The sequence below is a fragment of the Pantoea agglomerans genome (assembly GCF_021397715.1).
Classification (GTDB): domain Bacteria; phylum Pseudomonadota; class Gammaproteobacteria; order Enterobacterales; family Enterobacteriaceae; genus Pantoea; species Pantoea astica.
Map to the genome: position 1 here is coordinate 114,853 of NZ_CP090207.1, position 227,900 is coordinate 342,752.

209 protein-coding genes, 5 tRNA genes, 6 rRNA genes, 5 pseudogenes and 2 riboswitches (2 of these 227 only partly in view) are annotated in these 227,900 nt (G+C 56.1%); of the genes and pseudogenes, 109 read left to right on the forward strand and 116 right to left on the reverse strand.

The window, feature by feature from the left end; translation table 11 throughout:
* From LZU96_RS00545 to rrf (LZU96_RS00565), 5 genes are all read left to right on the forward strand, one after another.
* Positions 1–997: ribosomal RNA gene (locus LZU96_RS00545) — 16S ribosomal RNA — on the forward strand (it extends 545 nt beyond the left edge of the window).
* Positions 998–1,071: 74 nt separating this feature from the next.
* Positions 1,072–1,148 (forward strand) — tRNA-Ile (locus LZU96_RS00550).
* Positions 1,149–1,290: 142 nt separating this feature from the next.
* Positions 1,291–1,366: transfer RNA gene (locus LZU96_RS00555), tRNA-Ala, on the forward strand.
* A 212-nt stretch (positions 1,367–1,578) separates the two neighbouring features.
* Positions 1,579–4,483, forward strand: a 23S ribosomal RNA gene (locus LZU96_RS00560).
* A gap of 201 nt (positions 4,484–4,684) precedes the next feature.
* Positions 4,685–4,800, forward strand: a 5S ribosomal RNA gene (rrf, locus tag LZU96_RS00565).
* Together the 16S, 23S and 5S rRNA genes with 2 tRNA genes alongside form the textbook arrangement of a ribosomal RNA operon.
* Positions 4,801–4,883: 83 nt before the next feature.
* Here the strand turns inward: rrf (LZU96_RS00565) and mobB are convergent.
* Together mobB and mobA are read right to left on the reverse strand one after the other, a co-directional pair.
* Positions 4,884–5,390, reverse strand: a complete 507-nt coding sequence (gene mobB, locus LZU96_RS00570) for a molybdopterin-guanine dinucleotide biosynthesis protein MobB (protein ID WP_233988108.1) — start codon at positions 5,388–5,390, stop codon at positions 4,884–4,886.
* Between the two features lies 1 nt (position 5,391).
* Positions 5,392–5,958 carry a molybdenum cofactor guanylyltransferase MobA gene (gene mobA / locus LZU96_RS00575; RefSeq protein ID WP_233985809.1) on the reverse strand — a complete coding sequence of 189 codons (567 nt, stop codon included), beginning with the start codon at positions 5,956–5,958 and terminating at the stop codon, positions 5,392–5,394.
* A 46-nt stretch (positions 5,959–6,004) separates the two neighbouring features.
* Here mobA and LZU96_RS00580 point away from each other — a divergent pair, with 46 nt between their 5' ends.
* The 4 genes from LZU96_RS00580 (at position 6,005) to polA (ending at position 11,130) form a co-directional block, all read left to right on the forward strand.
* The gene (locus LZU96_RS00580) at positions 6,005–6,280 is read left to right on the forward strand and encodes a YihD family protein (protein ID WP_233985810.1); all 276 of its coding nucleotides are present in this window, start codon (positions 6,005–6,007) and stop codon (positions 6,278–6,280) included.
* A 45-nt stretch (positions 6,281–6,325) separates the two neighbouring features.
* Complete coding sequence (locus tag LZU96_RS00585) at positions 6,326–7,312, forward strand: serine/threonine protein kinase (RefSeq protein WP_233988109.1); 987 nt, start codon at positions 6,326–6,328, stop codon at positions 7,310–7,312.
* 26 nt (positions 7,313–7,338) lie between these two features.
* On the forward strand, positions 7,339–7,968 hold the full coding sequence (gene dsbA, locus LZU96_RS00590) for a thiol:disulfide interchange protein DsbA (RefSeq protein WP_233985811.1): 630 nt from the start codon (positions 7,339–7,341) through the stop codon (positions 7,966–7,968).
* Positions 7,969–8,343: 375 nt separating this feature from the next.
* Positions 8,344–11,130: a DNA polymerase I gene (gene polA / locus LZU96_RS00595; RefSeq protein WP_233985812.1), complete on the forward strand. Its 2,787-nt coding sequence runs from the start codon at positions 8,344–8,346 to the stop codon at positions 11,128–11,130.
* Positions 11,131–11,547: 417 nt separating this feature from the next.
* On the opposite strand, the gene yihA is transcribed toward polA, so the two are convergent.
* Positions 11,548–12,183 (reverse strand): ribosome biogenesis GTP-binding protein YihA/YsxC, encoded by a 636-nt coding sequence (gene yihA, locus LZU96_RS00600; RefSeq protein ID WP_233985813.1) that lies wholly within the window; start codon positions 12,181–12,183, stop codon positions 11,548–11,550.
* 552 nt (positions 12,184–12,735) lie between these two features.
* Here yihA and yihI point away from each other — a divergent pair.
* Together yihI and hemN are read left to right on the forward strand one after the other, a co-directional pair.
* On the forward strand, positions 12,736–13,260 hold the full coding sequence (gene yihI, locus LZU96_RS00605; RefSeq protein WP_233985814.1) for a Der GTPase-activating protein YihI: 525 nt from the start codon (positions 12,736–12,738) through the stop codon (positions 13,258–13,260).
* Between the two features lie 236 nt (positions 13,261–13,496).
* Positions 13,497–14,870, forward strand: coding sequence for an oxygen-independent coproporphyrinogen III oxidase (gene hemN, locus LZU96_RS00610; RefSeq protein WP_233985815.1), 1,374 nt, complete (start codon positions 13,497–13,499; stop codon positions 14,868–14,870).
* 38 nt (positions 14,871–14,908) lie between these two features.
* On the opposite strand, the gene glnG is transcribed toward hemN, so the two are convergent.
* From glnG to glnA, 3 genes are all read right to left on the reverse strand, one after another.
* Positions 14,909–16,318 (reverse strand): nitrogen regulation protein NR(I), encoded by a 1,410-nt coding sequence (gene glnG, locus LZU96_RS00615; protein ID WP_031377264.1) that lies wholly within the window; start codon positions 16,316–16,318, stop codon positions 14,909–14,911.
* 7 nt (positions 16,319–16,325) lie between these two features.
* Entirely contained in the window at positions 16,326–17,375 is a 1,050-nt protein-coding gene (gene glnL / locus LZU96_RS00620) for a nitrogen regulation protein NR(II) (protein ID WP_233985816.1), read from the reverse strand.
* 138 nt (positions 17,376–17,513) lie between these two features.
* Positions 17,514–18,923, reverse strand: coding sequence for a glutamate--ammonia ligase (gene glnA, locus LZU96_RS00625; protein WP_031377263.1), 1,410 nt, complete (start codon positions 18,921–18,923; stop codon positions 17,514–17,516).
* 436 nt (positions 18,924–19,359) lie between these two features.
* On the opposite strand from glnA, the gene typA reads away from it, so the two are divergent.
* The 5 genes from typA to fabY all read left to right on the forward strand — a co-directional run bounded on the left by typA (position 19,360) and on the right by fabY (position 24,305).
* On the forward strand, positions 19,360–21,183 hold the full coding sequence (gene typA, locus LZU96_RS00630) for a ribosome-dependent GTPase TypA (RefSeq protein WP_046289508.1): 1,824 nt from the start codon (positions 19,360–19,362) through the stop codon (positions 21,181–21,183).
* Between the two features lie 211 nt (positions 21,184–21,394).
* The gene (gene yihX / locus LZU96_RS00635) at positions 21,395–21,991 is read left to right on the forward strand and encodes a glucose-1-phosphatase (protein WP_233985817.1); all 597 of its coding nucleotides are present in this window, start codon (positions 21,395–21,397) and stop codon (positions 21,989–21,991) included.
* Between the two features lie 3 nt (positions 21,992–21,994).
* The gene (locus tag LZU96_RS00640; protein WP_233985818.1) at positions 21,995–22,864 is read left to right on the forward strand and encodes a virulence factor BrkB family protein; all 870 of its coding nucleotides are present in this window, start codon (positions 21,995–21,997) and stop codon (positions 22,862–22,864) included.
* A complete protein-coding gene (gene dtd / locus LZU96_RS00645; protein ID WP_233985819.1) occupies positions 22,861–23,298 on the forward strand; it encodes a D-aminoacyl-tRNA deacylase in 438 nt (145 codons plus the stop codon). The genes LZU96_RS00640 and dtd overlap by 4 nt, the downstream gene beginning before the upstream one ends.
* 59 nt (positions 23,299–23,357) lie before the next feature.
* Complete coding sequence (fabY, locus tag LZU96_RS00650) at positions 23,358–24,305, forward strand: fatty acid biosynthesis protein FabY (RefSeq protein ID WP_046289509.1); 948 nt, start codon at positions 23,358–23,360, stop codon at positions 24,303–24,305.
* Positions 24,306–24,337: 32 nt separating this feature from the next.
* Here fabY and LZU96_RS00655 read toward each other — a convergent pair whose 3' ends face one another.
* The 7 genes from LZU96_RS00655 to gmk form a co-directional block, all read right to left on the reverse strand.
* Positions 24,338–26,017 (reverse strand): AsmA family protein, encoded by a 1,680-nt coding sequence (locus LZU96_RS00655; RefSeq protein WP_233985820.1) that lies wholly within the window; start codon positions 26,015–26,017, stop codon positions 24,338–24,340.
* A 118-nt stretch (positions 26,018–26,135) separates the two neighbouring features.
* Complete coding sequence (locus LZU96_RS00660) at positions 26,136–27,509, reverse strand: nucleobase:cation symporter-2 family protein (RefSeq protein ID WP_233985821.1); 1,374 nt, start codon at positions 27,507–27,509, stop codon at positions 26,136–26,138.
* Positions 27,510–27,598: 89 nt separating this feature from the next.
* The gene (recG, locus tag LZU96_RS00665) at positions 27,599–29,677 is read right to left on the reverse strand and encodes an ATP-dependent DNA helicase RecG (RefSeq protein ID WP_233985822.1); all 2,079 of its coding nucleotides are present in this window, start codon (positions 29,675–29,677) and stop codon (positions 27,599–27,601) included.
* Complete coding sequence (gene trmH / locus LZU96_RS00670; RefSeq protein ID WP_094121051.1) at positions 29,674–30,375, reverse strand: tRNA (guanosine(18)-2'-O)-methyltransferase TrmH; 702 nt, start codon at positions 30,373–30,375, stop codon at positions 29,674–29,676. Before trmH ends, recG begins: the two co-directional genes overlap by 4 nt.
* Positions 30,376–30,378: 3 nt before the next feature.
* Positions 30,379–32,484 carry a bifunctional GTP diphosphokinase/guanosine-3',5'-bis pyrophosphate 3'-pyrophosphohydrolase gene (gene spoT, locus LZU96_RS00675; RefSeq protein WP_233985823.1) on the reverse strand — a complete coding sequence of 702 codons (2,106 nt, stop codon included), beginning with the start codon at positions 32,482–32,484 and terminating at the stop codon, positions 30,379–30,381.
* A gap of 20 nt (positions 32,485–32,504) precedes the next feature.
* On the reverse strand, positions 32,505–32,780 hold the full coding sequence (gene rpoZ / locus LZU96_RS00680) for a DNA-directed RNA polymerase subunit omega (RefSeq protein ID WP_003851346.1): 276 nt from the start codon (positions 32,778–32,780) through the stop codon (positions 32,505–32,507).
* A 54-nt stretch (positions 32,781–32,834) separates the two neighbouring features.
* A complete protein-coding gene (gmk, locus tag LZU96_RS00685; RefSeq protein ID WP_233985824.1) occupies positions 32,835–33,458 on the reverse strand; it encodes a guanylate kinase in 624 nt (207 codons plus the stop codon).
* Between the two features lie 240 nt (positions 33,459–33,698).
* Here gmk and ligB point away from each other — a divergent pair, with 240 nt between their 5' ends.
* The gene (ligB, locus tag LZU96_RS00690) at positions 33,699–35,441 is read left to right on the forward strand and encodes an NAD-dependent DNA ligase LigB (protein WP_233985825.1); all 1,743 of its coding nucleotides are present in this window, start codon (positions 33,699–33,701) and stop codon (positions 35,439–35,441) included.
* Here the strand turns inward: ligB and LZU96_RS00695 are convergent.
* The 6 genes from LZU96_RS00695 to lpxP form a co-directional block, all read right to left on the reverse strand.
* Complete coding sequence (locus LZU96_RS00695; protein WP_233985826.1) at positions 35,379–35,996, reverse strand: trimeric intracellular cation channel family protein; 618 nt, start codon at positions 35,994–35,996, stop codon at positions 35,379–35,381. The genes ligB and LZU96_RS00695 overlap by 63 nt on opposite strands.
* A gap of 573 nt (positions 35,997–36,569) precedes the next feature.
* Positions 36,570–37,214 carry an oligosaccharide flippase family protein gene (locus tag LZU96_RS00700; RefSeq protein WP_233985827.1) on the reverse strand — a complete coding sequence of 215 codons (645 nt, stop codon included), beginning with the start codon at positions 37,212–37,214 and terminating at the stop codon, positions 36,570–36,572.
* Between the two features lie 93 nt (positions 37,215–37,307).
* Positions 37,308–37,574, reverse strand: a complete 267-nt coding sequence (locus LZU96_RS00705; protein ID WP_031375158.1) for a hypothetical protein — start codon at positions 37,572–37,574, stop codon at positions 37,308–37,310.
* A gap of 434 nt (positions 37,575–38,008) precedes the next feature.
* Positions 38,009–38,404, reverse strand: a complete 396-nt coding sequence (locus LZU96_RS00710; RefSeq protein ID WP_233985828.1) for a polyketide cyclase — start codon at positions 38,402–38,404, stop codon at positions 38,009–38,011.
* Between the two features lie 137 nt (positions 38,405–38,541).
* On the reverse strand, positions 38,542–39,684 hold the full coding sequence (locus LZU96_RS00715; protein ID WP_233985829.1) for an alanine racemase: 1,143 nt from the start codon (positions 39,682–39,684) through the stop codon (positions 38,542–38,544).
* Between the two features lie 184 nt (positions 39,685–39,868).
* Complete coding sequence (lpxP, locus tag LZU96_RS00720) at positions 39,869–40,792, reverse strand: kdo(2)-lipid IV(A) palmitoleoyltransferase (RefSeq protein WP_094121043.1); 924 nt, start codon at positions 40,790–40,792, stop codon at positions 39,869–39,871.
* Positions 40,793–42,022: 1,230 nt separating this feature from the next.
* Between lpxP and LZU96_RS00725 the strand changes: the two genes are divergently transcribed.
* The gene (locus LZU96_RS00725) at positions 42,023–42,430 is read left to right on the forward strand and encodes a hypothetical protein (protein WP_233985830.1); all 408 of its coding nucleotides are present in this window, start codon (positions 42,023–42,025) and stop codon (positions 42,428–42,430) included.
* 2 nt (positions 42,431–42,432) lie between these two features.
* Here the strand turns inward: LZU96_RS00725 and LZU96_RS00730 are convergent, their stop codons facing one another.
* The 3 genes and pseudogenes from LZU96_RS00730 to LZU96_RS00745 all read right to left on the reverse strand — a co-directional run.
* Positions 42,433–43,071, reverse strand: coding sequence for a hypothetical protein (locus LZU96_RS00730; RefSeq protein ID WP_233985831.1), 639 nt, complete (start codon positions 43,069–43,071; stop codon positions 42,433–42,435).
* Positions 43,062–43,967 carry a DNA-processing protein DprA gene (locus LZU96_RS00735; protein ID WP_233985832.1) on the reverse strand — a complete coding sequence of 302 codons (906 nt, stop codon included), beginning with the start codon at positions 43,965–43,967 and terminating at the stop codon, positions 43,062–43,064. The genes LZU96_RS00730 and LZU96_RS00735 overlap by 10 nt, the downstream gene beginning before the upstream one ends.
* A gap of 385 nt (positions 43,968–44,352) precedes the next feature.
* Positions 44,353–44,549 (reverse strand): annotated as a pseudogene (locus LZU96_RS00745) (terminase small subunit); the annotation flags it as partial.
* A gap of 24 nt (positions 44,550–44,573) precedes the next feature.
* Between LZU96_RS00745 and LZU96_RS00750 the strand changes: the two are divergent.
* Together LZU96_RS00750 and LZU96_RS00755 are read left to right on the forward strand one after the other, a co-directional pair.
* A complete protein-coding gene (locus LZU96_RS00750; protein WP_233985834.1) occupies positions 44,574–44,753 on the forward strand; it encodes a YodC family protein in 180 nt (59 codons plus the stop codon).
* Between the two features lie 44 nt (positions 44,754–44,797).
* On the forward strand, positions 44,798–45,037 hold the full coding sequence (locus LZU96_RS00755) for a DUF6953 family protein (protein ID WP_419149886.1): 240 nt from the start codon (positions 44,798–44,800) through the stop codon (positions 45,035–45,037).
* A 66-nt stretch (positions 45,038–45,103) separates the two neighbouring features.
* Here the strand turns inward: LZU96_RS00755 and LZU96_RS23555 are convergent, their stop codons facing one another.
* From LZU96_RS23555 to LZU96_RS00875, 25 genes and pseudogenes are all read right to left on the reverse strand, one after another.
* Entirely contained in the window at positions 45,104–45,307 is a 204-nt protein-coding gene (locus tag LZU96_RS23555) for a DUF551 domain-containing protein (protein WP_419149887.1), read from the reverse strand.
* Between the two features lie 564 nt (positions 45,308–45,871).
* Positions 45,872–46,006: pseudogene (locus LZU96_RS00760) on the reverse strand (DUF6246 family protein); the annotation flags it as partial.
* Positions 46,007–46,009: 3 nt separating this feature from the next.
* On the reverse strand, positions 46,010–46,234 hold the full coding sequence (locus LZU96_RS00765) for a hypothetical protein (RefSeq protein ID WP_233985835.1): 225 nt from the start codon (positions 46,232–46,234) through the stop codon (positions 46,010–46,012).
* Entirely contained in the window at positions 46,224–46,442 is a 219-nt protein-coding gene (locus LZU96_RS00770; RefSeq protein WP_233985836.1) for a hypothetical protein, read from the reverse strand. The genes LZU96_RS00765 and LZU96_RS00770 overlap by 11 nt, the downstream gene beginning before the upstream one ends.
* On the reverse strand, positions 46,435–46,653 hold the full coding sequence (locus tag LZU96_RS00775) for a hypothetical protein (RefSeq protein WP_233985837.1): 219 nt from the start codon (positions 46,651–46,653) through the stop codon (positions 46,435–46,437). The genes LZU96_RS00770 and LZU96_RS00775 overlap by 8 nt, the downstream gene beginning before the upstream one ends.
* Positions 46,650–47,084 carry a hypothetical protein gene (locus LZU96_RS00780; RefSeq protein WP_233985838.1) on the reverse strand — a complete coding sequence of 145 codons (435 nt, stop codon included), beginning with the start codon at positions 47,082–47,084 and terminating at the stop codon, positions 46,650–46,652. Before LZU96_RS00780 ends, LZU96_RS00775 begins: the two co-directional genes overlap by 4 nt.
* Before the next feature lie 82 nt (positions 47,085–47,166).
* Positions 47,167–50,322 carry a tape measure protein gene (locus tag LZU96_RS00785; protein WP_233985839.1) on the reverse strand — a complete coding sequence of 1,052 codons (3,156 nt, stop codon included), beginning with the start codon at positions 50,320–50,322 and terminating at the stop codon, positions 47,167–47,169.
* 9 nt (positions 50,323–50,331) lie between these two features.
* Complete coding sequence (locus LZU96_RS00790; RefSeq protein WP_233985840.1) at positions 50,332–50,658, reverse strand: hypothetical protein; 327 nt, start codon at positions 50,656–50,658, stop codon at positions 50,332–50,334.
* Positions 50,658–50,834: a hypothetical protein gene (locus LZU96_RS00795; RefSeq protein WP_233988244.1), complete on the reverse strand. Its 177-nt coding sequence runs from the start codon at positions 50,832–50,834 to the stop codon at positions 50,658–50,660. The genes LZU96_RS00790 and LZU96_RS00795 overlap by 1 nt, the downstream gene beginning before the upstream one ends.
* Positions 50,835–50,984: 150 nt before the next feature.
* On the reverse strand, positions 50,985–51,497 hold the full coding sequence (locus LZU96_RS00800) for a hypothetical protein (RefSeq protein WP_233985841.1): 513 nt from the start codon (positions 51,495–51,497) through the stop codon (positions 50,985–50,987).
* Between the two features lie 88 nt (positions 51,498–51,585).
* On the reverse strand, positions 51,586–51,855 hold the full coding sequence (locus LZU96_RS00805) for a PerC family transcriptional regulator (RefSeq protein ID WP_233985842.1): 270 nt from the start codon (positions 51,853–51,855) through the stop codon (positions 51,586–51,588).
* Positions 51,856–52,027: 172 nt separating this feature from the next.
* Complete coding sequence (locus LZU96_RS00810; RefSeq protein WP_233985843.1) at positions 52,028–54,811, reverse strand: TOPRIM and DUF927 domain-containing protein; 2,784 nt, start codon at positions 54,809–54,811, stop codon at positions 52,028–52,030.
* Positions 54,804–55,160 carry a hypothetical protein gene (locus LZU96_RS00815; protein WP_233985844.1) on the reverse strand — a complete coding sequence of 119 codons (357 nt, stop codon included), beginning with the start codon at positions 55,158–55,160 and terminating at the stop codon, positions 54,804–54,806. The genes LZU96_RS00810 and LZU96_RS00815 overlap by 8 nt, the downstream gene beginning before the upstream one ends.
* 9 nt (positions 55,161–55,169) lie before the next feature.
* Positions 55,170–55,781: a hypothetical protein gene (locus tag LZU96_RS00820; protein ID WP_233985845.1), complete on the reverse strand. Its 612-nt coding sequence runs from the start codon at positions 55,779–55,781 to the stop codon at positions 55,170–55,172.
* On the reverse strand, positions 55,778–56,005 hold the full coding sequence (locus tag LZU96_RS00825; protein WP_233985846.1) for a hypothetical protein: 228 nt from the start codon (positions 56,003–56,005) through the stop codon (positions 55,778–55,780). Before LZU96_RS00825 ends, LZU96_RS00820 begins: the two co-directional genes overlap by 4 nt.
* Positions 56,005–56,298 (reverse strand): hypothetical protein, encoded by a 294-nt coding sequence (locus LZU96_RS00830; protein WP_233985847.1) that lies wholly within the window; start codon positions 56,296–56,298, stop codon positions 56,005–56,007. Before LZU96_RS00830 ends, LZU96_RS00825 begins: the two co-directional genes overlap by 1 nt.
* Complete coding sequence (locus tag LZU96_RS00835) at positions 56,295–56,582, reverse strand: transcriptional regulator (RefSeq protein ID WP_233985848.1); 288 nt, start codon at positions 56,580–56,582, stop codon at positions 56,295–56,297. The genes LZU96_RS00830 and LZU96_RS00835 overlap by 4 nt, the downstream gene beginning before the upstream one ends.
* A complete protein-coding gene (locus LZU96_RS00840; protein ID WP_233985849.1) occupies positions 56,575–57,321 on the reverse strand; it encodes a host cell division inhibitor Icd-like protein in 747 nt (248 codons plus the stop codon). Before LZU96_RS00840 ends, LZU96_RS00835 begins: the two co-directional genes overlap by 8 nt.
* Positions 57,318–57,497 carry a DUF4222 domain-containing protein gene (locus LZU96_RS00845; protein ID WP_233985850.1) on the reverse strand — a complete coding sequence of 60 codons (180 nt, stop codon included), beginning with the start codon at positions 57,495–57,497 and terminating at the stop codon, positions 57,318–57,320. Before LZU96_RS00845 ends, LZU96_RS00840 begins: the two co-directional genes overlap by 4 nt.
* On the reverse strand, positions 57,490–58,332 hold the full coding sequence (locus LZU96_RS00850) for an antA/AntB antirepressor family protein (protein WP_233985851.1): 843 nt from the start codon (positions 58,330–58,332) through the stop codon (positions 57,490–57,492). Before LZU96_RS00850 ends, LZU96_RS00845 begins: the two co-directional genes overlap by 8 nt.
* A gap of 13 nt (positions 58,333–58,345) precedes the next feature.
* The gene (locus LZU96_RS00855) at positions 58,346–58,765 is read right to left on the reverse strand and encodes a hypothetical protein (RefSeq protein ID WP_233985852.1); all 420 of its coding nucleotides are present in this window, start codon (positions 58,763–58,765) and stop codon (positions 58,346–58,348) included.
* Complete coding sequence (locus tag LZU96_RS00860; protein WP_233985853.1) at positions 58,765–58,980, reverse strand: helix-turn-helix transcriptional regulator; 216 nt, start codon at positions 58,978–58,980, stop codon at positions 58,765–58,767. The genes LZU96_RS00855 and LZU96_RS00860 overlap by 1 nt, the downstream gene beginning before the upstream one ends.
* Before the next feature lie 118 nt (positions 58,981–59,098).
* Positions 59,099–59,887: a hypothetical protein gene (locus LZU96_RS00865; protein ID WP_233985856.1), complete on the reverse strand. Its 789-nt coding sequence runs from the start codon at positions 59,885–59,887 to the stop codon at positions 59,099–59,101.
* A 9-nt stretch (positions 59,888–59,896) separates the two neighbouring features.
* Complete coding sequence (locus LZU96_RS00870; protein ID WP_233985858.1) at positions 59,897–61,156, reverse strand: tyrosine-type recombinase/integrase; 1,260 nt, start codon at positions 61,154–61,156, stop codon at positions 59,897–59,899.
* Between the two features lie 185 nt (positions 61,157–61,341).
* Complete coding sequence (locus LZU96_RS00875) at positions 61,342–62,205, reverse strand: YicC/YloC family endoribonuclease (protein ID WP_233985861.1); 864 nt, start codon at positions 62,203–62,205, stop codon at positions 61,342–61,344.
* Between the two features lie 157 nt (positions 62,206–62,362).
* On the opposite strand from LZU96_RS00875, the gene LZU96_RS00880 reads away from it, so the two are divergent.
* Positions 62,363–62,788 (forward strand): DUF3574 domain-containing protein, encoded by a 426-nt coding sequence (locus LZU96_RS00880; RefSeq protein WP_233985863.1) that lies wholly within the window; start codon positions 62,363–62,365, stop codon positions 62,786–62,788.
* Positions 62,789–62,823: 35 nt separating this feature from the next.
* Here LZU96_RS00880 and LZU96_RS00885 read toward each other — a convergent pair whose 3' ends face one another.
* Entirely contained in the window at positions 62,824–64,008 is a 1,185-nt protein-coding gene (locus LZU96_RS00885; RefSeq protein WP_233985865.1) for a NupC/NupG family nucleoside CNT transporter, read from the reverse strand.
* 148 nt (positions 64,009–64,156) lie between these two features.
* On the opposite strand from LZU96_RS00885, the gene rph reads away from it, so the two are divergent.
* Together rph and pyrE are read left to right on the forward strand one after the other, a co-directional pair.
* Positions 64,157–64,873, forward strand: a complete 717-nt coding sequence (gene rph / locus LZU96_RS00890) for a ribonuclease PH (RefSeq protein WP_031375152.1) — start codon at positions 64,157–64,159, stop codon at positions 64,871–64,873.
* Between the two features lie 49 nt (positions 64,874–64,922).
* Entirely contained in the window at positions 64,923–65,564 is a 642-nt protein-coding gene (gene pyrE, locus LZU96_RS00895) for an orotate phosphoribosyltransferase (RefSeq protein ID WP_233985867.1), read from the forward strand.
* A 32-nt stretch (positions 65,565–65,596) separates the two neighbouring features.
* Here pyrE and slmA read toward each other — a convergent pair whose 3' ends face one another.
* The 3 genes from slmA to coaBC form a co-directional block, all read right to left on the reverse strand.
* Positions 65,597–66,193 (reverse strand): nucleoid occlusion factor SlmA, encoded by a 597-nt coding sequence (gene slmA, locus LZU96_RS00900; protein WP_233985869.1) that lies wholly within the window; start codon positions 66,191–66,193, stop codon positions 65,597–65,599.
* 118 nt (positions 66,194–66,311) lie between these two features.
* Positions 66,312–66,770: a dUTP diphosphatase gene (dut, locus tag LZU96_RS00905; RefSeq protein WP_031375149.1), complete on the reverse strand. Its 459-nt coding sequence runs from the start codon at positions 66,768–66,770 to the stop codon at positions 66,312–66,314.
* Entirely contained in the window at positions 66,748–67,968 is a 1,221-nt protein-coding gene (gene coaBC / locus LZU96_RS00910; protein WP_233985871.1) for a bifunctional phosphopantothenoylcysteine decarboxylase/phosphopantothenate--cysteine ligase CoaBC, read from the reverse strand. Before coaBC ends, dut begins: the two co-directional genes overlap by 23 nt.
* A gap of 180 nt (positions 67,969–68,148) precedes the next feature.
* Here coaBC and radC point away from each other — a divergent pair, with 180 nt between their 5' ends.
* The 4 genes from radC (at position 68,149) to mutM (ending at position 70,349) form a co-directional block, all read left to right on the forward strand.
* Positions 68,149–68,805, forward strand: a complete 657-nt coding sequence (gene radC / locus LZU96_RS00915; RefSeq protein WP_233985873.1) for a RadC family protein — start codon at positions 68,149–68,151, stop codon at positions 68,803–68,805.
* A gap of 240 nt (positions 68,806–69,045) precedes the next feature.
* Positions 69,046–69,282, forward strand: a complete 237-nt coding sequence (rpmB, locus tag LZU96_RS00920) for a 50S ribosomal protein L28 (RefSeq protein WP_006121249.1) — start codon at positions 69,046–69,048, stop codon at positions 69,280–69,282.
* 20 nt (positions 69,283–69,302) lie between these two features.
* Complete coding sequence (gene rpmG, locus LZU96_RS00925; RefSeq protein ID WP_001051798.1) at positions 69,303–69,470, forward strand: 50S ribosomal protein L33; 168 nt, start codon at positions 69,303–69,305, stop codon at positions 69,468–69,470.
* Between the two features lie 69 nt (positions 69,471–69,539).
* Positions 69,540–70,349 carry a bifunctional DNA-formamidopyrimidine glycosylase/DNA-(apurinic or apyrimidinic site) lyase gene (gene mutM, locus LZU96_RS00930; RefSeq protein ID WP_233985875.1) on the forward strand — a complete coding sequence of 270 codons (810 nt, stop codon included), beginning with the start codon at positions 69,540–69,542 and terminating at the stop codon, positions 70,347–70,349.
* 6 nt (positions 70,350–70,355) lie between these two features.
* On the opposite strand, the gene coaD is transcribed toward mutM, so the two are convergent.
* The 11 genes from coaD to rfaD form a co-directional block, all read right to left on the reverse strand.
* Positions 70,356–70,835 (reverse strand): pantetheine-phosphate adenylyltransferase, encoded by a 480-nt coding sequence (gene coaD, locus LZU96_RS00935; protein WP_233985878.1) that lies wholly within the window; start codon positions 70,833–70,835, stop codon positions 70,356–70,358.
* Positions 70,832–71,608, reverse strand: coding sequence for a glycosyltransferase family 2 protein (locus LZU96_RS00940; protein WP_233985888.1), 777 nt, complete (start codon positions 71,606–71,608; stop codon positions 70,832–70,834). Before LZU96_RS00940 ends, coaD begins: the two co-directional genes overlap by 4 nt.
* Positions 71,608–72,882, reverse strand: a complete 1,275-nt coding sequence (gene waaA / locus LZU96_RS00945; RefSeq protein WP_094119903.1) for a lipid IV(A) 3-deoxy-D-manno-octulosonic acid transferase — start codon at positions 72,880–72,882, stop codon at positions 71,608–71,610. Before waaA ends, LZU96_RS00940 begins: the two co-directional genes overlap by 1 nt.
* A 92-nt stretch (positions 72,883–72,974) precedes the next feature.
* Entirely contained in the window at positions 72,975–74,108 is a 1,134-nt protein-coding gene (locus LZU96_RS00950; RefSeq protein WP_233985890.1) for a glycosyltransferase family 4 protein, read from the reverse strand.
* Positions 74,101–75,177 carry a putative lipopolysaccharide heptosyltransferase III gene (gene rfaQ, locus LZU96_RS00955; RefSeq protein ID WP_233985892.1) on the reverse strand — a complete coding sequence of 359 codons (1,077 nt, stop codon included), beginning with the start codon at positions 75,175–75,177 and terminating at the stop codon, positions 74,101–74,103. The genes LZU96_RS00950 and rfaQ overlap by 8 nt, the downstream gene beginning before the upstream one ends.
* Before the next feature lie 73 nt (positions 75,178–75,250).
* Positions 75,251–76,201, reverse strand: a complete 951-nt coding sequence (locus LZU96_RS00960; protein WP_233988111.1) for a glycosyltransferase — start codon at positions 76,199–76,201, stop codon at positions 75,251–75,253.
* 291 nt (positions 76,202–76,492) lie between these two features.
* Entirely contained in the window at positions 76,493–77,485 is a 993-nt protein-coding gene (locus LZU96_RS00965) for a glycosyltransferase family 8 protein (protein WP_233985900.1), read from the reverse strand.
* Between the two features lie 9 nt (positions 77,486–77,494).
* Positions 77,495–78,571 carry a glycosyltransferase family 9 protein gene (locus LZU96_RS00970; RefSeq protein ID WP_233985909.1) on the reverse strand — a complete coding sequence of 359 codons (1,077 nt, stop codon included), beginning with the start codon at positions 78,569–78,571 and terminating at the stop codon, positions 77,495–77,497.
* Positions 78,568–79,545: a lipopolysaccharide heptosyltransferase RfaC gene (rfaC, locus tag LZU96_RS00975; RefSeq protein WP_233985918.1), complete on the reverse strand. Its 978-nt coding sequence runs from the start codon at positions 79,543–79,545 to the stop codon at positions 78,568–78,570. Before rfaC ends, LZU96_RS00970 begins: the two co-directional genes overlap by 4 nt.
* Positions 79,533–80,591, reverse strand: coding sequence for an ADP-heptose--LPS heptosyltransferase RfaF (rfaF, locus tag LZU96_RS00980; protein WP_233985920.1), 1,059 nt, complete (start codon positions 80,589–80,591; stop codon positions 79,533–79,535). Before rfaF ends, rfaC begins: the two co-directional genes overlap by 13 nt.
* A 17-nt stretch (positions 80,592–80,608) precedes the next feature.
* Positions 80,609–81,541 (reverse strand): ADP-glyceromanno-heptose 6-epimerase, encoded by a 933-nt coding sequence (gene rfaD / locus LZU96_RS00985; RefSeq protein WP_233985922.1) that lies wholly within the window; start codon positions 81,539–81,541, stop codon positions 80,609–80,611.
* Positions 81,542–81,771: 230 nt separating this feature from the next.
* On the opposite strand from rfaD, the gene LZU96_RS00990 reads away from it, so the two are divergent.
* Both LZU96_RS00990 and tdh read left to right on the forward strand, forming a co-directional pair.
* The gene (locus LZU96_RS00990) at positions 81,772–82,968 is read left to right on the forward strand and encodes a glycine C-acetyltransferase (protein ID WP_233985924.1); all 1,197 of its coding nucleotides are present in this window, start codon (positions 81,772–81,774) and stop codon (positions 82,966–82,968) included.
* 10 nt (positions 82,969–82,978) lie between these two features.
* Entirely contained in the window at positions 82,979–84,007 is a 1,029-nt protein-coding gene (gene tdh, locus LZU96_RS00995) for an L-threonine 3-dehydrogenase (RefSeq protein ID WP_233985926.1), read from the forward strand.
* Positions 84,008–84,037: 30 nt separating this feature from the next.
* Here the strand turns inward: tdh and LZU96_RS01000 are convergent, their stop codons facing one another.
* The 4 genes from LZU96_RS01000 to envC all read right to left on the reverse strand — a co-directional run bounded on the left by LZU96_RS01000 (position 84,038) and on the right by envC (position 88,482).
* Positions 84,038–84,949, reverse strand: coding sequence for a hypothetical protein (locus LZU96_RS01000; RefSeq protein ID WP_233985929.1), 912 nt, complete (start codon positions 84,947–84,949; stop codon positions 84,038–84,040).
* On the reverse strand, positions 84,942–86,171 hold the full coding sequence (locus LZU96_RS01005) for a glycosyltransferase (RefSeq protein WP_233985930.1): 1,230 nt from the start codon (positions 86,169–86,171) through the stop codon (positions 84,942–84,944). Before LZU96_RS01005 ends, LZU96_RS01000 begins: the two co-directional genes overlap by 8 nt.
* Before the next feature lie 103 nt (positions 86,172–86,274).
* Positions 86,275–87,177: a divergent polysaccharide deacetylase family protein gene (locus LZU96_RS01010; protein WP_233985931.1), complete on the reverse strand. Its 903-nt coding sequence runs from the start codon at positions 87,175–87,177 to the stop codon at positions 86,275–86,277.
* Positions 87,178–87,180: 3 nt separating this feature from the next.
* Positions 87,181–88,482 (reverse strand): murein hydrolase activator EnvC, encoded by a 1,302-nt coding sequence (envC, locus tag LZU96_RS01015; RefSeq protein ID WP_233985939.1) that lies wholly within the window; start codon positions 88,480–88,482, stop codon positions 87,181–87,183.
* Between the two features lie 253 nt (positions 88,483–88,735).
* On the opposite strand from envC, the gene LZU96_RS01020 reads away from it, so the two are divergent.
* From LZU96_RS01020 to cysE, 5 genes are all read left to right on the forward strand, one after another.
* Positions 88,736–89,167 (forward strand): rhodanese-like domain-containing protein, encoded by a 432-nt coding sequence (locus LZU96_RS01020; RefSeq protein WP_233985949.1) that lies wholly within the window; start codon positions 88,736–88,738, stop codon positions 89,165–89,167.
* A gap of 19 nt (positions 89,168–89,186) precedes the next feature.
* Entirely contained in the window at positions 89,187–89,441 is a 255-nt protein-coding gene (grxC, locus tag LZU96_RS01025; protein ID WP_008926942.1) for a glutaredoxin 3, read from the forward strand.
* A 38-nt stretch (positions 89,442–89,479) separates the two neighbouring features.
* Positions 89,480–89,950 (forward strand): protein-export chaperone SecB, encoded by a 471-nt coding sequence (secB, locus tag LZU96_RS01030; RefSeq protein ID WP_031375597.1) that lies wholly within the window; start codon positions 89,480–89,482, stop codon positions 89,948–89,950.
* Positions 89,950–90,966, forward strand: coding sequence for an NAD(P)H-dependent glycerol-3-phosphate dehydrogenase (gene gpsA / locus LZU96_RS01035; RefSeq protein WP_233985951.1), 1,017 nt, complete (start codon positions 89,950–89,952; stop codon positions 90,964–90,966). The genes secB and gpsA overlap by 1 nt, the downstream gene beginning before the upstream one ends.
* A 68-nt stretch (positions 90,967–91,034) precedes the next feature.
* Entirely contained in the window at positions 91,035–91,856 is an 822-nt protein-coding gene (gene cysE, locus LZU96_RS01040; protein ID WP_094119920.1) for a serine O-acetyltransferase, read from the forward strand.
* Here cysE and trmL read toward each other — a convergent pair.
* The 3 genes from trmL to cpxR are packed head-to-tail and all read right to left on the reverse strand — an operon-like array spanning position 91,853 to position 94,436.
* Positions 91,853–92,326 carry a tRNA (uridine(34)/cytosine(34)/5-carboxymethylaminomethyluridine(34)-2'-O)-methyltransferase TrmL gene (gene trmL, locus LZU96_RS01045; RefSeq protein WP_233985953.1) on the reverse strand — a complete coding sequence of 158 codons (474 nt, stop codon included), beginning with the start codon at positions 92,324–92,326 and terminating at the stop codon, positions 91,853–91,855. The two genes, cysE and trmL, sit on opposite strands and share 4 nt — an antisense overlap.
* A gap of 35 nt (positions 92,327–92,361) precedes the next feature.
* Positions 92,362–93,741 carry an envelope stress sensor histidine kinase CpxA gene (gene cpxA, locus LZU96_RS01050; protein WP_233985955.1) on the reverse strand — a complete coding sequence of 460 codons (1,380 nt, stop codon included), beginning with the start codon at positions 93,739–93,741 and terminating at the stop codon, positions 92,362–92,364.
* Positions 93,738–94,436 (reverse strand): envelope stress response regulator transcription factor CpxR, encoded by a 699-nt coding sequence (gene cpxR, locus LZU96_RS01055; RefSeq protein ID WP_009088062.1) that lies wholly within the window; start codon positions 94,434–94,436, stop codon positions 93,738–93,740. The genes cpxA and cpxR overlap by 4 nt, the downstream gene beginning before the upstream one ends.
* Positions 94,437–94,584: 148 nt before the next feature.
* On the opposite strand from cpxR, the gene cpxP reads away from it, so the two are divergent.
* The 6 genes from cpxP to LZU96_RS01085 all read left to right on the forward strand — a co-directional run bounded on the left by cpxP (position 94,585) and on the right by LZU96_RS01085 (position 100,062).
* Positions 94,585–95,094 carry a cell-envelope stress modulator CpxP gene (gene cpxP / locus LZU96_RS01060; RefSeq protein ID WP_233985962.1) on the forward strand — a complete coding sequence of 170 codons (510 nt, stop codon included), beginning with the start codon at positions 94,585–94,587 and terminating at the stop codon, positions 95,092–95,094.
* Positions 95,095–95,546: 452 nt separating this feature from the next.
* Positions 95,547–95,702, forward strand: coding sequence for a general stress protein (locus LZU96_RS01065; RefSeq protein ID WP_031375603.1), 156 nt, complete (start codon positions 95,547–95,549; stop codon positions 95,700–95,702).
* A 234-nt stretch (positions 95,703–95,936) separates the two neighbouring features.
* Positions 95,937–96,839: a CDF family cation-efflux transporter FieF gene (gene fieF, locus LZU96_RS01070; RefSeq protein WP_233985964.1), complete on the forward strand. Its 903-nt coding sequence runs from the start codon at positions 95,937–95,939 to the stop codon at positions 96,837–96,839.
* Positions 96,840–97,047: 208 nt separating this feature from the next.
* Entirely contained in the window at positions 97,048–98,010 is a 963-nt protein-coding gene (gene pfkA, locus LZU96_RS01075; protein WP_046289520.1) for a 6-phosphofructokinase, read from the forward strand.
* 143 nt (positions 98,011–98,153) lie between these two features.
* Positions 98,154–99,143, forward strand: a complete 990-nt coding sequence (locus tag LZU96_RS01080) for a sulfate ABC transporter substrate-binding protein (RefSeq protein WP_233985967.1) — start codon at positions 98,154–98,156, stop codon at positions 99,141–99,143.
* Between the two features lie 145 nt (positions 99,144–99,288).
* Positions 99,289–100,062: a CDP-diacylglycerol diphosphatase gene (locus LZU96_RS01085; RefSeq protein WP_233985969.1), complete on the forward strand. Its 774-nt coding sequence runs from the start codon at positions 99,289–99,291 to the stop codon at positions 100,060–100,062.
* Positions 100,063–100,093: 31 nt separating this feature from the next.
* Here the strand turns inward: LZU96_RS01085 and tpiA are convergent, their stop codons facing one another.
* On the reverse strand, positions 100,094–100,861 hold the full coding sequence (gene tpiA / locus LZU96_RS01090) for a triose-phosphate isomerase (protein ID WP_233985977.1): 768 nt from the start codon (positions 100,859–100,861) through the stop codon (positions 100,094–100,096).
* Between the two features lie 120 nt (positions 100,862–100,981).
* Positions 100,982–101,572, reverse strand: a complete 591-nt coding sequence (locus LZU96_RS01095; protein WP_233985980.1) for a DUF1454 family protein — start codon at positions 101,570–101,572, stop codon at positions 100,982–100,984.
* A 99-nt stretch (positions 101,573–101,671) separates the two neighbouring features.
* Between LZU96_RS01095 and LZU96_RS01100 the strand changes: the two genes are divergently transcribed.
* A complete protein-coding gene (locus LZU96_RS01100; protein WP_233985982.1) occupies positions 101,672–102,106 on the forward strand; it encodes a DUF805 domain-containing protein in 435 nt (144 codons plus the stop codon).
* On the opposite strand, the gene fpr is transcribed toward LZU96_RS01100, so the two are convergent.
* The gene (gene fpr, locus LZU96_RS01105) at positions 102,097–102,843 is read right to left on the reverse strand and encodes a ferredoxin--NADP(+) reductase (RefSeq protein ID WP_233985984.1); all 747 of its coding nucleotides are present in this window, start codon (positions 102,841–102,843) and stop codon (positions 102,097–102,099) included. The two genes, LZU96_RS01100 and fpr, sit on opposite strands and share 10 nt — an antisense overlap.
* A gap of 273 nt (positions 102,844–103,116) precedes the next feature.
* Here fpr and emrD point away from each other — a divergent pair, with 273 nt between their 5' ends.
* Positions 103,117–104,310, forward strand: coding sequence for a multidrug efflux MFS transporter EmrD (emrD, locus tag LZU96_RS01110; protein WP_233985992.1), 1,194 nt, complete (start codon positions 103,117–103,119; stop codon positions 104,308–104,310).
* Here emrD and glpX read toward each other — a convergent pair.
* From glpX to LZU96_RS01125, 3 genes are all read right to left on the reverse strand, one after another.
* On the reverse strand, positions 104,300–105,310 hold the full coding sequence (glpX, locus tag LZU96_RS01115; protein ID WP_233985995.1) for a class II fructose-bisphosphatase: 1,011 nt from the start codon (positions 105,308–105,310) through the stop codon (positions 104,300–104,302). The two genes, emrD and glpX, sit on opposite strands and share 11 nt — an antisense overlap.
* A 96-nt stretch (positions 105,311–105,406) precedes the next feature.
* The gene (gene glpK / locus LZU96_RS01120) at positions 105,407–106,918 is read right to left on the reverse strand and encodes a glycerol kinase GlpK (RefSeq protein WP_233985997.1); all 1,512 of its coding nucleotides are present in this window, start codon (positions 106,916–106,918) and stop codon (positions 105,407–105,409) included.
* Positions 106,919–106,948: 30 nt separating this feature from the next.
* Positions 106,949–107,803, reverse strand: a complete 855-nt coding sequence (locus LZU96_RS01125) for an MIP/aquaporin family protein (RefSeq protein WP_094119932.1) — start codon at positions 107,801–107,803, stop codon at positions 106,949–106,951.
* A 404-nt stretch (positions 107,804–108,207) separates the two neighbouring features.
* Here LZU96_RS01125 and zapB point away from each other — a divergent pair, with 404 nt between their 5' ends.
* The gene (gene zapB / locus LZU96_RS01130) at positions 108,208–108,447 is read left to right on the forward strand and encodes a cell division protein ZapB (RefSeq protein ID WP_003851242.1); all 240 of its coding nucleotides are present in this window, start codon (positions 108,208–108,210) and stop codon (positions 108,445–108,447) included.
* Between the two features lie 54 nt (positions 108,448–108,501).
* On the opposite strand, the gene rraA is transcribed toward zapB, so the two are convergent.
* The 6 genes from rraA to priA form a co-directional block, all read right to left on the reverse strand.
* A complete protein-coding gene (gene rraA / locus LZU96_RS01135) occupies positions 108,502–108,987 on the reverse strand; it encodes a ribonuclease E activity regulator RraA (protein WP_009088032.1) in 486 nt (161 codons plus the stop codon).
* 156 nt (positions 108,988–109,143) lie between these two features.
* Positions 109,144–110,481 (reverse strand): HslU--HslV peptidase ATPase subunit, encoded by a 1,338-nt coding sequence (gene hslU / locus LZU96_RS01140; RefSeq protein ID WP_233985999.1) that lies wholly within the window; start codon positions 110,479–110,481, stop codon positions 109,144–109,146.
* A gap of 10 nt (positions 110,482–110,491) precedes the next feature.
* Positions 110,492–111,022, reverse strand: coding sequence for an ATP-dependent protease subunit HslV (gene hslV / locus LZU96_RS01145; protein ID WP_031377651.1), 531 nt, complete (start codon positions 111,020–111,022; stop codon positions 110,492–110,494).
* An 89-nt stretch (positions 111,023–111,111) separates the two neighbouring features.
* A complete protein-coding gene (gene ftsN, locus LZU96_RS01150; RefSeq protein WP_233986002.1) occupies positions 111,112–112,101 on the reverse strand; it encodes a cell division protein FtsN in 990 nt (329 codons plus the stop codon).
* 153 nt (positions 112,102–112,254) lie between these two features.
* A complete protein-coding gene (gene cytR, locus LZU96_RS01155; protein WP_233986004.1) occupies positions 112,255–113,292 on the reverse strand; it encodes a DNA-binding transcriptional regulator CytR in 1,038 nt (345 codons plus the stop codon).
* A gap of 162 nt (positions 113,293–113,454) precedes the next feature.
* On the reverse strand, positions 113,455–115,650 hold the full coding sequence (gene priA / locus LZU96_RS01160; protein ID WP_233986006.1) for a primosomal protein N': 2,196 nt from the start codon (positions 115,648–115,650) through the stop codon (positions 113,455–113,457).
* Between the two features lie 225 nt (positions 115,651–115,875).
* On the opposite strand from priA, the gene rpmE reads away from it, so the two are divergent.
* Positions 115,876–116,091 carry a 50S ribosomal protein L31 gene (gene rpmE, locus LZU96_RS01165; RefSeq protein WP_003851227.1) on the forward strand — a complete coding sequence of 72 codons (216 nt, stop codon included), beginning with the start codon at positions 115,876–115,878 and terminating at the stop codon, positions 116,089–116,091.
* Positions 116,092–116,177: 86 nt separating this feature from the next.
* On the opposite strand, the gene LZU96_RS01170 is transcribed toward rpmE, so the two are convergent.
* The 3 genes from LZU96_RS01170 to metJ all read right to left on the reverse strand — a co-directional run bounded on the left by LZU96_RS01170 (position 116,178) and on the right by metJ (position 120,193).
* On the reverse strand, positions 116,178–117,782 hold the full coding sequence (locus tag LZU96_RS01170; RefSeq protein WP_233986015.1) for a filamentous hemagglutinin N-terminal domain-containing protein: 1,605 nt from the start codon (positions 117,780–117,782) through the stop codon (positions 116,178–116,180).
* Between the two features lie 72 nt (positions 117,783–117,854).
* A complete protein-coding gene (locus tag LZU96_RS01175) occupies positions 117,855–119,573 on the reverse strand; it encodes a ShlB/FhaC/HecB family hemolysin secretion/activation protein (RefSeq protein WP_233986018.1) in 1,719 nt (572 codons plus the stop codon).
* A gap of 302 nt (positions 119,574–119,875) precedes the next feature.
* Positions 119,876–120,193 (reverse strand): met regulon transcriptional regulator MetJ, encoded by a 318-nt coding sequence (gene metJ / locus LZU96_RS01180; RefSeq protein WP_003851225.1) that lies wholly within the window; start codon positions 120,191–120,193, stop codon positions 119,876–119,878.
* A gap of 270 nt (positions 120,194–120,463) precedes the next feature.
* Between metJ and metB the strand changes: the two genes are divergently transcribed.
* From metB to metF, 3 genes are all read left to right on the forward strand, one after another.
* The gene (gene metB / locus LZU96_RS01185) at positions 120,464–121,624 is read left to right on the forward strand and encodes a cystathionine gamma-synthase (protein ID WP_233986020.1); all 1,161 of its coding nucleotides are present in this window, start codon (positions 120,464–120,466) and stop codon (positions 121,622–121,624) included.
* A gap of 2 nt (positions 121,625–121,626) precedes the next feature.
* The gene (locus tag LZU96_RS01190) at positions 121,627–124,062 is read left to right on the forward strand and encodes a bifunctional aspartate kinase/homoserine dehydrogenase II (protein WP_233986022.1); all 2,436 of its coding nucleotides are present in this window, start codon (positions 121,627–121,629) and stop codon (positions 124,060–124,062) included.
* 220 nt (positions 124,063–124,282) lie between these two features.
* Complete coding sequence (metF, locus tag LZU96_RS01195; protein WP_233986219.1) at positions 124,283–125,182, forward strand: methylenetetrahydrofolate reductase; 900 nt, start codon at positions 124,283–124,285, stop codon at positions 125,180–125,182.
* Between the two features lie 88 nt (positions 125,183–125,270).
* Here metF and ppc read toward each other — a convergent pair whose 3' ends face one another.
* On the reverse strand, positions 125,271–127,922 hold the full coding sequence (gene ppc / locus LZU96_RS01200) for a phosphoenolpyruvate carboxylase (RefSeq protein WP_233986230.1): 2,652 nt from the start codon (positions 127,920–127,922) through the stop codon (positions 125,271–125,273).
* Positions 127,923–128,277: 355 nt separating this feature from the next.
* Entirely contained in the window at positions 128,278–129,426 is a 1,149-nt protein-coding gene (gene argE / locus LZU96_RS01205; RefSeq protein ID WP_233986237.1) for an acetylornithine deacetylase, read from the reverse strand.
* Between the two features lie 167 nt (positions 129,427–129,593).
* On the opposite strand from argE, the gene argC reads away from it, so the two are divergent.
* From argC to LZU96_RS01235, 6 genes are all read left to right on the forward strand, one after another.
* Positions 129,594–130,598: an N-acetyl-gamma-glutamyl-phosphate reductase gene (gene argC, locus LZU96_RS01210; RefSeq protein ID WP_233986248.1), complete on the forward strand. Its 1,005-nt coding sequence runs from the start codon at positions 129,594–129,596 to the stop codon at positions 130,596–130,598.
* 14 nt (positions 130,599–130,612) lie between these two features.
* The gene (argB, locus tag LZU96_RS01215; protein WP_233986257.1) at positions 130,613–131,389 is read left to right on the forward strand and encodes an acetylglutamate kinase; all 777 of its coding nucleotides are present in this window, start codon (positions 130,613–130,615) and stop codon (positions 131,387–131,389) included.
* Positions 131,390–131,413: 24 nt separating this feature from the next.
* Entirely contained in the window at positions 131,414–132,631 is a 1,218-nt protein-coding gene (locus LZU96_RS01220) for an argininosuccinate synthase (RefSeq protein WP_031377640.1), read from the forward strand.
* An 89-nt stretch (positions 132,632–132,720) separates the two neighbouring features.
* Positions 132,721–134,094, forward strand: coding sequence for an argininosuccinate lyase (argH, locus tag LZU96_RS01225; RefSeq protein ID WP_233986266.1), 1,374 nt, complete (start codon positions 132,721–132,723; stop codon positions 134,092–134,094).
* Between the two features lie 312 nt (positions 134,095–134,406).
* Positions 134,407–134,736, forward strand: coding sequence for a colicin V synthesis protein (locus tag LZU96_RS01230; RefSeq protein WP_233986268.1), 330 nt, complete (start codon positions 134,407–134,409; stop codon positions 134,734–134,736).
* A 60-nt stretch (positions 134,737–134,796) separates the two neighbouring features.
* Entirely contained in the window at positions 134,797–135,126 is a 330-nt protein-coding gene (locus LZU96_RS01235) for a hypothetical protein (RefSeq protein ID WP_233986277.1), read from the forward strand.
* An 87-nt stretch (positions 135,127–135,213) separates the two neighbouring features.
* Here LZU96_RS01235 and LZU96_RS01240 read toward each other — a convergent pair.
* Positions 135,214–135,348: pseudogene (locus LZU96_RS01240) on the reverse strand (argininosuccinate synthase domain-containing protein); the annotation flags it as partial.
* A 24-nt stretch (positions 135,349–135,372) separates the two neighbouring features.
* Positions 135,373–135,684 (reverse strand): annotated as a pseudogene (locus LZU96_RS01245) (acetylglutamate kinase); the annotation flags it as partial.
* Between the two features lie 33 nt (positions 135,685–135,717).
* Between LZU96_RS01245 and LZU96_RS01250 the strand changes: the two are divergent.
* Positions 135,718–136,053: pseudogene (locus LZU96_RS01250) on the forward strand (argininosuccinate lyase); the annotation flags it as partial.
* A 206-nt stretch (positions 136,054–136,259) separates the two neighbouring features.
* Here LZU96_RS01250 and LZU96_RS01255 read toward each other — a convergent pair.
* From LZU96_RS01255 to LZU96_RS01265, 3 genes are all read right to left on the reverse strand, one after another.
* Positions 136,260–136,562 carry a hypothetical protein gene (locus LZU96_RS01255; protein ID WP_233986279.1) on the reverse strand — a complete coding sequence of 101 codons (303 nt, stop codon included), beginning with the start codon at positions 136,560–136,562 and terminating at the stop codon, positions 136,260–136,262.
* Between the two features lie 105 nt (positions 136,563–136,667).
* The gene (locus tag LZU96_RS01260) at positions 136,668–136,955 is read right to left on the reverse strand and encodes a Blp family class II bacteriocin (RefSeq protein ID WP_233986290.1); all 288 of its coding nucleotides are present in this window, start codon (positions 136,953–136,955) and stop codon (positions 136,668–136,670) included.
* Positions 136,956–137,601: 646 nt separating this feature from the next.
* Positions 137,602–138,336, reverse strand: a complete 735-nt coding sequence (locus LZU96_RS01265) for a glutathione peroxidase (RefSeq protein WP_233986291.1) — start codon at positions 138,334–138,336, stop codon at positions 137,602–137,604.
* A gap of 124 nt (positions 138,337–138,460) precedes the next feature.
* Between LZU96_RS01265 and oxyR the strand changes: the two genes are divergently transcribed.
* On the forward strand, positions 138,461–139,378 hold the full coding sequence (gene oxyR / locus LZU96_RS01270) for a DNA-binding transcriptional regulator OxyR (protein WP_031377635.1): 918 nt from the start codon (positions 138,461–138,463) through the stop codon (positions 139,376–139,378).
* Here oxyR and sthA read toward each other — a convergent pair.
* Positions 139,361–140,761, reverse strand: coding sequence for a Si-specific NAD(P)(+) transhydrogenase (gene sthA, locus LZU96_RS01275; protein ID WP_233986297.1), 1,401 nt, complete (start codon positions 140,759–140,761; stop codon positions 139,361–139,363). The two genes, oxyR and sthA, sit on opposite strands and share 18 nt — an antisense overlap.
* Positions 140,762–140,953: 192 nt before the next feature.
* Between sthA and fabR the strand changes: the two genes are divergently transcribed.
* Positions 140,954–141,604, forward strand: a complete 651-nt coding sequence (fabR, locus tag LZU96_RS01280; RefSeq protein WP_233986299.1) for an HTH-type transcriptional repressor FabR — start codon at positions 140,954–140,956, stop codon at positions 141,602–141,604.
* A gap of 10 nt (positions 141,605–141,614) precedes the next feature.
* Positions 141,615–141,968, forward strand: coding sequence for a YijD family membrane protein (locus LZU96_RS01285; RefSeq protein WP_031377633.1), 354 nt, complete (start codon positions 141,615–141,617; stop codon positions 141,966–141,968).
* A 43-nt stretch (positions 141,969–142,011) separates the two neighbouring features.
* Here the strand turns inward: LZU96_RS01285 and trmA are convergent, their stop codons facing one another.
* The gene (gene trmA / locus LZU96_RS01290) at positions 142,012–143,115 is read right to left on the reverse strand and encodes a tRNA (uridine(54)-C5)-methyltransferase TrmA (protein ID WP_233986306.1); all 1,104 of its coding nucleotides are present in this window, start codon (positions 143,113–143,115) and stop codon (positions 142,012–142,014) included.
* A gap of 110 nt (positions 143,116–143,225) precedes the next feature.
* Positions 143,226–143,409, forward strand: a riboswitch (cobalamin riboswitch).
* A 69-nt stretch (positions 143,410–143,478) separates the two neighbouring features.
* Here trmA and btuB point away from each other — a divergent pair.
* The 8 genes from btuB (at position 143,479) to LZU96_RS01330 (ending at position 151,968) form a co-directional block, all read left to right on the forward strand.
* Positions 143,479–145,359, forward strand: a complete 1,881-nt coding sequence (gene btuB, locus LZU96_RS01295) for a TonB-dependent vitamin B12 receptor BtuB (protein ID WP_233986307.1) — start codon at positions 143,479–143,481, stop codon at positions 145,357–145,359.
* Complete coding sequence (gene murI, locus LZU96_RS01300; protein ID WP_233986315.1) at positions 145,304–146,155, forward strand: glutamate racemase; 852 nt, start codon at positions 145,304–145,306, stop codon at positions 146,153–146,155. Before btuB ends, murI begins: the two co-directional genes overlap by 56 nt.
* Before the next feature lie 395 nt (positions 146,156–146,550).
* Positions 146,551–148,092: ribosomal RNA gene (locus tag LZU96_RS01305) — 16S ribosomal RNA — on the forward strand.
* An 89-nt stretch (positions 148,093–148,181) separates the two neighbouring features.
* Positions 148,182–148,256: transfer RNA gene (locus LZU96_RS01310), tRNA-Glu, on the forward strand.
* Positions 148,257–148,486: 230 nt separating this feature from the next.
* A 23S ribosomal RNA gene (locus tag LZU96_RS01315) occupies positions 148,487–151,391 on the forward strand.
* A gap of 201 nt (positions 151,392–151,592) precedes the next feature.
* Positions 151,593–151,708, forward strand: a 5S ribosomal RNA gene (rrf, locus tag LZU96_RS01320).
* A 99-nt stretch (positions 151,709–151,807) separates the two neighbouring features.
* Positions 151,808–151,884 (forward strand) — tRNA-Asp (locus LZU96_RS01325).
* Positions 151,885–151,892: 8 nt separating this feature from the next.
* A tRNA-Trp gene (locus LZU96_RS01330) sits at positions 151,893–151,968 on the forward strand.
* 128 nt (positions 151,969–152,096) lie between these two features.
* Here LZU96_RS01330 and hdfR read toward each other — a convergent pair.
* Positions 152,097–152,930, reverse strand: a complete 834-nt coding sequence (gene hdfR, locus LZU96_RS01335) for an HTH-type transcriptional regulator HdfR (protein ID WP_031377324.1) — start codon at positions 152,928–152,930, stop codon at positions 152,097–152,099.
* Positions 152,931–153,050: 120 nt separating this feature from the next.
* Here hdfR and LZU96_RS01340 point away from each other — a divergent pair, with 120 nt between their 5' ends.
* Positions 153,051–153,389, forward strand: a complete 339-nt coding sequence (locus LZU96_RS01340; RefSeq protein WP_094121630.1) for a DUF413 domain-containing protein — start codon at positions 153,051–153,053, stop codon at positions 153,387–153,389.
* Between the two features lie 25 nt (positions 153,390–153,414).
* On the opposite strand, the gene LZU96_RS01345 is transcribed toward LZU96_RS01340, so the two are convergent.
* Positions 153,415–154,935 (reverse strand): YifB family Mg chelatase-like AAA ATPase, encoded by a 1,521-nt coding sequence (locus LZU96_RS01345; RefSeq protein WP_233986325.1) that lies wholly within the window; start codon positions 154,933–154,935, stop codon positions 153,415–153,417.
* Positions 154,936–155,265: 330 nt separating this feature from the next.
* Between LZU96_RS01345 and ilvL the strand changes: the two genes are divergently transcribed.
* From ilvL to ilvA, 6 genes are all read left to right on the forward strand, one after another.
* On the forward strand, positions 155,266–155,364 hold the full coding sequence (ilvL, locus tag LZU96_RS01350) for an ilv operon leader peptide (RefSeq protein WP_233986335.1): 99 nt from the start codon (positions 155,266–155,268) through the stop codon (positions 155,362–155,364).
* Positions 155,365–155,514: 150 nt separating this feature from the next.
* Positions 155,515–157,161: an acetolactate synthase 2 catalytic subunit gene (ilvG, locus tag LZU96_RS01355; protein WP_233986343.1), complete on the forward strand. Its 1,647-nt coding sequence runs from the start codon at positions 155,515–155,517 to the stop codon at positions 157,159–157,161.
* Positions 157,158–157,415 (forward strand): acetolactate synthase 2 small subunit, encoded by a 258-nt coding sequence (gene ilvM, locus LZU96_RS01360; protein ID WP_008926359.1) that lies wholly within the window; start codon positions 157,158–157,160, stop codon positions 157,413–157,415. Before ilvG ends, ilvM begins: the two co-directional genes overlap by 4 nt.
* Before the next feature lie 18 nt (positions 157,416–157,433).
* Positions 157,434–158,363, forward strand: coding sequence for a branched-chain amino acid transaminase (locus LZU96_RS01365; protein ID WP_094121627.1), 930 nt, complete (start codon positions 157,434–157,436; stop codon positions 158,361–158,363).
* Positions 158,364–158,424: 61 nt separating this feature from the next.
* Complete coding sequence (gene ilvD / locus LZU96_RS01370) at positions 158,425–160,275, forward strand: dihydroxy-acid dehydratase (RefSeq protein ID WP_233986351.1); 1,851 nt, start codon at positions 158,425–158,427, stop codon at positions 160,273–160,275.
* A gap of 1 nt (position 160,276) precedes the next feature.
* Positions 160,277–161,824 (forward strand): threonine ammonia-lyase, biosynthetic, encoded by a 1,548-nt coding sequence (ilvA, locus tag LZU96_RS01375; protein WP_233986358.1) that lies wholly within the window; start codon positions 160,277–160,279, stop codon positions 161,822–161,824.
* On the opposite strand, the gene ilvY is transcribed toward ilvA, so the two are convergent.
* On the reverse strand, positions 161,825–162,706 hold the full coding sequence (gene ilvY / locus LZU96_RS01380; RefSeq protein ID WP_233986366.1) for an HTH-type transcriptional activator IlvY: 882 nt from the start codon (positions 162,704–162,706) through the stop codon (positions 161,825–161,827).
* Between the two features lie 163 nt (positions 162,707–162,869).
* Between ilvY and ilvC the strand changes: the two genes are divergently transcribed.
* Positions 162,870–164,345, forward strand: a complete 1,476-nt coding sequence (gene ilvC / locus LZU96_RS01385) for a ketol-acid reductoisomerase (RefSeq protein ID WP_233986375.1) — start codon at positions 162,870–162,872, stop codon at positions 164,343–164,345.
* Between the two features lie 568 nt (positions 164,346–164,913).
* Here ilvC and LZU96_RS01390 read toward each other — a convergent pair.
* From LZU96_RS01390 to LZU96_RS01400, 3 genes are all read right to left on the reverse strand, one after another.
* A complete protein-coding gene (locus LZU96_RS01390; RefSeq protein ID WP_233986377.1) occupies positions 164,914–166,245 on the reverse strand; it encodes an MFS transporter in 1,332 nt (443 codons plus the stop codon).
* 277 nt (positions 166,246–166,522) lie between these two features.
* Positions 166,523–167,536 (reverse strand): inner membrane protein YhjD, encoded by a 1,014-nt coding sequence (yhjD, locus tag LZU96_RS01395; protein ID WP_233986384.1) that lies wholly within the window; start codon positions 167,534–167,536, stop codon positions 166,523–166,525.
* A gap of 45 nt (positions 167,537–167,581) precedes the next feature.
* Positions 167,582–168,481: a LysR family transcriptional regulator gene (locus tag LZU96_RS01400; protein ID WP_094121622.1), complete on the reverse strand. Its 900-nt coding sequence runs from the start codon at positions 168,479–168,481 to the stop codon at positions 167,582–167,584.
* A 115-nt stretch (positions 168,482–168,596) separates the two neighbouring features.
* On the opposite strand from LZU96_RS01400, the gene LZU96_RS01405 reads away from it, so the two are divergent.
* Complete coding sequence (locus LZU96_RS01405; protein WP_233986386.1) at positions 168,597–169,355, forward strand: SDR family NAD(P)-dependent oxidoreductase; 759 nt, start codon at positions 168,597–168,599, stop codon at positions 169,353–169,355.
* Positions 169,356–169,394: 39 nt separating this feature from the next.
* Here the strand turns inward: LZU96_RS01405 and LZU96_RS01410 are convergent, their stop codons facing one another.
* The gene (locus LZU96_RS01410) at positions 169,395–170,243 is read right to left on the reverse strand and encodes a PhzF family phenazine biosynthesis protein (protein ID WP_233986388.1); all 849 of its coding nucleotides are present in this window, start codon (positions 170,241–170,243) and stop codon (positions 169,395–169,397) included.
* Between the two features lie 108 nt (positions 170,244–170,351).
* Between LZU96_RS01410 and LZU96_RS01415 the strand changes: the two genes are divergently transcribed.
* Positions 170,352–170,975, forward strand: a complete 624-nt coding sequence (locus tag LZU96_RS01415; protein WP_233986390.1) for a glutathione S-transferase family protein — start codon at positions 170,352–170,354, stop codon at positions 170,973–170,975.
* On the opposite strand, the gene LZU96_RS01420 is transcribed toward LZU96_RS01415, so the two are convergent.
* Complete coding sequence (locus LZU96_RS01420) at positions 170,942–172,429, reverse strand: PLP-dependent aminotransferase family protein (RefSeq protein WP_233986405.1); 1,488 nt, start codon at positions 172,427–172,429, stop codon at positions 170,942–170,944. The genes LZU96_RS01415 and LZU96_RS01420 overlap by 34 nt on opposite strands.
* Positions 172,430–172,563: 134 nt before the next feature.
* Between LZU96_RS01420 and LZU96_RS01425 the strand changes: the two genes are divergently transcribed.
* The gene (locus LZU96_RS01425; protein ID WP_233986407.1) at positions 172,564–173,151 is read left to right on the forward strand and encodes a LysE family translocator; all 588 of its coding nucleotides are present in this window, start codon (positions 172,564–172,566) and stop codon (positions 173,149–173,151) included.
* Here the strand turns inward: LZU96_RS01425 and LZU96_RS01430 are convergent.
* From LZU96_RS01430 to LZU96_RS01440, 3 genes are all read right to left on the reverse strand, one after another.
* Positions 173,148–175,532 (reverse strand): phosphoketolase, encoded by a 2,385-nt coding sequence (locus LZU96_RS01430; protein ID WP_233986417.1) that lies wholly within the window; start codon positions 175,530–175,532, stop codon positions 173,148–173,150. The genes LZU96_RS01425 and LZU96_RS01430 overlap by 4 nt on opposite strands.
* A 125-nt stretch (positions 175,533–175,657) precedes the next feature.
* A complete protein-coding gene (gene mqo / locus LZU96_RS01435; RefSeq protein WP_233986424.1) occupies positions 175,658–177,271 on the reverse strand; it encodes a malate dehydrogenase (quinone) in 1,614 nt (537 codons plus the stop codon).
* Between the two features lie 576 nt (positions 177,272–177,847).
* On the reverse strand, positions 177,848–178,090 hold the full coding sequence (locus LZU96_RS01440; protein ID WP_233986425.1) for a DUF1158 domain-containing protein: 243 nt from the start codon (positions 178,088–178,090) through the stop codon (positions 177,848–177,850).
* A 317-nt stretch (positions 178,091–178,407) separates the two neighbouring features.
* Here LZU96_RS01440 and mntP point away from each other — a divergent pair, with 317 nt between their 5' ends.
* The 11 genes from mntP to LZU96_RS01490 all read left to right on the forward strand — a co-directional run bounded on the left by mntP (position 178,408) and on the right by LZU96_RS01490 (position 189,589).
* On the forward strand, positions 178,408–178,983 hold the full coding sequence (gene mntP / locus LZU96_RS01445) for a manganese efflux pump MntP (RefSeq protein ID WP_233986434.1): 576 nt from the start codon (positions 178,408–178,410) through the stop codon (positions 178,981–178,983).
* A gap of 119 nt (positions 178,984–179,102) precedes the next feature.
* Positions 179,103–179,180 carry a stress response protein AzuC gene (gene azuC, locus LZU96_RS23560; RefSeq protein WP_122983632.1) on the forward strand — a complete coding sequence of 26 codons (78 nt, stop codon included), beginning with the start codon at positions 179,103–179,105 and terminating at the stop codon, positions 179,178–179,180.
* Between the two features lie 251 nt (positions 179,181–179,431).
* Entirely contained in the window at positions 179,432–180,439 is a 1,008-nt protein-coding gene (gene dgcN / locus LZU96_RS01450; RefSeq protein WP_233986436.1) for an N-acetyltransferase DgcN, read from the forward strand.
* Between the two features lies 1 nt (position 180,440).
* Complete coding sequence (gene dgcA, locus LZU96_RS01455; protein ID WP_233986443.1) at positions 180,441–181,406, forward strand: N-acetyl-D-Glu racemase DgcA; 966 nt, start codon at positions 180,441–180,443, stop codon at positions 181,404–181,406.
* Positions 181,407–181,422: 16 nt separating this feature from the next.
* Positions 181,423–183,285 (forward strand): ABC transporter ATP-binding protein, encoded by a 1,863-nt coding sequence (locus LZU96_RS01460; RefSeq protein ID WP_233986453.1) that lies wholly within the window; start codon positions 181,423–181,425, stop codon positions 183,283–183,285.
* Positions 183,286–183,308: 23 nt separating this feature from the next.
* Entirely contained in the window at positions 183,309–184,853 is a 1,545-nt protein-coding gene (locus LZU96_RS01465) for a glutathione ABC transporter substrate-binding protein (protein ID WP_233986455.1), read from the forward strand.
* 92 nt (positions 184,854–184,945) lie between these two features.
* Complete coding sequence (locus tag LZU96_RS01470) at positions 184,946–185,866, forward strand: ABC transporter permease (protein WP_233986465.1); 921 nt, start codon at positions 184,946–184,948, stop codon at positions 185,864–185,866.
* Positions 185,867–185,875: 9 nt separating this feature from the next.
* On the forward strand, positions 185,876–186,757 hold the full coding sequence (locus LZU96_RS01475; RefSeq protein WP_233986476.1) for an ABC transporter permease subunit: 882 nt from the start codon (positions 185,876–185,878) through the stop codon (positions 186,755–186,757).
* A gap of 2 nt (positions 186,758–186,759) precedes the next feature.
* Complete coding sequence (locus LZU96_RS01480) at positions 186,760–187,821, forward strand: P1 family peptidase (RefSeq protein ID WP_233988112.1); 1,062 nt, start codon at positions 186,760–186,762, stop codon at positions 187,819–187,821.
* Entirely contained in the window at positions 187,818–188,639 is an 822-nt protein-coding gene (locus tag LZU96_RS01485; protein WP_233986478.1) for a M55 family metallopeptidase, read from the forward strand. Before LZU96_RS01480 ends, LZU96_RS01485 begins: the two co-directional genes overlap by 4 nt.
* Positions 188,640–188,752: 113 nt before the next feature.
* On the forward strand, positions 188,753–189,589 hold the full coding sequence (locus tag LZU96_RS01490; protein WP_233986479.1) for a fumarylacetoacetate hydrolase family protein: 837 nt from the start codon (positions 188,753–188,755) through the stop codon (positions 189,587–189,589).
* A 20-nt stretch (positions 189,590–189,609) separates the two neighbouring features.
* Here LZU96_RS01490 and LZU96_RS01495 read toward each other — a convergent pair whose 3' ends face one another.
* From LZU96_RS01495 to LZU96_RS01520, 6 genes are read right to left on the reverse strand one after another with little or no spacing between them, the layout of a single operon-like run.
* Entirely contained in the window at positions 189,610–191,133 is a 1,524-nt protein-coding gene (locus LZU96_RS01495) for a serine hydrolase domain-containing protein (RefSeq protein WP_233986481.1), read from the reverse strand.
* Positions 191,130–191,870, reverse strand: coding sequence for an ABC transporter ATP-binding protein (locus tag LZU96_RS01500; protein WP_233986489.1), 741 nt, complete (start codon positions 191,868–191,870; stop codon positions 191,130–191,132). Before LZU96_RS01500 ends, LZU96_RS01495 begins: the two co-directional genes overlap by 4 nt.
* Positions 191,867–192,706 (reverse strand): ABC transporter ATP-binding protein, encoded by an 840-nt coding sequence (locus LZU96_RS01505; RefSeq protein WP_233986495.1) that lies wholly within the window; start codon positions 192,704–192,706, stop codon positions 191,867–191,869. Before LZU96_RS01505 ends, LZU96_RS01500 begins: the two co-directional genes overlap by 4 nt.
* Positions 192,707–193,606, reverse strand: a complete 900-nt coding sequence (locus LZU96_RS01510; RefSeq protein WP_233986503.1) for an ABC transporter permease — start codon at positions 193,604–193,606, stop codon at positions 192,707–192,709.
* Positions 193,603–194,613 (reverse strand): ABC transporter permease, encoded by a 1,011-nt coding sequence (locus tag LZU96_RS01515; RefSeq protein WP_233986512.1) that lies wholly within the window; start codon positions 194,611–194,613, stop codon positions 193,603–193,605. Before LZU96_RS01515 ends, LZU96_RS01510 begins: the two co-directional genes overlap by 4 nt.
* Entirely contained in the window at positions 194,613–196,208 is a 1,596-nt protein-coding gene (locus LZU96_RS01520) for an ABC transporter substrate-binding protein (RefSeq protein ID WP_233986520.1), read from the reverse strand. Before LZU96_RS01520 ends, LZU96_RS01515 begins: the two co-directional genes overlap by 1 nt.
* Positions 196,209–196,399: 191 nt before the next feature.
* On the opposite strand from LZU96_RS01520, the gene LZU96_RS01525 reads away from it, so the two are divergent.
* Genes LZU96_RS01525 through LZU96_RS01540 form a run of 4 tightly spaced genes read left to right on the forward strand, consistent with a single transcriptional unit; the run spans position 196,400 to position 200,736 of the window.
* The gene (locus tag LZU96_RS01525) at positions 196,400–197,461 is read left to right on the forward strand and encodes a dipeptidase (protein WP_409520472.1); all 1,062 of its coding nucleotides are present in this window, start codon (positions 196,400–196,402) and stop codon (positions 197,459–197,461) included.
* Between the two features lie 2 nt (positions 197,462–197,463).
* Positions 197,464–198,381 (forward strand): LysR family transcriptional regulator, encoded by a 918-nt coding sequence (locus LZU96_RS01530; protein ID WP_233986539.1) that lies wholly within the window; start codon positions 197,464–197,466, stop codon positions 198,379–198,381.
* Positions 198,382–198,440: 59 nt separating this feature from the next.
* The gene (locus LZU96_RS01535) at positions 198,441–199,352 is read left to right on the forward strand and encodes an alpha/beta fold hydrolase (RefSeq protein WP_233986543.1); all 912 of its coding nucleotides are present in this window, start codon (positions 198,441–198,443) and stop codon (positions 199,350–199,352) included.
* Positions 199,345–200,736 carry a hypothetical protein gene (locus LZU96_RS01540; protein ID WP_233986545.1) on the forward strand — a complete coding sequence of 464 codons (1,392 nt, stop codon included), beginning with the start codon at positions 199,345–199,347 and terminating at the stop codon, positions 200,734–200,736. The genes LZU96_RS01535 and LZU96_RS01540 overlap by 8 nt, the downstream gene beginning before the upstream one ends.
* A 21-nt stretch (positions 200,737–200,757) precedes the next feature.
* On the opposite strand, the gene LZU96_RS01545 is transcribed toward LZU96_RS01540, so the two are convergent.
* On the reverse strand, positions 200,758–202,110 hold the full coding sequence (locus LZU96_RS01545; RefSeq protein WP_233986553.1) for an MFS transporter: 1,353 nt from the start codon (positions 202,108–202,110) through the stop codon (positions 200,758–200,760).
* Positions 202,111–202,279: 169 nt separating this feature from the next.
* Positions 202,280–203,182: a GntR family transcriptional regulator gene (locus tag LZU96_RS01550; protein WP_233986560.1), complete on the reverse strand. Its 903-nt coding sequence runs from the start codon at positions 203,180–203,182 to the stop codon at positions 202,280–202,282.
* A 138-nt stretch (positions 203,183–203,320) separates the two neighbouring features.
* On the opposite strand from LZU96_RS01550, the gene LZU96_RS01555 reads away from it, so the two are divergent.
* The gene (locus LZU96_RS01555; protein ID WP_233986568.1) at positions 203,321–204,349 is read left to right on the forward strand and encodes a zinc-binding alcohol dehydrogenase family protein; all 1,029 of its coding nucleotides are present in this window, start codon (positions 203,321–203,323) and stop codon (positions 204,347–204,349) included.
* Between the two features lie 6 nt (positions 204,350–204,355).
* Here the strand turns inward: LZU96_RS01555 and LZU96_RS01560 are convergent, their stop codons facing one another.
* Entirely contained in the window at positions 204,356–205,276 is a 921-nt protein-coding gene (locus LZU96_RS01560) for a nucleoside hydrolase (RefSeq protein WP_233986583.1), read from the reverse strand.
* Between the two features lie 126 nt (positions 205,277–205,402).
* A riboswitch (Fluoride riboswitch) is annotated at positions 205,403–205,478 on the forward strand.
* 92 nt (positions 205,479–205,570) lie between these two features.
* On the opposite strand from LZU96_RS01560, the gene crcB reads away from it, so the two are divergent.
* Together crcB and LZU96_RS01570 are read left to right on the forward strand one after the other, a co-directional pair.
* The gene (crcB, locus tag LZU96_RS01565) at positions 205,571–205,948 is read left to right on the forward strand and encodes a fluoride efflux transporter CrcB (RefSeq protein ID WP_233986593.1); all 378 of its coding nucleotides are present in this window, start codon (positions 205,571–205,573) and stop codon (positions 205,946–205,948) included.
* A 138-nt stretch (positions 205,949–206,086) separates the two neighbouring features.
* On the forward strand, positions 206,087–206,902 hold the full coding sequence (locus LZU96_RS01570; protein WP_233986594.1) for a sugar phosphate isomerase/epimerase family protein: 816 nt from the start codon (positions 206,087–206,089) through the stop codon (positions 206,900–206,902).
* 3 nt (positions 206,903–206,905) lie between these two features.
* On the opposite strand, the gene LZU96_RS01575 is transcribed toward LZU96_RS01570, so the two are convergent.
* Positions 206,906–207,511: an alpha/beta hydrolase gene (locus LZU96_RS01575; RefSeq protein ID WP_233986601.1), complete on the reverse strand. Its 606-nt coding sequence runs from the start codon at positions 207,509–207,511 to the stop codon at positions 206,906–206,908.
* A 254-nt stretch (positions 207,512–207,765) separates the two neighbouring features.
* Between LZU96_RS01575 and LZU96_RS01580 the strand changes: the two genes are divergently transcribed.
* Positions 207,766–208,890 carry a GNAT family N-acetyltransferase gene (locus LZU96_RS01580; protein WP_233986611.1) on the forward strand — a complete coding sequence of 375 codons (1,125 nt, stop codon included), beginning with the start codon at positions 207,766–207,768 and terminating at the stop codon, positions 208,888–208,890.
* On the opposite strand, the gene LZU96_RS01585 is transcribed toward LZU96_RS01580, so the two are convergent.
* The gene (locus tag LZU96_RS01585; protein ID WP_233986618.1) at positions 208,887–210,719 is read right to left on the reverse strand and encodes an ABC transporter ATP-binding protein; all 1,833 of its coding nucleotides are present in this window, start codon (positions 210,717–210,719) and stop codon (positions 208,887–208,889) included. The two genes, LZU96_RS01580 and LZU96_RS01585, sit on opposite strands and share 4 nt — an antisense overlap.
* A 72-nt stretch (positions 210,720–210,791) precedes the next feature.
* Between LZU96_RS01585 and LZU96_RS01590 the strand changes: the two genes are divergently transcribed.
* The 10 genes from LZU96_RS01590 (at position 210,792) to LZU96_RS01635 (ending at position 223,596) form a co-directional block, all read left to right on the forward strand.
* Positions 210,792–211,292, forward strand: a complete 501-nt coding sequence (locus LZU96_RS01590) for a GNAT family N-acetyltransferase (RefSeq protein ID WP_233986628.1) — start codon at positions 210,792–210,794, stop codon at positions 211,290–211,292.
* 870 nt (positions 211,293–212,162) lie between these two features.
* Complete coding sequence (locus tag LZU96_RS01595) at positions 212,163–213,554, forward strand: MFS transporter (RefSeq protein WP_233986630.1); 1,392 nt, start codon at positions 212,163–212,165, stop codon at positions 213,552–213,554.
* A complete protein-coding gene (locus tag LZU96_RS01600) occupies positions 213,535–214,491 on the forward strand; it encodes a 2-hydroxyacid dehydrogenase (RefSeq protein ID WP_233986632.1) in 957 nt (318 codons plus the stop codon). Before LZU96_RS01595 ends, LZU96_RS01600 begins: the two co-directional genes overlap by 20 nt.
* A gap of 180 nt (positions 214,492–214,671) precedes the next feature.
* Positions 214,672–215,838: an HD-GYP domain-containing protein gene (locus tag LZU96_RS01605; protein WP_233986634.1), complete on the forward strand. Its 1,167-nt coding sequence runs from the start codon at positions 214,672–214,674 to the stop codon at positions 215,836–215,838.
* Positions 215,839–215,946: 108 nt separating this feature from the next.
* A complete protein-coding gene (kdpF, locus tag LZU96_RS01610; RefSeq protein WP_010253443.1) occupies positions 215,947–216,036 on the forward strand; it encodes a K(+)-transporting ATPase subunit F in 90 nt (29 codons plus the stop codon).
* Entirely contained in the window at positions 216,036–217,724 is a 1,689-nt protein-coding gene (gene kdpA, locus LZU96_RS01615) for a potassium-transporting ATPase subunit KdpA (protein ID WP_233986642.1), read from the forward strand. The genes kdpF and kdpA overlap by 1 nt, the downstream gene beginning before the upstream one ends.
* Positions 217,721–219,769: a potassium-transporting ATPase subunit KdpB gene (gene kdpB, locus LZU96_RS01620; RefSeq protein WP_233986650.1), complete on the forward strand. Its 2,049-nt coding sequence runs from the start codon at positions 217,721–217,723 to the stop codon at positions 219,767–219,769. The genes kdpA and kdpB overlap by 4 nt, the downstream gene beginning before the upstream one ends.
* A 10-nt stretch (positions 219,770–219,779) precedes the next feature.
* The gene (kdpC, locus tag LZU96_RS01625; RefSeq protein ID WP_233986660.1) at positions 219,780–220,346 is read left to right on the forward strand and encodes a potassium-transporting ATPase subunit KdpC; all 567 of its coding nucleotides are present in this window, start codon (positions 219,780–219,782) and stop codon (positions 220,344–220,346) included.
* Positions 220,347–220,362: 16 nt separating this feature from the next.
* The gene (gene kdpD / locus LZU96_RS01630; protein ID WP_233986669.1) at positions 220,363–223,038 is read left to right on the forward strand and encodes a two-component system sensor histidine kinase KdpD; all 2,676 of its coding nucleotides are present in this window, start codon (positions 220,363–220,365) and stop codon (positions 223,036–223,038) included.
* A 54-nt stretch (positions 223,039–223,092) separates the two neighbouring features.
* Positions 223,093–223,596, forward strand: a complete 504-nt coding sequence (locus tag LZU96_RS01635; protein WP_031377731.1) for a TIGR00645 family protein — start codon at positions 223,093–223,095, stop codon at positions 223,594–223,596.
* 53 nt (positions 223,597–223,649) lie between these two features.
* Here LZU96_RS01635 and LZU96_RS01640 read toward each other — a convergent pair whose 3' ends face one another.
* On the reverse strand, positions 223,650–224,609 hold the full coding sequence (locus tag LZU96_RS01640) for a LysR family transcriptional regulator (protein ID WP_233986671.1): 960 nt from the start codon (positions 224,607–224,609) through the stop codon (positions 223,650–223,652).
* A gap of 93 nt (positions 224,610–224,702) precedes the next feature.
* Between LZU96_RS01640 and LZU96_RS01645 the strand changes: the two genes are divergently transcribed.
* The 4 genes from LZU96_RS01645 to LZU96_RS01660 form a co-directional block, all read left to right on the forward strand.
* Positions 224,703–225,908 carry an MFS transporter gene (locus LZU96_RS01645; protein WP_233986673.1) on the forward strand — a complete coding sequence of 402 codons (1,206 nt, stop codon included), beginning with the start codon at positions 224,703–224,705 and terminating at the stop codon, positions 225,906–225,908.
* Between the two features lie 62 nt (positions 225,909–225,970).
* Positions 225,971–227,317, forward strand: coding sequence for a cation:proton antiporter (locus LZU96_RS01650; RefSeq protein ID WP_233986681.1), 1,347 nt, complete (start codon positions 225,971–225,973; stop codon positions 227,315–227,317).
* A 22-nt stretch (positions 227,318–227,339) separates the two neighbouring features.
* Positions 227,340–227,678: a hypothetical protein gene (locus LZU96_RS01655; protein ID WP_233986683.1), complete on the forward strand. Its 339-nt coding sequence runs from the start codon at positions 227,340–227,342 to the stop codon at positions 227,676–227,678.
* A 167-nt stretch (positions 227,679–227,845) separates the two neighbouring features.
* Positions 227,846–227,900, forward strand: partial view of an alpha/beta hydrolase gene (locus tag LZU96_RS01660; protein ID WP_233986685.1) — the beginning only. 842 nt of this gene lie beyond the right edge of the window; only the first 55 of its 897 coding nucleotides appear in the window; it begins with the start codon at positions 227,846–227,848; the stop codon falls past the right edge of the window.

Here is a 227,900-nt window from a genome sequence, read left to right on the forward strand (position 1 = left end):
AAGCGTTAATCGGAATTACTGGGCGTAAAGCGCACGCAGGCGGTCTGTTAAGTCAGATGTGAAATCCCCGGGCTTAACCTGGGAACTGCATTTGAAACTGGCAGGCTTGAGTCTTGTAGAGGGGGGTAGAATTCCAGGTGTAGCGGTGAAATGCGTAGAGATCTGGAGGAATACCGGTGGCGAAGGCGGCCCCCTGGACAAAGACTGACGCTCAGGTGCGAAAGCGTGGGGAGCAAACAGGATTAGATACCCTGGTAGTCCACGCCGTAAACGATGTCGACTTGGAGGTTGTTCCCTTGAGGAGTGGCTTCCGGAGCTAACGCGTTAAGTCGACCGCCTGGGGAGTACGGCCGCAAGGTTAAAACTCAAATGAATTGACGGGGGCCCGCACAAGCGGTGGAGCATGTGGTTTAATTCGATGCAACGCGAAGAACCTTACCTACTCTTGACATCCAGCGAACTTTCCAGAGATGGATTGGTGCCTTCGGGAACGCTGAGACAGGTGCTGCATGGCTGTCGTCAGCTCGTGTTGTGAAATGTTGGGTTAAGTCCCGCAACGAGCGCAACCCTTATCCTTTGTTGCCAGCGATTCGGTCGGGAACTCAAAGGAGACTGCCGGTGATAAACCGGAGGAAGGTGGGGATGACGTCAAGTCATCATGGCCCTTACGAGTAGGGCTACACACGTGCTACAATGGCGCATACAAAGAGAAGCGACCTCGCGAGAGCAAGCGGACCTCACAAAGTGCGTCGTAGTCCGGATCGGAGTCTGCAACTCGACTCCGTGAAGTCGGAATCGCTAGTAATCGTGGATCAGAATGCCACGGTGAATACGTTCCCGGGCCTTGTACACACCGCCCGTCACACCATGGGAGTGGGTTGCAAAAGAAGTAGGTAGCTTAACCTTCGGGAGGGCGCTTACCACTTTGTGATTCATGACTGGGGTGAAGTCGTAACAAGGTAACCGTAGGGGAACCTGCGGTTGGATCACCTCCTTACCTGAAGATACCTTCCCGCGTAGTGCTCACACAGATTGTCTGATAGAAAAGTAACGAGCAGAAAAAACCTCTACAGGCTTGTAGCTCAGGTGGTTAGAGCGCACCCCTGATAAGGGTGAGGTCGGTGGTTCAAGTCCACTCAGGCCTACCAAATTCGCACTCACGCTGCGTTATGTCTCCGGCTCGCATAGTTCACTATGCTTCGCGGAAACATGCCTTGCCTGAGCACGAATTGCATTTCTTACGGAATGTACTCGGTTGAGTGGTAGTAGTGGTCTCTGCAGTAACTGTATGGGGCTATAGCTCAGCTGGGAGAGCGCCTGCCTTGCACGCAGGAGGTCAGCGGTTCGATCCCGCTTAGCTCCACCATACCGTCTTACTGTTTTTTCTGAAAAAAATACTTCAGAGCGTACCGGCAACGGTGTGCTGCGAAGTATTATGCTCTTTAACAATCCGGAACAAGCTGAAAATTGAAACGACATGTCGTTTTCATTCTCCGTAATAAGAATGAAAAACACGATATGTTCGAGTCTCTCAAATGCTTGCAACACGCAGCGTTGAAAAACGCCTGTGGGTTGTGAGGTTAAGCGACTAAGCGTACACGGTGGATGCCCTGGCAGTCAGAGGCGATGAAGGACGTGCTAATCTGCGTAAAGCGACGGTAAGGTGATATGAACCGCTACAGCCGTCGATGTCCGAATGGGGAAACCCGGTGCACTCAGTGCATCATTGCAGCATGAATACATAGTGCTGCAAGGCGAACCGGGGGAACTGAAACATCTAAGTACCCCGAGGAAAAGAAATCAACCGAGATTCCCCCAGTAGCGGCGAGCGAACGGGGAGCAGCCCAGAGCCTGAATCAGCTTGTGTGTTAGTGGAAGCGTCTGGAAAGTCGCAGGGTACAGGGTGATACTCCCGTACACAAAAACACACATGCTGTGAGCTCGATGAGTAAGGCGGGACACGTGGTATCCTGTCTGAATATGGGGGGACCATCCTCCAAGGCTAAATACTCCTGACTGACCGATAGTGAACCAGTACCGTGAGGGAAAGGCGAAAAGAACCCCGGCGAGGGGAGTGAAACAGAACCTGAAACCGTGTACGTACAAGCAGTGGGAGCCTCTTTATGGGGTGACTGCGTACCTTTTGTATAATGGGTCAGCGACTTATATTCTGTAGCAAGGTTAACCGTATAGGGGAGCCGCAGGGAAACCGAGTCTTAACTGGGCGTTAAGTTGCAGGGTATAGACCCGAAACCCGGTGATCTAGCCATGGGCAGGTTGAAGGTTGGGTAACACTAACTGGAGGACCGAACCGACTAATGTTGAAAAATTAGCGGATGACCTGTGGCTGGGGGTGAAAGGCCAATCAAACCGGGAGATAGCTGGTTCTCCCCGAAAGCTATTTAGGTAGCGCCTCGTGAACTCATCTTCGGGGGTAGAGCACTGTTTCGGCTAGGGGGCCATCCCGGCTTACCAACCCGATGCAAACTGCGAATACCGAAGAATGTTATCACGGGAGACACACGGCGGGTGCTAACGTCCGTCGTGAAGAGGGAAACAACCCAGACCGCCAGCTAAGGTCCCAAAGTCATGGTTAAGTGGGAAACGATGTGGGAAGGCACAGACAGCCAGGATGTTGGCTTAGAAGCAGCCATCATTTAAAGAAAGCGTAATAGCTCACTGGTCGAGTCGGCCTGCGCGGAAGATGTAACGGGGCTAAACCATGCACCGAAGCTGCGGCAGCGACGCTTATGCGTTGTTGGGTAGGGGAGCGTTCTGTAAGCCGTCGAAGGTGTGCTGTGAGGCATGCTGGAGGTATCAGAAGTGCGAATGCTGACATAAGTAACGATAAAGCGGGTGAAAAGCCCGCTCGCCGGAAGACCAAGGGTTCCTGTTCAACGTTAATCGGAGCAGGGTGAGTCGACCCCTAAGGCGAGGCCGAAAGGCGTAGTCGATGGGAAACAGGTTAATATTCCTGTACTTGGTGTTACTGCGAAGGGGGGACGGAGAAGGCTATATCGGCCGGGCGACGGTTGTCCCGGTTTAAGCGTGTAGGTGTGTGTTCCAGGCAAATCCGGTTCACTTTACACTGAGGCGTGACGACGAGGCACTACGGTGCTGAAGTGATAAATGCCCTGCTTCCAGGAAAAGCCTCTAAGCATCAGGTAACACAAAATCGTACCCCAAACCGACACAGGTGGTCAGGTAGAGAATACCAAGGCGCTTGAGAGAACTCGGGTGAAGGAACTAGGCAAAATGGTGCCGTAACTTCGGGAGAAGGCACGCTGGCGCGTAGGTGGAGGGACTCGCTCCCCGAGCCGAAGCCAGTCGAAGATACCAGCTGGCTGCAACTGTTTATTAAAAACACAGCACTGTGCAAACACGAAAGTGGACGTATACGGTGTGACGCCTGCCCGGTGCCGGAAGGTTAATTGATGGGGTTATCCGCAAGGAGAAGCTCTTGATCGAAGCCCCGGTAAACGGCGGCCGTAACTATAACGGTCCTAAGGTAGCGAAATTCCTTGTCGGGTAAGTTCCGACCTGCACGAATGGCGTAATGATGGCCAGGCTGTCTCCACCCGAGACTCAGTGAAATTGAACTCGCTGTGAAGATGCAGTGTACCCGCGGCAAGACGGAAAGACCCCGTGAACCTTTACTACAGCTTGACACTGAACATTGAGCCTTGATGTGTAGGATAGGTGGGAGGCTTTGAAGCGCAGACGCCAGTCTGCGTGGAGCCAACCTTGAAATACCACCCTTTAATGTTTGATGTTCTAACGTGGCCCCGTGATCCGGGGTGCGGACAGTGTCTGGTGGGTAGTTTGACTGGGGCGGTCTCCTCCTAAAGCGTAACGGAGGAGCACGAAGGTCAGCTAATCACGGTCGGACATCGTGAGGTTAGTGCAATGGCATAAGCTGGCTTGACTGCGAGAGTGACGGCTCGAGCAGGTGCGAAAGCAGGTCATAGTGATCCGGTGGTTCTGAATGGAAGGGCCATCGCTCAACGGATAAAAGGTACTCCGGGGATAACAGGCTGATACCGCCCAAGAGTTCATATCGACGGCGGTGTTTGGCACCTCGATGTCGGCTCATCACATCCTGGGGCTGAAGTAGGTCCCAAGGGTACGGCTGTTCGCCGTTTAAAGTGGTACGCGAGCTGGGTTTAGAACGTCGTGAGACAGTTCGGTCCCTATCTGCCGTGGGCGCTGGAGAATTGAGGGGGGTTGCTCCTAGTACGAGAGGACCGGAGTGAACGCACCACTGGTGTTCGGGTTGTCATGCCAATGGCATTGCCCGGTAGCTAAGTGCGGAAAAGATAAGTGCTGAAAGCATCTAAGCACGAAACTTGCCCCGAGATGAGTTCTCCCTGACTCCTTGAGAGTCCTGAAGGGACGTTGAAGACGACGACGTTGATAGGCCGGGTGTGTAAGCGCAGCGATGCGTTGAGCTAACCGGTACTAATGACCCGTGAGGCTTAACCTTACAACGCCAGAGGCGTTTTTAAGAGACACGATTTTCAGCTTGTTTTCCGGATAATTATTTGCGGAAACGAAAGATTTTGCGGCGTGACAGGGCGCAGAGCGATGACGTCAGCGGGAGCATACGGAAGTATGTGACCGGTGCGGCTGAGCGATGGCAACGCGGTCCCGGCGGAAAAGGTTCGTTTCGTGCACAAAGAATTTGCCTGGCGGCTGTAGCGCGGTGGTCCCACCTGACCCCATGCCGAACTCAGAAGTGAAACGCCGTAGCGCCGATGGTAGTGTGGGGTCTCCCCATGCGAGAGTAGGGAACTGCCAGGCATTATATCAGTGAAGAAGCCCCGCACAGCAGTGCGGGGCTTTTTTACGTCTGAAGATCGCTGAAAGCCTGTCAAAACATGGCATCAGCGGGCTTTCAGCCAGTCTGCAATGAACGTTGCAATCGCCACTGGCTGGTTTAAATCCAGCACCGGCATCGATAATCTAAGCGCCCGATCGCTGGCGACCGCAATGACCTGCTCATCCAGCAGATCCTCTACGCCCCCTTTGATACCGGCGCGCCACAACACAATTTTTGGTACTGCCTCGTTTTTGAATCCTTCCACCAATACCAGATCCAGTAATGAGTGATCCATTCTGCTCACCAGATAGGAAAGGTCGATGGGCTCTTCATCGGGTGTTTCACACATCAGTGCCCAACGCTGAGAACTGGCCACGATGACCTGATTGGCTCCCGCTTTTCTGAGCAGATAACTGTCCTTGCCAGGCGTATCTACATCCATCTGATGATGCGTATGTTTGATCAATCCACTGCGAATCCCATGACTGCTGAGAATCGGTATAACTTTCTGTAAGAGCGTGGTTTTTCCGGTACCGCTCCAGCCGACCACACCAAGTAACGGTAGCGACATATTAAAATCTCTCATCCAGATCATCCGGAGTATTAATGTTGTGAAAGGCGGATTCGTCATCCGCTAACAGCACCCCATGCCCGCCCTGATCGCGCAGAAACTGCATCAGACGCCGCTCACCCGCCTGCAGGTATTGATAGAGTGGTGCAGCAACGTCGCGGTGGATCAGCGCCAGCGTCGGATGATCGCGCTCCTGTGAGCGTACCCATACGGCGGATGCATCGTCCCGTTGTTGCACCAGCTGCTCAACAAAGTTAAGCGGGATAGCGGGCGTGTCACAGGAACTGAACACCGCCCACTCTCCTTCAATCGCGCGTAACGCACTGTAGATCCCCGCCAGCGGACCAGGAAAATCGTCATGTTCATCCTGCACAACCCGACATCCGCTTAACTGATAACGATCAATATTACGATTCGCGTTAATTATGACAATGTCGACTTGTGGCCGTAGCCGTTCGAGGACATGCTGATACAACGGCTTGCCATTCAGTGGCACTAATCCTTTGTCCTGACCACCCATACGGCGGCCCTGACCTCCGGCCAGAATGACGCCGGTTAACTTTGTCATGGCATTGTCCTCGCTAATGACGTACTGAAAAACAGGAGTAAGTGATATGAAATGCCATCGTCTGAATGAGTTGATTGAATTGCTGCAACCCGCCTGGCAAAAAGAACCCGATCTTAACCTCATTGCATTTTTACAGAAACTGGCAGAGGAAGCGGGTTTCCGTGGCCCATTAAGTGAATTAACCGACGATGTATTGATTTACCATCTCAAAATGCGTGATGCGGCCAGCCACGACGAAATACCTGGCCTGAAAAAAGATCACGAGATCGATTTCAAAACGGCGTTGCTGCGCGCACGGGGTGTCATTAAAGATGACGAGTAGTGTTATCCTTATCCGCTAAATACACGGGTAACTACAGGTAACATGATGAGCGACGCTGCGTTTAACTTTCAGACCCTGAATCCCGATGTGCTGCTGGATGCGCTTTGGGAAACAGGAATACGCGTCGAATCAGGCCTGACAGCACTGAATAGCTATGAGAACCGGGTCTATCAATTCAGTGATGATGACAAACGCCGTTACGTCGCTAAATTTTACCGTCCGCAACGCTGGCATGCAGAACAGATTGTTGAAGAGCATCAGTACGCGCTTGATCTGCTGGCTGACGAAGTGCCTATCGCCGCACCGCTGGTTTTACAGGGCAACACATTGCAGAGCCATGCCGGCTTCTATTTTGCGGTGTTTCCCAGCCTCGGCGGGCGCCAGTATGAAACGGATAACGAAGATCAGATGGAGTGGGTTGGACGCTTTCTCGGGCGGATCCATCAGACCGGCCGTAAAGCGCTGTTCAGCCAGCGTCCCACTATCGGGCTGGATGAATACCTCCATCAGCCGCGTGAGGTGCTGGAGCAGTGTCTGTTAGTTCCTGCCTCATTGAAAGGAGCACTGCTTCAGGCTGTCGATAAGCTGGGTAACACCTTACAGCAGCGCTGGCATACTGCGTGGCAGCCGCTACGATTACACGGAGATTGTCATCCGGGTAATATTCTGTGGCGCGACGGACCTCTGTTTGTTGATCTGGATGATGCCCGCAATGGCCCGGCAGTGCAGGATCTCTGGATGCTGATCAGCGGTGATCGGCAGGAGCAGCGCATTCAGTGGGATATCCTGCTGGAGGCGTACGGTGAATTTAGTGATTTTGATATTAATGAATTGTCACTGATTGAACCTTTACGCGCGATGCGCATGGTTTATTATCTGGCCTGGGTGGTCCGGCGCTGGCAGGATCCCGCTTTTCCGCGCGCCTTCCCCTGGATGACAGATGAAGATTTCTGGCGCCGGCAGATTTCGCTTTTTACCGAGCAGGAGAAGCTGTTGCAGGAACCTCCTTTGCAGCTGACCCCGCAATTTTAATGAAGTAGTCAGGAGAGTTTTTCACGATGAAAAAGATTTGGTTTGCACTGATCGGTTTAGTGCTGGCGTTCAGCGCGTCTGCTGCACAATTCACCGAGGGGAAACAATTTGTCAGCCTGCAGAAGCCGGTTGCAGGCGAACCTCAGGTGTTGGAGTTTTTCTCCTTCTTCTGCCCGCACTGCTATCAGTTCGAACGTATTTATCACGTCAATGATGCGGTGAAAAAGAACCTGCCTGCTGAGACTAAGATGGTGAAATACCACGTTGATTTCCTTGGTGGTGACTTAGGTCCGGTCGTCACTCAGGCATGGGCAGTTGCCATGGCGTTAGGTGTGGAAGATAAAGTCACCGCACCACTCTTTGACGGGATTCAGAAAACCCAGACCATTACCGATCCTGCCAGTCTGAAACAGACCTTTATCACCGCGGCTGGCATCTCAGCAGCGGATTACGATGCAGCCTGGAACAGCTTTGCCGTGAAAGCACTGGTCGCTCAGCAGCAGAAAGCGGCGGCTGATGTCGATCTGCGTGGCGTGCCAGCGATTTTCGTTAATGGTAAATACATGATCAATAACGGCGGTCTGGATACCAGCTCTATGGATAATTTCGTTGCCGATTACGCCAACGTCGTGAAATTCCTGGTCAGCCAGAAGTAACCCGCGGCCTGACCCCTCAACGCCAGCGCTGCTGGCGTTTTTTTTGCTCCTCGATCGGCGACAGCATTTTTATCCATCGCCTGGGCATAAATTTAATATCCACACAAGGGATCGCGCTATTAAAAATAGCGATCGGGTCACAGAAATTAGCTAACCTCATGAAAAACAATGGATTAAATCAGGTGTGATTTAGTTAAACGCCTAAAAAACAGCGCCTTATAATTTTTACGCACAAAGTTATCCACAGAACGATCGTTGCGATCTTCTGCTCAAAAGCGTTAAAAACTCCGGACGCAGCTCGCCTTATTTCACCATTCTTGCCAGGTTGTGGCATCCTTATAGACCAATCCATGGCAACGAAGAATAGACAGACTTATGGCGCAAATAGCAGAAAATCCCCTGATTCTGGTTGATGGCTCATCCTATCTTTACCGCGCGTATCACGCGTTCCCGCCGCTGACCAATAGTGCAGGTGAACCCACAGGCGCCATGTATGGCGTGCTTAATATGCTGAAAAGCCTGCTGGTGCAATATAGCCCAAGTCACGTTGCTGTGGTGTTTGATGCCAAAGGCAAAACGTTCAGGGACGAGCTGTTTGAGCATTACAAATCGCATCGGCCGCCAATGCCAGACGACCTGCGCGCGCAAATCGAACCGCTGCATGAAATGGTACGCGCCATGGGATTACCGCTGCTGGCTGTCAGCGGCGTTGAGGCGGATGATGTTATTGGTACGCTGGCGCTTGAGGCCGAGAAAAAAGGCCGCGCAGTGCTGATCAGCACCGGTGATAAAGATATGGCGCAGCTGGTGACGCCGGGCATCACCCTGATTAATACCATGACCAACACCATTCTGGGACCGGAAGAGGTTGAGCAGAAATATGGTGTACCACCCGCTTTGATTATCGATTTCCTCGCCATGATGGGTGACAGCTCGGATAACATCCCTGGCGTTCCCGGCGTCGGGGAAAAAACGGCGCAGGCACTGTTACAGGGGCTGGGCGGGATGCGCTCTATTTACGACAATCTGGACAAAGTCGCCGAACTGTCGTTCCGCGGTGCCAAAACCATGGCAGCCAAACTTGAACAGAACCGTGATGTCGCGTTTCTCTCGTATCAGCTGGCGACCATTAAAACCGACGTTGAACTGGAATTACCCTGTGAAGAACTGACGGTCACTGAACCGGATGTTGCGGCATTACAGACGCTGTTCAGCCGTTATGAGTTCAAACGCTGGCTGAATGATCTGCAGGATGGCAAATGGCTTCAGGGCAAAAAGAGCAGCCCTCAGGCGCAAAAAGGGCTGTCTGATGAGCCGGTGGATGTGGTTGAGGCCAGCAGTGTGCTCTCGGCCGATGGCTATGTCACTATCCTGGATCAGGCGACTTTTGATAGCTGGCTGGAGAAACTGAAGCACAGCGAGGTGTTCGCTTTTGATCTGGAAACCGATTCGCTGGATACCCTGAGTGCCAGTATTGTCGGTATCGGCTTTGCGGTGGCGCCAGGTGAAGCTGCCTATCTGCCGGTAGCACATGATTATCTCGATGCGCCAGAGCAACTCGATCGCACCGCCGTGCTGGCACAGCTCAAACCGCTGCTGGAAGATGCCAGCGCCTGGAAGGTTGGCCAGAACCTCAAATACGATCGCGGCGTACTGAAGAACTACGACATTGAACTGGCAGGTATCAAATTCGACACCATGCTGGAGTCCTACATTCTTAACAGCGTCGTGGGCAAACATGATATGGATAGCCTGTCGGCGCGCTGGCTGAACCATAAAACCGTCACTTTCCAGGAAATCGCCGGCAAAGGCAAAAACCAGCTCACCTTCAATCAAATCGCCCTGGAACAGGCGGCGCATTATGCGGCTGAAGACGCCGACGTGACCTTACAGCTGCATCTGAAGATGTGGCCGGAGCTGGAGAAAGAAGCGGGCCCGAAAAAAGTCTTTGAGCAAATTGAGATGCCGCTACTGACGGTGATTTCGCGTATTGAGCGTAATGGCGTATTGATTGATCAATCTATTCTGGCGCAGCATTCGAAAGAACTCACCGCCCGTCTGGCTGAACTGGAGCTGAAAGCGCATGAACTGGCGGGCGAGCCGTTCAACCTCTCTTCGACCAAGCAGTTACAGGTTATTCTGTTTGAAAAGCAGGGCATCAAACCGACCAAAAAAACCCCTGGCGGGGCACCGTCAACCAGTGAAGAGGTGTTAGCTGAGCTGGCACTGGACTATCCGTTGCCTAAAGTGATTCTGGAACATCGCGGATTGTCCAAACTGAAGTCGACCTATACCGATAAATTACCGCTGATGATTAATCCGGTAAGTGGCCGGGTCCATACCTCTTATCATCAGGCGGTTACCGCGACCGGACGCTTATCCTCGACCGATCCTAACCTGCAGAACATTCCGGTACGCAACGACGAAGGTCGCCGTATCCGCCAGGCTTTCATCGCAGCCAAAGGTCATCGCATCGTCGCGGCTGACTATTCGCAAATCGAACTGCGCATCATGGCGCATCTCTCGCAGGATAAAGGATTGCTGGATGCGTTCGCTCAGGGTGAAGATATCCACCGGGCAACCGCAGCTGAAGTCTTTGGCGTCGCGCTGGATAAGGTTAGTGGAGAACAGCGCCGCAGCGCCAAAGCGATCAACTTTGGTCTGATCTATGGGATGAGCGCATTTGGTCTGTCACGGCAGTTAAACATCGGTGCCGGCGAAGCGAAAAAGTATATGGATCTCTACTTTGAACGTTATCCTGGCGTACTGAGCTACATGGAAAATACCCGTCAGCTGGCAGCCAACAAAGGCTATGTCGAAACGCTGGAAGGACGTCGGCTGTGGTTGCCGGATATCAAATCCAGCAACGCAATACGGCGTAAAGCGGCGGAACGTGCGGCGATCAATGCGCCAATGCAGGGAACGGCGGCTGACATTATTAAGCGTGCCATGATTGCGGTCGATGGCTGGTTAGAGCAGGAAAAAGAGAGCGGCGTCCGGATGATTATGCAGGTTCATGATGAACTGGTATTTGAGGTCAGATCGGATGCGGTTGAGTCTGCCAGTAAAAAAATCCAGGCATTGATGGAAGGCAGCGTTCAGCTTGACGTACCGTTGCGGGTTGAAATCGGCGTCGGCGATAACTGGGATGAAGCCCACTAACCGGTCAATATCGGCTGGCACGGCGGCGTGGGTGCCAGCCTGAACTGAGGCATAAGTAAATCGTTTACTTAATCGCTTCAGCTGGCGCTCTGGCCGTCTGAGCCGTACGGGGAAGAGTAACTACTTATCGGCTAAGCACTTTTTACGTCATTAAACTACATCACAACGCTATTTTTGTGACGCGCACGGTAAAAAAAGGCCGGATTGATGTAAGTAAGCAACAAAAAAGCCTTTGTGGCTCAGAAAAAATCAGGTAAAGTTCGAGGCGTAGGGTACAGAGGTAAGATGTTCTATCTTTCAGACCTTTTACTTCACGTAATCGGATTTGGCTGAATTTAGCCGCCCCAGTCATTCTGTGACTGGGGCGTTTTTTATTGGGCTTTTGCTGAACCTAACGGGCGGGCTGATGCGAGGGGCTTACTCTTCCCCATCCTGATCGTCGCGTGCAGGCTCCAGGTTACTGAACCAGCCATCCAGCTTCTGACGGACTTTATCCACGCCAATCTTCTTCAGCGACGAAAAGAGCTCGACCTGCACATCCCCCATAAAGGCCAGTGAGGCTTCACGCACCATCGTCAGTTGCGCTTTACGGGCACCCGATGCGAGCTTGTCTGCTTTGGTCAGCAGCAGCAGTACCGGGATGCTGCTTTCCACAGCCCATTGAATCATCTGCTGATCCAGGTCTTTAAGCGGATGGCGAATATCCATCAACACCACCAGACCCTTCAGCGCCTGCCGTTTTTGCAGATACTCACCTAATGCACGTTGCCATTTCAGCTTCATCTCTTCCGGGACTTCGGCATAGCCGTAACCGGGCAGGTCGACCAGGCGCTTACCTTCTGTCACTTCAAACAGGTTAATCAACTGGGTGCGGCCAGGCGTTTTACTGGTACGCGCCAGGCTTTTCTGGTTGGTTAAGGTATTCAGTGCGCTGGATTTACCGGCGTTAGAGCGGCCAGCAAAGGCGACTTCGATACCGGTATCGGCAGGAAGATGGCGGATATCCGGCGCGCTCAGGACAAAATGGGTTACGTGATAATTCAATTCAGACAAAGTGACACTCCAGAAAACGCATTAAGGCAATGGCGCCGATTATACGCGTTATGGCGCGAAAGTGCTCAACCGCTTGGCGACGGCGGCTTTTGTAAGAGATTTGCCATAGAGGTTGCCCGTTATGTCGTTTTTTACTTTAATTACTAAAAATAAAAAACAATATTATTCATTAGGTTATAAATAAGTGGTCTTTTTTTGCAGCAACTAATCTTGCCGCTGACTTGAGGCTTTTACCAGTTGGTCTACATTAGTGTGCAGTGCATGGCAGCACCCATCAGGATGATGCGCTCAGGGATGTCAGGAAGGCAAAGAGCGAGGGAGTGGAAATGGTCAGGGATGTGGACCAGACAGGGATAAGGAAAAGCTCAGGGGAGATGAGCAGGCGCAGGATTGACCGGGATGTTGTGAGCCGAAAAGGATTTAAAACATGATTCCTTCTTATGAAGGTATGAAATAAGGCGACAGCTTGAGCTGTCGCCTTTTTTCTTTGGCTACTTTCTGCTAGATTTCGCCGCAATTCTATACTGAATAAAAAAGCCGGGACTGAACACTATGAAGCAACCTGCACGAGCTGCGCACGGCAAACCTGCCGTCAAAGCCAAACGTAAATCGCGTGACGATATTAATAACGAAGCTCGCGATCGCAAACGTGATAAAAAGCACCGCGGCCATGCGTCAGGCAGCCGTGCAAATCCGGCCGCAACGGACAACAACGGCGGACGCCAGGCCAGCCAGGCTAAAGATCCCCGCATCGGCAGCAAAAAACCGGTCGCGCTGATTGCGGATGGGAAAACTACGGCCGCCCCAGTGAAGAAAAGCGTGGCGAAACCGGCAGCAGAGAAAAAAGTACGTCTGACGCCGGAAGAAGAGCTGGCGAAGCTGGAAAATGACGAACGCCTGGATGCGCTGCTGGATCGGCTGGAAAATGGCGAAACCCTTTCGGCGGAAGATCAGGGCTGGCTGGACGCCGCACTCGATCGTATCGACGAACTGATGGAGCAGTTAGGCATCGCCATGGATGACGGCGATGACGAGCAGGCGGAAGAAGATATGTACCGTCTGCTGAAAGGCAACTAAGCCAATTTGATCGGCATGCGTTTTTCGCATGCCGCGCTTCTCAGGTAAACAACAATGTTTTGGCCTGGATCAATTTTCGCGCTGCTGGCGACATGTTATCTGCTGTGGTTATTGTTTAAACTACGTCGCCTGTCGCGCCTGAAGCAACGTTTACGTCGGGTTTCTTCTGCCCGCTCACCTTTCATCCCTTCTTCATCGCGACCTTCTCTTAGACGACGTCACCGGAAGGAGTGAGCATGCCATCGCTGCAGATTGATTGGGACCAGGCGCTGATTGAAAAATACAATTATGCCGGCCCGCGTTATACCTCCTATCCCACTGCGCTGGAGTTTAGCGAGCAATATGGTGAGGCCGATTTCCAGCGTGCGGTAGCGCGCTATCCGGAGCGCCCACTCTCGCTTTATGTTCATATTCCGTTCTGTCATCGTCTTTGTTACTTCTGTGGCTGCAATAAAATAGTGACGCGTCAGCGCCATAAAGCCGATCGCTACCTGGATGTACTGGAGCAGGAGATCATTCAGCGCGCGCCGCTGTTCCGCCAGCGTCAGGTGAGCCAGCTGCACTGGGGCGGCGGCACACCGACCTTTCTTGATAAGTCACAGATTAGCCGGCTGGTGGCACTGCTGAAGCAGCATTTTACGGTGGCAGACGATGCCGAAATGTCGATCGAGGTTGATCCGCGTGAAATTGAGCTGGATGTGATCGATCATCTGCGCGCGCTGGGGTTTAATCGCCTGAGCATGGGCGTGCAGGACTTTAACAAAGCGGTACAGCAGCGGGTCAATCGGGTACAGGATGAAGCGGTCATCTTTGGTCTGATGGCGCGGGCGCGTGAACAGGGTTTCAGCTCAACCAGCATCGATCTGATCTACGGTTTGCCGCTACAAACGCCGGAAAGCTTTGCCTATACGCTGCAGCGGGTGCTGGCGCTTAATCCCGACCGGCTGAGCGTGTTCAACTATGCCCATCTGCCCGCACTGTTCGCCGCCCAGCGAAAAATCAAAGATGATGAACTGCCGTCGGCGCAGCAAAAGCTCGATATCCTGCAGCAGACCATCGCTACCCTGACGCAGCAGGGCTACCAGTTTATCGGGATGGATCATTTTGCGAAGCCACAGGATGAGCTGGCCATTGCGCAGCGCGAAGGGCAACTGCATCGTAACTTCCAGGGCTACACCACGCAGGGCGACAGCGATTTACTCGGCCTTGGCGTCTCCGCCATTAGCATGATTGGGGACAGCTACGCGCAGAACCAGAAAGTGCTCAATACGTGGTACAGCAGCGTGGAGCAGCAGGGCAATGGCCTGTGGCGCGGTGTGGCGTTAACTGACGATGATTGCCTGCGTCGTGAGGTTATTAAGAGCCTGATCTGCAACTTCTCGCTCGATTTTGCGGCGATTGAAAATCAGTGGGGCATTCGCTTTGGCGACTACTTTGCCGAAGACCTGGCGCTGCTGAAACCGTTAATCGCGGATGGGCTGGTGGAGCAAACGACGACGGGCTTGCAGGTGACGGGGGTGGGGCGCTTGCTGATCCGCAATATCTGTATGTGTTTTGATCGCTACCTGCGTCAGAAAGCGCGTCAGCAGCAATTCTCCCGGGTGATCTGAACAGACGGGCTGAGTCTCCCCAGCCCGTCTCAGCAACCTTATTCCATGCCCAGCTCTTTCAGCTTGCGCGTCAGCGTGTTGCGTCCCCAACCCAGTAACCGGGCGGCTTCCTGTTTATGCCCCTGCGTATGGCGCAGGGCGGTAGTCAGCAAGGTGCGCTCCATCTCTGGCTGTGCTTCTGACAACAGATTCTGATGACCGGAACGCAGCGCGCGATCGGCCCACTGCGCCAGCAGCGTGGCCCAGCTGTCCGGCAGCGACTGCACCGGATTTTCCGGCGTACTGGATTCAAACAGTTCGGCCGGCAGATCCTGAATCAAGACTTCCTGACCGGCCGCCATCACCGTCAGCCAGCGACAGGTATTCTCCAGCTGACGCACGTTACCAGACCAGTGCAGACGGGTAAGCGCCGCTTCGGTTTCCGGATGCAGGATTTTCGCCTCTACGCCCAGCTCACGGGCGGCTACCTGCAGGAAGTAACGCGCCAGCCGTGGAATATCCTCACGGCGCTCACGCAGCGGTGGCAGATGCACACGAATGACATTCAGGCGGTGAAACAGATCCTCACGGAACTTGCCTTCCTGCACCCGCAGTTCCAGATTCTGGTGGGTTGCAGCGATGATACGCACGTCGACTTTGACCGGCGCATAACCGCCGACACGATAAAACTGACCATCGGCCAGCACGCGTAACAGACGGGTCTGCACGTCGAGCGGCATATCGCCAATCTCATCTAAAAACAGTGTGCCGCCGTCAGCCTGCTCAAAACGGCCCTGACGAATCTGGTTAGCGCCGGTAAATGCCCCTTTTTCATGGCCGAACAGCTCAGACTCAATCAAATCTTTCGGGATAGCCGCCATGTTCAGCGCGATAAAGGGAGCTTTAGTACGGGGGCTGTGGCGGTGCAGCGCATGAGCCACCAGCTCTTTACCGGTACCGGATTCGCCGTTGATCAGCACGCTGATTGAGGATCGCGACAGGCGGCCAATGATGCGGAACACATCCTGCATCGCTGGCGCTTCACCAATGATATCAGTGGTGGGTCCGCTGACCGGCTGATTACGTGGCTGCTGCTGCTCCTGGTAGTGACTGATGGCGCGCTCAACCAGCGCAACCGCTTCGTCAATATCGAAGGGCTTAGGCAGGTAATCAAAGGCTCCTTGCTGGTAGGCGCTGACCGCCGCATCCAGATCGGAGTGGGCCGTCATTATGATGACCGGGAGCATCGGGTGGCGCTGTTTAATCTGCTTCAGCAGCGCCAGGCCATCCATGCCGGGCATGCGAATATCTGATAATAAAACGTCCGGGGTTTTGGTCGAGAGTGCGTCCAGCACCTCTTTAGCGCTGTCAAAGGTGGCGCAGCTTAAACCGGCTCCAGTGAGCGCGCGTTCAAGCACCCAGCGGATGGAGCTATCGTCATCGACGATCCAGACTATCCCTCGTTGCATAGAAACCTCACTGGCGAATGGGCAGGTAAACCGAGAATTCGGTGTGTCCCGGCCAACTGTTAAATTCTATTTTTCCTGAATGCTGATCAATCAGGCTACGGGCGATGGAGAGGCCTAAACCGGTTCCGCCTTCACGGCCGCTGACCATCGGATAAAACAGCGTATCCTGCAGCTGGGCGGGAATGCCGGGGCCATCATCTTCAATATCAATCCGCGCCACCAGACGGTAACGGGTGCCGTGCAGCGTTAACTGGAACGCGGTACGGGTTCGAATCACAATGGTGCCGCCGTCGTCGCCCAACGCCTGCAGCGCGTTGCGTACCACGTTAAGCAGCACCTGTTCAATTTGATCGGGGTCGTGCGGCAGTTCCGGCAGGCTGGGATCGTAATCACGCACCAGAGAGACATTGTCCGGCAGCTCCATCGACACCAGATTGACCACACGCTCTGCCACCTGATGAATGCTCTGGGTGATGTGCATGCCAGGCTGCTGCGGCCCTAACAGACGATCGACCAGGTTTCTCAGCCGGTCGGCCTGTTCAATAATCACTTTGGTATATTCGTTCAGCGACGGATCGGGCAGGGCGCGCGACAACAGCTGGGCGGCTCCGCGTAATCCCCCCAGCGGATTTTTAATTTCGTGTGCCAGGCCACGAACCAAATCGCGAGCGGCCACCTGCTGGGCGTGCTGTAACTGTTCCTGACTGAGGCGACGCTGATTATCCATCGGCGCCATTTCCAGCAGAATTAAGCCATCGGGCAAACGCTGGGCGGTCAGCGACATGATGTGCGCGCGACCATCTACCACCAGCGTGACTTCACTGTCTGTAAATCCCTGGCCAGCCTCAAGACTCTCGCGCATCACCTCAATATTCAGCGAAAAGTAGCCGGTCAGTTCCGGTAACGGCGTGCCGAACAATTTACGTGAGCTTTGCGCCAGTAATTGCTGCGCCGCCGGATTGGCGTAGTGAATAACCAGGTCGTTATCCACCAACAAAATACTGTTGATTAACGCGTTGAGAATCTGCCCTGCGTCGGGCAGAGAGCCAGTTGCCATACAGCGTTCCTCTGCACTAAGTTAGTGCATTTTAGTCTTTAAGCCGGAATGAAGGCGAATGAACGGTGAATTCGCGGAGAAAAAAGCCCATCCGAAGATGGGCTGAAAGTTTCCACGGCAACAAAAACGTCTGACCAATTAAACGCTGTAGTAAAGCTCGAACTCTACCGGGTGTGGCGTCATGCGAACGCGGTCCAGTTCTGCTTTACGCAGTTCGATGTAAGCATCGATGGTTTCGTCGGTGAACACGCCGCCACGGGTCAGGAACTCGCGGTCTTCGTTCAGGGCGTTCAGCGCTTCTTCCAGCGAGCCAGCCACTTTTGGAATCTCAGCTTCTTCTTCCGGTGGCAGGTCATACAGGTTTTTATCCATCGCATCGCCAGGATGGATTTTGTTGATGATGCCGTCGAGGCCAGCCATCAGCAGCGCGGTGAACGCCAGGTATGGGTTAGCCGCTGGGTCCGGGAAGCGCGCTTCAATACGACGAGCTTTCGGGCTGGCAACCACCGGGATACGGATAGAGGCGGAACGGTTACGGGCAGAGTATGCCAGCATGACCGGTGCTTCATAACCCGGGACCAGACGCTTGTAAGAGTTGGTGGTCGGGTTCGCCAGAGCGTTGATCGCTTTGGCGTGCTTGATAATGCCGCCGATGTAGAACAGCGCCATTTCAGACAGGCCGCCGTATTTGTCACCGGAGAACAGGTTCTGGCCACCTTTAGAAAGTGACATATGGCAGTGCATACCTGAACCGTTGTCGCCAAACATTGGCTTCGGCATAAAGGTCGCAGTTTTGCCGTAGGCGTGCGCCACGTTGTGCACGACATATTTGTAGATCTGAATTTCGTCAGCTTTTTTGGTCATGGTGTTGAAGCGGGTTGCCACTTCGTTCTGACCAGCGGTTGCGACTTCGTGGTGATGGGCTTCAACCACCAGACCCATCTGCTCCATGGTCAGACACATGGCAGAACGGATGTCCTGTGATGAGTCAACCGGTGGCACCGGGAAGTAGCCGCCTTTCAGACCTGGACGGTGACCTTTGTTACCGCCTTCGTATTCTTTGCCGGTGTTCCAGGCCGCTTCGATATCATCGATAGCCACGTGTGAACCGGAGGTCGATGAACCGAAACGGATATCATCGAACAGGAAGAATTCTGGTTCCGGGCCAAACAGCACGGTATCAGCGATGCCGGAAGAACGCAGGAAATCTTCAGCGCGCTTGGCAATCGAGCGTGGGTCACGATCGTAGCCCTGCATGGTGCCAGGCTCGAGAATGTCACAACGGATGATCAGCGTGGAATCTTCAAAGAAAGGGTCCATGACCGCCGTGGTCGCGTCAGGCATCAGCACCATGTCTGATTCGTTAATGCCTTTCCAGCCACCGATGGAGGAGCCATCGAACATTTTGCCTTCTTCGAAGAAGTCAGCGTTAACCTGGTGAGCAGGGATAGTAACGTGCTGTTCTTTACCTTTGGTATCGGTAAAACGCAGGTCAACAAACTTAACTTCATGCTCGTTCATCATCGAGAGAACGTGTTCAGCGGACATACTCAACTCTCCTGGAAATGGTCATTGTCTACATGGTGAGGGAACGTCGTTGCCGGGAATGCGTTTCTGACTACTGCCATCCCTGACCTGGCTATTCCGGCACGCTCTTCACCCGTCGTCTGACTGGCGTTTGCGCTTAAAAGAGATAAAGCGAATTCTGTGCCAACTTTCGCGTAGTCAGTTAAATCGCCTTGTGGTGCACCTTTTTGTCCGGATTCACCTGCACCACGATGGTCGCCATGCACCATTATGGTGCTTATGGGTGATGATTTAGCACCAAATCGGTGCATCAGCCCAACTTAGTGCATTTTCTGCACCGGTAACAGGGCAAATTTACGCCCATGCAATAAACTTTCAGTGAAAAGTGTGATCGTGTTCAGTCTTCCGCTTAATCAGTGTACAATAACGCGCTATTTCTAATGCCTGAGGCAAAGCTGTGATCGAAAATTTGCGTAACATCGCCATCATCGCGCACGTTGACCATGGAAAGACCACCCTGGTTGACAAACTGCTGCAACAATCCGGTACTTTTGATGCCCGTACCGAAGCAACCGAGCGCGTGATGGACTCCAATGATTTGGAGAAAGAGCGTGGGATTACCATCCTCGCAAAAAACACCGCCATTAAGTGGAACGACTACCGTATCAACATCGTTGATACCCCAGGACACGCCGACTTCGGTGGTGAAGTTGAGCGCGTCATGTCCATGGTGGACTCGGTGCTGCTGGTTGTAGATGCGATGGATGGCCCTATGCCGCAAACCCGCTTCGTGACCAAAAAAGCGTTCGCGCATGGTCTGAAGCCGATTGTGGTTATCAACAAAGTAGACCGCCCGGGTGCGCGTCCGGATTGGGTTGTGGATCAGGTATTTGACCTGTTCGTCAACCTCGACGCGACTGACGAGCAGCTCGACTTCCCTATCATTTTCGCTTCGGCGCTGAATGGTATTGCTGGTCTGGAACACACTGATATGGCTGACGATATGACGCCACTGTATCAGGCGATCGTTGACCACGTTTCTCCACCACAGGTTGAAGCTGAAGCGCCACTGCAGATGCAAATCTCGCAACTGGACTACAACAACTACCTGGGTGTTATCGGCATCGGCCGCATCAAACGCGGTAAAGTGAAGCCTAACCAGCAAGTCACTATCATCGATAGCGAAGGCAAAACCCGTAACGGTAAAGTCGGCAAAGTTCTGACTCACCTGGGTCTGGAGCGTATCGACAGCGATCTGGCAGAAGCGGGCGATATCATTGCTATCACCGGTCTGGGCGAACTGAACATCTCTGACACCATCTGTGATCCACAGAACGTGCAGGCGTTGCCAGCACTGAGCGTCGATGAGCCAACAGTAACCATGTTCTTTAACGTCAACACCTCACCGTTCTGCGGTAAAGAAGGTAAGTACGTGACTTCACGTCAGATCCTTGAGCGTCTGAACAAAGAACTGGTTCACAACGTGGCGCTGCGTGTTGAAGAAACCGAAGATGCTGACGCGTTCCGCGTATCAGGTCGTGGTGAGCTGCACCTCTCTGTTCTGATCGAAAACATGCGTCGTGAAGGTTTCGAACTGGCGGTATCCCGTCCGAAAGTTATCTTCCGTGAAATCGATGGCCGCAAACAAGAGCCATTCGAGAACGTGACGCTGGATATCGAAGAGAACAACCAGGGTTCAGTCATGCAAGCCATGGGTGAGCGTAAGGGCGATCTGAAAAACATGGATCCGGATGGCAAAGGCCGCGTACGTCTCGACTACGTGATCCCAAGCCGTGGCCTGATTGGCTTCCGTAACGAATTCATGACCATGACGTCTGGTACCGGTCTGCTCTACTCCACCTTCAGCCACTACGACGACATTCGTCCAGGCGAAGTGGGCCAGCGTCAGAACGGCGTACTGATCTCTAACGGTCAGGGTAAAGCGGTTGCGTTTGCACTGTTCGGCCTGCAGGACCGCGGTAAGCTGTTCCTGGGTCACGGTGCGGAAGTGTATGAAGGCCAGATCATCGGTATTCACAGCCGCTCTAACGACCTGACAGTTAACTGTCTGACCGGTAAGAAACTGACCAACATGCGTGCTTCCGGTACGGATGAAGCGACTACCCTGGTGCCGCCAATCAAGATGACGCTGGAGCAGGCGATCGAGTTCATCGATGATGACGAACTGGTTGAAGTCACGCCACAGTCAGTGCGTATCCGTAAACGTCACCTGACTGAAAACGACCGTAAACGTGCTTCACGTGGTCCTAAAGACGCGTAATTCGCGCCTTTAATCGATAAAAAGCCCCGTTATCGGGGCTTTTTTTTGCCTGCAATTCCGATCCTGCACCACCAGGCCAGCGATGAGTAGGGTCTCAGCGCGCGCGTCTCAAGCGGTCATTGCCGTTTCCGCTTTTCTCTCCGCGGTTATCTGTTCAGCCCGCCCTTTTGCCGCTAGAGTGAATACTTCAGGGAACAGAAGGAGGCGCACCATGTTGTACATTTTTGATTTGGGCAATGTGATCATTGATATCGATTTTAACCGCGTGTTAGGTGTCTGGAGTGACCTTAGCCGCGTGCCGCTGGCGTCATTGCAAAGCCATTTTGTGATGGATGAAGCGTTTGAACAGCACGAGCGGGGCGAGATCAGCGATGAAGATTTCGCGTTAGCGCTGTGTGAAAAGCTGGAGATCGCCCTGAGTTACGAGCAGTTCACCGCAGGCTGGCAGGCGGTGTTTGTTGACGTGCGGCCTGAAACTCTGGCGCTGATGAACCGGCTGCGGCTGGAAGGACATCGGGTCGTGATCCTCTCCAATACCAACAAGCTGCACTGCGCCTTCTGGCCGACCCAGTACCCGGATGTGCAGCAGGCGGCGGATGCGCTCTACCTGTCGCAGGAACTCGGGATGCGCAAGCCGGAAGCGCGCATCTATCAGCACGTGCTGGAGGCGGAAGGCGTCAGTGCCGATCAGGCGGTCTTCTTCGACGATAACCCGCAGAATATTGACGCGGCGCGCGCGCTGGGCATTGAAAGCGTGCTGGTCACTGACAGCAAAACGGTGCCCGACTGGTTCGCAGGTCAGCATTAAACCATGACGTCACGTAAATTTCGTCCCGGGCTACATGCGTTCTGGCTGTGGCTCAAACTGTTATGGAAGCGGGTTGATGAAGATGGCATGACGACTCAGGCCGGCAATCTGGCTTTCGTCTCATTGCTGGCGCTGGTGCCGCTTATCGCGGTGGTGTTTGCGCTGTTTGCGGCTTTCCCGGTCTTCTCCGACATCAGTGTGCAGTTAAAGCAGTTCATCTTTACTAACCTGATGCCGGCTGCGGGTAACACACTGCAACGCTATTTAGAGCAGTTTGTTGCCAACGTTAACCGCATGACCGCCGTCGGCGCGGTTGGTCTGATCGTCACGGCGCTACTGCTGATGCATTCGGTCGATACCGCACTGAATACCATCTGGCGCAGCAACAAGAAGCGGCCGATGGTCTATTCGTTTGCGGTTTACTGGATGATCCTGACGCTGGGTCCGCTGCTGGCCGGTGCCAGCCTGGCCATCAGCTCGTATCTGCTGTCGCTGCGCTGGATCAACGCCACCGGCGTGACCAGCCTGGTCGATCAGATGCTGCGCATCTTCCCGCTGCTGCTCTCCTGGTTCGCCTTCTGGCTGCTCTACAGCATTGTTCCCACCCAGCGGGTGCCACCGCGCGATGCGCTGATTGGCGCGCTGGTGGCGGGTGCGCTGTTTGAGCTGGGTAAAAAGGGCTTCGCGCTCTATGTTACGATGTTTCCCTCTTATCAGCTGATCTACGGCGTACTGGCCGTGATCCCGATTCTGTTCCTCTGGGTCTACTGGACCTGGTGTATTGTGTTGTTAGGCGCTGAAATTACTGTCGCATTAGCGGACTATCGCCAGTTAAAACAGCAGCACAGAGAAAAAGAACGTGAGGAAACATGATTGCATTGATTCAACGCGTGCAGCGCGCCAGCGTTAGCGTCGATCAGGTCGTGACAGGTGAAATCGGTAGCGGATTACTGGTGTTACTGGGCGTGGAAAAAGGTGATGACGCACAGCGTGCGGAGCGTCTCGCAGAACGGGTGCTGGGTTATCGCATCTTCAGTGATGAACAGGGCAAAATGAACCTGAGCGTCAAACAGGCTGGCGGCAGCGTGCTGGTGGTGTCGCAGTTTACCCTGGCGGCGGATACTAAAAAGGGCATGCGGCCCTCCTTTTCCGGCGGCGCGGAACCGGCGGAAGCTGAACGCCTGTATGAATATTTCAGCGACTGCTGTCGTCGGCAGGGCATCACCACTGAGAATGGCCGCTTTGCGGCAGATATGCAGGTCGCGCTGGTGAATGATGGTCCTGTAACCTTCTGGTTGCAGGTGTGAGATCGTCAGCCGAGCGGCAAGGGATAAGCCACGCAAGCTCCGAACGAGAGAAACATTTTATGTATCATCTTCGCGTGCCACAGACGGCGGAAGAGCTGGATATCTATTATCAGTTCCGCTGGGAAATGCTACGAAAACCGCTGCGTCAGCCGCAGGGTTCTGAACGTGACGCCTGGGATGCCTTAGCGCATCATCAGATGGTGGTGGATGAACAGGGACAGCCGGTCGCGGTAGGACGTCTGTACATCAATGCCGACAACGAAGCGGCGATTCGCTTTATGGCGGTCCACCCTTCGGTGCAGGGCAAAGGCCTGGGGACGCTGGTGGCGATGACGCTGGAATCGGTGGCGCGTCAGGAGGGGGCCAAACGCGTCACCTGTAGCGCGCGCGAAGATGCCGTCGCCTTCTTTGCCAAACTGGGTTACGTCAACCAGGGAGAGATTACCGCGCCGCAAACCACGCCGGTACGTCACTTTCTGATGATCAAGCCAGTGGTCACGCTTGACGATATCCTGCACCGCGCCGACTGGTGCGGTCAGCTACAGCAGGCCTGGTACGCGCACATCCCGCTCAGTGAAAAGATGGGCGTACGCATCCTGCAGTATACCGGCCAGAAATTTATCACCACCATGCCGGAGGCGGGCAATCAGAACCCGCATCAGACGTTATTTGCGGGCAGCCTGTTCTCGCTGGCGACGCTGACCGGCTGGGGATTAATCTGGCTGTTGCTGCGTGAGCGTCATCTTGGCGGCACCATTATTCTGGCCGATGCGCATATTCGTTACAGTCAGCCTATCAGTGGTCGGCCAGGCGCCATCGCCGATCTGGGCTCGTTAAGCGGCGATCTCGATCGTCTGGCGCGTGGCCGTAAGGCGCGCGTGCAGCTTGAAGTTGAACTGTTCGGCGATGAAGAGCGTGGCGCGGTATTTGAAGGGGTCTATATCGTGCTGCCTGCCGATCCTGACGGACCGCTGGAAGAGGGCGGCTCGGGCGCGCGCATTAACTGATCATCAGGGCCGGTAAAACCGGCCCTGATGCGTTATCGAACCTCACCAGCCTGCAGGGTCTGCTGCAACTGCTGGCTGTCGGTGGTGACTGACAAACTGCCATTGGCGGTTGGACGCAGTGGCTGACCGGCTTTTAACGCGGCATTCAGCTGCAGTTGCAGGTTGCTGTCACCGGTTAGCGGCAGCGCCGGCCATCCCCAGTTCTGCAACACATTCACCGGCACGGCACGGCCAGTCAGCTGCAACGTCAGCGGACGCTCGGGCTGCTGGCCGACCGTCGCACGTCCTTCCAGCAAGCCCTTACCACTGAACGCGCTCAGCTCGGTCACCTGAATCTGCTGCGGATCGGCACTTAGTGCAATTGAAGGATGGCGCAAATCGGTGCGGTTAAAGGTCGACTCCGCCGCATTCAGGCTCAGCTTACCGGACCAGATCCCCCACTGTTGCTGACGAACCAGCAACAGATTCTCACCGGTGCCATCCAGCGACGTCAGCTGGAAAGGAAACGCCGGATTAATATCGATAATCAGATTACGGTTTGAGGTGAAACGCGTCACCACCACGCTATCAAGCCAGTCAGGTAACGTGGACTGCCAGCGATCGCGCCAGTCCTGCGGCAGGGTATATTCCAGCCCGGCGACCGCCAGGTTTTTCAGCGTCAGGCGTTTATCGGCGCGCGACCAGTCGCCTTCTGCCCGGATCACGCCGTTGGCCCAGCGTGAACTGAACTGCGTCAGGGCGATGCCTTGCGGAGAGAAGTCCAGATTGACGATTGGATCGTTCAGCTCCAGCCCGCCGTTGATAAAGTTGCTGGCGTTCATGGCCAGCGAGCCGTCGTTGCTCTGCCAGTCATCGCCCTGCCAGTTAAGGTTACGCAGGGTCAGATCAAGGTCGGTCACCGCCCAGTCAGGCCCCTGCAGGCGCGCATCGGTCACATCCAGCCGGGTTATGGCAATCGATGGCACCGCCTGCACATTACGCAGAAAATCTTTCAGGCTGCTGGCGGTCTGCAGACGAATATCATTCAGCCGCAGCTGGTTAATCTTCCAGTTGCCCTGCGCATCGCGCTCACCGTTGCCGGTCATCGAGCCGCGAGCCAGATCGGCACCGACATTATTGAAAACCATCCGTCCCTGCGAGACGCTTCCCTGAATCAGCACATTTTCGCCGGGCACCTTATTCAGCGTCATGCTGCCGGCACTCATCTGGAAACGGGCATCCTGGCCCAGCATATTGCTGGCGACCGGTTTCCACGGCAGAATGCCGCCGTTCACCTGCTGAGCGAACAGCGGCAGCGCGCTGTTGGGGCTTTCGATATGCATGTTGTTGAGCTGCAGACGCTGGGCCTGAATCGGCAGCGCGCTTGATGGCGTCAGGTTGGCCAGGTTGACTTCGCCGTCACGCAGTTCGATGCTGCTGAAGTGCAGCGGATCGCTGAACTGCACCAGCGCCAGGCCGAGATCGACGCGCTTTGCCACCAGCACCGCTGGCTGACCATCGTGACCGAAGCTGAAGTCATCCAGAATGACATGCGAGGGAGAGGAGAAGTTGTGCTCAATTTTACTCAGGGAGAGATGCCACTCCGTTTTGTCGCTCACCCATCGGCTAAACCAGCCTGCACCCCATTGCGTCTGCAGCAGCACATAGATCACCACCAGGGTGAAGAGCAGCAGCAAAAGTAAGGTGAGGAAAAACTTTCCAAGAAATTTCATAGCATCCTTCCCGAGTTAAATCCGGTGAGAGGTTGTTATGCCTGAATTACCGTTACAGCTCAACAGCCTGGATGTAAATCCGACTAAATAGCAGACGGGCCGCAGCCCGTCGCTCGCCTTACTTCTCCTGCGGGAAAATCAGGTTCAGCACGATAGCGGTAATTCCACCCGCCGCAATGCCGGAAGAGAGCAGGGTTTTCAGCCACTCAGGCGCAAATTGCAGAATCAGCGGCTGCTGCGAGACACCCAGCCCCACCGCCAGCGACAGCGCGATGATCATGATGGCGCGGCGGTTCAGCGGCTCACGTGACACGATGCGAACGCCGGAGGCGGCAATCGTCCCGAACATCACAATGGTCGCGCCGCCCAGCACCGGCTCAGGAATATGCTGCACCAGGCCGCTGACCGCCGGAAACAGCCCCAGCACAATCAGCATCAGCGCCACGACAAAGCCAACGTAGCGGCTGGCGACGCCGGTGAGCTGAATCACGCCGTTATTCTGCCCGAAGCAGGAGTTAGGGAAAGTGTTGAACAGCGCGGAGACAAACGAATTGAGGCCGTTAGCCAGCACGCCGCCCTTCAGGCGTTTCATATAGAGCGGACCGCTCACCGGCTGCTCTGAGACATCAGAGGTTGCGGTTATGTCGCCAATGGTTTCCAGCGAGGTCACCATAAACACCAGCATCAGCGGAACCAGCAGGTTCCAGTCGAAGCCCAGCCCGTAATAGAGCGGCGTCGGTACTGCAATCAGCGGTTGATCGGCTGGCGCGCTGGTGGTGGGTAACATATCCAGTGCCCAGGCCAGCAGATAGCCGACCGCCATGGCGATCACCAGTGAAGCGACGCGCAGATAGGGATTTTTCTGGCGGTTCAGCAGCACGATCACCAGCAGCACCGCGCCAGCCAGCAGCAGATTTTTTGGTGCGCCAAAACTGTGGTCGGCGATGGCGGCAAAGCCGCCGCCGATCGACGTCAGCCCGACCTGAATCAGCGACAGGCCGATAATCATCACCACGATACCTGAGACCAGTGGCGTAATGATGCGGCGCGCCAGATGCAGCACGCGCGACAGCACCATCTCAGTACAGGAAGCGACCATCAGGGTGCCAAACAGCGCTGCCATCATGGTGGGCACGTCAGCACCGCCATTTTTCAGCGCCATCCCGCCCATAATCAGCGGCGTGACGAAGTTAAAGCTGGTGCCCTGAATCGACAGCAGGCCGGAACCGACCGGACCCCAGGTTTTGATCTGCAGAATCGATGCCACGCCCGACGCGAACAGCGACATGCTGATAATGTGCTGGGTATCCTGGGCGGGCAGGCCCAGCGCCTGGCAAATCAGCAGCGCGGGGGTAATCACCGCCACAAACATGGCTAACAGATGCTGGCCGGCGGCAAACAGCGTTTGCGGCAGCGGTGGGCGATCTTCAAGGCGATAAATCAGTTCACTGTGGCGAGTGGCGGGTTGTTCTGGCTGCGGATTGGTGGACATCTTCTACTGTTCCCGAAAAATGGTGTGGCGATTGTAATCATCCGCCGGCTAAAAGCAATCGTTTGCCCGGCAGGGAGTAAAAAGGCCGGTCAGACGTTGGTATAACGGGTGTTCTCCGGCAGCCAGCGTTCAATCAGGGCGCTGGCCTGCTCGGGATAGTGCTGGTGGATATGTCGCGCCACGCGCTGCACTTCCGGCACCATCGCCTGATCGCGCAATAAATCTGCCACTTTGAACTCGGCGTTACCGGTCTGGCGCGTACCCAGCAGCTCGCCTGGTCCGCGAATCTCCAGGTCAAACTGCGCAATCACGAAGCCGTCATTGCTGTCGCGCAACACCTGCAATCGCTTCTGGGCGGTTTTGCTGAGCGGCGCTTTGTAGAGCAGCACACAGTGTGAGGCGACCGCGCCACGGCCTACCCGTCCGCGTAGCTGATGCAGCTGCGCCAGTCCTAAGCGTTCCGGGTTTTCAATAATCATCAGGCTGGCATTAGGCACGTCGACGCCCACTTCAATCACCGTGGTTGCCACCAGCAACTGCAGCTGGTTGGTTTTAAACGCCTGCATCACCGCCTGTTTTTCAGCCGGCTTCATCCGGCCGTGTACCAGGCCGATGTTGAGATCGGGCAGCGCCGTTTTCAGTGCTTCCCAGCTGGCTTCCGCCGCCTGCGCTTCCAGCAGGTCAGACTCTTCAATCAGCGTACAGACCCAGTACGCCTGACGCCCTTCGCGACAGGCATGTTCAACCCGCGCAATGATCTCATCGCGTCGGGTATCGGGAATGGCGACCGTCGTGACCGGCGTGCGGCCCGGTGGCAGTTCGTCAATGGTCGAGGTATCGAGATCGGCATAAGCGGTCATCGCCAGGGTGCGGGGGATCGGCGTTGCCGTCATGATCAACTGATGCGGATGGAAACCCTGTTCCTCGCCCTTTTCCCATAGCGCCAGCCGCTGATGGACGCCAAAACGGTGCTGCTCATCGATAATCACCAGCGCCAGGCCGTTGAACTGCACCTGCTCCTGGAACAGCGCATGGGTGCCGACCACCATCGCAACCTGACCGCTGGCAATGGCTTCCTGCTGTGCCTGGCGCGCCTTTCCTTTCTGTTTTCCAGCCAGCCAGCCGACTTCAATCCCCAGCGGCGCAAACCACTGACGGAAGTTGCTGGCGTGCTGTTCAGCCAGCAGTTCAGTCGGGGCCATCAGGGCAACCTGTTTACCGTGCGCAATCACATTCAGCGCCGATAACGCCGCCACCAGCGTTTTACCGGAACCCACATCGCCCTGCACCAGCCGCATCATCGGGAAGTCATTCGCCAGGTCATGCTCTATTTCCGCCACAACCCGCTTCTGCGCACCGGTAGGCGAGAAGGGCAGTGCCGCCAGCAGTTGATCGCTCAGGTTATGACGAGGCGGCATCGGTAACGCGTAATAACGCTGCGCACCGGCGCGTACCGCCAGCATGCTGAGATTATGCGCCAGCAGCTCTTCCAGAATCAGACGACGCTGCGCCGGATGACGGCCGCTCTCCAGCTCGCTCAGTTTGAGATCGGGTGGCGGACGATGCAGAGTACGCAACGCATCGGGCAGGCTGATTAAACCGCCGCTTAGCTCCTGCGGTAATAGCTCGGCAATCGGACAGCTTTCCAGCAGCGTCAGCGCCTGATCGGTGAGATTACGCAACGTAGCCTGACGGATGCCTTCGGTGGTGGGATAGACCGGCGTCAGCGTCTCTTCAAGCGCCACGTTGCTGTGTTCGCCCTGGATACGGTACTCAGGATGAATGATCTCAGCGCCGCGCTGACCACGTTTGATTTCACCGTAGGCGGTAACACGACGACCTGGCGCCAGGCTGTTTTTCATGCCGGCGTTGAAGTTGAAGAAGCGCATTGTCAGCACGCCGCTGCCATCGCTGATCTGACACACCATCATCCGGCGGCGGCCAAAAGTGATCTCGGAATGCAGCACTTCACCTTCTACGGTGGCCCAGATACCGGGCAGCAGATCATCAATGGCGTAAAGTTGGGTACGATCTTCGTAACGCAGCGGGAGATGGAGCAGCAGATCCTGAATGGTGTGCAGGCCAATTTTGGCCAGCTTTGCCGCCTGGCTGGCACCGACGCCGGTCAGGGTACTGAGCGGAATGGCATCCAGCAGGCGGCCTTTCATCTTTTACTTTTACCGGTTGACTGCATGGTGGCCCACCAGCTGGCGTCAGCCTCGACCTCGCCCAGGGCGTTGATGCGCGGATAGGGCAGGCCTTTCTGCCGCGCGACGCGCGCCAGCACCGGGAAACCCCCTTCGAACAGCAGACGTTGCTGTTCATCCTCATCCAGCAGGCTGTAATCACGCTGGTAAAGGCCGGCATTCTGCCGTTGTCGCTGGGCTTCATACAGGATCAGGGCGGAGGCAACCGAGACGTTCAGCGACTGCACCATACCAACCATCGGAATGATAATCTCCTGATCGGCCAGCGCCAGGGCTTCATCGGTAATGCCGGTTTTTTCCTGTCCCATCAGGATGCAGGTCGGGCGGGTATAATCAATCTCGCGGAAATCGACGGCTTCCGCTGACAGATGGGTGGCTAACACCTGCATCTTCTGCTGTTTAAGCTGTGTCACGGCGTCGCCGATAGTGCGATGCGTCACCACCTTGACCCAGCTGTTGCTGCCGGCCGAGGCGGACGCCTGGGTGCGCATCCGCTGGCTCGGCCAGACGGCGTGCACTTCGTGGATACCCACTGCATCGGCGGTGCGAATGACCGCAGAGACGTTGTGCGGTTTATGCACTTGTTCCATGCAGACCGTGAGATCGTGCTGACGCAGCGCCAGCATGGTCTGAATTCGGGCAAAACGTTGATCGTTCATGCACTAATTACGGTTACGGTGAACTTTGATCACATCCGGCATCACGCGGATTTTACGCATGATATTGGCCAGATGGACGCGATCGCGGGCGGTGAGGCGAATAAAGGCGCTATATACCCGGCCATCGCGCTCTTCCGTGTTCAGGCTCTGAATGTTAGAACCGGCAGTGTTAATCGCCGCCGTCAGGTTGGCTAACGCGCCCTGATGGTTAAACATATCGACCTTAATTTCCGCCACAAATTCCTGCTCAGTCACTTTGTCCCATTCAACCGGCATGAACTTCTCTGGCTCTTTCTGGTAACCGCGAATGTTTCGACAGGATTCGTGATGCACCACCAGGCCCTTACCGGGACTGACGTGCGCAACAATCGGATCGCCGGGAATCGGTCGACAGCATTTGGCGAAGGTAATCAGTACGCCGTCGGCGCCTTTGATGGGCAGCTTGCCGCGTTTGCTGTTGCTGATCGCTTTGCTGTCAGCCTGCAGCAGGTTTTTCGCCACCACCACGCTCATTGCATTGCCAAGACCAATTTCCGCCAGCAGATCGTCCAGCGAAGTCAGCTTCATGCGATCCAGCTCCTGCCTGATATTCTCCGGCGGGATCTCAGCCAGTTTACGGCTGCCGCCCAGCGCATGGCTCAGCAGGCGACGGCCCAGATTGACCGAGTCTTCGCGTTTGAGATTCTTCAGTAGCTGACGGATTTTGGCGCGGGCTTTGGAACTGACGACAAAGTTAAGCCAGGCGGCGTTAGGACGCGCGCCCGGCGCGGTGATGATCTCAATCGTCTGGCCGCTGGTCAGGGATTGCGACAGCGGATAAGGCTGGCGATCGACACGCGCGCCGACGCAGGCATGACCAATGTCAGTGTGCACGGCATAGGCGAAATCCACCGGTGTGGCGCCTGTCGGCAACTCTACGATACGGCCTTCCGGCGTGAAGACGTAGATCTCATCCGGGAAGAGATCGGACTTCACGCTTTCGATAAATTCAAATGAACTGCCGGCGCTTTGTTGCAGCTCCAGCAGGCTTTGCAGCCAGCGCTGGGCACGAATCTGCGCCGTGGTGCCACTTTCGCCCGCCTGTTTGTAAGCCCAGTGCGCAGCGACCCCCATTTCCGCCATCTGATCCATATCTTCAGTGCGAATCTGCACTTCAACCGGCACGCCGTGCGGGCCGATCATCGAAGTATGGAGAGATTGATAGCCGTTGGCTTTGGGGATGGCGATGTAATCTTTGACCCGGCCCGGACGCGGCTTATATAAGCTGTGCATCTGGCCCAGGACGCGATAGCAGGTATCGAGATCTTTCACGATGACGCGAAAGGCATAGATATCCATGATCGAGTGAAAACGCTGCTCTTTCAGCGTCATTTTGCGGTAGATCGAGTAAAGATGCTTTTCACGACCGCTGACGCGGCAGGGAATGCCCGCTTCCTGCAGACGGCCATCGATCTCAGAAAGAATCTTCTGGATCATCTCTTTACGGTTACCGCGTGCCGCCTTCACCACCTCTTTGATAACCCGATAACGGTTCGGATAAAGGGCTTCGAAACCGAGCTCTTCGAGTTCTGTTTTAAGGTGATGAATACCCAGACGATGCGCCAGTGGGCTGTAAATTTCCAGCGTTTCCAGCGCGATGCGGCGACGTTTATCCGGGCGTAATGCGCCGAGGGTGCGCATGTTGTGCGTGCGGTCAGCCAGCTTGATGAGAATAACGCGGATATCCTGCACCATCGCCATAATCATCTTGCGGAAGTTCTCTGCCTGCGCCTCTTTCTTGTCGCGGAACTTCAGCTTATCCAGCTTAGAAACGCCTTCGACCAGCTCCGCCACGCTCTTACCGAACAGCTGTTCCATATCCTGGTAAGTGGCGGGCGTATCTTCGATCACGTCATGCAGCAGCGCGGCCATGAGCGTTTCATGGTCGAGCTTCATTTCCGCCAGAATACAGGCTACGGCAACCGGATGGGTGATATAAGGCTCACCACTGGAGCGTGTCTGTCCCTCGTGGGCATCACGTGCGACAAGGTAAGCCTGCTGGAGGCGCTTGATGTGCTCCTCTGGCAGGTATTTTTCAATCAGTTGATTGAGGCTTTCAAACAGATACAAGGGTGACCTGCAGGTGGCTGTTAACGACGACCTTCAGCGATAGCGGTAACGGCCTGTAACTCAGCGGCTTCCTGCTCTTGCTGTTCCTGACGATCACGCACATCTAAAATCTGATTGGTGACCAACCCTTCTTCGATTTCGCGCAGGGCGATAACGGTAGGTTTATCGTTCTCTTCCGGAACCAGCGGATCTTTGCCGCCTACCTGCATCTGACGTGCACGACGTGCAGCGACCAACACCAGGTCAAAACGATTACCAACTTTTTCTACTGCGTCCTGAACGGTTACGCGTGCCATAGGTGTGCTACTCCACAGATGAAGAAATGACTGGGCATCATACTGAAACTCAATTCAGACTGCCAACAGTTTGCTGATTAAAGCATCATGGCGCGCCTTCTGGCGCGCCATGCGCAGACGTTCTGCGCGAATAATGGTTTTCAGATCGGACAGCGCCAGATCGAAATCATCATTCACAATTAAATAATCATATTCGGCATAGTGACTCATTTCCGCCACGGCTTGTGCCATGCGACGGGTGATCACCTCTTCGCTATCCTGCCCGCGACCGCGCAGACGGCGATCGAGTTCTTCTTTCGACGGCGGCAGAACAAAGATACTCCGTGCGCCAGGCATTCGGGTGCGGATCTGCTGCGCGCCCTGCCAGTCGATGTCGAGAAAGACGTCAACGCCAGTCGAAAGCACCTGCTCAATGGCATGGCGCGAGGTACCGTAGTAGTTGTCGAAAACTTTGGCGTGTTCGAGAAAAGCGTCTTCCGCAATCATCTTCTCAAACTCATCTTTTCCGACAAAAAAGTAGTGTTCGCCATGGGTTTCACCCGGTCGCATGCCGCGGGTGGTGTGCGAAACAGACACCTGCGTATCGTACAACGGCTGGGTCTTTAACAGCGCCTGAATCAGGCTGGATTTACCTGCACCGCTGGGAGCAGAAACAATATAGAGCGTGCCTTGAGCCATGGTTTTCTTGAATTGATTAAAAGCGGAGTCGATTTCCTGCACAGTATACACAGCTTCCCGCTGCCACGCAGCGTTTGCGCAGCGGCTGCGGGTAAACTTTTGCGTGTTGCTGCGCAAATTGATGTTGCCTGAGCGTAAAAGGTGACGGATTTTGCTGTGATCTGTTCCGGATCGGATGACGGCCTCTGGCTGATGCTAGCGTCTCTGTGTTGAATGGCGCAAAACGTCAGGAGAGAGATCATGAAAGGATTTGGCTGGCCTCTGATTGCTGTTTTGCTTGCAGCCGCGCCTGTTTACAGTGCGATTTGCCCCGCCTGGACTCCGGCACGGGCGGCGAGTGAAATTGCCCATCTGCAGCAGCAGCTTCAGCACTGGGATCAGGCCTATTATCAACAGGGACTTAGCCCGGTAACCGATGCAGATTACGATAGCCTGCAATCCCGCCTTAACCACTGGCTGCACTGCTTCAGCTCGCCGCAGGCAAATTACTCAGCGCAACTGCCTGAGCAGGGTGAACATCTGCATCCTGTTGCCCATACCGGGGTAAAAAAGCTGCGCGATAAACTGGCGCTGGCTTACTGGATGCAGGATCGCCGCGATCTGTGGGTTCAGCCTAAAGTGGATGGCATTGCGGTTTCACTGGTTTATCGTGCGGGCAGGCTGGTGTCGTTATTAAGCCGTGGTGATGGATTACGCGGGGAGGAGTGGCTGACTAAAGCGGCCTTTATCCCGGCGATACCGCAGCAGATAAACAGCGATCGCGACGAGATGGTTTTGCAGGGCGAACTCTACCTGCCGATGACCGATCATCATCAGGCGCGGGATGGCGGTAAAAATGCCCGTTCAAAAGTGGCCGGTGCCATGATGAGTAAACAGCCTGGTCCGCTACTTTCGCAACTCAATATTTTTATCTGGGCTTGGCCGGACGGGCCGGCAAAAATGCGTGACCGGCTGGCGCAACTGAGCCAGTGGGGATTGGGCATTGCCGCGCAGTGGAGCCAGCCAGTAAAAGATGAAGAGGAGGTCGCGGTATGGCGTGATCGCTGGTTTCATGGCGGGCTGCCGTTTGTCACCGACGGCGTGGTGGTTCATCAGGCATCACGGCCCGCCGGCAAAAACTGGCGGCCCGGTGAGGGCGAATGGGCCGTAGCCTGGAAATATCAGCCGCCAGAGGTCAGCAGTGAAGTGCTGTCGGTCGATTTTCCGATTGGCCGCACCGGAAAAGTGGCGGTGGTGCTTAATCTGCAGCCGGTGCAGCTGGATGACAAAACGGTCAGGCGGGTAAACATTGGCTCACTGCGTCGCTGGCGGCATAGGGACATCATCGCGGGAGACCAGGTGACCCTGAGTCTGGCCGGACAGGGCATCCCACGATTGGATCGGGTGATCTGGCGAGTGGCGCAACGTGATTACCCGCAGCCGCCCGACGAAACACGCTATAACCCGCTGAGCTGTTATCGCTTCAGTGCCGACTGCCAGAAGCAGATGCTGGCGAAATTGCGCTGGCTGAGTCAAAAGTCGGTGCTGAATATTCCGGGAGTAGCGCGCAACACCTGGCTGAAGCTACTGGAAGCGGGCAGCATGCCGCATCTTTTCGCCTGGCTCACCTTAACACCTGAGCAAATCGCCACAGCTGCCGACATCTCTTCTGCGCGTGCCGGACAGCTCTGGCATCGTTTCAATCTGACGCGCCAGCAACCGCTGCGACGCTGGATCAGCGCGCTGGGTGTTTCGCTACCGCGTAAAGCCGCAGAGGCGCTGCCCGATCAACACTGGGATGACCTGATACAACGGGATGCGGCAGCATGGCAAACCTTGCCAGGCGTGGGTGCCGCGCTGGCCCAGCGTCTTGTCGACCAGTTTCACCATGCTGAACTGCAATCACTGATCGCCTTTTTACAGCAGCAGGGCATTCCCGCCTCAGTGTTCCGGGTGGGGATAGTTGAAAATCGGCAAGCCGAGGCGAAAACGCAGCGCCAGTAGACGGGCAAAAAAGCCGAACAGCAGCGTAATGATGATCACCGCTTCGTGCGCCAGCGACGTTTTCAGCAGCAGGATATAGATCCAGCCTGAAGCGAAAGCGATCCCCGCATACAGCTCTTTCTGGAATACCAGTGGGATGCGATTACAGAACATGTCGCGCAGCACGCCGCCAAATACGCCCGTGATGACGGCGCTGATGGCAGCAATGATCATCGCATGGCCGGAATCCAGCGCCACCTGAGCGCCAATAATGGAGAAAACCACCAGGCCGAGCGCATCCAGCACCAGAAAAACTTTGCGCAGATGCGTCATCAGTGGCGCCGCAAAGGTGGTGATCACCGCCGCCGCCGCGACAATCATGATGTATTCAGGGTGTTTGACCCAGCCGAGCGGATAATGGCCGAGCAGGATATCGCGAACGGAACCGCCACCAATTGCGGTCACTGAGGCGATGATAATGACGCCGAAAAGATCCATTTTACGGCGACCGGCAGCCAGCGCGCCGGTCATGGCCTCGGCGGTAATGCCGATGATGTAGAGAACGGTCAGTAACATAGCAGACTCCAGTTAGACGGCGGCAAGGCTAAGGTATAGCGTAATAAACGGCGACTGAGATTTTCTGACGCCACGCTATTGGGATTAGCTCAGTTTATGGATGTGTGCTGCAAACGTCGTGGTATCAGTACGCCGGGTCGTGAACGTCTCGTGCAATGCATAAGAAAAAATTCGCCCGACAGGCTAACCGGCCGCTACTTCCTCTCTCTGTTTTGCTGTGCCACCGCCAGCAGGCGCATTACGCCATAACATGACCTCTGACACCATGCTGACGTGCCGGATAAATGGATGACCGGGCTGTTCTGTCAGGTCATCGCCGGGCAATGCCGCAGCGTCAGAGCGAAGGAGGCTGTCTTCTGGGCAAATCGCAGTCAACGCGATCAGCAACGTTAAGGGATAATAACAGGCAGAGGCAGTGAGGCAGAGTTGCGGAAGGGTAACGGGAACAGCGGAGACAGAGAATAACCGGGAATATTAATCGTCATTACGGATGAAAAAGAAAAAGCGTGCTGGTTCACAGCACGCCAACGCATCGTTTCGGATGCTCAGAGCCCACCATACAGACTTATTTTATTATTTGTTTCTTGCACGAATCTGAGAAAATGCTTTCAGGCTGAAACGGTATTCTGGCTGGAACCATGAACGACCGTAGTAGCAATAAATCAGCATACGAATGGACGCCATCGCCAGATAACCCCAGATTGCACAAAGCACTGACGGAGTTAGCCAGACGGTAAATAAGGTTACGCTCAGTCCGGCTAATACCGAAGAGGTTTCAGCAAAAGCGATGCGGGTATATTGTTTTTCACGCTGTAATATTGCCCGGTAATGCTGTCCCTGTGGAATAATAATAAAGACCACCGAGACCATCTCCAGCATTAAGGCCAGTTCAGGCTGGTCAAACATCCGATTAAGCAGATGGCTGCCAATAAATAACAGACCAAATGTCGCGGCGCCCATCACAATGTTGCCCCAGTAAAGGATCGAGAGATCGTTAATTGAGAGCATGCATCGGCGGATCAGCATATTCGAGAAGCCCCGATCGGCCAGGGTATCGATAGCCAGCAAAGCCACAACGGCAATGGCCAGCAGGTTGAGCTCATTTGCCTGCAGAATTTGCGCCAGTAACGAAAGCTGCAACACGCCAATGCCAATAATTTTGATCGAGGAGAGGAGAGACCATTTTGCGCTATTCAGACTGCTTTCACGTATCGCCATGATATGCTCGTTAGAGTACATGTACTCTGTGCGAAATAAATATTCGTGTAACGGCAATGGGGTTGCTGTGACACCGTTAGTTAGTGCAATGAGTCAGTGCAATTTTTCCGGCCGAAGTCCTGAAATACCTTGCCAGGCTTGCCATGTTATTATGGATTCAATCAAATGATGCTCGGATAAAAAATAGATATCCCTGGAATATTCACGGTTTCGTGTCATGGCGGAATCTCCCGCTGTTAATAAGAAGTCCGCCAGATCACGAATAAATCCTGTTGTTGTTTTATATTCTCCAGCCAGCATCCTGCCGGCAATCTCAACAAATTCTTTTTCAGATAACAAAGGATAAGTTGAGCGGTCCATGTCTTTTTTCCTGCTTTATCATTATGGGTATTGCTGTGTGTGGAATGATTTATACATTGTTTTATTTAATTTAACACCATAAGAAAAGTCTGATAACGCAACCGCAGTAATTAATGGTTTCACTCTGTGCATGATAAATATTAAATCACTTACAGCGCTGTAATAAATATTAGTTAAGGATTAATGTTTATAACAACCAGTGAACTTCGATGGCTCAGCGGAAATCAGTGCAAAATCAGGCCTGGCGGGCTGCAAACAGGCAGCATTGCCAGGAGTTTTCCTGGCGATAATGCTTAAGCAGAACTGGTGATAGGCGGGATAATGACGTCAGTAATCAGATAAGTGCTTTATGCTTTTTTGCCCAATGTTTTTGTATTTTTTTTCATTAACGACCAGCGTTAACTACAGCATAAAAAATGCGCTAACTCGTTGATTTATTGAGTAAGCAGTTGATTGAGCTTTTCAAGATCTTTGCTAACCCATTCAATATCCTGCTTAAATTTATCTTCTGAGGTTAAAGGCTGGCGATAGACCGTCACCATCACCTCGGCACCCTGCTCGTTGGCGATCACCCGCATTGGCATATAAATCTCCTTACCAAAACCGGTATCAACCCAGTGATCCATTACGCCGAACGGATTATGGGGCGTGAAACGAATCTTCACCGTGCCCTCGGGGCCTTTGGCGCGCCAGCGGTTGCCTTCCGGTTCCAGCGTGCTGTTGGTTAACCCGGAGGCCCATTTGGGAAAGAACTCTGGTTTCCAGATGGTTTCATACAGATCTAACCAGTGGCGTGGAATGGTCAGGCTCAGGGTACGAGAGGAGAGCATACTACCTCCGGCAAAGTGGCGGAAAAGGGCATTAAAGCATGGGGCTATGCCAGGTAAAATGCTGTAGCAACAGAAGTGTGGAGTAGAAAGGGTTTCGAACAGATTGCAGGCAACATCGGGTGTTGCCTGCGGTTTGATCAGATAAACCTGCCGCGTGCCGATACTAGGTGTTTCACCGCATCACCCTGCTCATCGCGCAGAATAAAGTCATCTGACTGCGCCATGACTGCACAACTGTGATTCGGGAAGATGCGCAGCAGGCTGCCAACTTCAGGACGGTGATTTTCACACAGCAAAAATCCGTGCTCCTCGGATAATTTGCTGATCTCATAGGTCTGGCCTGTCGCATCAGCCGCGATGCCGAACCCGCTGGCGTTCGTGCCGTGCGGTCCTTTATCAGAACTCAGCATTTTCGAGCCGGCATCGATAATCGCGAAATGCGCGTTAACGGCCACCACACGGGTAATCACACTCAGCGCGAGCTGATCGACGCGGCTTAAACCGAGACGGCAGGCAGTGAGATCAAGCAATGCATAATTGCCGGGACGGATTTCATCAATACAGGGGGCGATTTCGGCCGCCAGCGCGGTGGGTGTGGCCCCGACAGAGAGTGGGCAGGCGGTGAAGCCCGCCGCATGAAGCTTCGCCTGTAACTCCTGCATCATTACGGCTTCCTGACGGGCGATGTCCGCTATCGCAGCGGGATTTCCGGCACCATAGGCGTGGCCAGCGTGAGAGACCAGCCCGGCAAAGCGTAATCCTTTTTCCCGCAGAGCCTGCGCTATAACCACCGCCCGATCGGTATGCGGATCAACGCCAATACGATGTAACCCGACATCCACTTTGATCGCCACGGCCAGGTCGCAATCGGGCTGCTGCTGCCAGGCGTCAGCGATAGCCTCCACACCATGCAGCGCATCGGCAATCAGGGTAATTTTCGCCTGATGCCGCACCGCCAGACGCAGCAGTTCTGCCACACTCTGCGCCTGCACCACCGGATAGGCTAACAACAGATCGCGGATGCCACCCTGAATAAAGCTGATCCCTTCACTCGGTTTTGAAACCGTCACGCCGCGGGCACCTGACGCCAGCTGACGTTGCGCAATCCAGACGCTCTTGTGGGTTTTGATATGAGGACGGAGGGCGACGCCGGCGGCATCGGCCTTGCGCTGCATCTGTTGCAGATTTTGCTCCAGACGTTGCGCATCCACTTCAATGTAAGGTGTCAGACGATCATCAATCAGTGGGCGTTGCCACTGCTCGGCGGTATGGATATCCATAAGACGTTTCAACTCTGGCTTGCGGGAGAGTGCTCATCATTCCTCAATTGCGGGTCTGATGCCAGTGTGTCATTGACCAGGTAGAAGAGATGGTGACATACGCGTTTGCGCGTAAAGCCGGGAGGAGCGGGTCGGGAGCCGAGGCCATAAAACAATAAAGCAGGCGCGTGGCCTGCTTTATCCGTTAAACGTAAAGTGACGCTTCACCCGGTGGACGGGTTTTAAAGCGGCGATGCAGCCAGAGATACTGTTCAGGAGCACGCAGAATCTGGTTTTCGATCACCTTATTCATATAGGCCGCCGCTGCTGCCTCATCGGTGTGAGGATAATTTTCCAGCATCGGTTCGATGATCAAATGATAACCATCATTGCCCGCATTACGGATCAGCATAATCGGCACCATCGCAGGCTTCGCCAGACGGGACAGCACAAATGTACCGTTAGTGGTTGCCGCTTTTTCCACTGCAAACAGCGGCGCGAAGGTGCTGCCTTTCGGACCGTAGTCCTGATCGGGCGCAAACCAGACGGATTCACCTTGTTTCAGCGCATGTACCATACCGCGCAGGTCACGGCGATCGATCATCGCTTTATTGGAACGCATCCGGCCTTTGGTCTGAACATATTCCATCGCCAGATTGTTGTGCGGGCGGTACATCGCCATCATTGGCTGACACAGACCACTGATGCGGCCACCCAGCTCCAGCGACATAAAGTGTACGCCAATAAGCATCACGCCACGCTTTTCATTCTGAGCGGCGTGCAGATTTGCCAGACCGGAGACGGTAAACAGGCGCTTAACGGCGCGATCGGACCAGAACCAGGCGATGCCGGTTTCGGCCAGCGCCATACCCAGCGAAGCAAAATTACCGGCGATCATCCGCTCGGTTTTTTCTTCACTGATGCCAGGAAAACAGAGCTCAATATTGCGACGGGTAATGCGCTCGCGGCGCTGCAGGAAATGGCGGGAAATTTTGCCGGCACCGGCACCAAGACGCATAAGAACAGGATAGGGAAGCTGGACCAGCAGCCAGAGCACACCCAGGCCAAACCAGGTAAACCAATAACGCGGATGCAGCAGCGAACTGCTAAATTTCCCGGTGTTTTTCATTAACAACCTTCATGAGATAAATGGATGTATCGCATAAAGAGCACTTCCATAAGTCTCCAGGCGCTACAGCTGTACTGATTTCGACCAACACTTTATCAAAAAGTGCCTTGAAAGATAGGCAATCTCCGGAATCTACAGGATTGACCTGTTTCATGGAGCGATGCCGGAACGCGCTGAAAAAAGAAGGATTAAGGGTTAAATGACGTAAATACAGGAAGTTAAGCGAAGCGTTTCGTCCAGTGTAAATGTGAATGGCGGCCGTTACAGAAGAGTCTGGAAATTATTATTTATCTATCTTTACGCAATTCTGACACCCTCAGCGCTGAAAAAGTCACCAAAGTGAAGTGCTACCTGAACAGGCTGTAATGATCGGGCAGAGAGACAACTAAGCGCCAGTTAAGGCGCTTAGTGAAGGGGAGCATTACTCGATATTGGATCTGATTATTGAGTAAGTGGCTCAAGCCCTTTCCATGCATGAATTCTTTGAGTGGCGATTTCTAAAGGGGTACACGCTTGTGTACACGCTAAAAGAGGGTGCCTGCAGGCTTTGATCATAATCTGATCACTGCTCTTTTTACGCAGGAAAAATGCGTACTTTTACTGCGTACCAACATGCGTACTCCTCGCTGCGTACTTTTACACACCTCCCATGAGATTTTCCTGATTGGCATGCTGCCGCTAGTTTTTTGGCCCGCTCATGCGCCAAATGTGTAAAGGCGAATAAAGGTAAATGTGGGTTCAGCACATATCGCGGGCGGCGCTCATGGTGGCCCACATGGAAACTTATCGTGGAAAACCCTCTGGCAACCTTTAATTTGGAAACCATGCATTCTGGTGGATACCAGGTTGGATACCTTTCCGTAATCTAGCCGTGCTAGTCACAGGCTTAAGGCTCAGCTTTGAGATTTAGGATTTTCTAACCGCACCGTTTTGACTATGTGACTCTGTTGTCATCATCTCTCTGATAGTGGTTACCAAACCTGGTTACCAGTTACCACGATTGGTTACCGTTCCGCACGCACGTTATATACAAGCAAAAACATGTCGTTCAGTTGGTTCAGTTGGTTCAATTTGAAAAAATAATTGTTTTATAAGGATTAATTTTCAAAAAGTGAACCAACACAACCCCGAATTGAACCAACAACGGGGCAGTCTGAACCAACAACTTTTCATGTCTTACACTGTCTTACAATGCTAAAATGCTCACTACTTCCCTGATGCTGGTGACCTATGAGCAAATCCCTTTCTGTGACATTCCGTGTGCCTGCAGAGCTAAGTGAGGCTTTTACCGGTGCTGTTGGCACTGCTGGTGGCGATAAAACAGCATGGCTGGTCGATGCCATCAGGCAGAAGCTGAACCGGCCAGAGATCAATCCTGACGCTCGTATGATGGCGCTGGTGGAGAGAATGGAGACAGCGGCTGCGGCTTTGATTAGCGGAAAGCAGGGTATTCCACCTTTGCCATACGATGAGCAGGTGGTGACCCGTGTGGTGGAAGAGACAATCGCACAAGGCTTTGATAATGGCCGCATCATCGCTGAACGTCTTAATGAGGCTGGCTATCAGACCAAGGCAGAAAAGGCGTGGGACAAGGACATTTATAGCGCTTGGAAGAGAAGAGACTTAAAGCGCTCGTGATCTCAATCTTCCAAGTCGAAATCATCTAACCACTCAGCTTCTCTCGCTGTGCGTGCAATGAATATGCCTATTATAGCCTTGTCCGGTAAGTGTTGACGGATGGTGCTCTTCATGGCTTTGTAATGACTCCCAGCAGTAAGGACATCGTCAAATATAACAATGTTATTCCTAATGCCAACGGCCGCTGCAGGGTTGAAAATGTAGTTCTGTGCTATCTGTTCAGGAGTCGGCCTGTTATCTGCTGCATGAGATGCGAGCATAGAAACCCTTTGGGTTATTAGCTCTCTAAAGTCGGTATTAGGTTTGGTCTGCTGGCAAAGCCTTAGCACATCAATAAGACGCCCATCATAGGCAGGGTCTGTAGGGCACTTAGAAGGCGGAACCGGCACAAACGTTAATACATCCGTATCTGTAATCGAATTTACGAGACCTGCTATGCGCCTAACAGCCGCTTCTTTGTAAGCCCATTCTGCGCGCCCTCTCTTGTCGACCCCTTTTTTAAAATTATGGATCAGGTTATTGGTGTCACTGAACGCATAGCCTTGGCGGGCAGTATATTCTCCAAAGAACAAGCAGCGGTCATCTTCAACTAAGTGATAGTGCTGACCGCGTGTAAGCTCATCAATAGCCGTTAGACGCATGAAAGATCCAAGTTGTTACGAATGTCATCGTAATCTCTAACCCGTATAGCCCCCTGAGCTTCATACTTGGCAGGCCATGAGATAGAGGGATTCTGAAAGCACGATTCCAAAATAAATAGCTTTCTACCCTGAGCCAGAGCAGCTCTGGCCTGTGTGAGAGTGCCGGACGTATCTGATGCCTCAACAATGATTGTTGCTTTTGTTAAAGCGGACATTGTTACGTTGCGCTCGGGGAAGAAGATGCGATTGCTACGATAGTCCTGATCCAAATAGCGCTGGAATGGCACCTGGCTGATAAGCAGGTAGTTCTCTCTAATCGTCTTCTGCAAATCAACGTTCTGTTTCGGATAATTATGCGAAAGTGGAGTACCTATAACAGCGATGGTTTTTCCACCCATTTCCAGCGCAGTCTGGTGGGCGCAGGTATCAACACCTTCGGCTAAGCCAGACACTATCGTTAATCCATCACTAACGAGGCATTTAACCAGCTTACGCGTTCTTCGAGCGCCTTCCTCCGATACTTTTCGCGAGCCAACTACCGCAACTGAAGGTGTATTCACTAAGTCCCACCAGCCCTGATAGTAAAGAACTTCTATAGGATGCCGAGCGTCACGTAGCTTTTCAGGGTACTCACCAGCGCCGTGCACACGAACGCCAAAATCCTCAACGTTGTACTTGGCGAGGATGTTTTTCATCTTAGATTTGAACGTTTCGATTGTGCTATCTGAAACTAGCTCAGAAGGAAGCACGCAGCCTTGAGCATTACGAAACTTATCGGCAATGGTTTTGAACGTTGCGCCTTGTTCCGTCCACAAGGCCTCGTAAGCAGCCATCTCCCGGAAGGGAGACACAGCACGCTCAAATGAGTTGTGTGATGCGAAATCAAGTAGTGACATGGCTAATCTTTGTATCCGTTGGTTGTGAGTGTTTAAGTTTCAATCAGGCTAATTCGTACGAAAAGTACTGTACAAAAGATCAGTGTAATTTTTATCATTATAATGATTATCGCGCCAATTTTGACTTTTTGTACAGTGTTTACCTCTTAATTTCAGGCTTCCTCCACTGATACACGGGAGCATTCATTCTTTGACGATGGCGCTCTTTAGCCTGCAGCGCTTGTGCTATACCGGTGCGGATCGTGTGGAGGGTGTGTCGGTCTAATGGCTCTCCGCTCTGGCGGGCAATCTGTAGTAGCGTCATCTCAATCGTCTGTCGGTCAATCATCTCACCCGCCCGTTTACAGTGAACGCTCAGTCATTCTTTATGCTAAATGCTGCTGGTGGCGTCAATCTGCAAGCGACCGTTGCGATCAGTTTTCAGTTCGGCGATTCTGTCTTGGATGTCAGGTTTTGTTAGGTTCTCGCAACCTGATGCTCGGGCGGTCTTTTCACTGTACCTCACCCAATGGCCGCTTACGTGGTGTTCAAATCGATGAGGTACTCGCGACAGAAAATTTCTTTTTTGTCGGTGAGTGCCATAAATATTCTCAAAAGGAGTTTTGAATGAGTAACAAATTCAATTCAGGTGAAATCGTTCAGTTGAAATCAGGTGGGCCTGAAATGACTGTAAAAGGTTATGCAATCCATCAAGAGGCTTTCCAGTGTCAATGGTTTGCAGGTAAGAAACTCGAGCAAGGGTACTTTGCGGAGGAATCCCTTGTTAAAGTAAACCCAAAGCCATAACCCCAAGTACGCTAACGCTATCTCTTGATGACTTATCAAACTGGATGATGCTCTCCCTGCAAAAGGATGGGTGCCTTTATCAGCAAGATGTTGTTGATTACTTAATCAAGTCATCCAATGAGGCATTTTTGAAGGAGAACGCCGATGGAAATCTCGTTCTTTCTATAAAAGTCATAAACAAATTTAGAGTTAGTAGTGGGGAAAATGTTGTTTGGGTTAAACCTGATAAATATTGGCGTTATCGCGTGCCTGAAGATGAGGATGGTCGAGAGGCTCGCGGTTAAATCAATGGCGGCCAGATTTGGTCGCCATATTCGCTCCAATAAAAAACCGCCCGGAGGCGGCTATTTTTATACCTTAGGAATCGCGGGTAATTCTATCCAATGCGTTACCGCAAGGGTTGGGCTTTGTACTTCCGTACCAATTATCACATTGGAAAAACCAAAAGCCCCATCGTAATCCGCGAAACCTATCCCATTCGCTGTATTCACTACATAAAGCGGCAATATTTGCGAAGGATCAGGCAACATATCCTCTGTTGATATCCATTTCATCAATAATCTCTCTTATTGCTTAAGTATTGATAACATTACTCATATCTAGATAGCTATAAGTTATCTTATACATTAGCCTTAAGTTTATTCCTGGTGAAGCAAATTTACGTCGAAATTTCGCCCTGCTTCACAGCGTGGCTAACCGTGGGTGAGAGCGATGGTCATGGCAGCCATCATCAGGCGCACTCGAATTTTAGTTGCTGAATCAAATAACTCTTGCCTGAGGCTTTGCCATTCTGTTTCACTAAGATAATTCTTAGAACGAGGCGGTTTAGATTCGCCTCCCGTGAGTCATTGCTATGCCCGTCATCAAAATTCACTGCACAACGTGTGGTGAAGACCGTTTCCTTACTTCGACCCATTCATTACATGCTGAGCAGGTCTCACATATCTACTGCGAAAATTGCTCAGCCCCGGTAAGGGTCAGTGATGTGGTCTGGTATCAGGAGGATTTCATCTCAGCACGTTCGCGCGCTTTAGAGGATAATGTTTCCTTCGCTGATTCCATTCGCCTTATAGCCGGAACATAGCGTTGCAGGCGCATTCGCGAATACGCCTTGGGTGTTACGCTGCTTTAGCCAGCCTTTTCGCCTTTCTTTCAAAGTAGGCATCAGCGACTTTATCGTACTCGTCGCGCGTGAAGCCTTTCTGATCGGGATACTTGGCCGCCAGCAGCATGGTGAACTCAGTCATGGTTATTAGTTAGAAACCTTCAGCTTCAGCAATCTCTTCAGCCACCTGCTCCAGTGGCTTGCCAAAAACTTGAATGCTCCAGCGATCAACAGCTGTCCTGTAGTCAACATGGTCAAAAGTGCCATCCTCGCGCAAGTAGTCCGCTCTGACGGGTGGCTGTGGGCCATCTATAGCTTTGCTACCTCTGTCTCGCGCTATCTTCTCCAGCGCAGCCAGGCGAGCTTTAATGTTCATCGTTACCGCCCAACAGCAACACTCTCAGTTCTGGTGACCGCGGGAAGTTATGCCCGCGCAGTGACAGGCGCCCTATAGCCCTCTCATACGCTCCTGCAGGGGCATTGCCTGCTAACTCATCCATCAGGGCTGAAATCACCTGTATATCGCCATCCTTAGGCGTCATGGCTTTTTCCAGCCGGTTTAGTCGTGCCAGCAGGCTACCCATGATTGTCACCCTGCAGGATAAGCTGATTATGGCGCTGTGCTTCTTCAGCCGTAGCATTACGGAACAGCCCTTTATCTCTCACCCAACCGCCGCCACATTCGCGGGAACCGTCAGGGCTGACACCGATTAACCAGATTTCATCAGGGCCGCCGCTGTTAGTCTGAGCGCCGCTGGTGGCCTCCAGTGCTTCAATTCGTCTTAACAGGCTCATTGTCCGCTCTCCTGTGCCTTCTCCAGCTCAGCAACGCGCTCAGCCAGTTCTGTAATTTCGATAATCTTCGCCATGTTCGCTAGGCCATCCAAAATCATCTTTCCTTGGTCGGCGGGTAGCTCGCCTGCGGCAATCGCCTTAATCACAGAACGGGCCGCTGCAGGTAAATCGCTATCGTCCAGCTCGAACGAAACAGGCTGATAAACCGGCTTACTCGGTGGCACAACTCTGTCCAGGATGAGGCGGCAGGCAGCCATATCGCCTCCTTTAGCCGCGTCCATGATGGTTTTCACAGCATCATCAGCGCCACCTTCCAGCACACGCCTCAGTTCAGCTGCTCTGCTGCTGCGGCCACCTGGATTACCCGATGCGCCTTTCTTCCATTTGCCACCTTTATCACGGCTGGCCTGTTCTTTCGTGCTGTCAGGCATCTGTCTGCCACCTTTCGCTATTTCTCATACCCGTTTCACCTTGACCAAACTCAACATGATCGCGTCCCTGCGATGCGTTCAATTACTTCCTAATCCGCTTTTGAAGGAAGCCCCCATCACGGGTGCTTTGTTCACGAGCTACTTGCAGGGCAACTGTTTTCATCTGTTGGATCATCTGCTTCTGTGTGGCGTCATCAATGCCGTTAGTGGTAGTAATGTTGAAATTCACCTCTAGGCTCACACCTCCGCTGCCGCCACCACCACCCAGATCGCTATTGCTGATCACCTTGCCATTATCGCCCGGAATCATGTACTGGCTGCCATTGCTGGCTTTGAAGATTTCAGGCTTGCCGCCTTCACCGACGCGATACATTGAGTTAGCCAGAACAGGCCCGCCATGCTCACGGGCTCCAGCTACTGCCAGCCCTTTAGAAGCCATTAATGCGGTTGAGTAGGCTGTTGTGCCTACAGTTGACGCTGTACCCATAGTAGCTATCGAAGCACTTACTGCGGCCGGCCCCCACATACCCGCGGCAGCAGTAGCCTGTGTCGCTGTTGCCCCAAGCGCTGCTGATGCCGCGACCTGTCCCATAAGCATGTTTTTCACATACTGGAGCCCCATCTCCACTAGCCCACTCACAACACTATTCAGAATCGTGCTGCCGATGTTGGCGAATGCTTCACTGAGGCTTTGAGTACCATTAAGAAGGCCAGTAATGGCATTAGTTGCGCCACCCTGAAGAGAGTCAACCGCGTCAGCCAGAAGGCTGTTAGCGGCGCTCTGGTTGCGGTATATCTCCCACTGAGCCGCTATACGCTGCTGTTCGTACTGAGTGTTGGCGGCATTCATTAATGCCAGACCATTGAGGGTGATTTGCCCTTTAGCGGTTTCAAACTCCTGTATTAACGCGAGCTTTTTGGCGTTCTCATTAGCCAGCGCCTGAACGGGATCTATAGCGCCTTGCGCTTCCTGTAGTGGGGTAATTCCGGCATTCTGCATTACCCGGATTCGGGCTAAATTTACCTGGTGCTGTTGTTCCATTTGCTCGGCGGCTGCGTCATGCTGCTGCTGAGTGATGGTCTTTTGCTCCAGCGCCGTTTTAAGGTCAGCGACATCCTGCTTATAGCGAGTATTTTCTGCCTGCTCAGGGATCAGCTTCATAGCGGCGGCCTGAGCGCGGATTGCTGCGGACGTATCCCATATCGCGCCACGATACTTACCGGCCAGCGCAATCTGCTCCTGAGTGGCCCCTTTTCCCAGTGACAGCTGAGCCTGAAGAACGGCCTGAGCGCGGCTCATTTCGGTCGTTGAATCTGCTGATAATTCGGACTGCTGGCGCAGGCTTTCCAGCTTCTGTGAGACAGACTCAGCCGAAGAGGCTGACCGCTTATCCTGCTGCTCACTTTGCTGCTGGGCTTTCCGGCGATTGTCTTCTGCTTTCTGCTGGTCGAACGTCACACCGGCCCTTTCGCGTGCCAGCTGAACATCACGCTCTATCTGTTCGGAGTCGGTGCTGCCGTCTTTTTTGGCAAGATTACGAATGTCCATTTCAGCCTTGAGCTGGGCGCGTTTCTTCTCGTTAAACTCACTTTGCAGGTCGATTTGTTCCTGCTGATTGTCGAGGTAGTCCTGAATGTCTTTCGGGCGATTAATAATCAGGCTGGTGGAGTTAAAACGTTCTTTAGCAGTAGCGGCCTGATTTATCGACCGCGCAAAATGAGACATCATGCCAGCGGCGTCACCTGCAGCCGTTGTTTCACGACTCAGCAAGTCGATGCCTGTTTTCAGCCCTGTTGTTAACTGGGCTTGACCAAGAATAATAGCGCTTTGCGTCTGGCTCAGGCGGCGCTGAGCTTTTTCCAGCGATTCGGCTGCGATGTTCTGTTGATCAATAGCACCTGATAACGCTTCTGATGCCTGACGGCCTCTCATCGTTCCAGTGCCCCAGTTATCAATTTCTTTACGAAGATCGCGTACACGATAAACGGTGTTATCAAATGCCTTTTGCGCATCTTCAACGCTGTCCGTGAGGCTCGGGATGGCCTCACGCATGCGGGCAATTGATGCGCCTACCTCAGTGGCTGACATCTCTTTAAACTTAGCTGCGAGGTTAGCTGCGCTATCGGCTAAGTTATTGGCTTCTTGCCTTGCCTGCTGAGCCTTCTGGTAAAAGTAGAAAATCGCAGCTGCGGCGAGAGTGGCCGCGCCAGCAGGGCCACCAATTAGCGCCATCACACCCCTGGCACCAGCTGCCGCTGCCGACATAGCGCCCTGTGCTGATGCGACTTTGTAAGCTGCTGCGGCATTAGCGATCTGTTGTGCTGTAGCGGCTGCCAAGGCACCAACATATCTTGAGCCCATCACGGCGCTCACAGCCAAAACGGCTGTCGAAATTGAATCGAGATTTTCAGTTAAAGTGACCACTGCGCTATTGAATACAGCAACAGCGGCTTTAACAGTCGCAGATGAGCCAATAAAGCGAGTGATGTTATTTCCTGCCACCTCCAGAGACTGGCCGATTGTGGCGGTGGTTCTGGCAAACTCCTGCCCGATACTGGCACCTTGCGAAAGCAGGCCATTGACCACAGCATCAGTCGTCAGCTTGCCCTGAGCAGCCATATTGCGCATTTGACCAATGGTGACGCCCATTGAATCTGCCAGCGCCACAATGAGTCGGTTGCCCTGTTCGTTTACTGAGTTAAATTCTTCGCCACGCAGTGCGCCAGAGGCTAACCCTTGCGAGAGCTGGATAATGGCGTTTTCAGCTTCCTGTGCGGTAGCGCCCGATACCACAAATCCCTGATTGATGATGGTGGTGAGTTTGGCGAGATCGTCTGCGCTAGTTCCATACTGCCGGGTCGCTCGCTCTAATCGGGCATACAGTGACGCAGTGGCGTCGAGACTTGAACGGGTTTGCTGTGTGATGTTGAAAACGCGCTCAGTAACAGAAGCCAACTGCTCGCCCGGCCTGACAGCGTTAGCCAGTTTGTTGTTCACATTCGCCCAGGCATCTGCATAGGCGGCGACCTGCTGAACTGACAGAGCTGCGGTAAGCGCAGTGGCTACGCGAGAAAGCGATGACATTGAACGTTCTGCGAGGTTGATCTGCTTGCCAGCTTTAACAGCGGAATTACCCATGCCATCAAGTGTGTTATCGAGCTTTGCTGCCTTTTCAAGCGCCTTTTCCAGCTCAATATCGACTTCGTAATACACTCCGCCTAATTTGGTATCAGCCATTCATCCCCCTTAATGACTGACACGAGGCGAGGTCTTAACCAGCGCGATGCGGTGCATGCTTTCGATCACGTTCAGACCGTGGTTTGTCACCTGGTACTCCCTGCCGTCCAGAGAAATCATCTCCATCAGCATGGTGTATGCCTCACGTTCATAATCGACCTTGCCGCTGCTGCGGGCAGCATAAACGCAGTTATCCACCAGCCCCGATGCCAGCAATTCCCGGCGCACCTCACCGGTTTTACCGTTATGGGTGAACTGTGCGTTGCCATTTTCCCGGATTCGGTCACGGATGTATGTTTCTGCGATAGTCTCAGCCAGGCGCTGTAATTGCTTCATCACGCCTCCTGATCCAGTTGTGCCAGTGCTTTGTCCATCAGGCCGCGAGCGATAACGTGAATAGTTGGAGCCACGCCTAATGGTGATTTAGCGCGTTCCTGTTCCTGAATTTTTCTTAGGGCTTCGATTTGTTCAATCCGCATCAGAACGGGTTTGACGGTTGGCTGCTGGATCATGACACCTCCTGTTATTTTACACAGTAATTATAATTTCAATTAATGAAATAGTGGAGTTGATCATGCCGATTTATGAAATATAGATTTGATCGTTTTGATCGAATATTTTGCTTATAAAAAAGCCCGCATAAACGGGCTGGGGAGTAGATACTACTCTGAGCACAATTTGAGTTGCCGGCTCGTTAACTGCGGGTCAATACCATCAGGCAGAACTCTCCATGTCCTTACGCTCTCGGTGTAATCAAAGTGATTTAATTCCCCGCTTTGATATAAATCGTTGAGGTTATCAAGCTCAGATTTGTCTTTTGCTGAGGGGTTTTCTGCGAAAATAAAGGATTTGGCGGCTTCAATAGGCTTGGGAAACGACTCTTTTATTTCTACAACCGTAATATCACCATCTTTTTTCTCGGAAATCGGTTCGTACTTGACCTTAGAGTACAAATAATCGCTTAGCTTGTAGTAGGCGCTGGTGGTTGGGAGTGAGTTCCCATCAACGAAGCCGATCTCTTTCAAATTCTCTTTTTTACATTCTGCGATTTTTGATTTGGAAAGCAGATTGATATCCTTTGTCTTTATGAACTCAATAACTTTATCCGTAGCGCTTTCTTGACCACAGCCGGTGAGCACGGCACAAACAAGGCTGATTATTAGTAACTTCTTCATATCCCTATCCCATAAGTATTGTTGCGACTAATCCTATTGTCCTGAGCCGTCCGATGGCAATAAAAACCGTCCATTCTTTAATCGGCGATCACTTCGTTTTTAGTCTAAACGCCTCGCCACCTGGCTTAGCTAATCCCATGCGGCGCTGTGTATCGGCTGCGGCCTTGGTCACATCTCCAAAGGTGTCGATAAGCATAGTGGGGCGAACACGCTTCGCCAGACACTGATTGCGGCGGGATCTGATCCACTCTCGGCCTGCTTCTGAGTCGCAATTGTCGAACACCTCCAGCCAGCGAGAAGCTGCTCTTCTGTAGAGGCCTTTCGCCTCAAGTTCTTCAGCTCTCTTGTCATTTACCATCTGTACCGTCCTGAAAAGCATGTGTTAACGCTGAGGATGTTGGTTCAAAACAGCCCTTTGTTAGTTCAGTGTTGGTTCACTTTTGAATTTAAATTTCTTATAAATCAAAGGTAATGAGGAATTGAACCAACTGAACTAACTGAACCAACACTAAAATCCTCACATGTGAGGCTTACTCTTCTTCTGCCTCATCCTCTGGCCGGTACTGGATCACATAGACGTTGTACTGACGCTTGTTAATCCTCGGTGACTTCCTCTGGTAGCCCCTGCCGCTGGCCGGCGGTGTCAGCATCCCGCTTTCCACCAGCACCCGGGCGAACTGCTTGGGATTGAATCCACTGGCTATCTCCTGCTCGAACGTTGCCGGGAAGGTGTAAAAGACGATCGGATCATCGTCATGGTTGCCGCTGGCGCGATAGCCGGCCATATCGCGGATAGGAAGCGACTGAGGATCATACGGGAAAGGAGCAAACCGGCTGTAGCCATTGGCGTTCAAAAACGCTTCACATTGGGCGATGATCTGCTGATGTTCTTTGTTGCCGGTACCAAACTCTCTCACCCAGGCGTTATAGCTGTGCTGAACGGCGTCGCGGCACGTCTGCTCGTCCCATCCAGTGATAACGCGGCCCAGCAGTAACGCAGCCTCAAGAATGGCGAAGCGTGTGCCTACGCGATGAACCTGCTCGCCATATTCTGCCGGTATCAGACCGCGCCAGCGCGCCTCTGCCTCTCTGACTGCCTCAGTAGCCTGCTGTTGATTGCCGGCTAGCCATTTAATCCACTCCCGGCCTGCTGCGCCGTGGTGATTCTGCCAGGCATCCTTCAGCGCGTCGGCGTGCTGCTTGCCGTTCTCGTGCTGGTGGAAGCGCACAGCCTTACTCAGTGGGATATTCAGCAGCCTGACCAACTGCCCGGCCTTCGCTTTGCGACCCGCCATAGCGATGAAGGTTTCTAAATCCATCTCGCCGGTGCTGATCGCTACTGTGCGCCAGCGCTTCAGGTCACGGTTTCCGCCTTCTTTGGCTCCCTGAAGCTTCCCTACGCCGTTAAAGAGTGCATAGGCTGACTGCGAGACGCTAACCGGATCAGCGCCTTGTCCGACCTCATCCAGCGGCATCAGCGCATCATTGTGGGCGGCGGCCTCGTTAGCCAGGCCTAACGCGGTGCCGTACCATGTCAGGCGCAGCTGGTCAGGATTACCGTATAGGCTGCTGGCAACATTGGCGGTTGTGGTCTTGCCGGCGCTCGATTGTTCATAAAAGTGAATGCCGAATCCATCAGCACCAGACAAGCCAATCAGCGGGGCAGCCAGCGCAGCAGCAACGCCTGTCATCATCGAATAGTTACCGGTGACCAGCGCCCCAACGCTTTGACGCCAGCTCTCTGCGTTCCCCCTGCAGGTGTAACCGGCTGCGGCAGAACTACGGCCGTTGAAAAGTACCGGCTTGTCAGGTGTGCCGATGATCTCCCCGTCAGGCATGATGTAAGCGCCACATTGCCACCCTGTAGCGTGCGCCACTCTCCATACCTCCCTTGAGCCGTTCCGCTGTAGCCAGTCAGCCAGAATCGCTCTCAGGCCGCTTTTGGTGGTGACGTTCACGCCACCAGCTTTGAGCGTTCGCCATCCCTCGCGCTCGCCGATGTCGGCCAGCGGGATCGCCTGCGTGGTTTCACTCTCTGAACCCCACGCCTGCCAGCGGAGGATCAGGAACTGGTCTTTGTCATCGCGACCGGTACCGATTACCTGCAGTGGTGAGCACAGCCAGCTTTCGCGGTTGATGATTTCCCCGGTCTGCTTATCGGTGTTTGGCTCAACCCAGTACACACCATCCTGACGGCTTTCAATCCGAGGCTTTAGCGCATCGCGATCCGGCGCTGCTGCTTTACCACCCTCAATCACTTCCAGTTGTGCGCCCATGCTTTCCCCCTGCGGTTGGTACAGTGAATCGTTAAATGCTGCTGTAGCGCTTTCCAGCCCGTTTTGCTGGCGGTAATCATCCCAGTCTGCCTTATGGCTGGTGGGCGGTAAGGAAACCCATCCATTGATTGCCTCAGCAGCTTTATCAGCGAATATCTTCCCGCTGTTCACTTTTGGTTTGCCGTTGTCATCGAGTTCGCCTGGCTCATGCCAGTCGTTATCGCCGGCAATGATGATTGCGGCGTCCGGGTGCCGCTGGCGCATAGTCTCCGCGACCGGCAGCAGATTACCTGCATCGAGCGCTACGACAGCCAGCGCGCCGGGACGTATCAAGTGTGCGGTGAGCGTTGTGGCCAGCCCTTCACCAATGATGATTTCTTTCACTTCCTGCGGCTGGTTAACGAGGTGCCACGCTCCGCGCTTGGCTGAGCCATAGAGCACTTTCTTTTCGCCCTGTGGCGTGATGGTCTGCGCTGCGGCCACATAGCCGGATTCATCCACTAGCGAAAGAAGAATTGATCCATCGGGCAGGCATGGCAGAAGGAACCCGTCCAGCCCCTTAGCAATCAGGTACTCGCTTTCGCCTAGAATGGTCTGCTCTGCCAGCCTCTGGTAGTGGCTCACAAAGCTCTCGCGGCGCTGTTCTGCTTCTGCTGCCTCTTTCTTCAGGCGCTGCTGCTCATGCTGGTGGCGTTGTTCGTCAAGCTGATGCCTTCTCTGGCTGGCTGCTTTCTGGTCAGTTTCTGCTGCCCGGTAATCAATACCCAGCACATCAGCCGCCATACGGGCGGCCTCAGTGGTACCACACTGATTAACTTTCTGGATGAGGTCTAAACCATCACCCGCACCGCACTGGTTGCAGAAGAAGCTACCGCGCCCTTTGTCATCGAAGCGAAAGCGATCTTTACCGCCACAGGCAGGGCATGGTGCGTGCTGGCGGGGTGATCGTGGCACTTCAATTCCCAGCTGGCTTAACACCATTGGCCAGCGGTTAGCTGCGGCGCTGGTGGCTTCCCGGATAAGGTCGTAATTACGCATGGAAATGGCCCTCGCTGCCTGAGAGCGAGGCGCTCATATCGTTGATCATGCTCTGCCAGATAGATTGCCCGTAACCGGAAGGTTCGTTGCCGTCCAGGCAGAGAATGAGCAGGTCAGAAGCCAGCTGTTCCCAGTTCGGATAGGCCTTTTTCATGGGCTCCAGAAGGTAGCTGTCTACCAGCATTCTGATACCTGACATACCATCCACAATCGCCACCTGAATTTGATGGCCGTTTACCGTCATCGGGAACCAGTCGCCGCCGTTCTGCTGTCTTACGCTGTTATACATTGCCGCTGCAAACTGGTTAGCCAGCGCATTCAGGCGGAAGTTTTTAGTAAGAATTGCCATGGCTCCCCCTCAGTGCGCCGTTGGTGCGGCTGGCATACCTTCGGTATTCAGCATTTCAATGAATCCGTCGTGAAGCATCGCCAAACCTTCACGTCCCCATTTGGATAACCTCATGCCTCCATCTGGTGATGCCTCAAGCATGGACTGATAAAGCATCAGGGATTTCTGATGAGGACTGTCATGGGTGAACTGCTCGAAGGCCAGCTCTTCAATATTTCTTGCCAGCGAAAAACGCTCGGTTGCCGGGTAAATCACAATGCCGCCATGTTCACCCACGTAACGCACCGCATAAGTGGTTGTGCCGTCATCCTGAACAATCGGAACTGTGCCGTTTTCTTTCATTTGCTCAACGATGAACACCCCGGCCACCAGCCAGCGCCAGACGATTACACGCTGCTCGTTGTCAGGAATGAACCAGCCCCTGGATTCGGCCAGAGACAGCTCAGCGATAACGCCAAACCCCTCTGAGAGCGGACTGTCAAAGCGGCCATCATCAAGCTGGCGGATAAGGGGTGAATAGCCGATAAGCCTGGCGCCGATACGCACACCATCAGGAGAAGCTTCTGCTGCGAAAGAGCCGGATTTCTCCGGCACTGTTGGGAATTTGAGAGCGTTCTTCATGACTTTGCCTGCACTCCCTTTCCGGGTGATTTCAGCTCAGCATCAACTGCTGCCTCAAGTGCCTGGATGGTGTCGTGAACGGTGCCGTGCGCCAGATTGATGAGCCAGGTGTAATCCTCGTTAACGTCAGTGCCAGGCATCGTCTCAAGGAGGATGGATAGAACGGCGCGAGCCTTCTTGAGATTGGCTGCTTGCCCGTCAATGTCAGTAAATGAAATAGTCATCAGATAACACCCCCATGAGCAAACTGGCCGGAAAGTCTGGTGATACGCATGCCGGCACGATCTGTGGTTGAACACAACTCAGCAAACAGTGTGGCGATGCGCACTGCGGCTTTTGGATCGTGCTCCATAAGTGCTTCATGGACGCTGCCGCTATAGATTTCAGCTAGCTGATGCGCGTACTTATCAGCGTTATGAATGTCGATAGACACAGAGTTAAGAGGCGATTGCTGCTGAGTAAGAACGGCAACCGGCCGCGGGTTTTTGGTGGCTACAGCGACGTTGAGATTTTTCATGCCTTTCCCTCCTGCGCCTGACGCTCTCTCGCAGCATCACATTCTTCGAAGCGGGTGAGACTGTGGATGCCATCTACGATGAGATACATTTCACGGCGTTGCTTCTCGTCCGTAACCTGAGGGATTACTACAGTCAGCAGGTGTAGCAATCCGGCCTGAGCACGAAGTAGGCGATCACGAGAGATATTCTCAGGGGTGTTTGGCGTCGGAGCGGCCTCATTACCGATGATGGCCTGAGTACGCTTGAAATCTTCAGTGTGGGATTTGATGTTGTCGTTATGCATGGGACACCTCCTGAACTGGCAGGCGCGCGGCTAGTGACAAAATGAAATGTGGTGCCAGAACGCGGCGGGCTTCTTTCTCACTAGCAGCCTGAACGGATACGCGGCAAGGTTTGGCCTGCATGTCAGCGCGTGACAAAGCCAGAAAACGAAACTCAAATTTGGATGTGGCTTGGGTGAGGGTAGTAGCCATGGTGGCAGCCTCCGATAACTGGTATTTGATACCACCACCGGAAACGCCAATTTCACTGGTGGTGGACTGAACAGGGTTGGCGTAACCGGCGTTATCGGAAACCGGCGCGGATTTCTCCGCCCCCATCCAGCCCACCATTACTTCGTGAGCGACACGGATTATAACCATATCGCCGAAAAAAGGGTGAGTCAGATTTACGACACAAAAAAAGACGCTAGGCGCGTCAAGTGTCGCCGACAACATTACCAGGACGCCAATCCTGACACCGGATTTTGCCGGTGCAGAGTGAGGATAGTCCGAAGAATGCAAAGAGGGCAAGCGGTTTTTTGCCTGTTTGTGATGACCGGCATCACCAGCGTAAGACGCTGGCTTACACATCATGTCGTTAGCCGCTAACAGGAACAAAGCCAAACTTTCGGCTGAGTGGATGTCAGGTTTTGACAGGTTGCTGACGTCATCATTTATCATCAACAGGCTAAGCCTGGCTAAGTTCTTCTGGCGTAGTGACAGGTCAACCAGCGGGTAGGAATTGCTCTGAATGGCCTTCATGGCTTTACCTCTGTGAACTCACGCACAAAGCGCTCTACAGGCTGTGTGCAGGGCGATGAATAGCCATCCCGATAGAACGTCACGCGATTAAATTGCACGCTGTGTACCGTCACTAATGCGCCGCTGGTGTCCTGATAGCGATCATTTGGGGCTGGTGTGCTGGTGGGCTTAGTCATGGGCTGCCTCCAAACGTTTAGCCAGCCATCGCTGAGACAGGCGCATCAGTTCGGCTTTGCGCTGGTCATAGGCCATGCCCATATCAATCAGTGTGGTGTTGGTGCTTTCGAGATAGGTGAGGTGCTCAAGCTGGGATGAATTCATGCCGTCGCGTGGTTCACCCTGAACGCCATTCACCTGCGCCCACTGTTTAGCTGTGAGACCACACAGAACAATACGGGCGATCATATTGCTCTCGTTGCTGTAGTGACGGAGTAAAGTCTGTTTACCCTGTTCAGCGCGGGCAGCATCCAGAGCGGCACACATAGGCTTAAACATGTTAGCGGCACTCAGACGGGCTTTAAGCTGGCGGCGATACTGTGCGGCAATCTCAGGCACGCTACGCTGTAGCGCCTCTTCACACTGGATGAAGTATCGGCGCACGGCGCGGCCCTGCTCGTTGCGCTCCACCATCGCCAGCTCTTTTGCCATGCCAAGTGAAAGGCCGGTATCTTTACTGCGACGATCACCACCTCTTTTAGTTTTCCAGCCTCCAACACTTTGGCTAATTTCTGTACTTTGATTCCTCAGGATTGGGGAATCAAAAACTACATAATCGACCCCCAGCTCAAACCCATAGTCTTTGATGCGATCGGAAAGCCACGTCGAATAATCACGCCCGACGCCTAAAGCTTTATGCAGAGCTTTTGCACTCACAATATTGGTTTCACGCCCACTAATCTGACCGGAAATAACCGGAACAATAGCGGCAAACTCGTTGTCTGAAATATCGCTGATGCTGGTGGCAGGCTGAGGAGCGGCCTCAGAAATTAATCTGCTTTTTTCAGTTTTCATTTGTCAGGCTCCGTTAAGCGGCGTTGAACGCATCCGGGTAGAGGGAAAGAATGTCGTTAATCTCATGCTGAGACAGGCCGATATAGCCACCAGCAACGGCATTGCTATTAACCAATTGAATCACTCGCATTACGTCAGCACGGGAAGTGATACGGTAGCGGAAGTGGCTACCTATGCCATCAACGTTTGGCTCGTCAATGCGCTCCAAGCGAATATCAAGCCTTCTTTCCAACTCTGTCGCGTAATTACGGGCGCTGGACAACCTGCAGTAACGAAGGATTTCATTCTCAGTGAAGCCATTAATGCCACTGTGAAGCATATACTGGCGGGCACGGTGTTTTTTAGGCGCTAGTTTAATAGCTATGGCAGGCGTAACATCAGAGGTGTCAGCTCCCTGATTAGCCGCCTGTAATGGGCGGTTTTTCATTTTCATCAGACCACCTCGCGGCGTTCTGCCAGCCAGCGGTTAACCTCAGCAGCATCAAATGCGGTGCTTTTCTCGCCCAGCTTCACGGGGGATGGCAGTCGCTTATCCCGAACCCAGCGATCAATGGTTGCTACATGGACGCCCAGCGCTTGAGCTAGACGGAAGCGGCGGATATAGCCGCTGGTGGGTAGTGCGGATACTGCTGTTTGTAGTTGCGTCATGTTCCCCGTAACCTCTTGTAGATGGTTGATGCGTCGTTACAGGATGAACGATAGAGAATTAAGTTTTTTTAGTCATAGAGTTACCTAAAATTCTTCCTAGTTTTGCCAAAACTCGAAATTATCTTTTCCCCGCTCTCTTGAGCCAGTCGGTTAATGTATCTTCGGTTACTTCAGGGATTGGAAGCTGTTTAGCTTTAGAGCTCAGCTTGTGTTTTATTTGATTTATACTCCCATCTCTCATTTCAATCTCACTAATGCCCAAGGCGTTCATCAACGCTGCTATGTAATCAGATTGTTTAACGGTAATCCTTTCCTTAGGCGCATCTTCAACCTCAAGGTCTAAATGCGGTTCCTGCTCTAATGGAGCTAAAGGTCTACCACTCAAAGATGATGCATGAAGCCTTTCGATATCACCACGCATTATAAAAACATCCTTCGTTTCGACCTGTCTATCAGGCAACCTAAGATGCATGAGCCTTACACCATCTTTCTGAGAAACTTCTCTAAAAATACTGGACAAGCCATAAGGATTCAGAGGGTGATAATATGTCATAGTCCAAAACCCATAGGCTTCTACATTTAGATTTATGAAGAGGACATGTTTATGCTCATACTCTATTTTGTCACCGACACGAATAAATTCTACTGGAAGAAAACCAAATCGAGCGCCCAGGCCGATTCTAGCCGTTAGTAATGTCCTGGCCTCATCTTCCCGATCTTTATCCATCACTATCCTTGCTTTACCTCGAATACCGTTAAGGTTTTGGTAAAGAGAAATAGCACCAGACCTTCCAAGGGAAAGTATTTCATCAGGACTACAGTTAAAAAGTTGGCTCACTCGATCAACTGAACAATGCTCAAGTACTGGCATTTTATTATCAACCCAAAAATTCGGAGTCTTAGCCATAAAATTTCCTTATTTAACCTTTCTTATTGAGGTCACGTTGTATTGCTCTCCGCGCTCCAGCACTACCAGCAGGTCGGCCCACTGGCTAAGCGCAGCCTTCCTTTCATCGAAATACTGATGCCGGTTATAGATACCCTCGACACCTTTAATACGGTGGTTAAGGCAGCGCTCTGCTACGACCGGATCGCATCCCAGCGCAGCAAGATGTGTGCGCGCCGTGCGGCGGAAATCGTGAATGGTGAAGTTGGGAATGTCTGCCATTTCAGCACGCACTTTTGCCAGCGCAACCGGCAGAGTGCTTTCCTGAATATGGGGGATCATGCGGTTTTGCATCTTACGTGCGGGTAGCACCCATTTGCTGTTACAGGAAAGGGTGTGAAGCTCTTTCAACCATGCTAACGCTGGTGGCGGTAATGGGATGTCAATCGCATCACCGTTCTTAGTGCGCTCAGCCGGCAGATGCCAGACACCTTCATTTAAATCGAACTCGGCCCACTGAGCAGCGCAAAGCTCCATCTTCCTGACACACAGTGCCAGCAGTAACTTAAATGTGAGTTCATTCTGGCGGCTGAAGCCCTTGGCCGTGCGCATCGCATCGAACAGCTTTATCAGCTCATCACGGCTTAACCAGCGGTCACGGCTAACCTCTTTGCCACCAGCATCGGAAATCTCAAAGGCAGAGCAGGGGTTAACTTCCAGAGCGTGGCGCTTGATGCCGTAATCAAATATGCGGCGCGTCCAGCGCAGAACGTCAGTGGCAACTGTAGGTGCTCCGCGGTCAACAATCGCTTTCAGCATGTCATCTATGTGGCGGGGCTTTACATCCTCTACCTTCATTTTGCCAATACACGGGTTTATGTCTTTATCTATGCGGCGGCGCAGTATGTCGGGATGCTTCCAGCGTGGCAGGATCTGACGCTCGAAGTATTCAGCAGCCAGCTGTGACACGCGCATAGCGTTCTTCTCAGCGTCAATTTTTGCCAGCGCATCGGCTTTGCGTTGCTGCTTTTCTCCGGCCACGTCATAGCCCAGTGCCACGCGAGCGGATAACTCTTTAACCGTTTCCCTTGCCTTGGACAGAGATAGCTCAGCATAGGAGCCAATGAGCATCGCTCGCGCTTTGCCTGAGAACTTATAGCGGAAGCGCCAGACAGGCGTTTGATAGTTCTCGCGGTAAGACAGGTAAAGTCCGTTACCATCTGATTTCCCCTCAAACCTTTCGCCGGCTTTAATCCATGCGCGTATCTGTGCGTCAGTTAGCTTTGGCATCTATGAATCCAGTGTTGATTAGTGGTGTACACCCAGTACCATTAAAATTCTGCTTTAGGTACACCAAGGTGTACACACTAATCATGCGCTTTCATGCGTCTTTATGCTAGCTCCTGACAACAAAAAAGCCCGATTATATGCGGGCTTTGCTAGTAAGTTGATGCTTAGTGATTTTTAATGCGTCGTCACTCGATGTTCTGAATCTGCTCTCGCATCTGCTCAATCAGCACCTTGAGTTCAATCGCGGAGGTGGTGATTTCTGCATTGATTGACTTCGATGCCAGCGTATTCGACTCGCGGTTAAATTCCTGCATCATGAAGTCCAGACGGCGACCGACCGCCTCTTTCTTCTTCAGGATGTTGTAGGTCTCTTTCACGTGAGCATCCAGTCGATCCAGCTCTTCAGAGACGTCAACACGCTGCGCCATCATCACCAGTTCCTGCTCCAGGCGATTATTTTCCAGCTGCACTTCGGCGTCTTCCAGTTTGGCAACCAGCCGCTCACGCTGCCATTTGATCACTTCAGGCATCTGCGCGCGGACTTTGCTGACTTCCTGTGAAACGCCTTCCAGACGCTGCTCAATCATCCCTTTCAGTGCGGTACCTTCGCTTTCGCGTGCCGCAATGAAATCATCCAGCGCGCCATCCAGCGCCTGCAGTAACTGCTGATTGATCACATCCAGGTCCTGCTCCTGAGCAGACATCACGCCCGGCCAGCGCAGAATATCCAGCGGATTAATCGCGCCTTCATCACTTTGCATCTTCACCCAGTTAGCCGCCTGCACCAGCTGCTTCGCCAGTGCTTCGTTCAGCATCAGTTCGCCCTGGGCGCTGGGATCGGCATCATAACGCAGGTTGCACTCAATCTTGCCGCGCGTCAGACGCTGGCGAATGCGCTCGCGGATCACCGGCTCCAGCCCGCGGAACTGCTCCGGCAGACGGATGTAGGTTTCCAGATAACGTTGGTTCACGGAACGCAGCTCCCAGGCGGCGCTGCCCCATTCGCCTTTGGCTTCGCGGCGGGCATAAGCGGTCATACTGCGGATCATAAGCGATACTCATTTTCGGAAAGATGGGGTGAAGTATAGCGAGGGCAGCCACGGCATAACAGGCATAAGCGTCTGTCAGCGGAATAACGAATCATTTCCGCTTTGTCCGACAGGCACTTATGATGGCGGCTGGCCCATTTTCTGAGGAGGCGGATCGATGTCTCGCGTTATTGCTTTTCCTGTTGCGCTGGTGCTGTTGCTGGCGGGTTGCCAGACACCGCCAGCCCCGCCAACCAAACCCCAACCCATTTGTGCCGGGGGCGACGTTATGATGCAGACCACGCTGTGGTTTGGTCTGAGTAAGCCACAAGGCGGGACAGTGAGCTCACTTGAGTGGATGAATTTCGTCGATAACGAGGTCACACCGCGCTTCAGGGACGGGCTGTCAGTCTATGACGCTAAAGGTCAGTGGCTGGGCGAAAATGGGCAGCTGGCACGGGAAAACAGCAAAGCGCTGATGCTGATCCACCGTTTTGATCCGGCCGTGAATACCCATATCGAAGCGTTACGTACGCTGTATAAAAAGCGCTTTGGTCAGGAGTCGGTGATGCGGGTCGATGCGCCGGTTTGCGTGGGGTTCTGAGGCGGGAAACGGCGGCAGATTGCCGCCGTTGACGATCAGATAAACAGACCGGCAAAAGCGGCCGACAGCAGGCTCACCAGCGTCGAGCCGTAGACCAGCTTCCAGCCAAAACGTGACACCACGTTGCCCTGCTGCTCGTTCAGTCCCTTAATGGCGCCCGCCACAATGCCGATAGAGGCGAAGTTAGCGAAAGAGACCAGGAACACCGACAGAATACCCAGTCCGCGCGCGCTCATGCCTGAGGCCACTTTCTGCAGCTCAATCATCGCCACAAACTCATTGGCCACCAGTTTGGTCGCCATGATGCTGGCTGCCTGCAGCGCGTCAGCCTTAGGAATGCCAATCAGCCAGGCAAACGGATAGAACAGATAGCCAAGCAGTTGCTGGAAGCTGTAACCAAACAGGGCGGCAAATAGCGCATTCACGGCCGCGATCAGTGCAATAAAACCGATCAGCATCGCCAGAATGATCATCGCAACTTTGAATCCTGCCAGAATGTACTCACCCAGCATCTCAAAGAAGCTCTGCTCTTCATGCAGTTTATCCAGCGCGATAGGCTGCTCATCCTGGCTTTTCATCGGGTTGATGATCGACAGGATAATAAAGGTGCTGAACATGTTGAGCAGTAGCGCTGCAACCACATACTTTGGTTCAATCATCGACATATAAGCACCGACAATCGACAGCGAAACGGTGGACATCGCGGTCGCCGCCATGGTGTAGAGCCGGCGCGGCGGGATATCACCCAGAATCCCTTTATAGGCGATGAAGTTTTCCGACTGACCGAGAATCAGCGTACTGACGGCGTTAAACGACTCGAGCTTGCCCATGCCGTTAATTTTCGACAGCAGGGTACCGACTAGTCGAATCAGCAGCGGCAGAATGCGCCAGTGCTGCAATATGCCGATTAAGGCGGAGATAAAGACAATCGGGCAGAGAACGCCAAGGAAAATAAACGCCAGTCCCTGTTTGCTCATTCCGCCAAACACGAACTCTGTACCCTGGGCGGCAAAGCCGAGCAGCGTCTCAAAGAAACCCGCCACCGAACCCACCAGTGCCAGACCACTGGCAGAATGAAGAAAGAACCAACCGAGCGCGGCTTCCACCACAATCAGCTGAACGATAAAGCGCAGGCGAATCTGTTTACGGTCATGACTGACCAGCAGCGCAAGGGCGAAAATCACCCCCAGCGCCAGCAGGAAATGAAGAATGGCGGCCATAGTTTTTTTAATCAGAAGAACAGGAACGCGCATTTAGCCACAGTCAGCGGTGAATTTCATCTGATGATGCGGCGGGCAGGCGTAAGAGACAGCAGGCAAGGAAGTCCGTATAATGCGCAGCCAATCATTAGCAAGCCGGAGATTACCCATGCGTCCAGCAGGCCGTAGCGCACAACAGGTGCGTCCAGTCACATTGACCCGCAATTACACCAAACACGCAGAGGGTTCCGTTCTGGTGGAATTCGGCGAAACCAAAGTGCTTTGCACTGCCTCCGTAGACGAAGGGGTTCCGCGTTTTCTTAAAGGCCAGGGCCAGGGCTGGATTACTGCCGAGTATGGCATGCTGCCGCGCTCGACCCACAGCCGCATGGCGCGTGAAGCCGCAAAAGGCAAACAGGGCGGCCGTACGCTGGAAATTCAGCGCCTGATCGCCCGTTCGCTGCGTGCCGCGGTGGATTTAAAAGCGCTGGGTGAGTTTACCATTACGCTCGACTGTGACGTCATCCAGGCTGATGGCGGCACCCGCACCGCCTCTATTACCGGTGCCTGCGTGGCGCTGGCCGATGCGCTGAACAAGCTGGTTGCCAGCGGCAAGCTGAAAGCAAACCCGATGAAAGGCATGGTGGCAGCCATTTCAGTCGGCATCGTCAAGGGCGAAGCGCTGTGCGATCTGGAATACGTTGAAGACTCCGCGGCAGAGACCGACATGAACGTGGTGATGATGGAAGATGGCCGCATGATCGAGGTGCAGGGCACCGCAGAGGGCGAGCCGTTCAGCCACGAAGAGCTGCTGACGCTACTGGCGCTGGCACGCGGCGGAATTGAAGAGTTAATTCAGGCGCAGAAAGCGGCACTGGAAAATTGATGTAACAGGCGACCACAGAGTCGCCTTTTCTTTATTTGAGGAGTGAGAAATGAAAGCCTGGCAGCGTCAGTTTATTGAATTTGCCCTGAACAAGCAGGTGCTGAAGTTCGGTGAGTTCACTTTAAAGTCAGGGCGTCAAAGCCCCTATTTCTTTAACGCCGGTCTGTTTAACAGCGGACGGGATTTAGCGCTGCTGGGACGCTTCTACGCGCAGGCGCTGGTGGATGGCGGCGTCGATTTCGATCTGCTGTTTGGTCCGGCCTACAAAGGGATTCCGATTGCCACCACCACGGCGGTGGCGCTGGCCGATCATCACGACCGCGACGTGCCTTACTGCTTTAACCGTAAAGAGGCCAAAGATCACGGTGAAGGCGGATTACTGGTGGGCAGTCCGCTGCAGGGCAAAGTGATGCTGGTGGATGATGTGATCACCGCCGGGACGGCGATTCGTGAGTCGATGGATATCATCAATGCGCACAAGGCGACGCTGGCTGGCGTGCTGGTTTCGCTTGATCGCCAGGAACGTGGACGCGGAGAGATGTCAGCGATTCAGGAAGTGGAGCGCGACTATCACTGTACCGTGACGGCGATCATTACCCTGACTGACCTGATTACGTGGCTGGAAGAGAAGCCGGAGATGGCTGACCACCTGGCCCAGGTTCGGGCCTATCAAAAAAGCTACGGTATCTGACCCATAAGGCGGGCGTGATGCCCGCCTTATGGTTACACCAGCTGAGCGGCAATCAGCGGCCAGCGAGCCTCGAAGTCTGCGGTCGGACTAAAGCGGAACTCCGAACGGACATAGCGCGACAGCAAGCCTTCGCAGAATGCCAGCAGCTGACTTGCCAGCAGCGTTTCGTCAGCCTGAAAGCCTTCACCTTCACGCATTTTGCGCTCGCGCATCACCTGACGCAGCTGCACTTCAATCCGCTCAAACAGCTGATTGATGCGGCCCTGCAGGCGATCCTGCTCAAACATCAGCGCATGACCGGTCAGTATCCGCGTCAGCCCCGGATTACGCTCACCAAATCCCAGAATCAGTTGCACGATCAGACGCAGGCGCGTCATGGTCTCTTTCTCATCTTTCAGGATCAGATTGATGCGGGTAATCAGACTGTCTTCGATAAACTCAATCAGGCTGTCGAACATCCGTGTTTTACTGGGGAAGTGACGATAGAGCGCCGCTTCTGACACGCCGACCGTGGCTGCCAGTTTGGCCGTGGTAATGCGTTGACTGCCATCACCCGACTCCAGCATTTGCGCCAGCGCCTGCAAAATCTCTTCGCGACGATTTCGCTTCGCGACTTTTTTTTCTGCCATGACCTTAAAGACCCCTGAAATTCACCCTAAACAGGCAACACCTACGCATCTGCCACAAGCACGAGTCTTATGGCGATGAGAAAAAATAATTGGCGTAAGTGAAAGTCGGTAGCGTTGGTTATTGACGGCCTGAGTGACCGAAGCCGCCTTCGCCGCGCAAGCTGGCGTCGAAGTCTTCAACCAGATTAAATTCGGCCTGCACCACCGGTACAAAGACCAGTTGTGCCATGCGATCGCCCGGCTGCAGCGAGAAGCTTTCCTGACCGCGATTCCAGACCGAGACCATCAGCTGTCCCTGATAATCGGAGTCAATCAGTCCCACCAGATTACCCAGTACAATGCCGTGCTTATGACCAAGGCCCGAGCGAGGCAGAATCACCGCAGCCAGGTCGGGATCGGCAATATGAATGGCCAGGCCAGTTGGAACCAGCGTGGTGGTGCCTGGCGCGATGTCGAGAACATCGTCGATACAGGCGCGTAAATCTAACCCAGCGGAACCCGAGGTGGCGTAGGTCGGCAGTGGAAATTCTTTGCCGACGCGCGCATCAAGGATTTTAACGTCTATTTTTTTCATCATAACGGCTGACAATCTCGTCTAATAATTGTTGGCCAAGGAGAGTCTTATCGCTGAGCGGTAAGCGCTTTTCTCCATCCTGCCAAAAAAGGTGAAGAGCATTGGTGTCGCTATTGAACCCTTGTCCGGCTTTAGCAACGTCGTTAGCGCAGATCAGATCCAGATTCTTGCGCACCCGTTTTTGCCGGGCGTATTCTTCCACATTCTGGGTTTCAGCGGCAAATCCAACCACGAAGGGCCGGTGCTCCTGTAACGCGGCGACGCCAGCAACAATATCGGGATTCTTTATCAGTTGCAGCGTGACGTTATCATCGCCGCCCTGTTTCTTGATTTTTTCGGCCGCAATATCGGCTGCCCGGTAGTCTGCCACGGCTGCGCTTGCAATGAAAATATGTTGTTTGTCTATCTCGCCCATCACCGCCGCCTGCATCTCCAGCGCGCTGGTGACATCAACCCGTTTTACGCCAGCCGGCGCTGGCAGCGCCACCGGTCCGCTGACCAGCGTGACCGTCGCGCCGCGTCGCGCCGCCGCTGCCGCAATAGCAAAGCCCATCTTACCGGAGCTGTGATTAGAGATATAACGCACCGGGTCCAGTGCCTCACGGGTCGGTCCGGCGGTAATCATAATGTTGAGATGTTGCAGATCGTTGACGGGAGCGGCCCACTGTACCGCATGGTCCACAATCTCCAGCGGATCGAGCATCCGGCCTGGCCCGACATCGCCACAGGCCTGGCTGCCGCTGTCCGGTCCCCAAATCAATACGCCACGCTGCTGAAGCACCTGCAGATTGTGCTGGGTGACGGCTGCGCGATACATCTGTTGATTCATGGCCGGCACCACCGCAACCGGTGCTGCAGTCGCTAACACGGCGGTGGTCACCAGATCGTTGGCCATGCCGGCGGTGATTCGGGCAATCAGGTCGGCGGTGGCAGGAGCCAGCACGATTAAATCTGCCCATTTCGCCAGCTCAATATGTCCCATTGCCGCTTCTGCTGCCGGGTCGAGCAGATCGTTAAATACCGGATAGCCGGACACGGCCTGCAGGCTGAGCGGCGTAATAAAGGCTTTCGCCCCGTCGGTCATCATCACGCGGACATCGGCACCGCGATCGCGCAGGCGACGCACCAGCTCAGGTGCTTTATAGGCAGCAATACCGCCACTCACGCCAAGAAGAATTTTTTTACCGGCTAATCCCATCATGATGCTGGCCTCACTAAGCTGTCTGCCGCCCGCGGCGGCGAATGCACGGACTTTATCACAAAACCGGTGACGCGCCTTTTCACTGCCTGCGTTTGCGAGCCATCTCGTAAAAAGTCACGCTGCCGATGGTGGCGTGCTGCCGGATGCGTCAATCTAAGGTTCGCTTCAGGGAGAATGCAGATGAACAATATGGCACCGCGGGAGAAGCTGCAGCAGCAGGGCGCACAGGCGCTGAGTGACGTCGAACTGCTGGCCTTATTTTTGCGCACCGGTACGCCGGGGCAGAATGTAATGGCGCTGGCGCAACAGATACTGCACGAGTTTGGTTCGCTCTATCAGATCATGACCGCCAGTAAAGAGGCTTTCCGCGGCATTAAGGGTGTCGGTGAAGCCAAGCTGGCACAGCTGCACGCCATCGCAGAACTGGCGAAGCGCTTTTTTGCCAGCCAGCTGGCGCGTGAAAGCACCATGGAGAATCCTCAGATCACGCGGCAATATCTGCAGAGTCTGTTGGCGCATCAGGAACGTGAGATCTTTATGGTGCTGTTTCTTGATAATCAGCACCGTGTGCTGGAGGCGCAAAAAATGTTCTCGGGCTCGATTAACAGTGTCGAGGTCCATCCGCGCGAGATTGTGCGTGAGGCGCTCAAGGCGAATGCCGCCGCCCTGATTCTGGCGCACAATCACCCTTCCGGTATGGCAGAACCGAGCCGGGCTGATCGCGATGTCACCCGAAAAGTGAGTGAAGCCTGCCAGTTGCTCGACATTCGTCTGCTCGATCATCTGGTGATAGGTCATGGCCAATATGTCTCCTTCGCTGAGCGAGGCTGGCTTTAACTCAGGAAAAAATCGCGCCAGGTGGCGGCTTTTTGCCCGATCATTCGGGATCTTTATCTGTTCGGGACTTGAGCACTTGGGCTGAGCGGCGTATACTACGCCACCTTTGAGAATCTCGGGTTTGGCGGTTAGGCCAGCTTAGCGGGTTCCATGGAACTCGCCTGGCGGGCTGCAAGCCTGACGAGGCGGCCAAAACCTAATTTTTAAAGCTCGAGCTGATTTGATTTTTGGAGAATAGACATGTCACGAGTCTGCCAGGTAACTGGAAAGCGTCCGGTGACCGGTAACAACCGTTCCCACGCAATGAACGCGACGAAACGCCGTTTCCTTCCGAACCTGCACTCACACCGTTTTTGGGTTGAGAGCGAGAAGCGCTTCGTTACTCTGCGTGTATCTGTAAAAGGTATGCGTATTATTGATAAAAAGGGCATTGATACGGTGTTAGCCGACATGCGTGCCCGTGGTGAGAAGTACTAATCGTACTAAGGAACTGAATCATGGCTAAAGGTATTCGTGAGAAGATCAAGCTGGTTTCCTCTGCTGGTACAGGTCACTTCTATACCACCACGAAGAACAAACGTACTAAACCAGAGAAGCTGGAACTGAAAAAGTTCGATCCGGTTGTACGTCAGCATGTGATCTACAAAGAAGCTAAAATTAAGTAATTTTAGTGTTCTGCTAAAAACCCGGCTCCGGCCGGGTTTTTTGTTTGTGCAATACGCTGAGGAGAGGTTATGCCCGAGTTACCAGAGGTTGAAACCAGCCGTCGCGGCATCGAGCCGCATTTGGTCGGTGAAACCATTCTTCACGCCGTGGTGCGTAATCCACGTCTGCGCTGGCCGGTATCGCAGGAGATCCTGTCGCTGAGCGATCAGCCGGTGCTCAGCGTGCAGCGCCGGGCAAAATACCTGCTGCTGGAGTTGCCACATGGCTGGATCATCATCCATCTCGGCATGTCCGGGAGTTTACGCGTGCTGCCCGAAGAGCTGCCTGCCGCCACGCATGATCATGTTGATCTGGTGATGAGTAATGGCAAGGTGTTGCGCTATACCGATCCGCGCCGCTTCGGTGCCTGGCTGTGGAGCAGCGATCTGGCCGGCAGCAACGTACTGGCACATCTTGGGCCGGAGCCGCTCAGTGACCAGTTTGATGGAACCTGGCTGTTCGAAAAGTCGCGTGGCAAACGCACGCTGATCAAGCAATGGCTGATGGATAACAAAGTGGTGGTCGGCGTCGGCAATATTTACGCCAGCGAGTCACTGTTTACCGCCGGGATCCTGCCCGATCGACCGGCCGGAAGTCTGTCGCAGTCAGAGGCTGAGCTGCTGGCAAATACCATCAAAGCGGTGTTGTTGCGTTCTATCGAACAGGGCGGAACCACCTTACGTGACTTCTTACAAAGCGACGGTAAACCCGGCTATTTTGCGCAGCAGTTGCAGGTGTATGGACGGGCCGGGGAGCCGTGCCGGGCATGTGGCACGCCGATAGTCAGCGGCAGACACGGGCAACGCAGCACTTACTGGTGCCCGAACTGTCAGCACTAATCAGCTCTAAGCTAATTTTGCCAGCAACGCCTGATGGACTGGCGCGGGCAGGAAGGCGGTCACATCCCCGCCGTGACGCGCCACCTCTTTGACCAGCGAAGAGGAGACAAAAGAGAAGCCTTCCGACGGCATCAGGAATACGCTCTCCAGCGTCGGCAGCAGGTGACGATTCATGTGCGCCAGCTGCATTTCATATTCAAAATCTGACACCGCACGCAGTCCACGAACCAGCACATTAGCCTGCTGTTCGCGGGCGAAATTTGCCATTAAATCACTGAATCCGACCACCTCAACCCCAGGCAGATGCGCCACAACCTGGCTCGCCAGCGCCACGCGCTCGTCCAGGCTGAACATCGGTTTTTTGCTGGGGCTGGCGGCAATCGCCAGAACGACCCGATCAAACATCTGTGCGGCCCGGGTGACAATATCGAGATGTCCCAGCGTAATAGGATCAAAGGTGCCGGGATAGATGGCTTTAGTGGTCATACTCGCCCTTCTGCCGAAGCGTGATTCAGCGCCCAGAGCGCCGAATATTTGTTAAACGTATATTGTGCGTTAACCACCGCCAGGATCCAGCCCTGTTTGCCATCCAGAAAACCGGCGCGCAGCAGCAGGGTTTTCACAAATGCTCCCAGCGTATGGCTGAAGATAGAAAACAGGCCGCAGCGTTTGCCGCGCTGATGACGCTCAGTTGCCCAGGCTTCCGCATAGGCCAGCTGCTTACGCTGAAAGGCGACCAGGTCGCGACAGGTCAGGTGTTGTAAATCCCCCTTCAGTGCCACCACCGGCGCGCCTTCGGCATTGAGCGATTCATGCACCAGGTTATCGTTGTACTGCAGCGCTGGCGGATAGAGCCGCATGACACGGTCAGGATACCAGCCGCTGTGGCGCATAAAACGGCCAAGGAAGAGGTTGCTGCGGCCCAGACTGTAAACTGTGCGGCTGGGTGGGGCGATCAATACCTGCTCAATGGCCGCACGCAGTTCAGGCGTGACGCGCTCATCAGCATCGATCATCAATATCATGTCGCCGCTGGCGTACTGCTGGGCGCGCTGGCGCTGTATGCCATAACCCTGCCAGTCATCGCTGCGGAACACCTTAGCGCCAGCCTGAGTGGCAATCGCCACGCTGTTATCCTCGCTGCCGGAATCCAGTACGATAATTTCATCGGCCCAGTTGACCGACGCCAGACAGTCCGGCAACAGTTCCGCTTCATTTTTGGCAATCATCACGACCGAAAGTCGTTGGCGAGCTGGCATCAGTGGGACCGTGGCGGCAGATGAGGTTCGAGTAACTGTAGCAGCCGTTGCAGTGCGCCCTGGTTCTGGTGCAGCACGTCCACCGCGTGACGCCCGTAGTAGCGGCGATAGTCATCATCCTGCAGCAGGTTGGTGACCTCTTTTTCCAGCGAAATCACGTCGGTGACGGTAATCAGCCCCTGGCCTTCCTGCAGTTTGCTGCAGATATCTTTGAAGTTCCAGGTGTGCGGTCCCATCAGCACCGGAATCGCGTGGGCGGCCGGCTCCAGAGGATTATGGCCGCCTCGTTCAACCAGGCTACCGCCGACAAATGCCAGGTCGGCAATGCCATACAGCAGCATCAGTTCGCCCATTGAGTCGCCAATCACCACCTGGGTTGAGCCTGACGGAATTTCGCCGCTGCTGCGCAGGATAAAGCTGAAGTTGCGCTGCTGTGTCAGTTCACGGGCATCATTGAAGCGCTCGGGATGACGGGGAACCAGAATCAGTAGCAGGTCCGGGAACGACTGCAGCAACCGGCGGTGCGCATCCAGCACGATCGCCTCTTCGCCTTCATGGGTGCTGGTGGCAATCCATACCGGGCGGCGCGGCGCCCATTGACGGCGCAGGGTGACGGCTCTGGCCGCCAGTTCTGGCGTCACCGAGATATCAAATTTCAGGCTGCCGGTAATCGCCAGATGGGAGCGCTTGAGGCCCAGTTCGAGGAACCGGTCACCATCTTCGCTATTCTGCGCCGCAATCAGCGTGATGCTTTGCAACAGCCTGCGCATGAATTTGCCCAGCTTACGGTAGCCTTTGGCGGAACGGGCCGAAAGACGGGCATTGGCGATCACCAGCGGAATGTTGCGCTGGTGCAGAATGCGGATGATATTGGGCCACAGCTCGGTTTCCATGATGATCACCAGTCGTGGGTTGACCGTATCAAGGAAACGATTAATCGAGCCCGGCAGATCATAGGGCAGGTAAACATGATGCACATCTTTGCCAAATGCCGACTGCGCCCGTTCTGAACCGGTTGGCGTCATGGTCGTCACGGTGATGGGCAGAGTCGGATAACGATGACGCAACGCACGCACTAACGGGATCGCCGCCAGCGTTTCGCCGACCGAGACCGAGTGCAACACAATGCCGTCTGGCTTTACTTTGCCGACACAATAGCCGTAACGCTCCGCCCAGCGTTTGCGGTAGGCGGGCGCTTTGCGACCGCGCAGCCACAGGCGCAGCCAAATCAGTGGCTGAATAAGATAGAGCAGTGCGGTGTAAATGGTCGTCATAGTTACCGTTACGACACGTTCGCGTCTAAAAACAGATTAAAATCAGATGGCGGCATGTTATCAGAAACCCTTCATCCACTCATCCCACATTGTCAGTTGCTTCGCAGTACGTGCTGATAGAGCGACGTCAGCGACTCTGCCAGTCGCTGCGGCCCGTAAGGTTCAATTCTGCGCCGCGCGGCTTCACCCATGCGTGAGTCGTCAGAAAGCGCCGGTATTGACTGAATCGCCTGACGCAGTCCATTGATATCCAGCGCATCACAGACGAAACCTTCCTGACCGGCGGTAATAAATTCCGCGCCGCCGCAACCGGTACTGGTGATCACCGGCAAGCCACAGGCCATCGCTTCCAGCACCACATTCGGGAAAGGATCATAGAGCGTAGGCAGCAGTAACCCATCGGCCGCATGGTAAAACGGCTGCACATCCTGCTGCACGCCGACAAACCGCAGGCGATCCAGACAGTTGTGCTGATTCGCCAGCTGCTGATAACGCTGCAGCTGTTTATCCTGACCGACCACGATCAGATAACGATCGCTGCCGGCCAGCGCTTCAATCGCCGCTTTCAGCCCTTTACGCTCAAACCCGGAGCCGACATAGATCAGTACGGTCGCGCTATCGGGCAGCGATAGCTGCTGACGAGTCGCGTGGCGTGTGGCCTCCGTCGCGGGTTGAAAACGGCTGGCATCGATGGCGTTATGGATGACGTGGATTTTTTCGGCGCCGAGCGAGAAGCAACGCAGAATGTCGCGTTTCACCATCTCTGAATTGCAGATTACCGCTTTCAGCGCCGGTGAATGAAACATCTCTGCTTCCGCCTGCAGCACATAGCGGTGGTACGGACTGAGGCTGGCGCTGAGACGCTGCAAAGGTGAAACAATGCGTGCCCGCTGTTCCAGCCAGACCCGATGAACGCCATCGCCAGCGCGAAAGATGTCACAGCCGGCGATACGCTCATGACTTTGCACGATATCGAACTTTTCCCGCTCCCAGCAGGCGCGGGCCGCACGGGCAAAACCGCGCTCGCGAGAGACGCGGCCCAGCTTTGATGGGTTACAGATATGCAGATGCCAGTCCGGATTCGGCGTGCCCTGCCAGCTACGGGTGATGATGTTGAGATCGAGCTGCTCGCTACCCAGCGCCTCCAGCGCGCGGGAGATAAAGCGCTCCGCTCCGCCATCCGGCCGGTATTTTTGCCGGACAATCGCCAGTCGTAACTTACTCATTCAGATAGCTCCTTGCTGCCGCGACCACATCCTTAACCGGGATAGCCGAGAGATAACGCTGGTCAGTTTTGGTATCAATCGAATCCGGTGAAGGCAATGGACCATAATCGCCCGCCCAGATGACACGATTATTGTCGCCCCAGGGACGCCAGTGCTGCAGTTTAGTCGGACCAAACAGCGCGATGCACGGCGTATCCAGTGCAGCCGCCATATGCATCGGGGCGGAGTCGACACCAATAAACAGCCGGGCATGGTCAATCAGCGCCGCCAGCTGCGGCAGGGTGAACTGGCCGGCCAGCGACACCACATGCGGCGAGGTACAGAGCGCCTGAATGCGCGCGATCATTGCCAGTTCGTGTTTATCCGGCCCGGCGGTCAGGATGACCGGGCGCTGTGGCTGCGCCAGTTGGTCGATGGTGGCGGCAACGCTCTCTTCTTCCCAGCATTTGAAACCCCAGCGTGATGTTGGCTGCACCACGATAAACGGTGAAGCGATCTGCTTCTCCGCCAGCCTGGCGAGCACGCTCTGTTGATCGGCAGCGCTGTAGTGCATTGACACCCGCGCGCCCTCACCGCTGATGCCTAGCGGTGCCAGCGCAGACATATTCTGTTCCACGGTGTGCAGCTTGCTGTGATCGTGTGTGGAGACCAGCTGGTTATGGCACAGCCGCCACAGCAGGTTGTCGCGCTTTTTAAAGGCGAAACCGATGCGCAGCGGCGCGGCAGAGAGAAGGGTAATCAGAGCGGCGCGCCATTGATCGGCCAGATTAATCACCAGATCGTAATGACAACCCCGCACCGCCCGAATCAGGGCAACTTCATGGCCCAGCTTGCGCCAGCCGCCCTGCTGCTTCCATTTACGGTCGATGACGTGCAGATGGCGGATATCGGGATGCGCTTCCAGCATCGGGCGCGTTTCCTGATAGAGCAACACGTCGATACTGGCTTGCGGATAACGCTGACGAAGCGCGTTAATCGCCGGCGTCGTCAGCAGCATGTCGCCATGATGGCGCAGCTTAATAAGCAATATGTTTTGCGGAGAGACGTTTGCTGGAGTCGGACTGGCCATAAACAATTGTTCTCAAATTTTAGTGAACCGATTGTAGGGCAAACCCTTTTTAGGATAAAGCCAGCCTCAAGGGTTATTTGTTACGCCAGCGATAGAGGCGACTCAGCCATAACAGCAGCTGATACCACTGCTTAATCCCGCGGGCATTACGCAACATCCGCCGATGCGTCTGGCTGGTGAACAGATCGGTGATGATCGCCTGGCGTGCCTCATTGTCCGGCTCACGTCGTACGCTATGACAGACGCTGAGTGCTTCGTGCGTCACCTGATAATGGAATGAGGGATAGATTTTTACCTTGCCACGATAGCGCTGATTCAGTTCCTCCAGCAAACGGGCAATCTTCAGATAGTGGCGCTGATATTCGACGTTACGTTGCCCGGTGCGCTTGCGGTTGCTGATTGAGGCGTCATGCATGTAGTAGCGATAGAGTACCGCGTCGGTGTAACGCACCCGCTTTGCCAGCAGCATAAATTCGGTGGTCCACGGAATATCCTGATGATGCAGACCAGGTTCAAACAGCAGCTGATGCTGTTCAATCAGCGCGCGACGGTAAATCCCCAGCCAGACCACATGCATGTAGCGATGCGTTTTCAGCGCGGTGTTCAGCCAGTCGGGGCCGCTCAGAACCGGGGTACTGCGCAAACGGTCCAGCGGAATCAGCGGCTTCACCCGCTGACTCTGTTTGAAATACCATTCGGCATTGCACTGGGCAGCATCCAGATCGTCAGTTTCCGCCAGTGTCACCAGCGTCTGATACATTTCCGGTTGCATTGTGTCATCAGCATCCGGAAAGGTGACATATTTCCCCTGTGCCACGGCCAGACCGGCATTACGGGCGCGCGATACGCCCCCGTTTTTCTGATGAATGACGCGAACCTGCGCGTGATGTTGAGCATACCAGTCGGCACGCTCACCGGATCCATCGGTTGAGCCATCATCAACAATGATGATCTCCAGCGACGTCAGCGTTTGCGCCAGCAGCGACTGCATAAACTGATCAAACATGCTGCCCGCGTTATACATCGGGGTAATGATACTCAACAGGGGAAGGGCACTCATGACAGCGTTTGCACCCGCACAGAGTGAAAAGCGAAAGGGGTTTGCCTCATCATCATAAACCAGGTCCAGGCCAGCAAAATTAAATTGGGTGATTGACGATTATAAAACTGTCTGTCGCCCATGCTGAAGTAAATCACCGGAATTGTTAACAATAACGCACGCAGAGTCTATTTTTTCCATAAGCGACAGGCGGGTCAGGACCGAAGAACAGCCAGTGCCGGAAAACCGCGGGATCAGAAAACGCCTGGCGCAGCGTTAACTAAAAAACTTGTGCCTGACATAGTTCATCATCCAGCTGAAACTTTCGGCATACTGTTTCTGATACCACTTAATCCGGGCGAAACGCTTCATCTCTTTGTAATGCTTCGGCAAATCAAGTGATTGCGACGCCCACGGCGAGCGCTGGTAATAGTCGTAATAGAGCAAGGAGAGATCGCTGCCGGCCCAGGCGTGCCAGGGTTTGCATTTGCCGGTGTAGTGAATCATCACGGTATCGTCTGGTACCTGGAAGCGGTGCCACACTTTGTTCGCAATGATGTCATAAATATAGTTGTAACGCGCCGGCAGGATCATCACCTCCTCTTCCAGCACCAGGTTTAATGCATCCTGATCGGGAAAACCAAACTCCGCACCGCGGGTCACCAGCATCCCGGTAATGCGTGCCGTGGTCTGATGGGCCATCCAGCGTGGAATATTGATCAGCATGAAACCCGAGTTGAAGTAGTTATTTCCTTTCAGGCCGAGCCTTGGACATTGATTCTGACGCGCGCGCGGCGTGTCGTTGCAGGCGCACAGCGTGTAATCAGTGATATCCAGAGTGAATAACGGCGAATAGTCACCCACCACCAGCGTATCAGCGTCGATGTAGATGACCCGGTCGCTGTAGCGCGCCACGGTTTCGGGGATCAGAAAACGATAATGAATACTTTTGGGATAGCGTCCCACTGCCGGCAACTGATCGACCCAGGCGCTGTTAAAAATATGCAGCGTGATCGCCAGTCGGTGACCGGTGGCCAGCGAGCGCAGCTTTTCAACGTCCTGCTCGATCAGCGAATCTGAAAAAATATGGGCGTGGAAAGCGGTATCGGGATGATGGCTGAGTAGTGAAAATAGCGTAATGCCCAGGCCCCGCGCATAGGCGCGGTTAATACCAAAGGCAACGTGCACGGGTGATTCATCCGTGTCAGAGAGCGTGTTGACCAGGAGCTTACTTTGCTGAACAGCATCAGCAACAGAGGTAATTGCCATTACGCTTCACTATTCCAGGTTATGAGTAATAAATGCTTGTATTCTAGTCAGTTTATCGTGATCCAGCCCAAATAATTTTTCAGCAGGCTGATCAAAGCGAAAACGCGTGGCAAAAACGAATGTCGACGCAGCAATATTATCGGGTCCGATAAACAGCACATTGTTGACCGGACGCTGTTCCCTGACTTCACAAGGGCCGTACAACATGATTACCGGTACCAGCTGCGCATCAGCAATATAGGCATTGCCAGAGTCCGAGGAGATGTAGAAATCCATCTGCGCGATAGCCCACGGCACCTCTTCGAGTTTTAGCTCACCAATCAGGCTCAGAATATTTTCTTTCGGTCCGGTTAAGCGCAGTAATTCATCCAGCCAGGGTTGCTCAGCGGGTGGACCGAACACATAAAAGGTGCAGGGCAGGTGGTCCAGCGCCTCCATCAACTGCTGCCAGACAGTGGCGGGAATGGTTTTCGCCCGGTTACCGGCAGAAATGCTGATCCCGATTTTAATGCCCTCACGCGGTGCCAGCAGTGCAGCGGGCGGCGATGGCGGCTGCCACAGCGGTGAGGTGGCATGCTTAGGGAAATCGGTATAACGGTACTCGCGGTTGATCAGTTTCAGGTAGCTATCGAGAGTTAAATCGGTCTTAGCGTGATCCACAATGCCGCTGGCGCGGCGATAGAACACCGCGTGGTAAGACTTGCGCACATAGGTGCGCAGGAACTCTCTGCTGGGTGCATTGCACAACGCCGCAAAAAACAGGTTCACGCTGTTGGGCTGAACCAGGTAGACGTTGTCGTAGCGGTTCATCAGGGTGAAAGCCAGCTTTAGCTTGGCGAGGAAGCTGCGTTTCGCCTCTTCAATCAGGAAATAGCGGCTGACGGTATCATCGTGGCGCACCAGCGGCTCGACCGCTTTGCTGATCAGCAGGTCAGACTGACCGAGCGCGCGCAGCATCGGCGTGATATTGATGAAATCACCAATCTTCGCCGTCTGGATGATTAAATTGCGCCCGGTCGGCCGGTAAAACAGCCGCATCAGGGTGCGAAACGGTACCAGCAGCAGGTAGATCAACACATAGTTCATGGCCTGTTTTCCGTGATAATGGCCTGCAGTTTCTCTGCCACTGCGTCGGCAGTGAGCTCCGCCAGATTATGATTCGGAGCGCTCAGCGCCTGTTGGTTCTGGCCGTAACCGCCAATTAAACCCGGATCGGTCGGACCATACAGCGTCAGGTTAGGACGATCCAGCGCCGCGGTCAGGTGGCTGAGTCCGGTATCGACGGAGACCACCGCACGCGCGCCAGCCAGCTGCTGAGCAATCGCTTCCAGCGTCAGTTTCGGCAGCACATCGACATGCTCAAACCCTTCTGCCAGACGCTGCGCACGCTGATGCTCATGCTCCGCGCCCCACGGCAACCTGACCCGCAATCCGCTTGGCTGCACCCATTCAATCAGCTGCCGCCAGTGCGATTCCGGCCAGTGCTTATTATCACGCGTCGTGGCGTGCAGAAACACCAGATAGTGCTGCGCATCGGCCGGCAGATGATGCAGGAAATGCCCGGCAATCGCGTAATCGCCCTGGGCAGAGGGTTTTTCATAGCCCAGGCTTTTGGCAAACAGTTCGCGCGTTCGCTCGACGGCGTGCTGTTGCTTGCTGACCTCATGGCGGACGTCATACCACCAGCTGGCAAACGGTTCACGCGCACTGCGGCTATCCTGGCCATGCTTGATGCCCTTTGACAACCGGGTCACCAGCGCCGCGCTTTTAATCAGCCCCTGCGCATCAATCACGATATCGTACTCACGTGACTGTAACGCGCGCTTAAACAGCACGCGCTCTTCGCGCTGCTGGCTGCCAAACCAGTGTTTGCGCCAGCGGCGAATCGCGACCGGCAGCACCTTATCCACGGCGGGATGCCAGCCGGGGATCTGGGCAAAATTCTCTTCCACCACCCAGTCAAAGCGGATGCCGGGAATGGCGTGCATCGCATCGGTCAGTGCCGGCAGCGAATGCAGCACGTCGCCCATTGAGGAGGTTTTAACGATCAGGACGTGCATGGCACCTCCTGCGGCGCGTTGAGCAATTCGGTAAGCGTCTGATGCACGCGATCGGGCTGGATGTCGATCAGGCTCTGATGATAGCCCTGTTCGGCATCGCCTTTGCGCACTTTGTGATAGCCGCTAATCAGGCGGATCACCCGCGCCTGACGAGCTAATGGCGGAGTAAAGTCGGGGCTGCTGGGGCCGTAGAGCGCCACCAGCGGGCGATCCAGTGCTGCGGCGATATGCATCAGGCCGGAGTCGTTACTGACTACCGCCCGGCAATTAGCCAGCAGAATCACCGCCTGTTCCAGCTGGGTTTCCCCGGCCAGATTCCGGCAATGGGCGCGGGCCTCTTCCGGCAGTGCCGCGATAATCTCCTCACCGGTTGGCCGATCTTTGGCCGAACCAAACAGCACGATCTGGAAGCCTTCAGCAATCAGCTGCTGCGCCAGCGCCGCGTAGTGATAGTGCGGCCAGCGTTTTGCCGGACCAAATTCGGCACCGGGACAAAAACCGATGATCGGACGCGTCGCCGACAGCTGAAACTGCGCGGCGGTTTCAATCTTTTCCTGCTCCTCTACCTGCAGCTTCGGCCACAGCAGCGGTTGCGGCAGCTGCTGTGCTGACGTGACAGGCGTGTCATAGCCCAGCGCCACGTAGCGTTCAACCATCAGTGGAAAGGCGGCTTTATCCAGCACCCGAAGGTCATTGAGCAGGCCATAGCGCATTTCGCCGCGCCAGCCGACGCGACGTTTGATCCCGGCGAAGAACGGCACCAGCGCCGACTTGAAGGAGTTTGGCAGAACATAGGCGCGATCGTAGTGGCTGGCGCGCAGCGTTTTGCCTAACCGGCGACGCTCGCCAATCTCCAGCGCACCATGCCCAAGCGGCATCGCCAGCGCCTGATTCACTTCCGGCATACGTGACAGCAGAGGACGGCACCAGGCCGGTGCCATCACATCAATCACCGCATCGGGATGCTCGGCCTTGAGCGTGCGATAGAGACTTTGCGACATCATCATATCGCCGACCCACGACGGGCCGATTACCAGAATTTTCATCGCCGGAGCAGCTTCCTTTATGCGTTACGGTTGAGCCAGACCATATATTCAGCGACGCCCTGCGCCACCGTTTTAAACGGTTTGTCATAGCCGGCGGCACGCAGCTTAGTGAGATCGGCCTGAGTATAGGCCTGGTACCGTCCTTTGAGTTTTTCCGGGAACGGAATGTACTCAATCTGGCCTTTCTGATGGAACTTCAGCACCGCATCCGCCACTTCCTGGAAGGACTCAGCGCGGCCGGTACCGCAGTTATAGATGCCGGAAATGTTGTTCTCCCAGCACCACAGGTTAACTGCCGCCACATCATCCACGTGGATGAAATCACGTTTGAAACCGTCGCTGCCTTCAAACAGTTTCGGATTTTCATCGTTGCTGATCTGCGTATTGAGATGGAAAGCGACGCTTGCCATGCTGCCTTTGTGGCCTTCACGCGGTCCGTAGACGTTGAAATAGCGGAAGCCGCACACCGGCGAGTTCGCTTCCGGCAGCATCTGACGGACATAGTGATCAAACAGCATTTTCGAGTAGCCGTAGACGTTAAGCGGCTGCTCGTACTGACGTTCTTCGATGAAATTTTCGTTGCGGCCGCCGTAGGTGGCTGCCGAAGAGGCATAGAGGAACGGGATTTCGCGCTCCAGGCAGAAATGCAGCAGCTCTTTAGAGTACTGATAGTTGTTATCCATCATGTACTTGCCATCCCACTCGGTGGTGGCAGAGCAGGCGCCCTGATGAAATACCGCTTCGATAGGACCGAGGTCGTCGCCCGCCATCACGCTGATGAGGAACTCTTCTTTATCCATATAATCGACGATATCGAGGTCGACTAAATTGGCAAACTTGGTGCCATCCTTCAGATTATCCACCACCAGAATGTCGGTGTGACCGCGATCGTTCAGCGCTTTGACGATGTTGCTGCCAATCATTCCTGCGCCGCCAGTTACGATAATCATGTTGTTACCTTCAACGTTGTGGGGTGAAACAGGAGGTTTCACACACGAATACTTCACATCATAACATTTCATCAGGGTGCAGACAGCCAGATGACTCTGTAACGATTTGTGCGGTATTCGCCAGGGCGTGAACTATGCTGCAAAAATGACATTCTGTTGGGCGATTTATCGTGGAGAGGCGGTCTGTTCAGTAAGATGTGCCAAATTTTTGCCATCTGAGGAGAGCAATAATGCCCGCGCAATTTTATCAACAACTTCGTCAGCAACTCGATACTGCACGTCAGGAAGGCCTGTTTAAACAGGAGCGGATTATCACCTCTGCCCAGCAGACGGAAATCGCGGTCGGCAGCGACCCGGCGGTGATTAACTTCTGCGCCAACAACTATCTGGGGTTAGCCAACCATCCCGCACTGATTCAGGCGGCGAAAGAGGGCATGGACTCGCACGGATTTGGCATGGCGTCAGTGCGCTTCATCTGCGGTACTCAGGACAGCCACAAGCTGCTGGAAAAACGGCTGGCAGAATTTCTCGGGATGGAAGATGCCATCCTCTACTCCTCCTGCTTCGATGCCAATGGCGGCTTATTTGAAACCCTGCTGGATGCTCAGGATGCCATTATTTCTGATGCCCTGAACCACGCCTCGATCATTGACGGCGTCCGGCTCTGCAAAGCGCAGCGCTATCGCTACGCCAATAACGATATGACGCAGCTGCGTGCACGTCTGCAGGAGGCGCGTGCTAACGGTGCCCGTCATATCCTGATCGAGACCGATGGCGTGTTCTCAATGGATGGCGTGATTGCTAACCTGCGGGCAATCTGCGATCTGGCCGATGAATTTTCTGCGCTGGTAATGGTGGATGATTCACATGCGGTGGGCTTTGTCGGCAATGCCGGCCGCGGAACGCACGAATATTGCGAGGTGATGGGCCGTGTTGACATCATCACCGGCACGCTGGGCAAAGCGCTGGGCGGCGCGTCCGGTGGCTACACCGCGGCGAAAGCGGAAGTGGTGGAGTGGCTGCGTCAGCGGTCGCGTCCTTATCTGTTTTCCAACTCGCTGGCACCGGCAATCGTTGCTGCGTCACTGCGGGTACTTGATCTGTTGAGTGAAGGCGACGGGCTGCGTCAGCGTCTGTGGGACAACGCCCGCTTCTTCCGTGAGCAGATGACCGCAGCCGGCTTTACGCTGGCCGGTGCCGACCACGCCATTATCCCGGTAATGCTGGGTGAAGCCAGCGTGGCGCAGGAGTTTGCCCGTCTGCTGCAACAGGAAGGCATCTACGTCACCGGCTTCTTCTATCCGGTGGTACCCAAAGGTCAGGCGCGCATCCGCACCCAGATTTCTGCGGCGCACAGCCAGCAGCAGCTGGAACGCGCAGTGGCGGCGTTTACCCGAATCGGCAAACAACTGGGCGTCATCGCCTGAGGAATCGACCATGAAAGCACTCGCCAAACTCAAACCAGAAGCGGGCATCTGGATGGTGACCGACGCGCCAGTTCCTGAGCCGGGCCATAACGACCTGCTGATAAAGATCCGCAAAACGGCTATCTGCGGCACCGACGTGCATATCTACAACTGGGATGACTGGTCGCGTAAAACCATTCCGGTGCCGATGATTGTGGGCCATGAGTATGTTGGTGAAGTGGTCGCGATCGGGCAGGAAGTTAAAGGCTTTACGGTGGGCGATCGGGTGTCAGGCGAAGGCCACATCACCTGTGGTCACTGCCGCAACTGCCGCGCCGGACGGACTCATCTGTGCCGCAATACCGTTGGCGTAGGCGTCAACCGTCAGGGCTGTTTTGCTGAATATCTGGTCATCCCGGCCTTCAACGCGTTCAAAATCCCTGGCAACATTTCCGATGAGCTGGCGGCGATTTTTGATCCGTTCGGCAATGCGGTGCATACCGCGCTGTCGTTTGATCTGGTGGGTGAAGATGTGCTGATCTCCGGTGCCGGCCCGATCGGCATTATGGCGGCGGCAGTCTGTCGTCACGTTGGCGCGCGCAATGTGGTGATTACCGACATCAATGAATACCGGCTGTCGCTGGCGCAAAAAATGGGCGTCACCCGGGCGGTCAACGTGGCAAAAGAAGATCTGCGTGAGGTGATGCAGTCGCTGGGGATGACCGAAGGATTTGATGTCGGGCTGGAGATGTCAGGCGCACCGCCTGCTTTCCGTACGCTGCTGGAGGTGATGAACCACGGCGGACGCATTGCGCTGCTGGGTATCCCGCCGGGCGAAATGGCCATCGACTGGAATCTGGTGATTTTTAAAGGGCTGTTTATTAAGGGGATCTACGGCCGTGAGATGTTTGAGACCTGGTATAAAATGGCGGCGCTGATTCAGTCCGGCCTCGATTTAACGCCGATTATCACCCATCGCTATGCGATTGATGATTTTCAGCAGGGCTTTGATGAGATGCGTTCCGGCCGTTCAGGAAAAGTGATCCTGAACTGGGATTAACAAAACGGCCGCCGTGGAGCGGCCGCGTTGCTATGCCTGCTTTTTCTCTTCATCGGTCAGGTAGCGCACCTTACGGGTGTAATCCTGACCTTTGAAGGTCAGCGGCTGGCGGGGATCGTCAAGATATTTCTGCCATTCCGACAGCGGAAAACCACCGTGCGCGCCGACCACTTCCGGCGGGATCACGGCTGACTGACCGCCCATCTTCTTCGAAACCGGCCAGTTGGCCCATTCACCCAGATTCACGGTGTTGAGATCCAGCATATCCAGCAACACCGCCAGCGGCAGCTGGTCAGTGGGCGGCTGGCTGTCATTCATTAAGTTCCAGGTGTCATTAAACAGGGTCAGCCACAGCGGTGAAACCCGTTGCCATACCGCGCGGGTTGCCGCCAGATAAGCGCCATTGACGTGGTCAACCAGGTAAGGACGGATGCTGGGCAGGTAGTAGGCCGGAATCGCTTCTTCAGGCGCACCTTCCAGTTTGGCAATCATTTTCCCCTGGCGGAAGCTGGAGTAGAGATGGCCTGGCTTCATGCGGATGTCAGGCATTTTCAGCAGGTTGAGGTCAGAATCGATCATCAGAATACCGTCGCCTCTGGCCTGCAGCGGCGCCTGCATTTTGATTAACCGGCTGCGATAGATCTGCTTATAGCGATAGCTTTCTTCGCGATGCGGGACATCCAGCGTGGCAATCCGGGTTTTCGCTGGCAGCTCGCCAAAGGCGGAGGCGGGCTGATCGCTGACGATCACAATCTCTTCCAGCTGGGTCGCAAAGCGCGCAGCAAACGTGGCGCTAAGTTTTGCTTCTTCGATGTAATCCGCGCCGGTGCAGGGGATCACCACTGAGGTGACCGTGACATCGCCCTGAACGCCCGCCTGATCGTAGGGCAGATTATGGCGCGCCCGGATATGGCGATAGCGAGGATTTAAAAAATTAAACATGGGGTTTTTCTCTGACGACGCTCTGGAGAATAGTCTCGACGCCGCTGACATAGGTTTCAATAGCGTATTGTTCACGCACGCGCTTGCCTGCCGCATTGATCAGTCGCTGACGTAAATCCGCATCCTGCCACAGGGCAGTGAGATGCTGGGTCAGTTGCACCACATTGCCGTAATCAAACAGCAACCCGGTTTCATCATGACTGATCAATTCGGCAGTGCCGACCACGCGTGAGCCGATCACGGCGGTGTTCACCAGCATCGCTTCCAGCACCACGCGGGGCAGGCCTTCGCTGCGCGACGCCAGGATAAAAGTATCGAAGGCGGTGAGATAATCCAGCGCGTTATTCTGAAACCCGGTAAACACCACATGATGCTGAATATTTTCCGCCGTCGCCAGCTGCAGCAGATGCTGGAGTTCGGGACCGGCGCCAACAAGGATCATTTTCCAGTCAGCGTCCGGATGGGCGCGTTTGAAACGTCCCAGCGCCTGTAGAATATGATGATTAGATTTACGTAATATCAGCGATCCAATCGAGCCAAACACAAAGGTGTTGGGAGACAGTTTAAAGCGCTGACGCACGTCAAGGCGGTCGGGCAGCGGCTGATGAATATCGATGGCGTTGCTGACGGTAAAACAGCGAGCCGCATTGACGCCGTGCTTGCGTAACGTAGCGTTCACGCCCTCCGAGACCGCAATCACCGCCTGACAATCCTGATTTACCATGCTGACCAGGCGCGGCTCCAGCAGCGGATCGATACGGCAGTGCTGCACCACGGCAACATTCAGACCCCGTGCCGCCAGATAGCCTTCAACGTTGGTGCTGGGCTGGTTGTTCATGTAGAGAATGTCGTAATTACCCAGCTGTAGCAGCGAATTGATTTTGCTGGCGTTGGGGATGACGCGCCAGCGCTCATCAACCAGGTCGATAGCGCGCTTCTTGAGTTTTTTATTAAAAAACAGCAGGGCACGCATCACTTCTTTGACGACTTTGGCCCAGCGCGGTTGTTTGATCTGTGGAATGAAAAAGACCGGGATATCCAGAGCCAGCAACGCGGACTCAATGGTTTCGTCGTTGCCACGACTGTAGTTGTGGTAGAAGCAGCAGGTGATATCGAATTTCTGACGATCAATACGCTTCAGCAGCTCAAGCATGCTGTTGGTACCGCCACCCCATTCTCTGCCGTTATCCAGCAGCAGAATTTTTTGTTTATTAATCGTCATCCGTCTCAATATTCCACACAGCAGCTCATGGCCCGACCCGGGATTATAGTAATTTCTGCATAGAATTGAACGCTAAGCTGCAGACTTAGCATTCATCGCAAATTCAGAACAGACTTTTTATCCGCGTAAACAGCGGGCTTTGGGCCACGCTTTCGCTCACTACGTTCAGTGCCCGGGTCGCCGGAACCGGCGTCAGCGGCTGCGTTGGCTTACAGAGTCCTGGCGGCTGGAAGCGCGGTGTGGCCGGCTTTTGCGGCGTAACTGGCGTACGAGACCCGCGATGCAACGGCTCGTTCAGCAACTGGCTGGGCCTGACTAACGTAATCTCCGCTGGCAGCGTCGGTAACATCTGTTGCAGCACGCGTACCGTATTGGGATGCGGATGACCAATCGCGATGGCGTAGCCATCACGCTGCGCCAGTTTCACCGCGCGGCTGAACTGCTGGCGAATGGCGTTGATATCCTGGCTGTCATCCAGAAAAACTCTGCGTTTCAGCACTTTGACCTGTGTTCCCTGCGCGGCTGGCACAGCCTGACTGTTGGCAATCGTCATGCTATCGAGGAAGTAGAGATTGTAGTGATTAAGCGCCTGCATCACTTTCTGCATCCCAGGCAGGCTGGAGGTCATTCTGCTGCCCATGTGGTTATTGAGGCCCACCGCATAAGGCACGTTGTTGACCGCATTGCGCATGATGCGCGCCACCTCTTCGCTGCTCATCTCCGGCGTTAAGGTATCTTTCTCCAGCGGTTGCTTGCTGAGCGGTGCCATCGGCAGATGAATCAGCACTTCGTGCCCCATCTGATGCGCTTTGCTGGCCATCTCATGCGCGTGCGGCGCATTGGGCAGCACGGCAACTGAAATCGCCTGCGGCATCTGCAGAACCTTATTTTCTTCGGCAGGACGATAGCCGACATCATCAATCACAATGGCGAGTTTGCCCGCGTGGGCAGCATAGCTGAGCAGCAGGCCGCTCAGCAGTACGGAGATTTTTCGAAGTTGCAGCAAAACTTATTTTCCTAACCACGGCAGTGGGTTGACGGCCTGGCCCTGACGTCGGATTTCAAAATAGAGCGATGGGGTGCCACGGCCACCGCTGGTACCGACCAGCGCGATCGGCTGACCGGCTTTCACCTGCGCCCCTACCGTGACCAGCGCACTCTGGTTATAGCCATACAGGCTCATATCGCCTTTACCGTGCTCCAGTACCACCACCAGGCCATAGCCCTGCAGCCAGTCGGCCATCAGCACGCGACCGTCGGCAATGGCTTTCACCTCGGTGCCTTCCTGCGCATCAATCACCAGCCCTTTCCAGCGCAGTTCACCCTGTAACTGTTCACCAAAGCGATGTTCGATACGCCCGCGTACCGGCCACAAGGCCTGACCGCCGGCGCGACCTAAGCCGCCTGTCCGGGCTACCAGTTCACGTTCACTTTGGGTCGGCTGATAACGCGAGCCTTTGGCTTTCGCCTGCGCCTGACGCTGACGGACTTTTTCCGCCTCACGCGCTTCGCGGGCGGCACGTTCACGCGCCTCGCGTTCTGCCCGGGCGATTTTGTCCTGCAGGCGGGTTTCGTTCTGGCGCATCTCCACCAGATCGGCCTGATCTTTTTCCAGTGCGCTTTCCAGAGAGGTCAGGGTTTTCTTACGTGCTGCGCTCGCCTGTTGCAGTTTCTGCTGCTGGCTTTGCTGCTGGGCCAGCAGGCTCTTCTGCTGCTGCTGTTTCTGTTCCAGCGAGGCGCGCTGCTGATTCAAATTCTGACGTGTCTGCTGTAGTGCCTCAATGCTTTGCTGGCGCGCGGCATTCAGGTAACCAAAATAGGCCAGAATGCGCTCGCTGCGCTGGCTCTCTTCGCCACCCAGCAGCAGTTGCAGGCCATTATGCTGACCCTGGCGAAACGCAGCATCGAGCTGCTGCGAAAGCAGCTTTTCCTGCTGTGTCTGCTGTTTTTCAAGCCGGGCAATCGAGGCGGCGAGCTGGGTAATTTCATTATTCAGGGCCGTCAGGCTATTGCGGGTTTCACGCAGCTGACGACTGGCCTGAGCGATAATTTTTTCCTGGCTCTGCAACTGATCCAGCAGCTTGCTGCGTTGCAGCTTTTGCGCTTTGACGCTTTTTTCTTTTTCGGCGATGTTTTGCTGAATAGACTGCAGCTGAGATTTGCTGTCATCTGCACTCTGCGCAGCGGCTGGCAATAACAGTGCGCCCGCACAAAGCAGGCTAAGGGAGAGGCTGGACAGATGTGTGGACAACGGCAGGTTATGGCCGTTGCGACGGGTCCTTGTGTGCGAAACGGTTGTTTTTCCCTTCATAGGCCAATGATTATTCCACGATGAACCGCCGCTTACCAGCAAACCGCACCGGCATTTGCTTTTCCAGTTATGTCCGGTTTCCTCAGGACATCGCCTAAGCGTTACGCCATTTTTGCGCTTTCGCCAGATTTTTTTGGAAAATGACACTCAAATTGCCACTCTCGCCGCTTAGCATCTGTACATGAGAGGTGGCGCAGGTATACTCAGAACCCTTGTTTTAGCTTATTAGCCCGGTCTGGAGTCGTTACCCCTCATGCAAGAAATTATGCAGTTTGCAAGCAATCACCCCATCCTCAGTCTGGCGTGGGTCGCTTTACTCGTTCTGGTGATTGTGACTACCGTTAAAGGAATGTTCTCTAAGGTAAAAACCATCAGCCGCGGTGAAGCAACCCGCCTGATTAACAAAGAGGACGCGGTAGTTGTAGACGTGCGTTCGCGCGACGATTTTCGCAGAGGGCATATCTCTGGTGCGCTGAATGTGGCAGCCGCAGAGATTAAAAAAGGCAACTTAGGCGAACTGGAAAAACATAAAGCGCAGCCCATTATTGTGGTGTGTGCAACCGGACAAAGCGCAGCCGATCCTGCTGCCCATCTGAGTGCAGCTGGCTTCACTCAGGTTTCGGTGCTGAAAGACGGCATCAGCGGCTGGAGCGGTGAAAATCTGCCGTTAATTCGCGGTAAATAATCTTACTGAGGTGCTAATCATGGCAAATGTTGAGATGTACACCAAAGCAACCTGTCCTTACTGCCACCGGGCAAAGGCGCTGTTGACGCAAAAAGGCGTTTCGTTCCAGGAGATCCCCATCGATGGGGACATGGCGAAACGTGAAGAGATGATCAAGCGCAGCGGCCGCACGACCGTGCCTCAGATTTTCATTGATGCGCAGCACATTGGCGGCTGCGACGACTTATTCGCACTCGATAATCGCGAAGGTTTAGATCCCTTACTGCAGGCGTAAGTTTACGCCGGATATTCTCACTTATAGGACCTGGTCACATGTCAGAACACAACACTAACGAAATGCAATTCCAGATTCAGCGCGTCTACACCAAAGATATCTCGTTTGAAGCGCCTAACGCGCCGCAGGTTTTCCAGAAAGAGTGGGAGCCGGACGTAAAACTGGATCTGGATACTGCATCTTCTCAACTGGCTGACGAAGTCTATGAAGTCGTGCTGCGTGTGACTGTAACCGCGACCGTGGGTGAAGAGACGGCTTTCCTGTGTGAAGTTCAGCAGGCCGGTATTTTCACCATCAGCGGTATCGAAGGCACGCAGATGGCACATTGCCTGGGCGCTTACTGCCCGAACATTCTGTTCCCGTATGCACGCGAATGCATTACCAGCCTGGTTTCTCGTGGTACTTTCCCGCAGCTGAACCTGGCGCCGGTTAACTTTGATGCGCTGTTCATGAACTACCTGCAGCAGCAGCAAGGTGAAGAAGGCGCTGAACCACATCAGGATGCCTGATGACTACTCACGCTTCGATTAGCGTCATCGGTGCCGGCTCGTACGGCACCGCTTTGGCGATTACCCTGGCCCGCAACGGCCATCCGGTGCTGCTGTGGGGACATAACCCGGCCCATCTGGCGCAACTTCAGTCTGACCGTTGTAACACCGCTTTCCTGCCCGACGTGCCGTTCCCCGACAATCTCTCCCTTGAACCTGACCTGGCAAAAGCCATTGCGGCCAGCCGCGATCTGTTGATTGTGGTGCCGAGTCACGTCTTTGGGGATGTGCTGCAACAGATTAAGCCGGAATTACGTGCGGACTCGCGCATTGTCTGGGCCACCAAGGGGCTGGAAAAAGAGACCGGACGCCTGCTGCAGGATGTGGCACGAGAGATCGTTGGCGAGTCGATTCCGCTGGCGGTGATCTCCGGCCCGACCTTCGCGAAAGAGCTGGCGGCAGGTTTGCCTACCGCGATTGCACTGGCGGCTACCGATGCGCAGTTTGCTGACGATCTGCAGCAGAAGCTGCACTGTGGCAAAAGTTTCCGCGTCTACAATAACCCTGACTTTATCGGCGTACAGCTGGGTGGAGCAGTGAAAAACGTCATTGCCATCGGGGCCGGTATTTCGGATGGCATCGGATTTGGCGCCAATGCGCGTACCGCATTAATCACCCGCGGACTGGCGGAGATGAGTCGCTTAGGCGCTGCGCTGGGTGCCGATCCCACCACCTTTATGGGCATGGCGGGTCTGGGCGATCTGGTGCTGACCTGTACCGATAATCAGTCACGTAACCGTCGTTTTGGCATGATGCTGGGACAAGGCGAGGATGTAGATAGCGCACAACGCATTATCGGACAAGTTGTAGAAGGCTATCGAAACACTAAAGAAGTCAAAGCATTAGCTGCGCGGGTTGGCGTGGAAATGCCCATTACCGAGCAGATTTATCAGGTGCTGTATTGCGAAAAACCGGCGCGGGATGCAGCATTAAGCCTGCTGGGGCGGACAAGGAAGGACGAAAACAGCAATAGCTAAAGCAGGAAGCGTAGCGTCATCACCTGTAGCGCCCATTCAGGCGCTTTTTTTATCGGGAGAAAACAGCAATGTCGTCTGATGAGTTAGAACTGGTCTGGAATAATATTAAAGCTGAAGCGCGAGCCCTGGCTGATTGTGAGCCGATGCTGGCCAGCTTTTACCACGCGACATTGCTTAAGCATGAGAATCTCGGTAGTGCGTTGAGTTATATGCTGGCTAACAAGCTGGCTAACCCGATTATGCCGGCTATCGCCATCCGGGAAATTATTGAAGAGGCCTATCGTCAGGACCCTTCAATGATCCTCTCCGCGGCCTGTGATATTCAGGCGGTACGTCAGCGCGATCCGGCGGTAGATAAATATTCAACGCCGCTGCTCTATCTCAAAGGCTTCCATGCCCTGCAGGCGTACCGTATCGGTCACTGGTTGTGGAACGAGGGACGTCGGGCGCTGGCGGTCTATCTGCAGAATGAAATTTCTGTCTCGTTTGCGGTCGATATTCATCCCGCGGCGAACATCGGTCACGGCATTATGCTCGACCATGCGACCGGTATCGTCATTGGTGAAACGGCCGTGGTAGAGAATGATGTCTCGATCCTGCAGTCGGTAACGCTCGGCGGGACCGGCAAAACCAGCGGCGATCGCCACCCAAAAATCCGCGAAGGGGTGATGATTGGTGCCGGCGCTAAAATTCTCGGCAACATTGAAGTCGGACGCGGCGCGAAAATCGGCGCCGGTTCGGTGGTATTGCAGCCTGTGCCACCGCACACCACTGCCGCCGGCGTGCCTGCGCGTATCGTTGGCAAGCCAGGCAGTGATAAGCCATCCATGGACATGGATCAGCACTTTAATGGCAGCCTGGCGGGCTTTCAGTTTGGCGATGGCATCTAATCTTTAAGCAGTGCGCCAGCGTAATCCAGCTGGCGCCACGCCTCATACACCACCACCGAGACCGCATTCGACAGGTTCATGCTGCGGCTTTCGGCCTGCATCGGTATACGAATCTTCTGCTGCGCCGGCAAGGCCTGCAAAATCTCAGCCGGCAGCCCGCGGCTTTCCGGACCAAACAGTAAATAATCCCCGGCCTGATACTGCACTGCGCTGTGCGCAGGTGTGCCTTTGGTGGTCAGCGCAAACAGACGTGCAGGCGACTCTGCTGTCAGAAATGCCTGATAGTCAGCATGAAATTTGATCGCGGTAAATTCGTGGTAATCCAGACCCGCGCGACGTAAGCGCTTATCATCCCAGGCAAACCCGAGCGGCTCAATCTGGTGTAGCTGAAAGCCGGTATTGGCACACAGACGAATGATATTGCCGGTATTCGGCGGGATTTCAGGTTCAAACAACACAATGTTAAGCATAAGGCCCCCGATAACGAGGGCCGAAGCATAGCAAATTATTGTCGCCCGGAGGAGTAGAGCGGTAGCCAGATCGTCAGCCGCAGACCGCCAAGCGGGCTGTCGTCGGCTTTGACCCAGCCGCGGTGTTGTTGCACGGCGGTTTCGACAATCGCCAGCCCCAGGCCGGTGCCGCCAGACTCACGATCGCGCGCTTCATCGGTACGGTAGAACGGCCGGAAAATCTGCTCGCGATCTTCCGGGCTGACGCCAGGACCATCGTCATCGACATGCACCGTAATGCCGGAGATATCGACGGAGAAGCTGACGCTGATGTGGCTGTGCGAATAGCGCAGCGCGTTGCGCACGATATTCTCCAGCGCGCTCTCCAGTGCGTGCGGGTTGCCATACAGCGGCCACGGACCGGGTGGATAAGGGATGTCCATCTTCTTGCCCATCTGCTCGGCTTCGAAGCGGGCATCTTCCAGTACCCCGTTCCACAGTTGATTCGCCTTCATCGCCTCACTGACCAGCGCATTCTTATGCTGGGTGCGAGACAGCACCAGCAGATCGTTGATCATGCCATCCAGGCGCTGGGCTTCCATCTCGATGCGCTCCAGCTCTTTGCCTTCACCCTGACGACGACGCAGCAGCGCTGTCGCCAGCTGCAGGCGGGTAAGCGGGGTTCGCAGCTCATGGCTGATGTCTGACAGCAGGCGTTGCTGACCGGTCATCATCCGCTCCAGCGCACTTACCATCTGGTTAAAGCTGGAACCGGCTGCCAGAAACTCCTGCGGGCCCGATTCCAGTTCCGGATGCTGCCGCAGGTTACCGCTGGCCACTTCATCGGCGGCGTACTTCAGCTTGCGTGCCGGACGCGCCAGGCTCCACGCCAGCCACAGCAGCAGCGGTGAGCTGATCAGCATCGTCACGATAAGCAGTAATAAGGGACGGTCAAACAGCAGGTTGACGAAATCGAGCTGGGAACTGTTGGCGGGACGGATCATATAGAGCTGATAATTATCTTCGCCATCCCGGACGGCAAACGGCCCGACCAGTTCAACCCGACCATATTTCTTCTTCTGCGGATGATCCGCATTATCGGACTGGCCGATAAAGTTGCGGATAACCTGCATTTCATTATGTTGTGCGCCGATCACCCGGCCTTCACTGGTGACTAACAACAGCCGCTGACCCGGCGGTGCCCACTTTTCGACGGCACGAAATAAGCGGCGCCACCACATCAGATCGTTAGGGGGATCCTGTGACAGCTCTGCTTCAACGTGCTGCTCGATCATCGTACCCTGCCGCTGTTCACTTTCCAGCAGCGAGGTCATCTGTCGTGAATCGAGTTTGGGCACCATCAACACCAGCATCAGCACCAGCGCCAGGGTTAACCAGAAGATGGCAAAAATGCGGGTGGTCAGACTGCCAATCATGATGCCGAGACCATCAGGTAACCCCGTCCACGTAAGGTTTTGAACCACGGATGACCATCACGACGTTCAGGCAGTTTACGGCGCAGGTTAGAGATGTGCATATCAATTGCCCGGTCAAATGGCGTCAGGCGTTTACCGAGCACTTCCTGACTCAGATGTTCACGCGACACCACCTGACCCAGATGCTGCGCCAGCAGATAGAGCAGAGTAAATTCGGTGCCGGTGAGATCCAGCGTCACATCATCGAAGCTGGCTTCCTGGCGACCCGGATTAAGGCGCAGGCAATCGACCTCCAGCGTGGGTGAACTGTTGTCATGCTGTTGCTGCTGCTCACTCCAGTTAGAGCGGCGCAGAATGGCACGGATACGGGCTACCAGTTCGCGATCGTTAAACGGCTTAGGCAGATAGTCATCGGCACCGAGTTCGAGGCCCAGCACGCGATCCAGCTCGCTGCCGCGTGCAGTCAGCATGATGACCGGTGTCTGATGTTGCTGTCGCAGCTCTTTCAGGGTGTCGATACCGTTTTTCTTCGGCATCATGACATCCAGTAAAAGCAGGTCAATTGAGTTATCGAGCAGGTTCAGCGCTTGTTCACCGTCGCTGGCTACCACCACTTCAAACCCTTCCATTTCTAACAGTTCTTTTAAAAGCGAAGTTAATTCGCGGTCATCATCTACCAACAGGATTTTATTCATTTTTGTAGCCCTCCGCAGGCAAAATAGCGTGTTCCAGGCGCACCCATCCATCGCTTTACGTAGTTTTACACCCCCTGACGGATGTTTGCAGCTATCGCCGTACACTGGCTCTCGTTGAATCGCAAAACGGAACGAACTGGAGTAAACGATGCGCACATTAACCGCCGTCGTCCTTGCCTCAGCGATGGCTCTCAGTCTCGCCAGCGCAGGTGCAAAAGATACGACGACGATTGACGAGATGCATCACGGCGGATTGCCGACAGGCAGTATGACGCAAAATCCGCAAAGCCACATGTTCGAGGGCATCGAGTTGACCGAACAGCAGCGTCAACAGATGCGTGACCTGATGCAACAGGCCCGACACGAACGTCCGGCGGTCCGTCTTGATGATATCGCCGCTCTGCATGAGTTAGTGACTGCAGACACCTTTAACGAAACGGCCATCCGCGAGAAGGCGGAAAGCATCGCCAGAGTTCAGGTTGAACAACAGGTCGAGATGGCACGTATACAGAATCAAATGTTTCATCTGCTCACGCCAGCCCAGCAGGCGACGTTGCAGAAGAATTACCAGCAGCGACTCAATGAGTTGCGACACTTATCGAATTTGCAGTCAGCATCATCGCTGCAAGCAGTGAGTAGTACCAGCAGTAACCAGTAACATAGTATCCCTGTTTTCCTTGCCATAGACACCATCCCTGTCTTCCCCCGCATGATGCGGGGGTTTTTTTTATCTTTTTTTTGGTTTTTTTGTTTTGACAGTAATCATCACTCCGCAATAAAACCCTCATTTCGTTAACGCTTATTATTCCTTTATCTCCCACCATCACCGTTTCTGCGCTTTTAAGCGTGGCGACTGCGGTTAAGCGCAGCGACAGGGGGAATCGTAACGTCAGACATCATAAGTGATTGAAAAATAAATGCATATCGAATCATCCTGCCCGATTCATTCCGCTTTTCAACAGGATACGTTTCCCGCGTTGCGCTTGTCGGATCAGGACCAACTCCTACACTTAGTTCTGTCACAACAGGGATGTTAAGTGTCTTCGCGAAGTCTCAGGGAGCAACAACCACATTATGTCGTCCTGAATGAATCAATCAATGGAGTAAGTTATGGCAGAGCATCGTGGTGGTTCAGGTAATTTCGCAGAAAATCCGCAAAAAGCGTCTGAAGCTGGTAAGAAAGGCGGTCAGAACAGCGGCGGCGGAAATTTCAAAAACGATCGTGAAAAAGCATCAGAAGCTGGGAAAAAAGGCGGCAAAAAGTAATTGCCGGTTTTTTCGGTGACGTGGCCAGGCGTGGATGTTGAGCTGGTCCTGATGTGTTAAGCACTTTGCCCCGTCCTCCTGCTGAGGCCGGGGCTTGTTTTTATCTTCGTGTTCTCCCCGACCGCCATTCCTCTCTTTGATCACAATTAAGCGGTCTTCTGACAGCAGTGTTAAACTTTAGCCATTCTTTGATTTGGGTGCGCATCACTCCTGATGCTGCATACGGAACCTGGCATGCAACCCTCTTATGGCCGACTGGTAAAACGTGCTGCTCTGGCTGCCACTATTCTTGCGTCTGTCCTGTTAATCGTGAAGATTTTCGCCTGGTGGTATACCGGTTCAGTGAGTTTACTGGCTGCACTGGTCGACTCACTGGTTGATATCGCCGCTTCGCTGACCAATCTGCTGGTGGTGCGATATGCGCTTCAGCCGGCGGATGAGGACCACACTTTTGGTCACGGCAAAGCGGAGTCGCTGGCGGCGCTGGCGCAAAGCATGTTTATCTCCGGCTCAGCGCTGTTTCTGTTTCTCACCGGCCTGCAACATCTTGCTTCGCCCAACGTCTTGCGCGCGCCGGGCGTGGGGATTGTGGTTACCGTGGTGGCGCTGGCTTCGACCCTGATACTGGTCGCATTTCAACGCTGGGTGGTGCGCAAAACCCGCAGCCAGGCGATACGGGCAGATATGCTGCACTATCAGTCCGATGTCATCATGAACGGTGCTATCCTGGTGGCGCTGGTACTGAGCGGGTATGGTTTTGCCCGCGCAGATGCGCTGTTTGCGCTAGGCATCGGAGTCTTCATTCTGTATAGCGCGCTGCGTATGGGGTATGAGGCGGTGCAGGCGCTGCTGGATCGCGCACTACCGGAAGCGGAACAGCAGCAGATTCTGACGCTCGCGACGCAGTGGCCGCAGGTGCAGGGCGTACACGATTTGCGCACCCGCCAGTCCGGACCCACCAAATTTATCCAGCTGCATCTTGAGCTGGAGGATCAGCTGCCGCTGGTACAGGCGCATCGCATCGCCGACCAGGTTGAGAAAGCGCTACGCAAAGAATTTCCCGGTTCGGACGTAATTATCCATCAGGATCCCTGTTCTGTGGTACCGTTCGAGAGAGAAGATTCTTTAGGTTTTTAACCTAAATGAATCAAACTGATACGAAAGGCATGACGTAACGCTAACATTGCTGCAAAAAATAGTGAAAAGTTGTCTGACCTGAATCAATTCAGCAGCAAGCCTTTGATATACTATCTGCCATCACGTGTCGCGCTAATCGCAGGAATGGTGTTCAGCAGCGATCGACAGGCAGGATTAACCCTTAGTTTTGAACAATCCAGAGGTTGTCATGATCAAAAAAATTGGTGTATTGACCAGCGGCGGTGACGCCCCAGGCATGAACGCAGCTATTCGCGGAGTGGTACGTTCCGCGCTGAGTGAAGGACTGGAAGTTTTTGGGATCTATGACGGTTACCTGGGTTTGTATGAAGATCGCATGATCAACCTCGATCGCTATAGCGTCTCCGACATGATCAATCGCGGCGGAACTTTCCTGGGTTCTGCACGCTTCCCTGAATTTCGTAATGAAGACGTTCGCCAGGTCGCGATTGAAAACATGAAAAAGCGCGGCATCGATGCGCTGGTGGTGATTGGCGGTGATGGTTCTTACATGGGCGCCAAACGCCTGACCGAGATGGGCTTCCCGTGCATCGGTTTACCTGGCACCATTGATAACGACGTCGCCGGTACCGATTACACCATCGGCTATTTCACTGCGCTGGAAACGGTGGTTGAGGCGATTGACCGCCTGCGTGACACTTCGTCATCGCATCAGCGTATTTCGATTGTTGAAGTGATGGGTCGCTATTGCGGTGACCTGACGCTGGCGGCGGCGATTGCGGGCGGTTGCGAATTTATCGTGCTGCCGGAAATTCCTTACACCCGCGAAGAGCTGGTGGCGGAAATTAAAGCCGGCATCGCCAAAGGCAAAAAGCACGCCATCGTGGCGATTACTGAACATATCTGTGATATCGACGATCTGGCGCGTTTTATTGAAACCGAAACCAAACGCGAAACCCGCTCAACCGTGCTGGGCCACATTCAGCGTGGTGGCGCGCCTTGTGCCTATGACCGCATCCTGGCGTCACGCATGGGCGCCTACTCAATTGAGCTGCTGATGCAGGGTTACGGCGGCCGTTGCGTCGGCATCCAGAATGAGAAGATGGTGCATCACGACATCATCGATGCGATTGAAAATATGAAGCGTCCGTTCAAACGCGACTGGCTCGATACCGCTAAACAGCTTTATTGATCCCGATTCCGGGCGTGCTATCTGGCACGCCCGCTCTGCCTGCCTCTATATTCCGCACGGTTATAACAGCTTATTTTTAATTCTTTTAGCTCTGTAATGGTTTATGTCACGCTTAGCCCATAACGACATTGGGAGAGTGCGTAATGAACAAGTGGAGTATCGGAATCACCCTGTTGCTGGCCTCAACCAGCGTACTGGCGAAAGACATTCAGTTATTAAACGTTTCCTACGATCCGACACGTGAGTTGTATGAGCAATACAATAAAGCGTTCAGTGCGCACTATAAGCAGGAAACCGGCGATAACGTCGTGATCCGTCAGTCTCATGGCGGTTCCGGTAAGCAGGCAACCTCTGTCATCAACGGCATTCGTGCTGATGTGGTTACGCTGGCGTTGCAGTCCGATGTGGATGCGATTGCCGAGCGCGGCCGTATCGACAAAAACTGGCTTCAGCGCCTGCCCGAGAACTCCGCACCTTACACCTCGACCATCGTCTTCCTGGTACGCAAAGGCAATCCTAAAGGAATCCATGACTGGAGCGATCTGGTCAAGCCTGGCGTATCGGTAATTACGCCGAACCCGAAAACCTCCGGTGGCGCACGCTGGAACTATCTGGCAGCCTGGGGCTGGGCGCTGGATCACAATAACGGCGATCAGGCTAAAGCACTGGCCTACGTTCGGGCGCTGTTTAAAAACGTAGAAGTACAGGATTCCGGCGCACGTGGCGCCACCAATACCTTTGTTGAGCGCGGCATCGGTGATGTGCTGATCGCCTGGGAAAACGAAGCGTATCTGGCGGTCAATAAGCTGGGTAAAGACAAGTTCGAGATTGTGACCCCGAGCGAATCCATTCTGGCTGAGCCAACCGTATCAGTGGTCGACAAAGTGGTGGATGAGAAGGGGACGCGTAAGGTCGCGGATGCCTACCTGAAATATCTCTACTCGCCAGAAGGCCAGACCATCGCCGCGCAGAACTACTATCGTCCACGTGACGCTGAAGTGGCGAAAAAATTCGCCAGCACCTTTGCGCCAGTGAAGCTGTTTACCATTCAGGATAAATTTGGCGGCTGGACGCAGGCGCAAAAAGCGCACTTTGCCGACGGCGGCAGCTACGACCAGGTAATGAAACCCTGACCTCTTCGGCCAGCGCCTCCCGCGCTGGCCGTTTCTCTCATCTCCCGCTCATCTTCATGACATACCTCACTCCGACAATTCTCCGTGACATTCGCTTATCGCCAGGCGAGGATGCAGGCTGCTGAACCACACAGAGATTGTTGTTATGCAGTCAGGACATCGTGCAGTCGGTCTGATTACGTTTCTGCTGGTACTGGTGATTGGAGGTATGCTGATTGCCGCTCTTCATTTCAAAAAGAACGCTGATGCGCTGTGGCAAATTGTCAGCGAGAAATGCCTTCCCAATCAGCAGAGTCGTGGTGAACCGGCACCCTGCCAGCGGGTCGATCTGCAGCATCGCTACGCCACGCTGAAAGATATTCACGGTCCGCTGCAATATCTGCTGATCCCGATCGATAAAATCAGCGGCATGGAAAGCCCACAGTTAATTAATGCCGCCACGCCCAACTATTTCGCCTTCGCCTGGCATGAGCGCCAGCTACTGGCGCAACGACGCGGCTCGCCGATTGACGATCGGGTGCTGTCACTGGCGATCAACGCGCAGTATGGTCGCACTCAGAACCAGCTCCATATTCACCTCTCCTGTTTACGGCCGGATGTGCGCCAGCAGCTTGATCAGCTGACACCACGACTGAATGCTGAGTGGCAGGCGGCGACGCTGCGGAACCATCGCTACTGGTTGCGTGCGCTGACGCCAGCAGAGCTGACACAGCAAAGTGTTTTTATCCGGCTGGCGGATGAGGTGCCACAGGCGCGAACGGCGATGGGGAAATATGGTCTGGCGATGGCGAGTTTGCCCGATGGGCGGCTGGTGCTGATGGCGATTGAGCGTAACTGGCTATTGCTGAACCGCGGTTCGGCGGAAGAGGTACAGGATCACGACTGCCAGTTAATCCCGCCAATAAAAAAGGCGGCTTAATCAGCCGCCCTCAGGATGGATGCGTTAACGCTTAGGCATTTTTTGCCGCAGCGGCTGCTTTAACAATCACGGCAAACGCATCGGCTTTCAGTGACGCACCGCCAACCAGCGCGCCATCAATGTCGGGCTGGGTGAACAGCTCAGCGGCATTTTTGTCGTTAACCGAACCGCCGTACTGAATGATGACCTGTTCAGCGATCGCTGCATCTTTCTTCGCGATGTGATCACGAATAAATTTGTGCACCGCCTGCGCCTGCGCAGGCGTCGCTGATTTGCCGGTACCGATAGCCCAGACAGGCTCATACGCGATAACTGCATCTTTAAACGCTTCGGCGCCCTGCGTTTCCAGCACGGCATCCAGCTGACGTGCGCAAACTTCTTCGGTTTGACCCGCTTCGTTTTCCGCTTCGGTTTCGCCAATGCACAGCACCGGTACCAGACCCACAGACTTCAGCACTGCGTATTTCTTCGCAATAAATTCGTCGCTTTCTTTGTGGTAGGTGCGGCGTTCGGAGTGACCGATGATGATGTATTTCGCACCGATATCTTTCAGCATCTCCGCAGAAACTTCACCGGTAAAGGCGCCAGACAGGTTAACGTCTACGTTCTGCGCACCCAGTGCGATGTGGCTACCAGAGATGGCATGTTTCGCCTGCTCGAGATAGAGGGCTGGCGGTGCAATGGCGACGCCACACCCATCAACGCCGGAGAGTGCTTTGCGCAGACCGTCGATCAGTTCGGCTGTCATCTGCTTGCTGCCATTCAACTTCCAGTTACCCATAACCAGTGGATGTCGCATTCTATCCTCCGCATAACGCGATACATGAAAAATCGCTGCCAGCCGGCAGCGTTGTCTGCCAGACAGTATAGAGATCAAATGTGGCGATGGCTTTGCTTTTCGTCATTTTTGCCCACATCATCAGGGAGTCGCGAGCGCCAGTTTGACCGGCTCAATGGCAAAGGTTAAGCCCTTATCGCCGTTGTCAGCCACCACAAAACGCAATGCGCCTTCGACGTGTGCATAGTAGGGCGTTCCCTTACCCTCTTTCAGCAATCCATCCAGCTTTTTACGTCCCTCTTCAGCGCCTAATCCCGGCACGAAGAAACGCAGCGAGGCGGTCATATAAGCCAGCGCTTTCTCCTGTGATGCGCTCTGATCCGGACCCGGCAACGGCAGCCAGGTAATCTGCAACGTTTTGATTTTGCCGGTTCCCGGCTCCAGCGCCGTAGAGGCATACAGGGTTTCATTAATTTTGCTGGCGGCGCGCGTCAGATTGCTTTTATCACCCCGATTATCGATGGCGCGATACTCCTGCAGCGGCAGCGCCGGGTTAGCCAGATTATACTTTTCGCGAAACTGGCCGATAGTCATATCAAAGGTAGGTGCGCCCGCCAGCAGATAGGGCGCCGCGGGCAGTGCATCGGCACGATCCTGCGGTTGCGGATCGGCGGCAAATGCCGGAACCGTCAGCGCAAGCGATAACAGCAATGCGCCAGGCAAATTCTTCATTTTGTCGACCCTAACCAGTAAACTCAGGCCCAAATTAGAACGGTTTTTATCCGCGAGGTCAAAAGCGCGGCGGCTTTAATTTCTCCGGGATGATAATGCATGACGTTACAACAATGGTGTTTTTCTTATCGGGGCCGGCTGGGGCGACGTGATTTCTGGATCTGGCAGGCTGTGTGGCTGCTGGCTACCACCTTATTATTCGTTCTGGCAGGTAACGACTGGCTCGATACGCAGATGGCTGCGTTTGGCGTGGTTTGCCTGCTGTGGCCTGCCAGCGCGGTGCTGGTGAAGCGCCTGCACGATCGTAACCGTCGCGGCTACTGGGGATTTTTACTCATCGCCGCCTGGCTGCTGGTGGCGGGAAACTGGAGCATGTTAGAGGGCATCCTGCCGTGGCTGGTGGGACGCGCCATTCCGTTTGTGATACTGGCGGGATTACTGCTCGATCTCGGCGTGTTTCGCGGCACCCCCGGCGATAACCGGTTTGGTGCCGCGGCGCTGCCCGTGCGTTACTGGCAGGCGGCTCACCAGTAATGTTCGCTGGTGATATGGCCCGGCTTACGCTTCAGGTGTTTACGCATCTCGCGCGTCTCTTTGAGCAGTTGCTGGGTATCGCGTACCATCTGCGGGTTGCCGCACAGCATCACATGGCTGCTGTCGGCATCCAGCGATAATCCCACTGCGCGTTCCAGCTCGCCGTTTTCAATCAGCGCAGGCACCCGACCGGTGAGCGAACCGGCGATCTGTTCGCGGCTGACCACCGTCTGAATATGCAGCTTGTCGTGATAAGTCTGTTGTAACTGCTGCATCAGCGGTAAAAAACTCAGGTCGGCCGCGTAACGTGCCGCATGAACCAGCACGATATTTTCAAACCTGTCCAGCCCTTCGCCCTGCTGTAGCATTGACAGATAGGGACCGATAGCGGTGCCGGTCGCCAGCATCCACAAGGTCTGGCAGTCCGGTACTTCATCCAGCACAAAGAACCCCGCCGCCTCTTTGGTGACCATCACCTGATCGCCCGGCTGCAGCGCGTGCAGATTCGGGCTGAGCTTGCCTTCCGGTACCGTGACCAGATAGAACTCCAGCAGGTCATCTTTTGGCGCATTAACGTAGGAGTAAGCGCGCTGCACACGTTCGCCGTCGATTTCTAACGCCAGCTTGGCAAACTGCCCGGCGATAAAGGGATCAACGGGCGCCTGAACCCGAAGGCTGAACAGCGCATCCGTCCAGTTTTTCACTTCCTTCACTTCAGCATTGACCCACTCGGCCATAATCACTCCCTGGTTGTTGATTATTCAGGCAGATGGCTATTTTCGCGACTGCGCCGCAAGATTGCTACCCTGCCTCCGGACAAAGGCTCTAATCGACAAACTGTTGCGTTACCTTTACAAGCTGGCGCATAAACTTGACGGGCGCAAGTCTGGCCCTTTTCGGTATCCTCTCGCTTTGTCATTTAATCCTGATATTTTTCCCGCCATAACGAAGTATCCAGCCGGTTAACGGCTGTTTTAACCCCTTTTCACAGACCGAAATGTTACTCAATCATGAAGAATAAACTGGAAAACCGCCCTTTGCTGGTGATGCTGATTGTGCTGGTGGCGGTGGGACAGATGGCGCAGACCATCTATGTCCCGGCGATGGCCGCGATGGCTGACGCACTTCACGTACGTGATGGTGCGCTGCAGCGAGTGATGGCCGCCTATTTAATGACCTATGGCGGATCGCAGCTGATCTACGGTCCGCTGTCAGACAGCGTCGGACGCCGGCCGGTGATCCTGGCGGGCATGATGATCTTTATGATCGGCGCGATCACCGCGTTGATGGCGACGTCGCTTGATATGCTGGTGCTCGGCAGCGCGGTGCAGGGACTGGGAACCGGCGTTGCGGGCGTGATGGCCCGTACCATGCCGCGCGATCTCTATGAGGGACACGCGCTGCGCCGCGCCAACAGCCTGCTCAATATGGGGATTCTGGTCAGCCCGCTGCTGGCTCCGGTGATTGGCGCACTGCTGACTCAGCTGTTTGGCTGGCATGCCTGCTTCGCCTTCCTGCTGCTGCTCTGTCTGGCCGTAACCGGCTCGATGGCACGCTGGCTGCCGGAAACCCGACCCTACAGTGCCGAAGTGACGCCGTTCTTTAAACGCTATGTTCGCTTGCTCAGTGACGTCAATTTTGTCCGCTACATTGTGTTGCTGATTGGCGCGCTGGCGGGCATTGCGGTGTTTGAATCGAGCTGTGGCGTGTTGCTGGGCGGCGTGCTCGGCCTGAACAGCCTGACCGTCAGCATTCTGTTTATCCTGCCCATTCCGGCGGCGTTTTTTGGCGCCTGGTTTGCTGGCCGCGAGCAGGGCTCCTGGCATAGCCTGATGTGGTGGGGCGTGAATAGCTGCCTGCTGGCAGGCGTGCTGATGTGGATCCCGGCCTGGTTCGGCGTAATGAATATCTGGACGCTGCTGGTGCCGGCTGCGCTGTTCTTCTTTGGCGCGGGGATGCTGTTTCCACTGGCGACGTCGGGCGCAATGGAACCCTACGCCTGGCTGGCGGGTAGCGCGGGCGCGCTGATTGGCGGGATGCAGAACCTGGGATCGGGCCTGGTGGCGTGGCTGTCAGCCATGATGCCGCAGCGCGATCAGTTCAGCCTCGGCATGCTGATGTTCTTCACGGCGCTGGTGATGCTGCTCTGTTGGTTGCCGCTCTCACGTCAGCCGGAGCGCGGCAACCAGCCGGTTACAGGATAAACGGGTGCAGCGCCGGATCTTTACGGTCGAGGTAGTGAATCGACTGGATGCGGCGAATGGTGCGCGACTTACCGCGAATCAGCAGGGTTTCACTGGTGGCGATATTGCCCTGACGGGTGATGCCCTTTAGCAGGTCGCCACTGGTAATGCCGGTGGCGGCAAACACCACATTGTCATTGCGCGCCATCTCATCCAGCGCCAGCACTTTACCCGCTTCAATGCCCATCTCCGCGCAGCGCTGCAGCTCCTGCTCGCCGAGCCGCCGGTTCTCTGCGCTGTCGCCTTTAACCTGATGGCGCGGCAGTAAGCGGCCCTGCATATCGCCGTCCAGCGCGCGGATCACCGCCGCTGACACCACGCCTTCCGGTGCGCCGCCGATGCCGTACATCACATCCACTTCGCTGTCCGGCATACAGGTCAGAATAGAGGCCGCCACGTCGCCATCAGGGAAGGTAAAGACCCGTACACCAAGCTGCTGCAGCCCGGCGATCACGGCGTCATGGCGCGGCTTCGCCAGAATCGACACGGTTAACTGCGCCAGCGGTTTGTTCATCGCGACGGCGATATTGCGTAGGTTGGTTTCCAGCGGCAGGTCGAGATCGATCTTTCCGCGCGCTGCCGGACCGACAATCAGCTTTTCCATGTACATGTCGGGCGCATGGAGAAAGCTGCCTTTGTCGCCGACGGCCATCACCGCCAGGGCGTTCGCCTGACCGAGGGCCGTCATGCGGGTGCCTTCAATCGGATCGACCGCGATATCGACCGCATCGCCGCGCCCGGTGCCGACTTTCTCACCGATATAGAGCATCGGCGCTTCATCGATTTCGCCTTCACCGATCACAATCTGACCGTCAATTTCAATCGAGTTGAGTACGTGTCGCATGGCATGGACAGCGGCACCGTCGGCCGCATTTTTGTCGCCGCGTCCTAACCAGTGATAGCCTGCCAGGGCGGCAGCTTCGGTTACGCGGGAAAATTCAATCGCAAGTTCTCGTTTCATGGCATCTACCTGACAAAAAACAGGCAGGCAGTGTAACACAGCGGGGCAGCAGGGCGGGGAAAAGGCCCGCGACAGCAACGGTCGCGGGCTTTGATCTTACTCTTGATCTTCCCACGCCTGGGCGCGGGCAACGGCTTTCTTCCAGCCAGCATAACGGAAGTTACGCTCGGTGGTTTCCAGGCTTGGGCGGAACTCACGCTCGATAACCGCTTTCGAGCGGACTTCATCCAGATCCTGCCAGAAGCCGACCGCCAGACCCGCCAGATAAGCAGAACCCAGCGCGGTGACTTCACGCACTTCCGGACGCTCAACACGGGTGCCGAGGATATCAGACTGGAACTGCATCAGGAAGTTGTTGGAAACCGCGCCACCATCGACACGCAGCGCCTGCAGGCGGGTGTTGGCATCATTCTGCATCGCTTCCAGCACGTCACGGGTCTGATAAGCGATAGACTCCAGCGTCGCACGGATGATGTGGTTAGCGTTGGCACCACGGGTCAGGCCGAAAATCGCACCACGGGCATACGGGTCCCAGTAAGGTGCGCCCAGGCCGGTGAAAGCAGGCACCATGTAAACGCCGTTGGTGTCTTTCACTTTCATCGCGAAGTATTCAGAGTCAGCAGCTTCACTGATCAGCTTCATCTCATCGCGCAGCCACTGAATAGAGGCACCACCGATAAACACAGCCCCTTCCAGTGCATAGTTCACTTCACCGCGCGGGCCACAGGCAATAGTGGTCAGCAGGCCGTGCGTTGAGGTCACCGCTTCAGTACCGGTGTTCATCAGCATAAAGCAGCCGGTGCCGTAGGTATTTTTCGCCATGCCAGGCTGTACACAGAGCTGGCCATACAGCGCAGCCTGCTGGTCACCGGCAATCCCGGCGATAGGAATACGTGTACCGCCTTTACCGCCGATGTTGGTCTGACCATAGACTTCAGAAGAGGACTTCACTTCTGGCAGCATTTCACGCGGGATATCCAGGATATCCAGCATACGCTGATCCCACTCCAGCTTATGAATGTTAAACATCATAGTACGGGAGGCGTTGGTGTAGTCGGTGATATGCACCCGGCCCTGGGTCATTTTCCAGACCAGCCAGGTATCGACGGTACCGAACAGCAGCTCGCCACGTTTCGCACGTTCACGCGAGCCTTCAACGTGATCCAGAATCCACTTCACTTTGGTTCCGGAGAAATAAGGGTTAATCACCAGACCGGTAGTGTGCTGGATATACTCTTCCAGACCCTCTTTCTTCAGTTTGTGGCAGTAATCAGCGGTACGCGGGTCCTGCCAGACGATGGCGTTGTAAATTGGCTTACCGGTCTCTTTTTCCCAGACGATAGCGGTTTCGCGCTGGTTGGTGATACCGATTGCCGCGATCTCATCAGAGCGGATGTCGGCATGTGCCAGCACTTCAACCAGCGTTGAGCTTTGTGAAGCCCAGATATCCATTGGATCATGTTCAACCCAGCCCGCTTTCGGGTAGATCTGGGTAAATTCGCGCTGCGATACCGCGACGATATTGGAGTCGTGGTCAAGAACGACGGCGCGTGAGCTGGTTGTGCCCTGATCGAGCGCGACAATATATTTTTTATCGGTGGTAGTCATAAATTCAGTCCTGATGATAAAAGGTGAAACTTACGCTTTACGCTGCTGAGCGCGCGCAACCGGTTTTTCTGCTGGAACGCTGGCCGGTTCCTGAGCGGTACCTGGCAGGTAACGGGCAATCAGTACGCGATAACCGACTGCACCCAGGCAGGCGCCAACCAGCGGGCCAAAAATCGGCACGAGGAAGTAAGGAATGTCACGACCGCCGGTAAAGGCAACGTTACCCCAGCCTGCCAGCCATGCGAAGATCTTTGGTCCGAAATCACGTGCCGGGTTCAGGGCGAAGCCGGTCAGTGGACCCATCGCGCCACCGATAATCGCCACCAGCAGGCCGATCAGCAGCGGTGCCAGCGGACCGCGTGGAATGCCGTTGCCGTCATCCGTCAGGCCCATGATGACCGCCATTAATACCGCGGTGATCACCATCTCAACCAGGAAAGCCTGGCCCACGCCGATGTGCGGGTTAGGGTAGGTAGAGAAGATGCCTGCCAGGTCGAGGCTTTCAACCGTACCGCGCACCATCTGATGGCTCTGCTCGTAGTCGATAAACAGGCTGTAGTAGAGACCGTACACCAGCGCCGCAGCACAGAAAGCGCCAGCCACCTGTGACACGATATAAGGTACGACCTTACGTCCTTCAAAATTGGCAAACAGGCACAGCGCAACGGTGATTGCCGGATTCAGATGCGCACCTGAAATGCCGGCGGTAAGGTAGGCAGCCATGGAAACACCCAGGCCCCAGATAATACAGATTTCCCACTGACCGAAGGCGGCACCGGCGAGTTTCAGTGCAGCCACACAGCCTGCACCAAAGAAAATGATCAAGCCGGTCCCCAGAAATTCGGCAATACACTGACCTTTGAGCGTGTTAGTTGTCTGACTCATAATATTGTTCCTGAAGCGAGGTTAAATTTTATCAGTTTTTGTTCTCAGTCCATGAGTCACCCAGCTTTATTGTAGGGCTGTTGTGAATTTATCGTTAACGAACATAAACGAGAAATAGCGAAATCGTTTTTTGTGTACTGTGTCATAAAAATGCGCGTTTTCGCGTGTTTCGGTTTTCTTTAATCATCATTGGACCCGGATTGCGGCAGCGGACACGGGCAGCAAAAGCGCAGCCGCAATAAGCGCAGCGGAATCTTAGGGATTGGCTGAAAAGTGTTACAGACTGCGCCCGGCGCGCCCGCGTTGCTGGACTTGCGGGGTGAGGCTACATACAATCGGGACAACGTTGCTGGCTTACGCTGGCATCATCAACGCCTTGCAGGAATTTAGGAGAGGTCAGAAAGATGTCATTTGAAGTGTTTGAGAAACTGGAAGCGAAAGTACAGCAGGCGATTGATACCATCACCCTGTTGCAGATGGAAATCGAAGAGCTGAAAGAGCAGAACAACTCACTGCGTAACGATGCGCAACAAGTCGCGGGCAACCACGACGCGCTGATGCGTGAAAATCAGCACCTGAAAGAAGAGCAACACGTATGGCAGGAACGTCTGCGTGCATTGCTGGGAAAAATGGAAGAGGTTTGAAGCCTCAGCTGACGTGAAAAACGGGTGCTGAGGCACCCGTTTTCATTGCTGGCGTTATTCGAGGTCCAGCGCGTCTTCTGACAGGATGATGCCGGTGTTATCGGCATAGAGATGGTCGCCGGAAAAGAAGGTGACGCCGCCAAAATTGACGCGCACATCGCTCTCACCAATCCCTTCACCGGCTGCGCCCGCCGGAATCGCCGCGATAGCCTGAATGCCGATCTCCAGCTCTTCCAGCTCATCAACCTGACGGACCGAACCGTAGATTACCAGGCCTTCCCACTCGTTAGTGGCTGCCAGGCGCGCCAGCTGGGCATCGACCAGTGCGCGACGGACCGAGCCGCCGCCATCAATCACCAGCACCCGACCACGGCCGTTTTCTTCCAGCAGGTCGTAAAGTAAGCCGTTGTCTTCAAAGCATTTCACTGTGGTAATCTGACCACCGAATGAAGTGCGCCCACCAAAATTTGAAAAAAGCGGTTCAACAACGTTCACTTCTTCATGGTAGATGTCGCAGAGTTCAGATGTATCGTATTTCATAAGGGTTTCGTCTGTTTGCCACAGGAGCGGTAAGTATATCGCTTTATGCTGATTGTTGGCAAAATCATCAGTGGAAAAAAGCAGCGTTGCATCAAGAGCATGCATAAAAAAGCCCAACCGGATGGCTGGGCTTTAGAAAAATGCTGATCGGCTCGATTACAGGATGAAGCGGCTCAGGTCTTCATCCGCCACCAGTTCATCCAGATGCTTACCGACATACTCAGCATCAATGGTGACCGATTCGCCGTGGCGATCGCTGGCGTCATAGGAGATATCCTCCATCAGACGCTCCAGCACCGTATGCAGACGACGCGCACCGATGTTTTCGGTGGTTTCGTTGACCTGCCAGGCCGCTTCAGCGATACGACGGATACCGTCGTCGGTGAAGTCGATATTCACGCCTTCGGTGTTCATCAGCGCTTTATACTGCACGGTGACCGACGCGTTCGGTTCAGTCAGGATGCGCTCGAAATCATTTACCGTCAGTGCCTGCAGTTCGACACGGATTGGCAGACGACCCTGCAGTTCCGGGATCAGATCGGATGGGCTGGCCACCTGGAAAGCGCCTGAAGCGATAAACAGGATGTGGTCAGTTTTCACCATGCCGTGTTTGGTTGAAACCGTACAGCCTTCAACCAGCGGCAGCAGGTCGCGCTGAACCCCTTCGCGTGAGACATCCGGGCCGCCGGCGTTCTGGCCGCCGCGCTTACAGATTTTGTCGATCTCATCGATAAACACGATTCCGTGCTGCTCGACCGCCTCAATCGCTTCCTGCTTCAGTTCTTCCGGGTTCACCAGTTTGGCCGCTTCTTCTTCCACCAGCAGCTTCATCGCTTCTTTGATCTTCAGCTTGCGTGGTTTCTGTTTCTGACCGCCGAGGTTCTGGAACATCGACTGCAGCTGGCTGGTCATCTCTTCCATGCCAGGAGGGGCCATGATCTCAACGCCCGGACCGCTGGCGGCCAGGTCGATCTCAATCTCTTTATCATCCAGCTGGCCTTCACGCAGCTTTTTGCGGAAAGACTGGCGGGCGGCTGACGGCTCAGGTGCCTGCTCTGGCTGGCCCCAGTTATTTTTTGCCGGTGGGATCAGCACATCAAGAATGCGCTCTTCCGCCATCTCTTCAGCACGGTATTTGTTCTTTTCAATCGCCTGACTGCGCACCATTTTGATCGCGGAGTCGGTCAGATCGCGGATGATTGAGTCCACTTCTTTACCGACATAGCCCACTTCGGTGAACTTCGTCGCTTCAACTTTGATAAACGGCGCGTTGGCCAGTTTAGCCAGTCGACGAGCGATCTCGGTTTTACCGACACCGGTCGGGCCAATCATCAGGATGTTTTTAGGTGTCACTTCATGGCGCAGCTCTTCATCAAGCTGCATGCGGCGCCAGCGGTTGCGCAGCGCAATAGCCACGGCGCGCTTAGCGCTGTCCTGGCCAATGATAAAACGGTTCAGCTCGCTGACGATTTCGCGTGGAGTCATCTCAGACATGTTTTAATCCTTACGCCTTGGACGGTAATTCTTCGAAATTAACGTTATGGTTAGTGTAGATGCAGATATCACCCGCGATGTTCAGCGATTTCTCGACGATGTCGCGTGCACCCATTTCGGTATTTTCCAGCAGCGCACGGGCTGCTGCCTGGGCGAAAGGACCACCGGAACCGATGGCGATCAGATCATTTTCAGGCTGGATGACATCACCGTTGCCGCTGATGATCAGCGACGCTGACTCATCGGCGACCGCCAGTAATGCTTCAAGGCGGCGCAGCATGCGGTCAGTACGCCAGTCTTTGGCCAGCTCAACCGCCGCTTTCACCAGGTGACCCTGATGCATTTCCAGTTTACGTTCGAAGAGTTCGAATAGGGTGAAGGCATCTGCAGTGCCGCCAGCGAAGCCAGCGATCACTTTATCGTTGTATAAACGACGCACTTTTTTAACGTTGCCTTTCATTACGGTATTGCCCAGCGTAGCCTGGCCATCACCGCCAATCACTACCTGGCCGTTGCGTCGTACACTTACTATTGTTGTCACGGGCAGACCCCTTGTTGCATTCGGAAAAAGGCTCCGCGCACCGGGCGCGGAGGATCATGCAAACAGATATGGGGCGGGTTTGACGGGTTTCAACCCCCGACGGCGAGCGGAATACAGCTGGAGTGGCCGGAACTGCGCAGGCGTTTCAGGGTGCTGTCAGCGGTGGCGCGATCTTTATAGGGACCAATCACCACGCGATTCCAGCCACCGCCGGTAGTAATCCGGCTTTCAAAACCTTCAAAGGCCAAGCCGGCACGGACTGATTCGGCCTGGTCTGTGCCTTTAAAGGAGCCACACTGCACCATCCAGCGCTGAGAAGAGGCTTTCTCTGCCGGTTTGGCTTTCGCCGTTTCCTGCGGTTTCGGTGGTGATACCGGTTCACGCGTAATCGGTGCAGGCTGCGCCTGGCGTTGTACGTTTTGCTGCTGCTGCTGCTGCTGCTGCTGCTGCTGCTGCTGACGTTGTTGCTGCTGCAACTGCTGTTGCTGACGTTGCTGCTGCTGTTGTAACTGCAACTGCCGTTGCTGCTGCTGCTGCGCCTGCAGCTGCTGGCGTTGTTGCTGCTGCTGGTCCTGCTGCTGCTGACGTTGCAGCTGTTGCAACTGCTGCTGGTGCTGTAGCGTCTGCTGACGCTGAGCTGGCGTCTGTTCGTTCCACGGCACTTCGTTCAGTTGCGTGGGCTGCTGACGCATGTCGGCCTGCATCTGCTCTAACAACTGGCGCTGCTCGTCAGTCAGCTGAGTCTGAGACTTCACTTCACCGCCCGAAGAGGGTTCGATAGGCGTCGGCACCGTAACCTGACGATTTTCCAGCTCTTTGATGTACTTCCAGCGCTCTTCCGGCTTAGGCGGTAAGCCATTACCGTTGGCTTTATGATCCGTAATGACCGGCACGTCCTCTTTTTTGTGATGCGCCAGGAACCATAAACCACCGGCAAAGGTCACCAACACCGCAACCGCCAGTACAATCATCAATTTTGATGTTCCCGAACCGCCTTTACTCTTCTTGCCACGGCTGGGGCTTTTTTTGCGACGCGTCCCTGTTGAACGCCCGCGGCCTACATAATCTTTTTGTGCCACTCTCGTTCTGATACCCTTCAAAAAATAGTGCCAAATGGGCGAATCGATCGTTTTCACGCGCCCGGCAAGGAGTCCGCCATGTTACTCAAGGGTCGGAACTTTGACCAGCGGTGTTCGCCTTAAGAATCTACTGAAAAAAGCACAGGATTACGCTTATTTTTCACGCTTTTTTGCTGGCGCGGTGCTGCCACGAATCGTCAGCCCGGCATCCAGCAGCCGTGATCCACTGCTGACGCGTTTACCCTGCAACTCATCCAGCAGCAGCAGCATCGCTTCACGACCAATCTGATAGCGCGGCTGTGTCACCGTGGTCAGCGGCGGCTCGCAGTAACGCGACAGCTCAATATCATCAAACCCGACTACCGACAGGTCTTCCGGTATCCGCAGTCCGCTGCGCCTGGCCTGATTCATCGCGCCGAGCGCCATAATATCGCTGTGGCAGAACAGGGCTCGCGGCGGCTGTGGCAATGACAGTAGCTGCTTCATCGCCGCCACGCCCGCGTCAAAGGTAAAATCGCCGCGCACAATATAGGTAGGATCGACCGTCAGGCTGCTGCGGCGCAACGCCTGAACATACCCCTGCAGGCGATACTGACAGAGCGGCATCTCTTCTGGCCCGGCGATACAGGCAATTTGCCGGTGCCCCAGCTGAAGCAGATGATTGACCGCTTCAAACGCGGCGGTCAGGTTATCAATGTGAACGGTGGGCAGCGACATTTCCGGGGCAAACTCATTCGCCATCACCATTGGCGGCAAATTACGCTGCTCATCGACGCTGGCATCAAAGGGCAGCTGTGAGCCAAGCAGCACCATGCCATCAATCTGTCGCGTGACCATCAGATTGAGAAAGGTTCTTTCCTGTTGATTCTGGTGCGCGCAGTCGCCAATCAGCACCAGATAGCCCTCTTCGGCCGCCGTAACTTCGACGCCGCGAATGATTTCGCTGAAGAAGGGATCGCAGATGTCGGGAACAATCACCAGAATGGTCTGGGTATCGTTACGGCGGGCATTACGCGTCAGCCCGTGCGGCGCATATCCCACTGCCGCTACCGCCTGCTCAACCTTTTGACGGGTTGCGGCTGAAACTTTCTCCGGGTTCATCAGCGCACGCGAAACGGTGGCGGTTGAGACGCCCGCTTTTTCCGCAACGTCTTTCATAGTGGCGGCGGGCGGTTGTTGATTCTGCTCCAACACATGCTCCTGACGCGTTATGGCGCGTTCGATTCTGTTTTGCCTGTCCAAAAAGCAAGCCGGGCAACATTGTTAACGATTGCCCGGCTGGTTGTTACTTAATTTGCATAAAAATTGTGACTTATGCGACTTTTTTCGATCTGGCTCGCAGAGTCATCCGCTTCAGCTCTCGGTGGGATCGATATCCAGCGTCCATTTTACTTTGCGCGCGGCGGGCAGGGTCGAAACCAGCAGCAGGGAACTGCTGAGTAACTGTTGCAGACGCTGACGCGAAGGATGCTGGAGCAGTAACTGCCAGCGCCAGCGGCCACTGCGTTTGGGTTGCAAAGCGGGCAGCGGGCCCATAAACCACATCGAGCTGTCATTCAGCGGGCTCGACTCCAGCAGATTTCGCAGCTGCTGCAGAAATTCTGCGGCCTGCTGATTATCCATATCTTCCGCCCGGAACAGGGCATGGCGACTCCACGGCGGCAGGAACACCGCCTGGCGCTCCAGCAGCGCCTGCTGGGCGAAGGCAAAATAGCCTTTATGCAGCAGAGTCTGCAGCAGCGGATGTTCCGGATGATGGGTCTGCAACAGCACTTCGCCCTGTTTACCGGCACGACCGGCGCGACCGGCAACCTGGGTGTAGAGCTGGGCAAACCGCTCAGCAGCGCGAAAATCAGCCGAGAATAGCGCGCCATCGACATCCAGCAGCGAGACCAGCGTGACATCAGGGAAATGGTGACCTTTCGCCAGCATCTGGGTACCGACCAGGATGCGGGCGCCACCGCGATGGACATCGGCCAGATGCTGCTCCAGCGCGCCTTTGCGGCTGGTGGTATCACGATCGATGCGTGACACCGGAATGCCGGGAAACAGCGTCCCGAGTTGCTGCTCCAGCTGCTCGGTGCCGACGCCAACCGGTAATAAATGTGTCGAGCCGCACTGCGGACACTGATTCGGCAGCGGACGCTGGCTGTCGCAATGGTGGCAGCGTAGCTGGCGATGGTGCTGGTGCAGCGTGTAGTAGCGATCGCAACGTGTACATTCGGCAATCCAGCCGCAATCGTGACACAACAGCGCCGGCGAAAAGCCGCGCCGGTTGAGAAACAGCAGCACCTGATTGTCAGCCTGTAAATGCTGACGCATTTTGCCGATCAGCGCCGGTGCCAGCCCGCCCGTCAGCTGCACGCCTTTCAGGTCGATCAGCTGTTGCAGCGCCGGTCTGGCATTCCCGGCCCGTTTCGTCAGGTCGAGCTGGCGATATTTACCGCTGCGAACATTGTGCAGCGTCTCCAGTGCCGGGGTTGCCGACCCCATCACTATCGGGATGTTCTCTTCATGGGCGCGAAACACCGCCAGATCGCGCGCCTGATAGCGCCAGCCTTCCTGCTGTTTATAGGAGCTGTCGTGCTCTTCATCAATAATGATCACCCCAGGACGGGCCAGTGGGGTAAACAATGCCGAGCGGGTGCCGATCACGATGGCGGTTTCGCCCCGTCGCGCGCGCAGCCAGACCGCCAGCCGCTCACTGTCATTTAAGGCGGAGTGGAGCACATCGATCGGCGCATCAAAGCGCTCACGGAAACGGGCGATGGTTTGCGGGGTTAAGCCAATCTCCGGCACCAGCACCAGCGCCTGCCTGCCGCGCGCCAGCACATTTTCCAGCACGCTGAGATAAACTTCTGTTTTACCGGAACCGGTGATACCTGCCAGCAGCCAGGCGGCGTATTGTTCATCTTCGGCCCGAATTGCCCCCACCGCCATCGCCTGATCGGTATTCAGCCGCAGGCGCTCGCCTTTGACCGCGAAGGTGGTGCGCCAGTCATGCATCTGTGGCTGATGCTCATGCAGATCGCATAAGCCTTTTGCCCGTAGCGCCTGCATCGCCGCATCTGTCAGATCATGTTCACTCACCTGATGACGGTAGAGCGGTCGCTGACGCAGCGCGGCCAGCGCCTGTTGCTGTTTTGGGGCGCGCTTCAGTGTTTCAGGCGCGGTGGCGCGACCCTGTTCGGTGATGACCCATTGCCATAACGGATTGTCCTGCGCTGGTTTACCCTGACGCAGTAACACCGGGATCGCATGGCTCAGCACTTCCCCGAGCGGTGAATGGTAGTAGCTGGCGGCCCAGTTGAGGATGCGCCACAACGACGCCGGATAGAGCGTCTCACTGTCCAGCACCTCCGCCACGCGCTTTAGCTGCGCTTCCGGCAGATCGCTACTGTCGCGCAGTGCAACCACGATGCCGATCATCCTGCGGTTGCCGAACGGCACGCTCACGCGACCGCCAATCACCGGCTGCGCGCCCAGCGGCGGCAGATAGTCAAACAGGCGGGGCAACGGGACGGGCAGGGCAACCTGAACAACGGGCATAGCGATCTCTTTCCGGCTCAATCAATCGGGGAAGCTAGTGTACACGCTGACCCCGGTGGCGGGTATCTCAGCATAAATTTGCAGCAGGCGAAAGTTAGCTGTATAATGTTGCGCCTTCGGTGAGAAAGATCTTGCCGGAGTACACCCTTTACTGTTCACCGCGTGTGGTGCTGTGCAGGTTCTGACCTGGCACGGAGAGCGACACGGCCTTATATGAGGTTTCCCATGAAACAAGGTATTCACCCGAAATACGAAGCAGTTACTATCAAATGTACCTGCGGCAACGAGATTCACACCCGTTCAACACTGACTCACGAACTGAACCTGGACGTTTGTGGCAAATGCCACCCGTTCTATACCGGTAAGCAGCGTGAAGTGGCAACTGGTGGCCGTGTTGACCGCTTTAACAAGCGTTTCAGCGTGCCAGGCGCTAAAAAATAAGATTAAAAGGCACCTGAACCTGCGGGTTCGGCGGCAAGAAAAAACCCAGCTTCGGCTGGGTTTTTTTATTTCTGTCTTACCACCGGCTACAGGCTGGAGGCCGGTTCTGAAGAAGCAGCAGGCTTATTCAGCTCAAGTGTCTGCGTGGAATAGTGACCATCCAGATCGCTGAGACTCGCGATTTTGGGTGCGGTGATGGTGATCTTATCCGCCTCCATGGTGCCTTTGGTACACAATACCCACAATATGCAGGACGAATTGCTGATTTTCTCATCCGTTGTCAGCGCCAGCGTGCCCGCTTTTAAGGTGCCGGTATTCAGGATGTCGTTTTTACCATAGACGCTTAACGTTCCGGTGGTCTGCATGAGGCCGCTATTCTGCACTTCATTAGCCACAATCGAGGTGTTCTGGCCGGCCAGGGTCGCAGCATTCGAAACTTTTGACGCTGAAAGATAAGCTGTGCCTGGTGTGGTGACCTCTCCACCCGATGACAGATTAATCTCTTTAACCGCATTCAGACTGATATTACCTGCCTGAAGCGAGCCAGAGTTGAGCAGACGGGTGTTAGCGATGGCGGTCATCGTTCCGTCAACTGAACCATAGCCGGTCTGCATCACCAGAGTTTTTCCGGCACTGATTTTACCGGTATTCTCAATATCACCGGCGATAGAGACGACGTTGATATTACCTGCCGCCGTAATTTGCGCGTTTTCACTGTTGGAAAATTTTCCTGCACTGACGACATTAATATAATCAGTGGCCTCAATGGTACCGCTGTTATTAAATGTGCCGGACGACTGCAGCGCTGTCTGAGCTGAAGAAAGATGCCCTTTATTGGTGATCCCGTTGATGGCTGACGCACTGATGACGCCACTTTGCAGGGTACCGCTGTTAGTCAGCGCGCCATTAGAGGCGATATAAAGGCCGCTGGCGTTGAGGATGCCACTGTTGTTGACTCCCGCTCCCGCCTCAGTGGTCTGCAATTGAATAATACCTGCCGTTGCACCACCCAGTTCGCTCACATCTATACTGTTACTGAACAGCCGTGTGTTGCCATTCGCAGTCACCTGAGCAGAGGCGATATCGTAATCATAGGTTCCCGCAATCGCGTTCAACTGGCTGGTTTCAATCATGCCCTGAATATTAATCTTTTTCGCCAGCAGGTCGGTGTAATCGGCCCCTTTCAGACCTTTACCGTTAACAGCTATCGTGCCTTTAGCGACTTTGAAGCCGGTTAATGTACCATCGCTGAAGGTTGGGGTCCCCGTTGTTAACGTCGCGCGTCCGGTATTGATAAAGCTACAGCCAGAACAGCTAATTCCGTTCGGGTTGGCAATGATCACATCCGCTTTCTGACCAGCAACTTCAATAAATCCGTTGAGTGCAGATGGGCTTTTGGAAATGACTTCATTAAGAATGAGACTGGCAGAGCGATCCAGATTGCTATTACGCGCAATATTGCCGCTTTCACGCACTAAATCTGTGGTGCTGTTGTTGATGATGGTTCCCTTATTTGTCACATTGAAATTTTGGTACATATTATGCGACAGACCATTGGCATCCGCTTGATTGATATTAATGACAGTCGATCCGTTGGCATGAGTGTAACTATTCAATGCAGCAAAAGCGGACGAACTGCAAAGCGTGGCTAATGTGGCCAGGAATAACAGGCTGATTTTATGCTTTTTCATGTTTACCCTTTAATGAATTAATGTTTTTAAATGTTTGTAATCTGCGATGAAATTAAGATCATCCTCCTTTTTTTAATATTTCCATTGTAATGAGAAACCCAGCGTAAGTGGGTCAGTATGAAATGATTGTGGTTTTATAAGTGGTGTGCCAGCAAAAATATCAATGTGCGTTTGCTGGTATTGGCCCCGTAAGCCGATCACGCTGCCGATGACGGTTTTACCGGTGTAATATTGCTGGCTGTAATTACCATAAACCTGGCCTGCATCAAGGCCGATATAAGGTTGCACCGGCTTGCCGGGGAATAGCCAGCTGATGTCGTTACGCCAGTACCATCCCTTATTGTCCTGAAGGGTGTTTTCGCCATCGAAACCGCGCACGGTCCAGCGATTTGCCAGCGAAAAGCGATCAAGAGAAGAAAGTTTATCGGGCGAATATTGCAGGCTGAGATGAGGAGAATAGTTGAGCCAGTTGTCGTACAGGCGAAAGCTAACTGAGCCTTCCAGATCGAAGGTAACAATCCTGCCTTCTTTATCGATGAGCCGGTATTGCTGCTCAGCCGTGTGGCTGCTATTAAACCATGGCATCTTCTTTTGATAACTCAGGCTGGCGGCCAGACCGGCATTATCGTAGCGGATCTGATGTTGCAGCACCGCTTTCCAGCCCGCATTTCTTTTATGCATGCTGACGAGATCGACCTCATTGAGAGAATAGCGCGCTTCGGTATTAAAGATTTGCAGGCCCGCCGTGGTGGTCTGATGCACGGTGCGTGAGAGCAAACGATTAAGCTGAGCGCTGTAATAACGATTTTTATTATTTAATCGCCAGCTGGCCCAGTTACCGGTGATGTATTGCTGATACTGACTCTGGCTGGCGTAAAGATCGAGCCACCAGTAACCCCACGGGATGGAATAACCCACAGACTGATTACTGTTGCCTTTAACCGTATGCCCTGGGGCAATGTCATGGCCATATGACAGGTAGAAAGTATCACTCATCGAGGTGATGTTATTGAAATAGAGCGCACCGCCTGCCTGGTAACGGCCGGTTGCGACCGAGCCTGCATCATTGATCCACGCTCCCACCTGCCAGTATTTATCCTGTTCGCGCCGGATATGAATATCACTCTCGCCTTTTTCACGACCCGGCAACACATTGATCCTGACCTGCGAACCCGGTACGCGCTGCAGATTCAGGCTGCCCTGTTCAAGATCGCCAAGTTCGAGTATATCGCCCTCTTTTAGCGGTAACGTATTACCGAGGTTGATATAATCGCCGCTTGCTTTATTGACGAAGATATTGCCCACCTTACCCGCATTAATTTCAAAATTTAATGTATGAGCTGAAAGGTTCTGATCGGGTAGGTTAACTCGCGTGGTAATATATCCCAGCCTGATTATTTCGTTTTGCAGAGTTTTTGCCAGCAGTCTGATGCCCGCAATGCCGAGACATTTTCCTTCGGCCTGAGCAGTAAAATAGCTTAATTTTTCAAGGTGAAGTTTTTCGCTATCCGGCTTTAAATTAACTTTATCGATCCTGTAGCAGATCGCTTCATTCGGGAAGCGAATTTCCTCATGCCCGGCAGTCTGTTTTTCAGAGGGTGTTTGCTGCGGTTTAGGAATTAACTGCTCTTTGCGTATCCGATCCTGTAAAAGTGCATGAGTTGCACTGTTTTTTTCTTCCAGTACCGGCGCAGCTTGTGTCCGGTCAGAAAAAATGAAGATTATAATGGTAAATATAATAATAACGGGCGAAAGGTTTTTATGTTTTTTTGTCAGATAAATTGATGCCATCGTATTCCTGTAAAATATTCGCTTTTTTTGGAAAATTTTACGGAGTCAGGTAATTATGAACAATAGTAATTCCTCCATTACCGGATTGAATGCGATCCCATATTGGAACAAAAATATTGCGATAATGTAAAACTTTGATGGCTATTATTTTCTCTGCGACATTCAGACAGGAAAAATCAAAATGAGAGGGAAGGTGACGATTAAGGAGGAGTCAGCGGCGTGATAGGTCAGATGAGCAGCATCCCGGTGCGGGCTCTGCTCATCTGAAACACAGCGACGTTAAGCGAAACAGGCCTGGCGGATTAATACTCCCAGGTATCAGGATCGATACCCATGTCGCGCATGATCTTTTTCGCTTCTTCCGGAATCTCATCGCTGCGCTCTTTACGCAAATCGACATCATCTGGCAGTGGCTGACCGGTAAAAGCATGCAAAAACGCTTCGCACAGCAGCTCACTGTTCGTCGCGTGACGCAGGTTATTCACCTGACGACGAGTACGCTCATCCGTTAAAATCTTCAGCACGCTCAAGGGGATAGAAACCGTAATCTTCTTGACCTGCTCGCTCTTCTTACCGTGCTCGGCGTACGGGCTGATATATTCGCCGTTCCATTCAGCCATGGGATACCTTAATTAATAAACGTTAAATGTGAGGAAATCAGCGGATTATGCCTGATTTTTTCCTGCCTGACCCCTGATATGGCGGGTTTTCTTCGCTCACAGCGGCTTAACGACCGGGTGAGCGCCAGGCGATGACGCATAATTTTAGCGGTTATTGCCTTTCTGCTCAATCTATACGCAAAGACATTTAGATGTCCAGATGTATTGACGTCTAATTAAGGGGTGATATCCTGTGCCTCAACATTTCACATTTCAGGAACAATAAGTCCCATGACGCGCAAACAGGCAACCATCGCAGTACGCAGCGGTTTGAATGATGACGAGCAATATGGCTGTGTTGTCCCACCGATTCACCTCTCCAGCACCTATAACTTTCTCGATTTCAACGAGCCCCGCGCCCATGACTATTCGCGCCGTGGGAATCCGACCCGCGACGTGGTGCAGCGGACGCTGGCTGAACTGGAAGGCGGTGCCGGTGCGGTATTAACCAATACCGGGATGTCGGCTATTCACCTGGTGACGACGGTGTTCCTGAAGCCTGGCGACCTGCTGGTGGCGCCACACGATTGTTATGGCGGCAGCTACCGGCTGTTTGACAGCCTGAGCAAGCGCGGCGCTTATCGGGTGAAATTTGTCGATCAGGGCGATCTGAATGCGCTGCAGGCCGCGCTGGATGAGAAACCGAAGCTGGTGCTGATCGAAAGCCCCAGCAATCCGCTGTTACGGGTGGTTGATATCAGCGCGATTTGTGCGGCGGCTCGCGATGCCGGTGCCATTAGCGTGGTGGATAACACCTTTATGAGTCCGGCGTTACAGAATCCACTGGCGCTGGGAGCCGATCTGGTGATTCACTCCTGCACCAAATACCTCAATGGTCACTCCGATGTGGTGGCCGGCGCGGTGATCGCCAAAGATCCTCAGCTGGCGACCGATCTGGCGTGGTGGGCCAACAATATTGGCGTCACCGGTTCGGCCTTTGACAGTTATCTGCTGCTGCGCGGCATCCGTACCTTAGCGCCACGCATGGCCGCGGCGCAACGCAACGCATTAGCGATTGTTGATTACCTGAAGCAACAGAAACAGGTCAAAAAGTTGTATCATCCTTCGCTGCCGGAAAACGCCGGACACGAACATGCAGCGCGACAGCAACGCGGCTTTGGCGCGATGCTGAGCTTCGAAGTCGATGGTGACGAAGCCCTGCTGCGCCGCTTCCTGAAAGCGTTGCGGCTATTTACGCTGGCGGAATCGCTGGGCGGCGTGGAGAGTCTGATCTCCCACACCGCGACCATGACGCATGCGGGAATGTCGGCAGAAGCGCGTGCTGCAGCGGGCATCTCCGACACGCTGTTGCGTGTTTCTGTCGGCATCGAAGATCACGAAGATTTAATTGCCGATCTGGATAATGCATTCCGGATCGCAGCCGAGGGTTAAGCATGACGATTTCAGCAGGTGCGGGCACGCCGGATATCAGGCAGTTGCATAAATTTGGCGGCAGTAGCCTGGCGGATGCGCGCTGCTATCAGCGCGTGGCCAGCATCATGGCGGATTACAGCCAGCCGGGTGACATGATGGTGGTGTCGGCGGCGGGCTCGACCACCAACCAGCTGATTAACTGGCTGAAGCTCAGCCAGAGCGATCGGCTCTCCGCGCACCAGGTGCAACAGGCTTTACGGCGTTATCAAAGCGAGCTGATTAGCGCGCTGCTGCCTGCTGAGGTCGCAGAACCTTTAGTGACCGCTTTTATCCGCGATCTGGAAAAGCTGGCCGCCCTGCTGGATGGCACGCTGACTGACGCGGTCTATGCGGAAGTGGTAGGGCACGGTGAAGTCTGGTCGGCCCGTCTGATGTCAGCGGTGCTGAACCAGCGCGATATGCAGGCCTGCTGGCTCGATGCACGCGACTTTCTGCGGGCTGAACGCGCCGCGCAACCGCAGGTGGATGAAGGCAAGTCATGGCCGCTGTTGCAAACCCTGCTGGCGCAGCATCCTCACAAGCGCATCGTGGTGACCGGCTTTATCAGCCGGAACGATGCCGGTGAAACGGTGCTGCTCGGACGTAACGGTTCCGACTATTCTGCAACGCAGATTGGCGCGCTGGCCGGTGTTGGCCGCGTCACCATCTGGAGTGATGTAGCGGGCGTCTACAGTGCCGATCCGCGTAAAGTTTCGGATGCCTGTTTGCTGCCGCTGTTAAGGCTGGATGAAGCCAGTGAACTGGCGCGTCTGGCTGCGCCGGTGCTGCACACCCGCACTCTGCAGCCGGTTTCAGGCAGCGACATCGATCTGCAACTGCGCTGTAGCTACCAGCCGGAACAGGGATCGACCCGCATTGAGCGGGTGCTGGCGTCTGGTACCGGCGCCCGTATTGTGACCAGTCACGATGACGTTTGCCTGATTGAGATCCAGCTGCCGGAGCAGCACGATTTTGCCATTCTGCATAAAGAGATCGATCTGCTACTGAAGCGCGCCCAGCTGCGCCCGCTGGCCGTTGGCGTCCATCCCGATCGTCAGTTATTGCAGCTCTGCTACACCTCAGAAGTGGTTAACAGCGCCTTTACGCTGCTGCAGGATGCCGGTTTTCCGGGCCATCTGCAGCTACGCGACGGGCTGGCGCTGGTGGCGCTGGTGGGCGCGGGCGTCACCCGTAACCCGCTGCATACCCATCGTTTCTGGCAGCAGTTAAAAGATCAGCCGGTGGAGTTTATCTGGCAGTCAGAGCAGCACATCAGCGTAGTGGCGGTGCTGCGCGTCGGTCCGACTCAGCATCTGATTCAGGGATTGCATCAGTCGCTGTTCCGGGCTGAAAAGCGCATCGGGCTGATGCTGTTTGGTAAAGGCAACATCGGTTCACGCTGGCTGGAACTGTTCGCGCGCGATCAGGAAACGCTGTCGGCGCGTACCGGATTTGAATTTGTGCTGGCCGGTGTGGCGGATAGCTGCCGCAGCCTGCTGAGCTATGAGGGACTGGACGCCAGTCGGGCGCTGGCCTTTTTTGATGACGAAGCCGTTGAGCGTGATGAAGAGTCGCTGTTCCTGTGGATGCGGGCGCACCCGTTTGACGACCTGGTGGTGCTGGACGTAACCGCCAGCACGCCGCTGGCGCAGCAGTATCTCGATTTCGCCAGCCACGGTTTTCACGTCATCAGCGCCAATAAGGTAGCCGGTGCCTCTGACAGCCAGACGTGGCGGCAAATTCGTGATGCCTTTACCAAAACCGGTCGTCACTGGTTATACAACGCGACGGTCGGCGCGGGTCTGCCGATTAACTACACGGTGCGCGATCTGCGTGACAGTGGTGATACCATTCTGTCGATTAGCGGTATCTTCTCCGGCACGCTGTCGTGGCTGTTCCTGCAGTTCGACGGCACCGTGCCGTTCACTGAGCTGGTGGATCAGGCGTGGCAGCAGGGCTTAACCGAGCCCGATCCGCGTGTCGATCTCTCCGGACAGGACGTGATGCGCAAGCTGGTGATTCTGGCACGCGAAGCGGGTTATGACATCGAACCGGATCAGGTGCGCGTTGAATCGCTGGTGCCGGATAACTGTCAGCAGGGCTCTATCGACCATTTCTTTGAAAACGGGGAAGAGCTGAATGAACAGATGCTGCAACGGCTGGAAGCCGCGCAGGAATTAGGGCTGGTGCTGCGCTACGTTGCCCGCTTTGATGGCAACGGTAAGGCCCGTGTCGGTGTTGAAGCCGTCCGCCCGGAGCATCCGCTCTCCGCGTTGCTGCCGTGCGATAACGTGTTTGCCATTGAAAGCCGCTGGTACCGTGATAATCCGCTGGTGATTCGGGGTCCGGGCGCGGGACGCGATGTGACCGCGGGTGCCATTCAGTCAGATATCAATCGCCTGGCGCAACTGCTGTAATCCTTTCTTTCTCTCTTCTTTCAGGCGCTTCGGCGCCTGTTTGATTCTCTCTCTGTGCTCATCGTGAATTTCTCTCATCCTGAATGAATATTTATCCGCGCCGTTGATCATTTTTTAGTTGACGCTGACGCAGGATTGCGTCATTTTGAACATCTGGACGTCTAAACGTATGGATGTTTGCAGGCCGTTAGTTAACCGATGTGATCGATGAGGGTGCAGGATGAGTTTCTTTCATGCCAATCAGCGCGAAGCGCTAAACCAGAGCCTGGCAGAGCTGAACGGGCAAATTAATGTCTCATTTGAATTTTTCCCGCCTCGCACCAGCGAAATGGAAGAGACGCTGTGGTCCTCAATCGATCGCCTGAGCAGCCTGAAACCCAAATTTGTTTCTGTCACCTACGGTGCAAATTCCGGCGAGCGCGATCGCACCCACAGCATTATCAAAGGGATTAAAGATCGCACCGGTCTGGAAGCGGCGCCGCATCTGACCTGTGTCGATGCCACACGCGAAGAGCTGCGCAGCATCGCGCAGGATTACTGGAATAACGGTATTCGTCATATCGTGGCGCTGCGCGGTGACCTGCCTCCGGGCGGCGGTAAACCCGATATGTATGGCTGCGATCTGGTTTCGCTGCTGAAAGAGGTCGGTGATTTTGATATTTCGGTGGCGGCTTATCCGGAAGTCCATCCCGAAGCCAAAAGCGCGCAGGCGGATTTAATCAACCTGAAGCGGAAGATCGATGCCGGTGCCAGCCGGGCAATCACCCAGTTCTTTTTCGACGTCGAAAGCTATTTACGCTTCCGCGATCGCTGCGTTTCAACCGGCATCGACGTGGAAATTGTGCCGGGCATTTTGCCGGTCTCGAACTTTAAACAGCTGCAACGCTTTGCCACGCTGACTAACGTACGCGTACCGGGCTGGATGAATGCGATGTTTGCCGGTCTGGATGATGATGCCGAAACGCGCAAAATGGTGGGTGCCAATATCGCGATGGATATGGTGAAGATTCTGTCGCGCGAAGGAGTGAAAGATTTCCATTTCTATACCCTGAACCGCGCCGAAATGAGTTATGCCATCTGCCATACGCTGGGTGTGCGTCCCGCCGTCGCGGCAGCGTAATGACGCCCTTTCAGCCAGTAAAAAAGTCGGGATAATCCCGACTTTTTTTATTATCAGTACCGGGCGCGGATGTCACGCCCGTATCGGCTTAACCAGTGTTGCGCATACCTGCCGCCACACCGGCGATGGTGACCATTAATGCCTGCTCAACGCGTGCGTCCGGTTCATCTCCGCGGGCTTCCTGCGCACGTGAACGGTGCAGCAGTTCCGCCTGCAGCACGTTAAGGGGGTCGGTATAGACGTTACGCAGTGCAATCGACTCGGCAATCCACGGCTCATCGGCCATCAGGTGAGAGTCGTTGGCAATGGTTAACACCGCTTTGATATCCGCATCCAGCTGATCGCGCAGCTGTTTGCCCAGCGGCCAGAGGGATTTCTCTACCAGACGCTGATCGTAATATTCCGCCAGCCATAGATCAGCTTTCGAGAACACCATCTCCAGCATACCAAGACGGGTTGAGAAGAATGGCCAGTCGCGGCACATCGCTTCCAGCTGATCCTGATGGCCCGCTACCATCGCCTGTTGCAGCGCGGCACCGGCACCCAGCCAGGCGGGCAGCATCAGACGGTTTTGCGTCCAGGCGAAAATCCACGGAATCGCACGCAGCGACTCTACGCCACCGGTCGGACGGCGTTTGGCCGGACGTGAGCCCAGCGGCAGTTTACCCAGTTCCTGCTCCGGCGTTGCCGAACGGAAGTAGGGCACAAAATCCGCATTCTCACGCACATAGCCGCGATACATCGCACAGGAGTCGGCGGAGAGCTGATCCATAATGTCGCGCCATTCACGTTTCGGTTCCGGCGGCGGCATCAGGTTTGCTTCAAGAATCGCGCCGGTGTAGAGCGACAGGCTGGCGATAGTGACTTCCGGTAAGCCATATTTGAAGCGAATCATCTCGCCCTGTTCAGTGACGCGCAGACCGCCACGCAGGCTGCCCGGCGGCTGTGACAGCAGAGCCGCATGGGCCGGTGCGCCGCCACGGCCAATGGTGCCGCCGCGTCCGTGGAACAGCGTCAGCGAAATCCCGGCTTTTTCACAGGTTTTGATCAGCGCATCCTGCGCCTGATATTGCGCCCAGCTGGCCGCCATTACGCCGGCATCTTTCGCCGAGTCAGAATAGCCAATCATCACCATCTGTTTGCCCTGAATAAAGCCGCGATACCAGTCAATGCTCAGCAGCTGGCTCATCACATCATTGGCATTGTTCAGGTCATCGAGCGTTTCAAACAAGGGCGCTACCGGCATGGCGTAGGTGATGCCCGCCTCTTTCAGCAGCAGATGAACCGCCAGTACGTCAGACGGCGTTTTCGCCATCGAGATAACGTACGCTGCGATAGAGCCCTGCGGTGCTTCAGCCGCAACGCGGCAGGTTTCCAGCACTTCGCGCGTCTCATCGCTGGGTTCCCAGCTGCGTGGCAGCAGCGGACGTTTTGAGTTCAGTTCGCGGATCAGGAAGGCCTGTTTGTCAGCTTCCGACCAGCTTTCATAATCGCCAAGGCCAAGATAGCGGGTCACTTCCGCAATCGCTTCGGTATGACGGGTGCTCTCCTGGCGCAGGTCGATACGCACCAGCGGTACGCCAAAGCACTTCACGCGGCGCAGCGTATCAAGCAGCTGGCCGTTGGCGATGATGCTCATACCGCACTGTTGCAGCGACTGATAAATGGCATACAGCGGGTCCCACAACTGGTCGTTCGAGACCAGCAGGTCCGCCGGACGTGGCAGACGTTCGCCTTTCAGCCGACGCTCAAGGAACGCCTGGGTAGTCAGCAGCTGGCTGCGCAGACGTTTCAGGATCACCCGATAAGGTTCGAGCGCTTCCGGATCGCCGCTCAGTTCGCGCACTTCATCGCTGCACTCGGACATCGACAGCTCGGAAATCAGCACGCCAATATCGCGCAGGAACAGATCGGCGGCTTTCCAGCGGCTCAGCTGCATCGCGTGACGGGTGATCGCCGCCGTGACGTTGGGGTTGCCATCGCGATCGCCGCCCATCCAGGAGGTGAACTGCACCGGCACGAAATCAACCGGTAATTTCATCCCGAACGCCTCTTCCACCTGCTCGTTCAGCTCGCGCAGAAAGGCGGGTACGCCTTCCCATAAGCTGTTCTCGACCACCGCAAAGCCCCATTTGGCTTCATCGATCGGCGTCGGGCGATATTTGCGGATCTCGTCGGTGTGCCAGGCCTGCGCCACCAGCTGGCGCAGACGGCGCATAATCTGGTTACGCTCGTAGTCGGAAATGTCGCTGTGATCGAGCTGTTTCAGACAGCTGTTCACTTCTACCAGTTTGTGAATCAGCGTGCGGCGGGTGATTTCGGTCGGGTGCGCGGTCAGCACCAGCTCCAGCGACAGCGACTCAATCGCCTCGCGGATAGCGCTTTCGCTGATGTCACTCTGCTGCTTCAGGGTCTCAAAGGTCTTTTTCAGCAGTTCGGGATGATTGGCGCCTTCACCGCTGTGCGAAATGGTCTGGTACTGCTCAGCCACGTTGGTGAGGTTAAGGAACTGGCTAAACGCGCGGGCTACCGGCAATAACTCATCATTGGAGAGGTTTTGCAGCGTATTAAGCAGTTCCTTACGATGAGTGTCATTACCTGCACGGGATGACTTGGAGAGCTTACGGATGGTTTCCACCCGGTCGAGAATGTTCTCACCCAGCGCATCCTTAATCGTATCCCCGAGCAGTTTGCCGAGCATACTGACATTACTTCGCATTGCGGAATATTGTTCGTTCATTGGACCCTGACACCCTTATCGTCTTGAAAAACTTCTACACCCGACCCTTTTCAGGCAGCAGAAAAAGCAGCAACTTTATCTTCCCGGTCATCTACGGGGAATGTGCTCAGTTGCCGCCTGTCTGCAATCTGAAAATATCTGGATAGTCACCCGGTGGGCATAACATCGTCTTTTATCTAGCCACGTAATGCTGCGTACGTCAAATGAGTTAAAGTGGGGCGAACGTGTGGCTAACTGTCCGAAATTCATGGAATTTATCAGGAGCGGAGCGGGATAAGTTATTCTTATTGTTAAATGCCGCAGAATGACAGGGCATTTTACCGTTATCGCAGTGAAATGCCCCATTTATTGTTAATCAGTGACAAAAATGCTGCACAACCTGACTGATAAGCGCCCGTGTCGGCTTAATAAATGCGGTATCAATAAATTCGTCTGGCTGATGCGCCTGATTAATGGAGCCTGGCCCCAGTACCAGCGTCGGGCAGAGCTGCTGAATAAACGGTGCTTCGGTGCAGTAGTTCACCACTTCGGTTGGCGTGCCCAGCAGTTTTTCCACCACGCTGACCAGTTCATGGTTCGCCGGACATTCATAACCCGGAATAGGCGGATGCAGCTCGGCGACCGTTACACGACCAGGCCAGCGCGCGCTGACCGGCGCCAGTGCCTCGTTCAGCAGCCCATCCAGATCGCTGAGTGATAAGCCCGGCAAAGGTCGGATATCCATATGCAGTTCACAGCAGGCGCAGATACGGTTAGCCGCATCGCCGCCGTGGATATGCCCGAAGTTCATGGTGGGATAGGGAATCGCGAAGCCGTCGTGGTGGTAACGCTCCTGCAGCGTATGGCGCAGCTGCATCAGATGGGTGATCGATTCATGCATCAGTTCAATGGCGTTAACGCCGCGCGCCGGATCGCTGGAGTGGCCCGACTTGCCTTCAATGCGGATCACGTTCGACAGGTGCCCTTTGTGCGCCCGAACCGGCTTGAGGGAGGTCGGCTCGCCAATGATGGCGCAGTCCGGACGCAGCTGGGTCGATTCAGAAAAATATTTCGCGCCGGCCATGGTGGTCTCTTCATCGGCGGTGGCAAGGATATAGAGCGGTTTGCTCAGCGTCGTCACATCCACATCGCGCAGCGTGTCGAGAATAAAGGCGAAGAAGCCTTTCATGTCTGCTGTGCCCAGCCCGTAGAGCTTGTTGTCGTGTTCGGTCAGGGTGAATGGATCGCGGGTCCAGCGACCATCGTCGAACGGAACGGTATCCGTATGACCGGCTAACAGCAGGCCGCCTGCGCCGCTGCCGGTTCGGGCCAGCATATTAAATTTATTGCGGGTACCGGGAACCGGCTGCACTTCAACGCTGAAGCCGAGGTCACGAAACCAGCCAGCCAGCAAATTGATTAAAGTTTCATTACTCTGGTCCAGTGCGGCATCGGTTGCGCTGATCGACGGTGTGGCGATCAACTGGCGGTAGAGTTCGATAAAAGGCGGTAATTTTGTCTTCACTGTTGACGGTCCTTGAGTTAGGATGTATCAATATTCATGCATTAATAGTGAATAAAAATACATTAACGTCGTCTGCATGTGAACCAGAAATCGCTGCAAACGGCATTGTGGGCAACGGGGCAAGGCCGCGACCCGGAACGTGTGACTGTAAAAAGGGTTACAGCCTGATGTTGAATACGCTGATCGTGGGTGCCAGTGGTTACGCTGGCGTAGAGCTCGCCACCTTCCTGAATCGCCATCCAGATATCAACATAACCGCTTTAGCGGTTTCGGCGCAAAGTCCTGATGCGGGTAAGCGCTTGTCCGATCTGCATCCTCAGCTGAAAGGTGTGGTGGATCTGCCGCTGCAGCCGCTGAGCCATGCGTCGGAATGGGCAGATAAAGTGGATGTGGTATTCCTGGCTACGGCCCATGAAGTCAGCCACGATCTGGCTCCGGAATTTCTCAAGGCCGGTTGTGTGGTCTTTGACCTGTCCGGCGCCTTCCGCGTCAATGATCCTGCGTTTTATACCCGCTTCTACGGCTTCACCCATCAGCATGGCGACTGGCTGGATAAAGCGGTGTATGGCCTGGCAGAATATCAGCATCAGCAGATCAAACAGGCGCAGCTGGTGGCGGTACCGGGTTGTTACCCGACCGCGGCTCAGCTGGCACTGAAACCGCTGGTGGATGCCGGGCTGCTAAACGAGGCACAGTGGCCGGTGATCAACGCCACCAGCGGCGTGAGTGGCGCAGGGCGTAAAGCCAGCGTCGGCACCAGCTTCTGCGAAGTCAGCCTGCACCCTTACGGCTTGTTCAATCATCGTCATCACCCGGAAATCGTCGCCCATCTCGGCACGCCGGTGATTTTCACGCCGCATCTGGGCAACTTCCCGCGCGGCATTCTGGCGACCATTACCTGCCGGTTAAATCCGGGCGTGAGCCGCGAGGATGTGGCGGCAGTATTCCAGCGCGCCTACCACGATAAGCCTCTGGTCCGGCTCTACGAGCAGGGTGTGCCGGCACTGAAAGCGGTGGTCGGTCTGCCATATTGCGATATCGGTTTTGAGCTACAGGGCGAGCACCTGATCGTGGTGGCAGCCGAAGATAACCTGCTGAAAGGCGCCGCATCGCAGGCCGTACAGTGTCTGAATATTCGCTTCGGCTTCCCGGAAACCACGTCACTGACTTAACGGACGAGTAAACCATGACCAATCCATTGATTATCAAGCTGGGCGGTGTGCTGTTAGACAGCGAAGAAGCGCTGGCCCGTCTGTTTGATGCGCTGCTGACCTACCGCAGCGCCCATCAGCGCCCGCTGATTATTGTCCACGGTGGCGGTTGCCTGGTGGATGAACTGATGAAAAAGCTGGCGTTGCCGGTGAAGAAAAAGAATGGCCTGCGCGTCACACCGGCCGATCAGATCGACATTATTACCGGTGCGCTGGCGGGAACCGCCAATAAAACGCTGCTGGCGTGGGCGAAAAAAACCGGCATCAACGCGGTGGGGCTCTGCCTGGGCGATGCCGGCATGGTTAACGTTACCCCGTTTGATGAAGAACTGGGCCACGTAGGTCACGCCATGCCGGGTAATCCGGCGCTGATGAACACGCTGCTGGCGGCGGGCTATATGCCGGTGGTCAGTTCTATCGGTATCACCGATGATGGCGAACTGATGAACGTCAACGCTGACCAGGCGGCGACGGCGCTGGCCTCCACTCTTGGCGCGGATTTAGTCCTGCTCTCCGACGTCAGCGGTATCCTCGACGGCAAAGGCCAGCGTATCGAAGAGATGACCGCCGACAATGCGGAACAACTGATTACCCAGGGCATCATTACCGATGGCATGATTGTGAAGGTCCACGCTGCGCTGGATGCGGCGCGTACGCTGGGCCGACCGGTGGATATCGCCAGCTGGCGTCATGCCGAGCGGCTGCCTGACCTGTTTAACGGCGTGCCGATTGGCACCCGGATTCTCGCTTAACGACTCTGATTCAAGGATTACGAAATGCAAACGCAAGGCATCAAAAAAATCGTTCTGGCTTACTCCGGTGGTCTTGATACGTCGGCCATCATTCCGTGGCTGAAAGAGAACTACGGCGGCTGTGAGGTGGTGGCGTTTGTGGCCGATATCGGTCAGGAGCGCAGCGATCTGGAAGGCGTAGAGAAGAAAGCGCTGCAGTCTGGTGCTTCTGAGTGCCACGTGGTTGATCTGCGTGAAGAGTTCATCAGCGATTACGTTTATCCGGTCCTGCAGACCGGCGCATTATACGAAGGCACCTACCTGCTGGGCACCTCAATGGCGCGTCCTATCATCGCCAAAGCGCAGGTTGAACTGGCGCTGAAAGTGGGCGCGGATGCACTGTGTCATGGCGCAACCGGTAAAGGTAACGACCAGGTGCGTTTCGAAACCACCTATACCGCGCTGGCTCCGCAGCTGAAAGTGGTCGCGCCGTGGCGTGAATGGAACCTGCGTTCGCGTGAAGCGCTGCTGGACTACCTGAAAGAGCGCAACATCCCGACCACCGCGTCGCTGGAAAAAATCTACAGCCGTGATGAAAACGCCTGGCACATCTCCACCGAAGGCGGCGTGCTGGAAAGTCCGGCCAATGCTCCGAATAAAGATTGCTGGGTCTGGACCGTCGATCCTTTAGAGGCGCCGGATCAGCCAGAAGAAGTGACGGTGACCGTTGAGAAAGGTCGGGTCGTGGCCGTGAACGGCGAAAAACTGAGCCCGTTCCAGTGTCTGGAAAAACTCAATGTAATCGGCGCGAAGCATGGTGTGGGTCGGATCGATATCGTCGAAAACCGTCTGGTCGGCATCAAATCCCGTGGCTGTTATGAAACCCCAGGCGGCACCATCATGGTTAACGCGCTGCGTGCGGTTGAGCAGCTGGTACTGGATCGCGATAGCTTTAAATGGCGTGAACAGCTGGGTCAGGAGATGTCTTACGTGGTCTACGACGGTCGCTGGTTCGCACCGCTGCGTAAGTCAATTCAGGCGGCGGCAGAATCACTGGCTGAAGAGGTGAATGGCGAAGTGGTCCTGCAGCTCTACAAGGGTCAGGCAACGGCGACGCAGAAGCGTTCACCTAACAGCCTCTACTCTGAAGAGTTCGCGACCTTTGGCGAAGACGAAGTCTACGACCACCGTCACGCTGGCGGCTTTATCCGTCTGTTCTCACTCTCTTCGCGCATCCGCGCCCTGAACGAGCAGAAGAAGTAATCTTCAGGCGAGGTGCGCCTCGCCTCACCGTTTGAGCTCAGGGGCGGCATTTATGCCGCCCTTTGTTTAATGATTTAAAGGAGTTTCCCATGGCACTTTGGGGTGGACGGTTTACCCAGGCAGCAGATCAACGTTTCAAACAGTTCAACGATTCGCTGCGCTTCGATTACCGCCTGGCGGAGCAGGACATCATTGGCTCGGTCGCCTGGTCCAAAGCGCTGGTGACGGTCAATGTCCTGACACAGGATGAACAGCAGCAGCTGGAAGCGGCACTGAATGACTTGCTGGCCTCGGTGCGCGCCAATCCTGAGCAGATTTTGCAGAGCGACGCCGAAGATATCCATAGCTGGGTTGAAGGTCAGCTGATCGACAAAGTGGGATCGCTGGGAAAAAAACTGCATACCGGACGTAGCCGTAACGATCAGGTCGCCACCGATCTGAAGCTGTGGTGCAAAATGCAGGTCGAGGCGCTGCTGGGCGCCACGCGTGAGCTACAGCAGGCGCTGGTAGTGACCGCTGAAGCTAACCAGGATGCGGTGATGCCGGGCTACACGCACTTGCAGCGGGCGCAGCCGGTGACATTTGCGCACTGGTGCCTGGCCTATGTGGAAATGCTGGCGCGGGATGAAAGTCGCCTGCAGGATACCCTGAAACGGCTGGACGTCAGCCCGCTGGGCTGTGGCGCGCTGGCCGGTACGGCGTATGAAATTGATCGTCAGCAACTGGCAGGCTGGCTGGGCTTTGCTTCCGCCACGCGCAACAGTCTGGATACCGTATCAGACCGCGACCATGTGCTGGAACTGCTCTCTGACGCTGCGATCGGCATGGTCCATCTGTCGCGCTTCGCCGAAGATATGATCTTCTTCAACACCGGTGAAGCGGGCTTTATCGAACTGTCCGATAAGGTGACCTCCGGTTCATCGCTGATGCCACAGAAGAAAAATCCGGATGCGCTGGAGCTGATCCGCGGTAAGTGCGGCCGGGTACAGGGCGCACTGACCGGCATGATGATGACGCTGAAAGGCCTGCCGCTGGCTTACAACAAGGATATGCAGGAAGACAAAGAGGGATTATTCGACGCGCTCGATACCTGGCTCGACTGCCTGCATATGTCGGTGCTGGTACTGGATGGCCTGCAGGTTAAGCGTCCGCGTTGTCAGGAAGCCGCCGAGCAGGGTTACGCCAACTCTACTGAACTGGCAGATTATCTGGTCGCTAAAGGGGTGCCGTTCCGCGAAGCGCACCACATTGTCGGCGAAGTGGTGGTCGAGGCCATCAGGCAGGGCGTGGCACTGGAAGCCCTGTCGCTGGCGCAGTTACAGCCGTTCAGCGCGGTGATTGAAGAGGATGTCTATCCGATTCTGGCGCTGCAATCCTGCCTGGATAAGCGTAATGCGCAGGGCGGCGTATCGCCTCAGCAGGTTGCATTTGCTATTGCGGAAGCGAAGCAGCGTCTGTTCTAAAAAAAGGGCTGGCAAAGCCTGCGCTTTGCCAGCCTCTGTCGCCCTGAACTCCCTTCCTTCCCGGCCTGGTCTGAGCCTTTATCCCTTAACTTCCGGCTGTGGATTATAATTATTCTCAGTGCAGGATTTCAGACAGTGAATTAGCAGAAAATCCATATTCTTTTATTTGCCTGCCACATCTCCATTTTATTTGTCAATGCAATAGTTTGTGCATTTATGGCCTTTTTACTATTTCTTAAGAAAATAAATGGCGTTATTTTACAACCACACCGACAGGTGTTTTTTTAAGATTTTTTTGAGCCAGGAGGGCTTATGCGTGAATTAACAATTAACGAGACTTTATCTGTTTCTGGTGCTGCAACAGCTAATGACGTTGCATTTTTTATCGGCGATCATCTGGCTAGCTCAATTATTGGTGGCGTTGCCGCTACAGTCGCCGGTGCTTCCATTGGCTATCTGCACGGTGGGGACGCCATGGGCTGGCTGGGGCTGGGTGTCATTGGTCAACTGGTTGGTGCGGTGAGTGGTGCGATAATTGGCGGAGTCGGCGGCGTGATTGGCGGCGCACTGGTTTCTCTGTCGTATAGTCTGCCATTAGCGAACCAATTGGCGCAGACGATTATTGCGGGTGACATCGTATAATCATCAGTATTCAAAAAAGAAAAACGTTATTTTTATGAACTAATAAGCAGGCAATATATTATGCGTCAATTAAAAGATTCTGAACTGAAATCCGTTTCCGGTGCTTATAGCGATAACATCCTGGCTAATATTGCAGAAGGTACCGTGTGTGCAATTGGTGGCGCTGTACTTGGGGCGTGGACAATGGCAATTTTAGGTGGTCGTGGTGCAAGTTCCAAAGATGTTATCGGCATCGGCGGCGGTATTACCGCCGTAATCGGCATGTTTGGTGGAGCGTTAACCGGTGCTGTGGCGGGTGCTTTTTATGGCCCTTATATTGGTTACGACGCTGGTCTGGTTATGGCGGAAGGTTTGCTGCTGGATATCATGAAAGGTCTGCCGGGAGCCTAACTCTCTGACATTCGCTGCCGCTCAGGTTTAACCGGCAGGCAAAAAAAGCGGGCATGTTCCATGCCCGCTAAATTTCTCTCTCCGTACTTCTGCTCCTCCGTCTCTTCCAGACGCCACCACCTCACAGCCGCCGTAGTTCTCTTTCAGCCACGGAATGATGGCCGACGTATCAAGACCACCGGAGTAAGCCAGAACGATTTTTTTGATGCCTTGCGTTTGCATTTCGTAATCCTTGAATCAGAGTCGTTAAGCGAGAATCCGGGTGCCAATCGGCACGCCGTTAAACAGGTCAGGCAGCCGCTCGGCATGACGCCAGCTGGCGATATCCACCGGTCGGCCCAGCGTACGCGCCGCATCCAGCGCAGCGTGGACCTTCACAATCATGCCATCGGTAATAATGCCCTGGGTAATCAGTTGTTCCGCTTTGTCGGCGGTCATCTCTTCGATACGCTGGCCTTTGCCGTCGAGGATACCGCTGACGTCGGAGAGCAGGACTAAATCCGCTCCAGGAGTGGAGGCCAGCGCCGTCGCCGCCTGGTCAGCGTTGACGTTCATCAGTGTGATATCGCGCCCGACCGCCTGCCTGAGCCGGTGCTGGATAGTCTGCAGATGATGCGTCCACGTTGTCATGAGGCCGTCGGACAGGGTTACGCCAATCCTGCCAGGCTGGCTGATGATCGGGTCGCTAAAGAGGAGCCGTTCCGCGAAGTGCAGCACATTGTCGGAAAAGTGGCGGGAGAAGCCTTCAGGCAGGGCGTGGTACTGGAAGCCTTGTCTCTGGCGCAGTTACAGCCGTTCAGCGCGGCGATTGAAGAGGATCTCTATCCGATTCGGGCGCCGTAATCCTGTCTGGATAAGCGTAATGCGCAGGGCGGCGTATCGCCTCAGCAGGTGGCGATTGCAGAAGCGAAGCAAAGAGTGGGCTAAGCGAATAATAGACAGACGGATTTGCTGGCAAAGCAAACGCTTTGCCAGCTTTATTTCTTTGTTCGAAAAGCGTGTGAGGGCTTAAGCATAAGGCGTGACGCTTGGGGGGGGGACTGTCAGGGATAGCGCCTCACACTGGTCGGGCTTATTATTTTGACAGCAAGCTTTCGGTTCGCCCTGCGAATGCGTATTGGCGATGGGTGGATTTATTCAGCGCCAAAACTTGTACGGTAGTCGTTGAGCAGTACGCCCGTCTGTTCGTAACCTATCGTCAATGAAGAGACCAGACCCAGTGCTCCGCCCATTACCGGACCGACCATTATTCCTACTAGCTGGGAGAGCGCGCCGAATATAAAACCGCCGCCGCCGCCTAATTTACCGCCCAGGGTCATGCCGGTAGACATGCCATCCAGTACATTACTCAATACCTGATCCATTGTGGTCAGGGTCTCTGTTGTGATCGCGGCGCCGCTGACAAACTGCATTTCAGTCGTCGATAAATCTCGCATGCTTTTTCCTTTATTAGAAATAAGAAAAGGGCGTGATAATCTAATCTTAAAAGAGTATCCCGCCCAGACTTATTTATTTAAGCTGATTAACCAAAAAAGCTGATATTAATTGGTGTTACCTGAACCGAAGGTGGCGCGATAATCCGCGACGACTTCACGCACAGTATCAACATCTGTTGCTGCGCCGATTACTAGACCAAGCGCACCGCCCATGATTGGCGGAACGATAATGCCGACCAGCTGAGAAATTGCACCAACAATCCAGCCGCCGCCAGTTCCCCATTTTCCGCCAATGGCCATGCCGGTTGCGGCACCGTCCATCATGCCGAACAGCGCGCCAGCCAGGTCGCCACCGCTTACAGAGTTCAATTCCTCATGAGATAATGTACGCATAATTATTTCCTTTATATATGTTGAGTTTATTTGCTGTGTATTAAAATCGCGCCTTGGCAGCACGATTAATGTAATGCGGGGTAACAATAATCAATAACGGAGCCACGGTATATAGATGATTTACTATATTCACGTAATCGGCCGATTATTTCGGTCTCATTTTGAAATATGCCAGAAAATATGATTTTTCCAGGTGATGTTAATTGGGGGTTGATTCGTCATTTACAATTATTATTGATACGCAATTTTCTGTAACAAAGTCAATTAAAAGCAGGATAATAGTTAAGCCATGTTTACCACTTATAGGGGGTTATACCTGTGATGATATTTCCGGATGGCAGTCTGTGGGCGAGACATAGGGTACTGAAAAAACAGCATTAAAGGCCATGTGAATGGAAAATAACCGGGAAAAAATCAAGGGTAAAAAAATCATCAGGCGACTCATAGAGCGGAGCTTAATCCTTTCAGCGCTACGGCGGCGTTAAGGGAATAATGGAAGGTGTCTTGCAGAAAATATCGGGCCCGAATAACAGGCAAAAAAAAGCGGGCATCATAAATGCCCGCCAACCTCTAGCTTCAGAATTACTACTTTTTTTATAGGCACATCATCAAAGGGCCAGCACTCCCGGCTGACACAGTGATAGGTTTACGCTGACAACAGGAACTGCTCCAGGTCATCGCTGCCGCCAATATGACGGCCACCGATAAACACCTGTGGCACCGTCGCCCGGCCAGAAACGGCACGCAGGCTAACGGTCGTCGCATCCTGTCCCAGCACGATCTCTTCGAACTGAATACCGTGGTCCAACAGCAGCTGTTTTGCTTTAGTGCAGAACGGGCAGCCCGGTTTGGTAAACACCGAGACGGATTCCTGCACTTTATATTCCGGGGCCAGGTACCGCAGCATCGTATCGGCATCTGACACTTCAAACGGGTCGCCTGGCTGGTCAGGCTCGACAAACATTTTCTCCACTACGCCGTTACGGACCAGCATCGAGTAACGCCACGAGCGCGCGCCAAAGCCAAGATCGGCTTTCTCAACCAGCATCTCCATGCCGCGGGTAAATTCGCCGTTGCCATCAGGAATAAAGGTAATGTTCTCCGCCCGCTGTTCCGCTTTCCACGCGTTCATCACAAAGGTGTCATTAACGGAGACACACAGAATGCTGTCCACGCCGTGCTGTACAAAGACACCTGACAGCTCGTTGTAACGCGGCAGATGGCTGGATGAACAGGTCGGTGTAAAAGCACCCGGCAGAGAGAAAACGATTACCGTTTTATCTTTAAACAGTTCATCGGTGGTGATATCGACCCAGCGATCGCCATGGCGGGTGTGAAAAGTGACCTGCGGAACGGCTTTACCTTCCTGACTTGCAAACATTTTTTCTCCTTAATGGCGACCGCTTATTTTGATGCGTGCATTATTCCCGCCCACCCTTGATAGGGCTAATCGTTCATTGCTATTCTATCTATCGCCACGGACTATCGTGGTCTGGAGGGTAATAATGAATATTCGTGATCTTGAATATCTGGTTTCGCTTGCTGAACACCGGCATTTTCGCCGCGCTGCGGATGCATGTCATGTCAGTCAGCCTACGTTAAGCGGGCAGATCCGTAAGCTGGAAGATGAGCTGGGTGTCATGCTGCTGGAGCGCACCAGCCGTAAAGTGCTGTTCACTCAGGCGGGATTACTGCTGGTGGATCAGGCGCGAACGGTGCTGCGCGAAGTGAAAGTGCTGAAAGAGATGGCCAGTCAGCAAGGGGAAGCGATGTCAGGCCCGCTGCATATCGGCCTCATTCCGACCACTGGCCCCTATCTGCTGCCGCAAATTATTCCGATGCTGCATCAGACGTTCCCGAAACTGGAAATGTATCTGCATGAAGCGCAGACCCAGCAGTTACTGGCCCAGCTCGATAGCGGCAAGCTGGACTGTGCCATTCTGGCGCTGGTCAAAGAGAGTGAAGCCTTTATTGAGGTGCCGCTGTTTGATGAGCCCATGAAGCTGGCGGTCTATGCCGATCATCCGTGGCGCGATCGCGATCGTGTGCCGATGTCCGATCTGGCTGGCGAAAAACTGCTGATGCTGGAAGATGGTCACTGTCTGCGCGATCAGGCGATGGGCTTCTGTTTTGAGGCGGGCGCGGATGAAGATACCCACTTCCGGGCTACCAGTCTTGAAACGCTGCGCAATATGGTGGCGGCAGGCAGTGGGATTACGCTGCTTCCGGCGCTGGCGGTACCGCCAGAACGTATTCGGGATGGTGTCTGCTATCTTCCTTGCTACAAGCCGGTCCCTCAGCGCACTATCGCGCTGGTCTACCGTCCGGGTTCACCTCTGCGCAGCCGTTATGAACAGCTGGCAGAGGCAATTAAAACCCACATGCAACATCATTTCGACACGGCGTTAAAACAGGCGGTTTAAGCCATTTAATGCCGCCACGCGATAGGCTTCGGCCATGGTAGGGTAGTTAAAGGTGGTATTCACGAAGTACTCAATCGTGTTGCCACCGTTTTTCTGCTCCATGATCGCCTGACCGATGTGGATAATTTCGGCCGCTCGTTCGCCAAAGCAGTGAATTCCCAGGATCTCTTTGGTTTCGCGGTGGAACAGGATCTTCAGGCTGCCGACGTTCATACCGACAATCTGCGCCCGCGCCAGATGTTTAAACTGCGCACGTCCCACTTCGTAAGGCACCTTCATCGCCGTCAGCTGCTGCTCGGTTTTACCGACGGAGCTGATTTCCGGAATGGTATAGATCCCGGTTGGGATATCTTCAATCAGATGCGCCGAGGCTTCGCCTTTGATGATCGCCTGTGCGGCAATCCGGCCCTGATCGTACGCCGCTGAGGCCAGGCTCGGATAACCAATTACGTCACCGACCGCATAGATGTGTGGCTGCGCGGTCTGGTACATGCTGTTCACTTTCAGCAGGCCACGGCCATCCGCTTCCAGTCCGACATTCTCCAGCGACAGCGAGTCGGTGTTGCCGGTACGCCCGTTGGCGTACAGCAGACAGTCCGCTTTCACTTTCTTGCCCGATTTCAGATGGATAATCACGCCATCTTCCACCCCTTCGATCTTCTCAAACTCTTCGTTGTGACGAATCACCACGCCGCTGTTCCAGAAGTGATAAGAGAGCGAGTCGGACATCTCCTGATCCAGGAACGCCAGCAGACGATCGCGGGTATTAATCAGGTCAACTTTGACGTTCAGACCACGGAAAATCGACGCATATTCACAGCCAATCACGCCCGCGCCATAAATAATAACGTGGCCAGGTTCGTGATGCAGATTGAGAATGGAGTCGGAGTCATAGACGCGCGGATGGGTAAAATCGACATCATCAGGATGGTAAGGACGTGAACCACAGGCGATGACGAATTTCTCAGCGGTCAGGCGCTCACGCGTGCCATCAGGTTGTTCAATCTCAATGGTGTTGGCATCAACAAAGCGGGCATCGCCCTGATAAAGCTCACAGCGGTTACGCTCATAGAATCCCTGACGCATTGCCGTTTGCTGGCTGATCACGTTTTCAGTGTGATTAAGAATGTCAGCGAAGGAGGAGCGGAGCAGTCGGGTGTGATCGCTGTAGAGCGGGTTTTGGTTAAATTCGATGATGCGACTGACGGCGTGGCGAAGTGCTTTAGAAGGAATGGTGCCCCAGTGCGTACAACCGCCGCCGATGTTGTGGTAGCGTTCGATCACTGCGATGCGCGCTCCCTGCTTCACCAGTCCCATCGCCGCACCTTCACCGCCGGGTCCTGAGCCAATCACAATGGCATCGTAATCGTAAGACTTTTGCATACCGATACGTCCTATTATTTATACATTTTTACAACGAGATTCTAACATCTCGCCGCGCACTTCTGAATTCTATCAGCGATTTTCATCACAGTTTGGCAAAGAGTGAGGTTCACAGGCGGTGACAAAGTTTGCCACTCTGTACGCTGAAAATTTTGTTATAGTGCCCGCTTAATACCGCAAAAGGCAGAGAGAATGGGCGTCAGAGCGCAACAAAAAGAACGTACACGACGTACACTGATTGAAGCAGCTTTCAGTCAGCTCAGCGCCGAACGCAGTTTTGCCAGTCTGAGTTTGCGAGAGGTTGCCCGTGAAGCGGGCATCGCCCCGACCTCGTTTTATCGACATTTTAAGGATGTTGATGAGCTGGGGCTGACCATGGTCGATGAAAGTGGACTGATGTTGCGACAACTGATGCGCCAGGCACGCCAGCGTATTGCCAAGGGCGGCAGCATTATCAAAACCTCGGTTGCCACCTTTATGGAGTTCATCGGCAACAATCCCAACGCATTCCGCCTGTTACTGCGTGAACGTTCCGGCACCTCTGCCGCTTTCCGTGCTGCGGTCGCGCGTGAAATTCAGCATTTTATCGCTGAACTGGCCGATTATCTTGAGGTCGAAAATCGCATGCCGCGCAGTTTTACCGGAGCGCAGGCCGAAGCGATGGTGACCATCGTCTTCAGCGCCGGCGCAGAGGCGCTGGATGTCGATGCCGAACAGCGCCGTAAGCTGGAAGATCGTCTGGTGCTGCAATTACGCATGATCGCCAAAGGCGCCTATTACTGGTACCGCCGGGAACAAGAACGACTGGCGGTGACCCTGGAAAAACCCGAGAGCAATGAATAAGGATCAGGCCATGACCCACCCGAGTTCCCGCGATAAAGGCACATTGTTACTGGCTTTTATTACCGGTTTAGCCATTAACGGCTCGTTTTCCGTGCTGTTCAGCGCTTTTGTTCCGTTTTCGATTTTTCCGCTGATCGCGCTTGGCCTGGCGGCCTGGTGCCTGCATCAGCGTTATCTCAACACCAACATGCCTGACGGTATGCCGGGACTGGCAGCGGCGTTTTTCCTGCTGGGGATTCTGGTTTACAGCGCGCTGGTGCGGGCGGAATATCCCGATATTGGCTCGAACTTCATCCCGACCATTCTGATGGTGGCGCTGGTATTCTGGATTGCGACGCGCTTTAAGCGCAAACGCAATCAGTAAAGGCGAGAGAGTAAAAAACGGGAACCCTGAGGTTCCCGTTTTTTTATGCTTTGCGCGTCAGCAGGACGCCGCATTCCATATGGTGGGTGTAGGGGAACTGATCGAACAGCGCCAGCCGCGTCACGTCGTGCGTTTCCGTCAGGGTCTGCAGATTGTCGCTCAGCGTTTGTGGATTGCAGGAGATATAAAGGATGCGCGGATAGGCCTGCACCATCTTCACCGTCTCTTCATCCAGTCCACTGCGCGGCGGATCGACAAAAATCGTCTCGCATTGGTAGCTGGTCAGATCAATCCCTTCCAGACGATTAAAGCTGCGCACGCCATTCATTGCCTGAGTAAACTCTTCGGCGGCCATACGGATGATCTGTACATTATCAATCTGGTTAGCAGCGATGTTGTACTGTGCTGATGCCACTGATGGTTTGGCGATTTCGGTGGCCAGCACCCGGCGGAAATTACGCGCCAGCGCCAGTGAGAAGTTGCCGTTGCCGCAATAGAGTTCCAGCAGATCGCCCTGCGAACCCTGGGTGACATCCAGCGCCCATTCCAGCATCTGAATATTCATCGCTGCGTTTGGCTGAGTGAAGCTGTTCTCAACCTGGCGATAAATCAACTCGCGTCCCGCCACCGGCAGACGCTCATCCACATAATCCCGATCGAGGCAGATTTTGGTTTTGGTCGCGCGGCCAATCAGCTGTACATCAAGACCTTCTGCACGTAGCCGATCCCGCAGTTCGCTGGCGGCCAGCTGCCAGGCGTCATCCAGCTTACGGTGATAGAGCAGCGAGATAACAATCTGATTGCTCAGGGTCGACAGGTAATCGATCTGAAACAGTTTATGGCGCAGCGTACGATTATCGCGGATCGCCGCGATCATCTTCGGCATCAGCTGGTTGATCAACTCACTGGCGGCCGGGAACTGATCGACACGGATCCGCTCGCGGGTCTGCTGATCAAAGATAATGTGGTAGATGTCGTCGCCATCGTGCCACAGCCGGAACTCGGCACGCATACGATAGTGGCTGACCGGTGAACGGAACACCTCCACCTCGGGCGCAGCAAATGGCGTCATCATCGTCACTAAACGACTGACTTTTTCCGCCAGTTGCGCGTCATATTGTTCAATAGGGAGATGTTCGGGAGTCATGATCCGTCCTGATTAATAGCTTACCAGCGGGCGATTGTAGGGATTCACTTGCTGATGTCCAGCCCTGCGGCGATAAGAAGTTTAGAAGTCTGGACTTCCGAACCACCACTCCGTAGACTGCGTTCGCCGGCCTCAAGCCCGAGATAATAGGGAATCCAGTGTAAATCTGGAGCTGACGCGCAGCGGTAAGGAATGTCGTGGTGAGTGCAATTGCAGACACTGTCCTGCGGGATGGGAAGTCATCACCACTTATGGTTCCCAGCCCGAAGACCTGCCGGTGTGACGTCGCTACTCGTACGATCATCGCGTTCTATTGATTGTATGCCTGCGGCATCCTGCTTTGTCTTTTGGATGCAATTAAAAATGACGAAAACTACCGCATCGCTGTTCGCCTTTAGTGCAACGGCGGTTTCTCTCTGGGCGCAAAACGGTTTTGCTCAGGGGATTGATGATACGCAAATAGTCACTGCCAATCGTTTTGCTCAGCCGGTGTCGAGCGTGCTGGCACCCACTACCGTGGTCACGCGTGACGAGATCGATCGCTGGCAAGCCAAAAGCCTGACCGATGTGATGCGTCGTCTGCCCGGCGTCGACATTACTCAAAGCGGCGGCATGGGACAGCAGAGTTCGCTGTTTATCCGCGGCACCGAGTCCCGGCACGTTCTGATTCTGATTGATGGTATTCGCCTCAACCAGGCCGGTATTTCCGGCTCCTCCGATCTCAGCCAGATTCCTCTTTCGCTGGTGCAGCGGATTGAATATATCCGCGGCGCGCGTTCAGCGGTCTACGGTTCGGATGCGATTGGCGGCGTGGTCAATATCATTACCGGCCGGGCGCAACCGGGCAGCACGCTGACGGCGGGCGTCGGCTCCAACGGTTACCAGTCTTACGATGGTACCACGCAGCAGATGCTGGGCGACGCAACCAGGCTGACCCTGGCGGGTAACTATACCTATACCAAAGGGTATGACGTGGTGGCGGGTTATCCCAACGATTATGGCCCGGCGCAACACGACCGTGACGGCTTCATGAGCAAAACGCTGTATGGCAATCTTGAGCATCAGTTCAGTGATGAACTCAGCGGTTTTGTGCGCGGCTACGGTTTTGATAACCGCACCGCCTACGACGGCTCAGAGAGCTACGATGCCAGTTACACCAACGTCATAGGCCTGGCCGATACCCGTCAGCTTTACAGCCAGACCTGGGATACCGGCTTACGCTTTAACCGAGACCTCTATTCAACGCAGCTGATCGCCAGCTATGGCCACACCAAAGATATTAACTACGATCCGCGCAATGGACGTTATGGCGCCGCATCTACCTTCGATGATGTCACCCAGTACAATCTGCAATGGGGTAACACCGTGCAGGTGGGGCAGGGCGCTATCAGTGCCGGCGTTGACTGGCAAAAGGAGACGACCGAACCGGGCACCAACACTCTGTCAGAGGGCTATGAGCAGCGCAATACGGGACTCTATCTGACCGGCCAGCAGCAGTTTGGCAGTGTAACGCTGGAAGGGGCAGTACGCGGTGACGATAACAACCAGTTTGGCTGGCACAACACCTGGCAGACTGCCGTTGGCTGGGAGTTTATCTCCGGTTACCGTGCTTTTGCTTCTTACGGGACAGCTTTTAAGGCGCCGAACCTCTCTCAGGTCTACAGCCCCTTTTATGGTAATCGCGATCTCGATCCGGAAAAGAGTAAGCAATGGGAAGGCGGGTTTGAAGGCCTGAGCGGACCGGTTAACTGGCGTGTATCAGGGTATCGCAACGATATCGATAACCTGATTGATAGCGATCCGGCGACTTATCGCTACTACAACATTAAGCAGGCACGTATTAAAGGTGTTGAGGCGACCGCTTCCTTTGATACCGGGCCGCTGGCGCATCAGCTCTCCTATGATTATGTCGATGCCCGCGACGGCACTACCGACCAGCCGCTGATTCGTCGTGCTAAACAGCAGGTGAAGTATCAACTTGACTGGACGCTGTATGATTTTGACTGGTCAGTGACTTATCACTATCTGGGCGACCGTTATGATACCGACTTCAACAGTTCGCCCAGTCGTCGGGTGAGGCTGGGCGGGGTTAGCCTGTGGGATCTCGCCGTCTCATATCCGGTCACTTCACAACTCACGGTTCGTGGTAGAATTGCCAACCTGTTCGATAAAGATTACGAGACAGTGTATGGCTATCAAACCCCAGGACGAGAGTATTACCTCAGCGGCAGTTACAGCTTCTGATTTGCGCCCCACCGTGCTGGTATTCGACTCCGGCGTCGGTGGGCTTTCGGTCTATGATGAGGTCCGTCAACTGCTGCCGGATCTTCACTATCTTTACGCCTTCGATAACGCCGGCTTTCCCTATGGCGAGAAAAGCGAAACCTTTATCGTGGAACGCGTGGTGGCGATGGTTGATGCCATTACCCAGCGCTATCCGCTCTCTCTGGTCATCATCGCCTGTAATACGGCCAGTACCGTCTCGCTGCCCGCCTTACGTGAGCGCTTTGCTTTTCCGGTAGTGGGGGTCGTGCCGGCAATTAAACCGGCGGCACGTCTGACGCGTAATGGTGTGGTGGGCTTGCTGGCAACGCGTGCCACGGTGCGTCGTCCTTATACTCATGAGCTGGTGGCTCAGTTTGCCGGCGCATGCAACATCGAAATGCTGGGATCGGCGGAGCTGGTGGAGCTGGCCGAAGCCAAACTGCATGGTGAGGAAGTGGCACTGGAAGAGGTACGTCGTATTGTTCAGCCGTGGCTGCGCATGGCTGAACCGCCAGATACGGTGGTATTGGGCTGCACTCACTTTCCTTTACTGCGTGATGAGCTACAACAGGTTTTGCCGGAAGGGACCCGACTCATCGATTCCGGTGCAGCGATAGCACGACGTACGGCATGGCTGCTGGAACATGAGGCGCCCGAAGTCCGTTCTTCGCAACATAACGTAGCATTCTGCACTGAACTGGATAGTGAAGCTGTACAATTAACCCCCGTTTTAAGGCGTTATGGCTTCCCATTGCTGGAAAAACTGGCGGTTTAACGGCTTTTAGTCGAAAAAATCAGCACTCAGAATTTTATTTGAAATTAACACTTGTCAGCTTCCGGGAACTCCCTATAATGCGCCTCCACTGACACGGCACAACGGCTTACGAAGCGCCGGGTTAAGTAGGTTCGAAATCATACGAACCAGTGAGTTAAGCAAAAATAAACGCTTGACTGACAATGCGGAAAGCGTAATATACGCAACCCGCGCCGCAGGAATATGTGGCACCGCTCTTTAACAATTTATCAGACAATCTGTGTGGGCACTCGCAGGATTGATATCAGCGTCTCCGGACGTAAAAAATATCAAGCCTCACGAGTGAACACATAATGAAATTCATTATGACGTTTTACAGATGAGCACCGCTTAACTTGTTTAAGCAAATCAAACTTAAATTGAAGAGTTTGATCATGGCTCAGATTGAACGCTGGCGGCAGGCCTAACACATGCAAGTCGGACGGTAGCACAGAGGAGCTTGCTCCTTGGGTGACGAGTGGCGGACGGGTGAGTAATGTCTGGGGATCTGCCCGATAGAGGGGGATAACCACTGGAAACGGTGGCTAATACCGCATAACGTCGCAAGACCAAAGAGGGGGACCTTCGGGCCTCTCACTATCGGATGAACCCAGATGGGATTAGCTAGTAGGCGGGGTAATGGCCCACCTAGGCGACGATCCCTAGCTGGTCTGAGAGGATGACCAGCCACACTGGAACTGAGACACGGTCCAGACTCCTACGGGAGGCAGCAGTGGGGAATATTGCACAATGGGCGCAAGCCTGATGCAGCCATGCCGCGTGTATGAAGAAGGCCTTCGGGTTGTAAAGTACTTTCAGCGGGGAGGAAGGCGATGTGGTTAATAACCGCGTCGATTGACGTTACCCGCAGAAGAAGCACCGGCTAACTCCGTGCCAGCAGCCGCGGTAATACGGAGGGTGCAAGCGTTAATCGGAATTACTGGGCGTAAAGCGCACGCAGGCGGTCTGTTAAGTCAGATGTGAAATCCCCGGGCTTAACCTGGGAACTGCATTTGAAACTGGCAGGCTTGAGTCTTGTAGAGGGGGGTAGAATTCCAGGTGTAGCGGTGAAATGCGTAGAGATCTGGAGGAATACCGGTGGCGAAGGCGGCCCCCTGGACAAAGACTGACGCTCAGGTGCGAAAGCGTGGGGAGCAAACAGGATTAGATACCCTGGTAGTCCACGCCGTAAACGATGTCGACTTGGAGGTTGTTCCCTTGAGGAGTGGCTTCCGGAGCTAACGCGTTAAGTCGACCGCCTGGGGAGTACGGCCGCAAGGTTAAAACTCAAATGAATTGACGGGGGCCCGCACAAGCGGTGGAGCATGTGGTTTAATTCGATGCAACGCGAAGAACCTTACCTACTCTTGACATCCAGCGAACTTTCCAGAGATGGATTGGTGCCTTCGGGAACGCTGAGACAGGTGCTGCATGGCTGTCGTCAGCTCGTGTTGTGAAATGTTGGGTTAAGTCCCGCAACGAGCGCAACCCTTATCCTTTGTTGCCAGCGATTCGGTCGGGAACTCAAAGGAGACTGCCGGTGATAAACCGGAGGAAGGTGGGGATGACGTCAAGTCATCATGGCCCTTACGAGTAGGGCTACACACGTGCTACAATGGCGCATACAAAGAGAAGCGACCTCGCGAGAGCAAGCGGACCTCACAAAGTGCGTCGTAGTCCGGATCGGAGTCTGCAACTCGACTCCGTGAAGTCGGAATCGCTAGTAATCGTGGATCAGAATGCCACGGTGAATACGTTCCCGGGCCTTGTACACACCGCCCGTCACACCATGGGAGTGGGTTGCAAAAGAAGTAGGTAGCTTAACCTTCGGGAGGGCGCTTACCACTTTGTGATTCATGACTGGGGTGAAGTCGTAACAAGGTAACCGTAGGGGAACCTGCGGTTGGATCACCTCCTTACCTGAAGATACCTTCCCGCGTAGTGCTCACACAGATTGTCTGATAGAAAAGTAATGAGCAAGACGGCTGCGAAGTCGCGACACTATCGTGTCCCCTTCGTCTAGCGGTTAGGACTCCGCCCTTTCACGGCGGCAACAGGGGTTCGAATCCCCTAGGGGACGCCACTTGCTTGGTGACAGGTGAAAGGTGTCTCCACGAAGTATCTCAAAACCGATTCGGCTGCGTAAGCAGCGGAGCCGCGTTTGAGATATTTGCTCTTTAACAATCCGGAACAAGCTGAAAATTGAAACGACATGTCGTTTTCATTCTCCGTAATAAGAATGAAAAACACGATATGTTCGAGTCTCTCAAATGCTTGCAACACGCAGCGTTGAAAAACGCCTGTGGGTTGTGAGGTTAAGCGACTAAGCGTACACGGTGGATGCCCTGGCAGTCAGAGGCGATGAAGGACGTGCTAATCTGCGTAAAGCGACGGTAAGGTGATATGAACCGCTACAGCCGTCGATGTCCGAATGGGGAAACCCGGTGCACTCAGTGCATCATTGCAGCATGAATACATAGTGCTGCAAGGCGAACCGGGGGAACTGAAACATCTAAGTACCCCGAGGAAAAGAAATCAACCGAGATTCCCCCAGTAGCGGCGAGCGAACGGGGAGCAGCCCAGAGCCTGAATCAGCTTGTGTGTTAGTGGAAGCGTCTGGAAAGTCGCAGGGTACAGGGTGATACTCCCGTACACAAAAACACACATGCTGTGAGCTCGATGAGTAAGGCGGGACACGTGGTATCCTGTCTGAATATGGGGGGACCATCCTCCAAGGCTAAATACTCCTGACTGACCGATAGTGAACCAGTACCGTGAGGGAAAGGCGAAAAGAACCCCGGCGAGGGGAGTGAAACAGAACCTGAAACCGTGTACGTACAAGCAGTGGGAGCCTCTTTATGGGGTGACTGCGTACCTTTTGTATAATGGGTCAGCGACTTATATTCTGTAGCAAGGTTAACCGTATAGGGGAGCCGCAGGGAAACCGAGTCTTAACTGGGCGTTAAGTTGCAGGGTATAGACCCGAAACCCGGTGATCTAGCCATGGGCAGGTTGAAGGTTGGGTAACACTAACTGGAGGACCGAACCGACTAATGTTGAAAAATTAGCGGATGACCTGTGGCTGGGGGTGAAAGGCCAATCAAACCGGGAGATAGCTGGTTCTCCCCGAAAGCTATTTAGGTAGCGCCTCGTGAACTCATCTTCGGGGGTAGAGCACTGTTTCGGCTAGGGGGCCATCCCGGCTTACCAACCCGATGCAAACTGCGAATACCGAAGAATGTTATCACGGGAGACACACGGCGGGTGCTAACGTCCGTCGTGAAGAGGGAAACAACCCAGACCGCCAGCTAAGGTCCCAAAGTCATGGTTAAGTGGGAAACGATGTGGGAAGGCACAGACAGCCAGGATGTTGGCTTAGAAGCAGCCATCATTTAAAGAAAGCGTAATAGCTCACTGGTCGAGTCGGCCTGCGCGGAAGATGTAACGGGGCTAAACCATGCACCGAAGCTGCGGCAGCGACGCTTATGCGTTGTTGGGTAGGGGAGCGTTCTGTAAGCCGTCGAAGGTGTGCTGTGAGGCATGCTGGAGGTATCAGAAGTGCGAATGCTGACATAAGTAACGATAAAGCGGGTGAAAAGCCCGCTCGCCGGAAGACCAAGGGTTCCTGTTCAACGTTAATCGGAGCAGGGTGAGTCGACCCCTAAGGCGAGGCCGAAAGGCGTAGTCGATGGGAAACAGGTTAATATTCCTGTACTTGGTGTTACTGCGAAGGGGGGACGGAGAAGGCTATATCGGCCGGGCGACGGTTGTCCCGGTTTAAGCGTGTAGGTGTGTGTTCCAGGCAAATCCGGTTCACTTTACACTGAGGCGTGACGACGAGGCACTACGGTGCTGAAGTGATAAATGCCCTGCTTCCAGGAAAAGCCTCTAAGCATCAGGTAACACAAAATCGTACCCCAAACCGACACAGGTGGTCAGGTAGAGAATACCAAGGCGCTTGAGAGAACTCGGGTGAAGGAACTAGGCAAAATGGTGCCGTAACTTCGGGAGAAGGCACGCTGGCGCGTAGGTGGAGGGACTCGCTCCCCGAGCCGAAGCCAGTCGAAGATACCAGCTGGCTGCAACTGTTTATTAAAAACACAGCACTGTGCAAACACGAAAGTGGACGTATACGGTGTGACGCCTGCCCGGTGCCGGAAGGTTAATTGATGGGGTTATCCGCAAGGAGAAGCTCTTGATCGAAGCCCCGGTAAACGGCGGCCGTAACTATAACGGTCCTAAGGTAGCGAAATTCCTTGTCGGGTAAGTTCCGACCTGCACGAATGGCGTAATGATGGCCAGGCTGTCTCCACCCGAGACTCAGTGAAATTGAACTCGCTGTGAAGATGCAGTGTACCCGCGGCAAGACGGAAAGACCCCGTGAACCTTTACTACAGCTTGACACTGAACATTGAGCCTTGATGTGTAGGATAGGTGGGAGGCTTTGAAGCGCAGACGCCAGTCTGCGTGGAGCCAACCTTGAAATACCACCCTTTAATGTTTGATGTTCTAACGTGGCCCCGTGATCCGGGGTGCGGACAGTGTCTGGTGGGTAGTTTGACTGGGGCGGTCTCCTCCTAAAGCGTAACGGAGGAGCACGAAGGTCAGCTAATCACGGTCGGACATCGTGAGGTTAGTGCAATGGCATAAGCTGGCTTGACTGCGAGAGTGACGGCTCGAGCAGGTGCGAAAGCAGGTCATAGTGATCCGGTGGTTCTGAATGGAAGGGCCATCGCTCAACGGATAAAAGGTACTCCGGGGATAACAGGCTGATACCGCCCAAGAGTTCATATCGACGGCGGTGTTTGGCACCTCGATGTCGGCTCATCACATCCTGGGGCTGAAGTAGGTCCCAAGGGTACGGCTGTTCGCCGTTTAAAGTGGTACGCGAGCTGGGTTTAGAACGTCGTGAGACAGTTCGGTCCCTATCTGCCGTGGGCGCTGGAGAATTGAGGGGGGTTGCTCCTAGTACGAGAGGACCGGAGTGAACGCACCACTGGTGTTCGGGTTGTCATGCCAATGGCATTGCCCGGTAGCTAAGTGCGGAAAAGATAAGTGCTGAAAGCATCTAAGCACGAAACTTGCCCCGAGATGAGTTCTCCCTGACTCCTTGAGAGTCCTGAAGGGACGTTGAAGACGACGACGTTGATAGGCCGGGTGTGTAAGCGCAGCGATGCGTTGAGCTAACCGGTACTAATGACCCGTGAGGCTTAACCTTACAACGCCAGAGGCGTTTTTGAGAGACACGATTTTCAGCTTGTTTTCCGGATAATTATTTGCGGAAACGAAAGATTTTGCGGCGTGACAGGGCGCAGAGCGATGACGTCAGCGGGAGCATACAGGAGTATGTGACCGGTGCGGCTGAGCGATGGCAACGCGGTCACGGCGGAAAAGGTTCGTTTCATGCACAAAGAATTTGCCTGGCGGCTGTAGCGCGGTGGTCCCACCTGACCCCATGCCGAACTCAGAAGTGAAACGCCGTAGCGCCGATGGTAGTGTGGGGTCTCCCCATGCGAGAGTAGGGAACTGCCAGGCATCAAATTAAGACCAGCACGCTGGTCGTGACCACTCCGGTGACGCGGAGCGGGCGAAACACCTGAGGTCAGCGAAAGCGGGCCGCAGTACAGAATCGGTGGAGCGGTAGTTCAGTTGGTTAGAATACCTGCCTGTCACGCAGGGGGTCGCGGGTTCGAGCCCCGTCCGTTCCGCCACCCTATTTAGGGGCGTAGTTCAATTGGTAGAGCACCGGTCTCCAAAACCGGGTGTTGGGGGTTCGAGTCCCTCCGCCCCTGCCAGAAAACGATCCTTTGCTTCGGCAAAGGATTTTTTTTGCCTGTAGCCCAATGCTGAACAAAAAACCAGCTAATATCTGCTGGCTCTTCATCCTTTTCCTCGTCTTTCTCCCACTTTTCGCGTTCGAAAATCAGCTGTTTTGCCTGACCAGAACCGGAAACTTCAGTAACTGACGTATATGCGCTTGCTGATCGCTGTTCTGTAACCAGACCGCATAAAGCGGGCGCACCGCAACCGGCGTATCCGGAATCACCATCAGTTCACTGTAGAGGCTATGCCAGAAGTCAGGCAGAAAGGCGCAGGCACCTGTTGTATGTAACAGCTCACGCGTGACATGAGCCGATGTTGTCGTCAGAACCGGCACATCATCACCGCCGGAGAGATAGCTCTCATGCTGGTGAAAATCTGCACCCCATTCGAGCTTAATATAATCATACTTCTCGCGCTTCTCACTCTGCCGTGCACAAAATAATGCCAGTGAGATATGACCAATCTGCTGGCTGGTCAGCTCATCCATTTTCGGTGCTTCAGTGGTGATCAGCAGATCCAGCTGCCGCTCATGCAACTGCTTAACCAGCAGATGACGCTGTGCCACCCGCGCTTCTAAATGCAGGCTCTCCCGGTTCTCATAGAGCGTCTGCAGCCACGGCGTGAGATAGGCTTCCCAGAGCGAGGCGCTGGCCCCGATAGAGAGCTCATGATGTTGCTGAGTATGGGAGACCTCCTTCTTAGCCATCAGCCAGGTGCTCATCAGACTTTCAGCGTAGGGTAATAGCCGTTCGCCCGCGGCCGTCAGCCGTATGTTGTTGCGATGTCGGGTAAAAAGATTGACACCAAGCTGATTTTCCAGCTGACGGATGCGAAAACTGACAGCAGATTGCGTGAGGTAAAGTGCTTCCGCAGCACGCCCGAAATGGCGCGTTCGACTCACTTCCAGGAAAGTCTTCAGTAATTCCGTATCCACAGCGTTCTCCCAAAATTTATTTGTCGTATAGATTTAAATGTTTTGTTTTACACTCTGTCAAGCCTATCTAATACTCCGCGCCATAAATAGTAAGGCATAAGAGAATCAGGAGCGTGTAACATGGCGGAAAGCTTCTTAACCGAAAATCGTTTCTTTGATAACAAACATTACCCGCGTGGTTTCTCACGCCACGGTGATTTTACGATTAAAGAAGCCCAGCTTCTTGAACGCCACGGTTTCGCCTTTAATGAGCTTGATTTATCAAAGCGTGAACCTGCAACAGAAGAAGAACGGTTATTCATAGAAGTGTGTCGTGGTCAGCGTGAGCCGCAAACAGAAGCTGAGCGTGTATGGACCAAATACATCACACGCATTAAGCGTCCGAAGCGTTTTCACACCCTGTCTGGCGGGAAGCCGCAGATGGACACCGTTGAAGACTTCAGCGACAGCGACGACTAATAAGAAGGGGCTTACGCCCCTTCTTTTATTGCAGGCTGTTATGCAGGTGGATCATTAAGCGGTCAATACAGCGATAGCTCACCGCCTCCTGCAAATGCGCCCGGTTTATCTTCTCATCCCCCGCCAGATCGGCCAGCGTGCGAGACACTTTTAAAATTCTCTGCCAGGCCCGTACCGACAAACCCAGCTTTTCCAGCACCGACTCCAGCCATTCAGCATCTTCTTTGCCAATCTGACACCAGCGCAGAATTTCTGCATTGTTCATATGCGCGTTAATTTTGCCTGACCGCGCCAGCTGAATAGCGCGTGCAGCGACGACCCGCTGACGTACCGTCACTGAACTCTCCGCCGTGTGGCGTTGCCTGCCCAGCATCCCGCCCGGCAGCAGCGGAACTTCAAGCGACAGATCAAAGCGATCGAGAAAAGGACCGGATAATTTGCTGAGATAACGCAGCACCTGCTGTGGCGAGCAGCGATTATGCTGACCCTGATAATGTCCGGTAGGGCTGGGGTTCATCGCGGCGATGAGCTGAAACCGTGCAGGATAGGTCACTTTTGCTCTGGCGCGGGAAATAGCAATCAGTCCCGATTCTATCGGTTCACGCAGAGAGTCGAGCACTTTGCGATCAAATTCTGGCAACTCATCTAAAAACAGTACGCCATTATGTGCCAACGAGATCTCGCCGGGCCGAGGCAGTGAGCCGCCTCCGATCAGGGCATACAGAGAGGCGCTGTGATGAGGGGACCTGAATGGCCTTGTGCGCCACTGCCGGTGTGACGGGTTGCCATTGACCAGGCTGGCAATAGCTGCGCACTCCAGCGCTTCCTGATCGCTCAGGGGCGGCATGATGCCCGGTAGTCGGGTCGCCAGCATGGTTTTGCCCGTGCCGGGCGGCCCGATCAGCAACAGGTTATGTCCACCCGCTGCGGTAACTTCTAATGCTCTGCGTCCCTGCTGCTGGCCAATAATATCGGCGAGATCGTCGCCCGACGATTCACACTGATCGTCAGGATAGCTGGCAATCGGTAAAGTGAGCTGATTATGCAAAAAAGCACAGACCTCACTGAGGTGTGAAGCAATCAGCGATGAACCCTGACGAATTAATCCGACATCCGTCTGGTTTTCGCGAGAGAGCACCAGCTGCCGCCCGGCCTGGATAGCCACCATGGCCGCGGGAATCGCGCCCTGTACACCGCAGAGCGCGCCGTCAAGGGCGAGCTCGCCCAGAAACTCATAGTGAGTCAGCTTATCCGCAGGCAGCTGCTCAGAGGCCACCAGAATGGCGATCGCCATCGGCAAATCATAACGCCCGCCCTCCTTGGGGAGATCCGCCGGTGCCAGGTTAATGGTGACCCGTTTGGCCGGAAACACAAACCCGCTATTGATAATGGCGCTGCGTACCCGTTCTCGCGCCTCTTTTACCGTGGTCTCTGGCAGGCCGACCAGCGTCAGCGCGGGCAGACCGTTGCTGATATGCGCCTCGATAGTGACCAGTGGCGCCTCTACCCCCAACGCAGCCCGGGTCAGGACTTTTGATAATGACATAATCGCTCCTTAATGCTGCTAGTCTGAGGTCAGCAAAAGAGAAAAGCGAAGAGAGTGTCACCGGTATGCGAGGCGGAACACAGCGGATCGATAGTCGTTACAGGGCGGGACAAAAGCGAGCGAGGCTGTACGCAAATTCAGCAAAATATTATTACGTCACGAAAGTGATGAATATTTATCATCCGGAATTTATTCTTTTTATTACAAATTGATAGGCCAATACTTAATGCCGGACGTGGAAAAAAACAGACGAAAAATGTTGTGCTATCCCCCCTGACTATGTTAACTCTGTAGGCATTACTTCGAACACGTAAAAGAATTGAACAACACATGAAAGCCCTTCTACAAGTGATTAGCCTAGTTTTGATTAGCGTGGTGGTGATTATCAACCTACCGTGCGGGGCTACGCTTGGAGAAAGAAAGGCTTAAAAATCAAGCCTCGAATCCGAAAAAACCCCCGCACCGAAAGGTCCGGGGGTTTTTTTTCGACCAGGCGAAATATCAGTAAATCTACAAGGAACAAACAATGAACAGTAGCATAAAATTCTGTTGTTCCGGTCAGGACACAGGAGAATAGCGATGACAGGTGCACAGTGGGTAGTTCAGGCTTTACGCGCGCAGGGTGTGGATACCGTATTCGGTTACCCGGGCGGCGCCATCATGCCGGTATACGACGCGCTCTATGATGGCGGCGTGGAACACCTACTGTGTCGTCATGAGCAAGGCGCGGTAATGGCTGCGATTGGTTATGCACGCTCAACCGGCAAAACCGGCGTCTGCATTGCTACCTCGGGACCGGGTGCCACGAACCTGATCACCGGACTGGCCGATGCGATGATGGATTCGGTACCGGTGGTGGCGGTAACCGGCCAGGTTTCTTCCGCGTTTATTGGTACCGATGCCTTTCAGGAAATCGACGTACTGGGCTTATCCCTGGCCTGCACCAAACACAGTTTCCTGGTCGAGTCGTTAGACGAGTTGCCTGCCATCATGGCTGAAGCATTCGCTCTGGCGCAATCGGGCCGCCCGGGCCCGGTGCTGGTTGATATTCCTAAAGATATCCAGATTGCGCAGGGCGAACCCACGCCGCATCTGGTGCCGGTAGAAGAGGGGATGGATCTGCCGCATCAGGCGATTATCGACGCCCGCGCGCTGCTGGCGCAGGCAAAGAAACCGATGCTCTATGTCGGTGGTGGCGTAGGTATGGCGCAGGCCGTTCCCGCACTGCGTGCGCTGGCTGAAGAGACGGGCATCCCTGCGGTAGCCACGCTGAAAGGTCTGGGCAGCGTGGATGCAGACAGCGAACTCTATCTCGGCATGCTGGGGATGCACGGCACCAAAGCGGCCAACCTGGCGGTTCAGCGTTGTGACTTACTGATTGCGGTTGGCGCGCGCTTTGACGATCGGGTGACCGGCAAGCTGGATACCTTTGCCCCGCACGCCAGCGTTATTCATCTCGATATCGATCCGGCGGAACTGAACAAATTACGCCGCGCCCATGTTTCATTGCAGGGCGATCTTAACCATCTGCTGCCCGCGCTGAGTCAGCCCCTGAATATCGATGCCTGGCGTGATGAGGTGAAAGCGCTTAAAGCCAGTCACAGCTGGCGCTATGACCATCCGGGTGACGCCATTTATGCGCCGCTGTTGCTGAAGCAACTGTCCGATCGCAAACCCGTCAATGCGGTAGTGACCACCGATGTGGGTCAGCATCAGATGTGGGCAGCGCAGCATATGGCGTTTAGCGCGCCAGAGAATTTCATCACCTCCAGCGGCTTAGGCACCATGGGTTTTGGCTTACCGGCCGCGATTGGAGCGCAGGTCGCCCGCCCGCAGGACACCGTCATCTGTGTCTCTGGCGACGGCTCAATCATGATGAACATTCAGGAGCTGGGCACCATCAAACGCGGCAAGCTGCCGGTTAAAATCGTGCTGCTGGATAACCAGCGTCTCGGTATGGTTCGTCAGTGGCAGCAGCTGTTTTTTGATGGCCGCTACAGCGAAACCAATCTGTCTGACAACCCCGATTTCCTGACGCTGGCCAGCGCCTTTGATATCCCCGGCCAGCGCATTACCCGTAAAGAACAGGTCGACGCCGCACTTGATGCTCTGCTGAACAGCGAAGGTCCTTACTTCCTGCATGTTGCAATTGATGAGCATGAAAACGTCTGGCCACTGGTACCGCCGGGTGCCAGCAATGCACAAATGATGGAGAAAACCGTATGAATCAGCATCAATTGTCTATCGAAGCCCGCTTTCGCCCTGAAATATTGGAGCGCATCTTACGCGTAGTGCGTCACCGCGGCTTTCAGGTTTGCTCAATGAACATGGCCTCCGTGGCCAACGCTGAAAACATTAATATCGAAATGACCGTTGCCAGCCAGCGCTCGGTCGATTTACTGTCTTCGCAGTTAAGCAAACTGATCGATGTCGCCTGCGTTCAGATTCAACAACAGACAACACAACAAATCCGCGCCTAGCCGCGAGAGGGAAGAAAAATGAGCACGAAGAAAGCAGACTTTATTTGGTTCAATGGCGAGATGGTTAAGTGGGAAGAGGCGAAAGTTAGCGTCATGTCCCACGCGTTGCACTACGGTACGTCGGTATTTGAAGGCGTGCGTTGCTACGACTCTCACAAAGGACCGGTTGTGTTCCGCCATCGCGAACACATGCAACGTCTGCACGACTCCGCCAAAATCTACCGTTTCCCGATTAAAAGCAGCGTTGATGAGCTGATGGAAGCGTGCCGCGAAGTCATCCGCGTCAATAAACTGAAAAGTGCCTATATCCGTCCACTGGCGTTTGTCGGTGATGTCGGCCTCGGCGTGAACCCGCCAGACGGTTTCAGCACCGATGTGATCATTGCCGCCTTCCCATGGGGTGCTTACCTCGGTGCCGAAGCGCTGGAAAATGGTATCGATGCCATGGTTTCCTCGTGGAACCGTGTAGCACCGAACACCCTGCCGACAGCGGCCAAAGCCGGCGGCAACTACCTCTCTTCACTGCTGGTGGGTAGCGAAGCTCGTCGTCACGGCTATCAGGAAGGTATCGCGCTGGATACCAACGGCTACATCTCTGAAGGCGCGGGTGAGAACCTGTTTGAAGTCAAAGATGGCATTCTGTTCACACCACCATTCACCTCTTCCGCTCTGCCAGGCATCACTCGCGACGCCATCATCAAACTGGCGATCGATATGGGAATTGAAGTGCGTGAACAAACGCTGTCACGTGAATCACTCTATCTGGCGGATGAGATCTTCATGTCCGGCACCGCAGCGGAAATCACGCCGGTGCGCAGCGTTGATCGTATCCAGGTCGGCGAAGGCAAACGCGGCCCGATTACTGCCCGCATCCAGCAGGCCTTCTTTGGTCTGTTCACTGGCGAAACCGAAGACAAATGGGGCTGGTTAGATCCGGTTAACGCATAAGCAGACACTGCGCGGGCGTTATCTGACGCCCGCGAGACATTATTACTGGAGTAAATAGAGCATGCCTAAGTACCGTTCTGCCACTACCACCCACGGCCGCAACATGGCGGGTGCCCGTGCCTTATGGCGCGCGACAGGAATGACCGACGACGATTTCGGTAAACCGATTATCGCGGTGGTCAACTCATTCACCCAATTTGTCCCTGGCCACGTTCACCTGCGCGATCTGGGTAAACTGGTTGCCGAGCAGATCGAAGCGGCAGGCGGTGTGGCTAAAGAGTTCAACACCATCGCGGTGGATGATGGTATTGCCATGGGTCATGGCGGCATGCTGTATTCACTGCCCTCGCGTGAGCTGATTGCTGATTCCGTCGAGTACATGGTCAATGCGCACTGCGCCGACGCCATGGTCTGCATCTCCAACTGCGACAAAATCACCCCAGGAATGCTGATGGCGTCACTGCGCCTGAATATTCCGGTGATCTTCGTCTCCGGCGGGCCGATGGAAGCGGGTAAAACCAAACTTTCCGATCAGATCATCAAGCTGGACCTGGTTGATGCGATGATTCAGGGGGCTAACCCGAACGTCAGCGATGCCGACAGCGAGCAGATTGAGCGTTCAGCCTGCCCGACCTGCGGCTCCTGCTCCGGCATGTTCACCGCCAACTCGATGAACTGCCTGACCGAAGCGCTTGGCCTGTCGCAGCCCGGCAACGGTTCACTGCTGGCAACCCATGCCGATCGCAAAGAGCTGTTCATCAATGCCGGTAAGCGCATCGTCAGCCTGACCAAACGTTATTACGAGCAGGATGATGTCAACATGCTGCCGCGTAACATCGCCAACAAGGCCGCTTTCGAGAACGCCATGATGCTGGATATCGCCATGGGCGGTTCCACCAATACCGTGCTGCACCTGCTGGCTGCCGCACAGGAAGGCGAGATCGACTTTAATATCTCCGACATCGATCGCCTGTCACGCAAAGTGCCTCAGCTGTGTAAAGTCGCGCCAAGTACGCCGAAATACCACATGGAAGATGTGCATCGCGCCGGTGGCGTCTTCGCCATTCTCGGCGAGCTGGATCGTGCAGGCCTGTTCGACAGCAGCGCGCGTAATATCCTGCAGCAGACGATGCGTGAAACCCTGGATCAGTACGACATCATGCTGACCAAAGATCAGGCCGTAAAAGATATGTTCCGCGCCGGTCCGGCGGGTATTCGTACCACCCAGGCGTTCTCGCAGAACTGCCGCTGGGACACGCTGGATGATGACCGTGCCGAAGGCTGTATCCGCACCCGCGAAAACGCTTATTCGCAGGATGGCGGCCTGGCCGTACTCTACGGCAACATCGCAGAAGATGGCTGTATCGTTAAAACCGCGGGCGTAGATAAAGAGATCCTCACCTTCACCGGTCCGGCCAAAGTTTACGAAAGCCAGGATGACGCGGTTGAAGCGATTCTGGGCGGCAAGGTCGTTGCGGGCGATGTCGTCGTCATTCGCTACGAAGGGCCAAAAGGCGGGCCGGGCATGCAGGAGATGCTCTATCCGACCACTTATCTGAAATCAATGGGCCTGGGCAAAAGCTGTGCGCTGATCACCGATGGTCGTTTCTCAGGCGGTACGTCGGGCCTCTCTATCGGCCACGCTTCACCTGAAGCGGCCAACGGCGGCACCATTGCGCTGGTCAAAGATGGCGACACCATTGAGATCGATATCCCTAACCGCGGTATCAAACTCGCCGTGCCGGATAACGAACTGCACGCCCGCCGTGAAGAGCAGGAAGCGCGCGGTGATGCGGCCTATACGCCGGTCAATCGTCAGCGTGAAGTCTCTTTTGCGCTGCGTGCTTACGCATTACTCGCGACCAGTGCTGACAAAGGCGCCGTCCGCGATAAGAGCAAGCTGGGAGGCTAAAATGGCCGAGTCTCAACCGCTACCCGAGGCGCCGTGTGGCGCCGAGTATTTGCGCGCAGTGTTGCGTTCACCGGTGTATGAAGTGGCACAGGTGACGCCGCTGCAGGTTATGGAAAAAATCTCATCGCGGCTCGGCAACACCATTCTGGTGAAGCGGGAAGATCGTCAGCCAGTGCACAGTTTCAAACTGCGTGGCGCCTACGCGATGATTGCCGGGCTGAACGAAGAGCAAAAAGCGCGCGGCGTGGTTACGGCATCAGCCGGCAACCATGCGCAGGGCGTGGCGCTCTCCGCCAGCAAGCTGGGCATCAAATCCCTGATTGTGATGCCGGTGGCGACAGCGGATATCAAGGTTGATGCGGTGCGCGCATTTGGCGGTGAGGCTTATCTGTTTGGCGCTAACTTCGACGAGGCGAAAGCCAAAGCGATTGAGCTGTCGGAACAGCGTGGCTACACCTTCGTACCACCGTTTGACCATCCGGCGGTGATTGCCGGACAGGGCACGCTGGCGATGGAACTGCTGCAGCAGGATGCGCATCTCGATCGGGTCTTTGTCCCGGTTGGCGGTGGTGGTCTGGCAGCGGGCGTCGCGGTACTGATCAAGCAACTGATGCCACAGATTAAAGTGATTGCGGTGGAGTCCGAAGATTCAGCCTGCCTGAAGGCGGCGCTGGAGGCGGGCCATCCGGTCGATCTGCCGCGCGTCGGGCTGTTCGCCGAAGGGGTCGCGGTCAAACGTATCGGCAGCGAAACGTTCCGGCTCTGTCAGGCCTACATCGACGACATCATCACCGTCGACAGCGATGCGATCTGCGCCGCGATGAAAGATCTGTTCGAAGATGTGCGCGCGGTGGCGGAACCTTCGGGTGCGCTGGCGCTGGCGGGAATGAAGAAGTATATCCAGCAGCACGACATCAAAGGCGAGCGGCTGGCGCATGTATTATCCGGGGCCAACGTCAATTTCCACGGACTGCGTTACGTCTCTGAGCGCTGCGAGCTGGGCGAACAGCGAGAAGCGCTGCTGGCGGTCACCATCCCGGAACAGCAGGGCAGCTTCCTGCGGTTCTGCCAGACGCTGGGCGGCCGGTCGATCACCGAGTTCAACTACCGCTACGCCGATGCGGACAAAGCCTGCATCTTTGTTGGCGTGCGGCTGACCCGCGGTCTGGAAGAGCGCAGCGAGATCATCAGCGAACTCACCGGCAGTGGTTATCAGGTGGTCGATCTCTCCGATGATGAGATGGCGAAGCTGCATGTTCGTTACATGGTCGGCGGACGTCCCTCTAAGCCGCTGCGTGAACGCCTGTTCAGCTTCGAATTTCCGGAAGCGCCGGGCGCGTTGCTGAAATTCCTGCAAACGCTCGGGACTCACTGGAATATCTCGCTCTTCCACTACCGCAGCCATGGCACCGACTACGGACGTGTACTGGCCGCCTTTGAGCTGGGCAGCGATGAGCCGCGCTTTGAAGAGCATCTCACCGATCTGGGTTACGACTTTCATGACGAAAGCCAGAACCCGGCGTTCCGTTTCTTCCTGTCAGGCAACTGATTACAGCTGGCTCCAGAAAGCACTGATCAGCGGCTCACCGAGCCGCTTTTTCTGCACGCAGACGCCGAGTTCAAACGGTGCCACCGACTCAACATTCTCCAGCATCAGCACGCGGTTGCGCACCGGTTCCGGACTGTTCTCCAGCACCACATCTGGCAGCAGAGCGATACCGCAGCCCAGCGCCACCATGGACACAATCGCCTCATGGCCCGATACCGTGGCATATATCACCGGATTCGGGATGCGCTGGCGGCGGAACCAGAGATCGATACGCCGCCGTGCCGGTCCCTGCACCGGCAGGATAAACGGAATTTTTGACCAGTCGGGCTGCGGCTGTGTTGCCTGGGTACGAACGGCGCAGGGCAGTGCGGGTGCGATCAGCACCAGCGGGATCAGCCCCAGCGGCATAAAATCGATGCTGGCAGGCAGCGTTTCAGGACGGCCGGCAATCGCCAGATCGGCATCGCCGGAGTGCACTTTTTCCACCGCATCGGCGGCATCGCCGGTATCCAGTTTGATTTCGACCTGCGGATGTTCAGCACGAAAGCGATCGAGAATGGGCGGCAGATGGCTGTACGCCGCGGTCACCGAGCAGAACAGGCGCAGCTCGCCGCTGAGCGACGGGCCGTTGAGATCCATCACATGGCGCAGTTGCTGATATTGCAACAGCGTCTGCTGAGCAAACTGGCGCAGGCGTTCACCCGCTTCCGTCAGCGTGACGGTGCGGTTATCACGCAGAAACAGCGCGTGACCGACATCTTCTTCAAGCCGCTGAATCTGCCGCGAGAGCGTAGAAGGGCTGACGTGCATCGCACGTGCTGTGCGGCCAAAGTGGCAACTTTCGGCCAGATGAAGAAACAGTTTCAGATCTCGTAAATCCATATGCGCGTCGCCTTAACGTGATGTTGCATTTATTGCAATGTGACGTTGTTAATATATCAATTTAAGCAACAGAATTCCTGTCATATGATGGGGTCATTCGCGGCGCTGCACCACACGCCGTTCCTGAACAAAAAAAAGCAAACACAACCTTACTGGAGTACCCATGGCTAACTATTTCAACACATTGAACTTGCGCAACCAGTTAGCGCAATTAGGTAAATGCCGTTTCATGGCGCGCGATGAATTTGCCGATGGCGCCAGCTTTCTGAAAGGTAAAAAAGTCGTTATCGTTGGCTGTGGCGCGCAGGGCCTGAATCAGGGTCTGAACATGCGTGATTCCGGTCTGGATGTCGCCTATGCACTGCGTGCCGAAGCGATTGCGGAAAAACGCCCTTCATGGCGCAAAGCGACCGATAACGGTTTCAAAGTGGGCACCTACGAAGAGCTGATCCCGCAGGCGGATCTGGTGGTAAACCTGACGCCGGACAAGCAGCACTCCGCTGTGGTACAGGCGGTTCAGCCACTGATGAAAGAGGGTGCTGCGCTGGGCTATTCGCACGGTTTCAACATCGTGGAAGTGGGCGAAACCATCCGTAAAGACATCACGGTAGTGATGGTGGCACCGAAGTGCCCGGGTACCGAAGTGCGTGAAGAGTACAAACGTGGTTTCGGCGTGCCAACGCTGATTGCCGTTCACCCGGAAAACGATCCAAAAGGCGAAGGCATGGCCATCGCCAAAGCCTGGGCTGCAGCAACCGGCGGCGATCGTGCTGGCGTACTGGAATCGTCTTTCGTGGCAGAAGTGAAATCTGACCTGATGGGCGAGCAGACCATCCTGTGCGGCATGCTGCAGGCCGGTTCACTGCTCTGCTTCGACAAGCTGGTGGCGGAAGGTACCGATCCCGCTTACGCTGAAAAACTGATCCAGTTCGGCTGGGAAACCATCACCGAATCACTGAAGTTCGGCGGCATCACCCTGATGATGGATCGCCTCTCTAACCCGGCGAAACTGCGTGCTTATGCGCTGTCAGAGCAGCTGAAAACCATCATGGCTCCGCTGTTCCAGAAGCACATGGATGACATCATCTCCGGCGAATTTTCTTCCGGCATGATGGCGGACTGGGCTAACGACGACAAAAACCTGCTGACCTGGCGTGAAGAGACCGGCCAGACCGCGTTCGAAACCGCCTCTCAGTATGAAGGCAAAATCGAAGAGCAGGAGTACTACGACAAAGGTGTGGTAATGGTGGCGATGGTTAAAGCGGGCGTTGAGCTGGCGTTTGAAACCATGGTCGATGCCGGCATCATTGAAGAGTCAGCTTACTATGAATCACTGCATGAGCTGCCGCTGATCGCCAACACCATCGCCCGTAAGCGTCTGTATGAAATGAACGTGGTGATCTCTGATACCGCCGAATATGGTAACTACCTGTTCTCCTTCGCCGCGGTGCCGCTGCTGAAAGAGTTCATGAGCACGCTGCAGCCGGGCGATCTGGGTAAAGCGGTTGAAGGCACGCAGGTTGATAACGCGCAGCTGCGTGACGTCAACGAAGCGGTTCGCCAGCACCCGATTGAAGCCGTGGGCCGCAAACTGCGTGGCTACATGACCGACATGAAGCGTATCGCTGTCGCGGGCTAATTACCGGCAACACAATTTTCAGCAAAACAAACCCCGGCTTGCCGGGGTTTTTTTGTGAAAAAACGCTGGGCGGTTCTCTGTAGAACTCTGCCTTCACTGCTATCTGACCGTGCATGCCCAGGGAGCACGGTCAGATCGGAAAGACGCAAAACCCGCCATCCATGGCATGCTCGGCCCGCGCCGTCCATGGCGCGGGACGCTTTTCTCTTCTGAACGTGTTCCCTGTGCCCTTAAACTTCTTCATTGCTGCCAATATCACTACGCCTTTAAACGTCATTGAGCATTTTCGAACAGACAACTAACCCGCTTAAAGTGATGGGAGCATACGCCTGTAGCAAAGCATCGCGTGCCATTACGCACCTCAGGGATGAGGTGCGTAATGGCACGCGCTGAGCCCGCGATGGATCGCGTCTTTTGCGTCTTTGCGAAAGTCGTATGCTCCCTGAGCCTGTCGCCTGACCATAAGGCGATGCTTTTTTTAGCCTTTGAGAGCCGTTGTACTCTGGGAGCCTGCCCCATAAAAAAACCCGGCGGCTGCCGGGTTTTCACTAACCTTCATCCAACCGGATTACACCTCATACAGCGTCTGGTTACGCGTCTCTTTACAGGCGATCAACGCAATCAGCGTCAATACCGCCATCGAGGCCAGATAGAAGCCTACCGCCTGCAAACCGTAGTTGGCATTCAGCCAGGTGGCGATATAAGGCGCGACAGAGGCACCGAGAATTGACGACAGGTTATAGGAAAAGGATGCGCCGGTATAACGCACTTCCGTCGGAAACAGCTCCGGCAGCAGCGCGCCCATCGGGCCAAAGGTCAGGCCCATAATACTCAGACCCAACAGCAGAAATGCCATCACCAGTGCCTGCGATCCGGAACCGAGCATCGCCGGGAACAGGAACGAAAACGCGATAATCATCAGCGTAATGGTAATCATCGTTTTACGACGACCAAACCGGTCAGCCAGCAGACCGGCAATCGGCACCATCACACCAAAGCCAATCACCGCTAACATCAGCATCCACAGCATACTGTTACGCGGAATGCCCAGCCCGGCGGGCGCAGGCGTGGTGCCATAACTCATCGAGTAGACGGTCATGATATAGAACAGGGTGTAGGTCGCCAGCATGATAAAGGTGCCGAGAATGGTGGCGGTCAGGTGCTTGCTCAGCAGCGCCGCAATCGGTACCCGAACCTGCTTTTTCTCTTTCTGCACTTTGGCAAACACCGGGCTTTCATGCAGCGACACACGCACATAGAGGCCAATCAGCACCAGCACCGCAGAGAGAATAAACGGCACACGCCAGCCCCACTGCATGAACTGCTCATCGGTCAGCAGCCATGACAGCAGCAGAAAAGTCCCGTTAGCGAAGAAGAAACCAATCGGAGCGCCAAGCTGGGGGAACGACCCATAGAGCGCACGTTTCTTCGCCGGGGCATTTTCGGTCGCCAGCAGCGCCGCGCCGCCCCATTCCCCACCGAGTCCCAGACCCTGACCAAAACGGGCCAGCGCCAGCAGCAACGGGGCCAGCACGCCGATGGTTTCATAACCCGGCAGCAGGCCAATCACCACGGTAGAGATCCCCATGGTCAGCAGCGAGGCGACCAGCGTTGCTTTGCGGCCAATGCGATCGCCAAAGTGACCAAACACCGCCGAACCAATCGGACGCGCAATAAACGCGATGGCAAAGGTCGCCAGTGACTGTAGCGTGGCGACGGTGGCGTCACCCTGCGGAAAAAAGATATGCGGGAAAACGATCACCGCGGCAGTGGCATAGATATAAAAATCGAAGAACTCGATGGCCGTGCCGACCAGCGAGGCAATCACCACTTTGCTGCGTGAATTAACCGGCGTGGGGTCCTGTTGCTTGTCGAGTGTTTCTGAGATGGAGGCTTGCATAACTGTTTCTTATTTGTAAATACAGATAAAGAATCTTACGCACCTGCCAGGCGTCATTCAATGCTGAAACCCGCGTCGTTACTGGCTTCGGCGGGCAAAAAGAGGATAATTTCTGAGGTCCGGCGAATGTCGGCGGATGGCAGGGTAAACCGGGCGAAAACTGGCGGGATACTCTAAGAAAGGGCTAAATAAAAGTGACCCCTCAGCTATTCATCCTGTTATATGGATAAAAAATAGCCTCGGGGTGATATTTTCCGCTGTTATTAACCGCGAGTCATTATTGAGGGTGGGAAGGGCGACCCGCTTGCGGCATCTGCGGATCGTCTTTGTATTTAGCGGTAGCGATCCAGGCGGCGCAGAACAGCGTCAGGCGGGCGAAGAAATAGAAGAACGCCATCAGGCCCAGCACGGAACCAAACGCCGCGCCAGACGGAGAGGTTGCCAGCTTGGGCAGCGTCAGCGTCATAACAAACTTAATCACTTCGAAACCCACCGCCGCCAGCAGCGTGCCGCGGAACAGCGCTTTCTTGCGCGGTTTGTGACGCGGCAGGATCCAGAAAATCCACAGGAACAGCAGATAGTTAGCCAGCACTGAAATAGAAGTGGCGATAATGGTCATCGCCGGACGCAGCCAGTCGATACCATCCAGCCCCAGCGCGCTGACAATCATCGCCTGTGCCGAACCGGCTACCGAGGTCAGCGACAGCGTGATCACCAGCGCCAGCATCAGGCCGGTCAGCGACAGGAAATCGCGGATATAGCGTTTCCAGATTTTCTCTTTATCGTCGGGCTTGCGTTCCCACACGTCGCGCGACTGGGCCCGAATCGCTTCCCGCAGGTTACCCATCCAGTTAAGACCGGAATAGAGCGCCAGCAATAACCCGGTGATCCCCACGGTGGCGCGCTGCTGAATCGCCGTATTAACGGTATTTTTCAGGGTAGTCGCCAGCGTTGGATCGCTGATGCTGCTGACGATTTTGTTGATGATATCGGTCAGTAGATCCTGATTCGATGCCAGCACAAAACCCACGGCGGCAAACGAAACCATCAGGATCGGGATCAGCGATAAAAAGGAGAAATAGGTAATCGCGGCACCAAACTGGCTGCCGAGCCGATCGTTAAAACGGTCGAGCGCGCGGATAAAATGTGCCACCGCCGGTATCGCCTGAAACCACGCGGCAAAGCGCGAAACCTTCACAATCGATTGGTCAACAGAATGGTTGCCGGTTTTAATATCGATCAGCGGCTTTGGCGGCTGCGTATCCTGTGGATTTTCCTGCTTGTCTGTCATAGACCTTCACTGTCCTGTTTATCATTAAAATCAAAGTATAGCCGGTCAGGTGACGTACTCCTGGAGTACCTGACTCAGCCACTCCATAAATACCCGCACCCGTCGGGCGACATTGCGCCGGTGCGGATAGAGCAGATGGATCGGCATCGGCCGGGCGGGAAAGTGGTGCAGCACTTCCACCAGTTCACCGCTTTCCAGTAGTTTCTGGATACCGATCGCCGGTACCTGAATAATGCCTAACCCGGCCAGACAGGCGGCGCGATAGGTCTCAGTGCTGTTCACCGTCACCACGCCGCCGGTATGCACATAGTGGCACTGTCTGCCGTCAAAATATTCAAAGCCCGGCGACGGCTGGCCCAGCTGCTGGCTGTAGTGCACCATCGCGTGCTGTGACAACTCCTCCAGCCGGATCGGTCTGCCGAAGCGCGAAAGGTAGCCAGGACTGGCGCAGTTAATCAAGGAGTAGGTGCCAATTTTTCGTGCGATTAACCCTGAATCTTTGAGCTCACCGACCCGAATCACGCAGTCAAATCCCTCACGGATCACATCGACCTGACGATCGCTGCTGCTCAGCTCAATCTCTACGCCCGGATAGTGCTGCAGGAACTCCGGCAGCCGCGGCAGGATAAAGCCGGTGGCCATCGCTACCGACATATCGACCCGCAGTTTACCGCTGAGCGTGGCGGGATCGTGCTGAAACAGGCTATCCATATCGTCAATCATCGACAGCAAATCGAGACAGCGGTCGTAATAGACCAGCCCATCCTGCGTCAGCTGGACCCGGCGGGTGGTGCGATGCAGCAGCCGGGTCGCCATCTGATTTTCCAGCGCCTGAATCTGCCGGGACACGCTGCCCTTCGGCAAGCCTAAACTCTCTGCGGCGCGGGTGAAACTGCCCATTTCGGCAACCCGAACAAACACCTGCATTGCGTGAATTTTATCCATGTTGTGCACCGATTGTTGTTGTTATTGAAACAGTGATCTCTGTTTCGATCTGTTTATAGATCAATTATTCAGGAATATCTTTAAATCCTGTTCAATTTTCCAACAGGTGTGCAACATGAATCATAAAATTGCGTTAATTACCGGTGCTAACCGCGGTTTAGGCCGCAATGGCGCGCTGAAACTGGCTGCCAGAGGCACAGACATCATTCTGACCTATCGCAGTCACGCTGACGAGGCGCAGTCGGTGGTGAAAGAAATTGAGGCGCTGGGATCGCGCGCGGTCGCGCTGGCGCTGGATGTCGGTGAAACGGGTCAGTTTGACGGCTTTGTCGCGCAGGTTCGTCAGGTACTGGAGCAGCACTGGCAGCGTGAGCGTTTTGACTATTTAGTGAACAATGCCGGGCATGGTCATTACAAACCCTTCACCGACACCACGGAACAGGAGTTTGACGCGCTGGTTAACGTCCATTTCAAAGGGCCCTATTTCCTGACGCAGAAGCTGTTACCGCTGATCAATGATGGCGGGCGCATCCTGAATATCTCCAGCGGTCTGACGCGGCTGGTCTATCCAGGCTCCAGCACCTATGCAGCAATGAAAGGAGCGATGGAGGTTCTGACGCGCTATCAGGCGAAAGAGTTGGGCGCACGGCGTATTCGCGTCAATATCCTGGCGCCGGGTGCGATAGAAACCGACTTCGGCGGTGGCCGGGTGCGCGACACCAAAGAGATTAACGATCAGATCGCTGGCCTGACCGCGCTGGGTCGGGTCGGATTGCCGGATGACATCGGTGATGCCATCAGCGCGATTCTGAGTGAGGAAACCGGCTGGATTACCGCCCAGCGTATCGAAGCGTCAGGCGGCCAGGCAATTTAAACGCAGACAGCGTCAGCGGGCAGAGCGCCCGCTGACGGATTACAGCGAAAGGGTGCCGTCAATCACCGTTACGGTGGTGCCGCCAATCCAGATCTCACCTTCGGCGAAGGTCACCTGAACCCGGCCCGCGCGTTGCAGCACGGTGCCCTGACGCACCCGGTAATCGGTGGTCTGGCCGGCTGCCGCGAAGTAACGGGCCAGACAGGCGTTGGCGCTGCCGGTGATTGGATCTTCGGTCAGGCTGCCATATTCAACCAGCAAGCCGCGCACTTCATACTGCTCCGTTTCGCCCTGCGGCAGTCGGCCAAACGGCATCACACCCGTCACTCCAGCATGTTTGAGCAGCCGCTGCAGATCGCTGACGTTGGGCTGAAGTGCCAGCACTGCCTCGGCGCTGACCATCGGCACCAGCAGCCAGCGAATCCCCATATCTACCACCGTCGGGCTTTGGGTGAGATCGAAGGCGTCGCTGTTTAACGCGTTGCTCATTAGCGCATCCTGCCACGGCGTGATGGTGGCCGCCGGGGCCGCAAACGCCAGCGAGCCGTCTGCACCTATCTTCACCCGGACATGACCAACGCCACACTCCTGCACAATTTCCCCCGGCGTACGCGTGGGCCAGCCCGCTTCCAGCAGCGCATGGGCGGTACCCAGCGTCGGATGACCGGCAAACGGCAGTTCGCCCTCAACGGTAAAAATACGCACCCGATAATCGGCCTGCGCATCCTGAGGCGGCAGCACGAAAGTGGTTTCCGACAGGTTAGTCCAGCGGGCAATGGCCGCCAGCTGACTGTCGCTTAACCCCTGTGCATCCATAATCACCGCCAGCGGATTGCCGTTAAAGGCGGAGGAGGTAAACACATCGACTTGCTTAAACGCGACCTTCATTGTCACTCCTTGCTTATTGTGGTCTGCATGGCCTTTTCTCTGCCGGATGATTGCTTATAGCAGGTAACAGGGCTATGAATAAGTTAAAGATTTCACTGGAGACTGTGAATGTTAACCATCCTCGGACGTACCTCTTCTATCAACGTGCGCAAAGTGCTGTGGCTCTGCGATGAGCTGGATCTCGATTACCTGCGGGAAGAGTGGGGCGATGGCTTCCAGTCGACCCACTCACCTGAATTTATGGCGCTTAACCCGAATGCGATGGTGCCGGTGCTGAAAGATGACGAGCTGGTGATCTGGGAATCCAACGCCATCCTGCGCTATCTGGCTAACGCCTATGGCGGGGAATGGCTCTACCCGCTCCATCCGCAGTCGCGGGCACCGATCGATCAGTGGATGGACTGGCAGTCCACCGAACTCAACACCTCATGGCGCTACGCGTTTATGTCACTGGTGCGTCACTCGCCAGCCCATCAGGACCCGCGTCTGCTGGCGGCGGCCTGCAAAGGCTGGTCGCATACCATGAGCATCCTCAATCAGCAGCTGGAAAAGACCGGTCGCTATGTCGCCGGGCGCAACTTCACCCTGGCGGACATTCCGATTGGCCTGGCGGTCAACCGCTGGTTTGAAACGCCGCTGGATCATCCCGATTATCCGGCGGTGCGCCACTATTACGAGCGCCTGACCGAGCGCCACGGCTATACCGTCTGGGGCCGCAACGGTACGCCCTGATCCTCGCCAGACGATAATCCGGCTAACTCGCAGGCTATCTCGCCGGCGCGCCGGATTGCCCAGCTGTAGCGATCGTCAAACGGATAGCAGCAGGAGAGGCGCAGCGCATGATTGTAGCGTTCGCTGAGCGAGTAAAGGGCGCCTGGCGTCACGCAAATCTGCTCCTGCAACAGCCGGTCAAACATCTCGGTGGTATTGACGCCGCCGGGTAACTCCACCCAGAAGACAAAGCCGCCGCGTGGCAGCGTGGCGCGGGTGCCCTGCGGGAAGTGGCGGGCGATTAAGCCGCGCGCCTGATCCAGGTTGGCGGCATAGCGACGGCGCAGGGTGCGCAGATGGTGATCGTAGCCGCCGTTGGCCAGAAATTCCGCCAGCGTCTCCGACAGCAGCGCCGACTCCGCCATCGACGACACCGCTTTTAGCCGGGCGATGGCGTCGTGGAAGCGTCCGGCCGCGGTCCAGCCGATACGAAAATCGGGTGCCACGGTTTTGGTAAAGCTGGTGCAGTAGATCACCCAGCCGTCGCGATCAAAGGCCTTAACCGCCGGAGAGAGCGGCCAGTCGAACTGCAGTTCGTCATACAGACCATCCTCAATCAGCGGAACGTGGTAAGTATTCACTAACTTCGCCAGCCGCTTCTTGTTTGCCAGCGACATACAGTAACCCAGCGGATTCTGGGCGCTCGGCATGGCGATCAGCGCCTTGATACGCTGCTCCTGTAACAACATCTCCAGCGCATCCAGCGACAGGCCATGCTGTGGATCGGTCGGGATTTCCAGCGCCTTCAGCCCCAGCGACGCCAGCAGTGGGAACAGGAAGAAGTAGGTCGGTGACTCCAGTCCGACGCAGTCTCCGGGTTGCGTCACCGCCCGCAGCGCCAGCTGCAACGCCTCCATGCAGCCGTGGGTCAGGGTGATCTCATCGGCGGTCAGCGTTTGTCCGGCATGCAAGGCCCGCCGCGCGATCTCCTCCCGTAAGCGCTCACTACCGGGCGGAAGCGCATAGCGCCCGATCATGTTGGGATGACGACGCAGCAGCGCGGCGGTTATCCGGCCAATGCGTGCGGCGGGAAACAGTTCGCTGTCCTGCGGGCAGGCCAGCGAAATATTGATGTAGTCGGGATGGTTTTGTGCCGCGAAGACTTTGTCGATCAGGTCGAGCTTTTCACTGCTGGGATCGCGCACCCTGGCTTTATGCGGATCGTGCCGGGTGACTGCCGGCAATACGCCGCGCACGTAGTAGCCCGACTGTGGACGTGCCTCAATCAGGCCGCGATCTTCCAGCAACTGCCAGGCGTTCAGCACGGTATTGACGCTGACCTGGTGCGATTGTGCCACGCGCCGGATGGCGGGCAGACGTTTGCCGGGCTTCAGCGTGCCCTGATGAATCGCCTCAGCGAAGTGGTCTGCCAGCTGCTGATAGAGCCGCTGATCGGGAGAAGGAACAAGGGACACAGTCGCCTCCGGATGTGATGGGTACAATCTCTGTTAATCGGAACTGTAACCATCACAATAGTGATTTTGTGTCACTGTTACCATTCCTTTTCTCGCCGTAGCATGAAGCTCTGTTGATTATCAGGAGTGCCATCATGCTCGATCCCTCTTTTTTCAGTTACGTGACCGTTATGTCCATTACGCCCGGCCCGAATAACCTGTTACTGGCCACCTCCGGGGTGAATTTCGGCATGCGCCGCACCTTGCCGATGGTGTTTGGCATTCTGGTGGGCTGCGCATTGCAAACGGTGATCGCCGGGGTCGCGCTGGAGGTATTACTGCACTGGATGGCGGCGATTCGCCTGCCGCTGACGCTGGCAGGCTGTGCCTATCTGTTGTGGCTGTCGTGGAAGATTTTCCGCGCGGCCGCTCCGGAAGAACGCAGCAAACCGCAACCCATGACGCTGCTGGGCGGTGCCTGTTTCCAGGCGATTAACCCCAAAGCCTGGCTGATGGCCACCAATGTCGCCCTGTTGTACAGCGCCAGCAGCGGCGTGCTGGCGGTGATGATCGGCTTTATGCTGCTGAACCTGCCCTGCATTTTGATCTGGGCTGCGCTCGGCGATCGCCTGCGCAGCCATCTGCAAATTGCCTGGAAGCGTCAGCTGTTCAACAGCCTGATGGCGTTGTCGCTGGTGGCGACCACCGTCTGGATGCTGACTGACGCCCTGCTGGCCGCTTAATCCGGCGCGCCTGGCGCGGTGGCTGAGGGCCATTTCCAGTTCTGCACCTCCGGCACATCTTCACCGTGCACCCGCACGTAGCGATGGTGTTCCGCGATGCGCTCCTGCAGATCGTCCAGCAGCTCAGGATGCGCATCCGCCAGCCCCGGCACGCGCAGGATCGCCTCCTGCGCCAGATGATAACGGTCAAGCTCATTCAGTACCGTCATATCAAACGGCGTGGTGGTGGTGCCTTCCTCAATAAAGCCGCGTACATGGAAGTTACGGTGATTATTGCGCTGATAGGTCAGGCGATGCACCAGCGTCGGATAGCCGTGGAAAGCAAAAATCACCGGCTTATCCTCGGTAAACAGCGCATCAAATTCGTCGTCCGACTTGCCATGCGGATGCTGATCCTGAGTTTGCAGCGCCATTAAATCGACCACGTTGACCACCCGAATGCGCAGGTCAGGCAGATAGCCGCGCAGCAGATCGACCGCCGCCAGGGTCTCCATGGTCGGCACATCCCCGGCACAGGCCATCACCACATCCGGTTCTTCATCGTCCGGTGTGGTACCCGCCCAGCGCCATTCTCCCATGCCCGCTTCGCAATGACGAATAGCGCTGGCCATATCCAGCCACTGCGGTGCCGGCTGCTTACCGGCCACAATCACGTTAATGCGGTCCCAGGTACGCAGGCAGTGATCGCCCACCCATAACAGCGTATTGGCATCGGGCGGCAGGTAGATGCGCACGATATCGGCTTTTTTGTTGGCTACGTGATCGATAAAGCCTGGGTCCTGATGGCTGTAGCCATTGTGGTCCTGACGCCAGACGTGGGAAGAGAGCAGATAGTTGAGCGAAGAGACCGGTTTACGCCAGCCCAGCTTGCGCGTCACCTTGAGCCACTTGGCGTGCTGGTTAAACATCGAATCGACGATATGAATAAAGGCTTCATAGCAGTTGAACAGGCCGTGACGGCCGGTCAGCAGATAGCCTTCCAGCCAGCCCTGACACTGATGTTCACTGAGGATCTCCATCACCCGGCCATCGCGTGCCAGCTGCTCATCGTAAGGTTCTATCGTTTCCAGCCAGGTGCGGCTGGTGGCGTCAAACACCGGCGTCAGGCGGTTGGAGGCAGTTTCATCCGGGCCGAACAGGCGGAAGTTATCCTGATTACGCTCGAACAACACCCGCAGGTAGCGACCCAGCTGCTCGGTGGCCTGCGCCATCTGTGATCCGGGCTCGCCGGTGTCGAAGGCAAATTCAGCGATATCCGGCGTATCCAGTTCACGGCGCAGCAGGCCGCCATTGGCATACGGAGAGGCACCCATGCGCTTATCGCCCTGCGGAGCCAGCGCCTGCAGCTCCGGTTTCAGCCGTCCCTGCTCGTCAAACAGATCGTCAGGCTGATAGCTGCGCATCCAGGCTTCGAGAATCTGGCGATGCCCTTCATCCTCCCGGCAGGCGGCCACCGGGACCTGATGCGCTCGCCAGAAACCTTCCACTTTTTTGCCATCAACGGTTTTCGGGCCGGTCCAGCCTTTGGGGCTACGCAGAATAATCATCGGCCAGCGCGGTATGCCGCTGCTGACCTTGCCCGCGCGCGCCTCACGCTGAAACGCCGCAATTTTACTGAAGGCGTTATCCAGCGCGTCTGCCATCAGCGGATGCATCTTTTCAGGCTGATCGCCGCTGACGAACAGTGGCTCATAGCCATAGCCGCTGAACAGCTGGCGCAGATCCTCATCGCTGCTGCGGCCGAGCAGCGTCGGATTGGCGATCTTGTAGCCGTTGAGATGCAGAATCGGCAGCACCGCGCCGTCACGCGCCGGATTGAGGAATTTAATCCCGTGCCAGCTGGAGGCCAGCGGGCCGGTTTCCGCTTCACCGTCGCCAATCACGCACGGCACGATCAGGTCGGGATGGTCAAACGCCGCGCCAAACGCATGTGACAGCGAATAGCCCAGTTCGCCGCCTTCATTAATCGAACCGGGGGTTTCGGGTGCTGCGTGGCTGGGAATGCCGCCTGGAAAGGAGAACTGCTTAAACAGCCGTTGCATGCCGGCGGCATCCTGGCTGATATGGGGATAAATTTCGCTGTAGCTGCCTTCCAGCCAGGTATTCGCCACCATGCCGGGACCGCCGTGGCCCGGTCCACAGACGTAGATCAGATTCAGGTCGCGCTGGCGGATAATCCGGTTGAGATGCGCATAAATAAAATTCAGCCCTGGTGTGGTACCCCAGTGGCCGAGCAGACGGGGTTTGATGTGCTCCGGCTGCAGCGGTTCACGCAGCAGCGGGTTATCCATCAGGTAAATTTGTCCGACGGAGAGGTAGTTTGCTGCCCGCCAGTAGCGGTCAAGCAGTTCGAATTCCGGTGCAAGGTTAGGTTGAGACATGCCGTTTCCTTCTGAAAGTTCAGCTAAACGATCTCTTAACCCTAATAGAGAATAGGGCAGTCAACCAGGCAAGAGGCAAACAAAAAGGCCCCGCAGTGCGGGGCCTGGATTAAGCAGAGAGGAAACTACTTGCCGACAACAAAGGCGGTTTCACGCCCTTCGTCGTTGGCCGCCATTGGCGTCACCGGCGTGTAATCGAGCTGCAGAATGCGGCTGGTTTCGGCTAACACTTTCTCGGTCAGCGCCACGTCGCCATTCAGCTTGCGTCCCCAGGATGGGATAACGGCCCGGATTTTATTTTGCCATTCCGGCGAAGCCATCTGCTCAGGACAGATTTTATGCAGCAGTTCCAGCATGATCGGGGCAGCCGTTGAAGCACCTGGCGAAGCACCCAGCAGCGCTGAGATCGAACCATCCTGCGAGGCGACCACTTCGGTACCCAGCCGCAGTACCGCGCCCTCTTTCTCATCTTTTTTGATGATCTGCACGCGCTGACCAGCAGTGACTAAACGCCAGTCTTCCTGCTTCGCCTGCGGCACATAGGCGCGTAGCGCATCCATCCGATCGCGATCGCTTTGCAGCACCTGATCCATCAGGTATTTCACCAGATCAAAACTTTTCAGCCCCACTTTCACCATCGGCAGCATGTTGCTGCTGTTGAGCGAGGTGAACATATCCAGCAGTGAACCCTGCTTGAGGAATTTGGTGGAGAAGGTAGCAAACGGCCCGAACAGCAGCACCTGTTTGCCATCCAGCACGCGGGTGTCAACGTGCGGTACCGACATCGGCGGTGCGCCGACGCTGGCTTTGCCATAGACCTTGGCCATGTGCTGCGCCACCACCTGCGGATTTTCCGTCACCAGGAATGAGCCGCCGACCGGGAAACCGGCATAGCCATTAGCTTCCGGCACGCCCGCTTTCTGCAACAGCGGCAGCGCCGCGCCGCCTGCACCGATAAAGATATTTCGGGCGGTCAGCGTCCGGCGGGAACCGCTTGCCAGACACTGCAGGGTAACCTGCCAGCGGCCATCGCTCAGGCGCGTCAGCTCACGCACTTCCTGGCGCAGACGCAGACGGAAATTGGCTTTCTTCTCTAAGGAGGCGATCAGCTGGCGTGTGACTTCACCGAAGTTGACGTCGGTCCCCATTTCGGTCCAGGTTGCCGCCACTTTCTGGCTGCGATCGCGGCCATTCATCACCAGCGGGATCCACTTCGCAATCTGCTGCGGATCTTCGGAGTAGGCCATGCCACGGAACAGCGTGCTTTTCTGCAGCGCCTGGAAGCGTTTGCGCAGGAAGCTGACATTGTCGTCGCCCCAGACAAAGCTCATGTGCGGCGTGCTGTGAATGAAACTTTTGGGATTGCGCAGATTGCCCTTCTGCACCTGAGAGGCCCAGAACTGACGGGAAATCATAAAGGATTCGTTGATCGTCACCGCTTTGGAGATGTCGATGCTGCCATCGGCCTGCTGTGGCGTATAGTTCAGCTCAGCCAGCGCGGCATGGCCGGTGCCAGCATTGTTCCAGCCGTTGGATGATTCTTCTGCCACGCTGTCCAGCCGCTCTACCATTTCGATAGACCAGTCCGGCTCTAATTCCTGCAGCCATGCGCCGAGAGTGGCGCTCATCACGCCTGCGCCAATCAGCAGCACGTCAACGTCTTTGCGCTCCTGCGCGGTAGTGGTGTCCTTTGCCATGGCACTCATCGCGAGCGCAAGGTTTATAGCTGAATTGCACATGAGGCGACATCTCCTCTTCTGTTGACCTGAAGCTCAACAGTTTTGCAGGCGAAATAGTCACGCTTCTTTCGAGCGCGTTGCGCTATTTCTCAAAGGTTAAGAGTCAGGTATAGGTTAAAGCGGTGATAACGGGTTAACTGCACGTTATGCTTTGTCATCCGAATATAACATTCTCGCATCTGAATTAAACATTTGTTTATTTTTTAAATGCAGAAATGATTCAGCATAAGAATTAATCATAGCGGCACGAAGGGTATAAGTGATTTTTTATCGATAACTCAGTGAGTTAACTGAATAGATTGTTGCAGGAAAGCGCCATTATGGTGCAGCGTCCAAAGAAGGGGTAACGAGGAGGAATTATTTAATTCACTGAATTTAAGGCAGTTATTGTTGGGTAAGGAATAGTCTAAAAGTTCATCAATCGCGGTTTCGGGCGCTCAGTGTAAAAATAATGTTACATTTTTGTGAGGATGAAATGCTCGGCAACCCTGTGCGTGGTCGTTAACGGCAAGCGGCAAAACCGCCAGGTCTGCAATAGACCATCGCCGTTCAGCCAGCTTACCCTGAGGGTCTGTCTCAGCTCCTGAACCAGCGACGCCAGACAAAGCGAATCACAAAAAACTCCACCGTACCCAGCAGTAAAAACCAGATGCAGAACACCACCGTGTAGAGCTGGCTCAGATCCTGTAAATGGAATGTCTGCAACAGATGTTGCGCCACCGCCAGGCTGAAGGCTGGCGCAGGCAGCAGCAGGGCAGAGAGAAACCCCAGCAATAAAATGCCGCCAGGCACGATCAAAGATTCAAACGGGTTATTCATAACGGGCATCCGGTAATAATAAGCCCGGCATTTTCCGGCAATCCGCGCCTGGGTTCAATCAGGGAATGCGGCGGGTCAGGCGAAACCTGCCCGCTATCACGCAGGAAAAGTGTCAGAAAATGCTTTGCCACCATCGACTTAGCGCGAAACATAGCGAATGATAAAAGTTATAGCCTTTGCTATACTTAAATCCATGATTTTACTGTCTTTTTATCTTTGCGGTTGCATGGTAGACTGCGCGCACTTTTTCATTACTGAACACTTTGTGTGGTGAATACAGCGTGAATTGCCGCTTTTTCGCCCCAGGTGAATAAATCATGACCTTTATTGCCACCTTAATTCTTGCACTGGGTATGTCGATGGACGCGTTTGCTGCTGCACTGGGCAAAGGTGCGACATTGCATCGTCCTGGTTTTAAAGAAGCGCTGCGCACCGGTCTGATTTTTGGCTCAATTGAAGCCTTAACGCCGCTGATTGGCTGGGCGCTGGGTCTGGCCGCCAGTCGTTACATCATGGCGTGGGACCACTGGGTTGCCTTTATTCTGCTGGCATTTTTAGGTGGCCGAATGATGATGGAAGGCTTCCGTCAGACTGCGGTAACCGAACCCTGTGAAGCGCCGCAGAGCCATGGCTTTATGGTGCTGGCCACCACCGCCGTCGCGACCAGCCTGGATGCGCTGGCGGTCGGCGTCGGCCTGGCATTTTTGCAGGTCAACATTATTACCACCGCTCTGACCATTGGCGCTGCCACCACCGTGATGGCGACGACCGGCGTGCTGGTGGGCCGCTTTATCGGTCCGGTACTGGGGAAATGGGCGGAAGTGCTGGGCGGTCTGGTATTGATTGCCGTCGGTTCCACCATTTTGCTGCAACACCTCGGCTACAGCGCCTGACGGGTTTTTGCGCATAAAAAGCGCAATTTTGTGATCTGGTTCAAATTTTATTGCTGATAAAACGCGCTGAAGTTATACTTTTACGGTATTTCTTCAACTAAATTTGAACCAGGTGACACATGAAACGCATTTTTAACTACGTGTTCCGCGCTTACGTCGAGACCTTCAAACACGTACCGCCGGGTGCCATGTACTAAACCGCACCCCGCAAGCAACCCTCGATAATCGCGGTCAGGGATCGACCGATGATTATCACTTTTTCTTCTGTTACGCCTCTCTCCCATCGCCGATTGGCCCGTTCTGACAGGCTCAGCACCGGCTGCCATAAGCCACCCGTCTGACTATACCCTCAGGTTATACCCCGGCACCAAACAAGCATTCGTCACGCTGTCATCTGCATGAAATATTCAGCTCAGGCCCTATCACCTGTCTGAAAAAGAGAAACATCATGCTGATCCCTCAACCCTATTTACTCTTTCTTGGTGACGTCACCGATCCGCTGGCGGCGAAAACGGCGCGCGGCATTCAGGTCTGGCGACCGGAACAGTGCGTTGGTGAAATGTCACTGCCGGGCTGTACCGTCAGCCTCGGGCTGGAGACGCTGGATATCGCCAGTGCCAAAGCGCGCGGCGCGAAAACGCTGGTGCTGGGTACCGCCAATGCTGGCGGCTATTTGCCGTCACACTGGCTGGAAACCGTGACCGGCGCGATCAAAGCGGGTCTGAATGTGGCCAGTGGCCTGCATCACCGTCTGGTCGATGAACCGGAACTGGTGGCGCTGGCGGCAGAACATGGCGTGTCGCTGTTCGACATCCGCCATATGCGGCCCGCGCTGACGGTCGGCAGCGGTAAAAAACGCAGCGGTAAACGGGTCCTGACGGTGGGAACTGACTGCTCCGTAGGGAAAATGTACACCTCACTGGCGCTGGAAGCGGCGATGCGCGATCGCGGCATGAAGGCGGATTTCCGCGCCACCGGCCAGACCGGGATTCTGGTAGCCGGTGAGGGCATTGCCATCGATGCGGTGATTGCTGACTTTATCGCCGGTGCCGCCGAAGCGCTCTCTCCGGCGAATGAAGAGGATCACTGGGATATCGTTGAAGGTCAGGGATCGCTGTTTCATCCCTCTTATGCTGGCGTCAGCATGGGGCTGATCCACGGGGCGCAACCGCACTGGCTGGTGATGTGTCATGAGATGGGGCGTCCGCATATGCGCCACCTGCCGCATCAGCCGATGGTCAGCCTGGCGGAGTGCGTAGAGGCCAATCTGCGGGCGGCCAGCGTCACCAGTGACGAGGTGAAGCTGGCCGGATTCGCCATCAATACTTCCGGTTACAGTGAACAGCAGGCGCGCGACTATTGCGCTGAGGTCAGCGCAGAATTTGGCGTGCCGGCCACCGATCCGGTGCGGTTTGGTATCGATGCTATCGCCGCGCGATTGCAGGAGCATGGCTGAGATGCGGCGTATGCAGATCGCGGTGGCTGAACTGCCGCTGGCGAAACCCTTCGCGATTTCACGCGGTACCCGCACGGCCGTCACGGTCATTCGCGTGACGCTGGAGCAGGACGGTTTTATCGGTCTTGGCGAGTGTACGCCTACGCCGCGCTACGGCGAAAGTATCGCCAGCGTCAGCGCGCAGCTGGCGGCGCTGCAGAACGAAATCGAAGCCGGACTGAGTCGTCCGGCTTTACAGACCCGACTGGCAGCGGGCGCGGCACGTAATGCGCTGGATTGTGCGCTGTGGCGGCTCGATGCGGCCCGCAACCGGGAAACGCTCTGGCAGCAAACCGGCAGCGAAAAGCCCGCTTCGGTGGTGACCGCAGAAACCCTGAGTCTGGACAGCCTTGACCGGATGGCGAGTGCCGCGGCGGAGGCCGTATCACGCGGTGCGCTGCTGCTGAAGATCAAACTCGACGCGCATCTGATTGTGGAAAAAGTCGCGGCCATTCGCGCGGCGGCTCCGCAGACAACGCTGATTATCGACGCCAACGAGGCCTGGCACGGCCTCGACCTGCCCGCGCTGTTCAGCGCTTTGCAGGCTTATGAGATCGCGATGATTGAGCAGCCGTTACCGGCGGGTCAGGATAGCGACTTACGGCATTTTCCCCATCCGATTCCCCTGTGCGCCGATGAAAGCTGCCATAGCGTGGCGGACATTGCCGCGCTGCGCGATCGCTACCAGATGATCAACATCAAACTCGATAAGTGCGGCGGGCTGACCGAAGCGCTGGCGATGGTCGCCGCTGCACGGCAGCAGCAAATGCGGCTGATGGTTGGCTGTATGCTCGGCTCGTCGCTGGCGATGGAGGCGGCGCTGCCGGTGGCGATCAGCGCCGAATATGTCGATCTCGACGGCCCAATCTGGCTGGCGGCAGACAGCTCGCCTTTTCTCTCCTATTCGCAAGGCCGTATCTGGCTTTAACGCACCCGGAGCAACGATGACGGACACTTCTTCTCTTCGCCCGACCGCCCCGACCGCCACGGCACCGGTGCTCGCCATTCAGGATCTTTGCGTCAGTTTCCGCGGACGCAGCGGCGTGCATCGGGCGCTGAATGGCGTGTCGTTTGAGATTCATCCCGGCGAAATCGTCGCGGTGGTGGGCGAAAGCGGGTCGGGAAAATCCGTCACCTCGCTGGCGATTATGGGGCTGTTAGCCGCCTCAGCACGCACCGAACGTGGAGCCATCCTGTTTCGCGATCGTCGCGGAAAACAGCACGATCTCAGCACCCTCAGCGAAGAACAGCGGCGAACGTTGCGTGGCCGCGAAATGGCGATGATTTTTCAGGAGCCGATGACCTCGCTGAATCCGGTATTGCGGGTCGGCGATCAGCTGACCGAAGCGCTGCGTGACCATCAGCTGTGTGATAAAGCGCAGGCGACGGCGCGAGCGCGAACCTTGCTGCAGCAGGTACGGATAGCCGATGTGGATCGGGTGATGAAAAGTTACCCGCACGCGTTGTCGGGCGGCATGCGGCAACGGGTGATGATCGCCCAGGCGCTGGCCTGCGATCCACAACTGCTGATTGCCGATGAGCCGACCACCGCGCTGGATGTCACCGTTCAGGCGCGCATCCTGCACATTCTGCGTGAGTTGCAGCAGCAGAAGCAGATGGCGGTGCTGTTTATCACCCATGATATGGGCGTAGTGGCCGAAGTCGCCGATCGGGTGGTGGTGATGTATCGGGGTAACGTGGTCGAACAGGGCGCGGTGGCGGATATTTTCAGCGCGCCACAGCATGACTACACCAAAGCCTTATTGGCTGCGGTGCCAAAGCTGGGGGATATGCGCGAACAGGCCTGGCCGCAGCGCTTCCCGCTGCTGGGCGCGGCCACCCCGGCTGCCGCCAGCCAGCAAACGGCGCGTTACGAGGATAAACCGCTGCTCGACGTGCGCGGCCTGACAGTCTGTTTCCCGGTCCGCAGCGGCATTTTTTCCGCCTTAACCCATCAGGTGCACGCGGTGGAGCAGATTGACTTCAGGCTGTGGCCGGGCGAAACGCTGGCGATTGTCGGGGAAAGCGGCTGCGGTAAATCGACCACCGGGCGGGCGCTGATGCGTCTGCTGGCCAGCGAGGCGGAAAGTATCTATTTTCAGGGCAATGAAATTACCACCCTGAAAGAGGCGCAGTTTCAGCCGCTGCGCCGTGAAATACAGATGGTGTTTCAGGACCCGTATGCCTCACTCAATCCCCGCCTGACCGTTGGATTTACCATCGCTGAACCGCTGCTGCTGCACGGTCTGGTCTCGTCGCTGCGCGAAGCCACGCCGCAGGTTGAGGCACTGCTGAAAAGTGTCGGCCTGGCCCCGGAACACGCACAGCGTTATCCCCATGAGTTTTCCGGCGGACAGCGTCAGCGTATCGCCATAGCCCGTGCCCTGGCGCTGCGGCCCAAAGTGATTATCGCCGATGAAGCCGTGTCAGCGCTGGATGTGTCGATACAGGCACAGGTGGTGAACCTGATGATGGATCTGCAACAGCAAACCGGCGTGGCGTGGATTTTCATCTCGCACGACATGGCCGTGGTGGAACGCATCGCCAACCGTGTGGCGGTGATGTACCTCGGACAGATCGTTGAGATTGGCCCGCGCCAGTCGCTGTTTAACCAGCCGCAACACCCTTATACCCAACGGCTGCTGGCCTCTGTGCCGGTTGCCGATCCGCTCAATCGTCCGGTCCGTCAGTTTGATGACGGTGAAATTCCCTCGCCGCTGCGCAGGGTGGGAGAGACGGTAGAGAAAAACCGTTACCGCCAGGTCGCGCCCGATCACTGGGTGGCCGAAACCCCTTTTGTGCGTTGATGCATCAATACCAGGAGACAACCATGAAGCCATTATTACGTCGCACGGCGCTTGCCACCGGATTACTACTCGCTCTGACCGCCGCCGCCGCGCAGGCAGAAGATTTACGCATTTCGATGTATGCCGATATTACCGGACTGGACCCGCACGATACCTCCGACAACATCAGCTATTCGGTGCAGAGTGGCATTTTCGAACGCCTGTTCCAGCTTGATGCTCAGATGAAGCTGACGCCCTGGCTGGCGACTGGCTATACCAGCAATGAGGACGCCACGCAGTTTACGCTGACGCTGCGGCAGGGCGTGACCTTCCAGGATGGCACACCCTTTAATGCGGAGGCGGTGAAAGCGAACCTGGATCGGCTGGCCGATCAGAGCAAGGGGCTGAAGCGCAATAGCCTCTATCGCATGATTAAGACCGTCACCGTACTGGCAGCAGATAAAGTGCAGATCGACCTTAACCAGTCATTTGGTGCCTTCATCAACACGCTGGCGCACCCGTCGGCGGTGATGTGGAGCCCGGCGATCCTCAGCCAGTATCCGCAGGAGGCGCAACTGCGGCTGCATCCGGTCGGTACCGGCCCGTTCCGGTTTGTGGCGTGGCAGCCGGGCAAAACCGTCACCCTGGCGAAATATGACAAATACTGGAAAACCGGCTGGCCGAAAGTCGACAAGGTGATTTTCTCACCGAGCCCGGAAGATGCGACCCGGGTGGCGGCGCTGAAATCGGGGCAGGTGGATGCGATCTATCCGCTGCCGTCTGATCTGATTGGGACGGTGCAGAGCGACGCGAAACTGGCGATCCAGCGCGATCCCAGCATTTACCTCTATTACATGGCGATCAATACCCAACACAAAGCGCTGGCTGACGTGCGGGTGCGCCAGGCGATTAACTACGCCATCGACCGCGCGCTGTGGCTGAAGGTCGGTTTCGCCGGAATGGGCACGCCCGCCCGTTCCGCCATGCCGGCCGGAGTGCAGTTCTATCAGGCGCAGAGTGAGCCGAACTACCGCTACGCGCCGGATGAAGCCAAAAAGCTGCTGCAGGCGGCAGGCTACGGGCAGGGGCTGGATCTCAAATTGTGGTGCACCAACGCCACGGCCAGCATCCGTGCCGCGCAGTTCCTCAAGGCGCAGCTGGCGACGGTCGGGATTCGCGTCACCGTCACGCCGATGGATTCCGGCACCCGCAACGCGAAGTTATGGGGCGTGAAAGACCCGAAACAGGCGGAGTTTGACCTCTATTACGGTGGCTGGTCGACCTCAACCGGCGATGCGGACTGGGCGTTGCGTCCGCTGTACGCCACCGAATCCTGGGTGCCGACCTCCTACAACGTCTCCTATTACAGCAACCCGGCGGTAGATAAAGCGATTGCCGGCGGGCTGGCCACGGCCGATCCGGCAAAACGCGCCGCCGCCTACGCAGAGGCGCAGAGGCTACTGTGGAAAGATGCGCCTGTCGCCTTCCTCGGCACGCCCGATAACGTCGTCGGCAAGCGCAAAGGGCTGAACGGCGTGTCGATGCTGCCGGACGGTAACCTGTTGTTTACGCAGGCCGCGTTTGAATAAGTGAGTGCGCAGCCGCCCGCCGGTGATGGGGTGATTGTCGCCGGGCGGGCAACCGTGCCTGACTGCTCTCTGAGCCAATCGAAAGGATCGCCATGTTCGCCTATATCCTCCGACGACTGCTGGAAATGATCCCGGTTCTGCTGGTGGTTTCATTACTGGTTTTTGGTTTTATTAAACTGCTGCCTGGCGACCCGGCCCGCATCTATGCCGGGCCGGATGCCCCGATCGAAGCGGTAGAGGCCGCCCGTCAGCATCTGGGCCTTAACGATCCGCTGCCGCAGCAGTACCTTCACTGGATCGCCGGCCTGTTGCGTGGCGACCTGGGCGTCACCTATCGCACCCAACAGCCAGTGACGGAGGTGATCCGGCAGGGCTTTATGCCTACGCTGTGGCTGGCGCTGGCGGGCTTCACCTGGTCCGTGCTGCTGGGCCTGATGCTCGGCGTTATCGCGGCGTTACGGCGTGGAAAGTGGCTCGACTGGGCGCTGATGAGTCTGGCAGTCGGCGGGATCTCGATGCCCGCCTTCTGGCTCGGGCTGCTGCTGATCCAGTTCGTCGCCATGCCGTTTGGCCTGTTTGCCGTCAGCGGCTTCAGTCAGCCATCCGATTTGATCCTGCCCGCCATTACGCTTGGCTCGTCGGTCGCCGCAGTGATGGCGCGTTTCACCCGGTCGGCGTTTCTTGAGGTCGCGCAGGAGGACTATGTCCGCACCGCCAGGGCAAAAGGGTTACGTCAGCGTCTGGTGACCTGGAAACATGTAATGCGGAATGCGTTGATCCCGGTGATCACCATGCTTGGCCTGCAGTTTGGATTTTTGCTGGGCGGATCGATCGTGGTGGAGAGCGTCTTTAACTGGCCCGGTCTGGGCTGGTTGTTGATCGAGTCGATCAAGTCTCAGGATCAGCCGGTGATCCAGGCGCTGGTGATGCTGTTCGTGTTCGAATTTATCGCCATTAATCTGCTGGTTGATCTGCTCTATGCAGTGGTCAATCCCGCGATTCGTCTGAAATAGGAGTCGCTGATGAGCGAAACCCTCTCTGTTGCGGTGCCGGAAACGATTCGTTCGCCGTGGCGCGATTTTCTGCACGCGCTGGTGCGTAACCCGCTGGCGCTGGTCTCTGGCGGATGTGTACTGCTGCTGCTGCTGGTGGCGCTGTTTGCGCCCTGGCTGGCCCCGTGGGACCCGATGGCGCCGGACTGGATGGCTCTGTCTTCGCCGCCTTCCGCTGCGCACTGGATGGGCACTGACGATCTGGGACGTGACGTGATGAGCCGGATTATCTACGGTGCGCGCATCTCGCTCTATGTCGGGGTGGTCTCGGTCACGCTCGGGATGCTGGTGGGGATCGTACTGGGTCTGCTGGCTGGCTACTATGGCCGCTGGGTCGATATGCTGATTATGCGCGGCTCCGATGTGCTGTTCGCCTTTCCCGGAATGCTGCTGGCGATTGCGGTGGTGGCGATTCTCGGGCCTGGCCTGAACAACGTTATTATTGCCGTCGCGGTGTTCAGCGTGCCGGTGTTTGCCCGCATCGTGCGTGCCTCGACGCTGTCGCTGAAGCAGGCCGCCTACGTTGAAGCGGTGCGCTGCGCCGGTGCGCCGGATCGGGTGATTCTGCTGCGCCACATTTTGCCCGGCACGCTGCCCAACGTTATTGTCTATTTCACCCTGCGCATCGGTACCAGCATTCTGACCGCCGCCGGGCTGAGTTTTATCGGCCTCGGACCGGAACCGGATGTGCCGGAGTGGGGCAACATTCTCGCCATGAGCCGCAGCATGATGATGGCGGGTGCCTGGCACGTCAGCGTCTTTCCTGGGCTGGCAATCTTTATCACCGTACTGGCGTTCAACCTGCTGGGCGATGCCCTGCGTGACACGCTGGACCCGAAACTCAAGAGCTGATGATGGATTTTCAACAGATGCAGCGTGATCTGCTGCTACAACGCTGGCGCAGCGAGCGTCAGCTCGGTCTGCCGCGCAGCACGCCGGGCGAACACAACCGGATCAGCGATGTGCCAGGCGTGCGCGTCGGTCATTTCACGCTGGATCAGGGCGAGCAACAGAGCGGGGTCACCGCCATCATGCCGCCGGGCGAGAATCTGTTTAGCCAGCCGTTACCCTGCGGTGCCGCGGTATTCAACGGTTTTGCCAAGCCGGTCGGGCTGGTGCAGCTAGAGGAGTTAGGCGTGCTGCAAACGCCGATTCTGCTCAGCAACACGCTGGCGGTCGGTACGCTGTTCACTGCGCTGGTGCGAGAAGCTATCGGGCGCAATCCTGAACTGGGCCGCAGTTTACCCACCGTCAATCCGCTGGCGCTGGAGTGTAACGACGGCTGGCTCAACGACATTCAGGCGCTGGCGATCACGGAAGCGATGGCGCAGCAGGCGATGGCGAGTGCCAGCGTGGCGTTTGCCCGTGGCAGCGTCGGTGCCGGTCGTGGCATGAGCTGTTTCAGCCTCAAAGGCGGAATCGGCACGGCTTCACGCCGCATTGAACCGCTTAACGCCACGCTCGGCGTGCTGGTGCTGGCTAACTTTGGCGCGCTGACGGCGCTGACGCTGGACGGCGTTCGCCTCGGCGAGATGATTGCGCCGCTGCTGCCCGAACTGGCGCCTCAGCGGGATGCCGGCTCAATCATTATCATCATGGCAACGGATGCGGCGCTGGATGCGCGTCAGCTGAAACGGGTGGCGCGTCGGGCCGGGGCCGGTTTAGGCCGTCTCGGCAGCTACTGGGGGCACGGCTCGGGCGATATTGCTGTCGCCTTCTCAACCCAGCCATCACCCCAGCCGCCTGACGATGCGCGGCTGGAGCCGCTGCTGGCGGCGGCGGCGGATGCCACCGAACAGGCAGTGCTGGATGCCTTACTGAGCGCCACCGCGGTGACCGGCTTTCGCGGTCATCATCGTCCGGCGCTGTCTGAGGTGCTGGATCAGCTGGTTTCACACGGAGAACCGAAGCGATGAGAGTTTTTATTTCTGCCGATATTGAGGGAATTGCCGGCGTGATGCGCCCGGAGCAGTGCGCGCCAGGCCACGCCGAGCATCAGCTGGCACGTAGCCTGATGGAGCAGGAGGTGAATGCCGCTATCGACGGTGCCTTTGCCGCTGGCGCGACAGAGGTAGTGGTAGCGGACAGCCACGCGCAGATGACGAATCTGCGGGCAGAGCAGATCGACAGCCGCGCCCGGCTGGTACAGGGTAAACCGCGTGGCCTGTCGATGGTGGAAGGTCTGCAACAGCAGCGCTTTGACGGCATGATGTTTATTGGTTTTCACAGCGCGGCCGGGGAATCTGGCGTGCTGGCACACACCATCAACGGGCGGGCATTCTGGCGTATCGAGGTCAACGGTCGGGTGATGGGCGAGAGCGATCTCTATGCCGCCGTTGGCGCAGAGTCCGGGACGCCGTTGTGGCTGGTGAGCGGCGATGATTGTCTGCAACGCTGGATCGGCGAGCACTATCCTGCGGTTGACTATGTGGCGGTAAAACGGGCGATTTCGCACACCAGCGCCGAATCACTCAGCCCGCAGGCGGCGCAGCAGGCAATCCGCACGGCGGCTGAACAGGCGGTGCGTCGCGCCCACCGCCAGCCGGTCTCGTTACTGAGCGCGCCTTATCAGCTGCGGCTGCAGGCCAGTAAACCGGTGCTGGCCGATCTCTTCAGCCTGATCCCCGGCGTGACGCGACTCGACGCGGTCACGGTAGGGTATCAGGCGGACGCGATGGCCACGCTGATTTCCCTGCTCAGTGCTTTTTCCTACCTTGCCAGCACGCAGAATTAAGCTGCGGAGATCCGATGAGCAGAACTCTGTACGATTTTCCGCGCGACATTTGTTACCCTGCGCGCCTCTTTGCTCAGTAAATTCTGAAAAAACGCCATTACAACGAGGCAGCAATGCAGCTTTGCAGTTTTTCTCTTCCAGACCAGGATAAAAAAAGTTTCGGTATCGTGCTGGAGCACGGCGTGATCGATCTGGGGATGCGGTTCGGTGCCGCCTGCCCCGATCTCAAAACCTTTCTGACCCGTTCATCGCTGGCCGATCTTGCGGCGTTCCGCACCATGCCGGTCGATTATCCGTTCAGCGCGATCCGTTTTCTGCCGGTGATTGAGAATCCGGGCAAGGTGTTTTGCGTCGGGATGAACTACGCCGATAAACGGAAGGAGTTCGCCGAAACCCTGGATGCGCCAACGCTGTTTGTGCGCTTCGCCGACTCGCTCACCGGACACGATCGGCCGCTGCAAAAACCGGTTACCACGCAGGAGTTCGACTTTGAAGGCGAGCTGGCGGTGATCATCGGCAAGGCGGCACATCAGGTCAGCGCCGCCGATGCGCTGGCGGTGGTGGCGGGTTACAGCTGCTTTATGGACGCAACCGTGCGCGACATGCAGTTTACCTGGTTTACGGCCGGCAAAAACTGGCCGCAGACCGGCGGATTCGGCCCCTGGATGACCACCGCAGATGCGATCCCCGATCCCCAGCAGCTGGCGATCAAAACCTGGCTAAACGGGCGGGAAGTGCAGAACGATACCACCGGCAGCATGGTGCATCCGGTGGCAAAAATTATTGAATATATCTCGGCCTTCAGCCCGCTGTCGCCGGGCGATGTGATTATCACCGGTTCGCCGGGCGGCGTCGGTAAGAAACGCACGCCGCCGCTGTTTATGTTCTCCGGCGACGTGGTCGAAGTAGAAATTGAGCAGATCGGCCGCCTGCGTAATACCATCGCCTGACGGCGACAGCGGCCGCCGGTTTACACCGGTGAGCGCTGAAACGTCACCACCCGGCTCCGGCTTAGCTGGAGCCGGATGCGGTCACCGTCTCGCTGAATCACAAAGCGTTTCTGCCACGGACCCTCTTTGCCGCTGGCGAGTACCCGATCCTCTCCCAGCGACTGCAGCGTGGCCGTCTGGGCTGCCGGGCCAATGCCCATTGTCAGACGATCGCCGGTCACCTGCAGTTCTGCCTGCTGGGCTGGCGCATACCAGCGGCCCTGCAGCGCGGTGATGTCAGCCTCATCCGGCTGCACCGGCAGAAAGTGACGGGCGACGTGGCCCACCTCACCGACAATCGCCGCGCCCTGCTGGCGCAACCGCAGCGGAAAGGTGCTGGAGAGTGAAACCGCCTCGCCGTGCAGCGCGTCGCGTCGCAGGGTATCGCTCGCGCCGAGCCAGGTTGCGGTGCCGCCAGCAATCTCCAGCCAGTCCGCGTGCGGGGCCGCCGCTACATAGAGACCCGGCAGCAGATCGTGCCCCTTTGGCGGTAAATCACGATCGAGCAGAGCGGCCATCACCTGCAGGGCACTTTCTGAGGTCACCGCATCTTCGCGATTGGCCACCAGCGCCACCCCGAGCCGCCGCTCAGGGTGCAGCAGAAAATAGCTTTTATAGCCGGCGTGGGAACCGCCGTGACCAAACAACGTCTGGCTGCCGATCCGGCTGCTGGTCAGCCCCAGGCCATAGCCGCTGATGCGCCCATCACTCAGCGGGCGGGGTGCGCTGAGACGTTGCAGCACGCCTGCGCCTGGTCCGCTGTCGGCCAGCAGGGATTGCAGCCAGCGCGTCAGATGACGCAGGCTGCCCGCTACGCTGCCGGAAGCGGAAAGATGCAGCCCGGCACTGGCCAGCAGCCAGCGCTGACCATCATGCCAGTAGCCCGGTACCAGCCCCGGCACCACGTCAAACCAGCTGTCGGCGGCGGTCAGCTCAATGCCGAGCGGATCGCAGATATATTGCTGCAACAGCGCATCAAAACTGACGCCTCTGGCATTCAGCGCCGCCTCCACCAGCCGGTAACCGGTATTGGTGTAAGAGATCTCACTGCCGGGCGGATAGTTCAGCGCGCCCTCGCTGGCAATGTAGCGCAGCAGCGCGTCAGGCTGGGTCGCGTTATAGAGTGACAAGCCCAGCAGCGACAGACTCTCACGGGTATCGGGCAGGCCGCTGCTCATATCCAGTGCCTGACCGACGGTAACCTGACCGTTGGCGCCCTGTAACTGTGGCAGGTGATCGACCAGCTTATCCTCAAGCGACAGATAATGGCGGCCCGGTCCGGTCACCAGCGCACAGAACAGATGCTTGGTGACCGAGGCGATGCGCACCACACTATCCAGAGTGAAGGGGGTTTGCTGGGCCAGATCGGCCAGTCCGGCGCAGTGCGCGCTCTGTATCTGCTGAGCATCAAACAGCACGATGGCACCGCCAGGCGCGCCGGGCTGCTGCCAGCTTTGGCTAATCTGTTGGGCAACATCTGCTGCGCGTTGCCAGTGGGCTGTCATGCCGGCTCCTCAAGCGTCATGCTGAGATCAAAAAGCTGGGCGGTGTGCGGATGCTGAATACGCCGGGCGCGCAGGTCATCGGCGCTTAACTGCTCGACCATTTTGCCGTGCTGCATCACGCCAATGCGCTGACACAGATGCGCCACCACCGCCAGATTGTGTGTCACCATAATGTAGGTCAGTTTGCGTTCAGTTCGCAAGTCACTGAGCAAATTAAGAATTTCCGCCTGCACCGACACATCCAGCGCGGAGGTCGGCTCATCCAGCAGCAGCACTTCCGGCTCGGCAATCAGCGCCCGGGCGATGGCGACGCGCTGGCGCTGTCCGCCTGACAGCTGATGCGGATAACGAAAACGCAGCGCGGCGGGCAATCCCACTTCATTCAGCGCCTGACTGATACGCTGCTCAGCGCGATCGATACGGTGCACCAGCAGCGGCTCATGCAGGATGCGGTCAATGGTCTGACGCGGATGCAGCGATCCGTAAGGGTCCTGAAACACCATCTGCACCTGACGATAAAAGTTCCGGCCACGGCGCGCGTCCAGCGCCAGTCCGCCGAAGGTCATGCGGCCGCGCCAGGCGTGATTCAGTCCGGCCAGCGCGCGCAGAATGGTCGATTTCCCCGAGCCGCTTTCGCCCACCAGCCCGAAACTTTCACCGTTAGCCACCTGAAAAGTGACGCCTTTCACGACATCCTGCCCGGCAAAGGCGATGCGTAAATCAGCGATCTCTATCATTGCGTCTCCTCACCGCGCCAGGCGGCATCACGCTGTAAAACCGGTAAACGCGCACGCGGATGGCGCAGGGAAGGCAGGCAGGCCAGCAGGCCCTGGGTGTAGGGATGGCGCGCCTGGTGCAGCTCGCCGGCATTCAGCAGTTCGACAATCCGGCCGGCATACATCACCGCCACCCGGTCGCAGAAATGCGATACCAGCGGCAGGTCGTGACTGATCAGAATCAGCCCCATACCGCGGGCGGAGACCAGTTCATCAATCAGTTTGAGGATCTCCGCCTGCACCGTGGCATCGAGCGCGCTAGTGGGTTCATCGGCAATCAGTAACTCGGGATCGGGTGCCAGCATCATCGCAATCATCACCCGCTGGCCCATGCCGCCGGAGACTTCATGCGGATAGCGTTTTGCGACGGCCGCCGCATCATGAATCTTCACCTGTTCAAGCAGGCCGATGGCCGCCAGCATGGCGGCTTTACGGCTGCCGCCCTTGTGTTCCCGCCAGGCTTCAGCGATCTGCTGACCAATGGTCATCACCGGATTAAGAGAATATTTAGGGTCCTGCAGAATAAATCCGACGCGCTTACCGCGAAGGGTGCGCATCACGCTTTCACTGGCGCCGCGCAGGTCAATGCCGTCAAAGCGCAGCACATCCGCGCTCACCTCAGCCTGGCCCGGTAACAGCTGCATCAGGCTGCGTGCCGTGAGTGATTTACCCGAACCGCTTTCGCCGACGATGGCAAACTTCTCTTTGCCGACGCAGAAGCTGACGCCGCGCACCGCCTCCACGGTTTCGCTGCGGCTACGAAAGGCTACACGCAGATTTTCAATTTCGACCAGCATTTACCGCTCCTTCGGGTCAAGGACGTCGCGCAGACCGTCACCAAGAAAATTAAACGCCAGTGAGGTCAGAAAGATGGCGAGGCAGGGCATCAGCGGCACCCACCATTCACTGAACAGAAAGCGGCGCGCGGTGGCGATCATCGTGCCCCATTCCGGCGAAGGCGGCTGGGCGCCCATGCCGAGAAAGCCCAGGCTGGCTGCGGTGATAATAATGGAGCTCATATCCAGCGTGACGCGCACAATCAGGCTGGGCACGCACAGCGGCATAATGTGACGCAGAATAATCCGCAGCGGCGACGCACCGGTGATCCGGCTGGCGGCGATGAAATCGCTGTGGCGAAACTGCAACGTTTCGGCGCGGGCCAGCCGGGCATAGGGCGGCCAGGCGGTCAGGGCGATCGCCAGAATGGCGCTTTCGACGCCTGGCTTCAGCGCCGCGACAAACGCCAGCGCCAGAATCAGACGCGGAAACGCCAGAAAGATGTCGGTGATGCGCATCAGCGCTTTGTCGATCACGCCGCCGCAGTAACCGGCAATGCAGCCAATCAGCAGACCCAGCGGGGCGGTCAGCAGCACCACCGCAATCACCATTCCCAGCGTGGTGCGTCCGCCATAAATAATGCGGGTCCAGACATCACGCCCCAGTTCATCGGTACCCAGCCAGTGCAGCGCTGACGGGGCAGCCAGACGGTTTTCCAGATGCTGCGTACCCGGTTCAAAGCCGCTCAGCAACGGCGCGAACAGCGCCAGCATCAGCATCAGCAGGATCACCACCAGGCCAGCGACGGCCAGCGGATTGCTGCGCAGGGTAAGCCACAGGCGATAGCGGCGGCCCCAGACCGCCTGACGACGGTTACCGGGGCTATCAGCCAGCAGCCAGCTACGGGAGAAAAAAGTCATTTTACGCGAGGGTCCCAAAGTCGATAGAGCAGGTCAGCCAGTTGATTCAGCAGCACGTAGACCGCGCCGACCAGCAGCGTGGCGCCGACCACCGGATTCATGTCGGCATTCATCAGTGAGGTGGTGAGATACTGGCCCAGGCCTGGCCATGAGAAGACATTTTCAGTGACAACCGCACCTTCCAGCAGCCCGGCGTAGGTCAGCGCCAGCACCGTCACCAGCTGCACCGCCACCGTGGGAAAGGCGTGCCGCCAGATCACGCGTCGGGAAGATAATCCCTTGGCGCGAGCGGTAATGACAAATTCACCGCTCAGCGCATTGAGCATGAAGGTGCGGGTCATCCGGGTGATGTACGCCATGCTGAAATAAGCGAGGATCAGCACCGGCTGGGCCATGTGCGCCAGCGCATCCCAAAAGGCGTCATACTCGCCCGCCAGCAGGGAGTCGACGGTGAGAAAGCCGGTGACCTGCGGCACCATATCCTGCCAGATAATGTCCTGCCGTCCCGGTCCCGGCGCGATGCCCAGCACCGCATAAAACAGCAGCAGGCTCAGCAGCGCGAGCACGAACACCGGTAAGGAGTGACCGGCAAGGCAGATCACGCGGATAGTCTGATCAATCCAGCTGTGCTGGCGGACGGCGGCCCAGACCCCGAGGGGAATACCGATCAGCGCCGCAATAATAATGGCGGCGGTAGCCAGCTCCATGGTGGCCGGAAAAAAGCGCGCAATGTCGCTGATCACCGGATTGGAGGTGAGTATCGAGCGCCCTAAATCGCCGTGCAGCAGCTGATTGAGGTAGTGACCAAACTGAACGTAGAGCGGCTGATCCAGCCCCATTTCCGTCCGGACCCGTTCCACCACCGCCTGCGGCGCATTATCACCGACCGCGGCCAGCACCGGATCGGTGGGCATCACCCGGCCAATAAAAAAGGTCAGCACTGACAGACCAAACAGCGTCAGTATCAGGCTGCCCAGCGCACTGACGCTCTGTTTTAATACCGGCATCAGGCTTTTTTCACCTGCTGATAAGGCCACTGCTCCAGCACGCTAAGATGCACATCCGAGACGTTTTGGGTGCAGGCCACGGTCTGAACCTGCTGCATCATAAAAATAAACGGACTTTTTTCCCGGCCGAGCTGCTGGATCTGCTGATAGAGCGCAATCCGCTTCGCGGCATCGCTTTCATGCAGCGCCTGTTGCGTCAGCTGGTTAAACTGATCGTCAGACCAGCCGCAGCGCCAGGCCAGCGTGCGGTTACGCGCAGTGGTGCTGTTGTCGGTGTTGACGCAGAACGCTTCGGTATTGGAGTTGGGATCGAAGTAGTCCGCGCCCCATGAGGTCATTGCCAGCTGATGCTGACGGGCGCGCATTTTGGTCAGCACCTGCCGATTTTCAGAGGCGATCAGCGACACCTTAATGCCAATCGCGGCCAGCTGGGTCTGCACCGCCTGGGCAATATCCGGGTAAGGCTGCATCGAGTAGTGATCGAGCGTGATCTCAAAGCCCTGCGGATAACCCGCTTCCGCCAGCAACGCTTTGGCTTTGCTGACATCCTGATGAAACGGCGTGTCGTCGAGCGCGGCAGGGAATCCCTGCGGCAAAAAGCTCTGATGCACTGAGTAAGTCAGCGCCAGAATATTCTTCTGGATACTCTCATAGTCCAGCGCCCACTTGATCGCCTGCCAGACCTGCGGTTTCGCCAGTTCGGGATGCGTGGTGTTGCAGGAGATCAGCATAATCGCCGACAGCGGCTGCCTGACCAGCGCCACGCTGGCATCCTGGGTCAGCGGTTTAAGCTGTTCGGTGGTGAGATCGTAAGCCACATCGACATCGCCTTTTTTCAGCATCAGCGCCTGCGCCGCCGGGTCGGCAATATGTTTCAGGATCACCCGCTTAATGGTGCTCTGGCTGGCATCGTGGGGATTGCGTTCGAGGATGACGCTTTCGCTGGCTTTCCAGCCGCGCAGGGTAAAAGCCCCTGAACCGGCGCTGTGCTGTTTCAGCCAGCCGTTACCGAGGTCGTCTTGCTGCTGATTCGCCAGACAGGCTTTTTTCGACACAATGCTGCCGACGGTGGCAGAGAGGCAATAGAGCAGAAAAGTCTCTGAGGCTGGCGTCTCCAGCGTCATCTCCAGCGTATGCGCATCTTTGGCAATCACCCGCTGATCGACATTCTCTTTGGTAAAACCGAACTGATTGATAATAAACGCCGGACTCTTATCCAGTTTAACGATGCGTTGCAGCGAAAACGCCGCATCTTCAGCGGTCAGGGCTGAGCCATCGGCAAAGGTCGCGGCCGGGTCAAGGAAGAAGGTAAAGACGCGGCTGTCGCTGCTGACCTGCCAGCTTTTCGCCAGCTGGCCGATCACTTTATCAGCCTGTTTCGGGTCAGCCATCACCAGCCGTTGATAGAGGTTGCCGCAGATCTGCCCGCCGGTCGCTTCGAAACTCTCATGCGGGTCGAGGCTGGTGATATTGTCCAGCTGCATCGCCATCACCAGCATACCCGCGGGCGCGGCGGCGAAAGCAGAATTCTGGCTCAGCCAGCACACCACGGGAACGGCACTGCATCCTGCAAGAAAACGTCTTCTGGTGACCATGCTATCTCCAAGTTATTGATTATAAATGCAAATTATGAAATTCCCGCTGCGTTATTGTCTTGACATCCCGCCGCGAGCAGAGGATTAATAGAGGACTCTCGCGGTTTCAGCGGCGCTGAAATTGCCTCTTTATGGTGCGGTCGCCCTGCCGGCTGGCAGCACTTGCGTCATCTCTGTCATTAACGGAATGGATGAATATGTCTGAGACACACTCTGCTGCAATCCCGGTATTTGATGGTCATAACGACGTGTTAAGCCGCTTATGGCAGCACCATCAGGCGGACCCGATCGGCGCCTTTTTTCAGGGAACCGCCAGCGGCCAGCTCGATTTTCCGCGTATCCGCCGCGGAAAAATGGCGGGCGGCATCTTTGCCGTCTGGGTGCCTTCCCATCCGGTTGTTGCAAGAAGTGAGCCAGATGCGATTCATTTTCCTCAGGAAATGATCCAGGCTGCCCGTGACGCCACCTTTTCGATGCTGGCCTTACTGTTACGCATTGAAGCCGCGTCTGGCGGTCAGGTGAAAATCTGCCGGTCGGCCGCCGAAATTCGTCACTGCATGGCGCACAACGTGCTGGCGGTGGTGATGCACATTGAAGGCGCGGAAGCGCTGGACACCCAGGGAGAGCTGCTGGATATCCTCTACGCCAGCGGTCTGCGCTCGCTGGGGCCGCTGTGGAGCCGGAACAATCAGTTCGGCTATGGCGTTCCGTTCCGCTTTCCCTCTTCACCGGACCTTGGTGACGGTCTGACGGCCGCCGGTGAACAGCTGGTGCGTGACTGCAATCGCCGCCGCATCCTGGTCGATCTGTCGCACATGGATGAGAAAGGCTTCTGGCAGGCCGCCGCCCTCAGCGATGCGCCGCTGGTGGCCAGCCACTCCAACGCCCATGCGCTCAGCGCACAGTCGCGTAACCTCACCGATCGTCAGCTGGCAGCGATTGCGGAGAGCGGCGGCTTTGTCGGCGTGAACTTTGCCGTCCCTTTTCTGCGTGAAGATGGCGATCGTGATGCGCCAACCGGCGTTGACCAGATAGTGCGGCATGTGGAATACCTGCTGGAGAAAGTGGGCGAGGATGGCGTGGGGTTTGGCTCCGATCTTGATGGGGCCACCATGCCGGGCGATTTACAGGATGTGGCCGGTTTTCCGCATCTGGTCAGCGCGCTGGCACAGCGAGGCTATTCAGAGGCGCTGCTGAATAAAATCTGTTACGGCAACTGGTTACGCGTCCTCGACGCCACCTGGGGCGGCTGACAATGCGGCTGCGCCACATTGAAGTGTTCCAGGCAATTGTCCAGACCGGCACCATCAGTGGCGCGGCGCGGCTGCTTAACGTCTCGCAGCCCAATGTCAGCCGGGTGCTGAATCACGCCGAGCAGCAACTCGGGTTTGCGCTGTTTGAGCGGCGCGCGCAGGGAATGGTGATGACCGAAGAGGGCCGTCGCCTGCTGCCGGAAGTCGATGAGCTGTACCAGCGGCTGCAGGCGATCACCCAGCTGGCGGAACAGCTGCGGCGCGGTGAAGGACAACGGGTGAGAGTTGGCGCAGCCCACGCCTTTGGTCAGAGCGTGCTGGCACCGGCGCTGGTGGCGTTTCGTCAGCAGGCCGCTTTCGTCAACGTCGAACTGGTCACCGAACACTTCAGCACGCTGTGTGGCGCGCTGCTTGATAACCAGCTCGATTTCGCGCTGGTGTTTGGTCAGCAGGTCGATGCCGATCTGCTGGCTGAGCCGCTGTTTCAGTCCTCAATGGTGGCGCTGCTGCCGCGCAACACCACACAGCGCGGGCCGGTCACGCTGGAGTGGCTGTGCCACAATAATCTGCTGATGATGCAGCAGCAGGACCCGCTGGGCCGGGTGCTGCACCGGGCGCTGCGCGATCGCCAGCTGCATTCGGCCCACTCGCTGTCGATCAAAACCTACTCCGTGATTGCCGATATGGTGCTGGCGGGCGGTGGCGTGGGTGTGGTCGATCTCTTCACCGCCTGCCGCTATGCCGATCAGCTGACGCTGCTGCCGGTGGCCCAGCCGCTGCCGTTTGAGGTGATGCTGATCAGCCGCCGTGACCAGCCACAATCGCAATCCACGCTGCATCTCAAGCAGGTGATCCGCACCCAGCTGTGGGCGATTGCCCGTCAGTGCGAAGCGCAATTTGTCACGCCGTTAACCGGATAACCCGCCTGCTGCCTGATCCCGTCCTACACTGAGTTATCCCCCCGAAACAGGAGCAGCGGATGATCCAGAAACATCGACGAAAACAGGCGGCTATCGTGGCAGGCGTTGGGTTAGGTGTGGCGGCCACACTGTGGGGCATGAAACGCTGGCAGCAGCTGAAACAGACGCCGCCGGTCTCGCCGCGCAGCCATCACGCCGGGCTGGCCGGTTATTATCAGCAGATTGGCGACTGGCGGATGTTTACCCGCGTGACGCCAAATGAAACTCAGGGGCTGCCGGTGGTGCTGATTCACGGCCTGGTGCTGTCCGGCCGGGCAATGGAGCCGCTGGCGCTGGCATTAAGCCGCGATTATCACGTACTGGTGCCGGACCTGCCGGGTTTCGGTGCCAGTGCGCTGCCCGCCTCAGCACCGGTGATGTCGGTGGATCAACTGGCGGACGCGCTGTGGCTGTGGCTGCAGCACAACGGTTTCCAGCGCGCCATCTGGGTGGGCAACTCGTTTGGCTGTCAGATTCTGGCTGCGCTGGCGGTGAAATATCCGCAGGCGGTAGCGGGGCTGGTGCTACAGGGGCCGACGGTCGATCGCCACGCCCGTAGCCTGCCACGTCAGCTGTGGCGCGACTGGCGCAATGGCCGACTGGAGGCCCGTCGTCCGCCGGGTCCGCTGGCGCGCATCGATTACGCCAAAGCGGGTCTGCGGCGCGCCTTTGGCACCCTGCGCGCCATGATGCGTGACCATATTGAGCATCGTCTGACCTACATCAGCGCGCCCACCCTGCTGCTGCGCGGCTCGCGCGACCCGGTCTGTCCGGCGCGCTGGCTGGATGAACTCGCCGCCCTGATGCCGCACAGCGAAACCCTTACGCTGCGTGACGGCACGCACACCCTGCACTACGTCTATCCGTGGAGTTTCTGTCACGCCATTCGCCCGTTCCTGGCGCGTATCCAGCAGGAGGATCAGCATGAGTAAACCACCGAAAGGGATTGCCCGCTTCGACTCGTCCGCCGCGATGCTGCTGGCGCTGGCTAACGCGCTGCACGATCGGCCTTTCGCCAGCCCCAGCCAGTCACCGACGCTGGATCGCCTGCTGCCGTCGCTTAACCGGCTACCTACCGGGCTGCGCGAATGGGGTTATGCGCTGGGCGGCATGGCAGAAGGCATCACGCTGCGTCAGGCCGGCGAGCTGGATGTGGAAGGGATCGCCGAATGGATGGTCAGTGAATATCCGCAGCAGGATTATCCGGCGGCCTTTATCGGTTCATCGAACGGGGCGCTGATTCACCTGGCGGCGGCGATGGGCGCGCCCTGGCTGCCCCAGACCTTCCTCTGTCCGGTGCGGGCCGCCAATAACGATCCCGATGATGCGCAGACCAGCTTCGAGCAGGGCAAGGAGATTGCCGCCGCGCTGCTGGCCGCCTGGCCGCGGCTGGCGGTGCACCACATGCAGGACCCGAATCAGGATCGGCTGATGCTCGATCAGATGCGCTACTTCCGGCTGAAACTGCGCGAACTGCCGCTGGCGTTCAACGAGTTTCTGATGGGCAGCCTGCCGGCCGGATCAACGCTGTTTATTAATCACTGCACCCGACAATGGCCGGTAACACGCACCAGCGATCGCTCGTTTTTCCAGTTTGGTGCGCTCGGCGGCGCGACCGAAAAAGAGTACTTACAGGGTGGCCCGCGGGTGGCGGAATATCTGGCGCGCTACGGCATCGATCGCGAGCGCTGGACGCCGCCCGCCATCACTGACCACGTACCGGAAGCGGAATGGGGATTAGATGGTTATCTGATTTCGCCGCTGAAAAAACTGGCGGAGGCTCAGGGCCTGAAGCTGATGGAGATTCGTTACGAAGATCCGGAGGCGATGAGCTATGTGGTGGCGGAGATCTACCGCGACTGGTATCTGGCCGCCGGTATTTTACCGACCCGCCTGACGGTGGACAGCTTCCTGCTGATGGACCCCTGGTGCAGTATGCAGCAGCACGCGATTCCGTTCTGGCTGGTGTTCTGCACCGAGCCCTCCGCCGCGGCGCTGCAGCGTTTCCTCGAAAAACAGCCGCCGTTCCGCAACATCGACATGATGCTGTTTTCCCACGGCACCGACAGCATCGGGCTGGCAGAGATCACGCGCTGGCAGTCGCTGCTGGCCTATGCGCGGGAGGAGGGAGCGTTGATTGGGGTGGATGAGGAGCGCTTCCCGCGCGATTTCGCCACTTTCGCCCGCTTTGACTCGGCATTACGGCAACGGGCGCCGCTGTTACCGCCGCCGCCGCTGCTGAGCGTGGAGAAGGTGATTTCCGGTATCCAGCGCTATGGCGCGAAACATGGCGTGACCCTGACGGCGCTGACCTGATGTCTGCGCCGTCAGGCGGGATTACTCGCCGTCGGTGATCGGTTTGCGCACCAGCAGCAGGTAAGCCAGTGCGCCAACCAGCGTCACGCAGGCACAAATCATCAGCGCCATGCTGAACGATTTGGTGGTGTCGAGCACCCAGCCGGTGATGACCGGTGCAAAGGAGGCGAAGATAAAGCTGGCGAAGTTCTGGATACTGCCGACCGATGCGGTCATGCGGGCCGTCACATTGGCGTGAATCAGGCCCCAGCATGAGGTCCCGGCGAAGTGAATGCAGAACAGCGCCATGCCAATCAGCGTCACGGCACTGGTGGTATCGGTGGCGCGGGTCACCACGGCGGTAAAGCCAGCCGAGAGCAGCATCCCGCTGACGATGCAGACCTTGCGGGTTTTCACCGCGTTAAAGCCCCGGCGGACCAGCGAATCGACCACATAGCCGTTCAGCAACATCCCCGCGGCACCAAACAGGAACGGAATCGCCGCCAGCAGGCCGGTGCTTTTCAGATCCAGATGATAGGTCGACTGCAGATAACCCGGCAGCCAGGCGATATAGAGCCATGCGGTATAGTTGATGCCGCTGAAGCCAATCATCATTCCCCACATGGTGCGCTGCTTAAACAGACCGCGCCACTCTTTGAAGCTGATCGGCTCTTTACGCGACGCCACACTGCCCGCCTGCAGATAGTGGATCTCTTCTGCGCTCAGGGTGTTGTTATCGCGATCGCGGTAAACCATATACCAGCCGATAGCGAGGAACATCCCGAGGATACCGATGGTGACGAACATGCCGCGCCAGCCCATCACCAGCATCATCGCCGCCAGAATCGGCGGTGCCACTGACAGGCCGATCATTGAGGCGGCATTAAACATCCCCATCGGCATACCGCGATCTTTGATATTGAACCAGTCGTTAATCACTTTGACGCCGCACGGGTTCATCGGCGCTTCACCAATGCCCAGGCCGATACGCACCAGGATGAACTGGGTGAAGTTATGCACCAGCCCGGACGCCGCCTGAAACAGCGACCAGATAAACATGCCGATGCCGAGCATAATGCGCGGCCCTTTACGATCCAGCAGCGCGCCGCACGGCAACTGCGCCAGGCCGTAGGCCAGCGAGAAGGCCGAGAGCAGGAAGCCGATCTCGGTGGCGCTCAGCCCCATCTCCTCACGAATGGTCATGTTGGCGACCGACAGCGAGCTGCGGTCAAGGTAGTTGATAATGGCGGCGAACAGCAGCAACAGCATCGCTGTTACCTGAATTTTGCGGATGCGCGGTGAGCGAACGATATCGCCGCGCATCGGAACGTAATCCTGGCCTGGCGCCGCACTGCCGGACACGTTGTCGTGGCCGGTCACTGATGTCTTTTCCATTGCACTCTCCCGAAGCTGGGTACTTATCGTTATGGTGAAGAGGGGGTTCGCGCGGCGGCAAATGGCCGCCATGACGTTGCTGTCGAGACTAAGAGCAAAGGGTGAAGGATGTTGCAAAGATGTTTCTGAATCGTGCGGGAGCTAATGCTTTGTGGTTTTTAATCGGTTTTTAATTGTACTGCCCGATCGAGCGCACCATTGAGGTTTTGGCGGTCGCCAGATGGTTATGTAATGCACAGAGCGCGTCGATATCCTGACGGCCGATCAGCGCGGTCAGAATCGCCATATGCTCCTCCAGCGCCACGATATTGCGCTGTTTCAGATCGCTCTCATCCCACTGATAATGCGAATGAAATATCACTGAGATAATCTCCAGCGACTGATTAAAAAAAGGATTGTTGGCGGCCGATAAAATCAGCGAATGCATCTGCCGATCCAGCGCAGCAAAGTGGCGGTAGTTGCTGGCGATGGTGTCGCGCATCGATCGGTGGCGATCCAGCAGATCCCGCGCCTGTACCCAGCGCTCATCGCTGGCGGGCAGATTCAGAAAGCGGCTCAGCGCATGGGTTTCCAGCATCTCCCGCAGTTCAAACAGTTTCTCTGCGTAATCCTGGGTGAATTTCTTCATCCGCCACTGACCCCGTTTGACCGGCTCCAGCAGATCGTAGCGCATAAAACGCAGCAGAAATTCCCGTACCACCACCGGGCTGACTTTCACCTGCTGGGCCAGTTGCAGTTCGCTGAAGGTATCGCCCGGCACCAGCTGGCGCTGATTAATCATATTAAAAAAGACCTGCTCGAAGTGGCTGGCCTGCTGCTCAATCGGCGGCGTTAACGCGCTGAACCCATCTTCTTCCTGCGGATCGCGGACGATCAGGTAAGTCTGATCCACTTTTTCCAGCACGCCACGCTGATGCAGATAGTGCAGGGTATGACGCACCGTGGTACGGCTGATATTGAACATCTCGGCCAGCGCCGCCTGGGGAGGCAACGGCGAAAGAATGTGGCGCTGGGCGATGCTTTCCAGCATCTGATTGATCACGTTATGACGTAAATTCTGACTGCGGCTCATGTCGCCCTCCGGTTTTTAATGCATTAAAAACCATTCAAAGCCCAAAAAAATCGTCGTGCTTCACACTTCCCGCAAGCCAACGCCGCGCGGCGGTCAGGATTCGCCATAACTGCGTGCAGGACAAACCGGAGAATCACCATGACAACAATGAAAGCACTGGTCATCGCTGAGCCACGCAAGATGGTATGGGCCACGCGCGAGCAACCGACGCCCGCCGCCGGTGAAGCACTGATTAAAATTCTTACTGCCGGTATCTGCGGCACCGATATTCACGCCTGGTCCGGTAATCAGCCGTTCTTCAGCTATCCGCGGGTGCTGGGCCATGAACTCTGTGCCGAAGTGGTGGCGCTGGGCAGCGGTGCCAGCGGCTTTGAACCGGGTCAGCGGGTGGCGCTGATGCCTTATATCTCCTGCCTGCGCTGCGATGCCTGTCAGAGTGGCAAGACCAACTGCTGCGAGCAGATCTCGGTGATTGGCGTGCATCAGGATGGCGGTTTCTGCGACTACCTGAGCGTGCCGGTCAGCACGCTGCTGGCGGTCAATCAGGTGGCACCGGAAGCGGCCGCGCTGATTGAACCCTTTGCCATCAGCGCTCATGCGGTAAGACGTGCGGCGATCGTGGCTGGCGAGCAGGTGTTAGTGGTCGGGGCGGGGCCGATTGGACTGGGCGTGGCGGCGATTGCCGCCGCCAGCGGCGCTGAGGTGGTGGTCGCCGATACCAGCGCCTTCCGTCGTCAGCACGTCGCTGATCAGCTTGGCCTGGCGGCGCTGAATCCGGCGGAAGAGGACTTTTACACTGCGCTACGCGAGCAGTTTGGCGGGCGTCTGGCGCTCAAAGTGATCGACGCCACCGGCAGTCCGGCGGCGATGAACAATGCGGTGAATCTGATGCGCCATGGCGGCACCATCGTCTATGTCGGGCTGCATAAAGGCGATCTGGTGATCCCGGACAGTGAGTTCCATAAAAAAGAGACCACCCTGATGGGCAGCCGCAACGCCACCCGTGAAGATTTTGATCGGGTAGTGGCGCTGATGGCCAGCGGCGCGCTGCGCGCAGAGATGATGCTCAATCATCACCTCGATTTTTCATCTCTGGCAGAAACGTTTGAGCCGCAGGTGATCAACAACCGCGAGCTGATCAAAGGCGTGATTCATTTCGATCGCTGAGGTCACTCAGGGTGCGGTCAGGGCCTGAAAGAAGTGTGACCGCACCGCGTCAGCATCCACCGCCAGCGCAATACGTTGTGCTGGCAGCCCCTCGAACGGATCGTGACGCGAGGCCAGCGCGCTGAGTTTGCGCACCGTCTGGCCGCAGGCAATGCCCTCGGTGATCACCCGCAGCGGGCTTTCCGTTAAGGTGAACGCCTCAGGCAGGCTGAGCCAGGCGAGCGCCAGCGTGTCGTGCAGCGACATGCCGTTAAAGCCCTCTTTCGCCAGGCTGTAAGCCAGATAGGGACGGCAGATAGCGCTCAGAACCGGCTGGTTGAGCCGCTCAACCTCATCGCCGGTGATCAGCACCTGATGAGTGACATCCAGCGGAATCACCACCACCTTCAGCGCCGACGTCAGCACCTGATCGGCGGCGTGCGGATCTTTCCAGATGTTAAATTCGCTGAACGGCGTCACGTTGCCGCTATGACCGCCGGTGCCGAAAGCGCCACCCATAATCACCAGCTCCTTAATCAGCGGAACGATCTCCGGTGCCTGATTAATCGCGCTGGCAATGTTGGTCAGCGGGCCAATCGCCACCAGGGTGATCTGCTGCGGATGGGCGCGTACGCTGTCGATAATGAACTGCACCGCACCCGGTGCCGCGTCGCTGAACGGGTTGTCAAACGCATCCCCCAGTCCATCTTCGCCGTGCAGCGTGGCGGGCGCACTCGGACGCTGCGCCAGCGGCCGGGAACAGCCACGATACACCTCTGCCTTAATCGCCATTTTCTCGCAGAACAGCCGGGCATTTTTCACCGCCTGACCCACCGCCACGTTACCGAACACGGTGGTGATGCCCAGCAGATGCTGGGTGCGCGCCGCATAGGCCAGCGCAAACGCGTCGTCAACGCCGATGTCAGTATCAATAATCAGGGTACGCATAGCCTCTCCAGGTCTCCGCCTTAATCCTCAGCATTACCCTGACCGCCGCGCCGTCGTCAAGGTTTTCAGCGCCAGCGGCGGCGGCGGCGGCTCAGTTGCCAGCCGGATAGCCACATCGTATTATCCTTCGCTCAAGGTGATGGCGTGCCACCTTTCCCAACCGCCGGCGGGCTTAACCCCGGCTGATGACGCCTGACACTCTGTTTATCCTTTCGCGGGAGCTGCGGTGTCAGGCGCGGTTTATCTCTGCCTCCTCCCTCAGCCCGGCGTGACATCTGCAATCAGGAGCAAGACATGTTGAAACCGTTGTTCGCCGTCATGATTGGCGGCTCTGCTGGCTGTGTGCTGCGGTGGCTATTCGCGGTGCGTTTCAATGCCTTATTTCCCAATCTGCCGCCCGGTACGCTGCTGGTCAATCTGATCGGCGGGCTGGTGATCGGTGGCGCACTGGCGTGGTTTGTCCGTCATCCGGAGGTCGACCCGGCGTGGAAGCTGCTGATCGTCACCGGACTGTGCGGCGGGCTGACCACCTTCTCCTCGTTTACGGCGGAATTAATGGGGTTGCTACAATCAGGTAAGTATCTCTGGGCGATGGCCAGCGCGCTGGTGCATGTGATTGGCTCACTGCTGATGGCGTTTGCCGGTTTCGCGCTGGTCACGCTGCTGGGCTGAGGCGCGGTAATCGCGGCTTGCCATAACGCTTTAGAGGTAGATACTGTTTCAGCTGCGATGCTCTGGCAGGCCGCAAGGCGTGCGGCGTTGCAGCTGATGATTTTCACCGATTATTCCGGACGATTAAGGAGCAGAGAGATGAGTCGTAATCCAACATTCCTTAACCTGGTGTTGTTAAACGGTGAGCCCGGGCAGAAGTTGCAGGCGGCGCGTGACGCCGGTTTCGACCAGGTTGAAATCTGGCGCGAAGATGTTGATGCCTGTGACGGCGGTGCGGTGGCGCTGGCCCGGATGGCCGCGCAGCAGGGGCCTGGCTTTACCAACCTGCAGGTTCTGCGTGATTTTAGCGGCGCGCCCAGCGCGCTGCGCGGACAGAAGCGCGACGAGCTGCGTCAGTTTATTCAGATCGCTCAGGCGCTGGGGTGCGACACCCTTCAGGCACCCGCCACCACCCGCGAAGATTGCTGCGCCGAGCAGATCGACGATGACCTGCGCTGGATGGCGTCGGAAGCGGCACGTTACAACATGCGCATCATGTATGAGCCGATGGCGTGGTGCAGCGTCGATAACACCCTGCCGCTGGCATGGCAGCGCTTGCAGCGTCTCGATCAGCCCAACATCGGACTGGTGGTCGATCTGTTTCACATCTGCGCGCTGGGCGGCGATGCGTCCCAGCTCGATGGCATTCCTGCCGAGCGGATTTACGAGGTGCAGCTGTGTGATATGGCGGCCGTTCCGCCGCAGGATAAGCAGAGCCTGATCGACATCGCGCGTCATCAGCGCCTGCTGCCCGGTGACGGCATTATCGATATCGGACGCTTTGTGGATAAGCTGAAAAGTGCCGGTTATCAGGGCCCGGTTGGCATTGAAGTGTTCAATGATACGCTGAAACGCCTGCCGCCTGAGGTCGCCGCACAGCAGGCGTGGCAGGCCCTGAATCGCTACTGGCCGTAGCCGTTAATCCTGCAGACACTGCGCAATAAACGCGGCGGCGTGCATCGCGCCCTGCGCTGAAATGGTGTGGCCGGTGGCGGGTTCAAACCGCGTCTCAACCGGCACCGCTGCCTGTTTCAGCCGGGCAGCGGCCGATTCGCTCTCCTGCCACGGGATCACCTCATCGGCCTGGCCGTGGATCAGCATCGCTGGCAGATAGGGCTGTGGCGTCAGCGCGCCGTCAAACGCCAGACGACCGGAAAAGGCCACCACGCCCGCCAGCGGATAACGGCCCGAGGCCAGCGCATCCAGCGCCATAATCGATCCCTGGGAAAAGCCGACCAGCACCACCTCCTGCCAGCGTCCGGCGAAGCCGTGCCGGGTCATGATGTCGCTGAGCGTGGCGTCAAACGCCGCCCGCGCCGCCTGCACCCGTGCCGGACGGTTCTCAGGCGTGACGCCGTTCAGGCTGAACCACTGATAGCCAAAACCGGCATCAAACCTGTCGGGCGCATCAGGTGACGCAAAGGCCACATCCGGCAATAAAGTTGCCCAGTGATCGCCGATTGGGGCCAGATCGTCGCCGTTGCTGCCGACGCCATGCAGAAATATCACCAGTGCTTTTGCCATTATTGTTCCTCTGAAAAAGCCGTTATCACCCGTATTCACTCCGTTACCCCGATCGGTACCTTTGCGTTCAGCTGCAGCGCACACTGTTAAGCCTTTCATCGCTACCGGAGAGCGACAGCATGCTTTTCCGATAGCGATTGAGCAAGAGATAATCGCGCATCCGATGCGACCTTCACATTGCGTGCCTTTACCCTTTCGCTGGCGCAGAAAACCTGCTTGACTGAACGTTCGCCCGTTGCTGTCTGGAGTTTTTCATGTCGCTGTTTCACCTGACTTCGCTGGCGGAGATCCCCGCCGCCGAGTGGGATGCGCTGTTGCCTGACGATCAGCCTTTTTTACGCCACGCCTTTCTGCTTACCCTGGAACAGAGCGGCAGCGTACGGCCCGAGTCGGGCTGGCAGCCGGATCATCTGGTCTGGCGTGAAGGTGGCGTGACCCGCGCCGCGCTGCCGGGCTACCGCAAACGCAATTCCTGGGGCGAGTATGTGTTCGATCACGCCTGGGCAGACGCCAGCCAGCGCGCCGGCATCCGCTATTACCCCAAATGGCTGGGCGCGATCCCCTTCAGCCCGGTCAGCGGGGCACGCCTGCTGGGTGACTGCGCGGCTGCGGCGCAGTTGCTGGCGGCGTTACCGGAGCGATTGCTGCAGCAGGGATTAAGCGGGGCGCACATTAACTTTACCGATGTGCAGGCCAACCAGTTGCTGGCTGACCAGCCCGACTGGCTGGCGCGGCTCGGTTGCCAGTACCACTGGCACAACCGCGGCTACCGCGATTTTCAGGATTTCCTCGATACGCTGATGTCGCGCAAGCGCAAACAGCTGCGTAAAGAGCGCGAGCAGGTGATGCAAAGCGGTTTCGTGTTCGAGCGCTATCGCGGTGACCAGCTCAGCGAAGATCAGTGGGATTTTGTTTATACCTGTTACGCCAATACCTATGCTGTGCGCGGTCAGCAACCCTACCTGACGCGGGATTTCTTCAGCCTGCTGGCGGAACGGATGCCGGACAGCATCATGGTGGTCATTGCACGGCTACAGCAGCAACCGGCGGCGATGGCGTTCTACCTGCGGGATGAGAAAGCGTTATATGGTCGCTACTGGGGCTGTCTGGCGGAGTTCGATCGGCTGCACTTCGAAACCTGCTTTTATCAGGGGATGGATTTCGCGATTGAGCTGGGGCTGACGCGCTTCGATGCTGGCGCGCAGGGCGAGCATAAGCTGGTGCGCGGTTTCGAGCCGCAGATCACCCACTCGTGGCACTATCTGCTGCATCCCGGCTTACGCAGCGCAGTCGCTGATTTCCTGCAGCAGGAGCGGGAAGGCGTGCGCGGCTGGGCCGAAGAAGCACGCGACGCCTTGCCTTACCGACGCGGTGATTAATCGACGCCGACAAAACCGCCGGTCTGATGCTGCCACAGGCGCGCATACAAGCCGTTGCGCGCCAGCAGCTCCGCGTGGCTGCCGGTCTCGACAATCCCGCCTTTATCCAGCACCACCAGCCGGTCCATCTTCGCGATGGTCGACAGGCGGTGCGCGATAGCGATAACGGTTTTGCCCTGCATCAGTGACTCCAGGCTCTCCTGAATTGCCGCTTCCACTTCGGAGTCCAGCGCCGACGTCGCCTCATCCATGATCAGGATCGGCGCATCCTTCAGCAGCACGCGGGCAATCGCCACCCGCTGACGCTGACCGCCCGACAGCTTCACACCGCGTTCCCCGACGTGGGCATCAAGCCCGGTGCGGCCCTGCGGATCGGAGAGCAGCGGAATGAACTCGTCCGCGCGGGCGCGGCGAATCGCCATCTGTAACTCCGCTTCACTGGCGTCGGGACGCCCGTAGAGCAGGTTTTCACGTATCGAACGGTGCAGCAGCGAGGTGTCCTGAGTGATCATGCCGATCTGACTGCGCAGACTCTCCTGAGTCACCGTGGCGATATCCTGATTGTCAATCACAATCCGGCCACCGTTCAGGTCATACAGCCGCAGCAGCAGATTGACCAGCGTCGATTTACCGGCACCGGACGGGCCAATCAGGCCAATCTTCTCGCCGGGTTTGATGTCGAGGTTGAGCTGGTTAATCACCTGACGGCCGCCGCCGTAGTCAAAACGCACATCTTCATAGCGGATCTGACCGCGCGTCACCTTCAGCTGTTTCGCCCCCGGCGCATCCTGCACGCTGAGCGGCTGAGAAATGGTGTTCAGGCCATCCTGCACCATGCCGATGTTTTCGAAAATGCCGTTCACCACCCACATGATCCAGCCCGACATATTCACCAGACGGATCACCAGGCCCGTCGCCAGCGCAATCGCCCCGACGCTAATCAGCGACTGGCTCCAGAGCCACAGCGCCAGTCCGGAGGTTGAGACAATCAGCATCCCGTTCAGCGCCGACAGCGTCAGATCCATGCTGGTGACCATGCGGCTGGCGTGCTGGGTTTTGTCGGTCTGCTCCTGAATCGCTTCGCGCGCGTACCGCCGCTCCAGATCGCTGTGGGCGAACAGTTTGATGGTGGTGATATTGGTGTAGCCATCGACGATGGTGCCCATCAGCTTAGAGCGCGCTTCCGATGAGACCACCGAGCGCGCCTTGACGCGTGGCACAAAGAAACGCAGCGAGGCGCTGTAGGCGAGAATCCACAGCACCAGCGGGATCATCAGCCGCCAGTCCGCTTCGGCGAACAGCACCAGCGAGGTGACTGAGTAGATCAGCACATGCCAGATGGCGTCGACCAGCTGCACCGAAGAATCGCGCAGCGAACTGCCGGTCTGCATAATCCGCTGCGCGATACGGCCGGCGAAATCGTTCTGAAAGAAGTTCAGGCTCTGACGCAGCACGTAGTTGTGATGCTGCCAGCGGATCATGCTGGTCATGCTCGGGCTGATGCTCTGATGCACCAGCATATCGTGCAGGGCGATAAAAATCGGCCGCAGGATCAGCGCCACCGCGCCCATCCACAGCAGCAGCGGCCAGTTATCGCTGAACAGGGTGGCGGGCGTTGAGTGATTCACCAGGTCGATAATGCGGCTCAGGTAGCTGAACAGCGCCACTTCGATCAGTGCGGACGCCAGCCCGACCAGCAGCAGCGCGGCAAAACTCGGCCAGACCTGGCGCAGGTAGTAAGCATAAAAGGACCAGACCGTAGTGGGTGGCGAATCGCTGGGAGCATCATGAAAAATATTGATAAAGCGTTCAAAACGGCGATACAACATAGCAGTACTCTTTCCGTCCGATGAAGAGCTACAGCTTAGTGCAATAAACCCGCCCGGCTAACAGGAGAAAATATGGAAATTACCATTCGGGGACGCGAACCTCACGATGCCGCCGCCTATCAGCGGCTCTACAGTCACCCTGATGTCTACCCCTGGACGCTACAGTTGCCGTTTCCCAGCGTCGCGACCTGGGAGAAAAAGTTCCTGAAAATGGATGCCGAAGGGTTTATCGCCTTTGTGGCGGAAATCGACGGGGAGATGGCCGGAGAGCTGACCTTGTTTGTCGATAATAAACCGCGCACCCGGCACAGCATCAGTTTCGGGCTGGGCGTCGATCCCGCCTTCAGCGGCCGCGGCGTGGGCGAACGGCTGATCCGCACCGCGCTCGACTATTCGCGCAACTGGCTCGGCATCAGCCGTATGCAGCTGGAAGTGTTTCACGACAATCAACGGGCGCTTCGGCTCTATCAGCGTCTGGGGTTTGAGCGGGAAGGGGTTCTTCGTCAGGCGGCACTGCGTGACGGTAAACTGCATGACGTGGTGGTGATGGCGAAACTGCTGCACGAGGCCTGACAGACGGTGGTCAGGCTGTTCTGATCAAGCCAGGCCATTGAGACTCATGCTCGTCAGTTAAGGTTAAATTTGCAAAGGCTGTCACGGTCAGACGTGACAGCTTTTTTTGGGCAGGCGTGCCGGCGTGCGGGCCTGAGCACCTCTGCTGCTGCCGGGCCGTCCTCGCGCCGCTGCGCGGTACCTTCGGCTTTGACGTCGTGCCGACGAACCGTTCGGGGATCGGCCCTCCCTGGCCGGCCCCGAACTCTCCACGCTTCCCGGCGTGGCGTTCTGGCCCAACGTCACGCCTCAGCGCTGCGGATAGCCCTTTCAGCAGCAGAGGCGCTCAGGCCTCCACTCTTGTGCCCTTTTTAACAATACACACTGAAGTTTCAGAGCAGGCGGGGGCCGATCAGGGGCAGGCAATCCGCAGCGCTGAACAGAATGAGTCTGCCAGGAGAGCCCGCAGGACGCGGGCGAAAGGCGGGGCGGCACAGGATGTGCCATCCCCGGCGGTCCGTCAGGCAGAGGAATGACGTGAAGGAACCGCGCAGCGGCGCGAGGACCGCCAGCCCCGGAGCGGCACCAGACTGCGTTATCACCGGTCGCTTAACTGACGAGCATTAAGCCATAGCTGTCGGCTGGCGCTAATTCCTCGATCTGGCGCACATTCTCCGGCACAACGCAGCGGCTTTTTCTGCTTTTGTGCAGCGCCGCACTGGCGGTTGTGGCGGTTGCCAGAATTAAGCCAAATCAGCGTCGACGATCTCAACATTCGCACAATGACCAATGATTAGCCTCCTATCTATATTTGCTCAACAGGGGAATCTCAGCGGTATTCCTGAAAAAAACCTCGCGACGTAACCCGCCGCTTTTTAAGGAATTCACCTCATGGTTAAAGACAAAACGACCACCCGCACCACCCATGTTCGCATCTGGATCCTGTGTCTGATCCTGTTTCTGTCGGTGGTGGCGTATGCCGACCGTTCGATCCTGTCGATCTCCGGATCGGCGATTAAAGAGGAGTTCGGCCTGTCAGCGATCCAGCTCGGGCTGATCCTCTCCGCCTTCAGCTGGGCTTATGTCATTGGGCAGATCCCCGGCGGGCTGTTTCTCGATCGCTTTGGTGCCAAAAAGGTCTATGGCGTGACGCTGGCGCTCTGGTCGGTCTCGACGCTGGCGATGGGCTTCGTCGGTGAGTTCTCCACCGGCCTGAGCGGCGCACTGATGCTGATGTTCGGCCTGCGTTTTCTGCTGGGACTGATTGAAGCTCCCAGTTTCCCCGCCAATGCGCGGGTGGTGATTATGTGGTTCCCTGGCGCAGAGCGCGGTCGCGCCTCGTCGCTGTTCAGCTCAGCACAATATTTCGCTGTCGCCATCTTCTCGCCGCTGTCGGGCTGGCTGGTATCGCGCTTCGGCTGGGAATGGCCGTTCTTCGTGCTGGGCGGTATCGGCGTGCTGGCGGTGTTTGTCTGGGCCGCCTATATGCGCGAGCCGCGCAACCATCCCGGCGTATCAGAAAGCGAACTGCAGCACATTATTAAAGGCGGCGGCCTGGTGGATATCGATGCCGCACAGACCCTCAAAGCGCGTCCGCCGGTCAGTAAAGCGATGTTCAGAAAGCTGCTGACTAACCGCATGTTGTGGTGCGCCTATCTCGGCCAGTACTGCATTATCGCGCTGAGCTACTTCTTCATTACCTGGTTTCCAATCTATCTGGTGCAGGCGCGCGGGATGGACATCATGGAAGCGGGCTTTGCCACCATTGCACCGGCGCTGTTCGGCTTCCTCGGCGGCATCAGCGGCGGCTATATCTCTGACAAACTGATTGCCAGAGGCTGGAGCGTCTCCTGGGCGCGCAAAACGCCCTATATCGTCGGGATGCTGATGGCGGCCAGCCTGGTGCTGGCGGCGGTCATCCCCAGCAACGTCGGCATTATCGCCATTATGTCCTTTGCCTTTTATGGCAAAGGAGTGGCGGCGGGCGCCGGAACCTGGACGGTGATCAGCGACACCGCGCCGAAAGAAGCGGTCGGCCTGGCAGGCTCAATTTTTAACGGCATCGGCAATATCGCCGGTTTCACCACGCCGCTGCTGTTCGGCATCATCGTCGGCCTGACCGGCAGCTACGGCATCGGGCTGGCCTTCGTTGCTGCGCACTGTGTAGTGGCGGCACTGCTGTTCCTGCTGGTGATGGGACCGATTGAACGGGTCGGCGAACAGAATCAACGGCCGGTATCCTACGAAAAACAGGGGAAAGAAGATGGCATTAAAGCAATGTAACGTGCTGATTAAGGGAAAATTTCTGCCACCACAGCTGATAGCGAATATCGAAACGTCTTTTACCGCCTATCGGCTGTGGGAAGCGGACGACGAAGCGGCTTTTCTGGCGGAAATGGGTGCAAAAATCGACATGCTGGTCACCAGCGGCAATGCGGTAATGGGCGCACCGGCGGCGCTGATTGCGGCGCTGCCCAATCTCAGGGCGATCTGCAGCAACGGCGTCGGTTACGACAGCATCGACATGGCGGCGGCCCGGGCGCGCAACATTGTGGTGACCAATACGCCCGAGGTACTGAATGAGTGCGTCGCGGACCTCGGCATGGCGCTGCTGCTGGACGTGGCGCGACGCATCAGCGAAGCGGACCGCTTTACCCGCGCCGGCCACTGGCAGCAGGGACGTTTTCCGCTGAGCCGCAAAGTGGGTGGCAAGGTGTGCGGCATCGTCGGGCTGGGCAATATCGGTCAGGCGGTGGCAAAGCGGGCGCAGGCGTTTGATATGACGATTCACTACTACAACCCGCGCTCACGCCCGGATGTGCCTTATATCCGTCACGACAGCCTTGTCTCACTGGCGCAGCAGGCAGATTTCCTGGTGCTGACGCTGCCCGGCGGGGCGGCCACACGGCAGATCATCAACGCCGAAGTTCTGCAGGCGCTGGGTCCGCAGGGTTATCTGATTAATATTGCGCGCGGCAGCGTGGTCGATCAGCAAGCGCTGATTACGGCGCTGGAAAGCGGGCAGATCGCCGGGGCCGGGCTGGATGTGTTTGAGCAGGAACCGCAGGTGCCTGCGGCGCTGCGTCAGTGTGACAACGTGGTGATCACCCCGCACATCGCCAGCAATACCACAGAAACCATGGCGGCGATGGCCGATCTGGTGTTCGAAAACATGCTGGCGTTCGCCAGCGGTAAAGCGGTGCTGACTCCGGTAGCGTAACGTACCGGCGATGCCGTGGCGGGCATCGCCGTAGTGCCAGCGAAAACCTGTGAACAGGATGCTTTTCCCCGCGATTTATCCTGCCTCCTCCGACCACACACTCCGCACAAAACGGCCTGAAGAAATTTTGTCCAGCTGCCGATATCACCTTACCCCCCGCTGATATTAAGGAGTGATATCGTGATAAAGCTGATTACCGTTGACGAATTACGTCCAGGCATGTTTATCCACAAACTGGAGGTCTGGTGGATAAAAGACAAACGTATTCGCAACCAGATGCTGATCACCGATCCACGACAAATCGCTATGCTACGCAACGAAGGGATCCAGCAACTCTGGATCGACCTCGATCGATCGGTGCAGGCGCCGATCGCGCCGGTTGTGACAAAAAGGTCGATCGCCCGGACGCCGTTTTTCCAGGAGCTGGATCAGGCGCAGCAGATCTTTCAGCAGGGCAAATCGAAAGTGCTGGCAATGTTTAACGAGGCGCGTCTCGGGACCAGCCTTAACCTCGATTATATGATGGATCTAGTGGATGAAATCTCCGGATCGATCCGGCGTGAGCCTTCTGCGCTACTGAGCGTGGCGCGGCTGAAAAATCACGATGATTATACCTATCTGCATTCGATGGCGGTCTGCGGGCTGATGATTTCGCTGGGTAAAAGGCTCGGGCTGAATGAGATCCAGCTGCGGCGCGTTGGGATGGGCGGCTTGCTGCATGATGTGGGCAAAGCGGCGGTGCCGCTGGCGATCCTGAACAAAGCGGGCAAGCTGACCGACGACGAATTTACTATCATGCGGCAGCACCCCATCGTCGGCGCGCAGATGCTGATGGAGGCCAATGCCGACGCCGATCTGCTGGATATTGCGCTGCACCATCATGAAAAGTATGACGGCAGCGGCTATCCGCACGGCCTGAAAGGCGAGGAGATTTCGCTCTATGCCCGCATGGCGACGGTGTGCGATGTCTATGACGCCATCACCTCGACGCGCGCCTACCGCACCGGCTGGACGCCCGCCGAGGCGATGCATCAGATGCTGAGCTGGCGCGGCCACTTCGATAACGGCCTGCTGCACGCCTTTGTCCGCACCATCGGCATTTATCCGGTCGGTTCACTGGTGCGGCTGGCCTCAGGTCGGGTGGCACTGGTGGTGAAAGCGGGTGAAAAATCGCTGATGAAGCCCTGTGTCCACGTTTTCTGGTCGCTGCATGCCCAGCGCGAAATGAAACCGGAAGAGCTCGACCTCGGCGACAGCTTCTGTACCGACAGCATCGTCGGGGCGGAAGACAGCACGCGGTGGGGCAATGTCGACCTCAACCGCATCTGGGCGCTGGAAGTCGCCTGATTTTTCGCCATTTTTACACTATTTTTACGCCCGCCCGCTGCATTTTAACCCCTTCTTTATACGCCGCCGCGCAAGCTAATCAGCAAATCCAAACCTCTGGAGGTTCCTGTGAGCGTGGGCGTAATAACCGGCATTGTGCTGGTGGTGTTGTTACTGGGCTATCTGATCTATGCCCTGTTAAATGCGGAGGCCTTCTGATGGCGGCTAATGCTTTTTTACTCGTCGGATGTTACCTGCTGCTGTTAATGGTGCTGGCGCAGCCGCTTGGCCGCGGGCTGGCGGCATTGATTGCCGATAAGCCGGTGTTCGCCCGGGCCGAAGCGCCGCTGTGGCGACTGCTGGGCGCAGAGCAAAGCGAGATGCGCTGGCCGCACTATCTGCTGGCGATCCTGCTGTTTAATGCGCTCGGCTTTGCGCTGCTGCTGGCGATTTTACTGCTGCAGGGCACGCTGCCGCTTAACCCGCAGGGACTGCCGGGCCTGAGCTGGCATCTGGCGCTCAATACCGCGGTCAGCTTCGTCACCAACACCAACTGGCAGTCCTACAGCGGTGAAAGCACCCTGAGCTATTTCAGTCAGATGGTGGGCCTGACGGTGCAGAACTTCCTGTCGGCGGCGACCGGTATTGCGGTGGCGTTTGCGCTGATTCGCGGCTTCGCCCAGCGCGGCATCGGGACGCTCGGCAACGCCTGGCGTGACCTGACGCGCATCACGCTCTATGTGCTGCTGCCAATCAGCCTGCTGATGGCGCTGGTGTTTGTCAGCCAGGGCAGCATTCAGACGCTGTCGCCCTATCACACGCTCACCACGCTGGAAGGCACGCAGCAAACGCTGGCGATGGGCCCGGTCGCCTCGCAGGAAGCGATCAAAATGCTCGGCACCAACGGCGGCGGCTTCTTTAACGCCAACTCCTCTCATCCGTTTGAAAATCCGAATCTGCTGACCAACCTAATCCAGATGCTGAGCATTTTCCTGATCCCGGCGGCGCTCTGCTTTGCCTTTGGTGAAAGCGTGCGCGATCGCCGTCAGGGCAACATGCTGCTGTGGGCGATGACGCTGATGTTTGTGGTGGCGGTGGCAGTCGTCATGTGGGCAGAACTGCGCGGCAACCCGCACTTCCTCCAGCTGGGGGCCGACAGCGCCATCAACATGGAGGGCAAAGAGACCCGCTTTGGCATTCTTAACAGCAGCCTGTTTGCGGTGATCACCACGGCGGCTTCCTGCGGTGCGGTCAACGCCATGCACGACTCCTTCACCGCGCTGGGCGGCATGGTGCCGATGTGGCTGATGCAGCTGGGTGAAGTGGTGTTCGGCGGCGTCGGTGCCGGACTCTACGGGATGCTGCTGTTTGTGCTGCTGGCGGTATTTATCGCCGGGCTGATGATCGGCCGTACCCCGGAATTTCTCGGTAAAAAGATCGACGTGTGGGAGATGAAAATGACCGCGCTGGCGATTCTGGTGACGCCGGCGCTGGTGTTAATCGGCACCGCGCTGGCGATGATGACCGACGCCGGTCGCTCAGCGATGGCTAACCCCGGCATTCACGGCTTCAGTGAAGTGCTCTACGCGGTCTCGTCGGCGGCCAATAACAACGGCAGCGCCTTTGCCGGGCTGAGCGCCAACACGCCGTTCTGGAACCTGCTGCTGGCCGCCTGCATGCTGCTGGGTCGCTTCGGCATCATCATTCCGGTGCTGGCGATTGCCGGTGCCATGGCGGTGAAAAAAGTGCAGCCGGTGGGCAACGGCACGCTGCCGACTCACGGCCCGCTGTTTATTGCGCTGCTGGTCGGTACCGTGCTGCTGGTGGGGGCGCTGACCTTTATTCCTGCTCTGGCGCTGGGCCCGGTGGCTGAGCATCTGCAACTTGTTCAGGGACAATCCTCATGAGTCGTCAACAACAGGCGTTATTTGACGCGGCGCTGCTGCGTACTTCAGCCTGGGATGCGCTGAAAAAGCTCGATCCACGGGTGCAGTTCCGTAATCCGGTGATGTTTGTGGTCTACCTTGGCAGCATTCTCACCTCATTGCTGGCGCTGGCGATGCTGGCTGGCAAACTGAACGGCAGCGCCAGTTTTACCGGCGCAATTGCGGTCTGGCTGTGGTTCACCGTGCTGTTTGCCAATCTGGCCGAGGCGCTGGCGGAAGGGCGCAGTAAAGCCCAGGCCAGCAGCCTGAAAGGGGTGAAAAAGACCAGCTTTGCCAAAAAACTCACGGCGGCGCGCTATGGCGCAGAGTGGCAGCAGGTGAGCGCCGATCAGCTGCGTAAAGGCGACGCGGTGCTGGTGGAAGCGGGCGACATCATTCCGTGCGACGGCGAAGTGATAGAAGGCGGAGCTTCGGTGGATGAGAGCGCGATTACCGGCGAATCCGCGCCGGTCATCCGTGAATCGGGCGGTGATTTCGCGTCGGTAACCGGCGGGACCCGCATTCTCTCGGACTGGCTGGTGATCACCTGTAGCGCCAATCCGGGCGAAACCTTTCTTGACCGGATGATCGCCATGGTGGAAGGAGCCAAACGGCGTAAAACCCCGAATGAGATCGCCCTGACCATTCTGCTGGTGTCGCTCACCATCGTGTTTCTGCTGGCGACCGTCACCCTCTGGCCGTTCTCGGCGTGGGGCGGGACGCCGGTCAGCGTCACGGTGCTGGTGGCGCTGCTGGTCTGTCTGATCCCGACCACCATCGGCGGCTTACTGTCGGCGATTGGCGTGGCGGGGATGAGCCGGATGCTGGGTGCTAACGTTATCGCTACCAGCGGCCGCGCGGTGGAAGCGGCGGGTGATGTGGATGTGCTGATGCTGGATAAAACCGGCACCATCACCCTGGGCAACCGTCAGGCGACGCAGTTTCTGCCGGCACCGGGCGTCAGCGAAGAGCAACTGGCGGATGCCGCTCAGCTCGCCTCGCTGGCCGATGAAACACCGGAAGGTCGCAGCATCGTGGTGCTGGCGAAACAGCGATTTAATCTGCGTGAACGCGATCTCAGCAGCATGGGCGCCAGCTTTATTCCGTTCTCGGCGCAGACCCGGATGAGCGGCGTCAACGTGCAGGACCGGCTGATCCGTAAAGGCGCGGTCGATGCGGTACGTCGCCATATTGAAGCCAGCCACGGCGCGTTTCCGGCCGAGGTGAATGCCCGGGTTGAAGAGGTGGCGCGCACCGGTGGTACGCCGCTGGTGGTGGCAGAAGGGGCGAAAGTGCTGGGTGTGGTGGCGCTGAAAGATATCGTCAAAGGCGGCATTAAAGAGCGCTTTGCCGAGCTGCGCAAGATGGGCATCAAAACCGTGATGATCACCGGCGATAACCCACTGACCGCCGCGGCGATTGCCGCCGAAGCGGGCGTGGATGATTTTCTTTCCGAGGCGACGCCGGAAGCCAAACTGGCGCTGATCCGCCAGTATCAGGCAGAAGGACGGCTGGTGGCGATGACCGGTGACGGCACCAACGATGCGCCGGCGCTGGCCCAGGCCGACGTGGCGGTGGCGATGAACTCCGGTACCCAGGCGGCGAAAGAGGCGGGCAACATGGTCGATCTCGACTCGAACCCGACCAAACTGCTGGAAGTGGTACACATCGGTAAACAGATGCTGATGACGCGCGGTTCACTGACCACCTTTAGCATCGCCAACGACGTGGCGAAATATTTCGCCATTATTCCGGCGGCGTTTGCGGCCACCTATCCGCAACTCAACATGCTCAACGTGATGCATCTGCACTCACCGGCCAGCGCGATTCTGTCGGCGGTAATCTTTAACGCGCTGGTGATTGTGTTTCTGATTCCGCTGGCGCTGAAGGGGGTCAGCTATCGCCCGCTGAGCGCCGCGGCCCTGCTGCGCCGCAACCTGCTGATCTACGGGCTGGGTGGCCTGCTGGTGCCGTTTGTCGGCATCAAAGCGATCGATTTGCTGTTAGTGCTGTCAGGCATGGCCTGAGGAGAAGAAAATGAGTCAGTTACGTCCGGCGATTTTACTGTTGTTGCTGCTTACCGTTATCAGCGGCGTGGTTTATCCTTTGCTCACCACCGGCCTGGCGCAGGCGCTGTTTCCGGCGCAGGCCAACGGATCGTTACTGGAGAAACAGGGCGTGGCGCGCGGGTCGGCGCTGATTGGGCAGAACTTTACCCAACCCGGTTATTTCTGGGGTCGCCCTTCTGCCAGCGGCGATCGGCCCTATAATCCGCTGGCCTCGGGCGGCAGCAATCTGGCCGCCAGCAATCCGGCGCTGGATAAAGCGGTCGCTGAACGGGTTGCCGCGCTGCGCGCTGCCAATCCGCAGGCGCCGACCGCGGTGCCGGTTGAGCTGGTCACCGCCTCGGCCAGCGGACTGGACCCCGATATTTCACCTGACGCAGCCCGCTGGCAGGCACCGCGTATCGCCGCCAGCCGTCAGATACCCTTACCCCAGGTAGAGGCGCTGATCGAGCAGCAGACTCACCGGCCGCTGATGCCGTTCCTCGGCGATCCGACGGTCAATGTGCTGCAGCTCAACCTGGCGCTCAGCGATCTGTAATGCCGACAAGGACCCTATGAACCACGAACCGACGCGCCCCGATCCCGATGCTCTGTTGCAGGCTAACCGCGACAGCCATCGCGGGCGGCTGAAAATCTACTTTGGCGCCTGCGCAGGCGTCGGCAAAACCTACGCCATGCTGCAGGAGGCGCAACGGCTGCGGGCGCAGGGGCTGGATGTGCTGATCGGCGTGGTCGAGACCCACGACCGGCCGGAAACGGCGCAGCTGCTGACCGGCTTAACTCTGCTGCCGCGCCGCGCCACTGGTCGCTCACGCCACGCCGAGTTTGATCTCGATGCGGCGCTGGCGCGCCATCCGGCGGTGATCCTGATGGACGAACTGGCGCACACCAACGTTCAGGGTTCGCGCCATCCCAAACGCTGGCAGGACATTGAGGAGCTGCTGGAGGCGGGCATTGACGTGCTGACCACCGTCAACGTGCAGCATCTGGAGAGCCTCAACGATGTGGTGGGCGGCGTCACCGGTATTCAGGTGCGCGAAACCGTGCCCGATCCCTTTTTCGACAGCGCCGACGAGGTAGTGCTGGTCGATCTGCCGCCTGACGATCTGCGGCAGCGGCTGAAAGAGGGCAAGGTCTATATCGGTGACCGCGCCGAACGCGCCATTGAGAATTTTTTCCGCAAGGGCAACCTGTTTGCCCTGCGCGAACTGGCGCTGCGTCGTACCGCCGACCGGGTTGATGACCAGATGCGCGCCTGGCGCGATCAGCAGGGACGGGATCGGGTCTGGCACACCCGCGATGCGATTCTGCTGTGCATCGGCGATGATAGCGGCAGTGAAAAACTGGTGCGTACCGCCGCACGGCTGGCGGCGCGGCTCGGCAGTGAATGGCATGCGGTCTATGTCGAGACGCCGCGGCTGAACCGGCTACCGGAAGCGCGGCGGCGGGCGATTCTGCGTACGTTGCAGCTGGCGCAGGAGCTGGGCGCGGAAACCGCCACGCTCTCCGATCCTGACGAAGCGGAAGCGGTGCTGCGATACGCCCGCGAGCACAATCTCGGCAAAATCGTCACCGGCCGACGCCCGCTGCGGCGCTGGCGGCGTGACAGTTTTGCCGAGCGGCTGGGCCAGCTCGGCCCCGATCTCGATCTGCTGGTGGTGGCGCTGGATGAGCCGCTGCACGACGCGCCGCATCCGCTGGCGGACGGGCGGGTCACCAGCGACAAGTGGCGTATCCAGCTGCGCGGCGTGATGATGGCGCTGGTGCTGTGCATCCTGGTGACCGTCGCCGGTCAGTCGCTGCTGATCGGTTTCGATCCCGCTAACTGCGTGATGATCTACCTGCTGGCGGTGGTGATCGTGGCGCTGCGCTATGGACGCTGGCCATCGGTGATCGCCACGGTGATGAATATTCTCGCCTTCGATCTCTTCTTTGTGGCACCCACCGGCACGGTGGCGGTCTCTGACCTGCAATATCTGGTGACTTTTGGCGTAATGCTGGCGGTCGGGGTGATTGTCGGCAACCTGACCGCCGGAGTGCGTTATCAGGCGCGGGTGGCGCGCTACCGCGAGCAGCGGGCGCGCCAGCTCTATGAGATGGCGAAATCGCTCGGCAGCGCCTTAACGCCGCAGGATATTGCCGCCACCAGTCAGCGGGTGCTGGATGCGACGTTACAGGCGCGCTGTCTGCTGCTGCTGCCGGATGAGCAGGACGAACTGCATCCGGTGGGCGATGCGCTGCCCGCCAGTGAACCGGATCGCGCCATCGCTAAGTGGAGCTACAGCAAAGGCCAGCCGGCCGGTGCCGGAACCGACACCTTACCGGCGGTGCCGTACCAGATTCTGCCGCTGAAAAGTGGCGCGCACTGCCGCGGCCTGCTGGTGGTGGAGCCGCAAAATCTGCGGCAGCTGATGATCCCCGAGCAGCAGCGGCTGGTGGAAACCTTTACGGTGCTGATCGCCAACGCGCTGGAGCGGATGGCGCTGTCGCACAGCGAGGCGGCGTCGCGGCTGTCGGCAGAGCGGGAGCAACTGCGCAATGCGCTGCTCTCTGCCCTGTCACACGACCTGCGTACTCCGCTGACCGTGCTGTTTGGTCAGGCGGAGATGCTGATGCTCGACCTCGCCAGCGACAACTCAAAATATGTGCCGCAGGCCAGCCAGATCCGTGAGCAGACGCTGAGCACCATCCGGCTGGTGAGCAACATGCTGGATATGGCGCGCATTCAGTCGGGCGGGCTGAACCTGCGTGAAGAGTGGCTGGCGCTGGAAGAGGTGATCGGCGGGGCGCTGAGCAGCATGGCACCGTCGCTGAAAGGGCATGAGGTCCAGCTCGATCTGCCGGACGATATCGTGCTGATTAAAGGCGACAGCACCCTGCTGGAGCGGGTCTTTACCAACCTGATTGAGAACAGCCTCAAGTATGCCGGTAACTGCGCGCCGCGCGGGATTCGTGCCTGGCGTGCCGGGACGCGGCTGGAGATCGCCGTCTGGGATGGCGGGCCCGGCATTGCAGACGCCGATTTAAGCCGGATTTTCGATAAGTTCTCGCGTGGCGATAAAGAGTCGGCGGTCCCCGGCGTCGGGCTGGGGCTGGCGATCTGTAAAACCATTGTTGAGAGTCACGGCGGGCAGATCTGGGCGGAGAACCGGCCTGAAGGCGGCGCCGCATTTCGTCTCTCGCTGCCGCTGCCGCCGGTTCCGGAAATTTCTGACGAAGGGCTGAAATAACTTCACAGTTGATCAGTTATACTGCCCGACCTGTCTGATTATTATTGGGAATGTATGGAACGTTTTACCGAAAACCTGATGTATGCATCGCGCTGGTTGCTGGCTCCGGTTTACATTGGACTTTCACTCGGCCTGCTGGCGCTGACCATCAAATTTTTCCAGGAAATTTTCCACCTGCTGCCCAACATTTTCAGCATCGCGGAAAACGATCTGATCCTGCTGCTGCTGTCGCTGGTCGACATGACGCTGGTTGGCGGACTGCTGGTGATGGTGATGCTGTCGGGCTACGAAAACTTTGTTTCTAAACTCGATATCGACGAAAGCAAAGAGAAGCTGAGCTGGCTCGGCAAGATGGATTCCGGCTCGCTGAAGAATAAAGTGGCGGCGTCGATTGTCGCTATCTCCTCGATTCACCTGCTGCGGGTCTTCATGGAGGCGCGCAACGTCGCCAATGACAAACTGATGTGGTACGTGATTATCCACCTGACGTTTGTGCTCTCTGCCTTTGTGATGGGCTGGCTGGATAATATGTCGCGTGGCGACAAGAAAGGCCACTGAGTGAGGCGGGTGCCAGAGCACCCGCTTTTTGCCCCGCCCGCCCGCCATCGCCTTTATTGCCCCGATTTCGCCTGACGACGCGCTGCGGTGGCGGGCTGAGTTCCTGCCAGCTGCGGCATCACCGCTTTGATCATGGTAAAAAAATGCTGCAGCCGGGCCGGATAGTAGCTGGCCCACGGATAGGTCAGCCAGATCGGCAGCGGCGGTGCCTGCCACTGCGGCGTCAGCTGAATCAGCCGTCCGTCCGCTAGATCCTCCTGCACCACCCACGACGACACGATCGCCGCGCCCATCCCCGCCAGCGCCGCTTTACGGACCGCATATAAACTGTCACTGCTAAGTCGCGGCGTGATTGCCAGATTGATCGGCTGGCCGTCGTCAATCTTCTGTAATGCCACTTCGTTACGATAAAAACTGGTCAGCGCCAGCCACGGCAGATCGCGCAACTGTTCAACCTGCTCAATCGGCGGATGACGGTCCAGCAGCTCGGGCGACGCGACCACAATACGCGGCACTTCCGCCAGCAGAATCGCCACCACGGAGGGATCGGTCGGCGCGCCGACCTGAATGGCACAGTCGACATTTTCCGCCATAAAATCGGGCGTGCGGTCATTGAGCATCCACTCAATATTGAGTCGCGGATAGCGGCGAAGGTAGTCGACCAGCGGGGCGATCAGCTGATCCTGACCAAACGCGTGCGGCGCACGGACCCGCAGCGTACCGACCGGCTCGTCGCTGGCACCGGTCAGCTCATCTTCCAGCGCATGCCAGGTCGCCAGCAATTGCCGCGCCTGAGCGTAACAGCGTTCGCCATCGTCAGTGAGCTTCAGTGCATGGGTGGTACGCAGGATTAACTTCAGGCCCAGCCGCTGCTCCAGGGCTTGCAGACGCCGGCTGATGGTCGGCTGGGTGGTGCCGAGCTGAGCGGCAGCGGCAGAGAGGCTGCCACTTTCCACGATACGAATAAAAGTCTGCATCAGGTCGATACGATCGCCGGTCGCTGGATTGCTCATACGCACCACGCATAACAGTTTTGTCTGACAGTAGTCTACCGCGTATGGCCGCGATATGCGCTAATAGCCTTACGCACTTATGAGGATCACACCATGTCAGCCATACGCAGCATCGCCACTCCGAACGAAACGCTTCCCGCTCCGCTGGTTTTTACCCTGGCGGCAGGCGCCGGACTGAGCGTGGCATCGATTTACTACAGCCAGCCGATGCTGGATATCATCAGCAAACAGTTTAACGTCGGCATCGGCGCGGTCGGCATGGTGCCGATGCTGACCCAGGCGGGCTATGCCCTGGGCATTTTATTGCTGGCGCCGCTTGGCGATCGCCATGACCGCCGTACTATTATTTTTATCAAAGGATTGTTGCTGGTGGCGGCGTTGCTGCTGTGTGGTTTCTCTGGCGGGCTGAGCGCCTTGCTGATCGCCAGCTTCGTAACTGGCCTGACCGCGACGGTGGCGCAGGATATTGTACCGGCTTCGGCGGCGCTGGCCCCGGAACGCAGCCGCGGTAAAACGGTCGGCACGGTGATGACCGGCCTACTGGTCGGCATTCTGCTGTCGCGGGTGATCAGTGGCGTGGTGGCCGAATATTTCGGCTGGCGCACTATGTATATGGTAGCGGCGCTGGCGGTGCTGCTGATCAGCCTGACGCTGTGGCGGGTGCTGCCGCGCTTTACGCCCGGTACGTCGGTCAGCTATCCGCGTCTGCTGCTGTCGCTGGCGCATCTGTGGCGTCATCATCAGACGCTGCGCCGTGCCGCACTGGCGCAGGGACTGCTGTCGGTCGGTTTTAGCGCCTTCTGGTCGACGCTGGCGTTAATGCTGAGCGATCGGTTTCATCTCGACAGCGCGGTGGCCGGTGCCTTTGGTTTAGCCGGTGCCGCCGGTGCGATGGCTGCGCCGCTGGCCGGCAGCTTCGCTGACCGTATCGGTCCGGCCAGGGTAACCCAGGCGGGCGCCGCACTGGTTACCGTCTCGTTCGCCCTGATGTTTCTGCTGCCGCTCCTGCCGCTGCCGGCCCAGCTGGCGTTGATTGTGGTCAGCACCATCGGTTTCGACTTAGGGGTGCAGGCGACGCTGGTGGCGCATCAGACGCTGGTCTATGGCCTGGCGCCGGAAGCGCGCAGCCGTCTGAACGCGTTGCTGTTTACCGTGGTGTTTATCGGTATGGCAAGCGGCGCGGCGCTGGGTAGCCTGGCGCTGGCGCATTGGGGCTGGAACGGTGTGGTGGCGCTTTCAACCCTGGCCGGTGCCGCCAGCCTGGCGGTGCGCTTTGCCAGCCGTCATCTGAAGAACTGATTTCAGCGGCCGTCAAAAAATGTGCCAGGCTTATTCATAAACCCGAAATAATCTGGAGTGTTATGAGCTTTTTAGCCTGGACAGGTGCAGCGGGTGCCCTGCTGCTGCTGATGTCACTGGCTTCCGGTTGGATTCACCGGGGGCCGGTGACCTCGTTTGGCCTGTTTCTTATCGCTGGTATGTTGTGCGGGCCGTGGGCGTTTGATGTGCTGCACATTGATATCGTCACCCATTCCGAAGCGGTGGCCCACATCACCGAAATCACCATGGCCGCGTCGCTGTTTATCACCGGCCTGAAGCTGCGTTTACCGTTACAGAATAACTGCTGGCATACCGGTCTGCGGCTGGCTTTTCCCGCCATGCTGCTTACGGTGGGCGCAATGACGCTGCTGGCGCACTATCTGGTGGGGCTGGACTGGCCGATCGCGCTGGCGTTTGGGGCGATTGTCGCCCCGACCGACCCGGTGCTGGCGAGCTTAATCTCGGTCAACGATGCGCAGGATGACGATTCGCTGCGCGTCGCCATTTCCAGCGAAGCCGGGATGAACGATGGCTCCGCGCTGCCGCTGCTGGTGCTGGCCCTGCTGCTGTTTAATGGCGAAAGCCTGAACGGCGCGATGCTGGCGCACTGGGGCGCGAAAGAGGTGATATGGGCGATCGGTGGCGGCCTGGTCATCGGTTTCAGCCTGGGCCGTTTGATCGGCATCCTGGCGACCAGACTGCGTAACGCCAATGGCGACGTTGCGCCCAACGACTTTCTGGCGCTGGCGCTGATTGCACTCAGTTATTCGCTGGTGCAGTGGCTGGGTGCTTCCGGCTTCCTGGCGGCCTTTGCCGCGGGTCTGGGCCTGCGCCGCGCCGAGCTGGGCGTGTTCCGTCGCCATCAGCCCGAGGATCTCTCCGAAGATGAACGGGTGCTGCCGTCTGAAGCGCTGGTCAACCCGAATAAGCGACTGGCGCACCAGGGCGATAGCAGCATGGTGAAGTCGATAGGCTTTGTGGTCGGCGATGCGCTGTCGTTTGGTGACACCATTGAACGGTTACTGGCGGCGGGCATGATGGTGGTGCTGGGCGTCACGCTGGCGCAGCACTGGAATCTCTATGGTGTGCTGCTGGGGCTGGTGCTGTTTGTGGTGGTGCGCCCGCTGGCGGTCTGGCTGGTCACGCTGCGCGCCGGTCTGCCGCTGGGGCAGCGGCTGCTGATTGGCTGGCTTGGCATTCGCGGCATCGGCAGTCTGAACTACATCGCCTACGCCTGGACGCACGGCATGGAAGGGCCGCAGATGGAGATCATGACCAATATGGCGTTAACCCTGGTGGTCTGTAGCGTGGTAATACACGGCACAACCGTGTCACCCCTGCTAAACTGGCGTCAAAGGCGTCTGGAAGCCCTTCAGCGCAAGGTTTAATCCCGAAAAACAGGAGTAGAGAATGAGAGTGACCCACATACTGCTGCTGAGCGTACTGGCCTCTGGCAGCGCCCTGGCGGCGGACGACAGTGAACAGAATGTCTATGCCAGCCAGCTGTGTCACATTGTCAGCAGCGAAAAATCGGTCGCCAGTGCGGACCAGTATGTTGAGCAGATGAAATCGTACGTGGCGCGCAGCCAGTCGCCCACGGCGATGAACCAGCCCGGTTTTGATGAAGATACCGCGCGTGAAGTGGCCAGCGCCTGGCTGCAACTGGGTGACGATGAGCGCGCTAAACTGCGGGTCAATGAACAACAGTGTGAGCAGGCCGTGATGGCACAGTTCCAGCAGGAAGATTAATTCGTCTGGTCAAGGTAAAAACGCGCCGTCCGGGCGCGTTTTTTTATGGATTTTGGCACTGGATTGCGTACATAATCGCCAGCCATGGCACCGGACTTGCATCACACTTTATTCAGTAGCCCGCCGCAACGGCTGGCTGAGCGTTTTGATATCACTTAACAGGCATCATGATTACGCGTCGACGCTTTATTCTCGGCACGGGAGCGCTTGGGCTCTCCATGA

What these genes read in the sequence shown, in the direction of transcription:
- mobB (WP_233988108.1), bottom strand. Translation starts at nt 5,390, where the DNA reads ATGTCGCTACCGTTACTTGGTGTGGTCGGCTGGAGCGGTACCGGAAAA.
- mobA (WP_233985809.1), bottom strand. Translation starts at nt 5,958, where the DNA reads ATGACAAAGTTAACCGGCGTCATTCTGGCCGGAGGTCAGGGCCGCCGT.
- LZU96_RS00580 (WP_233985810.1), top strand. Translation starts at nt 6,005, where the DNA reads ATGAAATGCCATCGTCTGAATGAGTTGATTGAATTGCTGCAACCCGCC.
- LZU96_RS00585 (WP_233988109.1), top strand. Translation starts at nt 6,326, where the DNA reads ATGAGCGACGCTGCGTTTAACTTTCAGACCCTGAATCCCGATGTGCTG.
- dsbA (WP_233985811.1), top strand. Translation starts at nt 7,339, where the DNA reads ATGAAAAAGATTTGGTTTGCACTGATCGGTTTAGTGCTGGCGTTCAGC.
- polA (WP_233985812.1), top strand. Translation starts at nt 8,344, where the DNA reads ATGGCGCAAATAGCAGAAAATCCCCTGATTCTGGTTGATGGCTCATCC.
- yihI (WP_233985814.1), top strand. Translation starts at nt 12,736, where the DNA reads ATGAAGCAACCTGCACGAGCTGCGCACGGCAAACCTGCCGTCAAAGCC.
- hemN (WP_233985815.1), top strand. Translation starts at nt 13,497, where the DNA reads ATGCCATCGCTGCAGATTGATTGGGACCAGGCGCTGATTGAAAAATAC.
- glnG (WP_031377264.1), bottom strand. Translation starts at nt 16,318, where the DNA reads ATGCAACGAGGGATAGTCTGGATCGTCGATGACGATAGCTCCATCCGC.
- glnL (WP_233985816.1), bottom strand. Translation starts at nt 17,375, where the DNA reads ATGGCAACTGGCTCTCTGCCCGACGCAGGGCAGATTCTCAACGCGTTA.
- glnA (WP_031377263.1), bottom strand. Translation starts at nt 18,923, where the DNA reads ATGTCCGCTGAACACGTTCTCTCGATGATGAACGAGCATGAAGTTAAG.
- yihX (WP_233985817.1), top strand. Translation starts at nt 21,395, where the DNA reads ATGTTGTACATTTTTGATTTGGGCAATGTGATCATTGATATCGATTTT.
- LZU96_RS00640 (WP_233985818.1), top strand. Translation starts at nt 21,995, where the DNA reads ATGACGTCACGTAAATTTCGTCCCGGGCTACATGCGTTCTGGCTGTGG.
- dtd (WP_233985819.1), top strand. Translation starts at nt 22,861, where the DNA reads ATGATTGCATTGATTCAACGCGTGCAGCGCGCCAGCGTTAGCGTCGAT.
- fabY (WP_046289509.1), top strand. Translation starts at nt 23,358, where the DNA reads ATGTATCATCTTCGCGTGCCACAGACGGCGGAAGAGCTGGATATCTAT.
- LZU96_RS00655 (WP_233985820.1), bottom strand. Translation starts at nt 26,017, where the DNA reads ATGAAATTTCTTGGAAAGTTTTTCCTCACCTTACTTTTGCTGCTGCTC.
- LZU96_RS00660 (WP_233985821.1), bottom strand. Translation starts at nt 27,509, where the DNA reads ATGTCCACCAATCCGCAGCCAGAACAACCCGCCACTCGCCACAGTGAA.
- recG (WP_233985822.1), bottom strand. Translation starts at nt 29,677, where the DNA reads ATGAAAGGCCGCCTGCTGGATGCCATTCCGCTCAGTACCCTGACCGGC.
- trmH (WP_094121051.1), bottom strand. Translation starts at nt 30,375, where the DNA reads ATGAACGATCAACGTTTTGCCCGAATTCAGACCATGCTGGCGCTGCGT.
- rpoZ (WP_003851346.1), bottom strand. Translation starts at nt 32,780, where the DNA reads ATGGCACGCGTAACCGTTCAGGACGCAGTAGAAAAAGTTGGTAATCGT.
- gmk (WP_233985824.1), bottom strand. Translation starts at nt 33,458, where the DNA reads ATGGCTCAAGGCACGCTCTATATTGTTTCTGCTCCCAGCGGTGCAGGT.
- ligB (WP_233985825.1), top strand. Translation starts at nt 33,699, where the DNA reads ATGAAAGGATTTGGCTGGCCTCTGATTGCTGTTTTGCTTGCAGCCGCG.
- LZU96_RS00695 (WP_233985826.1), bottom strand. Translation starts at nt 35,996, where the DNA reads ATGTTACTGACCGTTCTCTACATCATCGGCATTACCGCCGAGGCCATG.
- LZU96_RS00700 (WP_233985827.1), bottom strand. Translation starts at nt 37,214, where the DNA reads ATGGCGATACGTGAAAGCAGTCTGAATAGCGCAAAATGGTCTCTCCTC.
- LZU96_RS00705 (WP_031375158.1), bottom strand. Translation starts at nt 37,574, where the DNA reads ATGGACCGCTCAACTTATCCTTTGTTATCTGAAAAAGAATTTGTTGAG.
- LZU96_RS00710 (WP_233985828.1), bottom strand. Translation starts at nt 38,404, where the DNA reads ATGCTCTCCTCTCGTACCCTGAGCCTGACCATTCCACGCCACTGGTTA.
- LZU96_RS00715 (WP_233985829.1), bottom strand. Translation starts at nt 39,684, where the DNA reads ATGGATATCCATACCGCCGAGCAGTGGCAACGCCCACTGATTGATGAT.
- lpxP (WP_094121043.1), bottom strand. Translation starts at nt 40,792, where the DNA reads ATGAAAAACACCGGGAAATTTAGCAGTTCGCTGCTGCATCCGCGTTAT.
- LZU96_RS00725 (WP_233985830.1), top strand. Translation starts at nt 42,023, where the DNA reads ATGAGCAAATCCCTTTCTGTGACATTCCGTGTGCCTGCAGAGCTAAGT.
- LZU96_RS00730 (WP_233985831.1), bottom strand. Translation starts at nt 43,071, where the DNA reads ATGCGTCTAACGGCTATTGATGAGCTTACACGCGGTCAGCACTATCAC.
- LZU96_RS00735 (WP_233985832.1), bottom strand. Translation starts at nt 43,967, where the DNA reads ATGTCACTACTTGATTTCGCATCACACAACTCATTTGAGCGTGCTGTG.
- LZU96_RS00750 (WP_233985834.1), top strand. Translation starts at nt 44,574, where the DNA reads ATGAGTAACAAATTCAATTCAGGTGAAATCGTTCAGTTGAAATCAGGT.
- LZU96_RS00755 (WP_419149886.1), top strand. Translation starts at nt 44,798, where the DNA reads ATGATGCTCTCCCTGCAAAAGGATGGGTGCCTTTATCAGCAAGATGTT.
- LZU96_RS23555 (WP_419149887.1), bottom strand. Translation starts at nt 45,307, where the DNA reads ATGAAATGGATATCAACAGAGGATATGTTGCCTGATCCTTCGCAAATA.
- LZU96_RS00765 (WP_233985835.1), bottom strand. Translation starts at nt 46,234, where the DNA reads ATGAACATTAAAGCTCGCCTGGCTGCGCTGGAGAAGATAGCGCGAGAC.
- LZU96_RS00770 (WP_233985836.1), bottom strand. Translation starts at nt 46,442, where the DNA reads ATGGGTAGCCTGCTGGCACGACTAAACCGGCTGGAAAAAGCCATGACG.
- LZU96_RS00775 (WP_233985837.1), bottom strand. Translation starts at nt 46,653, where the DNA reads ATGAGCCTGTTAAGACGAATTGAAGCACTGGAGGCCACCAGCGGCGCT.
- LZU96_RS00780 (WP_233985838.1), bottom strand. Translation starts at nt 47,084, where the DNA reads ATGCCTGACAGCACGAAAGAACAGGCCAGCCGTGATAAAGGTGGCAAA.
- LZU96_RS00785 (WP_233985839.1), bottom strand. Translation starts at nt 50,322, where the DNA reads ATGGCTGATACCAAATTAGGCGGAGTGTATTACGAAGTCGATATTGAG.
- LZU96_RS00790 (WP_233985840.1), bottom strand. Translation starts at nt 50,658, where the DNA reads ATGAAGCAATTACAGCGCCTGGCTGAGACTATCGCAGAAACATACATC.
- LZU96_RS00795 (WP_233988244.1), bottom strand. Translation starts at nt 50,834, where the DNA reads ATGATCCAGCAGCCAACCGTCAAACCCGTTCTGATGCGGATTGAACAA.
- LZU96_RS00800 (WP_233985841.1), bottom strand. Translation starts at nt 51,497, where the DNA reads ATGAAGAAGTTACTAATAATCAGCCTTGTTTGTGCCGTGCTCACCGGC.
- LZU96_RS00805 (WP_233985842.1), bottom strand. Translation starts at nt 51,855, where the DNA reads ATGGTAAATGACAAGAGAGCTGAAGAACTTGAGGCGAAAGGCCTCTAC.
- LZU96_RS00810 (WP_233985843.1), bottom strand. Translation starts at nt 54,811, where the DNA reads ATGCGTAATTACGACCTTATCCGGGAAGCCACCAGCGCCGCAGCTAAC.
- LZU96_RS00815 (WP_233985844.1), bottom strand. Translation starts at nt 55,160, where the DNA reads ATGGCAATTCTTACTAAAAACTTCCGCCTGAATGCGCTGGCTAACCAG.
- LZU96_RS00820 (WP_233985845.1), bottom strand. Translation starts at nt 55,781, where the DNA reads ATGAAGAACGCTCTCAAATTCCCAACAGTGCCGGAGAAATCCGGCTCT.
- LZU96_RS00825 (WP_233985846.1), bottom strand. Translation starts at nt 56,005, where the DNA reads ATGACTATTTCATTTACTGACATTGACGGGCAAGCAGCCAATCTCAAG.
- LZU96_RS00830 (WP_233985847.1), bottom strand. Translation starts at nt 56,298, where the DNA reads ATGAAAAATCTCAACGTCGCTGTAGCCACCAAAAACCCGCGGCCGGTT.
- LZU96_RS00835 (WP_233985848.1), bottom strand. Translation starts at nt 56,582, where the DNA reads ATGCATAACGACAACATCAAATCCCACACTGAAGATTTCAAGCGTACT.
- LZU96_RS00840 (WP_233985849.1), bottom strand. Translation starts at nt 57,321, where the DNA reads ATGAAGGCCATTCAGAGCAATTCCTACCCGCTGGTTGACCTGTCACTA.
- LZU96_RS00845 (WP_233985850.1), bottom strand. Translation starts at nt 57,497, where the DNA reads ATGACTAAGCCCACCAGCACACCAGCCCCAAATGATCGCTATCAGGAC.
- LZU96_RS00850 (WP_233985851.1), bottom strand. Translation starts at nt 58,332, where the DNA reads ATGAAAACTGAAAAAAGCAGATTAATTTCTGAGGCCGCTCCTCAGCCT.
- LZU96_RS00855 (WP_233985852.1), bottom strand. Translation starts at nt 58,765, where the DNA reads ATGAAAATGAAAAACCGCCCATTACAGGCGGCTAATCAGGGAGCTGAC.
- LZU96_RS00860 (WP_233985853.1), bottom strand. Translation starts at nt 58,980, where the DNA reads ATGACGCAACTACAAACAGCAGTATCCGCACTACCCACCAGCGGCTAT.
- LZU96_RS00865 (WP_233985856.1), bottom strand. Translation starts at nt 59,887, where the DNA reads ATGGCTAAGACTCCGAATTTTTGGGTTGATAATAAAATGCCAGTACTT.
- LZU96_RS00870 (WP_233985858.1), bottom strand. Translation starts at nt 61,156, where the DNA reads ATGCCAAAGCTAACTGACGCACAGATACGCGCATGGATTAAAGCCGGC.
- LZU96_RS00875 (WP_233985861.1), bottom strand. Translation starts at nt 62,205, where the DNA reads ATGATCCGCAGTATGACCGCTTATGCCCGCCGCGAAGCCAAAGGCGAA.
- LZU96_RS00880 (WP_233985863.1), top strand. Translation starts at nt 62,363, where the DNA reads ATGTCTCGCGTTATTGCTTTTCCTGTTGCGCTGGTGCTGTTGCTGGCG.
- LZU96_RS00885 (WP_233985865.1), bottom strand. Translation starts at nt 64,008, where the DNA reads ATGGCCGCCATTCTTCATTTCCTGCTGGCGCTGGGGGTGATTTTCGCC.
- rph (WP_031375152.1), top strand. Translation starts at nt 64,157, where the DNA reads ATGCGTCCAGCAGGCCGTAGCGCACAACAGGTGCGTCCAGTCACATTG.
- pyrE (WP_233985867.1), top strand. Translation starts at nt 64,923, where the DNA reads ATGAAAGCCTGGCAGCGTCAGTTTATTGAATTTGCCCTGAACAAGCAG.
- slmA (WP_233985869.1), bottom strand. Translation starts at nt 66,193, where the DNA reads ATGGCAGAAAAAAAAGTCGCGAAGCGAAATCGTCGCGAAGAGATTTTG.
- dut (WP_031375149.1), bottom strand. Translation starts at nt 66,770, where the DNA reads ATGATGAAAAAAATAGACGTTAAAATCCTTGATGCGCGCGTCGGCAAA.
- coaBC (WP_233985871.1), bottom strand. Translation starts at nt 67,968, where the DNA reads ATGATGGGATTAGCCGGTAAAAAAATTCTTCTTGGCGTGAGTGGCGGT.
- radC (WP_233985873.1), top strand. Translation starts at nt 68,149, where the DNA reads ATGAACAATATGGCACCGCGGGAGAAGCTGCAGCAGCAGGGCGCACAG.
- rpmB (WP_006121249.1), top strand. Translation starts at nt 69,046, where the DNA reads ATGTCACGAGTCTGCCAGGTAACTGGAAAGCGTCCGGTGACCGGTAAC.
- rpmG (WP_001051798.1), top strand. Translation starts at nt 69,303, where the DNA reads ATGGCTAAAGGTATTCGTGAGAAGATCAAGCTGGTTTCCTCTGCTGGT.
- mutM (WP_233985875.1), top strand. Translation starts at nt 69,540, where the DNA reads ATGCCCGAGTTACCAGAGGTTGAAACCAGCCGTCGCGGCATCGAGCCG.
- coaD (WP_233985878.1), bottom strand. Translation starts at nt 70,835, where the DNA reads ATGACCACTAAAGCCATCTATCCCGGCACCTTTGATCCTATTACGCTG.
- LZU96_RS00940 (WP_233985888.1), bottom strand. Translation starts at nt 71,608, where the DNA reads ATGCCAGCTCGCCAACGACTTTCGGTCGTGATGATTGCCAAAAATGAA.
- waaA (WP_094119903.1), bottom strand. Translation starts at nt 72,882, where the DNA reads ATGACGACCATTTACACCGCACTGCTCTATCTTATTCAGCCACTGATT.
- LZU96_RS00950 (WP_233985890.1), bottom strand. Translation starts at nt 74,108, where the DNA reads ATGAGTAAGTTACGACTGGCGATTGTCCGGCAAAAATACCGGCCGGAT.
- rfaQ (WP_233985892.1), bottom strand. Translation starts at nt 75,177, where the DNA reads ATGGCCAGTCCGACTCCAGCAAACGTCTCTCCGCAAAACATATTGCTT.
- LZU96_RS00960 (WP_233988111.1), bottom strand. Translation starts at nt 76,201, where the DNA reads ATGTATAACGCGGGCAGCATGTTTGATCAGTTTATGCAGTCGCTGCTG.
- LZU96_RS00965 (WP_233985900.1), bottom strand. Translation starts at nt 77,485, where the DNA reads ATGGCAATTACCTCTGTTGCTGATGCTGTTCAGCAAAGTAAGCTCCTG.
- LZU96_RS00970 (WP_233985909.1), bottom strand. Translation starts at nt 78,571, where the DNA reads ATGAACTATGTGTTGATCTACCTGCTGCTGGTACCGTTTCGCACCCTG.
- rfaC (WP_233985918.1), bottom strand. Translation starts at nt 79,545, where the DNA reads ATGCACGTCCTGATCGTTAAAACCTCCTCAATGGGCGACGTGCTGCAT.
- rfaF (WP_233985920.1), bottom strand. Translation starts at nt 80,591, where the DNA reads ATGAAAATTCTGGTAATCGGCCCGTCGTGGGTCGGCGATATGATGATG.
- rfaD (WP_233985922.1), bottom strand. Translation starts at nt 81,541, where the DNA reads ATGATTATCGTAACTGGCGGCGCAGGAATGATTGGCAGCAACATCGTC.
- LZU96_RS00990 (WP_233985924.1), top strand. Translation starts at nt 81,772, where the DNA reads ATGCCCGCGCAATTTTATCAACAACTTCGTCAGCAACTCGATACTGCA.
- tdh (WP_233985926.1), top strand. Translation starts at nt 82,979, where the DNA reads ATGAAAGCACTCGCCAAACTCAAACCAGAAGCGGGCATCTGGATGGTG.
- LZU96_RS01000 (WP_233985929.1), bottom strand. Translation starts at nt 84,949, where the DNA reads ATGTTTAATTTTTTAAATCCTCGCTATCGCCATATCCGGGCGCGCCAT.
- LZU96_RS01005 (WP_233985930.1), bottom strand. Translation starts at nt 86,171, where the DNA reads ATGACGATTAATAAACAAAAAATTCTGCTGCTGGATAACGGCAGAGAA.
- envC (WP_233985939.1), bottom strand. Translation starts at nt 88,482, where the DNA reads ATGAAGGGAAAAACAACCGTTTCGCACACAAGGACCCGTCGCAACGGC.
- LZU96_RS01020 (WP_233985949.1), top strand. Translation starts at nt 88,736, where the DNA reads ATGCAAGAAATTATGCAGTTTGCAAGCAATCACCCCATCCTCAGTCTG.
- grxC (WP_008926942.1), top strand. Translation starts at nt 89,187, where the DNA reads ATGGCAAATGTTGAGATGTACACCAAAGCAACCTGTCCTTACTGCCAC.
- secB (WP_031375597.1), top strand. Translation starts at nt 89,480, where the DNA reads ATGTCAGAACACAACACTAACGAAATGCAATTCCAGATTCAGCGCGTC.
- gpsA (WP_233985951.1), top strand. Translation starts at nt 89,950, where the DNA reads ATGACTACTCACGCTTCGATTAGCGTCATCGGTGCCGGCTCGTACGGC.
- cysE (WP_094119920.1), top strand. Translation starts at nt 91,035, where the DNA reads ATGTCGTCTGATGAGTTAGAACTGGTCTGGAATAATATTAAAGCTGAA.
- trmL (WP_233985953.1), bottom strand. Translation starts at nt 92,326, where the DNA reads ATGCTTAACATTGTGTTGTTTGAACCTGAAATCCCGCCGAATACCGGC.
- cpxA (WP_233985955.1), bottom strand. Translation starts at nt 93,741, where the DNA reads ATGATTGGCAGTCTGACCACCCGCATTTTTGCCATCTTCTGGTTAACC.
- cpxR (WP_009088062.1), bottom strand. Translation starts at nt 94,436, where the DNA reads ATGAATAAAATCCTGTTGGTAGATGATGACCGCGAATTAACTTCGCTT.
- cpxP (WP_233985962.1), top strand. Translation starts at nt 94,585, where the DNA reads ATGCGCACATTAACCGCCGTCGTCCTTGCCTCAGCGATGGCTCTCAGT.
- LZU96_RS01065 (WP_031375603.1), top strand. Translation starts at nt 95,547, where the DNA reads ATGGCAGAGCATCGTGGTGGTTCAGGTAATTTCGCAGAAAATCCGCAA.
- fieF (WP_233985964.1), top strand. Translation starts at nt 95,937, where the DNA reads ATGCAACCCTCTTATGGCCGACTGGTAAAACGTGCTGCTCTGGCTGCC.
- pfkA (WP_046289520.1), top strand. Translation starts at nt 97,048, where the DNA reads ATGATCAAAAAAATTGGTGTATTGACCAGCGGCGGTGACGCCCCAGGC.
- LZU96_RS01080 (WP_233985967.1), top strand. Translation starts at nt 98,154, where the DNA reads ATGAACAAGTGGAGTATCGGAATCACCCTGTTGCTGGCCTCAACCAGC.
- LZU96_RS01085 (WP_233985969.1), top strand. Translation starts at nt 99,289, where the DNA reads ATGCAGTCAGGACATCGTGCAGTCGGTCTGATTACGTTTCTGCTGGTA.
- tpiA (WP_233985977.1), bottom strand. Translation starts at nt 100,861, where the DNA reads ATGCGACATCCACTGGTTATGGGTAACTGGAAGTTGAATGGCAGCAAG.
- LZU96_RS01095 (WP_233985980.1), bottom strand. Translation starts at nt 101,572, where the DNA reads ATGAAGAATTTGCCTGGCGCATTGCTGTTATCGCTTGCGCTGACGGTT.
- LZU96_RS01100 (WP_233985982.1), top strand. Translation starts at nt 101,672, where the DNA reads ATGACGTTACAACAATGGTGTTTTTCTTATCGGGGCCGGCTGGGGCGA.
- fpr (WP_233985984.1), bottom strand. Translation starts at nt 102,843, where the DNA reads ATGGCCGAGTGGGTCAATGCTGAAGTGAAGGAAGTGAAAAACTGGACG.
- emrD (WP_233985992.1), top strand. Translation starts at nt 103,117, where the DNA reads ATGAAGAATAAACTGGAAAACCGCCCTTTGCTGGTGATGCTGATTGTG.
- glpX (WP_233985995.1), bottom strand. Translation starts at nt 105,310, where the DNA reads ATGAAACGAGAACTTGCGATTGAATTTTCCCGCGTAACCGAAGCTGCC.
- glpK (WP_233985997.1), bottom strand. Translation starts at nt 106,918, where the DNA reads ATGACTACCACCGATAAAAAATATATTGTCGCGCTCGATCAGGGCACA.
- LZU96_RS01125 (WP_094119932.1), bottom strand. Translation starts at nt 107,803, where the DNA reads ATGAGTCAGACAACTAACACGCTCAAAGGTCAGTGTATTGCCGAATTT.
- zapB (WP_003851242.1), top strand. Translation starts at nt 108,208, where the DNA reads ATGTCATTTGAAGTGTTTGAGAAACTGGAAGCGAAAGTACAGCAGGCG.
- rraA (WP_009088032.1), bottom strand. Translation starts at nt 108,987, where the DNA reads ATGAAATACGATACATCTGAACTCTGCGACATCTACCATGAAGAAGTG.
- hslU (WP_233985999.1), bottom strand. Translation starts at nt 110,481, where the DNA reads ATGTCTGAGATGACTCCACGCGAAATCGTCAGCGAGCTGAACCGTTTT.
- priA (WP_233986006.1), bottom strand. Translation starts at nt 115,650, where the DNA reads ATGCCCGTTGTTCAGGTTGCCCTGCCCGTCCCGTTGCCCCGCCTGTTT.
- rpmE (WP_003851227.1), top strand. Translation starts at nt 115,876, where the DNA reads ATGAAACAAGGTATTCACCCGAAATACGAAGCAGTTACTATCAAATGT.
- LZU96_RS01170 (WP_233986015.1), bottom strand. Translation starts at nt 117,782, where the DNA reads ATGAAAAAGCATAAAATCAGCCTGTTATTCCTGGCCACATTAGCCACG.
- LZU96_RS01175 (WP_233986018.1), bottom strand. Translation starts at nt 119,573, where the DNA reads ATGGCATCAATTTATCTGACAAAAAAACATAAAAACCTTTCGCCCGTT.
- metJ (WP_003851225.1), bottom strand. Translation starts at nt 120,193, where the DNA reads ATGGCTGAATGGAACGGCGAATATATCAGCCCGTACGCCGAGCACGGT.
- metB (WP_233986020.1), top strand. Translation starts at nt 120,464, where the DNA reads ATGACGCGCAAACAGGCAACCATCGCAGTACGCAGCGGTTTGAATGAT.
- LZU96_RS01190 (WP_233986022.1), top strand. Translation starts at nt 121,627, where the DNA reads ATGACGATTTCAGCAGGTGCGGGCACGCCGGATATCAGGCAGTTGCAT.
- metF (WP_233986219.1), top strand. Translation starts at nt 124,283, where the DNA reads ATGAGTTTCTTTCATGCCAATCAGCGCGAAGCGCTAAACCAGAGCCTG.
- ppc (WP_233986230.1), bottom strand. Translation starts at nt 127,922, where the DNA reads ATGAACGAACAATATTCCGCAATGCGAAGTAATGTCAGTATGCTCGGC.
- argC (WP_233986248.1), top strand. Translation starts at nt 129,594, where the DNA reads ATGTTGAATACGCTGATCGTGGGTGCCAGTGGTTACGCTGGCGTAGAG.
- argB (WP_233986257.1), top strand. Translation starts at nt 130,613, where the DNA reads ATGACCAATCCATTGATTATCAAGCTGGGCGGTGTGCTGTTAGACAGC.
- LZU96_RS01220 (WP_031377640.1), top strand. Translation starts at nt 131,414, where the DNA reads ATGCAAACGCAAGGCATCAAAAAAATCGTTCTGGCTTACTCCGGTGGT.
- argH (WP_233986266.1), top strand. Translation starts at nt 132,721, where the DNA reads ATGGCACTTTGGGGTGGACGGTTTACCCAGGCAGCAGATCAACGTTTC.
- LZU96_RS01230 (WP_233986268.1), top strand. Translation starts at nt 134,407, where the DNA reads ATGCGTGAATTAACAATTAACGAGACTTTATCTGTTTCTGGTGCTGCA.
- LZU96_RS01235 (WP_233986277.1), top strand. Translation starts at nt 134,797, where the DNA reads ATGCGTCAATTAAAAGATTCTGAACTGAAATCCGTTTCCGGTGCTTAT.
- LZU96_RS01255 (WP_233986279.1), bottom strand. Translation starts at nt 136,562, where the DNA reads ATGCGAGATTTATCGACGACTGAAATGCAGTTTGTCAGCGGCGCCGCG.
- LZU96_RS01260 (WP_233986290.1), bottom strand. Translation starts at nt 136,955, where the DNA reads ATGCGTACATTATCTCATGAGGAATTGAACTCTGTAAGCGGTGGCGAC.
- LZU96_RS01265 (WP_233986291.1), bottom strand. Translation starts at nt 138,336, where the DNA reads ATGTTTGCAAGTCAGGAAGGTAAAGCCGTTCCGCAGGTCACTTTTCAC.
- oxyR (WP_031377635.1), top strand. Translation starts at nt 138,461, where the DNA reads ATGAATATTCGTGATCTTGAATATCTGGTTTCGCTTGCTGAACACCGG.
- sthA (WP_233986297.1), bottom strand. Translation starts at nt 140,761, where the DNA reads ATGCAAAAGTCTTACGATTACGATGCCATTGTGATTGGCTCAGGACCC.
- fabR (WP_233986299.1), top strand. Translation starts at nt 140,954, where the DNA reads ATGGGCGTCAGAGCGCAACAAAAAGAACGTACACGACGTACACTGATT.
- LZU96_RS01285 (WP_031377633.1), top strand. Translation starts at nt 141,615, where the DNA reads ATGACCCACCCGAGTTCCCGCGATAAAGGCACATTGTTACTGGCTTTT.
- trmA (WP_233986306.1), bottom strand. Translation starts at nt 143,115, where the DNA reads ATGACTCCCGAACATCTCCCTATTGAACAATATGACGCGCAACTGGCG.
- btuB (WP_233986307.1), top strand. Translation starts at nt 143,479, where the DNA reads ATGACGAAAACTACCGCATCGCTGTTCGCCTTTAGTGCAACGGCGGTT.
- murI (WP_233986315.1), top strand. Translation starts at nt 145,304, where the DNA reads ATGGCTATCAAACCCCAGGACGAGAGTATTACCTCAGCGGCAGTTACA.
- LZU96_RS01340 (WP_094121630.1), top strand. Translation starts at nt 153,051, where the DNA reads ATGGCGGAAAGCTTCTTAACCGAAAATCGTTTCTTTGATAACAAACAT.
- LZU96_RS01345 (WP_233986325.1), bottom strand. Translation starts at nt 154,935, where the DNA reads ATGTCATTATCAAAAGTCCTGACCCGGGCTGCGTTGGGGGTAGAGGCG.
- ilvL (WP_233986335.1), top strand. Translation starts at nt 155,266, where the DNA reads ATGAAAGCCCTTCTACAAGTGATTAGCCTAGTTTTGATTAGCGTGGTG.
- ilvG (WP_233986343.1), top strand. Translation starts at nt 155,515, where the DNA reads ATGACAGGTGCACAGTGGGTAGTTCAGGCTTTACGCGCGCAGGGTGTG.
- ilvM (WP_008926359.1), top strand. Translation starts at nt 157,158, where the DNA reads ATGAATCAGCATCAATTGTCTATCGAAGCCCGCTTTCGCCCTGAAATA.
- LZU96_RS01365 (WP_094121627.1), top strand. Translation starts at nt 157,434, where the DNA reads ATGAGCACGAAGAAAGCAGACTTTATTTGGTTCAATGGCGAGATGGTT.
- ilvD (WP_233986351.1), top strand. Translation starts at nt 158,425, where the DNA reads ATGCCTAAGTACCGTTCTGCCACTACCACCCACGGCCGCAACATGGCG.
- ilvA (WP_233986358.1), top strand. Translation starts at nt 160,277, where the DNA reads ATGGCCGAGTCTCAACCGCTACCCGAGGCGCCGTGTGGCGCCGAGTAT.
- ilvY (WP_233986366.1), bottom strand. Translation starts at nt 162,706, where the DNA reads ATGGATTTACGAGATCTGAAACTGTTTCTTCATCTGGCCGAAAGTTGC.
- ilvC (WP_233986375.1), top strand. Translation starts at nt 162,870, where the DNA reads ATGGCTAACTATTTCAACACATTGAACTTGCGCAACCAGTTAGCGCAA.
- LZU96_RS01390 (WP_233986377.1), bottom strand. Translation starts at nt 166,245, where the DNA reads ATGCAAGCCTCCATCTCAGAAACACTCGACAAGCAACAGGACCCCACG.
- yhjD (WP_233986384.1), bottom strand. Translation starts at nt 167,536, where the DNA reads ATGACAGACAAGCAGGAAAATCCACAGGATACGCAGCCGCCAAAGCCG.
- LZU96_RS01400 (WP_094121622.1), bottom strand. Translation starts at nt 168,481, where the DNA reads ATGGATAAAATTCACGCAATGCAGGTGTTTGTTCGGGTTGCCGAAATG.
- LZU96_RS01405 (WP_233986386.1), top strand. Translation starts at nt 168,597, where the DNA reads ATGAATCATAAAATTGCGTTAATTACCGGTGCTAACCGCGGTTTAGGC.
- LZU96_RS01410 (WP_233986388.1), bottom strand. Translation starts at nt 170,243, where the DNA reads ATGAAGGTCGCGTTTAAGCAAGTCGATGTGTTTACCTCCTCCGCCTTT.
- LZU96_RS01415 (WP_233986390.1), top strand. Translation starts at nt 170,352, where the DNA reads ATGTTAACCATCCTCGGACGTACCTCTTCTATCAACGTGCGCAAAGTG.
- LZU96_RS01425 (WP_233986407.1), top strand. Translation starts at nt 172,564, where the DNA reads ATGCTCGATCCCTCTTTTTTCAGTTACGTGACCGTTATGTCCATTACG.
- LZU96_RS01430 (WP_233986417.1), bottom strand. Translation starts at nt 175,532, where the DNA reads ATGTCTCAACCTAACCTTGCACCGGAATTCGAACTGCTTGACCGCTAC.
- mqo (WP_233986424.1), bottom strand. Translation starts at nt 177,271, where the DNA reads ATGTGCAATTCAGCTATAAACCTTGCGCTCGCGATGAGTGCCATGGCA.
- LZU96_RS01440 (WP_233986425.1), bottom strand. Translation starts at nt 178,090, where the DNA reads ATGAATAACCCGTTTGAATCTTTGATCGTGCCTGGCGGCATTTTATTG.
- mntP (WP_233986434.1), top strand. Translation starts at nt 178,408, where the DNA reads ATGACCTTTATTGCCACCTTAATTCTTGCACTGGGTATGTCGATGGAC.
- azuC (WP_122983632.1), top strand. Translation starts at nt 179,103, where the DNA reads ATGAAACGCATTTTTAACTACGTGTTCCGCGCTTACGTCGAGACCTTC.
- dgcN (WP_233986436.1), top strand. Translation starts at nt 179,432, where the DNA reads ATGCTGATCCCTCAACCCTATTTACTCTTTCTTGGTGACGTCACCGAT.
- dgcA (WP_233986443.1), top strand. Translation starts at nt 180,441, where the DNA reads ATGCGGCGTATGCAGATCGCGGTGGCTGAACTGCCGCTGGCGAAACCC.
- LZU96_RS01460 (WP_233986453.1), top strand. Translation starts at nt 181,423, where the DNA reads ATGACGGACACTTCTTCTCTTCGCCCGACCGCCCCGACCGCCACGGCA.
- LZU96_RS01465 (WP_233986455.1), top strand. Translation starts at nt 183,309, where the DNA reads ATGAAGCCATTATTACGTCGCACGGCGCTTGCCACCGGATTACTACTC.
- LZU96_RS01470 (WP_233986465.1), top strand. Translation starts at nt 184,946, where the DNA reads ATGTTCGCCTATATCCTCCGACGACTGCTGGAAATGATCCCGGTTCTG.
- LZU96_RS01475 (WP_233986476.1), top strand. Translation starts at nt 185,876, where the DNA reads ATGAGCGAAACCCTCTCTGTTGCGGTGCCGGAAACGATTCGTTCGCCG.
- LZU96_RS01480 (WP_233988112.1), top strand. Translation starts at nt 186,760, where the DNA reads ATGGATTTTCAACAGATGCAGCGTGATCTGCTGCTACAACGCTGGCGC.
- LZU96_RS01485 (WP_233986478.1), top strand. Translation starts at nt 187,818, where the DNA reads ATGAGAGTTTTTATTTCTGCCGATATTGAGGGAATTGCCGGCGTGATG.
- LZU96_RS01490 (WP_233986479.1), top strand. Translation starts at nt 188,753, where the DNA reads ATGCAGCTTTGCAGTTTTTCTCTTCCAGACCAGGATAAAAAAAGTTTC.
- LZU96_RS01495 (WP_233986481.1), bottom strand. Translation starts at nt 191,133, where the DNA reads ATGACAGCCCACTGGCAACGCGCAGCAGATGTTGCCCAACAGATTAGC.
- LZU96_RS01500 (WP_233986489.1), bottom strand. Translation starts at nt 191,870, where the DNA reads ATGATAGAGATCGCTGATTTACGCATCGCCTTTGCCGGGCAGGATGTC.
- LZU96_RS01505 (WP_233986495.1), bottom strand. Translation starts at nt 192,706, where the DNA reads ATGCTGGTCGAAATTGAAAATCTGCGTGTAGCCTTTCGTAGCCGCAGC.
- LZU96_RS01510 (WP_233986503.1), bottom strand. Translation starts at nt 193,606, where the DNA reads ATGACTTTTTTCTCCCGTAGCTGGCTGCTGGCTGATAGCCCCGGTAAC.
- LZU96_RS01515 (WP_233986512.1), bottom strand. Translation starts at nt 194,613, where the DNA reads ATGCCGGTATTAAAACAGAGCGTCAGTGCGCTGGGCAGCCTGATACTG.
- LZU96_RS01520 (WP_233986520.1), bottom strand. Translation starts at nt 196,208, where the DNA reads ATGGTCACCAGAAGACGTTTTCTTGCAGGATGCAGTGCCGTTCCCGTG.
- LZU96_RS01525 (WP_409520472.1), top strand. Translation starts at nt 196,400, where the DNA reads ATGAATATGTCTGAGACACACTCTGCTGCAATCCCGGTATTTGATGGT.
- LZU96_RS01530 (WP_233986539.1), top strand. Translation starts at nt 197,464, where the DNA reads ATGCGGCTGCGCCACATTGAAGTGTTCCAGGCAATTGTCCAGACCGGC.
- LZU96_RS01535 (WP_233986543.1), top strand. Translation starts at nt 198,441, where the DNA reads ATGATCCAGAAACATCGACGAAAACAGGCGGCTATCGTGGCAGGCGTT.
- LZU96_RS01540 (WP_233986545.1), top strand. Translation starts at nt 199,345, where the DNA reads ATGAGTAAACCACCGAAAGGGATTGCCCGCTTCGACTCGTCCGCCGCG.
- LZU96_RS01545 (WP_233986553.1), bottom strand. Translation starts at nt 202,110, where the DNA reads ATGGAAAAGACATCAGTGACCGGCCACGACAACGTGTCCGGCAGTGCG.
- LZU96_RS01550 (WP_233986560.1), bottom strand. Translation starts at nt 203,182, where the DNA reads ATGAGCCGCAGTCAGAATTTACGTCATAACGTGATCAATCAGATGCTG.
- LZU96_RS01555 (WP_233986568.1), top strand. Translation starts at nt 203,321, where the DNA reads ATGACAACAATGAAAGCACTGGTCATCGCTGAGCCACGCAAGATGGTA.
- LZU96_RS01560 (WP_233986583.1), bottom strand. Translation starts at nt 205,276, where the DNA reads ATGCGTACCCTGATTATTGATACTGACATCGGCGTTGACGACGCGTTT.
- crcB (WP_233986593.1), top strand. Translation starts at nt 205,571, where the DNA reads ATGTTGAAACCGTTGTTCGCCGTCATGATTGGCGGCTCTGCTGGCTGT.
- LZU96_RS01570 (WP_233986594.1), top strand. Translation starts at nt 206,087, where the DNA reads ATGAGTCGTAATCCAACATTCCTTAACCTGGTGTTGTTAAACGGTGAG.
- LZU96_RS01575 (WP_233986601.1), bottom strand. Translation starts at nt 207,511, where the DNA reads ATGGCAAAAGCACTGGTGATATTTCTGCATGGCGTCGGCAGCAACGGC.
- LZU96_RS01580 (WP_233986611.1), top strand. Translation starts at nt 207,766, where the DNA reads ATGTCGCTGTTTCACCTGACTTCGCTGGCGGAGATCCCCGCCGCCGAG.
- LZU96_RS01585 (WP_233986618.1), bottom strand. Translation starts at nt 210,719, where the DNA reads ATGTTGTATCGCCGTTTTGAACGCTTTATCAATATTTTTCATGATGCT.
- LZU96_RS01590 (WP_233986628.1), top strand. Translation starts at nt 210,792, where the DNA reads ATGGAAATTACCATTCGGGGACGCGAACCTCACGATGCCGCCGCCTAT.
- LZU96_RS01595 (WP_233986630.1), top strand. Translation starts at nt 212,163, where the DNA reads ATGGTTAAAGACAAAACGACCACCCGCACCACCCATGTTCGCATCTGG.
- LZU96_RS01600 (WP_233986632.1), top strand. Translation starts at nt 213,535, where the DNA reads ATGGCATTAAAGCAATGTAACGTGCTGATTAAGGGAAAATTTCTGCCA.
- kdpA (WP_233986642.1), top strand. Translation starts at nt 216,036, where the DNA reads ATGGCGGCTAATGCTTTTTTACTCGTCGGATGTTACCTGCTGCTGTTA.
- kdpB (WP_233986650.1), top strand. Translation starts at nt 217,721, where the DNA reads ATGAGTCGTCAACAACAGGCGTTATTTGACGCGGCGCTGCTGCGTACT.
- kdpC (WP_233986660.1), top strand. Translation starts at nt 219,780, where the DNA reads ATGAGTCAGTTACGTCCGGCGATTTTACTGTTGTTGCTGCTTACCGTT.
- kdpD (WP_233986669.1), top strand. Translation starts at nt 220,363, where the DNA reads ATGAACCACGAACCGACGCGCCCCGATCCCGATGCTCTGTTGCAGGCT.
- LZU96_RS01635 (WP_031377731.1), top strand. Translation starts at nt 223,093, where the DNA reads ATGGAACGTTTTACCGAAAACCTGATGTATGCATCGCGCTGGTTGCTG.
- LZU96_RS01640 (WP_233986671.1), bottom strand. Translation starts at nt 224,609, where the DNA reads ATGAGCAATCCAGCGACCGGCGATCGTATCGACCTGATGCAGACTTTT.
- LZU96_RS01645 (WP_233986673.1), top strand. Translation starts at nt 224,703, where the DNA reads ATGTCAGCCATACGCAGCATCGCCACTCCGAACGAAACGCTTCCCGCT.
- LZU96_RS01650 (WP_233986681.1), top strand. Translation starts at nt 225,971, where the DNA reads ATGAGCTTTTTAGCCTGGACAGGTGCAGCGGGTGCCCTGCTGCTGCTG.
- LZU96_RS01655 (WP_233986683.1), top strand. Translation starts at nt 227,340, where the DNA reads ATGAGAGTGACCCACATACTGCTGCTGAGCGTACTGGCCTCTGGCAGC.